Here is a 230,686-nt window from a genome sequence, read left to right as displayed (position 1 = left end):
ACTTGCCAGGATTTTTCCTTGGCATTGTCATAGCTGGAGTTGTAGCTGTCGTTCGCCAGGGTGCCGCCGCTGGTGCCGTTGACGCGCATCCAGGCATCATCGCCGCCGACTTTCTGCAGGCCGACATAGAAGGTGTTGCCACCGTATTTGGCCGAGAGCATGGCGAACGCGGTTTTGTTGTCCAGGTCGCCGGCCAGCGCACTGCCGTCTTCCTTGCCCGTGAAGTAGCCGAGGTTGGCGCCCAAGGTCCAGTCGCCGATGGGCTGGCTGTGGGTCAGGTTGAAATACTGCTGCTGGTAGATGTCGGACAGTTCCGCGTACCAGACACCGACCTGAGTGCGTTTTTCGTTGAAGGCGTATTCACCGCCACCGAAGTTGAAGCGGTCGGAGGTGAACGCGCCGCGGCCGTTCATGGACATGTCTTCCATGCTCGCGTCATTGCGCGGGCTGTTGGCGCGGAATTGGCCGCCGTACAACGTCAGGCCGTTGATCTCGGTGGAGGTCACCTGGCCGCCGCGGAAGGTCTGCGGCAGGGAGCGACCATCGTCGGAGCGCAGGATCGGCAGCACCGGCATCCATTCGCCGACCTTCAGCTCGGTCTTCGAGACCTTGGCCTTGAGGGCGACCCCCAGGCGACCGAAGTCGTCGGCCGGGCGACCGTCATCATGCACCGGCAACAATTGCGTACCTGCGGTGCCACGGCCGCCGTCGAGCTTGACCGAGTACATCCCCAACACGTCCACACCGAAACCGACCACGCCCTGGGTGAAACCGGACTTGGCGTCGAGGATGAAACTCTGGGTCCACTCTTCGGCTTTGCCTTGGGCTGCGTTGTCGTTGACGAAGTTGCGGTTGAAATAGGCGTTGCGCAAGTTCAGCGTAACCTTGGCGTCATCGACGAAGCCTTCGGCGCTGGCGGCCGTTGGCAGAAACGCGGCAAGGCTGCTGCAACCGAGCAGGACCAGCGCAGGGCTGGCATTGAGAAGGGTACGGCGATTTGGACGGTGGTTGGGCGAAAAACGGACACGTGTACTCACTATGGCGCTCCCTACTTTTTTGTTGTTTTTATTTGTCATACGTCGTCGTACAACATGAGGGGATTATTTGGGGGACGCCGCGCGTTGTCAACTGGCCATGATTGGATTTATCCAATTGGGGCGAGCCTCACAATTGGCTGGATCAAGGGTTGTAGTGGCGTGAAGTGCAGGTGCGGGCCTTGGCTTTGGCTCAATCCGTCGTTCTAAAAGTAGTCGGGTTGCCAAAGGGTTGTGCGATGACCGGTCTAAGACATTAGTCGAATAAACACGTCCGAAGGTCCACAGCAGCCCTCTGTGGCGAGGGGATTTATCCCCGTTGGGCTGCGCAGCAGCCCTGAGTCCTGATATCTCGGTGTATCAGACAGACTGTGCTGACAGTCTGGGGGCTGCTGCGCAGCCCAGCGGGGATAAATCCCCTCGCCACAAAGGGCTGTGTGCTGGTTTCTTGCTTAACAACTGGGGCTTTGTTTATTCCGATGTAGGAGTGGTCTGGAACGGGCTACGTTGTCTTGCGCCGTTGCCTACAACTGCGCCAGAATCCGCTGGCTTGTGCGCTTGGGAGGCAGGTTCTATCGTTTCCGGGTCGTTGAGGAATCAGCGATCGGGTTTGGTAGCCCGGTTTTCTGGCGCAGGTGCAGCCTGGTACAGGGGCTTTACGTCCTCTGTTCTATGGTGGCCATGCGCAGGGCGTCCTTGGACGCGCCGGGTTGCCAGATACCGGTCTACCAACCTTCGTATGGCCACCTCCCTTCGTTTGGTAGCGAGAGAGATGGCTCCAATTTTCTAATCTGGAGTTTCATCTATGTTCAAAGTAACCCCCAACCCACCGAACACCGATCCAGCCTCGCCGCGCAAAAAAACCAAGCCCCAAAAACACGACGAAGTCACCGACCGCGTCCTTGACCATTACCTGAACCCCAAGCCGGACAAACCCGAAACGGATCCTGCCCCCGGCCAACTCTTCACCGTCAACAAAGACATCGACACCGAAAGCCTGCTCGCCAACCTGAGCGAAACCCTGGCCTCGGCCAACGCCATGGTTGAAGACCTGGCCTTCGACCTGAACGGTTCACGCCGGCATTTGCTCTTGGGCATCCAACAACTGATCGAACTGGGCAGCCTGCTGGCCAACCGCGCACTGGATAACGTCGAACAGCGCCAGCCGACCTAGCGCATACCCTGTGGCGAGGGAGCTTGCTCCCGATGGGCGGCGCAGCCGCCCCAACATGAGTTGACGCGGTGTACCTGAAACGCCGCGCCAGCCCGTTCTACGACTGCTGCGCAGTCGAGCGGGAGCAAGCGCCCTCGCCACAAAGAACCTCTGCGTCCGCTATACCACTCACTGTAGGGCTGTCTTGAACTCAATTCCGAGTGCTTTTAGAGAAACGTGCTGGTTTGGTTAGAACTATCATGTTCACTGAATACGAATTTTCCTATTTGTCCTGTTGGCCCGCTCGATCTTTCTAAGCAGTTCTTGTTTGGCTGTTCGAAAAGCGTCGCTCTTAACTGCAAGTTTAGCTTTTGCAACTGCTGATGTGAGGTTTGAGTCCGTCAGTGCTTGGCCTTTTGAACCTATTACAATTCCACCTTTTCGGAAAACATCCAGATTTTTTTTAGTGGATTCAAGTCGTCTTAGATATTTGGGTTTAGCGTCTATGATTGTGTCTGGGTTGTTTCTTACAAATTGGTCCCACATCCGCGCACCTTGCACGCGTCTATCGTAAAAATTCTGTTGACGTCGCTGAGCTGGAGTTGGATTTTGATTTCGGTGAAGAGGTTGTCTACCCAACTGCTCGGGCTCTAGACTTGCCGCCACACTACGTACCCTTGGGGCGACCGAAGGATTGACGGTATTAGTCGAGGCGGATAAGGGCGCGGTGTTATATCGAGGAACAGTTAAATCAAGAGGTCTGGATAGTGCCGCACGAGGGATAGATAGATCCAAAGGGGTTTGTTGTGGTGGTGGAAGCGCGGATCTAAGTCGTTGTATTACATGAAACGAAATGTTTCCACTCGGGTCATACCGATTAACCGGATCCCCACCACAATAAGCATACGCATTGATCCCGCCCTCCCCAAACGGACTCAACTCATCCGGACTATTGAACCGCATCAACACCGGATTAAAAGCCCGATGACCCTGTCCCAATAAATAGTGTCCAGTGACCGGATCACGTCGCTCACCATTAAAACCCAGCAGGCGACTCAATCCACTTTGCCCCGAACGATGTCCATAGGCGGTATAAGCCATCCACTGCAAGTCCGCGTCCGTCAAAGCCGTCAACGGCGAACGTTGTTGGTCCGTCGCCAATAGCGTCGTCTCGGTAACACCGATGACACTCAGCCGCTGCGCCAGTGGCTGTTCCCCGCTGCGAACAATCGTCAGCTGTGCCTCGCTGTCGATCTCATTGACCAGTTCGTTGTTCTGGTAGAAGCGTTGCATGCCTGGGCTTTCCAGCGGTTTCAGGCCGGTGAGGCGGTCCAGGGGATCATAGTGGTAGCGGCACAGGACCTTCATCGATGACGGTGGCATGGGTGGGTTCTTCCTGGGGAAGGCGACGCTGGCAGGTTCGGGGATTTCTTGAATGACGTCTACTAGCAGAAGTGCTAGTCCGGGTCTGAGGTTCTGCGGCGAGGCTGGCGGCGCTATACAGTACATCCACAGGCGCCAGGTCGGCTGCCAGGCCGCCTTCGCGAGCAGGCTCGCTCCCACAGGGAAGGGCGGTGTTTTCGAGGGCGGGTGAATGCTAGTCTTGATCAACGCTGTTGCCAGGGAGCCCTCATGGGCAATCACAAGATCGAGATTCGTCGCAGTAACGTCGAGAAAATCCTGTTGGCCGCCGAGAAGGTCTTTGCCGAGAAAGGCTTCGGCAGCACCGCCATGGCCGACATCGCCGCCGAAGTGCAATTGCCCCGTTCGAACCTGCACTACTACTTCAGCACCAAGAGCGAGCTGTACAGCGCCGTGTTGTTCGACCTGCTGGAGGTCTGGAAGCAGGACGCCTTGTGCTTCGAAATGTTCGACGACCCACGGGTGGTGCTCAGCAGCTACATCCGCGCCAAGATGAACCACTCCCGCAGCCGGCCCTATGGTTCCAAGGTCTGGGCCAACGAAATCATCCATGGCGCCCCGACGCTGGGCCACGCGCTGGACGCCAGCCTCTACGACTGGGCCAAGATGAAGGAAGCGAAGATCCGCCAATGGGTGGAGGACAAACGCATCCTGCCGGTGGAGCCTTCAAGCCTGCTCTACATGATCTGGGCCTCGACCCAGCACTACGCGGACTTCGATCACCAGATCAACATTCTCAACGACCACCAGCCATTGTCGGACATGCAGTTCGAGCGGGCGGTGCAGACCGTGACCAGTGTGATTTTGCGGGGGATCGGGTTGGAGCCTTGAGGTTTTTTTGTGTGGCTGATGGCCTCATCGCGAGCAAGCTCGCTCCCACAAGGGATCTCTGGTGAACACAACATCTGTGAACAACACGATCCACTGTGGGAGCGAGCTTGCTCGCGATGGCGCCAGTCCAGGCACCTCAACCCTCAGGCAGTCACATGATAGGGATTACGCGGGTCATGGTTCCAATCCAGGAACGGTTTGCCCGTGTCCACCGTCACCATCTCGATACAATCCTGCACCGGGCAGGTGATCTGGCACAGGTTGCAGCCCACGCATTCCTCATCGATCACCTCATACACGTGGGTGCCGTCCGCCTGCTTGAGGCTGGCGATGGCCTGGTGCGAGGTGTCTTCGCAGGCGATGTGGCAGCGACCGCAACCGATGCAGGCCTCTTGGTCGATCTTGGCGATGACCTGATAGTTGATGTCCAGGTACTTCCAGTCGGTGGTGTTGCCCACCGCACGACCGGAGAATGCTTGCAGGTTGGCGTGGCCCTGGCTGTCCATCCAACGTGACAAGCCGTCCTTCATCTCTTCGACGATGCGAAACCCATGCAGCATTGCCGCTGTGCAGACCTGCACCGCGCCACTGCCCAGGGCGATGAATTCCGCAGCGTCGCGCCAGCTGCCGATGCCACCGATGCCGCAGATCGGCAGGCCCTGGGTCTGTGGGTCGCGGGCGATTTCGGCGACCATGTTCAGGGCGATGGGCTTGACCGCCGAGCCACAGTAACCGCCGTGGGTGCTCTGGCTGCCGACGCTGGGCAGGGCGACCATGCGGTCCAGGTCGACGCTGGTGATGGAGTTGATGGTGTTGATCAAGGACACCGCATCCGCGCCGCCGCGATGGGCCGCCCGGGCGGCGACGCGGATGTCGGTGATGTTCGGCGTGAGCTTGACGATCACCGGCAGCGAGCAATAGGTCTTGCACCAGCGGGTCACTTGCTCGACGTACTCCGGCACCTGGCCGACCGCCGCGCCCATGCCCCGTTCCGGCATGCCATGGGGGCAGCCGAAGTTCAGCTCGATGCCGTCGGCGCCGGTGGCTTCCACCAATGGCAGGATGCGCTTCCATGACTCCTCGACGCAGGGCACCATCAGCGACACGATCAGCGCCCGGTCCGGCCAGTCCTTTTTCACCTGGGTGATTTCCCGCAGGTTGATCTCCAGCGAACGGTCGGTGATCAGCTCGATGTTATTGATGCCCAGCACCTCGCGATTGGCGCCGTAGTGGGCCGAATAGCGCGAGGACACGTTCACCGCCGCGGGGTCCTCACCGAGGGTTTTCCAGACCACGCCACCCCAGCCGGCTTCGAAGGCGCGGACGACATTGTAGGCCTTGTCGGTGGGCGGCGCGGAGGCCAGCCAGAACGGGTTGGGGGCTTTGATGCCGGCGAAGACAATCGACAGATCGGCCATTTACGCAGCCTCCACGTTGAGCATGAGTTGGGCGTTGATCGCCTCGGCGGCGAGCTTGCCGTGCTGCACGGCCTGCACGGTGAGGTCCTGGTCCAGGCTGGTGCAATCGCCGCCGGCGTAGACACCGGGAATGCTGGTGCACAGGTGTTCATCCACCAGGATCCGCCCGTCCTGGCGCTTGAGCTCCCGGGCCAGTGGATCCATCAGTGCGTTGTCATCGAAGGCTTGGCCGATGGCTTTGAAAATGGCGTCGGCGGGGAGGTCGAAGGTGTCGGTGCCGATGACCAGCCGGCCGTTTTCCAGATGCGTGCGAGAGAAGCGCATGCCGCACACATGCCCGGCGTCATCGAGCAATACCTGTTGCGGTTGGGCCCAGGTCAGTAGGCGTACCTGATTGGCCTTGGCGATGTCTTGCTCGTGCAAGGTGGCGCCCATGTCTTCAAGGCCACGACGGTAGACCAGGTTGACGTCCCGGGCGCCGAGGCGGGCCATTTGCACGGCCATGTCGATGGCAGTGTTGCCGGCGCCGAGGACGATGCAACGGTCGGCCAGGGGCAACTGGCTGAGATCGTCGGCCTGGCGCAGTTCGCGGATGTACTCGGTGGCGGCCAGCAGCCCCGGTGCCTGTTCGTCGCTCAGGCCCAATTGCTTGCTGGCGGCCAGGCCGAGGCCGAGGAATACCGCGTCGAACTGTTGGTGCAGGTCGTTCAGGCTCAGGTTTTCCCCGAGCTTCTGTCCGTGGCGGATCTCGATGCCACCGATCTCCAGCAGAAAGTCCAGTTCGCGCTGGGCGTAATCGTCCACCAGTTTGTATTTGGCGATGCCGTATTCGTTGAGGCCACCGGCCTTCTCACGGGCCTCGAAAACCACCATGTCATGACCGTGCATCGCGCTGCGATGGGCGCAGGACAACCCGGCCGGGCCGGCCCCGACCACTGCGATACGCTTGCCAGTGGTGGCGGCACGCTTGAACGGATGTTCGCTGAAGTGCGCGTTATCCACGGCATAGCGTTGCAGTTGGCCGATCAATACCGGTGCGCACTCGTGGACGTTGTTGCGCACGCAAGCTTGCTGGCACAGGACCTCCGTCGGGCAGACCCGGGCACAACTGCCGCCGAGGATGTTGGCCGAGAGGATCTTCTGCGCCGCGCCTTGGACGTTGTCCTGGTGGATGTTGCGGATGAACGAGGGAATATCGATCTCGCTCGGACAGGCGTTCACGCACGGCGCGTCGTAGCAATAGAGGCAACGGGACGCTTCCAGGTGAGCCTGGCGCACGTTGAGCGGCGGTGCCAGGTCGCTGAAGCGGGCGGCGAGGGTGGTCGGGTCTTCCTGGGAATGGGGGAGATGACTCAAGGGCTGGATCATGGAGTGGGCCTCACGGTGTTTGAGGTGCTGCCTCTGGTGGGCAGTGGTTTTTTCGTTGCCTGGTCTGGCCTCTTCGCGAGCAAGCTCGCTCCCACAGGGGATCTGCTGCGTACACAGATTTTGTATCCACCCAAGATCCAATGTGGGAGCGAGCTTGCTCGCGATAGGCCGAAGGCCTCGATTTCAGCGTTTAACTGCAGTCGGCCTGTGCAGCTCAGCCCGCTTGCTCAGCAAGTCGAACACCGCCGGATACGCCGGCCGTTCGATGTAGCGTCCGGCGCCGCGCTCGGCCCGCAGGTCGCCGTCGGCCCAGACCAGTCGACCCTGGCTGATGGTATGGCTGGGTACGCCGCGCACGGTCTTGCCTTCGAAAATGTTGAAGTCCACCTGCTGATGGTGGGTCTTGGCCGAGATCGTGCGGCTGCCCTGCGGGTCCCAGAGCACCAGGTCTGCATCGGCGCCGACGCGGATCGCTCCCTTGCGTGGGTAGAGGTTGAAGATTTTCGCGGTGTTGGTGGACGTGAGGGCGACGAACTCCTGCATCGACAGTTTGCCGCTGTTGACCCCTTCTTCCCAAAGCACCGCCATGCGGTCTTCGATCCCGGCGGTGCCGTTGGGGATCTTGCTGAAGTCGTCACGGCCGGCGGCTTTCTGCTCCGCGCAGAAACAGCAGTGGTCGGTGGCGGTGGTGTGCAGGTTGCCCGACTGCAAGCCGTGCCATAGCGCATCCTGATGGCCGCGTGGGCGGAACGGCGGGCTCATCACGTAGCCGGCGGCGGTCTGCCAATCCGGGTCGCGATAGACGCTGTCGTCCAGCAACAGGTGCCCGGCCAGTACTTCACCGTAGACCGGTTGGCCCTTGCTGCGGGCGTAGGTGATTTCGTCCAGGGCTTCCTGGGTGGACACGTGCACCAGGTACAACGGTGTACCCAAGGTTTCGGCGATGCGGATGGCGCGGCTCGCGGCTTCGCCTTCCACTTGCGAGGGGCGCGACAACGGATGGGCTTCGGGCCCGGTGATGCCTTGGGCCAGCAGCTTGCGCTGCAGGTGGTAGACCAGTTCGCCGTTCTCGGCGTGCACGGTGGGCACCGCGCCCAGTTCCAGGCAGCGCTCGAAGCTCGCGACCAAGGTATCGTCGGCGGCCATGATTGCGTTCTTGTAGGCCATGAAATGCTTGAAGCTGTTCACGCCGTGGTGGCTGACCAACTCGGCCATTTCTTCACGGACCTGCTCGCTCCACCAAGTGATCGCCACGTGGAAACCGTAGTCGCTGGCGCTTTTCTCGGCCCAGCCCCGCCATTGATGAAAGGCTTCCATCAGCGACTGCTGGGGGTTGGGAATCACGAAATCGATGATCGACGTGGTACCCCCGGCGAGGCCTGCCGCCGTGCCGCTGAAGAAGTCTTCACTGGCGACCGTGCCCATGAACGGCAACTGCATATGGGTATGGGGATCGATGCCGCCAGGCATCAGGTATTGACCGCTGCCATCGAGTACCTCGACCGCAGCCGGGACCTCCAGGTTGTCACCAATGGCCTTGATCACGCCGTCGGCGCAAAACACATCGGCGCGATAACTTTCATCATGGGTAATAACGGTGGCGCCACGGATCAACAGAGACATTCCGAGTTCCTCGCAGGCATGACCGACTGTTGCCGGTTCTTTATGTTTTATCCATCACGGTAGTCGTGCAGATTACATTCTTGTCACGACTGTCAGGATTAGACGCTAGCTGGAGTTATAGAAATGATCAAGATTATTTTTTATAAGCTTAGTAGTTTGTTAACTGATTGAAATTAAAGGATTAAATTTAAGAATCACCAAATTGGTGAGCCTGCTCACCATTTTGACGCACTTGACAGGATCGTTATTTGAGCGAGATTTGTCATGGTAAATCAGCGGCTTGAAAGTGCTTGAAGTACGGTCCAGACACCTCGCGTTGATCCGGCGTGCACCACTTTGAATCTCCCGCTCGACAGGGCGTGAAGGTCATCTAGCCTCAATGTCGTTAAGCTTGAAGTGAAACAAGGTAATAACTTGGCTTTAAAACGTTAACTATCAAAAGGTTGAAAGGGTTATATCGATCATTCGGTCAGCTTGGCACGTCATCCGGCACGGTTATTGAGTGTCGTCGTGGTCTGGCGGGGTGGTGGGTAGCACGCGTGCAAGTACTCCAGCCATCGCCCGTCGATGAGCAAAAATAATGAAAACAGTGGAGCGGACATGACCAGATCAACAGTGACCGAGCGCGACGGATTGTTCGAGCTTGAAGCCGGCAGCGACGTCCTCGACAGCCCCCGTTATAACCACGACATCGCGCCGACCAAGGTGCACGAGCGAACCTGGAACAAATGGCACATCACCGCATTGTGGGTGGGCATGGCGATCTGCGTGCCGACCTACACCCTCGGTGGCGTGCTCACCGCCTATTTCGGCTTGACGGTGGGCGAGGCGCTGCTGGCGATCCTGTTCGCCAACATCATCGTACTGATCCCCTTGACCCTGAACGCCTTCGCCGGGACCAAGTACGGCATTCCGTTTCCGGTGCTGTTGCGTTCGTCCTTCGGTGTCATCGGCTCCAACGTGCCGTGCCTGATCCGCGCCCTGGTGGCGTGCGGCTGGTTCGGCATCCAGACCCTGTTCGGCGGGCTGGCGATCCACCTGTTTCTCGGCTCGGTGTTCGACGGCTGGAAGAGCCTGGGGGGCACTGGCGAAGTGATCGGCTTCATGGTGTTCTGGGTCATCAACCTGTGGGTGGTGCTGCGTGGTGCCGAGTCGATCAAGTGGCTGGAAACCTTGTCCGCACCGCTGCTGGTACTGGTGGGGGCCGGGCTGTTGGTGTGGGCGCTGCCCAACGTCTCGTTGACTGAACTGATGGCGGTCCCGGCCAAGCGTCCCGAAGGCGTCGGCGTGACCAGCTACTTCCTTGCCGGTCTGACGGCCATGGTCGGTTTCTGGGCCACGCTGTCGTTGAACATTCCTGACTTCAGCCGTTACGCCAAGAGTCAGAAAGACCAGATCGTGGGGCAGATCATCGGCCTGCCATTGACCATGTTCCTGTTCGCCTCCCTCGGCGTGGTCATGACCGCCGCCTCGGAAAAACTGGTGGGGGTCACCGTCTCCGACCCGGTGACCCTGATCGGGCACATCCAGAGCCCGGTGTGGGTGGCGTTGGCCATGGTGCTGATCATCGTCGCTACGCTCTCGACCAACACCGCCGCCAACATCGTTTCACCCACCAATGACTTCCAGAACCTGGCGCCGAAACTGATCGGCCGCACCAAGGCGGTAATACTCACCGGGCTGGTGGGGCTGGCGCTGATGGCTCACGAGCTGCTGAAGAAACTCGGCCTGATCGCCTCCGAGGTCAGCCTCGAGTCGGTCTATTCCAACTGGCTGCTGGGTTATTCGAGCCTGCTGGGGCCGATTGCCGGGATCATGGTGGTGGATTATTTCCTGATCAGGAAACAGCAACTTGACCTGGCCGGGTTGTACCGCGACGACGTTTACCCGGCGTGGAACTGGAACGGCTTCATCGCCTTTGGCGTGCCGGTGGTGCTGACGTTGTTGTCCCTGGGCAGCGATGCGTTCAGCTGGTTCTACAGCTACGGCTGGTTCACCGGCTCGGCGCTGGGCGGGGTGATTTATTACGGGTTGTGCAGTATGCGAGCAAGCCCGTCCGTTGCCAAAACAGCGGTGTGAAGGAGGGCCTCATCGCGAGCGAGCTCGCTCCCACACTGGATTTGGGTGAATGCAAAATCTGTGTGTACAGCAGATCCCCTGTGGGAGCGAGCTTGCTCGCGATGGCGGCCTCTAGTACACCAAAAACATGCCTGGAAAAATGGAGATCCCCATGAACGCAGCCATCGACGTCCTGCAATCGACCCATCAGCACATCAACCGCGACCGCCTGTGGCAATCGCTCATGGACCTGGCCCAGCTCGGTGCCACCGTCAAGGGCGGTGTGTGCCGGCTGGCCCTGACCGACCTCGACCGCCAGGCCCGCGACCTGTTCGTGCAATGGACCGAGGCGGCGGGCTGTACCGTCAGCATTGATGCGGTGGGCAATATCTTCGCCCGGCGGCCAGGGCGCAATCCGAACCTGCCACCGGTGATGACCGGCAGCCACATCGACACCCAGCCCACCGGTGGCAAGTTCGACGGCTGCTTTGGCGTGCTCTCCGGGCTGGAGGTGCTGCGCACTCTCAATGACCTGAACATCGAAACCGAAGCACCGCTGGAAGTGGTGGTGTGGACCAACGAAGAAGGCTCGCGTTTCGCTCCGTGCATGATGGGCTCCGGCGTGTTCGCCGAGAAGTTCACCCTCGAAGAAACCCTCGCCAAGACCGACGCCGAAGGCATCAGCGTGGGCCAGGCGCTCACCGCCATCGGCTATGCCGGCCCGCGCCCGGTCAGTGGGCATCCGGTGGGGGCGTATTTCGAGGCGCATATCGAACAGGGGCCGATCCTCGAAGACGAGGGCAAGACCATCGGCGTGGTGATGGGCGCCCTGGGGCAGAAGTGGTTCGACCTGACCTTGCGCGGTGTCGAAGCCCACGCCGGCCCGACCCCGATGCACCTGCGCAAGGATGCCCTGGTGGGGGCCTCGATCATTGTCGGCGCCGTCAATCGCGCCGCCCTCGGTCATCAGCCCCATGCCTGTGGCACGGTCGGTTGCCTGCAAGCTTATCCAGGGTCGCGCAACGTCATCCCCGGCGAGGTGCGCATGACCCTGGATTTCCGTCACCTGGAACCGGCGCGCCTGGATTCGATGATCGCCGAGGTCAAGCAAGTGATCGAAGACACCTGCCGGCAACACGGCCTGACCTTCGAGTTGAAACCCACCGCCGACTTCCCGCCGCTGTACTTCGACAAGGGCTGCGTCGACGCTGTACGTGGCGCCGCCCAAGGGTTGGGCCTGTCCCACCTGGACATCGTCAGCGGTGCCGGCCATGACGCGATCTTCCTCGCCGAACTGGGCCCGGCCGGGATGATCTTCGTCCCCTGCGAAGGCGGCATCAGCCACAACGAAATCGAAAACGCCGCCCCGGACGACCTCGCGGCCGGTTGCGCGGTGCTGCTGCGGGCGATGCTGGCCGCCTCACAAGCGATTGCCGAGGGGCGCATGGCGGCTTGAACGGCCGATGCACTATTGCAAGCCCATGTGGTCGTAACTTTCAACGCATCCATGCTTGAAACCTACTGACCACATGGAGACCCAATGAATCAGCAAGTCCCGACCACCGATACCAACCGTCGCCAATTGCTGCAGATCATTGCCGGGTTGTCCGACGGGGTGATGTTGATCGAGGTCGACCAGACCATTGCCTGGGCGAACGCGGCGGCCTTGACCATGCACGGGGTCAAGGACCTCAATGAATTGGGCACCACGGCCCGGCAATACGCCCGGCGTTTCAATTTGCGTTACCGCAACAATCATCCGCTGTCCGAGGACAATTACCCGATCGCCCGGGTTGCCCGTGGCGATGAGTTCAGCGATGTGCTGGTGGAAGTCACGCCCCAGGCCGACCCGGATCGCACCTGGGTGCATCGGATCCGCAGCATGGTCCTGGCCGACCGCAACGGCGAGCCGGAATTGCTCGTGCTGATCCTCAGCGACGCCACCGAATGGGCCAGCGCCGAGCAGCGTTTCGAAAAAACCTTCGGGGCCAACCCGGCACCGGCGGTGATCTGTCGCCTCAGCGACCTGCGCTACATCAAGGTCAACGCGGGGTTCCTGGAGATGACTGGCTATAGCCGCGAACAAGTGATCGGGCGTTCGGTGTATGAACTGGATGTGCTCGAAGCCGCCGAGAAACGCGACCTGGCCATCGAGCGCCTGGGGCAGGGCGCGACCATTCCGCAAATGCAGGCAGAGCTGAAATTGCCCGATGGCACCAGCAAGCAGGTGATTGTCGCTGGCCAGCCGCTGGACCTGCATGACGAAGACTGCATGCTGTTTTCCTTCATGGACATGGAGCCGCGCCGCAAGGCTGAAACGGCGCTGCGCCAGAGCGAGGAGCGCTTTGCCAAGTCGTTCCGCTTGTCCCCCGTGCCCACCCTGGTGTGCAGCGCCGAACAACAGTTGCTGGAAATCAACGAAGCGTTTCTCCAGACCACCGGCTACGCCAGCGAAGAGCTGCTGGGACGGACCGTGGAGGAAATCGGCTTTCTCGACAAGGACGCCAGCGTCGCGCTGTTTGCCCGGTTGGAAAAGGCCGCCGCTGTTTCAAGTATCGACGTCAAGGTGCACAAGAAGGGCGGCGAACTCATCGACTGTGAGGTCGCCGCCGACACGGTGCTCATCCAGGACAAGGCCTGCTATCTGCTGGTGCTGATGAACATCACCGAACGCAAGCGCTCGGAGCTGGAGCTGGTGGCGGCGATCGAGGAGGTGATGAAAGACGCCTCCTGGTTCAGCCGCACCCTGATCGAAAAACTGGCTAACGTGAAGAGCATCAATGCCCAGGTGCCCAGCGCATCCTTCACTGAGCTGACGGCCCGGGAGCGCGATGTGCTGGGGTTGATCTGCGAGGGCCTGGCAGACAAGGAAATCGCCGCGCGGCTCAAGCTTGCCCCCAACACCGTGCGCAATCACGTGGCGACGCTGTATTCCAAGCTGGATGTCCACAGCCGCAGCGAGGCGATTGTCTGGGCCCGGGAGCGGGGTTTGTTCGCCAGCGAATGGCGGATGAAGGCACCATGATAGCCAGTGCAAATGCACCGGGTTTGCTGGTGCAAATTCGGGTTTTGCCGGGGTGCACGGTTCCTTAGGCTGTGAGGGTGCGGCATCCTTCGTGTTGTCGCGTCCCCTACGAAACACTCAAGGAATACGCCACGATGTGCAGCGAACTGACTCAGTACGAGAGCGACAGGATGTCTATGCGGACCGGGAGGCCGGAGCTGTCCGCCGTTCATATGTGTTCCGTGGACTGAGGTGCATCGTATGACCCATTTGGCCCCCTTGCGTGCCCGCCTCGAAGAAAGCTTTACCCCGCTCGCCTGTGAATGCAGCCTCAATGGCGACGGCACCCTCACCGTGCGCCTGTATCACCGTGAAAGCGGGGAGGTGGACCTCGTGGTCAGCGGCATGAGCCTGGACAGTGTGCGTTCGGAAGAGCGCCTGGCGAAGCTGATCGACGAGCTGCGCTATGAGCTGCAGAACACGCCATTGCATCGAGACGATTCCGCTTGAATACCGGTAACGCCCCTCGCCACACACGCCATCTGTCTTGGGTCGGTCATCCGGCTTCAGAAGGTCCGGCTACAGCTACAGCAGCGTCGCCCGACAATCGAGCACCAACCGCGCCCCGCCATGTTCGCTCCTGCCCACGTCCAGCGTGAATCCGTGCAGGTTGACGATCGCCGCGACAATCGACAGGCCCAGGCCAAAACCACCGTGCTGGCTGCTGCCTTCGGCCCGGTAGAACCGGCGGAACACGGCCTTGCGCTCTGCCTCGGGAATGCCTGGGCCGGAGTCGAGCACTTCGATGCGCGTGCTGTCGCCTTGATCGACCCCGCGCAGGATCACGGTGCCTCCCGGCGGGGTGAACTTGATGGAGTTGCTCAACAGGTTCGACACGGCCTCGAACAGCAATGCCCGATCGCCGTTGAGCAGGGGCAGGGCGTCGGGCACTTCCAGGATGAAGGTCAGTTCGCCTTCCTCGGCCAGGGGCAGGTAAAAATCATGCAGCTCCTGCAATAACTGCAACGGATCGAGGCGCACGAAGCCCGAGCGCCGTTGCTGGTCTTCCAGTTCGGAAATCCGCAACAAACCGCGGAACCGCGCCATCAAGGTGTCGGTCTCGGCGAGCACCTGATCCATCTGCAAGGCTTCGGCGGAGCCGTCCGGCGCTTGCTGCTGGATGCGATAAAGTTGGGCACGCAGGCGTGTCAGCGGGGTGCGCAGGTCATGGGCGATGTTGTCGCACACGCCCTTGACCTCATTCATCAAGCGTTCGATGCGTTCGAGCATGGCGTTGACGATCGCCGCCAGCATGTCCAGTTCATCGCGCCGGCTCGACAGTGGCAGGCGATGGGTCAGGTCTCCGGCGACGATGGCTTCGGCACTGGCCTGCAACTGGCGAATCCGCCGCAGCGGTCGGCGGCGCAGCAGATGCCAGCCCGCGATGCCCGGCAGGATGGTCAGCGACACCCCCCAGAACAGCGCGTGCAAGATGATCCGCGTCACGGCGAACAGCGAGCCGTTGTCCCGGGCCAGGACCAGCCAGCGACCGTCCTGGGTCCGGGTCGCCACCGCGTCGCAGCTGTCGGAAGGTACACCCGGCTCATCGGATTCGACGCAGCCGCCGAGCATGTGGATCTTGCCGTCCAGCGGCAGGTCGGCGGGCACTCGCTGGATCGGCCCGCTCAAATGGCGCAGTTGCGGATCGAACAGCCCGTAGGCGTCGACCCCGCGCTCGTCCAGCGTCAGGCTGGCCATGAGCGCATCTTCCAGTTGGTCGCCGTGGATCCGGGCGAACAGGTGCTGGCGCTGCATCAGGGAGTGTTTGGCCAGGGTGTCGAGGTAGCCAAACACTTCGTAATACATCACCCCCATGAGGATTGCGCTCCAGATCACGAACAGCGAACTGTACAGCGCCAGCAGGCGACTGCTGGAGGAGCGCCAGCCCTTAGCAGGGTTCAGCAATGACATAGCCGGAACCCCGTACCGTGCGAATCAGCGGGTCCAGGCCAGGCGGGTCGATCTTTTTGCGCAGGCGACCGATGTGGACGTCGATCAGGTTGGTGCCGGGGTCGAAGTGATAGCCCCAGACTTCCTCGAAGATCATCATGCGCGAGAGGATCTGCCCGCTGTTGCGCATCAGGAATTCCAGCAACTTGTATTCGGTGGGCAGCAGGCTGAGCAACTGCCCGTTGCGGCTGGCTTCGCGGCTGATCAGGTTCAGCTCCAGGTCGGCCACCCGCAGCACGGTTTCCGGCTCGCGGGTGCCATTGTTGCGCCGTAGCAGCACTTCGACCCGGGCGGCCATTTCGTCGGTGGCGAACGGCTTGGTCAGGTAATCGTCGCCGCCGGCCCGCAGGCCACGCACCCGTTCATCCACGTCGGAGAGGGCGCTGATCATCAGGATCGGCGTGGCCACGCCCATGGTGCGCAAGGTGGTGACGATCACCAGGCCGTCGAGCTCAGGCAGCATGCGGTCGAGGGTGATCAGGTCATAGTCGCCGCTGACCGCCCGTTCCAGGCCTTCGCGGCCATTGTCGACCCAATCGACGTTCAGGCCGTTGCGGGTCAGTTCGGCGACGATTTCACGGGCGGTCACGGCGTCGTCTTCGATGGTCAGGATGCGGTTCATGGGCGGTACCGTGTGGGGAAAATCGCGCTATTGCGCACCATTGTGCCAAAGAAAACCTGTCGGCTTTCTGAAAAAAAGTTCATGAGCCTGGCAAACGAATTCCCTGGCCTGGATCAACACTTGGTCACGAATAATCCCTAACATAAATTTTGTACACCTTATCTTGTTGGGGCTGTTGCCCCGCTTTGGCCCATCGCCGTGAGCGGGTGCCGACGGGAACCGGTGGAGGGTGTGCCGCAAGGAGCCAGGTCCTCACTGAACTTTCAAGGAAGAGCTGCATGATGCAATCTCAAGACGTATTACGCCGAAAATTTGATATCCAGCCATTGGCCCAGGCTGACATGACCGTGCGCCTGGACGGTCGGGCCGTCAACGCTGCCGAGGGCGAAACCGTCCTCACCGTCATCCAGTCCCTGGGACAACGCCAGGTGGCGCGCAACGACCACGACCAGGTCAGCGGCGCCTACTGCGGCATGGGCGTGTGCCAGTGTTGCCTGGTCAAGATCGACGGACGCCACAAGCGCCGCGCCTGCCAGACCCTGGTTCGCCCCGGCATGCAGATCGAAACCCGGGCCAACCGCCTGACCGAAACGGAGGCGCCATGAGCCTCGATCCGGTGATTGTCGGCGGTGGGCCGGCGGGCATGGCCGCAGCCATCGAACTGGCCGCCCACGGCGTGCGTTGCACCTTGCTCGAAGAGGCCCCGCGCCTCGGTGGGGTCGTGTACCGCGGGCCGCTGCGCGATGGCGTCAGCCTGGACTACCTGGGGCCGCGCTACAGCGAAGCCCTGGAAAAACTCCACGGGGAATACCAGCGCCACGCCGGGTTGATCGATGTGCGGTTGGGCAGCCGTGTCATCGGTGCCGAAGGCTTCCGGGCGCTGATGCTGCTGGATGCCGACGAGCGCCTGGGCGAGGTGGCTTATTCCCATCTGGTCCTGGCGGCCGGATGTCACGAACGCAGCGTGCCGTTTCCGGGCTGGACGCTGCCGGGGGTGATGATGCTCGGCGGCCTGCAATTGCAGATCAAGAGCGGCGTGGTCAGGCCGCCGAGCCCGGTGGTGATCGCCGGCACGGGGCCGTTGTTGCCGCTGGTGGCCTGCCAACTGCATGCGTCGGGCGTGGCGGTGGCGGGGGTCTTCGAAGCCTGTGGGTTCGGCCGGATCGCCAAGGAGAGCCTGGCGTTGCTGAACAAGCCGCAGCTGTTCCTCGACGGCCTGAGCATGCTGGCCTACCTCAAGCTCAATCGTATTCCCGTGCGCTATGGCTGGGGGGTGGTGCAGGCTGACGGCGAGGGTGAATTGAGCCACGTCACCGTCGCGCCTTACTCCACGACCTGGGAGCCCGACCTCAAGCGCGCCGAACACCTGCCGGCCCAGACCCTGGCGGTCGGCTACGGGTTTATCCCGCGGACTCAACTAAGCCAGCAGATGGGCCTGGAACACGGTTTCAGCGAGGACGGCTATTTGCGGGCCGTGTCCGATGCCTGGCAACAAAGCAGCGAATCGCACATTCACCTGGCGGGCGACATGGGTGGGATTCGCGGCGGTGAAGCCGCCATGCTCAGCGGGCGCATCGCAGCGCTGTCGATCCTGATGCAACGCAACGCGCTGGATCCGGCCACGGCCCTGGCCCACCGCGAAGGCTACCAGGCGCAACTGGAACGGATCATTCGCTTTCGTGCCGCGGTGGATCGCTACACCCAGCGTGGCGCCGGGCAAACCGCGCTGCCGGCCGCCGACACGGTGATCTGCCGCTGCGAGCACGCCACCCGCGCCGACATCGACCGGGCACTGGAGCAAGGCGTGCAGGACATGGCCAGCCTGAAGATGCGCACCCGCGTGAGCATGGGCGATTGCCAGGGGCGGATGTGTGTCGGCTATTGCAGCGACCGCTTGCGCGAAGCCACCGGGCGCGCCGACGTGGGCTGGTTGCGGCCGCGTTTTCCCATCGATCCGATTCCCTTTTCAGCGTTCCAGAACGTGGGTATGGAGGCTGTTTCCCATGATTAAGGACTACGACGTGGTCATCGCCGGTGGCGGAGTGATCGGGGCCTCGTGCGCCTATCAACTGTCCAAGCGCAAACACCTGAAGATCGCCCTGATCGACGCCAAGCGCCCCGGCAACGCGACCCGTGCCTCGGCGGGTGGCCTGTGGGCCATCGGTGAGTCGGTGGGGCTGGGGTGCGGGGTGATTTTCTTTCGCATGATGTCGGCCAACCGCAAGCGCCAGACCCAGGGGGCCGCCGTGGCGGTGGACGCCAGCACGCCGCACATCCTGCCCCAGTCGTTCTTCGATTTCGCCTTGCAGTCCAATGCGATGTATCCGCAGTTGCACCGCGAACTGATGGAGCAACACGGCATGGACTTCAAGTTCGAGGAGACCGGGCTCAAGTTCGTGATCTACGACGACGAAGACCGGTTGTACGCCGAGCACATCGTTGCCTGCATTCCTCACTTGGCAGACCAGGTGCGCTGGCTCGACCAGGCTGCCTTGCGCGAGACGGAGCCGAACGTCAGCCATGAAGCCCTGGGCGCGCTGGAGTTCCTCTGCGATCACCAGGTCAGCCCGTTCCGCCTGGCCGACGCCTACACCGAAGGTGCCCGGCAGAACGGTGTCGATATGTTCTTCAACACCCGCGTGACCGAGGTGCTGCGCAGCGATACGCGGGTGACAGGGGTGACAACCGCCGAGGCGGGGACTTTCCATTGCCGGACCCTGATCAACGCGGCCGGTGCCTGGGCGGCCGACCTGAGCGAGCAGGCCACTGGCGTGCGGATTCCGGTCAAGCCGGTCAAGGGCCAGATCCTGCTGACCGAGCGCATGCCGAAAATCCTCAACGGCTGCCTGACCACCAGCGATTGTTACGTGGCGCAGAAGGACAATGGTGAAATCCTGATTGGCAGCACCACCGAAGACAAAGGCTTCGACGTCACCACGACTTATCCGGAGATCGAAGGGCTGGTGCAGGGCGCGGTGCGCTGTATCCCGCAACTGGTCGACATCAACCTGAAACGAACCTGGGCCGGCCTGCGCCCGGGGTCACCTGATGAGCTGCCGATCCTGGGGCCGATGCGCGGGGTGGAGGGTTATCTCAATGCCTGCGGGCATTTCCGCACCGGCATCCTGACCTCGGCCATCACCGGGGTGCTGCTGGACAAGCTGGTGAACAACGAGCCATTGCCGCTGGACATCACCCCGTTCCTGGAAGATCGCTTCAAGGTGGCGCCGACAGTAAAGCCCCAGGAAATGGAACTGGCCTGAGCAAATCCTGTGTGGGGTCTATGATCAATACATATCCCGCAGTCACCCGAAGACAAACTGTGGAGTTGTGGTGAGTGCATATCCCGCAGACATCCGGGAACAAACTGTGGGAGCGAGCTTGCTCGCGATGGCGTCAGGTCAGGCAGTATCCATGTTGACTGGTACACCGCTATCGCGAGCAAGCTCGCTCCCACAGGGATCCAGGGTGAATCGCAATCCTGCGCTTATTCCATCGGCGTACTGACAAACGCCTCCAACCCTTCGGCATAGGCGGTGAACGCGCTGATCAACGGGAAAGCCTTGCCTTGCACCTGGTCCGGCACCACCAGGTTGGTGAAGCTCCAGGCCACTGCCACGGTGATGCCGGCCTGATCGAGTTTGCCATCAGTGCTCAACGGCTGTTTTTCCAGTTCCTGCTCCAGCATTCCATAAGCTGCCGCCAGTTGGCCTTCTACGCGTTCGACCCAGGGCGCGTGCTGGATCTCCGTTGGCCGCAGGTTGCGTTCGTAGTAGATCTGCACCGATTTCTCGCATGCCGCCAGGGCCAGGCCAATCAAGCGCAGTGCGCGCAGGCGCTGCCCACTGTCGGCCGGCATCAGGCTTTTGCCCGGCGCGGCCAAGGCTTCGAGGTAGTCGATGATCAACGTGGAGTCCATCAGCACGTTGCCATCGTCCAGCACCAGGGTCGGGGCCTTGACCACCGGGTTGATGCGTTGGAACTGGTCGAAATGCCTGAACACCGAAACGGACTCGTGCTCCAGGGCAATGCCCAGGCATTTGGCGGAGATGGCGGTGCGGCGTACGTAGGGCGAGTCCAGCATGCCGATCAGTTTCATGATGTCTCCTGCAGAAAGTCTTGCGGGCGTCAGTCTTCGAACCCGACCTGTTCATGGATTTCATCGACCTTGAGTTCCAGCCGGTACGCCACGGCGATGAACAATGCCTGGCACAGGCACAACGTGGCACTCAACGAACGGAAGGCGAACGAACTGCCTTCGTTGACCAGCAACACCGCATTGGCCCGCTTGGCCAGGGGCGACAGGTTGCTGTCGGTGATGATCAGGGTCTTGGCCTGGTGATGCTGGGCAATGCGCAGGCAGTGCTGGGTTTCCTTGCCGTAGGGCGTAAAGCTGATGGCAATGACCAGGTCGTTGGCCCGCACGCTGCGCATCTGCTCGCGGTAACTGCCCCCCAGGCCGGAGACCAGGTGTATGCGTTTGTTGGTGTGTTGCAGGTTGTAGACCAGGTAATCGGCGACCGCGAACGAGCGGCGTACGCCCACCACATAGATGTTGTCGGCGTTGACCACCAGGTCCACGGCCTTTTCGAACGCCTGGTCGTCCAGTTCCAACCCCAGGCGCTCGATGCCCGACAAGGTCGCGTTGACACACTCCCGGGCCAGGTCGCCGCCGCTGGCTTTCTGCGACTTGTTGGCGATCATGCTGCGGATGCGCTGCTGGTAGTTCTGCACCGGGGTGGTCTTGTGGGTGTAGGCCTCGCGGAACAACGCCTGCATTTCACTGAACCCGCTGAAGCCGAAGCGCTGGGAAAACCTGACGATGGCCGAGGGGTGCACCTCGCATTCCCGGGCGATGTCGCTGATGCGGTCGACCATGATCCGGTCGCTCTGCTGGCTCATGTAGCTGGCGATGCGTTTGAGCTGGCGCGGCAGGCTTTCGTATTCATCGGTGATCAGTTGCAGCAGGCGCTCGGCATTGATCGGTGGGCTCGGGAGGGCGGGTTCGGACGCGCTCTCGGACGGCGCCGGCAGATCATCGGGGCGGGTCATAGAAAATCCTTCTGGCTTGTTCTTTTAAGGCGGCCCGAAAAAGGCCGGCCTTCGACAATAGGTTGGCTGGTCGCAGTCTACAGCGTAGGCGCAGGGAAAATCATGGGCGGACAAATGTTGCAGCACGTGCTGAAACGATGCACTGCGTCTGGTCCGCTTTGGCTATAGCGTATTGGAAAAAATATTCCACGTAAAAAATTTATAGAATAATTATTGATTATTGCGTGCTGCTCGTTTTAGTCTGCATTCACCAACAGCGTTGGCGCCGGTGTCGGCGACAAGCGCAGGCTGATAAAAATAACAGGAGCCAGCATGGGCCAGACTCGTTTTGCCAGTGGGCGTCAATTGGATGTGATCTGCCTGGGACGCCTGGGCGTCGATCTCTATGCGCAGCAAATCGGCGCGCGCCTGGAAGATGTCTCGAGCTTCGCCAAGTACCTGGGGGGGTCCTCTGCCAACATCGCGTTCGGCACGGCACGCCTGGGGCTCCGCTCGGCGATGCTGAGCCGGGTCGGGGACGATCACATGGGCCGCTTCCTGGTGGAGTCCCTGGCCCGCGAAGGCTGTGATGTCAGTGGCATCAAGGTCGATCCCGAGCGCCTGACGGCCATGGTCCTGCTGGGTATCAAGGACCGGGAAACCTTTCCCCTGGTGTTCTACCGGGAAAACTGCGCCGACATGGCACTGCGGGCCGAAGACATTGACGAAACCTTCATTGCCTCCAGCAAGGCCTTGCTGATCACCGGCACGCATTTCTCCACCGAGGGCGTCTACCAGGCCAGTCTCCAGGCGCTGGACTATGCGCAAAAGCATCAGGTCAAGCGCGTCCTCGACATCGACTATCGACCCGTGCTCTGGGGCCTGGCGGCCAAGGCTGATGGAGAAACCCGGTTCGTGGCCGACCAGAAGGTCAGCCAGCATGTGCAAGGCATCCTGCCGCGTTTCGACCTGATCGTCGGCACCGAAGAAGAATTTCTCATTGCTGGTGGCAGCGAAGACCTGCTGACCGCGCTGCGCACCGTGCGCTCGCTGACGGCGGCGACCCTGGTGGTCAAGCTCGGTCCTCAAGGCTGTACGGTGATCCATGGCGCCACTCCGGCCCGGCTCGAAGACGGTGCGATCTACCCAGGCGTACGGGTCGAAGTCTTGAATGTATTGGGCGCCGGTGATGCGTTCATGTCCGGATTTCTCGCCGGCTGGCTGGAGGACGCCAGTGATGAGCGCTGCTGCCAGTTGGCCAATGCCTGCGGCGGCCTGGTGGTGTCGCGCCATGCTTGCGCCCCGGCGATGCCGACCCGGGCGGAACTCGATTATTTATTCCAAAGCCCGGTGCCGATCACCCGGCCGGACCAGGATGCCGTGTTGCAACGGCTGCACCAGGTCAGCGTGCCCCGCAAGACCTGGAAACAGCTGTTCATCTTCGCCTTCGACCATCGCGGACAACTGGTGGAACTGGCCCAGAAGGGCGGCCGCGCGCTGAGCAGCATCGGTGAACTCAAGCAGCTGTTCGTCCAGGCGGTGGCGCGGGTCGAAGCCGACCTGCGGCGCCAGGGCATCGAGGCTGACGTCGGCCTGCTGGCCGACCAGCGCTTCGGCCAGGACTCGTTGAACGCCGCCACCGGGCGTGGCTGGTGGGTGGCGCGTCCGGTGGAAGTGCAGGGTTCGCGACCACTGGCCTTCGAACACGGGCGCTCCATTGGCAGCAACCTGATCGCCTGGCCACAGGAGCAGATCATCAAGTGCCTGGTGCAATTTCACCCTGACGACGAACCGCTGCTGCGCCTGGAACAAGAGGCGCAGCTGATGGGCCTGTACAAGGCCTCCCAGGCCAGCGGCCATGAATTGCTGCTGGAAGTCATCCCGCCCAAGGATCACCCATCACCGCACCCGGACGTGCTCTATCGTGCCCTCAAGCGCCTCTACAACCTGGGTATCTTCCCGGCGTGGTGGAAGATCGAAGCCCAGGACGCGGAGCAATGGCAGCAGCTCGACGAGTTGATCCAACAGCGCGATCCGTATTGCCGCGGCGTGGTGCTGCTGGGCCTCAACGCCCCGGCCGCGGCGTTGGCCGAAGGGTTTCGCCAGGCCGGAAAGAGCACCACCTGCCGTGGTTTCGCCGTGGGCCGCACGATCTTCCAGGAACCGAGCAGGGCTTGGCTGGCAGGGGAGATCGATGATGAAACGCTGATCCGGGATGTGCAGGGCAGGTTTGTGGAATTGATCGAGGCGTGGCGCAGTGCCCGAGCTTGATGGATGTTGCGCCGGTTTTTTGTGGCGAGGGGATTTATCCCCGCGGGGCTGCGAAGCAGCCCCAAACCCAGCAGCTCGGTGTGTCAGGCAAATTGAATTAAACCTTTAGAGGGCCGCTTCGCAGCCCTGCGGGGATAAATCCCCTCGCCACAATAAGTATTCCAAACGGTTTTCGATATTCAGTTTGAAAACAATAAAAGGTGCAGCCATGCCCGCTATTCGAATTGGCATCAACCCGATTTCCTGGAGCAACGATGACTTGCCGTCGCTGGGCGGCGAGACGCCGTTGAGCACGGCGCTGAGTGAAGGCAAGGCCATCGGCTACGAAGGTTTTGAACTCAACGGCAAGTTCCCCAAGGACGCCAAGGGCGTCGGCGATGTGCTGCGGCCTTATGACCTGGCGCTGGTCTCCGGCTGGTATTCCAGCCGCCTGGCCCGGCGTTCAGCGGCCGAGGAGATCGATGCTATCGCCAGCCACGTTGAGTTGCTGGCGCAGAACGGCGCGACGGTGCTGGTCTACGGGGAAGTTGCCGACTCCATCCAGGGTCAGCGGATTCCCTTGGTCGAGCGGCCGCGTTTCCATACGGATGACGCCTGGCAAGCCTACGCCGACAAACTCACCGAACTGGCGCGCTTCACCTTGTCCCACGGCGTACGCCTGGCCTATCACCATCACATGGGCGCCTATGTCGAGTCGCCCACCGACATCGACAAGTTGATGGCCCTGACCGGCAGCGAAGTGGGCCTGCTGTTCGACTCGGGCCATTGCTACATGGGCGGTGGCGAGCCGTTGCAGGTGCTGCGCAAACACATCGAGCGGGTCTGCCATGTGCACTTCAAGGACGTGCGCAAACCGGTGGTGCAACTGGCGCGCAACAACCTGTGGAGCTTCCCCGACTGCATCATCAACGGCACCTTCACCGTGCCGGGGGACGGCGATATCGACTTCGCCGCCTTGCTCGATGTGTTGCTGGCCGCCGACTACCAAGGTTGGTTGGTGGTGGAAGCCGAGCAGGACCCCGCCGTAGCGCCGAGTTATGCCTACGCCAAGAAGGGCTACGACACCCTGCGCGCCTTGCTGCAAGAAAGGAGTCTGTCATGAGCCTGTTGATCAAGAGCCATTCCAGTGGTCGAACCATGGTCCAGTTGCCGGCAGGTGAGCTGGAATACGTCGGGTTCGCCGCCTACCGCCTGAGCCTGGGTGAAACCCTGCCGGTGGCCGCCGGTGACAAGGAATTGTGCCTGGTGCTGCTCAGTGGTCGCATCAACCTCAAGGGTGAAGCACCGGGGCAGGGGGCCTTCGATTGGGACAACCTCGGTGATCGCCAGTCGGTGTTCGAGGACACGTCGCCTTATGCCGCTTACCTGCCGCCCGGCAGTCAGGCCCAGGTCACCGCGCTGAGCGATGTACAGATTGCCGTGTGCGCCGCGCCGGGGTCTGCGCAGAACAGTTATGGCCCACGGTTGATCCGTCCGGACAGCATGAAGCGCAGTGTGCGCGGCAAGGGCGCCAACACCCGCTATGTCTGCGACATCCTGCCGGACAGCGAACCGGCTCATTCGCTGTTGGTGGTGGAAGTGCGCACGCCGTCGGGGCACTCCTCCAGTTACCCGCCGCACAAGCACGACACCGACGACCTGCCGCACCAGAGCTTTCTCGAAGAGACCTATTACCACCAGGTCAATCCGTCCCAGGGTTTCGTGTTCCAGCGGGTCTACACCGACGACCGCAGCATCGACCAGGCCATGGCCGTGGAGAACAGCGATCTGGTGGTCGTACCCAAGGGCTATCACCCGGTCAGCGTGCCCTACGGGTACGAGTCGTATTACCTGAACGTCATGGCCGGACCGAAGCGGGTCTGGCAATTCCATAACGATCCGCAGCATAGCTGGCTGCTGGATCTCTGACTCCACACATACGCAGGGAGAACAAGCACCATGAGCGACGCCCCGGTAGTAGGCCATTACATCAACGGTCGGGTGCAGGACAGCGACAACCCGCGGTCCAGCAATGTCTTCAACCCGGCCACCGGTGCGGTGCAGGCCCGGGTGGCCCTGGCCGAGCCGAGTACCGTCGACGCGGCAGTGGCCTCGGCGCTGGCGGCGTTTCCGGCCTGGTCCGAGCAGTCGTCGTTGCGCCGTTCGCGGGTGATGTTCAAGTTCAAGGAGCTGCTGGACCAGCACCACGACGAGCTGGCGCAGATCATCAGCCGTGAACACGGCAAGGTGCTGTCCGACGCCCACGGCGAAGTCACCCGCGGCATCGAGATCGTCGAGTACGCCTGCGGTGCGCCAAACCTGCTCAAGACCGATTTCAGCGACAACATCGGCGGCGGCATCGACAACTGGAACCTGCGTCAGCCCCTGGGCGTTTGCGCCGGGGTCACGCCGTTCAACTTCCCGGTGATGGTGCCGTTGTGGATGATTCCCCTGGCGCTGGTCGCCGGCAACTGCTTCATCCTCAAGCCTTCGGAGCGCGATCCGTCCGCCAGCCTGCTGATGGCCCGGTTGCTGACGCAAGCCGGTCTGCCGGACGGTGTGTTCAACGTGGTCCAGGGCGACAAGGTGGCGGTGGATGCGCTGTTGCAGCACCCGGACATCGAGGCGATTTCCTTTGTCGGCTCCACGCCGATTGCCGAGTACATCCATCAGCAGGGCACGGCGCACGGCAAACGTGTGCAGGCCCTGGGCGGGGCCAAGAACCACATGATCGTCATGCCCGACGCCGACCTCGACCAGGCGGCGGATGCGTTGATCGGTGCCGCCTACGGCTCGGCCGGGGAGCGCTGCATGGCGATTTCCATTGCCGTGGCAGTGGGGGACGTGGGCGATGAATTGATTGCCAAGCTGTTGCCCCGCATCGACCAACTGAAGATCGGTAACGGTCAGCAGCCTGGCACCGACATGGGGCCGCTGGTCACCGCCGAGCACAAGGCCAAGGTCGAAGGCTTCATCGACGCCGGAGTGGCCGAGGGCGCTCGGCTGATCGTCGATGGCCGTGGTTTCAAGGTGCCCGGGGCCGAGCAGGGATTCTTTGTCGGCGCGACGCTGTTCGACCAGGTCACCGCCGAGATGAGCATCTACCAGCAGGAGATTTTCGGCCCGGTGCTGGGGATCGTTCGCGTACCGGATTTCGCCACGGCGGTGGCGCTGATCAACGCCCATGAATTCGGCAACGGCGTGTCGTGCTTCACCCGTGACGGCGGCATCGCCCGGGCGTTCGCCCGCAGCATCAAGGTCGGCATGGTGGGCATCAACGTGCCGATTCCGGTGCCCATGGCCTGGCATTCCTTTGGCGGCTGGAAGCGTTCGCTGTTCGGCGATCACCATGCCTACGGCGAGGAAGGCCTGCGCTTCTACAGCCGCTACAAAAGCGTGATGCAGCGCTGGCCCGACAGCATCGCCAAGGGCCCTGAATTCAGCATGCCGACGGCCCAATAACGCAATGTTCGAATGACTGCCGGAGGGAGAACAATAATGAACAAGCCCCTGCGTTTTGCCTTGAACCGAATGGTTGCCCCACGCCTGTCCCTGCCCGCGTTCATCGACCTGGCCCTGGCGTTGAAAACCGATGCCATCGAGATCCGCAACGACCTGGAGGGCGTCGAGATCGAAGACGGCATGCCGCCGGTCCGCGTCCGCGAGTTGTGCGAGGCGCGCGGTATCAAGGTGCTGTCGATCAACGCGCTGTACCCCTTTGACGTGTGGAACGAAGAGCGTCGTGCCCAGGCCGTGCGACTGGTCGATTACGCCCGTGAATGCGGCGCCGAGGGCCTGGTGATGTGCCCGCTCAACGACCGCGCCGACCCGCGCAGCGAAGCTGAACGCGCGGCTGGGCTGCGTACGGCCCTCAGCGAACTGGCGCCGATTCTGCGCGCCTTTGGCATCTACGGGTTCATCGAGCCCCTGGGTTTCGAAGAGTGCGCGCTGCGCCGCAAGCGCACGGCGGTGGAAGCGATCAAGAGCATTGGCGGGCTGGATGTGTTCCGTCTGGTGCACGATACCTTTCACCATCATCTGGCGGGTGAACAGGAGTTCTTCCCCGAACTGACCGGGTTGGTGCACATCTCCGGCGTCGAGGAGGCCGAGGCCCCCTTGGCGACGATCCGTGACGGTCACCGGGTGCTGGTGGGCGAGGCCGACATCCTCGGCAATGCCGCGCAGATCGAGGCGCTGCGGGCCGGCGGCTACGAGGGCTACCTGTCCTTCGAACCGTTCGCCGAGAGCGTCCATGAGCTGGCCGACATCCGCCAGGCGCTGGGGGCGAGCATGAATCACCTACAGAGCTGCCAGGGCTGATCCGATTCCCTGAACGATGGAACCCCTGTGGGAGCGAGCTTGCTCGCGATGACGGCGGCACACTCAACATCTGAGCTGCCTGTCACACCGCTATCGCGAGCAAGCTCGCTCCCACCCTTGACCCGAGTTGCGTTTCAGAAGGTGCAAGCATGACCACAACACGACTGACCATGGCCCAGGCCCTGGTGAAATTCCTCGATAACCAGTACGTCGAGGTCGATGGCGTCCAGAGCAAGTTCGTCGCCGGGGTCTTTACCATTTTCGGCCACGGCAACGTGCTGGGCCTGGGCCAGGCGCTGGAGCAGGACAGCGGCGACCTGGTGGTCCACCAGGGTCGCAACGAGCAGGGCATGGCCCATGCCGCCATCGGGTTCGCCAAGCAGCACCTGCGCCGCAAGATCTACGCCTGCAGCTCGTCGGTGGGCCCCGGCGCGGCGAACATGCTGACCGCTGCGGCCACGGCGACGGCCAATCGCATTCCCTTGCTGCTGTTGCCCGGCGATGTCTACGCCAGTCGCCAGCCGGACCCGGTGCTGCAACAGATCGAGCAGTTCCACGACTTGAGCATCAGCACCAACGATGCCTTCAAGGCCGTGAGCAAATACTGGGATCGCATCAACCGCCCCGAGCAACTGATGAGCGCCGCGATCCATGCCATGCGCGTGCTGACCGACCCGGCCGAAACCGGCGCGGTGACCCTGGCCTTGCCCCAGGACGTACAGGCCGAAGCCTACGATTACCCGGATTACTTCCTGCAAAAACGTGTCCATCGCATTGACCGTCGCCCGGCCACTGAATCGATGCTCGGCGATGCCCTGGCGCTGCTCAAGGGCAAGCGCCAACCGTTGATCATTTGTGGCGGCGGCGTGCGCTACGCCGGTGCCAACGCTGCGCTGCAGGCCTTTGCCGAGCGCTTCGACATTCCGTTCGCCGAGACCCAGGCGGGCAAGAGCGCGGTGGTGTCCAGTCATCCGCTGAACGTTGGCGGTGTCGGTGAAACCGGTTGCCTGGCGGCAAACCTGCTGGCCAAGAAAGCCGACCTGATCATCGGTATCGGCACCCGCTACAGCGATTTCACCACGGCCTCGAAATGGCTGTTCCAGCACCCGGATGTGCAGTTCCTCAATCTCAACATCAGCCCGTGCGATGCCTTGAAGCTCGACGGCGTGCAACTGTTGGCCGATGCCTGCTCAGGCCTGGAGGCCTTGTCGGCTGCGATGGGCGACTATCGCGCCGAATGGGGCGGGCAGATCGCCGACGCCAAGGGGCAACTGGACGCTGAGGTAGACCGGGTCTACCAGGCTGATTATCGGGGCGAGGGCTTCGTCCCGGAAATCAACGACGGCATGGATCCAGCGGTGTTTCGCGAATTCATCGAACTCACCGGCTCCTGCCTGACCCAGAGCCGCGTACTGGGCACCCTCAACGAAACCCTCGCCGATGACGCCATCATCGTCGCCGCCGCCGGCAGTCTGCCTGGCGACTTGCAGCGCAGTTGGCGCAGCAAGGGCGTGAACACCTATCACGTCGAGTACGGTTATTCGTGCATGGGCTACGAGGTCAACGCGGCCCTGGGCGTGAAGCTCGCCGAACCCGACAAAGAGGTGTACGCCCTGGTGGGGGACGGCTCCTACATGATGCTGCACTCGGAGCTGGCGACCTCGATCCAGGAACGCCGCAAGATCAATGTGGTGCTGCTGGATAACATGACCTTCGGCTGCATCAATAACTTGCAGATGGGGAACGGGATGGACAGCTTCGGCACCGAGTTCCGTTTCCGCAACCCGGACACCGGCAAGCTCGACGGTGGCTTCGTGCCGGTGGATTTCGCCATGAGTGCGGCGGCCTACGGCTGCAAGACCTACAAGGTGAAGACCCTTGACGAACTGTACGCGGCCCTGGCCGACGCACGGCTGCAAACGGTCTCGACCCTGATCGACATCAAGGTGCTGCCCAAGACCATGATCCACGGCTATCTGTCATGGTGGCGGGTCGGTGTGGCGCAAGTCTCCACCAGTGCTCGGACCAACGCGGTCGCCAAGGCCCTCAATGAACAACTGGCCCAAGCCCGTCAGTACTAATTGCCCAACCCAACATAAGGAGTTCCAAATGTCTTTGAAACTGGGCGTCATCGGCACCGGGGCCATCGGCCAGGATCATATCCGTCGATGCAGCCAGACCTTGCTCAACAGCCAGGTGGTGGCGGTGACCGATATCAACCTTGCCCAGGCGGCGAAGGTGGTGGCGGACCTGAACTTGACCGCCGAGGTGTACCCGGACGGGCATGCCCTGATCAATGCGCCGGATGTCGAGGCGATCCTGGTCACCTCCTGGGGCCCGAGCCATGAAGCGTACGTACTGGCGGCGATTGCGGCCGGTAAGCCGGTGTTCTGCGAAAAGCCCTTGGCGGTCACCGCCGAAGGGTGCCGCCGGATCGTCGACGCGGAAGTGGCCCATGGCACGCGCCTGGTGCAGGTCGGCTTCATGCGCCCCTACGACGAAGGGTATCGAGCCCTGAAGGCGGTGATCGACAACGGCCAGATCGGCGAACCGCTGATGCTGCACTGCGCCCACCGCAACCCCCGGGTCGGCGAGAACTACAAGACCGACATGGCGATCACCGACACGCTGATCCACGAACTGGATGTGCTGCGTTGGCTGTTGGCCGATGACTACGTCTCGGTGCAGGTGGTGTTTCCGCGCAAGACCAGCAAGGCCCTGGCCCACCTGCGGGACCCGCAGATCGTCCTGCTGGAAACCGCCCGGGGCACGCGCATCGACGTCGAAGTGTTCGTCAACTGCCAGTACGGCTACGACATCCAATGTGAAGTGGTGGGGGAGACCGGTATCGCCAAGCTGCCGGAACCGTCCCAGGTGCAACTGCGCAGCGAGGCCAAGCTGTCCAATGCGATCCTGATGGACTGGAAGGACCGCTTCATCGCGGCCTACGACGTCGAATTGCAGGCCTTCATCGACGGCGTGCGCGCCGGGCAGGTGGGCGGGCCATCGGCCTGGGACGGGTTTGCGGCGGCGGTGGCGGCCGATGCCTGCATCCAGGCGCAGCAGAGCGGGCAGATTGTCCCGATCGAATTGCCTGAACGGCCGCGCTTCTACGGCTAACCCCAATCCCCTTTGGGTATGCAGTCAAATTGTGGGAGCGAGCTTGCTCGCGATGGCGGTGGGTCAGTCAACGTGATGGAGGCTGATCCGCCGCCATCGCGAGCAAGCTCGCTCCCACAGGGGTTGGTGCTCATCCAATGACTTTCAAGGAGTTTTCATGCGAATCGGACTAGTGGGCTACGGCAAGGGCGGGCGGTTTTTTCATGCGCCGCTGATCAGCAGTCTGCCGGGGGCTACGTTCGTCGGCGTGGTGACCCGGTCTGCCGAGCGGCGCCAGCAACTGGCGAGTGATTATCCGCACGTCCAAGCCTTTGACTCCCTCGAACAATTGGTGGCAGCGGGCGTTGATGCGGTGGTGGTGTCCACACCGCTGGACGGTCGCCCGGAGGTGGTGATGCAAGCCATCGGCCTCGGTGTGGCGGTGGTCAGCGACAAGCCTTTTGCCTGGGATGCCGCACAGGCCGAGGCGCTGGTGATGGCCGCCGAACAACACAACGTGCCGTTGAGCGTGTACCAGAACCGTCGCTGGGATTCGGATTTCCTGACCTTGCGCAAACTGCTGGCGTCCGGCGCCCTGGGGCAGGTCATTCGCTTTGAATCCAGCGTCGAGCGCTATTCGCCGACCTCGGTTGGCAAAGGCAGCGGTGGCGGGTTCCTGCGCGATTTGGGCAGCCACCTGGTGGACCAGGCGCTGCAACTGTTCGGGCCGGTGGAGCGAGTCTACGCCGAGCTGGACTACCGCCAGCCCGACCAGGTGTTCGACAACGGCTTCTTCATGTCCTTGACCCACGCCAGCGGTGTGATTTCTCACTTGAGCGGCAATTGTGTGCAAAACGCACCGCGCCCGCGCTTTCGGGTCAACGGCACCCAGGGTTGCTACACCGTCGACGGCCTGGACGGGCAAGAGGCCCAGGCCTTGGCCGGCTTGAGCCCGGCGACCGAGGGCGAACGCTGGGGGGCGGAAGAACATCGGCGCTGGGGCTGGTTCGAACACGGCACCGAGCGCGAGCGGGTGACCTCCGAGCGTGGCTGCTGGCTGGCGTTCTATCAACACTTGCAAACCGCGTTGCAGAGCGCTGGCCCGCTGCCGGTGGAGGCCCGTGATGCACTGGCAACCACGCGCATCCTTGACGCGGCCAGGCAGAGTGCCGAGCAGGGCGAAGTGGTGCGTTTGGCCACGCCTGTCGGCCATGGAATAAAAAACGAATAAAATTCTAAAATGAGTTGATATGGAAAATATTTTCCAATAAAGTCGTTTCCAGGTTACCGACACCCCTGTCTGCCTTCCGCCAAGCCAGCCTTGAACGGACGACAGACGTAACAAAAACAAGAAACACAGCTAGGTACCGTCGATGAAAACCTTCAGCCGTTCTGCGTTTCACCTGCCACGTCTGCTGCACCTGTCCGCAGTCCTTCCCCTGTTCGAATCCCTGTGCATCCAGCGCAAGGGCGCCGTGGTCTGTTGCATGCCCGGCGCGCCCATCGTGCGCTTGCCCCGTTCCTGATCCGTCACGCCTTATCCATAAGACCAACAAAAAAGTGGAGAAAGACCGTTCATGAAGACCAAGACCCGTATCGCCTCGCTGGCCCTGTCGTTGATGCTCACCAGCGGCGCTGCCCTGGCGGACCTGAAGATCGACGTCAGCATGTCCCAGTTCGATGACACCTGGCTGACTTACCTGCGCGAATCCATGGACAAGAAAGCCAAGTCCCTGCCGGATGGCGTCACCCTGCAGTTCGAAGACGCGCGCAGTGACGTGGTCAAGCAATTGAGCCAGGTGGAAAGCTTCATCAGCCAGAAGGTCGATGCGCTCATCGTCAACCCGGTGGACACGGCCGCGACCCAGAGAATAACCAAAGCCGCGGTGGCGGCGGGCATCCCGCTGGTGTACGTCAACCGTCGCCCGGACGACCCGACCTTGCCGGAAGGGGTGGTCACCGTGGCCTCCGATGACCTCGAAGCCGGGCGCATGCAGATGCAATACCTGGCCGACAAGATGGGCGGCAAGGGCGACATCGTGATCCTGTTGGGCGACCTCGCCAACAACTCCACCACCAACCGCACCAAGGGCGTCAAGGAAGTGCTGGCCAAGTACCCCGGCATCAAGATCGAGCAGGAGCAGACGGGCACCTGGCTGCGGGACAAGGGCATGACCCTGGTCAATGACTGGCTGACCCAAGGCCGCGAATTCCAGGCCGTGGTCGCCAACAATGACGAGATGGCCATTGGCGCCGCCATGGCCCTCAAGCAAGCGGGCACCCAGAAGGGCAGCGTATTGATTGCCGGGGTCGATGGCACGCCGGACGGTTTGAACGCCATCAAGAAAGGCGACATGACGGTCTCGGTGTTCCAGGACGCCAAGGGCCAGGCCGATGGTTCGATCGACACAGCGGTGAAAATGGTCAAGAAGCAGCCGGTCGAGAAGGCCGTCTGGGTGCCGTACCGCCTGATCACGCCGGAAAACGTCGCTCAGTTCAAGTGACATTCAACCCGGTCCCACCACAACAATAAGCAGGCAAGGTTGCAACGCCGACCTTGCCGAGGGAGTACCTGATCATGTTCGCTTCAGCGACTGCTTCGAGCGCCCCGGCCATGACTTTCCAGCCGGACGTATTACTTGATGAGCCGTACCTGCTGGAAGTCGTCAACGTCAGCAAGGGCTTTCCCGGTGTGGTGGCCCTGTCCGATGTTCAACTGCGGGTGCGTCCCGGCTCGGTGCTGGCCCTGATGGGTGAAAACGGCGCGGGCAAATCCACCTTGATGAAAATCATCGCGGGCATCTACCAACCGGACGCCGGCGAACTGCGCTTGCGTGGCAAGCCGGTGACGTTCGACACGCCGCTGGCGGCGTTGCAGTCCGGCATCGCGATGATCCATCAGGAACTGAACCTGATGCCCCACATGAGCATCGCCGAAAATATCTGGATCGGCCGCGAGCAACTCAACGGCCTGCACATGGTCGACCATGGCGAGATGCACCGCTGCACCGCCCGGCTGCTTGAACGCTTGCGCATCAAGCTCGATCCCGAAGAGCAGGTGGGTAACCTGAGCATTGCCGAGCGGCAGATGGTGGAGATCGCCAAGGCCGTGTCCTACGACTCCGACATCCTGATCATGGACGAGCCAACCTCGGCCATCACCGAGACCGAAGTCGCCCATCTGTTCTCGATCATTGCCGACCTCAAGTCCCAGGGTAAGGGCATCATCTACATCACCCATAAGATGAACGAGGTGTTCGCCATCGCCGATGAAGTGGCGGTGTTTCGCGACGGCGCCTACATCGGCCTGCAACGGGCCGACAGCATGGACGGCGACAGCCTGATTTCAATGATGGTCGGGCGCGAACTGAGCCAGTTGTTCCCGGTGCGGGAGCAACCCATCGGCGAATTGGTGCTGTCGGTGCGCGACCTGAGCCTGGACGGCATTTTCAAAGGCGTGTCCTTCGACCTGCATGCCGGGGAGATCCTGGGCATCGCCGGGTTGATGGGCTCGGGCCGGACCAACGTGGCCGAGGCGATCTTCGGCGTGACCCCAAGCACCGGCGGCGAAATCCTGCTGGACGGTCAACCGGTTCGCATCACCGATCCGCACATGGCCATCGAGAAGGGCTTCGCGTTGTTGACCGAGGACCGCAAGCTCAGTGGCCTGTTCCCGTGCCTGTCGGTGCTGGAAAACATGGAGATGGCCGTGCTGCCCCATTACGTCGGCAACGGCTTCATCCAGCAGAAAGCCTTGCGCGCCTTGTGTGAGGACATGTGCAAGAAGCTGCGGGTCAAGACCCCGTCGCTGGAGCAGTGCATCGACACGTTGTCTGGCGGCAATCAGCAAAAAGCGCTGCTGGCGCGCTGGCTGATGACCAACCCGCGCATCCTGATCCTCGACGAGCCGACCCGTGGCATCGATGTGGGCGCCAAGGCCGAGATCTATCGGCTGATTTCCTACCTCGCCAGCGAAGGCATGGCAGTGATCATGATTTCCTCGGAACTGCCGGAAGTATTGGGCATGAGCGACCGGGTCATGGTGATGCACGAAGGTGACCTGATGGGCACTCTCGACCGCAGCGAAGCGACCCAGGAACGAGTGATGCAACTGGCTTCGGGCCTGTCCTGATGCTCGTCAGTCCAGATAAAAAAGGTAAGTGGCTATGAACGCAATACTGGAAAACAAACCCGCGACAGCACCGAACAGGACCCGCCGACGCCTGCCGACGGAACTGAGCATCTTCCTGGTGCTGATCGGCATCGGCCTGGTGTTCGAGCTGTTCGGCTGGATCATGCGCGACCAGAGTTTCCTGATGAACTCCCAGCGCCTAGTGCTGATGATCCTGCAAGTGTCGATCATCGGCCTGTTGGCTATCGGCGTGACCCAGGTGATCATCACCACCGGTATCGACCTGTCGTCCGGCTCGGTGCTGGCGCTGTCGGCGATGATTGCCGCCAGCCTGGCCCAGACTTCTGACTTCGCCCGGGCGGTGTTTCCCTCCTTGACCGACTTGCCGGTGTGGATACCGGTGGTGGCGGGGCTCGGCGTAGGGCTGTTGGCCGGGGCGATCAACGGCAGCATCATTGCCATTACCGGTATCCCGCCGTTCATTGCCACACTCGGCATGATGGTCTCGGCCCGTGGCCTGGCACGTTTCTACACCGAAGGCCAGCCGGTGAGCATGTTGTCCGACTCCTACACCGCCATCGGTCATGGCGCGATGCCGGTGATCATCTTCCTGGTGGTGGCGGTGATCTTCCATATTGCCCTGCGCTACACCAAGTACGGCAAGTACACCTACGCCATTGGCGGCAACATGCAGGCAGCGCGGACCTCGGGCATCAATGTCAAGCGTCACTTGGTGATCGTCTACAGCATTGCCGGGTTGCTGGCGGGGTTGGCCGGCGTGGTGGCCTCGGCGCGGGCGGCGACCGGACAGGCGGGCATGGGCATGTCCTATGAGCTGGATGCGATTGCGGCGGCGGTGATCGGCGGCACCAGCCTGGCGGGCGGGGTGGGGCGCATTACGGGCACCGTGATCGGCGCGTTGATCCTCGGGGTGATGGCCAGCGGTTTCACCTTCGTCGGGGTCGATGCCTACATCCAGGACATCATCAAGGGCTTGATCATCGTGGTGGCGGTGGTCATCGACCAGTACCGCAACAAGCGCAAACTCAAGCGCTGATTCCCCGCAGGTTGCGACAAAGCGCCACGCCTGACCCGCGTGGCGTTGCCATTTGTCTTCTTAATACAGCTATTGCAGCGAATTTCTTGTTATAAACGCACTCCGATGACGGCCAAAAGCCTGTCAGAGAACATTTGAAGGGGTTGTCGGACATTTTCCCTATGTTTTCAGTTGCTGAGGCCTCGCCTCGGCCTTAGACTGCCGCCCCTCGTAAATTGAGTGCCGGGTGGCGCTTGGAATAGACGGCGCCTTTCCCGATGAGCGTGGCAGCTGCGCTGCGGGACGCTCCATAATTCGCCTTAATGCACGTTTTTTTATAGAGAAATCAATGACAAAGGAAAAGTTGCTGGCCATGCCGGCGGATGACTACATGAATGCCGAGCAGCTGGCCTTCTTCACCAAGCTGTTGCAGAACATGAAAGTCGAAACCCACGAGCGCATCGAACAGAACCGAATCGCCATTGAGAGCCTGGACACCCCGGCCGACCCGGCGGACGCTGCTTCCGTAGAAGAAGAGCGTACCTGGCTGGTCAACGCCATCGATCGCGACCAGCGTATGCTGCCCCAACTGGAGCAGGCCCTGGACCGCATCAACGACGACAGCTTCGGCTGGTGCGACGACAGCGGCGAGCCGATCGGCCTCAAGCGCCTGCTGATCAGCCCGACCACCAAGTACTGCATCGAAGCCCAGGAACGTCACGAACAGATCGACAAGCACCAGCGTCAGGCCTGATTCGCGTTTTCCGAAAAAAGATCGCGACCTTTTGACGAAAGCCGCGATCTTTTGCTTTCGCCTGTGCTCGTTCGTCTACTCCCGTTGATTTGCTGCAAGAACGCGACTAATGGACCATGGATAATGGCTCGGTAGTGGCGTTTAATGTGCTCATAACAATGAGAGTGTGGGTGACGAACATGGCGACAGACGGAACGCTGGCGGGTGCGGTGCCGGCCTCGGTACCCGAAGCAAAAGGCGCGGCACGTTGGCTGACGCCGACTCTGCAGAGTCTCGCCCTGGCCTTGCTGCTGTGTGGCATGGCCCTGGGCGGTTGGTCGCTGTACCTGGGCCTGCCGCTGGTCATGCTCATCGTCTGGTTGCCGCGCCTGCGTTCACGCGTGGCCGCTTCCCCCGCATCCACGCCCGACACCTTGGCCGAGCTGACCCGCGACCTGTCCTACACCACCAGTCATAACGCGCTGTCGGCGGCCGGTGTCGCTTATTCGGTCAAGCAACTGGCCGGCAAGGTCCAGTCCCAGCTCGATGCGGCGGCGCAGATTGTCAGCAATGCCGAATCGATGATCGCCACCGAACAGGCCACTTCGCAACTCAGCCAGCAGGCCCTGGGTGCCGCCAGCGAGGCCCATCGCAGCAGCGTGGCCGGGCGCAGTGAACTGGTGGAGTCCATCAGCCGCATGCACCAGCTCAGCCAGCGCGCCAATGACAGCCGTGAGTTGATCGAAGCCCTGAGCGTACGCAGCGATGAAATCCAGCGGGTCAGCCTGGTGATCCAGTCGATCGCCAGCCAGACCAACCTGCTGGCGCTGAACGCGGCCATCGAGGCGGCCCGGGCCGGTGAGCATGGCCGGGGTTTCGCGGTAGTGGCCGATGAGGTCCGCGGCCTGGCCGGGCGCACCGCCGCGGCGACCGGCGAGGTCGGGGTAATGGTGGCCGACATCCAGCAGCGCACCGCCCAGGTGGTCGAGCAGATCCGTCAACTGGCCGCTGACCTGGACAGCGGTGTGCAGCAGGTCGAGCACACCGGCCAGCACCTGGAAAACATCGCCCGGCTCGCCGCCGGCGTCGAAACCCAGGTCAGCGCCATCGCCGAAGGCACCGACACCAATCGCGAACAACTCGACAGCCTGTTCCACGCCATCGAGCAGATGCGCAGCGACCTGTCCATCAGCGACCAGCAGACCCAGCGCCTGGCCGAGGCGGCGGTGCAGATGGAGGGCCAGGCCGAAACCATCAGCGAACGTCTGGCCGAGGTAGGGCTCGACGATTATCACCAACGGGTCTATGACCTGGCGCGGGAAGGGGCGAGCCAGATCGCCGCGCAGTTCGAGGCCGACATCGACCAGGGCCGCGTCAGCCTGGAGGACCTGTTCGACCGTAACTACCAGCCGATTCCCGATACCCAGCCGGCCAAGTACCAGACCCGCTTCGACCGCTACACCGACCAGGTCCTGCCGGCCATCCAGGAACCGTTGCTGGCCCGGCACGAAGGCCTGGTATTTGCGATTGCCTGCACCCAGCAGGGCTATGTGCCGACCCACAACAAGGTCTTCAGCCAGCCGCTGACCGGCGACCCTCAAGTGGACACGCTGAATAACCGCACCAAGCGCAAATTCTCCGACCGCACCGGGATCCGCTGCGGCAGCCACCAGCAACCGGTGCTGCTCCAGACCTACACCCGGGACACGGGAGAACTGATGCATGATCTCTCGGTTCCGATCATGCTCAAGGGACGTCACTGGGGTGGCTTGCGCTTGGGCTACAAGCCCGAGAAGCCGCGCTAGGCAGCAACGCAACCGATGTGGCAGCGTACCTTTGTGGCGAGGGGATTTATCCCCGCTGGGTTGCGCAGCAACCCCAAGCTGCAACTCCATTCATACTGACACCCCGCACCCTCAGGCTTCAGGGCTGCTGCGCAGCCCAGCGGGGATAAATCCCCTCGCCACAGGGTTCAATGCAGCTTGGTTGATTATTTGCCGTCGTGCAGCCGCACATTCAGTTGATCCACCAGCACCGCCTCTTCGCCGTCGGCCAGCAGCCATTCGCGCAGCAGGTCTTTTTGCTGGTCCGACCAGAAGTCGGCCTCCACCAGCTTGACCTCCGGAGCCAATGGGTGCGCCACGATGAAGTCATCGATGGCCTTGCCGTCGGAGGGCAGGCCCAGTTGGTCGAACAGGGTCTTGAGTTCGTGGGAAGGTTGTTCCATGGAAGTCTCCTTTGGGTGGGGCGCCGTCAGGGCGCCTCGGTGCTTACCTTTATCTGAGGCGAGCGGTCATCAGGAGTTCGATTGGGATCAGGCGTTCAAGGCCCCTTCATCCACGGCCGCCTTCAACGCCCTGGCCGCTTCCCTGGCGGCCTCTGCGGCGATCTGCGAGGTCTTGAACCACCGGTCCTTTTCCACCTGATGGCAACTGACAGTGGTCAACGGGGGCTTGGCACGCATCACGATAACGGCCTGGAACTCGCCTTCGACTTCTCTGGCTTCGCCCCGGATAAAAAATTCGCCAATATCAAATTCCGTCACGTCGCGCCTGCTCCTCGAACTCATTAGGGGTGCGCGATCCGCCCATGAGCGACGGTCTTCGCGGTGCAGGCAGTATGGCAGCAGTTGCCCGTCGGCGGCTGAGTTAAGTCATGGACGGATACATAGGCGTTGAGGCGCTGCGTTCGAGACGTCTGGCCAGGTAGCAAGCTTCGTTATGATCGGTGCGGAATCCTCTTACACGACCAGTCGATGTTTCTTCAATGTGGAAAAAACACTTGCCGGCCAGGACGACCCGATATCGGGGTTGAATCAACGAAATTGGCAGGCAATCGACGCCATCAAGGCTGTTGGCTGTTTTAACGATGCAAGGGGCGACGGGGTGGGGCAGGTGGGTAAAAGTGGTCATTATGAATTCCTTTTCATGGTTTACCGACGAATTGCCGGTGACTTCGAGTAGTCTCCACACCTTCGGCTGCTCTAGAATCGGCAGTGCCGTGTGGACGGTTGCGCCTATCTAAAGCAATTTTTTTTGGGCTCGATGTCAGAAAAATGCTTTTCTAAGTGAGAAATTTCCCTAAAGTTAGTAGTCCCATCTTTTCCGATGCTCAGAGTGGTGTTTTCCTTCAGCCTCTGGCGACCCGCCGGGAAAGACGGCGAGAGCGGCAACCTTTAGTCTGCTCTCGGCCCGGGACAGGGCGCGCCGTTCATTTCGAATTTCAGTGACAGGTCCATTACGACACTACAGTCGGCACGGGTTCTCGTGGTCCGTCCTTTGCGCAGGGCGGGTCTTTTTCAAAAATGGGGATGTTTCCTTGGCAGTAAGTAATCTCGACATGCATGCGTTATTCGTACTGGGTGACCTGCGGGCCAAACTGGTCAAACTGTTTCACTCACGTTTCGTCTACATCACCGAGCAGACCGCCGAAGGTATATATGTCGCCGAAATCGACACCGAGTCGGCCTTGGTGGTCGACGACAAGCCCAGGCTCGAGCTCAAGGTCGGTGATCATTTTCGCGCGGCGGTATTGCCCAGCCGCGAAGGTGGCAAGTTTGAAATCCGTTTTCGCGAGATCAAGCTGACGGTCTATGGCCTTGGCGACTACGCTTTCGTCACGACGCCTGGCGGCGAGGCAATCCTGTTCAAGGAAGGCCATAGCGTGGTGACCGTGTTCGCGGCCAACGAACAGTTGCAGGAAGGCTTGACCAAGACCTTGAAGGCGGTCACCGCCAAGGCCGCCAAGTGGCGCAAGGGTGAACTGGTGACGTTCAAGGCCAGTGAGTGACTGTTCCAGCGTCAGCGCGTCCAAGCCGCTGACCGTTTCGCAGGATCTCGGTGGAACCTCGGCTACAGTCAATTGACTGAATGATTCAGGGGCTTGCGTTCGGTTACGCAGGGCCGTTCAGCGATTGCTTTATCTGGCACGAGGTGCAAAGCATGAAACGAGTTCGACAGTGGCTGGCTGCCTGGGCCACCTTCGCGGTGTTGGCGTCACCCTTTCCGGCGTCGGCCGCCACAGCGCCGATCCACTTTGCCGACTTGAACTGGGAAAGCGGCAGCCTGATCACCGATATCCTGCGAGTCATCGTCGAAAAGGGCTATGGGCTGCAGACCGATACCTTGCCCGGCACTACCATTACCCTGGAAACCGCCCTGGCCAATAACGATATCCAGGTGATTGGCGAAGAATGGGCCGGCCGCAGTCCGGTGTGGGTCAAGGCCGAAGCCGAAGGCAAGGTGGTCGCCTTGGGCGACACGGTCAAAGGCGCGACCGAAGGCTGGTGGGTGCCCGAGTACGTCATCAAGGGCGACCCGGCCAAGGGCATCAAGCCCCTGGCGCCGGACTTGCGCAGCGTCGAGGACCTGGCCCGCTACAAGCACGTGTTCAAGGACCCGGAGAGCCCCGACAAGGGCCGTTTCCTCAACAGCCCCATCGGCTGGACGTCCGAGGTGGTCAATAAACAGAAACTCAAGGCCTATGGGCTGGCCGACAGTTTTGTGAACTTCCGCAGCGGCTCCGGTGCGGCACTGGATGCGGAAATCACCTCCTCGATTCGCCGAGGCAAGCCGATCCTGTTTTATTACTGGTCACCCACTCCCTTGCTCGGAAAGTTCAAGCTGGTGCAGTTGGAGGAACCCCCGTTCGATGCCGAGGCCTGGAAAACCCTGACCGATGCCGATAACCCCAACCCGAAGCCGACCCGTTCCTTGGCCTCGAAACTGTCGATCGGGGTCTCCGCGCCGTTCCAGAAGCAGTACCCGGACATCGCCGAGTTCTTCAGCAAAGTCGATTTGCCCATCGACCCGTTGAACAAGGCCTTGGCCGACATGAGCGAGAAGCGCACGCCGCCGCGTGAAGCCGCCGAGGCATTCCTCAAGGCTCATCCGCAGGTCTGGCAGGCGTGGCTGCCCAAGGCGGTGGCGGAAAAAGTCGCGGCCAGTCTCTAGTGGTCTGCCAGCCGCTCGAACTCTTGATCCTGGGCAATGCGTCTTTCGCCGCAAACGGGCAATCTGCGCCCGTCCGGCGAATTGCCAAATTCGAGCTAGGATGATTGTTCAACCTTTTTCAGGAGGCTGGCGAATGACGCTTTTATTGGCTCGGTCGCTGGTCGCAGTGTTTGCGACCATCAGCTTGATTCATATGTATTGGGCCCTGGGTGGGCGGTGGGCGGCCAAGGCAGTGGTGCCTCAGGTGCCGGTGAAGCAGGGGGAGGCGCTGCGACCGGCGTTCGACCCCTCGGGCTGGCTGACCTTGTTGGTGGCTCTGGCGCTGCTGATGATTGCGCTGCTGGTGTGCCTACGAGTCGGCCTGCTGGCGCAGCCGGTCACCCATCGGGCATTGCAATGGCTGATCAGCGCGATCGCCTTGCTGATGTTCGCCCGGGCCATTGGCGAGTCGGAGCTGGTGGGCTTCTTCAAGGAGTTCAAGGAATCCACTTTCGCCAGGCTCGACACCTGGGTCTATTCGCCATTGTGCGTGGTGCTCGGGGCGGGGTTGCTGGCGGTGGCCTGGGCCTGAGGGGAGCGCGGTGCCCTTGTGCTCCAGTTAACACGTTGCCCCAGGTGAGCACTGTACTGTGGCGAGGGGATTTATCCCCGCTGGGGCGCGAAGCGGCCCTTATAACGGCCGAACGCGGTCAATCGGATGTACACGGGTGGCAGGCGTTGGGGTTGCCTGGCGACCCAGCGGGGATAAATCCCCTCGCCACAATGGCGTTGGGTCCAATATCCGTCAGTCTTCACGGCGACTGCTGACTTCCGCCGGCACATCGTCCCCCGCCATGCGCTTGCGGAACAACGCCGCCCGGGCCAGCAGCAGGGTGGTTACCGGTACGGTGATCGACAGCAGGATCGGGATAAGCCAGGCATGCAACACTGGCCCGGACTTGAGCGCCGAGAAATAAATGATCGAGGCCAGCGCCACGCACCAGGCGCCCAATGTGGAGGCCAGGGCCGGAGGGTGCATGCGCTGGAAATAATCCTTCAAGCGCACCAGGCCGATCGCCCCGGCCAGGGTGAAGAAGCTGCTGAGCACCAGCAGGATCGCCACCGGGATCTCGACCCACATCGACCATTGACCGCTCATTCGATCACCTCGCCACGCAACAGGAACTTGGCCAGGGCAAACGAGCCGACAAAGCCGAACAGGGCGATCAGCAGCGCCGCCTCGAAATAGGTGTCACTGGCATAACGGATGCCCAGCACCAGCATCATGAGCATCGCCACGATGTACAGGTAGTCCAGCGCCAATACCCGATCCTGTGCCGACGGGCCCTTGAACAGCCGCCACAGGGTCAACGCCATCGCCAGGGAAAACAGGAACAGGCTCAACAGAATCGCATTGGACAGCAGCGGGCTCATTCGAAAATCTCCATCAAGGGGCGCTCGTAGGTGGCCTTGAAGTGCGCGATGAATGACGCCTCGTCCGCCAGGTCGAACACGTGCAGCAACAGGATGCTGCGATCCAGGGCCAGTTCCGACCAGACGGTCCCGGGAATCACCGTGGTGATCATCGACAGCGCGGCCAGGCCGTTGGCATCGCGCAAGTCCAGCGGCACCTTGATGAACCGCGAACGAGGCGGGCGGCGCCCAGCGCTCAGCACACCCCAGGCCACCGCCAGGTTGGACACCAGCACATCACGGCCCACCCGCAGGAACAGCCGCAACACCACCCACGGTCGGCGGATACGGATGGGCCGCGGTCGCAACGGGCGCATCATCAGCGGGGCCAGGAACCCCAGCGCAGCGCCCAGCAGCAGGTGGCCGGCGCTGACGGACACGTTCAACACCAGCCACAGCACGCACAGCGCCAGGGACAGCCATGGGGCGGGAAGCAGGCGCTTCATGGCTGTACCTCCCGTATCGCGGCGCGGGCTTCGGGGTTGGGCACGGCGCGGGTGGCGAGGACCGACATCACGTAATGTTCCGGGGTGTTCAGCGCATCGGCGGCGGATTGGGTATAGCGCAGCAATGGCTCGGCCTTGAAGGTCAGGGCGATGCCCAGGCCCAGCAGCACGATGATTGGCAGGCATTCGAACGGTCGCAGCAAGGGTGATGGGCGCTCCTGGGGCGTCCAGAAGCGTTGGATGCCCAGGCGTGAGAAGGCAATCAGCGAGGCCAGCCCCGACAGGATCAGCAGCGCGAGCAAGCCCCACGCCTGACTCGACACCGGCGCCCCGGCACTGGCGCCGAACCCTTGGGGGTTGAGCAGGGCGCTCAGCAGGCTCAGCTTGCCGATGAACCCCGAGAGCGGCGGCATGCCGATGATCAACAGTGCACAGAAGATAAAGCTCAAGCCGAGGAAGGCCATGGTCCAGGGAATCACTTGCCCGACCACGGCTTTCTGCTCGTCATCGAGGTTGATGCCCTTGGGCGGCTGCAAGGACTCCAGCGGTCGCGGCAACGTGTCGAGGTCGTCGTCCAGGGACAGTTCATTGGCCGAGCGCGAGCGTTCGATCAGCTCGGCCAGCAAGAACAGCGCGCAGAGTGCCAGGGTCGAACTCACCAGGTAAAACAGCGCTGCGCCCACCAGGTTCGGTTGGGCGAAGCCGATGGCCGACAACAGGATCCCGGCCGAGACCAGGATGCTCAGGCTCGCCATGCGCTCCAGGCGCTGGGCCGCCAGAATGGCGATGGCGGCGCAGACGATGGTCGCCATGCCGCCGTAGACCAGCCAGTCGGCACCGAAATACGCCGAGGCGCCCGCCTGGCCGGAGAACAGCAACGTCCACAGGCGCAGGAGCGTGTAGACGCCGACCTTGGTCATGATCGCAAACAGCGCCGCCACCGGTGCGCTGGCGGCGCTATAGGCCGGCACCAGCCAGAAGTTCAGCGGCCACATGCCGGCCTTGGCCAGGAACGCCACCGCGAGAATGCCTGCCCCGGCGTGCAACAAGCCACGGTCGGCCTCTGGCACCAGCGGGATTTTCAAGGCCAGGTCGGCCATGTTCAACGTGCCGGTGACGCCATAGATCAACGCTGCGCCAATCAGGAACAGCGACGAGGCCAGCAGATTGATGGAAATGTAATGCAGGCCCGACGACACCCGCGCCCGGCCCGAACCGTGCAGCATCAAACCGTAGGATGCGGCCAGCAGCACTTCGAAGAACACGAACAGGTTGAACAGGTCCGCGGTCAGGAAGGCCCCGTAGAGGCCCATCAACTGGATCTGGAACAATGCATGGAAGCTGGCACCGGCGCGGTCCCAGCGGGCCGTGGCGAAGAGCAGGGCGCTGACGCCGATGATGCCGGTCAGTACCAGCATCAGCGCGGACAGGCGATCGACCACCAGGACGATACCGAACGGCGCTTGCCAGTTGCCAGGCAGGTACACGCCAATGGAGGCGGGCAAGGCCTGCTCCTGGGTCCAGGACAGCAACAGCACGGCGATGCCCAGGCCCAGCAGGCTCGAGAACAGGTTGATCCGTGCCTTGAGCGGGCGGTGTTTCTCGCCCAACATCAGCATCAACGCGGCTGTCAGCAGCGGCAGCAGGATGGGGGCGGCGATCAGATGAGGCGTCAACATCATTCCTTGGGCTCCCGGCCGTCCACGTGGTCGGTCCCGGTCAGGCCCCGGGAGGCCAGCAGCACCACCAGGAACAGCGCGGTCATGGCGAAGCTGATCACGATGGCGGTCAGTACCAATGCCTGGGGCAGCGGGTCGGTGTAGTGCAGCAGGTCCTGGGGCACGCCGTCCTTGATGATCGGTTCCTTGCCGATGAACAAACTGCCCATGCTGAAGATGAACAGGTTGACGCCATAGGACAGCAGGCACAGGCCCATGACCACCTGGAAGGTCCGTGGCCGCAGCACCAGCCAGACACCGGAGGCGGCCAGTACGCCGATTGCGATTGCGATGACTTCTTCCATCAGGCGGTGGCTCCTTTGATGGGGGCGACGGGCTTGGCTTGCAGGCCCGGCTTATGGGCCCGCACCGACTGGTGAGCCAGGGCGGTGAGGATCAGCAGGGTAGAGCCGACCACCACGGCGTACACGCCGATGTCGAAGAACAGCGCGCTGGCCACGTGGATATCCCCCAGCAGCGGCCATTCGAAGTGCCAGGTGTGGGTGGTCAGGAACGGATAACCCACGGCCATCGCCCCCAGGCCGGTGGCGGTGGCGCATAACAGCCCGGTGCCCATCCAGCGTAGCGGTCGCAGGCTCATCTGCGCCTCGACCCACTGGGTGCCGGCGACCATGTATTGCAGGATGAACGCCACGGACATCACCAGCCCGGCCACGAAACCGCCACCGGGTTGATTGTGGCCGCGCATGAACAGGTAGAACGACACCACCAGGGCGATCGGCAGCAGCAGGCGCACCAGCACCGACGGCACCATCATGAAGCCCAACGCGGTGTCGCTGGCATGGCGCGGGTTGACCAGGTCGGTGACCACGTCCGGCGCCAGCAGGCGCTGTTGCGCCGGTAGCTGCATGCTTTCCTTCGGTGGGCGGAAACGTCGCAACAGGGCGAACACCGCCAGGGCCACCGCCACCAGCACGGTGATTTCCCCGAGGGTGTCGAAGCCGCGGAAGTCCACCAGCATCACGTTCACCACATTGCTGCCGCCACCTTCAGGCAGGGCACGGCTCAAGTAGAACGAAGAAATGTCGTTGGGCGTCTGCCGCGTGAGCATCGCATAGGACAACAGCGCCATGCCGCCGCCGACGGCGATGGACAGCAGCAAGTCCCGCAGGCGCCGGATGCGGGCGCGGCGTTCGCTGTTGGGCCGCGGCGAGACATCTTCGATCCTCCGTGGCAGCCAGCGCAGGCCCAGCAGGATCAGCACTGTGGTGACCACTTCCACCACCAGTTGCGTCAAGGCCAGGTCGGGGGCGGAGAACCAGACGAAGGTCACGCAGGTCATCAGGCCGCAGACGCTGACCATGGTCAGGGCCGCGAGCCGGTGATACTTGGCCTGCCAGGCGGCGCCCAGGGCACAGACGATCGCCAGCAACCACAAGGTGACGAAGACGATGGAGCCGGGGATCTTCGGGCGGTCGCCCCAGACCAGCGTGCTGTGCAGCATCGGGATCAGCCCGGCGAGTACCGCAGCGAGGACCAGCCAGAACAATTGGGCCTGCAGACGGCGGGTGCTGATGCGCCGCTCCAGGCGCCGGCCCTGGCGCATCATCAGCACCAGGCACCGTTCGAACAGACGCTTGCCGCTGAGCCGGCCAATGAACGGCGGGTGCGTGATGTGGCCCTGCCGGAGCTGCTGGCGCAGCAACAGGTACAGAACGATGCCGCCGGACATGGCCACCAGGCTCATGATCATCGGCGCGTTCAGGCCGTGCCAGATCGCCAGGCTGTACTCTGGCAGCGCACCGCCCACCACCGGCAACGCGGCGGCCGCGAGCAACGAGCCGACCACCTGGGCCGGAAAGATCCCCACCAGCAGGCAGGTGAACACCAGCAGTTCCACCGGCGCACGCATCCAGCGCGGTGGTTCGTGGGGGGTATGGGGCAGGTCGGTGGCGGTGGGGCCGAAGAACACATCCACGGTGAAGCGCAGGGAGTAGGCGACGCTGAACGTCCCGGCGATGGTGGCGATGATCGGCAGCGCCAGTTCGACCCAGGCGGTGGCGGAAATGAACACCGTCTCGGCGAAGAACATTTCCTTGGACAGGAAACCATTGAGCAACGGCACGCCGGCCATGGCCGCGCTGGCCACCATGGCCAGGGTCGCGGTGAACGGAATCAGCCGTACCAGGCCACTGAGCTTGCGAATGTCCCGGGTGCCGCTTTCGTGGTCGATGATCCCGGCGGCCATGAACAGCGAGGCCTTGAACGTGGCGTGGTTGAGGATATGGAACACCGCTGCCACGGCTGCCAGCGGACTGTTCAGGCCCAGCAGCAGGGTGATCAGCCCGAGGTGGCTGATGGTGGAGTAGGCGAGCAGGCCCTTGAGGTCGTTCTGGAACATTGCGCAGTAGGCGCCCAGCAGCAACGTACAGGCCCCGGCGCCGCTGACGATGTAGAACCATTCTTCGCTGCCCGACAGCGACGGCCATAGCCGCGCCAGCAGGAATACCCCGGCCTTGACCATGGTCGCCGAGTGCAGGTACGCCGACACAGGCGTGGGGGCGGCCATGGCGTGGGGCAGCCAGAAGTGGAACGGAAACTGGGCGCTTTTGCTCAGGGCGCCGATCAGGATCAGCGGTAACAGGATGGGGTAGAGGGCATGGGCACGGATCAGGTCGCCGGCGGCCAGGACCTTGTCCAGCTCATAGCTGCCCACCACATGGCCGAGCAGCATCACCCCCGCCAACAGGCAAAGTCCGCCGGCACCGGTCACCATCAAGGCCATGTAGGCACCGCGCCGAGCGTCGGCGCGATGGTGCCAGTAACCGATCAGCAGGAACGAGAACAGGCTGGTCAGCTCCCAGAAAAACACCATCTGCACCAGGTTGCCGGAAATCACCAGCCCGAGCATGGCGCCCATGAACGCCAGGAAAAACGCGAAGAAGCGCGGCACCGGATCGTCCGGCGACATGTAATAGCGGGCGTACAGCGACACCAGCGTGCCGATGCCCAGCACCAGCAACGAAAACAGCCAGGCGAAACCGTCCATGCGCAGGACGAAGTCCAGGCCCAGGCTGGGAAGCCAGGAATAGGTTTCGCGGATCACGCCGCCGTCGGCGATCTGCGGGTACAGCAACGCCACCTGAACCGTGCCGGCCAGGGCGACGAGGCCGGCCAGCAGTGATTCGGCGTTACGGGCGTTATGCGGCAGCAGCGCCGCGACACAGCTGCCGATGAAGGACAAAAGCAATAGAACTATCAGTGACATAGGCTTCTATTCGGCGGGAGGTTGTGAGGGATCATACGTGGCGTATTCCCGATCACCAACCGTGAGGGTGTCGCAGAATCCTACAAGGTAGGCAGTGTTTTCCGACTTTGCGTGGTCTCAGATGACTTGGAGCCGCAGCGTTAATGTCGGGATGGCCACTGTCGAAGGCGGTGATCTGTTCGGCAGGCAATGGATGGTTGGCCGGCCTCAACCTTCCTGCTCAAGCCCTTCACCTGCGGCGATGGCGCCTTTGTTGCGGGGCTTGAGCTCACTGACAATCACCGCCGCCACGATCAGCGCCGCGCCGAACAAGGCGATCGCCGGCAACCGCTCGCCCGCCAGGCGCCCGGCGATGCCGGCCCACACGGGCTCACCGGCATAGATGAGCGTGGCGCGGGTCGGCGAGACGCTTTTCTGTGCCCAGTTCATCGCCACCTGGATCGCGGCGCTGGCGGCGCCCAGGCCCACGGCGCTGACCAGCAGCAACATGGAAAAATCCGGAATCGCTTCCTGGGTCGGCACCACCATCAGGAAGGCCAGCACCGCCGTGCTTGCCAGTTGCACCACGGTCACCCGGCGCACATCGACCTGGCCGGCGTAGGCGCTGATGAGGATGATTTCGGCGGCAATCGCGATGGCGCTGATCAACGTGGCGATTTCACCGGCGCTGAAATTCAACGAGGCACCAGCCGGGCCCGATACCAGCATCAACCCGGTGAACGCCAGCATGATCCCTATGCTCGGCATCAGGCCAGGGCGACGGCCCAGCACCAGCCATTGCAGCAAGGGCACGAACGGCACGTAAAGCGCGGTAATGAACGCCGACTGGCTGCTGGGAATGGTTTGCAGGCCGACGGTCTGCAAACCATAGCCGAGCATGATCGCCACGCCGATGAAGGCGCCGGCCTTGAGTTCGAACAGGGTCAGGTCCCGCAGGTGGCGCCAGGAGAACAGCGCGACGAACACGGCGGCGGCTGCGAAGCGCAAGCCGACGAAAAACATCGGTCCGCTGACGGTCATGGCGTGCTGGACCAGGAGGAAGGTGCCACCCCAGATCATGGTAATCAGCACCAGCACGCATTCGGCCTTGCTGAACCTTGAGAAACGGGAGGAAGCTTGAGGGGAGTTCACCGATGCCATGACCTTGCGCGCCACACTGAGGCAGACGCACAATGCGTCCGAAGTTGGGCAGTATAATGCGCAGCCCCAGCATGTGAGCAATATAGTGCACAAAGAATCCGGCCAGCGGGCATCCGTCCTGCAACACGTCAGCCAGAACGTCCGCCGTCTGCGGCATGCCGCGCAGCTCAGCCAGACGGCGCTGGCTGAGTTGTCGGGGGTTAGCCGGCGGATGCTGGTGGCCATCGAAGCCGGCGAGAAGAATGTCAGCCTGACCACCCTGGACCGGGTTGCCGAAGCCCTCGACGTGGCCTTCAGCGATTTGATCCAGGCCCCCGATGCCCGCGACCCCAGCCGCATCAACGAACTGGCCTGGGCCGGGACCATTGCCGGCAGCAAGGCGGTGTTGCTCGCCAAGGCCACCGCCAGCCGTGAAGTCGAACTCTGGGAGTGGCGCCTGGAGCCCGGCGAGCATTACCCTTCAGAGCCCGATGCCGACGGCTGGAGCGAGCAACTCTACGTATTCGAGGGCTGCCTGACCCTGTTGTTGGGCAGCGAGGAACGTCGGATTGGCGCCGGTGAGTTTTTCATGTTCGCCAGTAACCAGCCCCATGCCTATCGCAACGATGGCCCGGTGGCGGCGAGATTCGTACGCAACGTGGTGATTTGATGCCTGGGGAGAGTGGTATGGACACAGCGCTGGAGCGACAGGGCCGCGGCCTCATCCGCGAAGCCGATATCCTGATCATCGGCGGCGGGCTGAGCGGTGCCATGCTGGCCGCGCAGTTGCTGCGCCTGCCGGGTCGGCGCGAGGTGCTGATCGTCGAGCCGCGCAGTGAATTGGGCCGGGGCGAGGCCTACAGTGCCGTGGAGCTGGGGCACACCTTGAACGGCAACGCGGCGCGCATGAGCGTCGACCCTGACAACGCCGATGACCTGACCCAATGGCTCACCGCGTTCATCGAGGCCGGCGGCTGGCCCGAGTCGGATCAGCAGCATGTGCCGATCAGCGAGTTGTTCCCGCCCCGGGGGATGTTTGGCCTCTATGTGCAGCAACGCCTGGACGAAGCTCGCGAGTTGGGGGCGCGAAACGGTTCGACTGCCGAGCATGTGCGCGGGGAGGCCGTGGACCTGCGGCGTGTCGACGATACCGTGGTGCTGACCCTGGGTGACGGCCAGGTCTTGCATGGCCGTTTCGCGGTACTGGCGACTGGCATGTTCCCGGCGGCGCGCACCCCGCAGACCGAATCCAGCGGCTTGAATGCCGCTGCCCTGGACCCGTGGGATGTGGCTGCGATGCGCCAGCTCGACCCGCAGTCCACGGTGTTGATCATCGGCTCGGGGCTGACCATGGTCGATGCCGTCGTGTCGCTGGAGCAGGCGGGGCATCGCGGGCCGATCGAAGTGTTTTCCCGCCACGGTCTGCTGCCCCATGTGCGCCGTCAACCGCCCGCCTGGGTGGATTTCCTCGCCGACGATCACAGCCTGCGTTCGCCACGCCAACTGATGCGCGCCCTGCGCGAGCAATGTCGCCAGGCCCAGGCCCAAGGCATCGATTGGCAGGCGCCGCTGGACACGGTGCGTGCGCACATCGGGCGTTTGTGGAACCAGGCCAGCGACGTGCAGCGCCGACAATTCGTGCGGCATGTGCGGCCATGGTGGGAGAGTCATCATCATCGCTCGCCACCGTTGAGCGCCGAACTGTTGGCGCGCCTGCACGGGGAAGGGCGGTTGCGGATTCACGCGGCGTCCTTCAAGGGGCTGGCCTCGTCCGACAACGGCCTGCTGCGTATCAGCATCCGCCGACGGGGCGAGAGCGGGCTGACGGTGGTGCAGGGCGCCGCGCTGATCAACTCCAGCGGTATTGAATATGACTGGCGTCGCGTGGCACGGCCGTTGCCGCAACAGTTGCTGGCCCGGGGGCTGATCCGGCCGGGGCCGTTGGCCTTGGGCATCGCCGCCCGTGCCGATGGTGCGGTGCTGGATGCCCAAGGCAACCCCGCCGACCGCCTGTTCGCCATGGGCCCGCCACTGCGGGGGATGTGGTGGGAAAGTACTGCGGTGACCGACGTGGCGAGCCAGGCCAAGGCGTTGGCGGGGCGGTTGGTTGAGCTGGATACCCAGGCTTCAGACTGAATGCGGTCCCTTGTGGTGAGGGGATTTATCCCCGCTGGGCCGCGCAGCGGCCCCCAAATTTAGCCTGACACACTGAGGAGGCAGTTTTAGGGGCGCTTCGCACCCCAACGGGGCGGTGCGACGTTTCGCTAAATCCCCTCGCCACAGGGGGAGCTTTAAAGTGAGGGGTTATAGCTCATTGAGCTTAACCCAGCGCTGTTCCCGCGCCGCCACACGTATCGCCGCCGCCAGCCGCTCCACTTCCCAAGCCTCGTCGAAGTCCGTGCCGCTGCCGCCTTCGCCAGCGAGGGCCATGACCAGTTCCTGCACCTCCAGCGTCTTCAATTCGTTGTAACCCAACTGGTGCCCGGCCGCTGGGCTGAAGGCGGCATAGCCGGGCAATTCCGGGCCGGCCAGCAGGCGTTGGAAACCTGGCTGGCCGGCGCGGCACAGGCGTAGCTCATTGAGCCGTTCCTGATCGAATGCCAGGGTGCCGAGGGTGCCGCTGATCTCGAAACTCAGGTGGTTCTTGTAGCCGTGCTTGAGCCAACTGCTGCTCACCGTGCCCCGGGCGCCATTGGCGAAACGCAGCAGGGCGTGGACCTGGTCGTCCACGGCGATAACTCGCTGCTCGGCATTGCCGACGCTGGCAGGGCGTTGGGTGTGCACGGTCTGGCTGTCGGCGCATACGGCTTGGACATCGCCCAACAGGTGTCGGGCCATGGCCAGCAAGTGGCTGCCCAGGTCCGCCAGCGCACCACCGGCGTGGGCCGCTTCGCAGCGCCATGACCATGGCGAGGCGGGATTGGCCATGAAGTCTTCGCTGAACTCGCCCTGGAAACTGATGATCTGCCCCAGTTCGCCGCGTTGGATCATGTCCCGGGCCTGTTGGATGGTCGGGTTGTGCTGGTAGTTGTAGCCGACGCGCGTCACCACCCCGGCGGCCTTGGCCGCCTGGCGCATCTGCTCGGCCTGCTTCAGCGACACCGCCAGGGGCTTTTCACAATAGACCGGCTTGCCCGCCGCCAACGCCGCCATGGCCATGGGGAAGTGCAAGTGGTTCGGTGTGGTGATGGCGACCAGGTGAACCTTCGGGTCATCGATCAGCTGTTGCCAGTCACTGTGGGCCGTCTGGAATCCCCAGCTGTGGGCGCATTGCCGGGCACGCTGGGGATCGGCGTCGGCCAGGGCCGCCAGTGTCAGGTTCAGGGGGAGGTCGAACACCGCCTTGGCATTGTGGAACGCCAAGGCATGGGCACGGCCCATGAAGCCGGTGCCAATCAGACCGATGCCGAGTTCGCGCATGAGAAAGAGCCCTTTGAATTGTTATTTTCAGAAGGCTCTTTATGGAATAAATATTCTCAAATTGCAAATATTGGAATAAATATTCATTTCATCGAGTGCAGAGGATCCCTTGTGGGAGCGAGCTTGCTCGCGATGGCGGAGTGTCAGCCAAGATCTTGTTCACTGACACACCGCCATCGTGAGCAAGCTCCCACAGGGTTCTCACAGGTCTTCCATGGCGTTCCCTATCAGGACAGGAACCCACCATCCACATTCAACGCCACGCCCGTGGTGTAGCTCGACGCGTCGCTGGCCAGGTACAGCACCGCGCCGGCCATTTCGCTCGGGTCGGCCACGCGCTTGAGAGGGATCTGCGCCAGGGCGGTTTTCAGGATGGCGTCGTTCTTGACCAGCGCCGAGGCGAACTTGGTGTCGGTCAGGCCCGGTAGCAGAGCGTTGCAGCGGATGCCGAACTGCGCGCATTCCTTGGCGAAGACCTTGGTCATGTTGATCACCGCGGCCTTGGTCACCGAGTAGATACCCTGGAAGATCCCCGGCGAGATGCCGTTGATCGACGCCACGTTGATGATGCTGCCGCCGCCGTTTTCCCGCATCAGCTTGCCGGCTTCCACCGACATGAAGAAGTAGCCGCGGATGTTCACGTCCACGGTTTTCTGGAAGGCGCCCAGGTCGGTGTCCAGGACGTTGCAGAATTGCGGGTTGGTGGCGGCGTTGTTCACCAGGATGTCCAGGCGCCCGAACTGTTCGCGGATACTGGCGAACACCTGGCTGATCTGCTCCATTTCACCGATGTGGCAGGCGATGGCGGTGGCCTTGCCGCCGGCGGCGATGATGGCGTCGGCCACGTGCTGGCAACCGTCGAGCTTGCGGCTGGACACGATCACATGGGCGCCTTGCTGGGCCAGCAGTTTGGCAATGGCCTCGCCGATGCCGCGGCTGGCGCCGGAAACGAAGGCGATCTTACCGTCGAGGTCGAACAACTGGGTCTTGGACATGCTGTTTCCTTGTGATAGGCGCTCAGAGCGTGGATTTACCGATGACCTGCAGGCTCATCTGCTCCAGCAGTTTGTTCATTTGAACGAACTGCGCGAAGCGTTTGTCCTGGGTCTGGCCGTGGAAGAAGCGGTAGTAGATCTGCTGGACGATCCCGGCCAGGCGGAACAGGCCGTAGGTGTAGTAGAAGTCGAAGTTGTCGATGCGGATCCCGGCGCGCTCGGCGTAGTAATCGACGAATTCGCGGCGGGTCAGCATGCCGGGGGCGTGACTGGGCTGGCGGCGCATCAGTTGCACCGGCGCCGGGTCGTCGGCCTCGATCCAGTAGGCGAGGCTGTTGCCCAGATCCATCAACGGGTCGCCGAGGGTGGTCAGTTCCCAGTCCAGCACACCGATGATCTGCATCGGGTTCTCGGGGTCGAGGATCACGTTGTCGAAGCGGTAGTCGTTATGGACGATGCTCGAGGTCGGGTGGTCGGCGGGCATCTTGTCGTTGAGCCAGGCCTTGACTGTCTCCCATTTCGGCGCATCGGGGGTCAGGGCTTTTTCGTAGCGGTCGCTCCAGCCGCGGATCTGCCGGGCCACGTAGCCTTCGGGCTTGCCCAGGTCGGCCAGGCCACAGGCGTTGTAGTCGACGCGATGCAGTTCGACGAGCCGGTCTATGAAGCTCTTGCACAGCGCTTCGGTGCGGGCGGTGTCGAAACCCAGCTCCGGTGGCAGGTCGGAGCGCAGGATGATGCCTTTGACGCGTTCCATTACATAGAACTCGGCCCCCATCACCGACTCGTCGGTGCAGTGCACATAGGCTTTGGGGCAGTACGGGAACGCATCGCGCAATTGGTTGAGGATGCGGAATTCACGGCCCATGTCATGGGCGGACTTGGCCTTGTGGCCGAATGGCGGCCGACGCAGGACGAACTCCTGTTCGGGGTATTCCAGCAGGTAGGTCAGGTTCGACGCGCCACCGGGAAACTGGCTGATCCGCGGCAGGCCGGTCAGCCCGGGAATGTGGGCCTTGAGGTACGGGTCGATCAGGTTGGCATCGAGTTCTTCACCGTCGCGCACGCGGGTGGACTGATCAGTAAACGCCATGCTTATCCCTTCTGCTTATTTTGGAGGCCATCGATCATTGGCTAATCTAATGGCGCGTGAGAGGCGTCACAAGCACGCCAGGGTCTTATAGGTTAGCGTGTTGCTGGATAATCAGCGGGCTTGATGCATGGCGGCGTGCGTGTCGGATGCGGGCGAGCTATGGTCTTTGGGGTTAATCGCTTTCAAAGGAGTCACCGCGATGGGATGCCCGCAAGTCTGTGGCACGGCGACCCTGCAATGCAGTTTCGGCGCCGCCCCGGCGGTGCTCAATGTGCTGCCGGTCAATCGCCTGCTGACCGGCGGGATGCCGGCGGCGAATATCATGGATCACATCCCGCTGGTGAACATCACCACCTTCGGCATGTGCATGAGCCTGGCGAACCCCACCGTGGCCGCCGCCACCGCGGCAGCCCTGGGCGTGCTGACCCCCATGCCCTGCATCCCGGCCACCGCGGCCCCGTGGATCCCCGGCGGCGCCCCGACCCTGCTGCTGGGTAACATGCCGGCCATCGACGCCAACAGTACCTTGATGTGCACCTGGGCCGGGGTGATCAAGATCGTCGTGCCGGGGCAGGTGCAGATGTTGATTCCCTGACGAGCGCTATCGCCGGGGCGACTCGGCTTCAAGCATTGGCGTGGGTCAGCCCGGTCAAGGTGTCCGCGATGGCCTTCGTGCGTTGTGCCGTGCCTTCGGTGGTACGGCTCGAGTCTTCCAGGGCATCGAGCATCTCGCGCAGGGCGCTCACGGCGACGGACTGGTCTTCGATCTGTTGGGCGACCCCTTGGATCTCCGTCGAGAGCAGGTCGATGTCCACGCCGATTTCCGCGGCATTCTTGCGGGTGATTTCCGCAAGCTTGCGGACCTCATCGGCCACCACCGCGAAGCCTCTGCCCATCTCACCGGCCCGTGCTGCTTCGATGGCGGCGTTGAGGGCCAACAGGTTGGTCTGGCCGGCGATTTGCTGGATGACCTGTACGATCGACTGAATACGCAAGCTCGAACTGGCGAGCGCCCGGGCGCCGACCACCGCTTCCCCCGCTTGCGTGGCAAGCTGCTCGACGGTGGTGCCGGCCTGCTCGGCGACGTTGTTTTGCCGGTCAATCGTGCCCGTCAGGTCATCCATCGACAGGTGCAGCTCGCCGGAGTAGTGCTTGATTTGCGTCGCCATCTGCGCTTGCTGCTGGCTGGCCTGGGCCAATACCTGGCCCAGGTCCGTCAGGCCGTCGAACACCGGCAGGATCGTCTGGTCCAGGCCACGAGTGTCCAGGGCGCTGCTGAAATCATTCATCTTGAACGCCATGATCTGCTTGACCACCACATGGTTCAGACCCGCCAGCTTCTTGATCTGGCGGCGCAGGAAAAAGGCCTTGAACTCGCCATAGTGGGCGATGAAGTGATCGACATACTCATCGACAAAACGCGCGCCCTTGGGGAGTCGAAAGAAGAAAATCGCCGTGAGCGTCTGGTTCAGGTTCAAACCAAGGATTTCACCAAAGGTCGAGAAACCGGCCAAAGGCACATCCCCGAAAATACCGGCCATGCTGCCCAGGTCGCTGCCGTTGTTGAGCCGGCGCAGGATGCAATCGTTGAGAATGGCGGCCACCGGCTGGCCACCTTTACCCTTGAGGAATTTCTCATAGTCGAGCCGGGTCGCCTCGCGAAGGGGCGTGCGCTTGACCATCACCAGTTCTTCGCCGGGCGCCACGTCGCAGAACAGCTGGATGATCTGCTGCTGATAGTCGATACGGGCGATGGAGCGTACGAACAGCTCATCGCCCACACGGATGGCGAATGAATAATCGGCCAGCTTCTTCTCCAACGCCTGGGCGTTGCACTCGAACGCCTCGCACAGGGCCTGGACCATGCTCTTGATGTTCCCCCGGCTGTCGATGACCTGGTCGATGGTGCGGTCTTCGACCGACGCGGTCAGCACGCTGAACGTCAGCCCGGCCGGTTGGAAGTTCTGGCTCTTGAACACCCCGAAGCGCACATCCGCCGCGGTCTTCAGAAAGACAATCTGCGCATGGTTCTGGTAACTGCGCTGCCCGTCGCTGATCAGGGTCTTTTTGAAATCCGTCTTGCCACCGGCCGAGCCGCCGACGAACAGGCAAGGGAAACGCCCCGACTCATAGAGCGCCTCCATAAAGAACGACTCGGACGCTGAAAGACCATCGAACACCACGTAGGCCAGCGTATCGCGATGGTCAATGGGCGTGCTCATTTGCGCCTGCTTGATGTTATTCACCAATCGGGTGATTCGCTCACGCATGGCCAAGCGCTTGCCGCCACCGCGAATGTCCTCGCACTCCAGCGGCACCATCACTACCTCGGCCGACACGATCACACTGGCGTCAAACAGCTGCAGCACCACCCGATCCCAGCTCTCGCCGGTCTGGCAGTACAGCGTGTTCGCACCGTTGCACAGCTCGCCCGACGTCGTGCACAGGCTGATGGTGCTTTGGGGAAAACGCTGCTTGACCTGGGTGGCGACCCGGTCGATGTCCAGGTGAGGGGAGACAAACCCGGTGACCCACACTGGGGCGATACGCACGTTGGCCAGCACCTGGTCCAGTTCACCCAACGTGCAGACCACGCTGACCGCCCCTTGTGTGCGGGCTCGGGCTTTGTTGAAGAGATTCGATAGATTCATGGCGGGACTCGGTTGAGCGCGACGTGACGCGTACGAGGTATGCGTGCGGAGTCCTTTCTCTGTAGCGGTCACGGCTGGGGGCTGTATGGGCGTGAGCTTGTGCTATTTGCGGGGGAGGGCCATAGGGGCTTTTGGTTGGGGTTTGCTCCGCCTGTTGGGCAGCGACTTTCGTATTGGTCCCGGGAAACGTAAGGAAAGTTGGCGCTTGCCCGCCGGAATACAAAGCCCCACCCGCTATGCTTCGACGAAGGCCTCTTGCCATTCACCAGGCTCACCATCGCGAGCAAGCTCGCTCCCACAGGGGGGCCTGTGCCAGTCGAGAAAGCGAGATTCACCGCCGGTCCAATGTGGGAGCGAGCTTGCTCGCGAAGACGTCGGCACATCCAGCATCGAGGCCAGCTGATCCACCGCTATCGCGAGCAAGCTCGCTCCCACAGGGGGGCTTGTCAGTTGAGGAACCAGGTTTATCACCGATCCGGCGCGCGACCTGGCCTCAGCCCAAATCCCCGGCCTCATGCCGCTCCGCCACCTGGCTCGCCTCATCCCCCCACGTGCGGTTGACCCGCTGCCCGCGCTGGACGGCGGGGCGCTTGGCAATGTCTTCCGCCCAACGCTGCACGTGGGTGTATTCGTGAGCACTCAGGAATTCGGCGGCGCCGTACACGTTGTTGCGCACCAGTTGGCCGTACCAGGGCCAGACCGCGATGTCGGCGATGGTGTACTGCTCGCCCGCCAGGTATTGGCTTTCGCCGAGGCGGCGGTCCAGGACGTCGAGTTGGCGCTTGGCTTCCATGGTGAAGCGATTGATCGGGTATTCGAATTTCTCCGGCGCATACGCGTAGAAATGCCCGAAGCCACCGCCCAGGTACGGGGCGGAGCCCATTTGCCAGAACAGCCAGTTCAGCGTTTCGGTGCGACCCGCCGGGTCGGTGGGCAGCAGGGCGCCGAATTTTTCCGCCAGGTAAAGCAGGATCGAGCCGGATTCGAAGACCCGGACAGCGGGTTCCACGCTGCGGTCCAGCAGGGCCGGGATCTTGGAGTTGGGGTTGATCTCGACAAAGCCGCTGGAGAACTGGTCGCCCTCGCTGATGCGGATCAGCCAGGCGTCGTACTCCGCGCCCACATGACCCAGCGCCAGCAGTTCCTCCAGCAGGATGGTCACCTTCACGCCGTTGGGCGTGGCCAGGGAGTAGAGCTGCAGCGGGTGCTTGCCAACCGGCAAGGTTTTCTCGTGGGTCGGCCCGGCGACAGGGCGGTTGATGCTGGCGAAATGGCCGCCAGACGGGGCGTCATGCTTCCAGACCTTGGGCGGAACGTAGGACGCTTTACTCATCGGGACATACCTCATCGTTGCTTGCGGTGTGATCTCCCAGAGTCTACCGCTGTTCGTTCATGATCCGTGCAACTTCACCGGAAGCCTTGAGCTGTTCGAAGGCGTTCTGGGCCTTGGTGACGATTTCATCCGGTGTGCTCAGGCTGAAAGCCAGGTGGACCCTGTGGGGTTGTTCGTCAAGGGTATAGACCTCTTCCAGCGAAGTGAAATCCACTTGGGCATCCTGGCTCATCAGGCGCGCGGTGTTCTCCGGCATCGGCAGCAACTGGATCTGGCGATTCAGCAGTTTCTGAAAGTTGTCGTGGTTGTTGGCCGAGATGACCAGTCGGGTAAACCCGCGCTGTTGCAGGTAGATCTGCTTGGCGTCGTTTCGCACCACGCCGATGCTGTACTGCTTGGCCTCCTCGAGGCTGTTGACGACGATGTTGCCGTTATCACGCATTTTATAGAGCCGGCTCGCCACTCGATGTATTTCACCCACCCATTTGAACAATGTCTCCCGGGCCGGGGTGCGGTCCAGCGGGAAGATCAGCACGTTGGGTTCGTGCAACGCCTTTTCGTAGGCTCGGGCCCAGGGGTATAGCGACAGGCTGTAGTCGGTGAGCTGCGCCCGTTGCAACGTCTCCTCGGCAATGCGAATGCCCGGTCCGACGACCTTGTTGTCACGCTGGTAGGCATAGAGGGAGTCTTCGGTGACGACTTCGATTGTGTTGGCGTGGCTTTGCAGGCTGATCGAGGCGAGTAGCAAGCATGAGCAGAATGTCAGGCGAACGTGCATATGCAAACCTCATGGCGCAATGGTTGTTACAGGGCGACGCAGTCGCGTCCCTGGTGTTTGGCCCGGTACAGCGCCTGGTCGGCGCGTTGCAGCAGTTGATCGAAGTGGTCCATGGTTAGCGGGTCCAGCTCGGCGACGCCAATGCTCACGGTGACAAAAGGTGAGACCTTGGAACCGCTGTGGGGCAGCTCACGTTGCGCCAGGCTTGTACGCAAGCGTTGGGCGGCTTCGCAGGCCTGGGTGGCATCGATGTTGGGCAGGACCACGACGAACTCTTCGCCGCCGACGCGGGCGGTCAGTTCGCCAGAGCGGCCGAATACACTACGCAGGGTCTCGGCGATCTCTTTCAGGCACAGGTCGCCTTGCATGTGGCCGTAGGTGTCGTTGTAGCTCTTGAAGAAGTCGACATCGCACATGAGCACGGCCAGCGGGGTGTTGTGGCGGATCGCCCGGCGAAACTCGATTTCCTTCAATTCGTCGAAGTAGCGACGGTTGGCCAGGCCCGTCAAGGCGTCGTGACGCGACAGTGTTTCGAGCGACTGGTTGGCCGCTTTCAGTTCTGCGGTGCGTGCTTCGACCAGTTCGGCCATTTGATCGCGGCTCGCGGCCAGGGCCAGTTCATCCGAGTGCTGGCGTTCGAGGTGGGCGCGCAGATTGTCCTGGAGTTCATTGACCTGGAATTCGAGCAGGCTCAGTTCGTCCTGGCGATTCACCGCCCGTTGCAGCTTGAGGTGATGCTTGAGGGTTTGCGGCGCGAGTTCGCCCAGGTGGCGGGCGATATGCACCACATGCACGGTCACCAGGCGGTTGAACATGGTCATGACCAACCCGGCCAGCAACAAGGACTGGATGAGCTGGCTGATAACGATGCTGCGTGCTTCGTCCCAGAGACGCTCCCACAGCAAATTGTTGTCGCCTTCGATGGTCAGCTCGCCGACCTTTTCATGGGCCCCGGCGTAGGGCTGGGCGATGAGCTGGCGATGCAGCACCGGCACCACGCCCGATTGCTTGACGGCGTATCGATTGAGTTCGATGACTTCCGGCGCTTGCCCCGGGCGCAGGATGTTCAGCGTCACCCGACCTACCGGGGCTGCCGTGGCGACGCTGGTGATTTGCTGGTCGAGGGATTCACGGTCCAGCTCCCAGATGGCATGGGCCAGGGTGTTCTGGAACACCTGATCGATCAGGGCCAGTTCCGAATTCATTTCCGCCAGGTTGTTTTCCCAGGCCAGCCAGGTGCGCCAGGTGACCATCGCCAGGGTAAAGAACAGGCAGAACAACAGCGTTGCCAGGACCAGGCGCCGCCCCAGGGAGCTGAGCGCCTTGGTCGGGGGTGGCCGGGAGGTCGTCGTGCGGAAAGGGGCACCCATGTCATAACCATTTGCGCAGGATGGCGTCGTAGACACCGTTGCGGCGGATGGTTTCCAGGCCGGCGCGGAACTTCTCCACCGTATCGGCCGGGGTCTTGCGGCTGAACGCCATGTTCAGGCCATCAGAGCTGCTCAGCTCGGGAAGCGCCAGCGAGCGGATCAGCACCTTGTCCGGGTCTTCGCCATTCTGGCGAGTCAGGTACAGCGCGTTGAGTTCATTGGAAATCCACAGCGCTACGTGATCGACCTTGAGCTTGCGGTAGTTGTGTTCGTACTTGGTGCTTGATTGCAATTCTTCGCCGATGCGGAATCCCTTCGAGACCAGGTATTGCTCCCCCACGTCCTGATTGACCGTGGCGATCTGGTGACCATGGGCGTCGGCCAGGGAGTCGAGCTTTACCGGCCGGTCCGCCAGTGAGTAGATGTACCACTGCGTCGGGCCAATGGTGCCCACCCACTGGAAAAGCGATTCGCGTGCAGGCGTGCGGACGATCGAATAAATCAAGACATTGCTTTCATTGAGCGCCAGTTCGTAGGCCCGGGCCCAGGGCATGGGCTGGATAGGCGCGTCCATGCCGACCTCCTTGAGCACGGCCTGGACCACTTCGGTGCTCATGCCGGTCACGCGCCCGTTCTGCGTCATGTTGTAGGGCGGCAGTTCCTCCGTCACGATGCGCAGCGGCGTCTCCGCCGCGCAAGCGCTTGCAGCGAGGAACATCAGGACGCCCCACATCAGCAGGCGATTCAGCGGCAAACCCATTGATCATTACCCTATGCACTGGCAGAGCCCCGGCGAGGCCTGGGAGCTATCATGATAGGGTTATCGGCTGGGCTGACGCCTGCTTGAATACGGCCTGTCGCAATCGCAGGACCGTCAAGCCCCGGGCCGCGGGGTCTTGGGTGGCGTGCGTCACCAGACCGTTGGCTCAGCCGTTGAGCAATGTCATCGTCTGCACCGGGTATCGCTCGCCCGCCACCACGCCATCGCCGACGAAGATTTCATCCAGTTGGGCCCGTTCATCCGTGCTCAACACCACTGAAGCGGCCGCCACATTGTTCTCCAGGTACTTGCGTTGCTTGGTGCCGGGGATCGCGATGACCGCATCACCCTGGGCCAGAACCCAAGCCAGGGCCAATTGCGCTGCACTGATGGCCTTGTCCGAGGCCAAGGCCTTGACCCGCTCGACCAGCGCCAGGTTGCGATTGAAGTTATCGGCCTGGAAGCGCGGGTTGAAACGGCGATAGTCATCGGCGGCAAAATCCTCGGGTGACTTCAGTTCGCCGGTCAGAAAGCCCCGGCCCAGGGGGCTGTAGGCGACGAATGCAATGCCCAGGCGCCGGCAGGTATCGAGCACGCCATTGTGCTCGGGTTCGCGGGACCACAACGAGTATTCGCTTTGCACCGCTGCCAATGGATGTACGGCGTGGGCCCGTTGGAGGGTCTCGGCGCTGGCCTCCGAAAGGCCGATATGGCGAACCTTGCCGGCCTTGACCAGCTCGGCCATGGCGCCGATGGTTTCTTCGACAGGCACTTGGGGATCGACGCGGTGCTGGTAGTAGAGGTCGAGGTAGTCGGTGTTAAGCCGTTTGAGGCTGCCGTCGATCGACTGTCTGACATAGTCGGGGCGGCCATTGACGCCACGGGCATGGGGGTCGCTGCTGCGCACCAGGCCGAACTTACTCGCCAGGTACAGGCTTTCACGCTTGCCTCGCAGGGCCCGTCCGAGCAGCTCTTCGTTGGTGTGCGGGCCGTACATGTCGGCGGTATCGAACAGCGTCACGCCCAATTCCACGGCACGGTGGAGCGTGGCAATCGCTTCGCGCTCGTCCACGCCCGTGGTGTAGAAATCCGACATGCCCATGCAGCCCAGGCCGATGGCGGAAACGAGAGGGCCACGATGGCCAAGTTGGCGGGTTTTCATGCTGAGAGCTCCTGGAAATGAAACGACCCGTGCAGTCTCCAGTAAGGCGATTCCTGGATAAATCCCTGGTTATTGGTTTAACTGTTCGGAATATCTAAATAATGGGGGCGAGACAGTGGACCGACTACAAGCCATGCAGGTGTTCCGGCGTATCGTCGAACTGGGCGGTTTCGGCAAGGCCGCCGATGACCTTGGCTTGCCCCGGGCCACGGTCAGCCTGTTGATCCAGCAGTTGGAAGCCCATCTGGGCGTGCAACTGTTGCAGCGCACCACCCGGCAGGTACGCGCAACCCTCGACGGCCAAGCGTATTACCAGCGCAGCGGCCAGTTGCTGGACGACCTCGATGACCTGGAAAGTTCGTTGTCGGTGCAACGGAGCCAGCCGCGCGGCACCTTGAAAGTGGACATGCCCATCGCCTTTGGGTGCACCTGGATCCTGCCGCGCCTGCCGGACTTCTATCGCCGCTACCCGGCATTGCAACTGGACATCGGCTTTCATGATCACCAAGTCCATCTGCAGCGCGAAGGTGTGGATTGTGCAATCCGCGCCGGCAATATCGTTGATCAGGGGTTGGTCGCGCGGCCCATCGTGCGTCTGCATCAACTGACCTGTGCCAGCCCCGGCTACCTCGCTCGCGCCGGCACGCCTCGGCGGCTGGAGGATCTGCCGGCACATCGGGCCATCGGCTTTACATCGGGCAATGGACGGTTCTTCCCGTTCGAATTCGAGGGGGCGGGACGGGTGCGCGAAATGCACTTGCCCAGCGAACTGAACGTCAACAATGCCGACGCTTACGTGACCGCCTGTGAAGCGGGATTCGGCTTGATCCAGGCGCCGCGCTACCACGTGCAACGGCAGTTGGCCGAGGGCAGGCTGGTGGAAGTGTTGGGCGAATACGGCGTGCCAGCCTGGCCGATCTCAGCGGTGTATTCGCCCCATCGACAGTTGTCGCCCAGGGTGCGGGTCTTTATCGACTGGGTGATTGAATTGCTGCAGGGCGAGGCGGATGCGCAGGGGGCGCTGATGGAGAGGGCGTAGAGCCATGGGAACACCGTGTATGCGGGCTTGTTTCAATGAACTCCGGCGGGGCCAAGACCTCAAGCCTTGACCCAGCGCTGGCGACTCCAACTGCTCAACGTATCGACCGCGAAAACCAGCAACAGCATCGCCAGGATCACCGTGCTGCCTTGAGCTTCCTGGAACAAGCTGAGGCTGACGTAGAGCATTTGCCCCAAGCCCCCGGCACCGACGAAGCCGAGCACGCTGGCCATGCGGATATTGTTTTCCCAGCGGTACAGGACATAGGCCAGCAACTGGGGCAGGAGGTTGGGCAGCGTACCGTAGCAGAACGCCAATACCGCGTTGCCACCTTGCAGGCGGATGGCATCGGCCGGTTCGGAGGGGGTATTTTCCAGGGCTTCGGCGAACAGCCGGCCGAGCACCCCCGTGGTGTGCAAGGCCAAGGCCAGGGTGCCGGCATTGGGGCCGAGCCCGGCGGCCAGGACCATCAGGGCGGCCCACACCAGTTCTGGAACGGCGCGCAGGGCGTTGAGCACCAGGCGCGACGCACTCTGTAACGGCCAGCCGAAGCGCCCGGCCGCCGGCAAGGCCAACAGCAGGCCGAGCACCGCCGCGAGCAGCGTACCGAGGGCCGACATGGCGAGGGTTTCCAGGGCGCCATGACCGATCGCCTTCAAATGGCCCGGGCTCAGGTCCGGGCTGAGAAAGCGCTGCGCATAAGTCCCCATCCGCTGCAGATTACCGCTGTCGCCGAGCTCGCCCAGGCCGACGCCCAGGTAGAGGAACGAGGCGACGATCGCCGCGCCGATGCACAGGACAATGATCGCGTTGATCAGGCGATTCATGCCAGCCTCCAGCGCAGCAGGCGGCTGAGTTGATCGGCGAGCAGCACCAGTACAAGGAACGTCAACAGCAGGCTGGCCACTTCACCGCCGGCGAACATCCGCAGCGACAGGTCCATCTGTTGACCCAGGCCTCCGGCACCGACGAACCCCATCACCACCGAGGCGCGGATCGCGCATTCCCAGCGGTACACCGTGTACGACAACAGCTCAGCCGCGACATTGGGCAGGATCCCGTAGCAGAAGGCCGCGAGCCGGCTGCTGCCGGACTGCAAGAGTGCGTGGGCCGGACGCTGGTCGACGGACTCGTAGATTTCCGCGTAGACCTTGCCCAGCATGCCGCTGTAGGTAATGGCGATCGCCAGTACGCCAGCCGTTGGGCCTAGGCCGACGGCGCGCACGAAGAGCAAGGCCCAGACGATCTCCGGCACGCTGCGCAAAAAGATCAACAGACCGCGCACCGGCCAGCGCAGCAGTGGACCCCAATAGCCCGGATGGCCGGCACGGGAAGCCGCCGACAGTGAGAGGGCACGGCTGGCCAGCAGGCTCGCGGGCACCGCCAGCAGTAACGCCAGGGCCATGCCCGCCGTGGCGATGGCCAGCGTCTGCAAGGTGGCCTGCCACAGCAGTTCAATGAATTCGTCGCCATGGGCGGGTGGCCAGAACGCCGCTACGAACCGGCCCATTTCGCTCTGGCTGTCGCTCGCCAGCAGTACGCCCAGGTCCAGTTCGCTGAACTGGATGCCCGGCCACAGCAGGACGAGGGCCAGCAGGCTGAGCAGCAGGCGAGGGCGGGCGGCGGGGTCTCGGGTATCGCGTGTCAGCATCGGGGAATCTGCACGCTCAAGGGGGCGTAGGGCGTTGGCGAAGCCTGTAGCTGTTCGTTGGCGTAGAGCGTGTCGAGCAACGGACGGCCCACCGCCTCGCTGGGCAGGTCGAACAGGATCCGCCCATCACGCAGGCCGATAACCCGGGAAAAGTGTGCCAAGGCCAACTCCACCGCGTGCAGGCTGGCGACCAGGGTGACGTGGTGTTCCCGGGCATGGCGGCAAAGCACCGAAAGGGTGTGCTGGGCCAATACCGGGTCCATGGCCGAAACCGGTTCATCGGCCAGCAACACCTCCGGCGCCTGGTACAACACCCGGGCAATGCCCACGCGTTGCAGTTGTCCGCCGGACAGTTGCTGGCATTGCGCGAACAGTTTGTCGCCCAGGTCCAGGCGGGCCAGCGCCGCCCTGGCGCCTGGAATATCCAGCGGGTGCAGCAGGTTCAACAAGCTTTTACCGATGCCCCACTGACCGAGTTTTCCGGCCAGGACCGCCGTGACCACGCGCTGGCGCGGCGGCAGGGGCGGCGATTGGTGGATCAGGCCGATGCGTGCGCGCAGGCGCTGGCGCTGACGGGCAGACAGCTGCCAGGCGCGTTCGCCGAGCAATTGCAGCTCGCCGTTACCCGGGCGCAGGGCGGTGGCCAGCAGGTTGAGCAGGCTCGACTTGCCGGCGCCGGACGGGCCGATGACCGCGACCTGTTCGCCGGCGCCGATGTGCAGGTCGATGCCCCGCAGCGCCTGGACGCCGTTGGCATGGGTCACGCTGACCTGGGTCAGTTGCAGGGTCATTTGAGCAGTTCGGCGGCGCGTGCGGCTTCCTCGATGCCCTTGTAGTTCTCAGGCTTGGTTTCGATGAAGCGACTGGCGGCTTGCAGGTCGAGGATTTCCTTGTCCTTCGGGTTGGCCGGATCGAGTGCCAGGAAGGCCGCCTTGATCTTGGCCGCCAATGCCGGGTCGAGGGTTCCGCGCACCGTCCAGTTGTAGTCGAAGTAGGCAGGGGTGGTGGCGAAGACCTTGACCTTGGCCGTGTCGACCTTGCCGGCAGCCACCAGTTTTTCCCAGACGCTGGCGTTCAGCACCCCGGCGTCCACCTTACCGGCCTGAACCCAGGCGACGGTGGCGTCGTGGGCGCCGGAATAACCCACGCGGCTGAAGTAGCTTTCCGGCTTGATGCCGTCCTTGAGCATGAAATAGCGCGGCATGAGGCTGCCGGACGTCGATGACACCGAGCCGAAGGCGAAGGTCTTGCCCTTGAGGTCGGCGAGGGATTTGACGGCGGGGTCGGCGGTGATGAATTTGCTGGTGAACTGGGCATCCTGTTCGCGCTGCACCAGCGGGATGGCGTTGCCGGTCTTCAGGCGTGCCTGCACGAAGGTGAAACCACCCAGCCAGGCCATGTCGATCCGGTCGGTGGCCAGCGCCTCGACCACGGCCGGGTAGTCGCTCACGGGGACGAACTCGACCTTCATGCCGGTTTGCTGTTCCAGATAAGCACCCAGCGGCTTGAACTTGCGCAGCAGCTCGGTCGGGGCCTCATCGGGAATCGCGCTGACTTTCAGGGTGTCGGCGGCCTGCGCGAGCAAGCTGCAAAACGACAGGGCAACACCAGCGGCCAACGCCAGGGACGGCTTGAGCATGGAAAATCTCCGGTACAGGAAGGCAAGGAATGTTGAAGCATCACGCCACATGGGTGGCGGTACGCCGTTCTGTGAGGGTAGACGAAGGAGAGCGATATTAACCGTTTCTGGCCATGAACTCACCCAAACCCCTTGTGGGAGCAGGCTCCACTCACTGGCAAACGGTGGGCAGGCGATCACCAGGTCAGGACCGTCGGGCAAACAATTCGGGGCCAGGCGCCACTGCCTGGCGGGTTCGTTGGCTAAAACAGGGCGTGTCATCCAGGTGTCATCGGACCCATGGCAAGCTCCTCGCAAATGATCGTGGGATGCACGGCGGCGCTTGTCGAGTCGCCGTCTTGCAGTTTGAAGACATGGCGGCGCGTTACCGCGCGCAGGGCTGGCAGCAGGGGATCGGTTCTTCCGGTACGGCTCAAGGTCGAGCGTCAGCGCTCTTCGGTTACTCCTCCTCCTTTGGCAGATCCAGGATTTCTTCGCCTGGGCGGTCGGTATGTCCGGTGATCGCAAAGCGTCGGCCTGGATAAGGATGATTGCGCGAACGGGGCTTTTCGCTCTTTCGATATGCAGTCAGTGAAGGCACAATGCGCATCCTTTTTTGGCTCGCCTTGCCCGGAGGCCTCGAAAATGATCAAAACGCCGTACTACCTCATCGATAAACAAAAGCTGCTGGCGAACATGCAGAAGATCGCCTATGTGCGTGAGCAGTCCGGGGCCAAGGCCTTGCTGGCGCTCAAATGCTTCGCCACCTGGTCGGTGTTCGACCTGATGCAGCAGTACATGGACGGCACCACGTCGTCGTCGCTCTACGAACTCAAGCTCGGCCGGCAGAAGTTCGCGGGCGAGACCCACGCCTACAGCGTGGCCTGGGCCGACGATGAGATCGAGGAGATGCTCGCCAACTGCGACAAGATCATCTTCAACTCCATCGGTCAGTTGCAGCGCTACACCGAGGCTTCGGCCGGCAAGGTCCGTGGCCTGCGGGTCAATCCGCAAGTGAGCAGCTCCGATTACCTGCTGGCCGACCCGGCGCGCCCCTTCAGCCGTTTGGGCGAATGGGATCCGGTGAAAATCGAGCAAGTCATCGAGCATATCTCCGGCTTCATGTTCCACAACAACTGCGAGAACGGCGATTTCGGTTTGTTCGACCAGATGCTGGGCACTATCGAAGAGCGCTTTGGTCACTTGCTGCATAAGGTCGAGTGGGTCAGCCTCGGTGGCGGCATCCATTTCACCGGTGAAGGCTACGCCCTGGACGCCTTTTGCGCACGACTCAAGGCCTTCTCGCAAAAGTATGGCGTGCAGGTCTACCTGGAGCCGGGCGAGGCCGCGATCACCCAGAGTGCTTCGCTGGAAGTCACCGTGCTCGACACGCTCTACAACGGCAAGCACCTGGCCGTGGTGGACAGCTCCATCGAGGCGCACATGCTCGATCTGCTGATCTATCGCCTGGACGCCAAGCTGGCGCCGAGCGAGGGCGAACACACCTACATGGTGTGCGGCAAGTCCTGCCTGGCCGGAGACATTTTCGGCGAGTACCAATTCGATCGTCCGCTGTCCATCGGCGATCGGCTGTCGTTCATCGACGCAGCGGGCTACACCATGGTCAAGAAAAACTGGTTCAACGGCTTGAAAATGCCGTCCATCGTCGTGAAACAGCTCGACGGCAGCGTCGAGGTGGTTCGCGAGTTTGTTTACGACGACTACTTGTCCAGCCTCTCTTGAGCTGGCGGAAGGAGAAATAAAGAAATTGAAGAAGAACGTACTTATCATTGGTGCAGGAGGTGTCGCCAAGGTGGTGGCCCACAAGTGCGCGCAGCACAACGACGAACTCGGTCGTATTGCTATCGCGTCGCGCAACATCTCCAAATGCCAGGCCATCATCGACAGCGTCAAGGCCAAGGGTAGCCTCAAGCAACCCGCCGACATCAAGGCCTTTGCACTGAACGCCCTGGATGTCGAAGCGACCAAGGCACTGATTCGCGAAACCGAGTCGCAGATCGTCATCAACGTCGGCTCTGCCTTTCTCAACATGTCGGTGCTGCGTGCGTGCATCGATACCGGCGTGGCCTATCTGGACACCGCCATCCACGAAGAACCGGGCAAGGTCTGCGAGACGCCGCCCTGGTACGGCAACTACGAGTGGAACCATCTCCAGGAATGCCAGGAGAAGAACATCACCGCCATTCTCGGCGTGGGCTTCGACCCGGGTGTGGTCAATGCCTATGCGGCACTGGCGCAACAACAGCATTTCGACCGCATTGATTCGATCGACATTCTCGACGTCAATGCCGGCTCCCATGGCAAATATTTCGCCACCAATTTCGACCCGGAAATCAATTTCCGCGAGTTCACCGGACAGGTGTGGAGCTGGCAGGACAGCCAGTGGACCAGCAACACCATGTTCGAGGTCAAGCGCACCGATGACCTGCCGGTCGTCGGCTCGCAGAACCTGTACCTGACCGGTCACGACGAAGTGCACTCGCTGTCGAAGAACCTCGACGTGCCCAACGTACGTTTCTGGATGAGTTTCGGCGAGCACTACATCAATGTGTTCACCGTCCTCAAGAACCTGGGCCTGCTGTCCGAGCAGCCGGTCAAGACCGCTGAAGGCCTGGAAGTCGTGCCGCTGAAAGTGGTCAAGGCCGTGCTGCCTGACCCTAGCTCGCTGGCGCCGGGCTACACCGGCAAGACCTGCATCGGTGACCTGGTCAAGGGCGTCAAGGATGGCCAGCCGCGCGAGATGTTCATCTATAACGTGGCCGACCACGAGGACGCCTACGCCGAAACCGACAGCCAGGGCATTTCCTATACCGCTGGCGTGCCGCCCGTGGCGGCCGCGTTGCTGGTCGCCCGTGGCCAGTGGGACGTGCAGCGCATGGTCAACGTCGAGGAACTGCCCGCCGAGGCGTTCCTTGAAGCGTTGGATGTGATGGGCCTGCCGACGCGTATCAAGGACGAGCGGGGAGACCGTCCCTGGAACCAGAATGCCTGAGGGATTCCAGGCAGGTTCCGCCCCGGCTACCCGATAGAAACTGCAGAACTGCGCTGGACTCTGCAGGCGATTGAACCAGGAGAATCACCGTCGCGTGAAGCCCTGGCAATCCGCGGGAAGCGCTGAAGAAATGCTCCGTATCGAAAGGTACGGAGCATTTTTCGTTTATGACATCTTCCAATGAATAACCTTGTGACGAGGGGATTTATCCCGCTGGGCTGCGCAGTAACCCCCTGACACAAGACTGTTCGCGCAGAAAACCTCGCCATGAGTCGTCACTCGACCTTACGATTGCGCTTCAGCCCCAGGAGAAGCAATCAGTGACACCATTCAGGATTCGCGAGCTGGAGAATACCGACGTCGAAGCGCTGCTGGCCTTCGAGATCCACAACCGTGAATGGTTCGAGTCGCATATCGACGCACGCGACCCAGCCTTTTATTCATGGGCGGGCGTCACCGAACACATTGAAAGCTATTTGGCCGATTGTGCTGCCGGCGCCTGGCACCCGTTCGTGATCGAAGACTCCAGCGGGAGAATAGTGGGGCGGGCGAATTTGAAAGGCATCCATTCACCACGCGGTAGCGCCGAGGTGGGCTATCGCATTGATCAACGCGTTTGTGGGCAAGGGTTGGCAACGCAGGCCCTGAAGCATCTGATCGAGGCGGCGCGGATGCGTTGGGGGCTTACGCAATTGGTGGCTTATGTCTATGACAACAATGTCGGCTCAAGGAAGGTCCTTGAGCGGTGCGGGTTTGTGCCTGAAGCGCTTTCGGGTAGCGAGGAGATCGAGGGCGGAGGCCGTTTTGTGCTGTCGATCTAGAACGTTAATCCGAGCAGGGCAGCCATTGGGCCATGTGTACTGCCAGCCTCCATGTTTCGTGTTCAGACATTCCTGCTCTCCTGCTCCTTAAGCAATTCCAGTGTCCTTGCGTCGACCCTCAGCCCACCTTCCAACGCCTGGGCATACACGGATCGCCCGCCCGCAGCCGCTGCAAAAAGCGTCATGCAGGACGCGAACTTCATGGCATCGATGGTCCCGAGGAGTTTCTCCAAAGCGGCTTCCGAGTCCAGTACGGCACGAGTCGCGCGTTCGAGTCGCGGTCCCAGAAGCGGGTGCTGCAAATAGTCACGCGCCTCGTCAATGCCGCGCAGACCATAGTAGGTGGCGTTCTCGCTGACACCCAGGCCGCGTAATTGCGGAAAGATGAACCACATCCAGTGGCCTTCCTTGCGACCACGCTGCAGTTCCAGCAAAGCGTGGTCATAGGTAGACGCTTGCGCCTGGATAAAACGCTCCAGTGATTCGGTCATGCGAGCCTCCGATAGGGTTTCAAGGCTGAAGAATGAACCAGACAAGAGCAAAGCCTATAGCACACTTGCGCTATAGCGCCGGTCGGCACTCGACCCTAACCTGTGAGGCTGTCGTGTTCCAGATTGGTCGTAATGAGTACATTTGAACAAGGATCTGTTTTTTGAAAAGTACACCCACCACTAAACCCAGCATCTGCCCGGCGTATCGCAGGCGCCTCGCAACGGCATTTGCCGCCTCGGCCCTTGCCGCCAGTGGCTGGGGGGCTTTTATCGCCGGCGCGTCGGCCTCCACCGCCAGCGAGACATCCTCTGCGGCTTGCACCAACGAAGCGGACTTTCAGGCCGGAACAGTGGTGGAGTACGAAAGCCGCGACAACCTGTCGCCCGCCACCAGTCGCGGCAAAACCGAAACCCTGGGGCGCGAGGCATTCGCCGGCGTCAATCCGGTGGCTTCGGTGCACACCTCGTTCATGAATGAGGTGCCGTTCTTCCTGACGACGACCTTCGCCGAGATCAAGGACGGTCGACTGGTTCGTTACGGCGATCGCCATGGCGCCGGGGCATCGTTGGTGACCACCACCTACGAGCCTCCCGCTTCCACACCGATTGATCTGCAACCTGGGCAGACCGTCACCGTCAGCTACAAGAACAAAGCCGTGAGCGCCGGGGCAACGGTCGAGTTCGATATCGTTGAGAAGCTGACTTATAACGGTCGTGAAACGATCAAGACCGCCTTGGGTACGTTCGATACCTGCAAGTTCACCAATGAAATCTCCACGGGCCCCGTTTCGGCCGAGCAGCCGAAACAGGTCGTCGTTGTCCAGAACTGGTTCCCTGCGGACGGGCCTTATCGTGGTCAGTCGATCCGATCCGTCACGCCTCCTTCCAATGGCGTCGCGCAGAGAGTCAGTGAAGTCATCAAGATGCAGTATGAGACGCGATGAGCGACGCGTTTCAGGCCTGAAGATTTGCCGGATCATCGTGGCAGACGAACACCCGCTGTTTCGAGAGGGGATGACGCTGTTACTGGAACGCCTGATACCTGAGGCAATGATCGATCAAGCAGGGAGCCTGGAAGAAGTACGGACGCTCGCAGCGAATGGACACGCACTCGATACGTTGATTCTTGACATACGTCTTCCCGGACTGGGTTCCGTCAGCGAGCTTGCGCAGTTGCGCCAGGCACTCCAGCACACCGTGATGATTGTGGTTTCGACCCTGAACGACGGCGATATCATCGGGCGTATCATGGAGACCGGTGTCGACGGCTTTGTCGGCAAGAGTCTTTCTCCCGACCAGGTCGGCAAGGCCATCGGCGCTATTCGTCGTGGAGAAGTATTGGTCAAGTACGAGCCTTCGGACCCGCTGCCGCTGGGTTCCAACGATGACATGAGCAAGCTCACGTCCCGGCAGCGAGAGGTCTGGCAATTGATTGCCGAAGGCAAGACCAACAAGGAAATCGCCTCGGCGCTTGAGATCTCTCCTTTCACCGTGCGCATTCATGTTTCTTCGTTGATCCGTGCGCTGAACGTTCCCAACAGGGCGGTGGCCGCTGCACGTTTTGCCGGGCGCGAGGCGCTTCATACCTTGCGCTGAGCGCCTCAGGCCGTCGCTCCGGTATCCGGGATTTCGGTTAGCGAGGCGTCATGGAATTGCGCTTGGGACTTGCCCGCACGCTTGGCCCGGTAGAGTGCTTCGTCGGCCTGGGCCAGCGCGTCGGCAAACTCGCCGCCGGTCCACAGCGTTGCGCCGATGCTACAGCCGATTGTGATCGACTCCCCGGCCAGCACGACCGGTTCGGCCAGTCTTGCGATGATGCGCTGGGCGGCACCCTGCAGGCTGGACAAGGCTTCTCCCGTGCGCAGGCGCAGCAGCAATACGAACTCATCCCCGCCGTGGCGCACGGCGATGTCGCCATCGCGCACAGCGGCCAGGAGCCGGAAACCGACTTCCTGCAGTAATGCATCGCCCACGGCATGGCCGAAGCGATCGTTGACGGGCTTGAACCCGTCGAGATCCAGGCACAGCACGCCAAAGCCAGGCTGCACGTCCACCTCGTTGCGTACCGCCTCGATGTATTTTTCCAGGGCTGCCCGATTCGGCAGACCGGTGACGACATCGCGGTAGGCGATCCCCTCGACCACGGCCAACTGGCCCCTTTTGCGGGTGAGGCTGTCAACAAGGTGCCGGATCGCAACACTCAGCGTTTCGACTTCGCGCGTACCCTTGAGTAATGGAATCCCTACATCGGCGCCTTCGGAAAGGCGCGCGGCGGCCTCGGCGATGACGTTCACCGGACCGGTGAGAATACCGGCCACGATCCATCCGATGACCGCGAACAGGACGGATAGCAAGCCACCCCAGAGGAGTATTTCATTGCGCATCTCACGTGATGCCGCAAAGGCGACCTCGGCGGGCTGGCGTGTCACCACGGTCCACCCCAGGCCGGGATAATCGTCGACGCCGACACTTTGCGCCGCACCTGCCAGATAGAGGTTACCGTCCGGCCAGCGCTCGACCGACCAGCTTTGTCCGCGCCCATCGAGCGTGACGCCGGCGGGCTTGCCAATCATGTCCTTGGGGCCCAGCAGGATGGTGCCGTCCTTGCTGATGACCAGGAACTCCAGGCCAGGCAGGCGCTTTTGCAGGGGCTCGAACAGCGATCGGCCAACTTCCGCCGCCCATTCCCAGGAAAGATGCGTCGCGAGCACGCCCGTGAGGTTTCCGGCGGCGTCCTTGATGGGCATGCTGATATCGACGAATTTCATCGCTTCCCCGGAGGGATTCGGCAGCAGCTTGGCCAGCAGGACGGCTTCGTGGACATCGCCGATAAATGTCTTCTCCCGCGCATTGGCGAAGACTGGCCGTTGCGAGATATCGGCGCCAGCGAGCACTCCGTTGGTGGATGCGACCACTTTGCCGTGGGCGTCGGTGAGGCCGATCCAGGAGTAGTTCGGGAATTGCTGGCTAAGGTGGTCGAGCAGGGCGCGTGCTTCGCCGGGGTTCGCCGTGTTGCGCAGGGTTTCCAGCTTGCTCAGGACCGTCAGCGCTCTTGAACGGCTACCCATGTCGCGATCGAGGCGGTCGATCATCGAGTAGGCATATTCGCTCAGTTGCAGGCCGGTTTGCTCCTTGAGCCGCGAAATGGAGGACTCGCCGATGACGGTGCCGAAGACGCAACTGAGGAGCAGCACCACCAGCGCCACCACGATGGCGAAGCGTGCCCGCAAGCTTTGGAAGAGAAGGGTGTACATGTCGGGCCGCCACTGGAATGGGAAGGCCTTCATTCCATGGCGTTCTTGACGCGCATCCTCTCAGAATTTTCCGGTTTGGGGTACTGGTCCAATCAACACTGACGCGACGACAGGAGCAACGTCACTACCGAAGTCGTGGCAGTTTGCGGCATGCGCGAGAGTCATTGGCCTTGGGCCTGGACCATTTCGACGCCTGCATCTTGCGGGCGATTTCATGGGGCTATTCGGCTATTGCTCACCAAGGGTTTCACGTCGGCCTGGGGCACATGGCACTGGTAGCAGAAGTACCGACGTGGTGCTACCGCTGCCAGCGCCTGTCCGTCTTGCGTTTACAACCAGTACCGCAAGCCAAGCATCAAGGATTGGGCGTTGTATTGCGTTTGCACGTCGCCCTCGGGCAGGCCCTGGATATTGCCGAAGTGCGCTTCGCCGGTCTTGAAGTAGCGATAGTCCAGGGACATGGACCAGTGCTCGCTGAGCTCGTAGCCGACCCCGGCGCCGAGTTGCCAGGCCGAGACGGTGTCGCGATGGGTGTCGCCGAACTCGACGCCGCCGGCTTCCAGGCCGGTGATGGTCAGCACGGCGTAGCCCAGGCCACCGCCCACATACGGGGTGAACCGGCTCAAGGGGGCCGGCAGGTTCGAGATGTCATACCAGAGGTTGGCCATGAGGCTGGTGGCTTCTTCTTCGCCTTTGCCGTCGATGCTGCCGCCACCCTCGTAGACCCGGCGGTTGAACTGGGTCAAGGTGTTGCGACGGTAGCTCAGTTCCACTTCAGGCCTCAGCCCGACCGGGAATCGCCAGCCCACTGCCAGGCCGGTGGCGAAGCCGGAGTGCAACGGTTGGTTGTATTCCATCTCGACGAAGTCGAGGTCGTTCTGGTTAAGGTCCTGCTCAGCGACCCAGTTCACACCGCCCATGGCACTGACATAGGGGCCGAGTGTGTCGGCGAAACTCGATGCTGGGGCGGTAACACCCAGGCCAATGATGCCCATGACGAGATGGCGGCTGTTTTTCTGTAGGTTCATGCTAGATCCGAATGTTGCTGTTATCGATAAGTAGGCCAAGCGTGTTCGCAGGTGTTCACACGAGGTGCAGCGGCGTCGCGGTTTTCCCCCGCGCTGTGGCGCCGACGGCCCGTTGTTCAGCCAGCTTGCAGAGGTTGTCCAGGGCGGTGGTCATCGCGCTGGCCAGCGCTTTGCGCAGCAGCCCCCGGTACAGGAAACTCAGCGGCCCCGAGATTCTTGCGCTATGGATGACATGGGTTTCATCGGCAGAGAGCCTGCGCATCCGATGATCGAATTCGAGGTCTATCCAGAGCAGCCGTGCGCTGTTGCGATAGCTTTCGTGCAGGCTCACGGCTTCGAGTTTCAGGGCCATGTTCAAGCCATTCTTGAGGACACACGTGCCGCGCGTTCCTGCCTGGAACGGGCCGTCGAGTTGACACTGGCGAACGTCGGTATCCCACAGCGGCGCTTCGGGGAAATTGCTCCAGAGCTTCCAGATTTCAGAAGGGGGCGATTTGACTATGACTTGCACGTTGACATCGTTCACGGTGACACCTTGGTTGTGGGGCGCGGGCATGCTGGGTGGGCAGAACCATTCAGGCTGCCGGTGCGGATTGACTCAGCACCTGGGCGGTAATGCTGGCTTGACCGATTTTTTCGCCCCGGTTGAACAGGTCGATATAGATGCGGTTGGTCTTGAAGGCCTGGAGCGCAGTATCGAAGCCGGCTTGCGGCGCCAATGACAGCGGGCTGTTCCTGGGGATGGGCCGCTCCAGGCTGAAACTCAAGGCCAGCAGGTTCATCGGGGTATTGAGTGGGATCCGCAGGTGGCTGTGGGCGATCTGCATGTAGCACTGGCGAGCCACTTCGAGGAAATACACCATCGAATAGTGCTGGGGATCGCCTGCCTGGAAGAAGTGTTCCGGCGGCAGTTTCACGGTGTCCACGCTCAAGCCCTGGGCGACGCCGCTCATGTCACTGACAATGACGTTTTCCGCCCTGGCCTTGTGCAACAGGGCCTTGTCGCGGCAGGGCGTGGCGGTGAATTCGCTGGCCGGCGATGTCTCGAACGCCGAGCTGTAGGCCATTGCGAGGACGCAGGTGCACATCACTTTGCCGTCCTGCATGACCTTCGCGTGGAACACCTGGGAATCTTCGCCGTGCTCCACATGCAGATCGACCACGTCCTGTTTTTGTACGTACTGTTGGAACTTGATCGTCAGGGTCTTGATGTAGGCGACCCGTCCGCTCAGAGGTGGCATGGCGAGCTCGATCAATTGCAGCACGCCCTCCAGCAACAAGATGCCCGGAATGTGATCCAGGGGATGGTCGAAGAAATACGGGTGCGCTTCATTCACCACGAGTTGGGCGTGCAGCGATTGAGGGGCGCGCCGGGTGTTGGCAATCACGCTATGTTCCGCGCTGCGCTGCCAGTGCGCCGCACGCAGGGAGGTATCGCCACGGTGCAGGGCGAACAGGCTTTCCATGGCGCGCACCCGTACCCGCAGCCCGGAGAGCAGGGTGCTGGTGAGCATGTCGCTGAGCTGTTGCACATCGACGCCATCGTTCTGTGGCTCGCGGACCAGGTTGACAGGTGTGATGACCTGCTGCAGTTCCTGGGATGAGGAATGGGCGAAGCGCAACATGAAAGGATGCTTGATGGGCGAGCTGACCTCGGCCGTGGTCGGGTTCCACTGGCGCAGTTGCTCGGTAAACAGCCACATCACCGGCTTGCCGGCATCGCGCACTTCGATCACGGTATGGGTCGCGCCCCGCAACATCACTGCCAGCAGGGTTTCGACGCCACTGGCTTCGGCCAGGAAACCGGTGATCTCCTGCAGCGACCCGCTGGCAGGCATCCCGACAGGCTGCAACTCACACACTTCGACGTTCGAATAATGGCTGGGCGCCTTGCCCAGTAATCGGCAGGCCTCTTCCAACGAGCCGGCCGCGTGGGCGAGGACTGCGGCGCGGATCACCAGCACGGGTGTGTCAGTCGCCTCCGGTTGATAGCGACGCAGCGCCAGCAGCCCCAGTCCTTCACCCTGCGGCGTGGCGCTGTGCCGGGCGCGCTCGACCTCGATTTCACCGCTGACAAAACGTCCCGCGCCGAGCAGGAGCGTGGTGATGCCGTTGTCGAACCATTGCGGCGAGGCCAGCAAGGTTTGCCAGAACAGGCCCGCAGTGCCGACCAGGGTCTGATGGAAACCCTTGAAATCAAAAATCTGCGCCGGGTAGCCGGACAGCATGTTCGGCAGCATGGTCGCCACGTCAGTCACCTCCACGCCTGGCGCCGCGCCTTGTGCCCGGGAGTAGAAGTTGTGGGCGCTGCTGTAGGCGTTGCTGAAGCGCTCGCCCCCCATGTTGCAGCACATCACCATCGCGGTGCCGGACGAACCGGCCACCCCTGGCAAGCGTCGCAGCAAGTGATTGACGCGATCGGTGATCAACAGCTTGAACGGATCGACATGGGCCAGCGGCTTGGGGCCCATGCCGAAGCCATCGATATCGATGACATGGTCTTGCGCGAGGAATTTGCCCAGCAATGGCTGGCCGGGAACCGGGGTGTAATCAACGAAGCGCCCATAAGGGAACACGACCGAAGGTGCCGCCGGCTGGTCGAGTTGCTGTTGGAATGACTGCAACGAACGGTGGCTGCCCAGCGCCGCTTCAGCCTCGACAATGGCAAGGTCCAGCGTCACCACGCCGCAGGTGCGCAGGGCTGCGGCCGGTTGGTCGCCGGGCAGGTATTCGTCCACCACCAGGTGCGCGTTGGCGCCGCCAAAGCCAAAGCTGGAAATGCCAATCCGGACAGCCGACTGACGTGCCTCCAGAGGGTGTACCTGCTGGGTGGCGAGTCGCAGGCAGGTGTCGTCGACCTTGGTGCTGGGGCGGTAGCCGGGCTGCGGGGGAATGCCTTTGTGGCGCAGTATCATCAAGGCTTTGGCGAGCGAAGCGCCGCCAGCAGCGGCCAAAGGATGGCCGATGACCGACTTGATCGAACCGATGGTGATTTTCTGGTCGTCCAGACGATGGGGGGCGAAGAAGCTGTTCAGCGAGGCCAACTCCGTCGCATCCCCCAGCGGTGTACCGGTGCCGTGGGTCTCGATGTAGTCCACGTCCCTTGGATCAAGGCCGCGATAGGCGCGTTGGTAGGCCGAGTACTGGGCCTGTTTGCCGGGGGCGAACACCGAGCCCTCGGCGCCGTCGGCGGACATGCCCAAGGCGCGCAGGACGCCCAAGGGACGGCGTTGCGCCGCCAGGGCCTGGGCGACCGGTTCGACCAGGAAGGCCACCGCACATTCGCCCGGCACGATGCCGTCGGCGTCTTGGCCGAAGGCTTCCATCCGTGCCCGCGCGGAAAACGCCGTCAACTGGGAGAAACCGAGGAACAGCGCCGGTGGCAGCACCGTGTTGAGGGCCATGACAATTGCGTTGTCCGCCTGACCGCTGTTGACCAGCGCCTGGGCCATGTCCAAGGCATAGGGGAACGAACTGCACGCCGTGTCCACCGACAGCGCCGGCCCACCCAAGGTAAAGGCCGCGGCCAGCGCCGACACTTGTTCACCCGGTGTAAAGCCCGGTGGTGCATCGCTTTTTCCGGACAGGCCGGTGGCGAAATAACTCTCGTCGCTCCAGGAGGTCGCGACCACCAGCGCGGTGCGTTCGCCGTTCAGTGGCGAGCCTTGTGCGGCCAGTTGGGTGAGCAGCGTCTGGAGCACTTTCTTGCCGATGGCGACCTGCCGTCCTTCGTGCCGTGACGGGATCGAGGCGTCATCAGTCAGGCAGAAAGCGCTGTCCAGGTACGTGCGATCCTTCTCGCCAGCCTTGCTTGAATAGATCGACGCCTTGTCCACTTCCCAACGTGTCGGCATCGATTCGATCGGTGCGATTTGCCCTTGGGCGAGCAACTGCCAGAGCGCCTCCGTTGACGGAGCCCCTGGAAACTCGCCCGCCATCGCGCTGAAGCAAAAATCGCCCGTTGTTGTGACTGCGCCACTCATACCCTGTCTCCTGATCGCAAAATGCTGGGCGACCTGTTCGGTCGCCCGGATTCCTTTCCTGTTGCCGCTGGGGTCAGCTCAGCCTGGCCAGCAGCGACAAGGCGTCCTGGGGCGTGCGGCGGGACATCAGCGCTTCACCGGCAAACTCGCTGGCCGAACACTGCTGCGCCATGGATTGGCAGAGCGCCTCCCGGGCAAAGCCGTTGAGACCCAGTTGGGCGAAGGGTGTCTGGAGATCGAGCGATTGGGCTGCGTCAGGGAGCAACGGCGACAGCGCGCTGAGCAGCAGGTCGACTTCCTGCTCTTGAGTGTCCGTCGGGGCAGGGGACGGCTCTTGGCAAGGTGCCGCTTGTGGCGGGGGAGCGGCCAGGGCGGTTTGAATCAGGGCGATGGTCGCCTGTGGGAACTTGGCGTTGGCCAGCTCGGAACTGTGGGCCTTGAGCTGTGGCCACATGGCGACGACCGACTCAAGGAAATCCAACTGCACCAGCGAATCCAGGCCCAGGCTTTCATAGCTGTGTGTCGGGTCGATCTGCTCGACCGTAAAACCGGTGATCGCCGCGAGTTGCTCCAGTACCCACCCCTGGACGTCCACCGCCGGGGCCTGCGGATCGGCTTCAAGCCGTGCCAGCAAGGCGGTCGGGGTCGGGGCATCGAAGAGCTGCGCGGTGAGGGCTTTCTTTTCCGGGAAGTGCTGGGCCAGTGACTCGAAAATATCCACCAGCCCCAGCGAGTCGATCCCCAGGCTCTCGAACGTCTGATCGAAGTCGATCTGCTGTGCCTGGAAGCCGGTGACCGTGCTGATTTCGGCGCGCAACCATTGCCCGTAGTCGAGTGCCGATGTCTCTACGGCGGCTTCGGCGGCGGGCACCGGAGCCAGTATGTTCGAGTGAGCGGGAACAGGCTCCAGCACCGCAACATTCTGGCTGGCGGACGTTTCGATCCCATGGGCATAAACGCCCTCGAGAACTTGTTGATGTGCATTGAAGTAGTGTGCAGTGACGGATTCGGCCTGTTCCAACACGCGCAGCAATATCGCTTCCTTGGCGATATTGGATTCGCACAATGACTCAATGATCTTTTCGGACAGAGAGAAATAGCTATGGGCTATTCTTCCATTGGACACGATGAATTCCTGCACCACGTCGTTAAGTTGCAAGCGCATAAGGTTCTCCTAACCAAGTCGGTCGATATTTCCATGCAGAAGAAATATCAAAAATCATCGCCCAGGACTGGGCTTTGTTTATATCAATGAAGCAAACCGGCAGTAGCCATAGGGCGACTTAAAGTTGGAGTTCCACTGCGTCGATCTCGCAAGATATTGTTTTGCTGGCCCCCTTGAGTAACCCGGACCGCAGGTTCAGATAAGTCGCCAGTGTTATTGCATCAGCGCCTTGGAAAGCGATGTAGCCGTCAGGGCGAATCAGCATCAACGTGCCTTCCTTGGCGTGGTAGCGCTTGTGCAGTCGCCAATCGGGGTCCAGCAGTGTCGAGTGCCAGGCCGGCAGCCCGGCGCTGCTCAGGGCGTCGATCACGCAATAGGCCTTGATGCCGGGGTAGTCCTTTTCCACCGATTCGGCCAATGCGTAATAGCCCGGCAATAACGGCGAATACTGATCGGCCGCGGTGAAGATCAACAGCGTGAACGTCCCATGGAACAGGTCGATCAAGCGTTTCGTGGGCATCCCTTGCAGTTGCCACAACTCGACATCCGGCGCCAGTTGCCCGGCGCGAGGCGCTGCAGTCTGGAACTCGGGCTTTTTCCCTTTCCTGTTCCAGTTGTCGCGCTGCTTCTTCGTCAGCGATTCCTGGATGTAGTCGCTCTTGCCATAGTGATACTGATGGCCGGAAATCATCGACGGCAACTTGCGCTGGACCTTCTTCCGGTTGCTCAGCAGCGGCAGGACGTGGTCGCGCAGCCAGACCAGGGCGCGCCGTCGGACGGTAATCAGTCCTGTCAGTCGGTGTGCGGTATTTTCGACTTCCAAGGCAACCGGATAACGCTCTTCGTTGTAGCTGTCGAGCAGGGACGGATCCGCCAGGCCTTGATCGACATAAGCGATTTTCCAGGCCAGGTTATAGGCTTCCGAAACCCCCAGGTTCATCCATTGGCCACCGATGGGGCTGCCGATGTGCGCCGAGTCCCCGAGCAGGAACACGGAGCCTTGTTGCATCGATTGCACGCGGCGATGCTGGAAAGAAGCGATGGTGGTCGATGAGATGTTGGACAACGTCATCTTCTGCCCACGTCCTTCGCACAGGCGCTGGAAATTCTCCAGGCTCAAGGACGGTCGCTCGCCTTCGGGTGGCAGGTTGTAGGGCATTTCGATGAACAGCCGGTAGCGGGACTGGGCGCTGATCGGTGCCACGGCCACGTAACCGTCTTGTGCCCCCAGGAAAAACGCGCCCTCGTCCTTGCTGCCGGACCATTGGATATCGGCATCGGCGAGCATGAAGAAGCGGTCGTAGGACGAACCTTCGAAGGTCATGTCCAGGCGTTTTCGGATGTTGCTGCGAGCACCGTCACACGCGGCCACCCAGCGACTGGAGCAGGTTTGCTCGGTGCCGTCGGCACGCTTGAGTGTCATGCGCACCGACCCCGGGAGGTTTTCGATGTCCACCAGTTCGGTGTTCCACTCCACCTCTGCTCCCAGTTCCTTGAGCCGCTCCAGGAGAATCCTTTCGGTTTGCGGCTGTGGCAGGCTCAAGAGCAGGGGATAGGTCGCGTCCAGGTAGGAGAAGTTGTAGTTCAGCACCCGCTTGGCATTCGATTGCACGGAAAACTGGTTGATCGTGAAACCATCGCTGATGGCTTGCTCGGCAACGCCCAGGTCGCGAAAGATTTCCAGGGTCCGGGAATGGATCGCCATTGCCTTGGTCGCGGTCGACGGACCGGCGTTCCTTTCAATGATGCGAAACGCCACGCCCCATTTTTTCAGCATGATTGCCAGGGACAGGCCAATGGGGCCGGCGCCGACGATCATGACGGTCGGGGTGTTGCCAGGGCGCTTGAAATGCTGGGGGGCCAACGTGCTCAGAGTGTTCATCGATCAGTACCAGTTTCTGTAGAAGGGAGAGTTGGCAATGCCGAGCAGGGCATCGTCCCCTGATGAGTCGCCGTAGGCATAAATGTAAAAGTCATCGAGGTTGTCCAGGCAGCCTTTGAGCCGCGTGACTTTCTCTCGCTCCACACAGTTGGTACCGGCTATCGCGCCTGTCAGTTTGTTCTTTGCCGTGGCCAGGCGAGTGCCGCACACATAGTCAAAACCCGCGACCCGGCCCCAGGGGATCAGGTAGTTTTCCGGCGAGTTGCTGACCAGGGCGGTGACGTGCCCCATGGACTGATGCCATTGCAGCCGCCGCAGAGCCTCGGGCCTGAGCCAGCGCGGCAGCTGTTCGCTGATGAAGTACTTGGCATGCTCGCGTTCTTGCTCCACCGACAACCCGCCCAGGTAACAGGCAATGAAGGCCAGGCGTGCTTGCATCAGCGGGGTGATGCCCAGGATCACGCTGAGCATCTTGGGCAGCAGGGGAATGATCCTGAGCCAGAACGAACGGGTGCCTACGATAAAGCGCATGTAGCGCCAGAACGTGTGCCGGTCGGTCAACGTGCCGTCGAAGTCGAAAACGGCCAGTACCGGTTGGGTGCTGTTAGCGTGCATGTGCCTCTTCCTTGAGCGAAATGATCTCGATGGTCTTGGGCAGCTTGAAGCCCGACAGGTAGCGCGAAAGCAGGGTGCCAAGCGCGTTCTGGGTCAGCCCGCCGCGCCCTTCGACGCACAAGTGCAGCACGTTGACTTCCTTGTGGTCCGGGACGATGTAGGCCCTGGCCCGCACCACGTCGGGGTGCTTGAGGGCGATGGATTCGATCTCCACCAGATCGACCATCTGCGCCTTGATCTTCGAGATTCGCAGGCGTTGGCAAAAGAAAAACACGTGCCCATCGTCGTCGCGCCAGACCAGGTCGCCGCTGTGGAACCAGCCGTCGCGAAAGAATCGGGCATTGGCGTCCTCGGTATCGTTGTAGCCGTCGATCACCATCGAGCCGCGGATCAGCAATTCGCCGATGCGCCCGGGTGCCACGTCCTGGCCCTCGGCATCGACGACACGCAGTTCCACGCCGCTGATTGGCTGGCCCATGGCGCCACGGTGAACCGTGCCGGTCGAACTCTGGACAATCACGGGCATGCTCTCGGTCAAGCCATAGCCTTGCAGCACTGGATTGCACCCCAGCAGCGTGCCCAGTTTCTCGGCTTCATCGGCCGGCAGGTGGCTGCCGCCCGAGTAGATCATCAGGTGTGGGTGCAACGGCAATCGTGCGCCCCTGCGTTTGGCCAGCCGCGTATTGAAGTAGCGGATGACGTCCGGCACCAGGCAGGCAAAGGTCACCTGATGCTCGGACAGGACTTCTGCCAGGTCCCGGTTGAGCAGGGTGTTGGTCATCAGCAGGGTCGCGCCCACGCTCAGGGGAAACACCATCATCACGGACAGGCCGAAGATGGCATACAGCGGCAGCGTCACCAGGTGCACGGAGCCGACGCCTTGCCGGTGAAAGTGTTCGTGCAGCCCATCGCTCGATTGCGTCAGGTCGAGGTAGCGGTGAGAAACAGTCAGGGGCCTGCCGATGCCTCGATAGGTGAACTGTATCGAGACGATCGGATTGCCTTCGGGCAACAACAGGGGTTCCAGTTGCCGAGGAAGTCCAGAGGCGGCCGTTGCATTGGCGGGCAGGGGCGATGACGGTTCGCTCCCGCCGTCCAGCACCAGGGAATGCCTGACGCCGTTGTCGGGCTGGAATACCTCGTTGTGTTGCACCCAAAGCGTTTCGGTCGTGACCACCAGGGTCGGCCTGGCGAGGCTGACCACGCTGTTCAGTTCGAAAGAGGTCAACTTGTAGTTGAGGATAACCGGAATGGCACCCCGCCCGATGATTGCCAGGTAGTAAGCGATGAACGCCACCCCGTTGGGCAGCACCAGCGCTACTTTATCGCCTGGCAATACACCAAGTGCCGTCAGGGCGCCGTTGCAGGCTTCGGCTTTGCTTCGCAGCTCGCGGTAACTGACGGTATCTTCTTCGGTGTCCAAGTGCCGGATAGCAACTTGCTCGGGGAACGATTCCGAAAAACCGACAAAACGATGCAGAAAACCTTCTTTATATGAAAGGCTTTTCATTTACCAACCTCTTTCAATCCTTGGATATGGGGTGCGTCAAAAAAAGTACTACAGAGGCAGGCTTTATGTGAAAGGCCTCAATTAAGCGTCTGTGTAGTTGTTGTTCCGATACCAGTCCAAGGTATCGGTCAGGGTTTCAGCCACGGGGCGGAACTGGCATTCCAACTCCCTTGAACTTTTGTGGTGGCTGAAATGAGTGCGGTCTTGTTCTTGCGCCATGAGCTTGACCGTGGAAGTACTGATGAGTACCGGTTTCTTGGTAATCCGGTAATAGCCTTCATAGATAAGCGCGATGAGCCGCAGCATGAACAACGGCACTTTTCGTTCCGGGGCTTTTACACCACTGACACTGGACAGCGCCTGGAAAATGCTCTTCATGTCCATATGATTGCCGGCGGCGAGGTAACGCTCTCCGGACCTGCCGCGGGTGATGGCCGCGATTTGATGTTCGGCGACATCCCGGGCATCGACGACGGAAAAGCTTCCGGGGAGTACGCCGGGCAGTTTTTGTCCGACAAAATCCAACAGGAACTGTCCTGACGAGGTCGGACCGATATCCCCCGGGCCGAACATCCACCCTGGCAATACCATGGCAATGAACATGTCCGGGTGCTGTGCAAGGAATTGCTGCACCTTCTGTTCGGACAATATTTTGCTCAAGTAATAATCGTCCGCCTCCCGTTCACTGCGAGACATGGTCTCATCGATCACTTGATCTTTATTGCCCTTTAACACGGCAATGGAAGAGGTGTGGACGGCGCGACGGATTCCGGCGTCATAGGCGGCTTGCAACAAACGCTCGGTGCCGGTCACATTCGTGTCATAGAGTTTTTGCCAGTGCTTCCCGCCTTTGTAGCTGTCGCGGAAATAGGCGGCCGTATGAAACAAGGCATCGCACCCCTGCAGGGCATGGCTGAAGGCATCGACATTGAGCATGTCGCCTTCGACCCATTCCACGGGCAGGCCGCCGAACTGTTTCTTGGCTTTTTCGGCGGAACGAACCAGTGCTTTTACTTTGATGTTTCGTTTTAACAGCGCACGAACGACATTATTCCCGAGCAGGCCAGTAGCGCCTGTAACGAAGGCATATTCCATTAAAATACCGCTCCTGTGAGGTGACCTGCCATTGCATCGAAACCGGTGTCACTGACTCGATGCCCTGATCAGGCGTTGGGCTCCACCAACGGCGCAATTAAAAACCATTCGGTATCTGAAAATCAAGTGGTATTTCGCAATGAGCGCGAATCGATGGCTCTGCACCGGCCCTCGCGCGGATTTTTCCACGCTGCGGTGTGGCAGGGAGTACCGGGAAGTCAGGAGGCGGGGGCGATCCAGCGGTTCTGGGAGCGAACCTCGACGGTATGTATTCAGCTGTTCCGAGTGAAAAAAAGGTGACTGCATAGTCTATCTAGCATCTTGTCAGGCTGTCCCGGTTACATGGCACATACATCGCGCTGGATGAAAGTTAAAATGTAAATGATTGAACGGGCCGCGTATAAGATATGATGACGAGAAATGGGTTCACTACTGTGAGTAATCGCTTCGTCGCATTCAGTTACAGGTGCATATTTTGACTGGCCAAAGGAGCCGAGGGCGTGATTAAAAAGAGACTAGGTCGAGAAGAGAGCCAGCAAGTAACAAGAGACAAATTATTTGACACTGCCACTGAGCTGATGATCAGCAAAGGCTTTCATGCCGCGAGCGTCAACGTTATAGCCGAGGAGGCCGGCTTCTCCAAAGGCGCCTTCTTTTCCAATTTCTCCAGTAAATCGGACTTGCTTCTGCAACTGACTCAACGCTTCAAGCGCGTTGAAATCGATCGATTGAGTACGACCCTGACGTCGGGGTATTCGTCGGAGCAATTGAGCCACGGTTTGAATGCCTATATCGATACCCTGAAGAACAATACCCGCTGCGCGATCCTCGATGCCGAGTTGCAACTGATTGCCCTGCGCGATGAAGAGTTCTCACAGCATTACTACGACTTGCATGAGGAAAACAGCGAGGCCTTGGGCAAGTTGATCACCATCATATTCAACCATGCCGGCAAGAAACCACCCCTTGACTATGCCGCGCTGGCGAAGACCTTCACAGCCTTGGCCGAAGGCTTGATATTGCAAGGCCATAAAGATCCGGCGATTGAAATAAAGCTGGTGCTCAATTCACTCATTCAGACCGCAGAACCTCTGTAGTCTCCGTCATTATTCCTGACTGGCCAGCCACTGGCGTCCGGCATTGGGTTCGCTTAATACCGCTGCCCGGATCAACGGCTCCATGAATCGATGTTGGCGGTGCAGCCGTCACCGTCATCGCGAGCCAACGCCCTCGCCACCGTTTTTTCGACTGCCCTGAGTGAGCAGCGTTGCCCAATGACGGGTACTTGTCGGGCATCGGCGAAGCATGGCCGCTAAAGCCCCCTTTCTGGCCTCGCATAACCTCAACGACGCAGTAGCGCTGCCGTAACGTGCACCTGACTGCGCACGCGGAGGGGCGTCCTGATGAACCGTAGAACCTTTATGCTCGGCATCGCCGGAGTGGGGGCGTTGATGGCTGGGGCGGGGGCGCTATTGCGTCCGAGCGACCGGGGCAGTCCCTACAATGAGTACTTCCGCGCGCTGAACCAGGAGCTGAAGGCCCGAGGGCCGATGCGGCCCGTGATGTTGATCGACCTGGGCCTGCTCGATCACAACATCAATGTGGTCATGCAATCGATCAAGCGGGGCGGTAAGCACCTGCGTCTGGTGGAGAAATCCCTGCCCTCGCCAGGGTTGTTGGCGTACATCGCCAAGCGCACCGATACCCGGCGACTGATGTCGTTTCACCAGCCGTTCCTCAACCACGATGCGGTGACTTTCCCCGAGTCTGACATCTTGCTCGGCAAGCCATTGCCGGTACGCTCCGCCGAGTTGTTCTACCAGACCCACAAGGGCACCTTCGACCCGTCCAGGCAACTGCAATGGCTGCTCGACACCCCGCAACGGCTGATGGAGTACCGTGCATTGGCGCAGGGGCTGGGCATCCGGATGCGGGTCAATATCGAGTTGGATGTCGGCCTGCATCGCGGCGGCGTCGCTGACCTCGGGGGGCTCGCCGAGATGCTGAAGCTGATCAGCGCCCACCCGCAACATCTCGAATTTTCCGGCTTCATGGGGTACGACCCGTTTGTCGGCATGGGCGTGCCTCGGGTCCTCGGTTCGTCCCAGGCACTGTTCGACCAGGTGATGCTCATTTACAACGGCCACGTGAACTACGTACGTGAGCATTTCCCGGCGCTTTGGCACGACGGGCTCACACTCAATACCGCTGGCAGCCCCAGTTACGGCATGCATGAGCAGGAACGTTTGAGCAGCGAAGTCTCGGTGGGAACGGCGTTTCTCAAGCCCACCCATTACGACCTGCCATCCCTGGCCGAGCATGTGCCGGCCGCCTTTATCGCAACGCCCGTGTTGAAGAGCACCGGCGCCGTCAATTTTCCCGCCCTGGATGGCAAGTCCCGATTGTTCTCCTGGTGGAACCCGAACCAGCGCGGGACGTTTTTCATCTACGGCGGCAACTGGATGGCCGAGTTCGAGTCCCCCACGGGGCTGCAAAGTAACGAACTCTATGGGCGCAGTTCCAACCAGGAAATGGTCAATGGTTCACCCGCCGTAGGGCTGAACGTGGGGGACCAAGTGTTTCTACGGCCGACCCAGACTGAGTCCGTGCTGCTGCAATTTGGCGATTTGCTGGCCGTGCGCGGAGGGAAGATCGTCGAAACCTGGCCGGTGTATTGACTGGTCGCTGGCCTAGACCCGCCATGGTGCTTGGCCGGCAAAGCGGTTGCTCAAAGCCGACCCCGCAACACAAACAGCACCAGCGCGACCAGGCAGGCCGTCGCCTGGATCCCACCCAGGGTCGTGATCGGCGCGAAGCTCAAGACCGAGGCCAACCAGGTAGTCAGCGCAGCCGCGCCCATGGAGATAAAACCCAGCAACGCCGACGCCATCCCGGCTTCCTTGCCGAAAGGGCCCATGGTGATTGCCGTGCCCAGCGGATTGGCCAGGCCCATGCCCCAAAGGAACGTGACCATCGAGAGGGCATACCACCACAGGCCAGGCACGGCCGGGCCAACCAGAAGCAGGCCGCCGCCGGTCATGGCGCAGGCAATGCCCAGGAGCGTGACGATTCGGGCGCCATGACGATGGGCCAGGCGCGGAGCCGCCATGCCGGCTGCAAACACGACGAACACCGTGGAGGCGAAATACAGGCCGGTCTGCACCGACGTCAGGCCGAAGCCCTGCATCAGGATGGCAGGTGCCGCCCCGAACGAAGCGAACAGGCCGCTCAGCAGCAGGCCCATGGACAGGGCGGGGAGAATGAAGCGCCTATCCAGTAGCAATTGGCGATAGGCGAGCACCACGCTCTTGGCCGAGTGCGGGGCCCGGCGATCGGCGGGATGGGTTTCTCCGAGGTCGCGTACGTAGAAAAACGCCAATACAACGGCGGCCAGCCCCACCAGGATGAAAATGGCGCGCCAGCCGAGCGTGACGGCCAGTACGCTACCGGCCAACGGCGAAAAACCCGGTGCCGCGGCGGTGGCGATCATTGTCAGCGACAGGGCGCGGGCGAGCGTCTCGCCTTCGAACAGGTCCCGGGCGATGGCACGCGACAGCACCGAGGCCGCGCACACGCCAAGCGCTTGCACGACGCGCCCGGCGATGAGGATATCGAGCGTGCTGGCAAAGCCGGCGATGACGGTGCCGACCACGAACACCGAGAGGCCGCCCAACACCAGTTTCTGGCGCCCGTAGCGGTCGGCCAGTGGCCCGACCACCAGTTGGCCCAAGGCGAACGTGATGAAGAAGCTGGAGAGCGTCAGGCCGAGCTCGCGGGCGGTCACACCCAGGTCTTCACCAATCGCCGCAAACGCCGGGAGGATGATATTGGTGGACAGCATGCTGATCGCCGCCAGGCCTGCGAGCAGTGCCACGATTTTGCCGGTCAACGGTTGGGGGCGGGTGTGGGGTTGCGCGCTGGCAATCGCCACCGAAGTTCGGGCTTCCATACATCCTCTCCTGCGCTGGGTTGACGGCAAAGACGTTGATACCCAATACCGCGACGGTGGCTGTGGCCTTGTCGCGGCGGCATTGGCGTTCACATGATGATCGTAATATTTTGCCAAATATGATGATCGTCATCTCTGACGTCAAGCTAAATATCAGGAGGGGCAGGTCAGATTCGAGGTTGGGTGATAAGGGGGTACTGGACCCCCTCGCCAGCTTCAATGGCGGCGTGTCGACTACTTGTAATGTTGCTCGAATACCGCCAACTGCTCTGGCTTGATCAGCTGAAAAGGCACCCAGACGTCCGTTTCCACCGGCTCTCCCTTGATCATCTTGAGTGCTGCCTGTACCGCGCTGGTCGCCTGAGCCTTGGGGTCCTGGAATACCGAGGCGACCAGCATTCCGCGTTTGATCGCCGCCAAGCCGTCAGGCAAGCCGTCGATGCCGACAATCGCAATCTCGCCCTTGGCTTTGCCGGCTTGCTGCAAGGCCATGGCCGCACCGATGGCCATCTCGTCGTTGTTGGCGACGATGGCGTCGAAACGGCTGCCTGCCAGCAACCAGTTACTGGTCAGGTCCATCCCTTTGTTGCGTTGCCACTCGGCGCTTTGCTGCTCGACGATCTTGATTCCGGGATAGTCCTTGAGCACCTGTTTGACGCCTTCGGTGCGGTCGTGGGTGGCATTTTGCGCCAGGTCACCCATGATGATCGCCAGGTTGCCCTTGCCTCCGAGCTTTTCGGCCAGGTAACGCATTTGCAGCTGTCCGGCCTCAATGTCATTGGACGCCACGGTGACGACGCCTTTGGGCAAGGTGCGTTCGTCCGGGTGACGGTTGACGTAGACCAGCGGGGTCTTGGCGTCGACCGCGGCGCGGGTGATGTTGGCCGTGGCGGAGGTGTCCACCGGCAGGACGATGACCGCATCCACTTGCTGGTTGATAAAGCCCTGGACCTGGTTGAGTTGGCGCACGACATCACCTTGGGCGTCCTCGAACTGGATCTGCACGTTTTCCTTTTTCGCGGCCTCGTCCAGGCCGTTACGCACGTAGGTCATGAAGTTGTCGTCGACCCTGGCGATGCTGACGCCGATGCGATAGTCGGCAGTGGCCCATTGGCTGAACAGCAACAGCAGGGTGGCGAAAAGCAGTGTGCAACGACGCATGAGGGTTTTCCTTTTGTTGTTATGAGTTGAAACGTCACCAAGAGATGAAATCTTCCGCGCAGGTTGAGTTCATCGCGGCCTTATCCATCCAGCGTGAAGGCCTGCCGGAAACGCTCAAGCGCGACTTCGCTGTCACCGCTGGCCCAGCCTTCGAGACCGACGACACCGCTGTATCCCATGGCGAACAAGGCCCTGGCAATGGCGGGGTAATGAATTTCACCGGTACCCGGCTCCCTGCGCCCCGGGACGTCGGCGACCTGGATTTCGCCGATGGCGCTGCCGGCGCGCTGGATCAATTCGATCAGGTTTCCTTCGCCGATCTGGGCGTGATAGAGGTCCAGGTTCATCTTCAGGTGCGGGCTGCCTACGGCCTCGATCAGTGCCAAGGTATCGTCAGCGCGAGCGAAAGGCGTGCCCGGGTGGTCGACGTCGGTGTTGAGGTTTTCCAGCAGGAACACCCGACCCGCGTCCTCCCCCAGACGGGCGATTTTTTCCAGCGTCTTGCAGGCGCTCAACCACATGCGGCCGGTGGCCTGGGCCACGGGTTTGAGCGGCAGCCCCTGATCCCCCAGGCCGGTGCCGTGCAGGTTCAGGCTTGGGCAGCCCAGTTGAGCGGCGACGGCCAAGGATTCCTGGGCGCTGTCGAGCAGCTGTCGGATGTCGTCGGGGTCGGTCAGGTTGCCCGACAGGTAGCCGGTCATGGAGGTGAAGTCCGCGCCGGTCGCCACGAGGGCCTGGATATCCTTGGTCGCCCAGTTCCATATCTCGACGCTGAAGCCCAGCCCATGGATGCGTTTGACCCGTTCGGTAAAGGGCAGGTCGAGGAAGACCATCTCGGCGCTGATCGCCAGTTTGAACGGTATGAAGCTCATGAAAGCGCTCCTTGCACACGCACCGTCTTGCCTTGCTGGAAGGACTCGATGCACGCACGGGCGATGGCCAGGGCTGCCCGGGCGTCTTCACCGCTGGCCAGCGGTTTTTCACCGCTGCGCACGCAATTGACGAAGTGGTTGAGCTCGGCCACATAGGCATCGCGCAACAAATCGGTGTCCATGCGCTGGGTGTCGGCCTGGACTCCATTGGCCAGGTACCGCAGCAAGTCGCAGTCGTTGACATTGCCCATGGTCAGCATGCCAGCGCTGCCGAACACTTCGCCGCGGACATCGTAGCCATAGACGGCCTGGAAATTGGCCTCGGCCGTGGCGATGGCGCCATTGTCGAAACGGATCGTGACCACTGCCGTGTCGAGAAAGCCCTTGTTCTTGTAGGTCGGTGCGATCAGGGCATCGGCCATCACAAAGACTTCAATCGCCTCGGCACCCGGGTTCAGGTAGCGCAGGGTGTCGAAGTCATGGATCAGGGTTTCCAGGAAGATCACCCATTGCGGTGACGCGGCCGGGTTGTTGAGCGCCGGGTCGCGGGTCAGCGAGCGCAGCAATTGTGGCGTGCCGATCCGACCGGCAATCACATCCAGATGAGCGGTGCGAAAGCTTTTGGCGAAGCGTCGGTTGAAGCCGACTTGTAGCGTCACCCGTGCATCGGCAGCGGCGGCGATGGCACGGTCGGCTTCGTCCAGGGTGATGGCCATGGGTTTTTCACAGAACACCCCTTTGCCGGCGCGGGCCGCACTGATCACCAGTTCGGCATGGCTGCGTGCCGGGGCGGCAATCAGCACGGCGTCGATGTCCGGGTCATCCAGCAGTTGTTGTGGATCGGTATAGACCTTCTGCACCCCCAGCTCTGCCGCCAGGCGTGCGGCTTGGCCCGGGGTGGGATCGGCGATGGCTGCGAGGCACGCGCCAGGGATGTGTCGGGCGGCGGTCAGGCCGTGAAAGCTGCCCATGCGGCCGGCGCCGATGAGGCCCAGGTGGAGGGTCTTGGATGTGCTCATGCATTGACTCCCGTTATTGTTTTAAATGACGCGGCGATAGGAATGTCCTCGTCTGTTCAAGCAGGGAGCAAGCGCTGTGCCAATCTATAAGATATTGATATTTAAAGGTTTTATTTTATTTATGTTCGAAAGAGTGTTCATTTTAATGACATGTCTACACTGACATGTTTAATACATGAACATAGGGTCGGATAATGAACCCGCAACCTGTAGCGTTGAGCGCCGAAGACCGTGATTACCTCACCACCCTGGGCCCTGCATCGTTGAACGGAGGGCCAAGCTCTACGCTGGATGAGGCTTGGCGAGCGTGTTTGCAGGGGACGATCGATCGCCCCAGCGGAATCAGGCAGGTGATCTGGGAATCCTGGTTGCGCAGCGTCAATGCCAGCCTCGATCCGGCAGACGGCGAGTACCGTTTTGTCGCGCCTGCCGATCTGACCGCGACGCTGGCGGCCAATCGGTTGCTGATCGCCGCAGCGGCGCAAGTCATGCACGGTTTGCTTGCCTACAATCCCAGGGGGCATATCAATCTGACGGATGCCGAAGGCACGACGTTGTACTTCTGTGGCCTGGACCTCACCCCTATAGGCAGTCGGCTGTTGGAGTCGGTGCAGGGCACCAATTGCACCGGCCTGGCGATCGTCGAAGACCGTTTGGTGTATGTACTGGCCGAGGAAAACTTCGGGCTTGGCCTGCGCCAGCGCCGCATGCATTGCGCCGCCGCGCCAATCCGCGACGCCCAGGGCCGGACGCTGGGCATGTTGACCTTGACGGCAGAGCCGGGCTGGTTTCATTTCCATACGCTGGGCACCGTCCAGGCCGCGGCCGAGGCCGTCTCCAGGCAGATGACGCTGCAAGCCTTGCTGGAGGAGCAACAGACCGTCCTCGAAGTGCTCAACGAGGGCTTGGTGGTATTGGATGAGCGGGGCTGCATCAAGGCGCTCAACCAGTACGCCCGCCAGTTGTTCCGCGTGGGCCATGACCTGCTCGGCAGTCCCTTCAAGAGCCTTGGACAGAGCGAGTTGGGCGACGCGGTGCTGCTCGGGGGCGGGGATGGGGTGCGGGACCTGGACTGCACCTTTGAACTGTACGACCGCAGCCATCTGGCCTGCCTGGTGTCCGTCTGCCCGTTGGCGCAGGGCGGGCGGATCGTGTCGTTGCGCGAGAACCGACGCATCCGCGAGATCACCCGGCGGATCATCGGCACCCAGGCCAGCTACACCTTCGAGACCATCCTGGGCCGCTCACGGGCCATTCAGGATGCGCTGCACCTGGCGCGGATTGCCAGTCGCAGTGATTCGACCACGCTGATCCTCGGTGAGAGCGGCACGGGCAAGGAACTGTTCGCCCAGGCCATCCATAACGCCAGCGACCGTTGTGGCGGGCCTTTCGTGGCGGTCAATTGCGGAGCCATTCCCCGTGACCTGGTGCAGAGCGAGTTGTTCGGCCATGTCGAAGGCGCTTTCACCGGGTCGGCTCGCGGCGGGTCGGCAGGCAAGTTCGAATTGGCCGATGGCGGCACGATCTTCCTCGACGAGATCGGCGACATGTCCTTCGATGCCCAAGTCAGCTTGCTGCGCGTCCTGCAGGAAGGCGAGGTAACGCGGGTAGGGGCGAAAAAATCGTTGCGGGTCAATGTGCGTATCATCGCCGCGACCCACCGTAACCTGAGCCAGGCGGTAGCCGAAGGCGCCTTTCGCGAAGACCTTTACTACCGGCTCAACGTGCTGAACCTGACAGTGCCACCCCTGCGGATGCGCCGCGAAGACGTGTCGTTGCTGGCGCGGCATTTTCTCGCGCGTTGTGCCCGGTCGCTGCGCAAGACGATGCAGGACCTGTCGCCAGGGGCGCTGGACATGCTGGGTGCCTATCACTGGCCGGGCAATGTCCGCGAGCTGGAAAACGTCATCGAGCGGGCAACCAACCTGGCGATGACCGAACTGATCCAACCGAGCGACCTTGCGCTGGAAATCAGGCAGCGAGGGCGGGCCGCGACGTGGGCCAGTGTGCCCGGGGCGGGGACGGCTCCAGACCTGGGCACCCATGAAATGAATGCGATCATCGCCGCCCTCAAGGATACGCGCGGAAACATCCGCCTGGCTGCGCAGCGGTTGAACGTGTCGCGCGGTGGGTTGTACAACAAAATGAATCGATTCGGGCTCAAGATCGAGGCGTTCCGTTCGGGGTTGGATTGACCCGGCTGTCGCCAATGTCTAGTTTGCCCAGCCCTTGCTCGCTTCAATGGCGCAGCGTTTGAGCCTCGTTCCAGGAGTGATCGGGAAGGGGGCGCCGCGCCCCAGGTGTAGGCGCTGTGGCGTTGGGTCGCGGTCAGCCTGCTAGGCGCTTCGATCAGCCTCGCCGCGCTGGTGCTGTGGAGGCGCTCGTCTCATTGCGGCCACTGTTCCAGCAGGATCGAGACAAACTTCTCCGCGGCCGGGGAGAGTGATGCGCCCCGGCGGTAGACCAGGCCCAGCGAGCGATTGACCACCGGCTCGATCAGCGGCACGCTGACCAGGGTTGGATGATCCCCGGCCGGCATTGCCAGGCTGGGCATCGCCGACACGCCCAGGCCCGCTTCGACCAGTCCCAGCGACGTAGACAGGTGCTGCACTTCGTAGAACCACTGTGGGCGCCAACTCAGGCCCGACAGTGCGTGGTCCAGCAACATGCGGTTGCCGCTCAGGCGACCGACCCCGATCAGTCGATAATCGCTGAGTTCCGACCAGGTGACCGCACTGCGCTCAGCCAACTCATGGTCGCGTCGGCAGGCCAGCACAAAAGGCTCGTTGACCAGGGGCACGAACTCGATGTCCGGGTGCTGGCCGCTCATCATGTTGATGCCGAAGTCGGCTTCGCCACGCAATACCGCTTCGAGCCCTTCGTTGGCGCTGAGGTCGAGCAGGCGGATGCGGATTTTCGGGTAGCGTTCATTGTAGAGGCGGATCACCGAAGGCAGGAAATAGAACGCCGCCGTGGGAATACACGCCAGGGTCACCCGACCGATCTGTCGCTCCGCCAGCTCGCGGATGTTGAGAATCGAGTCGTCGAAATCATCCAGCAGGCGCCGCGCCTTGGGCAGGAAATCACGGCCGACACTCGTCAGGCTGACCTTGCGAGTCGTGCGATCGAGCAACGCGGTGCCCAGGCCTTCCTCGAGTTTTTTCATCCTTCGGCTCAGGGCCGGTTGCGACAGATGCAGTGCATCGGCGGCCTCGTGGAAACTGCCGAGTTCGGCGATTTTCACGAAAGATCGTATGTCCTGGAGTTCATATTCCATGTGTTACCTCACCGGGGAAGGGGCCGTGCGCGATGACAATTAGCGTAAAGTAATTCATTTGTGAAACGCAATAATCGCTCTGATCTTTGCATTGGAAACACTTTTCAATCCCTGCCACTCTTGTTTCCAGAGCATCAATTATTCAGATTGATCAACAAGAGTTAGTGAACATGCAGCGAATTCCTTGTGTGCTAATGCGCGGCGGTACGTCCAAAGGCCCGGTATTTCTCGCCTGGGATTTGCCGGTCGCCATCGCTGAACGTGATGAGCTGCTGCTCAACCTGATGGGCTCCGGCCATGAGTTGGAAATCGACGGCATCGGTGGCGGCAGTCCACAAACCAGCAAAGTGGCGATCGTCAGCCCATCGCTGCACCCTGACGCGGATGTCGATTATTTGTTTGTTCAGGTGATGGTTTCCCAGCGTCGGGTCGACACCGCCCCCAATTGCGGCAACATGCTCTGCGCCGTCGGCCCGTTCGCTATCGAGCAGGGACTGGTCAAGTCTTCCGGCGACCTGACCCGGGTGCGTATTCGCAACCTCAATACCGGGACCTTCGTGAATTCCGAAGTGCAGACCCCGGAAGGCAAAGTCAGCTATGAAGGTGACACCGCCATCGATGGCGTGCCCGGTACAGCGGCTCCGGTGCAACTGACCTTTCTCGATGCGGCGGGCAGCAAGACAGGGAAACTCTTTCCCACCGGACAACCCCAGGACCTGATCGACGGCATCCCGGTGACCTGCATCGACATGGCGATGCCTATGGTGATCGTTCAAGCCAGTCTGCTTGGCAAGCGCGGCGATGAAAGCCCCGCCGAGCTGGACGCCGATAAAGCCTTCCTGCAGCGCCTGGAATCCCTGCGCCTGAAAGCCGGCCTGGCCATGGGCTTGGGTGATGTCAGTGACAAAGTCATTCCCAAACCGGTGCTGGTGTCTCCGGCCAAGTCTGGCGGGACGGTCCAGGTGCGTTATTTCATGCCGCACAACTGTCACCGCGCCCTGGCAATCACCGGCTCCATAGGCTTGGCCACCGCGTGTGTGACCGAAGGCAGCGTCGTTGCACAGTTGCTTCGCACCGTCAGCGAGCCGCGCTTGCAACAGGTTCGGATTGAGCACCCAAGTGGCGGTATCGATGTCGTACTGTCCTACAGCGGTGAAAAGGGTGAGACCATCCGGGCCTCGGTGGTGCGTACCGCGCGCCGGCTTTTCTCAGGTTACGTCTACGCCACGGCGTCCCAACGGTTGGCCGGATAGCCTAGGCAGCCAGGGTCTTTTGCATCAGAACAATTCTAAAAATGGGTGATGCCATGAAAGTTGTTAAATCGCTCTACTTCCAGATCATCTGCGCTGTGCTGCTGGGCGTGGTCGTCGGGCATTTCTGGTCGCAACAGGCGATTGCCTTGAAGCCGCTGGGTGATGCCTTCATCAAGCTGATCAAGATGATGATCGCGCCGGTGGTGTTCTGCACCATTGTCACCGGCATCGCCGGCATGAACGACAAGCGCTCGCTGGGGCGTTTGTTGAGCAAGACCATGCTGTTGTTCCTGGCGCTGACGGTGATCAGCCTGATCATCGGCCTGGTGTCGGTCTACCTGTTCAAGCCCGGCGCGGGCATGAACATCGACCCGACCCAGTTGAGCACCCAAGGACTGTCGCAGTACACCGAATCCGCCGCGAAACTGAGTGTGGTGGACTTCTTCATGCACATCATTCCCGACACCTTCATCGGCGCTTTCAATAAAGGCGAGGTGCTGCCGGTGCTGTTTATCGCCGTGCTCTGCGGTTTCGCCCTGTCGTCCTTGGGCGAGCGCGGCAAGCCTGTGCTGGAGGTACTGGAGTCAGCTTCGCACATGGTGTTCAAGATTTTTTCCTACCTGATGCGTTTCGCTCCGATTGGTGCTTTCGGGGCCTTGGCCTTCACGGTGGGGCAGTACGGCATCACGTCGCTGGGCTCGCTGGCCAAGCTGATCATGACCTTGTATATCGCCTGCGCGTTCTTCGTCTTCGTGGTGCTGGGCAGCATTTGCCGAGCACACGGCTTCAGCCTCTGGAAGCTGCTGCGTTATCTGCGTGAAGAATTCCTGGTGGTGCTGGGGACGTCCTCGACCGAACCGGTGATGCCGCGGATGTTGGAAAAGCTCCAGGCCCTGGGGTGCAAGAAAGGGGTAGTGGGGCTGGTGCTGCCAACCGGTTACTCGTTCAACCTCGACGGCACGGCGATCTACCTGTCCCTGGCGGCGATCTTCATTGCCCAGGCCTGCAACATCGACCTGACGCTGACCCAGGTCATCACCATGCTGGCGATCATGTTGCTGTCGTCAAAGGGGGCCGCGGGTGTGACCGGCAGTGGGTTTGTCGCCCTGGCCTCGACCTTGACGGTTATCCACGACATTCCCCTGGCGGGCCTGGCCCTGTTGATCGGGATCGACCGGTTCATGTCCGAAGCGCGGGCGTTGACCAGCCTGGCGAGCAACGCCGTTGCGACCGTGGTGATCTCTCTTTCGGAGAATGCCTGCGACCGAGAAGTCCTGTTGCGGACCCTGGATGGCAAAACCGCCCTGACGCAGACCCCGGCAACGGACTCAGCCTGGGACGACACGAAGGTCGCCAAACACATCTAGCCGCTCGCGGCTGACTCGACGGCACCGCATCCGCTCATTCACTACCTGCGCCAGGCACTTTTGCGTGTTGCCTGGCGGGTTGGGGGGCGTGCGCCTGAATGTCAGCCAAGCTACTCATAACAACAAGAGAACTGACATATGCTCGCTTTACTTGGCTTGGCCATGGTGGTGGTCTTCACCTTCCTGATAATGACCAAACGGCTGTCACCGATCGTCGCCCTGACGGTGGTGCCGATCGTCTTTGCCGTGCTCGGCGGCTTTGGCGGAACCACTGGCAAGATGATGCTGGACGGCCTGAAAATGGTCGCGCCGTCGGCGGCACTGCTGTTGTTCGCGATCCTGTTTTTCGGCCTGATGATCGACGCCGGTCTGTTCGACCCGTTGATCCGCAAGATCCTCAAGCGGGTCAATGGAGACCCGATGAAGATCGCCGTGGGCACTGCGCTGCTGTCGCTGTTGGTGGCGCTGGACGGTGACGGCACGACGACGTACATGATCACCTGCGCCGCGATGCTGCCGCTGTATAAACGCATCGGCATGAATCCGATGATCCTGGCGACTGTTTCCATGCTCTCCCTGAGCATCATGAGCGGCATGACCCCTTGGGGCGGCCCGGCGACCCGTGCGATCGCGGCGCTGGGCCTGGATGCCGGCGAATACTTCGTGCCGTTGCTGCCGACCATGATCGGGGGGGCCGCATGGGTGGTGTTCACGGCGTTCCTGTTGGGCCGTGCCGAGCGCAAGCGCATCGGCAACGTCCAACTGCAGAGCGGTGGCGGTGACTGCTACATCAACGCGATCATGGAGGACACGCCGCACAAGCGTCCGAAACTGGCCTATGTCAACTTGCTGCTGGTGGTCGCGGTGATGGTTGCGCTGGTGATGGGGCTCATGCACTCGGCGATCCTGTTCCTGATCGGTTTCGTCCTGGCGCTGATGATCAACTATCCCCAACTGGATATTCAGAAGGAACGCATTCTCGCCCACTCGGGCAACGCCATGACCGTGGTCCTGCTGGTATTTGCCGCGGGCATCTTCGCCGGGATTTTCTCCGGGACCAAAATGGTCGATGCGTTGGCACAAACGCTGGTCGACTGGATTCCACCGTCCTGGGGCCATCTGTTCCCGCTGGTGGTGGCGATTACCAGCATGCCGTTGACCTTCGTATTGTCCAACGATGCCTATTACTTCGGTGTCGTGCCGATCCTGGCCAACGCCGCTGCCGCCTACGGGATTGATCCGGTCGAAATTGCCCGGGCCTCCATTCTCGGCCAGCCGGTGCACTTGATGAGCCCACTGGTGGCCTCGACCCTGTTGCTGGTGGGCATGGTCGACCGCGACCTGGGCGACTTCCAGAAAGCCACCGTCAAATGGGCGGTGCTCACATCCCTGGTGATCACCGCACTGGCCCTGCTGACCGGGGCGCTGACGCTGTTTTCCTGATTCACCCGACACGCCTTAGCTTCCTGCCCGACACGCCTGCGCAAGCGAGTGTGCGCTGGCTTGCACGCCAAATAACAACAACGAGTAGCTCGACATGACCACTTTGCTTACCCGCGGGGCTTTGTTTCCAATCCTTGGGCTGTTGCCCCTGGCCTCGGCCAGCGCCGAAGGTTTCATCGACGACAGCAAGCTGAAGTTGCAACTGCGCAACGTCTACTTCAACGAAAATTTTCGCGACGAGCACGGTATGAGCGCCCGGGCGGCGAGGACTGCCAAAAGCGAGCGCACCGAATGGGCCCAGGGTTTCCTGCTGGACTACCAGTCAGGTTTTACGCCGGGCACCCTTGGCTTCGGGGTCGATGCCCTGGGCCTGCTCGGGGTCAAGCTCGACTCCGGGCGCGGCCGCAGCGGCACCGGCCTGCTGCCGATGCATGACGACGGTCGCGCTGCCGACGAATTCGCCAGCGCGGGCATGACTGCCAAGGCCAGGCTGGCCAAGACCACGCTCAAGTACGGCACCTTGCTGCCCAAGACGCCGGTGCTGGTCTACAACGATGCGCGGCTGTTGCCCCAGACCTACCAAGGCACCCAGATCAGCAGCAATGACATCGATAACCTCACCGTCAGCGGCGGGCACCTGGAGCGTTTCAAGTTGCGGGATTCGAGCGACAGCATGCCCATCGTGCCTGACGGTTACAGCGGCGATAAGTCCGGTGACTTCAACTATGCCGGCGCCGACTACAAGCTGGGCAAGCATGTTCGCCTGAGCTACTTCTATGGCGAACTGGAGAATTTCTATCGACAGAACTTTGTCGGCATCCAGCATGATCTGACCTTGGGCGCCGGGGTGCTGACCAGCGACCTGCGTTACTTCAACAGCGTCGATTCGGGGTCGGCCTACGGCGGCAAGATCGACAACGACATGCTCAGCGGGTCGCTGTCCTACGCCGTCGTCGGCCACACCCTGAGCGCCGGTTACCAGACCCTCGGCGGTGAGGCGGGCCTGCCTTACGTCAGCGGTGCCACGGTGTACTCCTTCAGCAACGCCGGGATCGGCAAGTTCATCGAGGAAGACGAGAAGACCTGGATGCTCGGTTACGGCTACGACTTCGCTCGTCTCGGGGTGCCCGGCCTGACGTTCTCCACCCGCTACCTGAGCGGTAACGACGGCAAGTCCGGCACCACGGTCAAAGAGTGGGAACGTGACGCAGAGATCGCCTATGTGGTGCAACAGGGTACGTTCAAGGGGCTGGGGGTGAAGCTGCGAAACTACGTCTATCGCTCGGACTTTTCCCGTGGTCGTGACAGCAACCGGATCTACGTCACCTACGACATCGCCCTTTGGTAGGGCACTTCTCGCCACCGCTGATGCCTGATCACCACGGTGCAGGCGCCTTGGCGTCGCGCAGCCGGGTGGCCCGGATCGGTTCTTTGCGAGATCATGGCGCGCGCCGTCACACCGTGTGGGTGGTGGATGGCGCAGACCGTCGTCTTGTGTGGCCGCACACCTTGGCGCCTATCACCTTTGGGCAAAGCCCCCGTCGAGGCCGCTGTGGATCTAAACCGAGACCGACGCAACAATCTTTCCCTGGATGGCCTGAATTTTTTCCTCGCCGATGTACGCGATGGGTTGGGGCCTTACCTGGCGATCTACCTGCTGGCGGTGCATCGCTGGGACCCGGCCAGCATTGGCGTGGTGATGACGGTGGCGGCCATGGCCGGGCTCGTCGCCCAGGCGCCCGCCGGCGCGTTGATCGACCGGGTACGCAGCAAGCGCGCCGTGGTGGCCGTCGCGGCCTTGGTGGTGACGCTGGGTTGCCTGGTGCTGCCGTTCACGTCGTCGTTCGGTCTGGTGGCGCTGACCCAGGCCATCGGCGCGGTGGCAGCGTCAGTCTTTGCGCCGGCTATCGCGGCGATATCCCTGGGCATTACCGGCGCCAAGGCCTTTACACGGCGCACGGGGCGCAACGAAACATTCAATCACGCGGGCAATGCCTGCGCCGCGCTGCTGGCGGGCGGGTTCGCCTGGTTGTTCGGTCCCATCGCGGTGTTCTACCTGATGGCCGCCATGGCATTGGCCAGCATCGTGGCGGTCGGTTGTGTGTCCGCCGAGGCCATCGACCATGACGTGGCACGGGGCCTGGAGGCGGGGCAACGGGTTCACGGCCCTGTACCCTCGACGCTGCGGGTCCTGCTGGACAACCGTACGCTGCTGTTGTTCGCCATTTGCTGCGGGCTGTTCCACCTGGCAAACGCGGCGATGCTCCCGCTGGTCAGCCAGAAGCTCGCCCAGGCCAATGTGCACCTGGCCACGCCGCTGACATCGGCTTGTATCGTTGCGGCGCAACTGGTCATGGTGCCGATGGCGTGGCTGGTGGGCATCAAGGCCGATGCCTGGGGCCGCAAGCCGTTGCTGCTGGCCGGCTTTCTGATCTTGCCCATCCGCGGTGTGTTGTACGTGCTCTCGGACGACCCCTACTGGTTGGTGGCCGTGCAACTGCTGGACGGTATCGGTGCCGGGCTGTTTGGCGCGCTGTTTCCCCTGGTGGTCAAGGACCTGACCCAGGGCACGGGGCGGTTCAACGTCAGCCTCGGGGTGTTGTCGACGGTGTTCGGGCTCGGCGCTGCGCTGAGCAACGGCCTGGCCGGCTTCGTGGTGCAAGGGGCGGGCTACAGCGCGGCGTTCCTGACCCTGGCGGCGATTGCCGCGCTGGCGTTCGGCCTGTTGCTGGCGATGCCCGAGACCTTCCGGCCAAGCCGCGTGTCCCAGGCCGACAGTCTTGCGGTGCCCGGCGGTGGGGTCGCCTGAGGCGCGTACCCCGTTCGACCCTGCGCTGTTCAAGCCCGGGCGGGGTCGCTGGCGTGTGCCCGTCGAGACAACTGAAGCAGCAGTCCTGGTTCCGCTCTTGTGGCTGAAAGCGTCCAGCCATGGGCCTGGGTTCAGACAAGCCTTAAGCGAACAGCATTATTGGCCTTTGGCAGGCAGCCCCATCTTCGCCAGCGTCAGCGTCTCATCGGCACGTCCCCAGCCCCCGTCTGCCACCTCTTCGACCAGGACCATGGTGAAGGGACGGACCCCTTCGCCGAAGTATTCGACGAACATTTCCGTGGTGCGATGGATGATCTCTTCCTTGCGGGCGTGGTCCAGGATTCCTTCGGGAAATTTGTAGTTGGCAAATGGCATGGATCGACTCCGTGGGTGTGAGAAAGATTCGACAGGGCCCGTGGCCCCTGGCGCGCATCTTTCTCCTTTCGGCCCGTGGAATAAATCCTTGCGGGTTGGCATCTGCATTCAACATACGTGAACAATCGGCCCCCCGGACTCAGTGCGAATGACGTGGCTCGCCACTGCGGGCGATCACGCGCAAGTGCAACGTGGCCGGCTCCAGGCAGCCTCCGGTGGACAATTGCCCCACCAGTTGCCGGTACAGTTCCTGCCAGGGTGTTTGCGACGGAGGGATGTTCGGTGTCCATTCGAGTCGGCGTCGGGTCATTTCTTCGTCGTCGATCAGCAGGTTCACGGTGCGTGTGTTCAGGTCCACTTTCAGCCGGTCGTTGGTTTGCAGCAACGCCAGGCCGCCACCCACGGCCGCTTCAGGGGACATGTTGAGGATCGATGGGCTCGCCGAGGTGCCGCTCTGACGACCGTCGCCCAGGCAGGGCAGGGAGTCGATGCCTTGTTTGATCAGCGCGGCCGGTGGGGCCATGTTCACCACCTCGGCGCTCCCGGGGTAGCCCACCGTGCCGACACCGCGAATGACCAGGATGCAGCGCTCGTCGATGTCCAACGCCGGATCGTCGATGCGGGCGTGATAATCCTCCGGTCCTTCGAACACGATGGCCCGGGCTTCGAAACTGTTCTCGGCGCCGGGCTCGGAGAGGTAGGTCTTGCGAAACGCTTCGCCCACCACCGACATCTTCATGATCGCGCTGTCGAAAAAATTGCCACTGAGCACGATGAAACCGGCACGGTGCTTGAGCGGGGTGTCGAAGGGATGGATCACATCGGCATTGCTGGTCAGGCGGCTGCCGACGATTTCACCGATGGTCATGCCGCTGACCGTGGCGCAGTCTTCGTGCAGGCGTCCGGCTTTTTGCAGCTCATGCATGACCGAGGGCACGCCGCCGGCCCGATGAAACCCTTCACCCAGGTACTTGCCCGCCGGCATGCAATTGACCAGCAGCGGTACGTCCTCGCCGATCCGTTGCCAGTCATCCAGGCTCAGTTCGACGCCCATGTGTCGGGCGATGGCAATCAGGTGCGGCGGGCAATTGCTCGAAGCGCCCAGGGCGGAGGCGACGGCGATGGCGTTCTCGAAGGCCTGGCGGGTCATGATCTGTGAAGGGCGAATGTCTTGCAGCACCAGTTCGCAGATGCGCTTGCCAGTGGCATAGGCCATTTGTCCGCGCTCGCGATAGGGCGCCGGAATGCTCGCGCAACCGGGCAGCGACATGCCCAGGGCTTCGGCCAGGGCGTTCATCGACAAGGCGGTGCCCATGGTGTTGCAGTGACCCACCGATGGCGATGCCGCAGTGGTCATCTCCATGAAGCCTTCGTAGTCGATCTCGCCTGCGGCCATCAGGTTGCGCGCATGCCAGAGCACGGTGCCGGAGCCGATCAGCTCGCCCTTGTGGTGGCCGTCGAGCATCGGGCCGCCGGACAGGACAATGGCGGGCAGGTCGGTGGTCGCGGCCGCCATGAGGCAGGCGGGCGTGGTCTTGTCGCAACCGGTGGTGAGCACCACGCCGTCCAACGGGTAGCCGTGGAGGATTTCCACCAGCCCCAGGTAGGCCAGGTTGCGATCCAGCGCCGCAGTGGGGCGTCGCGATTGCTCGGCGATCGGGTGCACCGGGAACTCCATGGGAATGCCCCCGGCATCGCGGATACCGGCCTTGACCCGTTGGGCCAGTTCCAGATGATGACGGTTGCAGGGGGTCAGGTCGCTGCCGGTCTGGGCGATACCGATGATCGGGCGTCCCGATTGCAACTCTTCGCGGGTCATGCCGTAGTTCATGTAGCGTTCGACATACAGGGCGGTCATGTCCGCGTGAGCCGGGTCATTGAACCATTGCTCGCTGCGCAGGCGGCGTTTTGGCGTGTCACTCATGATTCATGTCTCTCTTGTAATTGGATGAATCGGTCACGGTCGTGGCGTTCTAGCGGTCCAGCAGTCCTCGGGCGGCAAGGTTGCGCAGCAAGGCGCTGACACCAAAGGTCCAGGGGGCGGCATCGCAGCTGTGGGTCACCGGGTTATGCAGGCTTCCGAGCAACGGGCTGCTGATGCTGACCACGTCCCCGAGCTTGTGGGTGAAACCGCTGCCGGGATGGTCACGGTCTTCGGTGGGGGCGAACAGGGTACCGAGAAACAACACAAACCCGTCCGGATATTGGTGGTTGGCGTTGAGCGTCTGGCGTGTCAGGTCCTGCGGGTCACGGCTGATCTGGCTCATGGAGCTCGAACCGTGGAGGCGGTAGCCATCTTCGCCTTGTACCTGGAGATCGACCACGCAGGCGCGTACGTCATCCAGGCTGAAGTGCTCGTCGAACAGGCGAATGAACGGCCCGATGGCACAGGATGCGTTGTTGTCCTTGGCCTTGCTCAGCAACAGCGCACTGCGGCCTTCGATGTCCCGCAGGTTGACGTCGTTGCCCAGGGTGGCGCCGTGGATCTGGCCACGGCTGTTCACCGCCAGCACCACTTCCGGTTCCGGGTTGTTCCAGTGTGATACCGGATGAACGCCAATTTGGCTGCCGCTGCCCACGGCGGCCAGCACCGGTGCCTTGGTGAAGATCTCCGCATCCGGGCCGATGCCGACCTCCAGGTACTGCGACCACATGCCCTGTTCGATGAGCAAGGCTTTGAGGCGCATGGCTTGCTCGGACCCCGGCACGATGGCGCGCAGGTTGTCGCCGATCACGCTGTGGACGGTGGCGCGTACGGCTTCGGCCTTCGCTGCATCACCGCCGGCCTGTTCCTCGATCACACGCTCGATCATGCTGGCGGCGAAGGTCACGCCGGCGGCCTTGATCACTTGCAAGTCCAGTGGCGGTAACAGCGACGGTTTGCTCGGGTCGGCATCAGGGCCGGTGTTGGCCAGCAGGGCTTCGACACTGGCGATGAAGGTGCCGGGCGTCTGTCGCACGGCGGCCAGCGGCGATTCTGTTTCCAGCAGATCACTCAATGTCGCAAAACGATCCGAGAGATCGAATACACCGTCGCTGCGCAACGCAATGGGCGAAGGCCCGGCGATTCGGCCTGGCACCCAGGCACGACCAATCAGGGTTCCGGCCACGCCATCGACGGGCAGGGTATTCTCGGGAGTAAGCAGTAGCGACATGGCAAGTCTTCCTGTTCGTAAAGCCTTCACGCTAGGGTGGCCGCTCGATAAACTCCAATGAGATATATTCAGTATTTGATAACGTCGGGTTATCGCCGGCCTGAGGAATAGCCATGTCAGATCTGTCCTTCTCCAGCTTCTGTGGCTGGCTCAAATTCCGCCACTTGCTGCTGATCGACACCTTGGGGCGCACCCGCAACATGCACCTGGCGGCGCAGCAGATGAACCTCAGCCAGCCGGCCATCAGCAAGATGCTCAAGGAAATCGAAAGCCTGCTCGGCTTTGCCCTATTCGAACGGCTGCCACGGAGCATGCCGCCTACGGCTTTGGGCGAACACGTACTGCGGTATGCGCAGATTGCCTTGAATGATGCGCGCTCGTTCGTCGAGCAAATCAGCAGCTTGCGCGAGGGTGGCCACGGCTTTCTCAAGGTCGGCGGGATCTTTGCCGCCACTGCGGTGGCTTTGCCCGAGGCGATTCTGCAGATCAAGCAGCGCTGGCCGTTGCTGTCGATTGAAGTGGTGGAGCAGACCAGTAACCACCTGATGGAGATGCTTGAAGAGAAGACGCTCGACCTGGCGGTGGCCCGTTTTACCGATCAAAGCCAGCAGCAGCGCTATGACTTCCAGCCGTTGGCCCCGGAGCCGTTCTGTATCGTGGTCAACTATCGCCATCCGTTGGCCGGCGCGGGCCCGGTCTCCTTGCAGCAGTTGGTGGACTTGCCGTGGATTCTCTACCCGGTCGGCACGCCGATCCGCGCTCGCATGGAGCTGGCTTTCGCCGAAGCCGGAGTTGGGATGCCGCGCAACACCATCGACACCATTTCCATGCAGACCTTCCTCCAGGTGCTGCAACGCGGGCCCATGATCGGCATGCTGCCCAATGCGATGGTCGATCCGCTGCTCGAAAGCGGCCAGCTCAAGACCCTCGATACCCCGTTGCACTTGGTGCCGCAGGACTACGGCATTCTCACGCGCAAGGATGAGCCGCTGGTGGGCGCGGCGCTGGAGTTCGCCGAGATCCTCAAGGACAACGCCCGCCAGATGACTTGAAGACGCAACCCAAACCTGTGGCGAGGGGATTTATCCCCGCTGGGCTGCGCAGCAGCCCCAAGAAGTTCAACGCAATCAACCTGCCAGGATACGAGGGCCAGTTTAGGTCTGCTTCGCAGCCCAGCGGGGATAAATCCCCTCGCCACAGGTTCCTGGTCCGAATCCCAAGCCTCGATAACAATACGTTATCGACTAATCCAAAAATGCCATTGGGAAAGAATCGATTCCCGACAGTAGAGTCCTCGTTCAATCGCCGGATGACTCGCTCATTCGACGTGACCCAATAAAAACAATCAGGGGTTACCTCATGCAAACCATCTCCGAGCCGTTGCCCGCCCAGGCTCCCGCCTGCGAACTGGATTTCGAAGACCGGACCTACCGCAAGGTGATCTGGCGGATCCTGCCCGTGTTGCTGTTGTGCTACATGGCGGCGTACCTCGATCGGGTGAACATCGGGTTCGCCAAGCTCGACATGCTCAACGAGCTGCAATTCAGCAACACCGTGTATGCCTTGGGCGCCAGTATGTTTTTCTGGGGCTACTTTCTCTTCGAAGTCCCCAGCAACCTGTTGCTGCATCGCTTTGGCGCGCGATTCTGGATCGCCCGGATCATGCTGACCTGGGCGGTGGTGTCCATGGCCGTGGCCTACACCGTGCCGCTGGCGGCGTTCTTTCATATCGAATCGAGCACCATGTTCTACGTGCTGCGTTTCCTGTTGGGCATCTGCGAAGCGGGCTTTTTCCCCGGCGTGATCCTCTACCTCAACTACTGGTTCCCGACCCACCGGCAGAGCCGGGTGATGTCCGGGTTCCTGCTGGCGCTTCCCGTCAGCCTGACCCTGGGCGGGATACTTTCCGGTTGGCTGATGAACAGCATGCAAGGGGTGCATGGCCTGTCTGGCTGGCAATGGATGTTACTGATCGAAGGCATTCCGTCGATCATCATGGCGTTCGTGGTGATCGTCTGCCTGGCCGACAACATCGACAAAGCCAAATGGCTGTCTGTCGCGGAAAAAGCCCTGCTCAAGGCCAACCTGCAAACCGACAATCAGGGCAAGGCCACGCGCTTGAGTGAAGTGTTCTTCAATCCTCGGGTGTGGCTGCTGGTGTTGATCCTGCTGACCTTCAACACCGGCTTCTATGGCCTGGCGTTCTGGATGCCTTCGATCATCAAGAGCACCGGGATCACCAACAGCCTGCACATCGGCTTGCTCACCGCCATTCCTTACTCGGTGGCAGTGGTGGCGATGCTGCTCAATGCCCGGCATTCCAACCGCACCGGCGAACGGCGCCTGCATGCGGCGATTCCGGCGTTCATCGGTGGCGTTGGATTGATCCTCAGCGCGTTCTTCGCCGATAACCTGGTGTTGTCGGTCCTGTTCCTCAGTGTCTCCGCCTCGGGGATCCTCAGCCTGATGCCGATCTTCTGGACTTTGCCGGGCACCGTGCTGTCGGGCGTCGCCGCCGCAGCCGGCATTGGCATGATCAACGCCATCGGCAACCTGTCGGGCTTCACCGGTTCGATGATCACCGCCGTGGCGGAAACCCTGACGGGCAATATCAACAACGGCACCTATGTCCTCGCCTTGTGCCTGTTGGTCAGCGGCGGGCTGATCCTGGCCATTCCCGCCTCGATGCTTGGCAGGACACCCAAGACCGCGCCACCGGCCGCGCAACTGGAGACGGCATGAGCCTGCAGAACAAGCGAGTCCTGGTCACGGCGGCGGGGCAGGGCATCGGCCTGGCCAGTGCCGTGGCTTTCGCCCGGGCCGGCGCCGAGGTGTTTGCCAGTGACATCGACATTCGCGCACTGACGGGCATCGATGGGGTCATGCCGATCATCCTGGATGTCACCTCGGCGGGTGCCATCGACGCCGTCTGCGAGCGCATCGGCGGGCTCGACGTGCTGTTCAACTGCGCCGGCTTCGTGCACAGCGGCAACATCCTCGACTGCGACGAAGCAGCCTGGGCGCGTTCGATGGACCTCAATGTCACGGCCATGTACCGCATGATCCGCGCGTTCCTTCCCGGGATGCTATCGCGTGGCGGCGGCTCGATCATCAACATGGCGTCGGTGGCGTCCAGCGTCAAGGGCGTGCCCAATCGCTTTGCCTATGCGACCAGCAAGGCGGCGGTGGTGGGCCTGACCAAGGCTGTTGCCATCGACTTCGTCAGCCAGGGCATCCGCTGCAACGCGATCTGCCCGGGCACTGTGGATTCGCCTTCGCTGCGCCAGCGCATCGCCGACCAGGCCGTGCAACAGGGTGTCGATGAGGCGCAGGTCTACCGGCAATTCCTCGACCGCCAGCCCATGGGGCGCATCGGCAGCACTGAAGAGATCGCACAGTTGGCGGTGTACCTGGGCAGCGATGCGTCCGCCTACACCACGGGGGCCATTCACCTCATCGACGGTGGCATGAGCCTCTGAACCCCGGTCTTCACTTGAGCAGGAGCACGTTATGAAACTATTGCGCTACGGCGAAAAAGGTTCGGAAAGACCCGGGCTGTTGGATGCCGACAATCAACTCCGCGACCTCTCGGGCCACGTGCCGGACATCGCCGGGCAGGTCCTGGGCGCGGACAGCCTGGCAATGCTCGCCGCCCTCGACCCGCGCAGCCTGCCGATCGTGACCGGCCAGCCGCGCATCGGTGCCTGTGTCGGCCAGGTTGGCAAATTCATCTGCATCGGCTTGAACTACGCCGACCATGCGGCCGAGTCGAATATGGAGGTGCCGAAAGAGCCGATCATCTTCAACAAATGGACCAGTGCCATCTGCGGGCCGAACGATGACATCCAGATCCCCCGTGGCTCGCTCAAGACCGATTGGGAAGTCGAGCTGGGCGTGGTCATCGGTAAGGGCGGGCGTTACATCGACGAGGCCAATGCGATGGAGCATGTCGCTGGCTACTGCGTCATCAACGATGTGTCCGAGCGCGAGTGGCAACTGGAGCGCGGCGGCACCTGGGACAAGGGCAAGGGCTTCGACACGTTCGGCCCCCTTGGTCCCTGGCTGGTGACCCGGGATGAAATCGCCGACCCGCATACGCTGGACCTGTGGCTGGAAGTCGACGGACACCGCTATCAGAACGGCAATACCCGGACGCTGATCTTCAGCGTGCCGCAACTGATCGCTTACCTGAGCCGCTGCATGAGCCTGCAACCGGGGGATGTGATCTCCACCGGCACGCCGCCCGGCGTCGGCTTGGGCATCAAGCCCAACCCGGTGTTCCTGCGCCCGGGCCAGACCATTCGCCTGGGGATCGAGGGCTTGGGCGAACAGCGTCAGGTCACGGTGCAGGCGGATTGATCACTGGGTTCGCCTGCCGCCTTCGCGAGCAAGCTCGCTCCCACAGAAGGATTCCGGATGCACGCGGATAGGGTGTCCGCTGAAGACCCAATGTGGGAGCGAGCTTGCTCGCGATAGCGGTGCTCCGGCCTGGCCTCACTTGGGATCAACACGCCTGACTCGCTTCATCACCACCACGAAAAACACCGGCACGAACACCACCGCCAGTGTGGCGGTGATCATGCCGCCGATCACCCCGGTGCCGATGGCCTGCTGGCTCGCCGAACTGGCGCCCGTGGCAATCGCCAGCGGTACCACCCCAAGGATGAACGCCAGCGAGGTCATGATGATCGGTCGCAGGCGCAGGCGTGCAGCCTGTAGCGTGGCGTCGATCAGGTCGTGGCCTTCGTCGTACAGGCTCTTGGCGAATTCGATGATCAGGATCGCGTTTTTCGCCGACAGGCCGATGATGGTGATCAGCCCGATCTTGAAGAACACATCGTTGGGCATGCCGCGCAACGACACGGCCACTACCGCACCGAGCACGCCCAGCGGCACCACCAGCAGCACCGAGGTCGGGATCGACCAGCTCTCGTACAGCGCCGCCAGGCACAGGAACACCACCAGCAACGACAGGCCCAACAAGATCGGCGCCTGGCTGCCGGACAAGCGCTCCTGCAACGACAGCCCAGTCCATTCCTGGCCCAGGCCCGTCGGCCCTTGGGCCACCAACCGTTCGATTTCGGCCATGGCTTGCCCGGTGCTGTAGCCCGGTGCCGGTTCGCCGGAGATGCTCACCGCCGGATACCCGTTATAGCGGGTCAATTGCGCCGGCCCCTGAGTCCAGCGGGCCTGGACGAAGGCTGACAACGGGACCATTTTTCCATTGGTGTTGCGCACGTGAATCTTCAACAGGTCCTCGACCTGGCTACGCTGGTCGCCCTCGGCCTGGACCACTACCCGCTGCATCCGCCCCTGGTTGGGGAAGTCGTTTATGTAGGCCGAACCTACCGCCGTGGACAACACGCTGCCGACATCGGCAAAGGAAATACCCAGGGCATTGGCCTGTTTGCGGTCAACCTCCAGTTGTACCTGCGGCGCCTCCGCCAGGGCGCTTTCGCGCACATTCATCAGCATCGGGCTTTTTTCGGCGGCGGCGAGCAATTCGCTGCGGGCCTGCATCAAGGTGGCATGGCCGAGGCCACCACGGTCCTGCAAACGGAACTCGAAACCGCTGGAAGTGCCCAGGCCGTCCACCGGCGGCGGTAGCACCGAGAACGCCATGGCGTCCTTGATCTGGCTTAGCGCCAGGTTGGCGCGGTCGGCGATGGACGCCGCGGAATCATTGGCGCCGCGTTGCGACCAATCCTTGAGGGTGGTGAAGGCCAGTGCCGCGTTCTGCCCGCTGCCGGAGAAGCTGAAACCGAGAATGACTGTGCTGTCGCCAACCCCCGGCTCGCCGGCATTGTGGGCTTCGATCTGCTCCACCACCTGCACCGTACGATTCTTGCTGGCACCCGGTGGCAGCTGGATGTCGGTGATGGTGTAGCCCTGGTCTTCCACCGGCAGGAACGAAGAGGGCAGGCGACTGAACAGCAGGCCCATGCCCACCAGCAGCACGCCGTAGATCAGCAGATAACGACCACTGCGTTTCACCGCATAGGCCACCCACCCTTGATAGCGCTCGCCGAACCGGTCGAAGCCACGGTTGAACCCGCCGAAGAAACCGCTTTTGGCGTGGTGGTCACCTTGAGCGACCGGTTTGAGCAAGGTCGCGCAAAGCGCTGGGGTCAGGGTCAGGGCGAGAAAGGCCGAGAACAGGATCGACGTCGCCATCGACAGCGAGAACTGCTGGTAGATCACCCCCACCGAGCCCTGCATGAACGCCATCGGAATGAACACCGCCACCAGCACCAGGGTAATCCCGATGATCGCCCCGGTGATCTGCCCCATGGCCTTGCGCGTGGCCTCCTTGGGCGACAAGCCTTCCTGGGCCATGATCCGCTCGACGTTCTCCACCACCACGATGGCATCGTCCACCAGGATGCCGATGGCCAGGACCATGCCGAACATGGTCAGCACGTTGATCGAGAACCCCAGGGCGAGCATCGTCGCGAAGGTGCCCATCAGCGCCACCGGCACCACCAATGTCGGGATCAGGGTGTAGCGGATGTTCTGCAGGAACAGGAACATCACCGCGAACACCAGCAACATCGCCTCGCCGAGGGTGTAGATCACCTTGGTGATCGAGACTTTGACGAACGGCGAGGTGTCGTAGGGAATCTTGTATTCCACGCCGGCCGGGAAGTAGCGCGACAGCTCGTCCATCTTGTTCCGCACCAGGGTCGCGGTGTTCAAGGCGTTGGCGCCCGGAGACAGTTGCACGGCCACGGCAGTGGACGGCTTGCCGTTCAGGCGCGTGGAAAACTGGTATTCCTGGCTGCCGATTTCCACCCGTGCCACGTCGGCGATGCGCACCGTCGAGCCATCGGGGTTGGCCTTGAGCACAATGTCGGCGAACTCCTGCGGCGTGTTGAGCTGGCCTTTGACGACGATGGTCGCGGTGATTTCCTGGGTGCTGCGGCTCGGCAAATCCCCCAGGCTGCCGGCCGACACCTGGGCGTTCTGCGCCACGATGGCGGCATTGACGTCGGCCGGGGTCAGGTTGAAGCCAACGAGTTTCTGCGGGTCGATCCAGATCCGCATCGCCCGCTCGGCGCCGTACAACTGGGCCTTGCCGACACCGTCCAGGCGCTTGATCTCGTTCATCACGTTGCGCGCCAGGTAGTCACTGAGGGCCACGTCGTCGAGCTTGCCGTCGCTGGAGGTGAGGGTGATCAGCAGCAGGAAGCCCGCGGAGACTTTGTCCACTTGCAAGCCTTGCTGGGTCACCGCTTGCGGCAGGCGCGACTCCACAGCCTTGAGGCGGTTCTGCACATCGACCTGGGCCAGCTCCGGGTTGGTGCCGGGTTGGAAGGTCGCGGTGATGGTGGCGCTACCCAGGCTGCTCTGGGACTCGAAATACAGCAGGTTGTCGGCGCCGTTGAGTTCTTCCTCGATCAGGCTGACCACGCTTTCGTCCACGGTTTGCGCCGAAGCACCCGGGTAGACGGTGTAGATCTCGATCTGGGGCGGGGCCACGACCGGGTATTGCGCCACCGGCAGTTGCGGGATGGCCAGGATACCGGCCAACAGGATAAACAGCGCGACGACCCAGGCGAACACCGGACGGTCGATGAAGAACTGCGGCATGGCTTAGTGTCCTGCCTGTGGCCCGGGAACCTGGGCGAGGGGAAGTGGGGTGTCATCGACCTGGACCTGCTCACCGGGATGGGCGTGTTGCAGGCCTTCGATGACGATGCGGTCGCCGGGTTTCAAACCTTGCGTGACGACCCAGCGATCGTTTTGCGCGGCGCCCAGTTGCACCGGTTGCTGGCTGATTTTCTGCTCGGCGTCCAGCCGCAAGACGTGGGCGACCCCGGCGCTGTCCCGCAGGATCGCCCGTTGTGGCACGGTGATGCCCTGGTTGTTGACCGCTTGTTCGAGGCGCACGCGGATGAAGCTGCCCGGCAGCAGGTCCAGGTCGGGGTTGGGGAACTCGCTGCGCAGGGTGATCTGGCCGGTGCTCGGGTCGACGCTGAGGTCGGTGAACAGCAACTTGCCGGGCAGCGGATAAGGGCTGCCGTCGTCCTGAATCAACGTGGCCTTGGCCTGGCCCTGGCCGACCGCTTGCAAAAGCCCTGCGCGAAAGGCGCGGCGCAGGTCGTTGAGTTCGCGGGTCGATTGCGTGAGGTCGGCGTGGATCGGGTCCAGTTGCTGGATCAACGCCAACGGCGTGCTTTCGTTCTGCCCCACCAGGGCGCCTTCCGTCACCAGGGCGCGACCGATGCGCCCGGCGATCGGCGCGGTCACCGTGGCATACCCGAGGTTCAGTTTCGCCCGTTCCACGGCAGCCTTGTTGGCGGCGACGTCGGCGGCGGTCTGGCGCACGTTGGCCCGGGCGTTGTCGTAGTCCTGGCCACTGACTGCCTGGTCATCGATCAACTGGGCGTAACGTTGTGCCTGCAAGCGGGCCTGGAACGCATTGGCCTCGGCCTTGCGCAATGCCGCTTCGGCGCTGTCCAGGTCGGCCTTGAACGGCGCCGGATCGATACGGAACAGCACCTCGCCCTGCTTGACGTCGCGGCCTTCGCGAAACACCTGCTGCAAGACCACGCCGGTCACCCGTGCACGGACCTCGGCGACCCGTGGTGCGACGATCCGGCCGCTCAGCTCGTTGCTGATCGACAGTGGTCGGGCCTGGACGGTTTCGACCCGTACGCTTGCCAGCGGGGAGGGTGCTTCTGGGGTCGAGGCGCTATCACAGCCATTGAGCAGCAGCGCCCCAACCAACAGGCCCAGTGTGACGAAAGGAATCTTGGACATGGTGCTTCCCCACTATTGAGCCGTCCATGGTAGGGAGCGAGGCCAATGGCAGGGGTGAAGCTTTGTAGGCGCTCTGTGAAATTGTGTAATCACCCTTAAACCCGGAAGTGGCCCACCAACTGCTGTTGATGGTTGGCCATGGCATGCAACGAGTGGCTCGCCTGGGACGCGTCTTCCATCCGGCCGGTCAAGGTCTCGCTGATCCCGCGAATGTCGCTGACGCGATGGCTGATGTCTTCCACGACAGCGCTTTGCTCCAGGGCGGCGCTGGCGATCTGCTGGTTCATGTGCTCGATCACTTCCACGGCGTCGGTGATATGTTGCAGCGCCGCATGGGTCTTTTCGACTTGGGCGACGCTGTCCCTGGCCTGTTCGCGACTCAGTTGGGTGCTGTGCACGACCTCCTGGCTCAACTGTTGTAGCGCTTCGATCACGGTGCGTATCTGCTCGACCGAGTTCTGGGTGTTACTGGCCAAATGGCGAACTTCGTCGGCCACCACGGCGAAGCCGCGTCCCTGTTCACCCGCCCTGGCCGCTTCGATGGCGGCGTTCAACGCCAGCAGGTTGGTCTGCTGGGCAATGGCACAAATCACGTCCAGCACCTGGCCGATGTGTTGGCTGTTGCCGGCCAACGCCTGCACCTGCTCGAGGGTGGTTTCCAGGCGTCGGTCCAGGCTGTCGATGCTGGTGACCGCATTGGCGAACAATTCACGCCCCGATCGGCTTGCGCTTTCGGCGACGGTGGCGGCATCGGCCGCCTGGTGGGAGTGACGGGCCACTTCCTGGGCGCTGGTGCTCATTTCATGCAAGGCGGTCGCTGCCAGCTCGACTTCCCGGTATTGCGTGTGCATGCCCGCGCTGACTTCCCGGGCCACCTGCGCCGATGTATCGGCGGTGTCGCGGGTGGCCAGGGACGCTTGCTGGATATCGCGGATAATGGGCTGCAATTTGTCGAGAAAGCGGTTGAAGCCCTTCGCCAGGTGGCCCAATTCATCGTGGCGGTCGTTGGGCAGGCGTTGGGTGAGATCGCCGTCGCCCTCGACAATGGCGTCGAGCATGTGCACCACCCTGAACAAGGGGCGGGTGACGCCGTAGGCCGCCAGCCAGATAAGCAATAGGCCCAGGCAACTGGCGAGCAAGCCCAGGCTGAGGTTGAACCAATCGGACTGGCGACGCTTGTCGTCCAACTGGGCCTGCATTTGCAGGGCCGGCGCTTGCACAAGCGACTCAGGCACGCGTATCTGCAATTGCCAGGGCGTATTGGCGGGAACGGTTTGCACGGCTTGCTGAACATCGATGGAGAGGCCGTCAACCGTGCCGCTATGGCCGGCAACTTGCCCTGACGGGGAAAGAATGTTGATCTCGCTGTGGCCGGGGTACAGGTCGTTTGCAAGGCTGGCGGCGAGTTGCTGGAGGGTATCGAGGCTGATGTCCATGCCCACCACGCCGATGACTTTGCCCTGGTCCAGCAACGGTATGGAGAGGCTGCTCATCAAGGTCTTCTGGCCTTCGACCTCGATCGCGTAGGGCTCTGTCACGCAGGTGCGCCCCAGGGTCTGCGGGCAGACGTACCAGGCATTGGCCGGCTCGCTGCCCGGTGGTGCCGTGTTGGCGCTGATCTGGGCTTCGCTGAGCACTTCCTGCACCAGATGGCCGGGTTGGCTTTGCGACCAGTACAGGGCAAAGCGACCTTTTTCATTGCCGGCCAGATCCCGTTGACCGGTGAAACCGGCATCTTCACCGACCAGCGCGTCGGGCAGCAGCACCACATAAAACCCGAGGACTTTTTCGCGGTTCTGAAGGGCTTGGCGGGTCGCGGCGATCAGGTCCCGGCGCAGTTGCCCTGGCGTCAGTCGCCCGTTCCACGCCTGGGCGCGCAGTTGCAGGACCTGTTGGGCAAAACCTTCCCCATAGATCGCGGTTTCGCTGAAAAAGCGCTCCACCCGCTGACCGTGGGCCAGGGCTTGTGCTTGCAGGCCTTCCAGGGCCGAGCGCCCCAACAGTTGGCTGCTTTGCTGCTTGAGCAGCGTGGCGCCTTGTTGGTTCTGATACAGGGAGGCGCCGGTCAATGCCCCGACGACCGCCAGCAGGCACAGGCCACTCAAGAGTGTGATCCGCCATTGGATAGAGAGACGAGCGAAGAACATGCTGAAGTTTTCCTGCGCATGGGGATTTTTATTGTTCTGAGCCCTGCGTCGTTCGAACGGTGGGCGAGGTTATCTTGCGGCAGGAAGCGCCCGCCGGTTATCCCGAATCGGCAGCCTCTGTGCGCCGACAGTGGGCCAATGCGAGGCACTTGGGACGACGACGTCCCTGTGGCGAGGGGATTTATCCCCGTTGGGCTGCGCAGCAGACCTAAAACAGTGAACTCAATCTTGCTGGCACACCGAGCTGCGTGATTCGGGGGGCCGCTTCGCAGCCCAGCGGGGATAAATCCCCTCGCCACAGGGCTGACCTGTTTTGGGGCGCGGCTTCGGATGCTGCCGTTTTGGGATAGCGAAGGGTTTTGGCCAGGGCCTAGCATCGAATCCAGCGTGCAAGCAGAACAACAAGCCTTTGGAAGTCGGCGAAGCGGGCCGTCTCCGATCCAGCAGCAACTGCCTCATACAATAAGGTCAAGAACCATGAGCGTATCTTTCCCGATCAGCAGCTCGACGGAGTTGAAGCGCGGCGCCTTGGGTGTCGGTTTCATCATCTTCTTTGTGATTTCGGCGGCGAGTCCCTTGAGCGTCATCGCCGGCGGTTTCCCCATTGGCATCATGCTGGGCAACGGCGCTGGCACACCGGCATTGCTGATCCTGGCCTTGTTGGTGTTACTGGCCTTCTCGGCGGGCTACACCGCCATGTCCCGCCACATGACCAACGCCGGTGGTTTCTATGCCTTCACCTCCCGCGGCTTGGGTGGCCTGGCCGGTGGGGCGGCGGGGGTGCTGGCGATGTTCGCCTACAACATTCTCCAGGTCGGCCTCTACGGCATGTTCGGCGGCGTGGTCAGTGGCACGATGGCCAGCGTCTTTGGCCTGGACTTGCCGTGGTGGACCTATTCGCTCCTGGCGATGGCGAGCATCGCGATTCTTGGCTATCGCAAGATCGACCTGTCGGCCCGGGTGCTGTCGGTGGTGGTCATTGCCGAGTACCTGGCGATCCTGACGCTGGATTTCGCCATTCTCAAGACCGGTGGCGACAGCGGCATCAATCTCGATTCGTTCGAGCGCAGCCATGTGTTCAGCGGCACGCCGTCCATCGGCCTGCTGTTCTGCTTTGCGGCGTTCATTGGCTTTGAAGCCACCACCATCTATGGCGAGGAGGCCAGGAACCCGCACCGTACGATTCCCATCGCCACCTACAGCTCGGTGCTGTTGATCGGTGGTTTCTATGCCCTGTCGGTCTGGGCGATGGTGATTGGCGTCGGTGCGGACAAGATCGTGCCGACCCTGCAGGCGCTCCAGGATCCGACGACGTTCATCTACGGCATGTCCGATCACTTTGTCGGCCCGCACCTGACCCAGATCATCCGCGTGCTGTTCATGGTCAGCATCTACGCCGGGTTGCTGGCGTTCCACAATGCCGCGGCGCGTTACTTCTATGCCATCGGCCGTGACGGTTTGCTGCACAGCCGGCTGGGGACCACCCATCGCGTGCACCAGAGTCCGCACATGGGCTCGGTCCTGCAAAGCCTGATCGCGGCGGTGGTGGTGCTGATCTTCGCCGCACTGGACGCCGATCCGATCCTGCAATTGTTCGCCTGGTTCTCCAACCTGGCCACGCTGTGCGTGATCCTGCTCATGGCGCTGACTTCGGCGGCGGTATTCGTCTATTTCCGAGCGCACCCGGAGTTGAAGCTGGGGCTCTGGCGCGGTCGGATTCTGCCGGGCTTTTCGTGCCTGGCATTGTTGGTGGTCCTGGCTCTTGCGGTGATTCATTTCGACGTACTGACCGGTGCCAGCCAACTCTTGTCCTACGGCCTTTGCGCAGTGATTCCCGTCGCACTGATCGTCGGCGTGTTCCTCGCCGTTCGATTGCGCAAGGCCTCGCCCGAGCGGTTCATGGCGTTGGGCAGCCACAAGCTCTAGGGCACCGCGCAACCACGTCAATCTACCCAGAAAAAATCCGCTGTCGTTCGCGACGGTCCGGCAGCGCTTGAAAGGAAGGTGTCATGCACGATTATCAAATGCTCATCAATGGGGCCCGGGTCGACGGAGAAAACGGGTGCTTCGATGTGCTCAATCCGGCGACCGGTACGGTGTTCGCCCGCTGTGCGGCCGGTTCCCTGGCTCAACTGGACCTTGCCGTCGAAGCGGCGCAATCGGCCTTTGTCGAGTGGCGTCACAGCACCCATGAAGATCGCCGCCAGCGCCTGCTGAGCATCGCTGCCGATATCGAGCAGGAAGCCGAGGCATTGGCCCGGCTCATTGTCCTGGAACAGGGCAAGCCGTTGGAATTGGCGTTCTCCGAAGTGATGGGCGCGGTGGCCTGGACGCGCTATGCCGCCGAGCAGCAGATCCCCGTGGAGTTGGTGGAAGAAACCCCAACCCAGCGCATTGAACTGCACCGCAAGCCGTTGGGCGTCGTTGCGTCGATCACGCCCTGGAACTGGCCGTTCATGATTGCCGTCTGGCACATCATGCCGGCGTTGCGCGCCGGCAACTGCGTCATCAGCAAACCCTCCAGCCTGACCCCCTTGAGCACCCTGAGCCTGGTGGAGATCATCGCGCGCCATGTGCCTCGGGGGGTGATCAATAGCGTGACCGGCGAACAAGGGTTCGGCAGTGCGATCACTGCCCATGCCGGCATCCAGAAGATCGTCTTCACTGGCTCGACCGCCACTGGGCAAAGCGTGATGCGCGGCGCCGCCGGCAACCTCAAGCGCCTGACCCTGGAGCTGGGCGGCAACGATGCCGCCATCGTGCTGCCCGGCACGCCGGTCGAGGCGGTTGCCGAAGACATTTTCCAGGCGGCCTTCCTGAACATGGGGCAGACCTGCGCCGCCCTCAAGCGTTTGTATATCCACCAATCCCAGTACGAGGCCTTCGCCCAGGCCCTGGCCCGGATCGCCGGGCGCCAAGTGGTGGGTGACGGCCTGGCGCCGGGGGTCACGTTTGGCCCAGTGCAGAACCTCGAACAGCTGACGCTGGTGGAGGCGCTGGTGGCGGATGCCCGTGCCCAGGGGGCGCGTGTGTTGTGCGGTGGTGCTCGTTTGGACCGCCCGGGCTTTTTCTATCCGCCGACGCTCGTCGCCGATGTGACCGACGGGCAGCGCCTGGTGGACGAGGAACAGTTCGGTCCGGTGTTGCCGCTGATTGCCTACCAGGAGGTCGAGGATGTCCTGCGTCGCGCCAATGCCGGTGACATGGGCCTGGGTGGATCGGTCTGGGGCAGCGACAGCGAGCAGGCACAGGCATTGGCCAGTCGTCTGGAGTGTGGCATGGCCTGGGTCAACTGCCATGCGCAGATCCAGCCGAATACGCCGTTTGGCGGCAGCAAGATGTCCGGGTTCGGCGTCGAGTTCGGCCTTGAAGGGTTGCTGGAATTTACCGGCCAGCAACTGCTGTACGTACGCAAGCGTGAAACTGAGTGAGGACTGCAACCATGTACGAGCACTACAAGACAGCACAGAAGAAGTTCTGGCACCCGATGAGTTCTGCGGCGCCAGCCAACCGCTCAAAGACGTTGATCATCGCCCGTGGCGATGGCAACTACATCACCGATATCGAAGGCCATCGCATGCTCGATGGTGTGGGCGGCCTCTGGAACGTGAATGTGGGCCACAACCGGCCTTCGGTGAAAGCGGCCATCGCCGCGCAGCTGGACGAACTGGCCTATTACCAGACCTTCGACGGCATCGCTCATCCGCGGGTGTTCGACCTGGCTGAGCGGCTGACGTCGATGTTCGCCCAGGAAAACATGGCGCGGGTCCTGTTCAGTTCCGGCGGCTCCGATGCGGTCGAGACGGCCCTGAAAATGGCCCGTCAATACTGGATCGCCAGCGGCGAGCCAGGGCGCACGCGCTTTCTGTCGTTGCGCAATGGCTACCATGGCGTGCACGTGGGCGGCACCTCCGTGGGCGGCAACGGCGTGTATCACTACAACCACGGGCCGCTGCTGGCTGGCTGTCATCTGCTCGATACGCCGTGGCTGTATCGCAACCCCTGGGACTGCCGCGATCCGGAAGAACTGACCGCTCACTGCATTCGCCAGTTGGAAGATCAGATCGCGCTGCTCGGCCCGCAGACCATTGCCGCGTTGATCGCCGAGCCGGTGCAGGGCGCTGGTGGCGTGATCGTGCCGCCTGCGTATTACTGGAAGCGGCTGCGTGAAGTCTGTGACCGCCACGGCATCTTGTTGATTGCCGACGAAGTGGTCACCGGGTTCGGTCGTACCGGCTGCATGCTCGGCAGTCGGGGCTGGGGCGTCGCGCCCGACGTACTGTGCCTGGCCAAGGGCATCACCGCCGGCTACATCCCCATGGGCGCCACGGTCTTCAACCAGCGCATCGCCGATGCCATCGAGAACGCCCCGGGTTTCAGCAGCGTGATCATGCACGGCTACACCTACAGCGGTCACCCGACTGCCTGTGCGGCGGCCCTGGCGGTGCTGGACATCGTCGAGGCCGAGGATTTGCCGGGCAACGCCGGGAAGGTCGGTGCCCAGTTGCTGGAGCAACTGCAACCGTTGACCGAACGTTATGCGGTGGTGGGCGAAGTGCGCGGCAAGGGCTTGATGATCGCCGTGGATCTGGTGGCGAACAAGGTCACGCGCGAGCCGCTTGACCCCGCCAACGGCCTGGCCTCGCGCATTGCCGAGCAAGCGCGCCGCGCCGGCGTACTGGTGCGCCCGATCGGCAACAAAATCGTGATGTCGCCACCGCTGACACTCACTTCTGACGAGGCCGTCATGATGGTCGGTGCGCTGGACAGCGCGCTTGCCGACTGCCGTTAACCCGGCCAGCCGGTGCCGCTTGCGGTGCCGGCTCTTGCATATAAAAACAGCCTATAAGGGCGCACCACAAGGAGCTCCAGCCATGCGAAATCTATCGCGTATGGGATTTTTCGGCAGTGGCCTTGCCTGTACGTTGGCGCTCTGCGCGGCGAGTCAGGTCCAGGCCCATGAGTTGTATGCCGATGACGACACTCACCTCAACGCCGACATGCTGGCCGTGTTCGGCCATTTCAACAGTCGCAAGAACTACGACGGCAGGCCAGGCGGTTCAACCTGGCGCGAAGGCTTCATCAAGTATGGCGTCAGCGGTGACCAGGGCCTGGCCGGCCATGGTACTGCCTACGGCGCCTTCAGCCTGGTCAGTTCCGCCACCTGGGGCGATGGCGACGCGGCCGGCAATACGCTGGGCAGCGAGCGCACGACGAAGATCGAAGACGCCTACCTGGGCTGGCGCTCCGCCGATCTGTTCCCACTGCTTGGGCAGGACGGTGTCGATATCTCCGGCGGCCGCCAGGTGGTCAAGTTGGGCAGGGGGTTCCTGATCAACGATGACGGGCCGAACCTGGGCAAAGGGCCTGCCGAGGGTCGCTTGAATCGTGGTGGCGCTTATTACCTGGCAGCCCGGCACGCGTTCGATCAGACCGCCGTGCTGCGTCTGGGCGGGCAGGAAGGGCTGCATGGCAGTGTGGTCTGGCTCAAGTCCGACAACCGTGCCCAGGCCGAAACCGAACTGGCCGCCGGTACGTTGGACTACACCACCAAGGCAGGCACGTTGGGGCTGACCTGGATACATGGCCTCGACGTGAACGAGCAGTGGGCCAGCGATTTCCAGAAGCAACGCAAGGGCATGGATGTCTACAGCATCCGTGGTGAAGGCGACGCGGGCATCGAGAACGCCAGCCTGGCGTTCGAATACGCCTGGCAGGACAAGGACGCCGGCCCGCAGAACGCCTGGTACGCCGAGGCCGGCTACACCTTTGCCGAGCTCCCCTGGGCCCCGAAGCTGACGTACCGCTACACCCGTTATTCGCAGAAGTGGGATTCACTGTTCACCGGGCAGAGCACGGGCTATGGCACCTGGTTCCAGGGTGAAGTCGCGGGTAACTATGCAGGGCCCTTCAACAGCAATACGGCTATCCACCATGTCGGCCTGAAGGCCACGCCACTGGAAAACCTGACCCTTGGCGTGCTGTATTTTGATTTCAACACGGTACGCAAAGACAACGCCCTGAACCTGGATGCCCGTGAGCTGGATCTGTATGCCGAGTGGGCAGTGAACGAGCATTTGATCGTTACCCCTCTGATCGGCCTCTACAAGCCGGATCGGGACGCGACAACCGGCGGCAATCAAGTGAGCGGCAATGGCACCAACGTCTACAGCCAGGTGTCGGTGGCCGTGCCGTTCTGACGCGGGGGTTGTTCGATAAACCCTGTGGCGAGGGGATTTATCCCCGTTGGGCCGTGCAGCAGCCCCCCCCTACAAGCCAATTCAATCTATCTGACACACCGAGTTGTTTGGCTTTTAGGGCTGCTGCGCAGCCCAGCGGGGATAAATCCCCTCGCCACAGGGGAGTGAGCAGTGTCCCTGTCAGCTGACAGCAGGCGGATGTTGCATCCGCCCGGCAATCCGCCGGGTGGTGTCCATCACCATTTCAATCACGGTTTCCTGGCGCAGCAGCTTGAAGCTATCGGTGCTGCCGACGGCCGAAAGGCTGCCCACCACTTCGTCGAGCTCCGGGTTGACGATCGGCGCCGCGATACCTGTGAGCCCCAGGTTGAGTTCATCGTGGGTCATGCAATAGCCGTCCTTGCGGATCTTTTTCGCAGCCTTGGAAAAGCTTGCCCAGTCATAGCCGCTGTCGGGGACATTGGCCAGGTGTTCGTCGAACAGGCGTTGCAGACGCCGACCCTTCTGGAAGGCGATCAACACCTTGGATTGTGCACCGCGAAAAAACGGCAGCGGCTGGCCGCGACCGAATGCGAACTGGTAGGTGTCACTGGGTTCGGCGATGTAGGTGTTGATGATGCGGCCGTCGTAGAAAACGCTGGCGAACACCGCCAGGCCAGTGGCTTCGGACAGCTGGTGCATCAGCTCGCGGCCTGCCACGAGGATCGGGTCGTACTGGCGCATCATCCAGTCCAGCTCAATGATGCGTGGCCCCAGGCCGTAGCTGCCGGCATCCACCCGGACCAGCAGGCCGGCATCGCACAAGTCCTTGACGTAGCGGTACACGGTCGCCCGTGACAGGCCCATGCGCTCGGCGATGGTATCGGGTTCGATCTTCAGCGTGGCCGGGCCGAAAAGGTCCAGCACACTCAGCATCTTGCTCAGACTGCTCATTTCGCTCCTAAAGGGGGGGGGCGCGTAGGGGGGCGTTGGGTGAGCACTATAGGTAGCCGCGGGGGTGATGAAAAGCCCGCTTGCTCGCCCAGAAGCGCATTGCCACGGTAACCCAATGCTTGAGAAATACAAGTGTCTGCAAAGGCATTTTCTGTTTTAAAATTCGCATTAATCTCAAAATATGATTTTAATGTATAAAAATAGCTTGTTTTGTCGATTCTGCTGTGTGATAAATCTCAGCCACTGCAAACGCTCGACGAAGAGGGCTGGAAATGAATGGTGCGCAACTGATAGTGAAGGCGGCGGTGGCAAGTGGTATCGAATACTGCTTCGCCAATCCCGGAACGACCGAAATCCCCCTGGTGGCAGCCATGGCCAGCGCACCAGCCCTCAAGCCGGTGTTGTCCTTGTTCGAAGGCGTGTGCACCGGTGCTGCGGACGGCTACGGCCGGATCGCCGGCAAGCCGGCGATGACCCTGACTCACCTGGGCCCCGGCTTTGCCAATGGCATTGCCAACCTGCACAACGCACGCCGTGCCAACACCCCCATCGTCAACGTCATCGGCGATCACGCGTCCTGGCACGTCAATTACGATCCGCCGCTGGCCAGCGATATCCAGGCGTTGGCCGGCAGCGTTTCCAAGTGGGTAAGGACCTCGCGCACGGCCTCTGGCGTCGGTGAAGATTTCCAGGAGGCGGTGCGTGCCGCCTGGCAAGCCAACGGCCAGATCGCCAGCCTGATCCTGCCGATGGACCTGCAAGCCCACACCGTGCCGCACGAGAAAGCCTTCACGGCATTGCAGGCTCCGGTCCGGCGCTTTGCCGGTGACCGGGTCGAGGCGGTCGCCCAGGCATTGCGCGAGGGGCGGCGCCTGGTGTTTATCGTCGGCGACCAAGGCTTGTCCGTCGCGGGCCTGGAAGCGGCAGGGCGCCTGGCGCAACTGCCGGGCGTGCGCCTGTTCGCCGAAACCTTTCCGCGCATGAGTTATCGCGGTGGTGGCCTGCCAGACCTGGATCGCCTGCCTTACTTCCCCGAGGTGGCCATCGAGATCCTTGACCAATACGACGCGGTGGTCTGTGCCGGCGTGCCCGAGCCCATCAGCTACTTCGGCTACGAAGGCATTGCCTCCCGGCTGGCAGAGCGCGAACGCCTGCTGTGTCTGGCTGAGGTGGGGGACGACGTTGCCGGGGCGCTCACTGCGTTGGCCGATGCGCTTGAGGCGCCGGCCTATGTGCCAACGTCGACCGGTATCGAGCTGCCACCCGGCGACGCCACGTTGACGCCGCAATCGGTGGGCCAGGTGCTGGCCGCGTCGCTGCCCGACGATTGCATTGTCTCGGTAGAAGGTGGGACGTGTGGCTATCCGTTCTTCACTGCCTCGGCCCATGCCGCACGGCATCGGGTCTTGACCAACACCGGTGGGGCCATCGGCCAGGGCATTCCGGTGGGGTTTGGCGCCGCCATGGCCGAGCGCGGCAACACCGTGTTCTGCCTGCAATCGGACGGCAGTGCCCAGTACACGATCCAGACCTTGTGGAGCATCGCCCGCGAGCAACTGCCGGTGGTGGTCCTGATCGCGGCCAACCACCGCTACGCGATCCTGCAAAACGAACTGCGCCGCTTTGGCATGACCGAGCTGGGTCCCCAGGCCCTGAGCCTGACGGTACTGGACCGTCCACGCATCGATTGGAAGGCCTTGGCCAAGGGCTACGGCTTGCCGGCCAGTACCGTTCACACCAATGGCGAATTGCAGCGTGCCCTGGCCAACGCCAAGGCCGATGGCGGTCCTTGCCTGATTGAAATGGCGCTGTGAAGGAGCGGATATGAACCCGATTCAATTGTTACCTGCCGTTGAGCAGTTCCTGTCGCAACCGGGGCGCCTGTTTATCGGCGGCACCTGGCAGGACGCCGCCGACAGCCGTCGGTTTGCCGTGGAAAACCCGGCCACTGAACAGACCCTGGCTGAAGTCGCTGAAGGCGGCGAACGTGACGTGGATGCCGCCGTCGCTGCCGCCCGTACGGCCTTCACGGGGGCTTGGGCGCAGCAGTCGCCGGCCCAGCGCGGGTTGTTGCTGTTTCGCCTGGCGGAACTGCTCGACCAGCATCGCGAAGAGCTGGCGCAACTGATCACCCTGGAGAACGGCAAGCCGATCGGCGCGGCCCGGGGCGAAGCGGCCAGCGCGGCGAACATCATTCGTTATTTCGCCGGCTGGCCGACCAAGATCGAAGGCAGCACCCTGCCGGTGTCGCCCGCCAGCGGCGCGCCGATGCTCAATTACACCCTGCGCGAACCGGTGGGCGTCTGCGCCTTGATCGTGCCGTGGAATTTCCCGCTGACCATGTGCGTGTGGAAGCTCGGCCCCGTGCTGGCGACCGGTTGTGCCGCGGTGCTCAAGCCTGCCGAGCAGACGCCCCTGGTTGCCATTCGCCTGGTTCAATTGATCGAGGCCGCCGGTTTCCCGGCCGGGGTGGTCAACCTGCTCACCGGTCTTGGTGCGCAGACCGGTGCACCGCTGGCCCAGCACCCGGACGTGGACAAGATCGCCTTCACTGGCTCGACCCAGGTGGGCCGGCTGATTGCCCAGGCGGCCACTGGCAACATGAAGAAGGTCTCCCTGGAACTGGGTGGCAAGTCCCCCAACATCATCCTGCCAGACGCCGATATCGTCCGTGCCGCCAAAGGCGCCGCCGATGGCATTTTCTACAACCAGGGCCAGGTCTGCACCGCCGGATCGCGTCTGTACGTGCACGCCAGCGTCCTCGACCAGGTGCTTGAAGAACTCCAGCGCCACGCGGCCGCCCATGTGTTGGGGCCGGGCCTGGATCCGGCCAGCAGCATGGGCCCGCTGGTCTCGGCCCGGCAATTGGGCACGGTACGTGGCTACCTGCAACGGGGCCAGGAAGAGGGCGCCGAACTGATCTGCGGCGGTGACCGGCCGGCCCACCTGGAGCGCGGCCACTTCATCCGGCCCAGTGTATTTCTCGACCGCGCCGAGCGCGCCTGTGTCGCCCGGGAAGAAATCTTCGGTCCGGTGCTGACCGTCATGAGCTGGACCGAGATCGATGAACTGGTGCTGCGCGCCAACGACTCGCCTTACGGCCTGGCGGCCGGTCTCTGGACCCGTGACTTGCGTTCCGCCCACCGCGTGGCGGCGCAGTTGAAGGCCGGCTCGGTGTGGATCAACTGCTGGAACGTCGTCGACCCGGCCTCGCCATTTGGCGGTTACAAGCAATCGGGCTGGGGTCGGGAAATGAGCAAGAACGTGATCGATGCCTACACCGAAACCAAAAGTGTCTTCGTCGATCTGGCCTGAGCCGAATAATCACAAGAGGAACTGCTATGGATCTGGAATTGCAAGGCCGCGTGGCGATCGTCACCGGCGGCGGTATGGGCATCGGCAAGGAGGTCGCACGCTTTTTGTCCCAGGAAGGTTGCAAGGTGGTGATCTGCGCGCGGCGCATGGAGTTTCTCCAGCAAGCCGCCGAGGAAATCACCGCGCAGACCGGCAACGAAGTGCTGCCGTTGTTCTGTGACACCAATCAGATGTCGGCGGTGTCCGACATGGTCGAGGCGGCCCACAAGCACTTTGGCCGTATCGACATCCTGGTCAACGGCGCCGCGGCACCGTCCGGTGTGGTGCGCAACGACATCGAACATGCTGGCGACGACGAATTGCTCTCGGACCTCAACACCAAGGTGATCGGCTATTTCCGTTGCGCCAAGGCGGTGACCCCGCACATGAAGGCCGGTGGTTTCGGGCGCATCATCAACATCGGTGGCCTGACCGGGCGTGGCAGCAAGGTGCTTTCGGGCATGCGCAACCTGGCCATCGCCCACATGACCAAGACCCTCTCCGACCAACTCGGCCCCGCCGGCATCACGGTCAATCTGATCCACCCCGGCGTGGTCGACACCCCGCATATCCAAGAGCTGTACGAGCGCGAAGGGGTCAAGCAGGGCAAGACCCCCGAGCAGGTGGAGCAAGGCTACATCGACGCGACGCCGATCCGACGCACCCTGGCGCCCATCGAAATGGGCTGGCTGATCGGTTTCCTCGCTTCCCCCAAGGCCGGTGCCGTGACCGGGGAATCCATTGGCATCGACGGCGGCTTGACCCGTGGCATCTTCATTTGAGGAGCAGCAGTGATGAGTAACGGAACCCTTTTGGTCGCCACCGTCGGGCAAGCGGTGATCCGCAGTGCCGACGATGGCCGTACCTGGCATCGCCTGGGCCTGGGCCAGGACCTGGAGTTCGACGCGATCACCCGATCCCTGAGTTTCCATCCGGGGACCCCGGACGTGATCTACGCCGGCACCGATGTCGGCCTGTGCATCAGCCGCGATACCGGCGGCCATTGGCAGCGGGTGGACTCGCCGTTCAATGGGCAGACCGTCTGGAAAGTGGCCGTGGACCCACAGGATGCACAGCGCATTTTCGTCGGCACCGGTGCGCCGTCGCGCGCCGTGCTGTGGCGCACCCTCGACGGTGGCCAGCACTGGGATCGTGCCCCGGTGGAGATCCCTGAGTTCTGCGACGGCGTGAGTCGTCCACGCTTGCTGGCCTTCGCCTACGATCCGACGGACCGCAACCAGCTCTGGTTCGGCCTGGAGGAGGGCGGGTTGTTCCACAGCCGTGACGGTGGCGATAGCTGGACCCGTGTCGATGACCGCCTGCTGTGGGACTACAACTCGGACGTGCACAACATCGTGGTCCTGCCCAACCATGGGCAAAAGGTCATCGTCGTGGTGTGCGTCAACGCCGTTTACCGCAGCTTCGACGAGGGGCAGACCTGGACCGGCATCGTCGCCCGGGAAGCCTTCGGCCTGTACTACGTGCGTGCCATGAATGCACCGTTGGGCAGCGAGGACACGCTCTACCTGAGCATCTCCGACGGCACGCCAGGCACGACCAGCAAGGTGCTGGTGTCCCGGGATGCCGCCCTCAGTTGGGAAGTGCTGCCGCTGTCACAACAGCCCAACTCCTGTGTCTGGGCGATTGCCTTGAACCCTGCCAACCCTCGCCAGATCGTCGCCGGTACCAAGTACGGGCATCTGTTCACTTCCGAGAATGGCGGTGACGGCTGGCAGAAGCAGTGGCGTGAGTTCAGTGAAATCGCTGATGTGCTCTGGACGCCCGCCGTGGCGCAAATCAAGTCCGGGCATCAATCCATCATCAAGAAGAACTGAGGGATCGCGCGATGAAAGTCGAAGTCGTTCGTACTCACCTGTCATTGTCCGTGAGTGATCCGGAAGTGTCGGCCCGTTGGTACGCCGACGTGCTGGGCATGCATGAAAGCGCCCGGGGTGAAAGCTGGATCATGATGGCCTTCGGTGCCAAGCACCACGACATCGCGTTGCTCCGCGCAGAGCCCGGCGCCCACCAGGGCGGTCTGGGGTTGCAGCACTACGGGCTGGAGATCGCGGGCGACATGACCACCCTGCGCAAGCTCTACGGCATGTTGCTGAACAAGGGCGTCGAGGTGGTGAAGATCACCGACCACGAGATCGGCAACGGCGTGTACTTCAACGACCCCGATGGCAATCGCCTGGAATTCTTCCTCGAGTCCGAACACGACGACGCGCGCGGCAAGGCCCGCTTCAAGGCCGCCGGGGCGCCTAGCCGGCATTTCGATCTCGACCCACTTTGAAAGAGACTGCTCTTATGAAAACCGCAAATTTCGCCAGTTACCACATCCGCAAATGGTACAGCTTCGTCGAGGAAACCCTGGCCAACGAAACCGGCCAGTTGGCCGATGGCGAGCCGCTGTTCAAGTACGCCATTGGCGCGGTGATCGCCAACCCTTATGCCGGCCGTTTCAGTGAAAGCCTGGCCGAGTTGATCGAGCCGTCACCCTTGCTGGGCCAGGAGTTTGGTCGGCGCATCCAGGCCCTGGCCGGCGAGCGTGAAATTGTCAGCTACGGCAAGGCGTGCCTGGTGGGCAGCCAGGGCGAGTATGAGCACGGCAATGCATTGCTGACCAATCCGGCGGCGGATCCGATCCGTGTCGCGTTGGGCGGCGGCAAATCCTGGGTGCCTTCCACCGGCAAGCGCGGCGGGCCTGGCGTGACCATCGACGTGCCGCTGGCCCACAAGGACGCGCTGTATGTGCGTTCGCACTACGACAGCATCTCCCTGTCGTTCGGCGATGGTCCCTCGGCCGACGAGTTGGTCATCATCTGGGCCTTCGCCACGCGCGGGCGTTTGCATGCGCGCCTGGGTGGCCTCCAGGCCGCTGACGTCAAGGGCAATGACGGCCTGTATTGAGGTGCGCTGAGGTGGGAAGCCAACGAATGTCTGCAAACAACCAGTTTTTTACCAATCGTTCGGGGATGCGTCTGAACTACGTGTCCTGGGGCCAGGCAACAGGCATTCCCGTGCTGCTGCTCCATGGGCTGCGGGCCTATGCCCAGACCTGGGCGTCACTGGCCAATGCCTTGGGCGAGCAATTCCATTGCCATGCCCTGGACCAGCGCGGCCGTGGCGACAGCGACTGGGCAGAGGCTTCCAGCTACCGGACCGAGGTCTATGTCAACGATCTGGAGGATTGGGTCGCACACCTGGGACTGGAGCGTTTCGTCCTGGTGGGGCATTCTCTCGGCGGCACCAATGCGCTGGAATATGCCCGGCTCCATCCAGGACGACTGCAAGCCCTGGTGATCGAAGACATTGGCCCCGGTTCGTCGATCAGCGGCGAGGGTGCCGAGCGCATCCGTCGTGAGATGAGCCAGACACCCCTATCGTTTCCCGACTGGGAAAGTGCCGGGCAATTCTGGCGCCGCTCACGACCCGGTCTGTCCGCCCAGGGTCTGGCGTCCAGGTTGACCCATTCGATGAAGGAAACACCGGCAGGCATCGGCTGGCGCCATGATCAGGCCGGGATTGCCCAGGCGCGCCTGAGCATCGCTCCAACCGATCTGTGGCCAGCGGTCCGGGCGCTGGATTGCCCGACGCTGTTCATCCGGGGGGCGCGTTCCGATTTTCTGCCCCAGGCGACCCTGGAGGCGATGAAACAAGCCAATCCACGGGTGCGTACAGCGCAAATCGCCGACGCCAGCCATTATGTCCATGACGATCAGGAGGACGCGTTCAACGGCGTCGTCAGGGACTACTTGCACGACCAATGCCTAAAACCACAACAACAAAGCGGTGAATAGCGATGAAGCAGGAGAAAACCCAGGTTGTCATCGTGGGCGGCGGCCCGAACGGGGTCACGGCCGCTCATTACATGGGGCTGTACGGCATCGACTGCATCGTCCTTGAGTTGGCTGACGGCGTCCTGCCGTATCCTCGCGCGGTGGGCATGGACGACGAGGCGCTGCGAGTGCTGCAGGGCATCGGCATCGCTGAACTGGCCGTGCGCGACATGATCTGCAACGTGCCCTTGCGTTACTACAATGCGCGGGGCGTCTGTTTTGCCGAGGTCAAGCCGAGCACGGCGAACTATGGCTGGCCGATGCGCAACATCTTCATGCAACAGTTGCTCGAAACCACATTGCGCGAGCAGTTGGGCAAACACGCCAGTGTCGAGTTGCGCCAGGGCCATGAAATGCTCGATCTGGAGCAGGATGCCGAGGGCGTGACCTTGCAGGTGCGCGATGCCCGGGGCGAGCTGTATCAATTGCAGGCGCAGTACCTGATCGGCGCCGATGGCGGACGTTCCAGCGTGCGCAAGAAACTCGGTATCGAACTGCTGGGCCTGACCCATCCGCGCAAATGGGTGGTGATCGACACGGCCAACGACACCCTCGATGCACCCTATACGGCTCTGCACGCCGACCCTCAGCGACCTTTCGTCTGCATCTACCTGCCGTATCAGCAACGGCGCTGGGAGTTCATGCTGCTGGAGGGCGAAGACGAGGCCAGGATGTGCGATGAGGCGACGATCCGGGATTTGATCCGTGGGCATATCGGCGATGCGGTCGATCAACTGGATATCATCCGGATCCGCGCTTATACCCATAACTCACGGGTCGCGGCGCGCTTTGTCCAGGGCCGGGTGGCATTGGTGGGGGATGCGGCGCATATTTCCCCGCCCTGGGCCGGGCAGGGGCTCAATTCGGGCCTGCGTGATGTCGCCAACGTCACCTGGAAGCTTGCTGCGATCCTCAAGGGGCGGGCGTCGCCGGCGATTCTTGCCAGTTACGACCAGGAGCGCCGTGGGCATGCCACGGATCTGATCGCGCTGGCCGATAACATGGGCGCCGTCCTGGGTCTGACCAACCCGCTGATGGCCGGGGTGCGGGACTGGTTGTTCCAGGCCGTCAACAGTGTCGACAACCTGCGTTCGCACTTGCTGGAATTCAAGTTCAAACCCAAGGCGACCATCACCAAAGGCCTGGTGTATCACGAGCGCGCCGAGCTGCATGAGGACGATCTGGTCGGGCAGCTGTTCATCCAGCCGTCCATCGAAGATGCCCAGGGTCAGCGTCGACGCCTGGACGAGGTGCTGGGGCATTCCTATGCGGTGCTGGGGTATCGGGTCAACCCGAGCGAACAGCTCAGCGAAGAAACCGCCGCTTGGTGGGCACGCTGGGAGACGCGCTTCATCCAGATCAATCGCTCGCGCAGTGGCACAGGGCGCAACCAACCCTTGTCTGCCAGCGGTGCCATTTGCATCGAAGACGTCGATAACCGCCTCGGCGAGTGGTTTACCAAGGTACGTGACTGCGTGGTGGTGGTGCGGCCGGATCGGTTCGTGGCCGCGATCACCACCCCCGAGCGACTCGAAGGCGTCTTGCGCAAATTGGCGGAGCAACTCTCATGAGGCGTGAAGATGATTTCCTGGTCCGGCTTCACGGTGCCGCGCAGGCCGTGCATGCCTTGCCTTCGTTGGAACCGGAGGCCGTCGACCTGCCGACGGGCTACACCTTGCAGCGCGAAGCATTGCGCCGGCGCCAGGCCGGTGGTGAGCGATTGACCGGATGGAAGGTGGCCTTCGCCGGCCGCGTCGCCCAGGACCGTTTCGGTATCGATGAACCGGTGTTGGGTGCGCTGACCGATGCCATGGCCGTGGCACCCGGAAGTACGGTGCCCCTTGCACGACTGATCCAGCCGAAGTTGGAAATCGAGCTGGCGTTTGTCCTGGGGCGTACGCTCGTGCCCGGTTTCTACAGCGACGAGGACATCCTCGCTGCCATCTCCGAGGTCGCGCCAGCCTTCGAAATTGCCGATAGTCGCTGGCAGGGCTGGCGCTTCGGCGTCGGCGCGTTTCTTGCCGACAATGCCGCCGCGGCGCTGTATTGCCTGGGGCCGCGGGTCAAGTTCCATCCTGAGCAATTGGCCCAGGTGAACTATCGCTTGGCGTGCGATGGGGTGCCTTGTGGCGAGGGCAATGCCCAGGCGCGCGAGGACACGCCCCAGGCCAACCTGTGCTGGTTGGTCCGGCGCTTGCTGGCCGACGGGCAGTGCGTAGAAGCGGGCCAAGTGGTGCTGTCCGGATCTTTATTGGCCCCTCTGGACATCAAGGCGGGCGAGTACCGGTTGCACATGCTTGGCATGGAACTGGCTTTGGTTTTCCGGCAATAAACCCAGCGCCACCGAGGAACAATGATCATGTTCGCCGAAGTCCGTACCTTCAATGATCCTCAGCAACACGCCGGCTCGATCCTCGGCTGGCAACAGGTCTATGACCAACTCGGGCGCGGCTGCCTTTCCAGCGAACTGCGGCAGGTGTGCGCCGAGCGGTTCCAGATTTTCCAGGAGGTGCTGGATAAACGGGTGGTGCAGCGTGGTTGCGCGCCCAAAGGGCGCTTGTGCATTGCCATGTCCCTGGGTGGTGCGCCAGTGGTCCAGGGGCATCAAGTGGGCGCCCACAGCGTGGTGCTGTTGCGCGATGGCGAGGACTTCGTCTTGCACGCTCCGGAAGGCATGCACTTCTTCGCGGCCAATGTCGACACGGTGCGGTTCGCCAAGCTGGCGGCCTACGAACTGTCGGGCGAACAGCTCAAGCGCTTGAAAAGCATGTCCCAGGTCAGTGTGGATGAGGGGGTACTGCACCGGGTGCAACAACGGATCCAGCCACTGTTTCGTCACCTTCTGGAACAGGCGGACGCCGTCAGTCCTGCCTCGGAAAAAATCCTCGAAGACGTTCTGCTCGACGCCTTTCTCGATCTGTTCAGCCATGCCTCGGACGAGGTGCGTGGCCGGCGTGGCAACTTCTCCGTCAGTGCCTACCTGGTCAAGCGTTGCCAGGAGCTGGTCGTGGCCAGCGCGGATGTGCCCTTGAGCATTCTCGACTTGTGCGAGCAATTGCGGGTCAGTCGCAGGACGCTGCAGAACAGCTTCCAGGCGGTGACCGGGATGCGTCCGGTGGAGTACCTGCGTAACCTGCGGCTCAATGCCGTGCGCCGCCGACTGATCACGACCCGTGCGGCGGCACTGAACGTCAGTGAGATCGCCGTGGCCATGGGGTTTTTCCACCTGAGTCATTTTGCGGTCCATTACCGGACGCTGTTTGGCGAGTCACCCTCAGATACGCCCAGGGCACCTGCCTGAGGAGCTCCAAATGCGCAGTGAAGTCTGTGGCGAGGGGATTTATCCCCGCTGGGCTGCGCAGCAGCCTCAAAAAGGTTGAATGCAGCCAACCTGGCACATTGCGGTGGCTGGGTTCAGGGCCGCTTCGCAACCCAGCGGGGATAAATCCCCTCGCCACCATTAATCTTACAAATCCTTGGTGACTGGCATTGCGGTGTTACCGAAGCGCCCTCGTGCACCCATAACAGGCAGTCGCTGAGCTGTTTGGTAGCACACGTGTGCGATCCAAGGCTTCAGGCAGGCAGTCGTTTTCCTCTGGAAATTCCTTCAAATCAAACGCTTGCACGATCATGGGTGAGCTTGGCACGCATTCTGCTTTTTTGAATCCATGGATAATTGGATACAAAAATGCAGAAGGTGCTGCCATGCAATTTGCTCCGACGTACGCTGAACGTCCGCCCATGACGGCCGAGGAGGAGGCCTACAACTTCCTGCTCGATGCCATTTGTGGCGGGCGGTTACGCAAGGGCGACCGGCTGATTGCCGAGGACATCGCCAACGAGATCGGCATGAGCCGGATGCCCGTGCGCGAGGCCTTCCGCCGCCTGGATGCCCAGGGCCTGGTCACCCTGCGGCCCAATCGCGGGGCGGTTGTCAGCGGCCTGGACATCGATGAGTTGCACGAAGTCTTCGAGATGCGCAGCGCCCTGGAAGGCCTGGCGGTCCGTGTCGCGACAGCAAGAATTGGCGATCGCCAGTTGGCCGCCCTGGAGCGCTTGCTGGACGAAATGGACGATTACCGTGAGGAAAGCACCGAGTGGGTCAGTCGCCATCGCGCTTTCCATGAATACCTGTGCAGCCTCAGCGGTCGCCCGCGATTGCTGAAGCAGATCAGTGCGCTGTATTCCCTGATCGAAGCCCCCATGCGCCTCTGGCTGCAGCACGTGGAAAAGCCCCTGAGCGCGCGCCAGGAACACATGCTGATCCTCGATGCCCTGCGTGCGGGTGATGCCGAGAAGGCCGAGGCGGTGGTGCGTGCGCACATCGAAGGCACCGTCCCTGAATTGATCGAGTTCCTGCAATCGAAAAAATAACGAGAGCAGGAGACTGGAGCCTGCCCGTGTTCTGACTTTGAGTACTGCCCGTTACCTACTGAACTGGAGTGTCTGGTCATGCATAAGCCTCGCCTGTTGGTTGCCGCTTTATCCTTGGGTTTCTGTGCGCAATGGGCGGTTGCCGCGCCCGTTGTCCCGGACCGCTTGCTCAAGGTCGACAAACTCGTCTACTGCTCGGGCATGGATTCGCCGCCGCTGGTGTCCTTCGATGAGGCGCAGAAACCCAAGGGACTGACCGTGGACCTGGGACTGGAAATCGCCAAGCGCCTGGGCGACAAAAAGGTGGAATGGCGGGTCATTCCCTTCTCCGGGCTGCTCCCCGCGTTGCTGGCCCGACAGTGCGACATGATCGTCGACCAGCTGTTTGACAAGCCCGAGCGCCGCGAGGTGATCGACATCGTCAACTACATGTATTCCAGCCAGGCGGTGGTGGTGCCCAAGGGCAATCCAAAGGGCCTCAAGACGCTGCCGGATCTCTCCGGGCACAAAGTTGCGGTGCTCAACGGCTCCACGATCAAGACCCTGCTCGACACTGAGAACGAAAACCTCGCCAAGGCCGGCAAGCCGGCGATGAAGCTGGTGGTCTACAACACCGACACCGATGCCTTCCAGGCCCTGCGCATCAGCCAGGTCGACGCCTACGGCACCACCGTGGAAACCGCCGGTTACTACGCCGCCATGGCGCCCGATCTGTTCGAAGAAGGGGTGCCGGCCTTCAGCCGGATTCTCACCGGCCTGGGGATTCGCAAGGACGATCCGCAACTGACCGCCGCCGTGCAGCAGGTGATCGGCGATATGCGCAGTGATGGCAGCTACAGCCAACTGCTCGGCAAATGGCATGTCTCCAGTGACACGCTTGATTGAGGTGAACCGTCGATGAATTTCAATTGGGATGTGTTCTGGCAGTACCTGTTGCAGCCCAGTGGGGTGTACCTCACCGGGCTCTGGCTGACCTGCCTGATCAGTGTGCTGGCGATGCTGCTGGGCTGTGCCTTGGGGCTGGCCGCCGCGTTGCTGCGGTTGTCGAGCAACCCGTTGCTGCATTTGCCGGTGCGCTTCTACGTGTGGTTGATGCGCGGTACGCCGTTGCTGGTGCAGATCGTCTTTCTCTACACCGCGCTGGCCGCCGGCGGGATTTTCCGCTTCGAAGACATTGAACTGTTCGGCCTGGTGATCCCCGGCAATATCCAGGCGGCGATCATTGCCTTGGGTCTCAACGAGGGGGCCTACATGGCTGAGATTATCCGCGCCGGCATCGGGGCGGTGGACAAGGGCCAGTACGAGGCCGGACGTTCGCTGGGCATGACCTTCGCCAAGCTGATGCGCCGCATTGTCCTGCCCCAGGCGTTCCGGGTGATCGTTCCGCCGCTGGGCAACGAGTTCAACGTGATGCTCAAGAACACCACGCTGGTCAGCGTGATCGGCGTCCAGGAACTGTTGCTCAGTACCCAGATGGTCACGTCGGCGACGTTCCGGGTGTTCGAGCTGTACCTGGTGGTGGCGATCTACTTCCTGTTGCTGACCACGCTGTGGGGCTTTTTCCAGCGTTGGCTGGAAGCCCGTTTCGGCCAGTCGGACCGGCCCTCGTCACCGCCGCCGGCGTCGACGCGGATGTTCGGTCGCAGCACCCTGAACCTGCTGAGGGCACGCTAACCATGGCGCATAAAAGCGAAGAGCTGATTATCGAGGCGCTGGACGTTCACAAGTCCTTCGGCGAGCTGCAGATTCTCAAGGGCATCTCCCTGCAAGTGCGGCGTGGCGAGGTGGTGGTGCTGATCGGCGCGTCGGGCTCCGGCAAGACCACGTTCATCCGTTGCATCAACCTGTTGGAGGACATCCAGGGCGGACGCATCCGCGTCAATGGCCGGGCCATGGGTTATCGCGAGCGCGCCGACGGCAGCCTGGTGCGTGAGTCGGAGCGCAACATCGCCCGGCAGCGGCGGGACATCGGCATGGTGTTCCAGCGCTTCAACCTGTTCCCCCACATGACGGCCCTGGAGAACATCATCGAGGCACCGATCCAGGTGCTCGGCCTGCCTCGCGCCGCCGCATTGGAGCAGGCCCGCGGCCTGCTGGAGCGGGTCGGCCTGGCGGACAAGGCCGATCACTACCCGTCGATGCTTTCCGGCGGCCAGCAACAGCGAGTGGCCATTGCCCGGGCCCTGGCGATGAAACCCCAGGCCATGCTGTTCGACGAGCCCACCAGCGCCCTCGACCCGGAGACCGTCGGCGAAGTGTTGCACGTGATGAAGGAGTTGGCCGAGGAGGGCATGACCATGGTCGTGGTGACCCACGAGATGGGCTTTGCCCGGGAAGTGGCCGACCGGGTGGTGGTCCTCGACCAGGGCGAGCTCATCGAGCAGGGGCCGCCGGAGCAAATCTTCTGTCACCCCATTCACCCGCGGACCCGGGCTTTCCTCAGCCGGGTGCTATGACCGCTGCAAGGTTGTCTACCCCTGAGTCCGGTCAATCGATTCCTGCATTGAAGAGCCTTCGCCATGCTGACATTTTCTGCCCACGAGTACCCTTATCCGTCGCAACGCCAGAGCGTTTTCGCCCGTCGGGGCATGGTCGCCGCGTCCCAGCCCCTGGCGGCCCAGGCGGGCATCGAGATCATGCAAAAGGGCGGCAATGCCATCGACGCCGCCATCGCCACGGCAGCCGCACTGACGGTGGTGGAACCCACGGGTTGTGGCATTGGCGGTGACGCCTTCGCGCTGGTCTGGTGCAAGGGCCAACTACACGGCCTCAACGGCAACGGCCATGCGCCGGCCGCCTTGAGCATCGAGGCGGTCAAGGCCGCCGGCCATGGGCAAATGCCGCTCTATGGCTGGACACCGGTGACCGTCCCGGGTTGCCCGTCGGCCTGGGCCGAGTTGTCCCGACGCTTTGGCAAGCTGCCCTTCGCCGAGCTGCTGCAACCGGCGATCAGCCTGGCGCGGGACGGTTTTGCGCTGTCGCCGGTGGTTGCCCATCAATGGCAGGTCGCGGTGAACGAGTTCACGCCCCATCGCGATGCCGTCCTGGAGGCCTGGTTCGAGACTTTCCTGATCGAAGGCCGAGCGCCACGGGCCGGGGAGGTTTTTCGCAACCCGGCCCAGGCGCGTACGCTCCAGGAGCTGGCCGACACCGGTTGCGAAAGCCTCTATCGCGGTGCATTGGCCGAGCGCCTGGACGCCCATTCCCGGGCCAGCGGCGGCTACCTGCGCGCCTGCGACCTCAGGGATTATCGCGCCCAGTGGGTCGACCCCATCCACGTCAATTACCGAGGCGTGGATGTCTGGGAAATCCCGCCGAGCGGGCAGGGCCTGGTGGCCTTGATGGCGTTGAAGATACTGGAAGGCTTCGACTTCGATCACCGTGACAGCCAACAGACCTGGCATCGCCAACTGGAGGCGATGAAGTTGGCCTACAGCGATGGCCTGCACTACATCACCGACCCCCTGCACATGCGCGTGGCGGTGGCCGATTTGCTCAGCGATGAATACAGCGCCCGCCGGCGCGGGCAGATCGGCGAACAGGCCCAGCCACCGAAGCCCGGTGACCCCCACGCCAGCGGCACCGTGTACCTGGCGACCGCGGACGGCGAGGGCAACATGGTCTCGTTCATCCAGAGCAACTACCACGGGTTTGGCTCCGGCGTGGTGCTGCCCGACAGCGGTATTGCCCTGCAGAACCGTGGGCAGGAATTCAGCCTCGATTCGAGCCACGCCAACTGCCTGGCCCCGGGCAAGAAGACCTTCCATACCATCATTCCCGGGTTCCTTACCCGCGATGGCGAGGCCCTCGGTCCGTTCGGCGTGATGGGCGGCTACATGCAGCCCCAGGGGCATGTGCAGATGGTCATGAACCTGGTGGATTTCGGCCTGAACCCGCAAGCGGCCCTGGATGCACCGCGCTGGCAATGGCTGGGGGACATGAAGGTCGGCATCGAACACGGGGCTTCACGGGACCTGGCCAATGCCCTGGCGCGACGGGGGCATGAGGTCCGTATCGCCAGTGACCTGACCGACTATGGCCGCGGCCAGATCATCCTGCGTGACCCGGTCAGCGGCGTGCTGTGCGGCGGTACCGAGCCCCGGGCGGATTCGCACATTGCCGTTTGGTAAGGGCCGCTACTGACGATCAATCGGCACGGGCGTCTGCCAGTGCCTGCCTGATCGCCTGCGCCAGTTCCAGCAGCACTGCCGCATAACGTGCTTCCACTTGCTGCGCTGTTTCAACGGTTGCCAGGCTGATGTTCAGTGCATGGGTTCGATAGGCCGGATGGTCCAGCGGGGTGGCGATCGCCATGACCTCCGGCTGCCAGGAGGCCACGCAGTACCCGTTCGCCCATACATGCTCAACCGCCTCGTCGATGTCCTGGATCAGTTGGCTGGCGCGCGATTCGCAGCGGCGTGACCTGAACAGCTCCAGCAATGCCCTGCGTTGCCCTTCTTCAAGCCCCGACAGATAAGCCCGGCCCAGGGACGTCACGTCCATGGGCAAGCGCTGCCCGGCGAGCACATTGCGCGGCGACTTGCGCTTGCCCAAGCGAATCGACTCCAGATAGATCATCTCGTCGCCATCGGCGGCGGCGAGGCTGACGTTGACCTGATGCTCGCGAGCCACCTGCAACATCAATGGCGTGGCGACCTGCAACAGCGTGCTGGCGTGGTACATCGAGTGCGCCAGACCGAGCAGGGAAGGCGCCAGTCGGTAGGTGCCCGTGGTCGGGTCGTAATCCAGGAAGCCGGCGTGAACGAGGGTTTGCGTCAACCGGCTCACGGTGGATTTCGACAAGCCCGTGATCTCGCTCAGGTCACCATTGGTCAGGGATTCAGTGCCTGGCCGGAAGGCCCTGAGCAAATCGAGGCCGCGTTCGAGGGATCGGTTGAGCGGCGCCTTGCCTTGCCCGGGAACGTTTGCCGAAGCATGGCCGGTATCACCCTGTTCCAACAGGTGGAACGGTCGCGTTGTCATCAGGTTCGCTCTCCCGCAGATTGAATCCAAGCTTGGCTCAGCGCCGGGCAGTCAATCAACCGAATAATAAAAGAGGCACTGTATGACCCATCCTGAGCAATTGTCTTGCCCGGTCGAACTGTCTGTTGTCGAAGGCATCGCCACCCTGACCCTCAATCGTCCTCAAGCGCGCAACGCAATCAGCGACGACATGCGCTCATTGTTGATCGAGCATCTGGAGCACATTGCGTCCGACAATTCGATCAAGGCGTTGATCGTGACCGGCACCGGCAAGGGCTTCTGCGCCGGTGGCGACATCAAGGGCATGCAGGCACGCATGAGCGCTCCCGCCGGCTCCGTGGCGTTCAATGGCTGGAAGCGCCAGCAACGGGTTCATCATGCGGTATCGCTGCTGCACAACCTGCCCAAGCCGACCATCGCCGCGGTGAATGGCGCCGCGACGGGCCTGGGCTGCGACATGGCGTTGAGCTGCGACTTCATTATCGCCTCCGAGCACGCCAGCTTTGCGATGAGCTATATCGCACGTGGCCTGATCCCCGATGGCGGCGGCCTGTATTTCCTGCCCCGTCGTGTCGGATTGCCCAAGGCCAAGGAGCTGATCTTCAGCGGACGCACGGTGGCGCCGGTGGAAGCCCAGCAGATTGGCATGGTCGATCGCGTTGTCGAGCACGATCATCTTCTGCCGTCGGCCCACGATTGGGCGTTGCAGCTCGCGGGTGGATCCGCCACGGCCCTGGCGTTGAGCAAGTCGATCCTGAACAACACCTTCGAGCTCACCCAGAGCCAGATCTTCGCCATGGGCAGCCAGGCCCAGGGCATCTGCTACACCTCCAGCGAGCATCAGGCATCGGTTGCCGCCTTCCTTGCCCGCAAGGCCGAGCGGAGCTGAACCATGAACAAGATTGCACGCCTTCTCAGTCCCGCCAGCGTCGCCGTCATCGGCGCCTCGGGCGACGCCCGCAAAACCTCGGGCCGCCCCATCGCGTTCTTGCGCAAGCACGGTTTCCAGGGACGCTTGTATCCGGTCAATCCACGTTATGACGACATCGACGGGCTGCGCTGCTATCCCAGCATCGCCGAGCTGCCGGAAGTGCCGGACGTGGCGATCATTCTGCTGGGGGCGGCGCGGGCCAACCAGGCCGTCGCGCAATTGGCGGCCCTCGGTTGCCCTGCCGCGATCGTATTGGCCGGAGGCTACGGTGAAACCGGTTCTGAAGGGGCCGAGCGCCAGGAGGAACTGAAAACGGTTCGTGGATCAATGCGGATCCTGGGGCCCAACACCATCGGTCTGGTCAACCTGACCGAGCGGATCACGCTGTCGGCCAGTGGTGCGCTGGACATGGACGAGCTGCTGGCCGGCCGGGTTGCCGTGGTGTCGCAAAGCGGCGGCATCCTGGGGGCGCTGCTGTCCCGTGGTGTCGCTGCCGGTATCGGTTTTTCCAAGCTGATCTCCACCAGCAACGAGGTCGACCTGGACGTCGCCGACTTCGTCGATTACCTGGCCGACGACCCCGCGACCTCGGTCATTGCCCTCTACCTGGAAGGCTTGCGCGACAGTGAGAAATTTTCCCGTGCGGTCCGCAAGGCAAGGGATGCCGGCAAGCCTGTGGTGGTCTACAAAGTCGGGCGCTCACAGGCCGGCGCCCATGCGGCAGCCTCCCACACGGGGGCCCTGGCCGGCTCCGATGCGCTTTACTCTGCCTACTTTCGCCAGCTCGGAGTGATTCGCGCCGAGACATTCGCCGACCTGTTGGATATCCCCTTTGCCTTGGCCAGCGGCCGGGTCATGCGGGGCCAACGGGTCGCGATTCTGACCTCCACCGGCGGAGCGGGCACCTTGATCGCCGACAGCCTCGGTGTCAGCGGTTTCGAAACCCCCACGCCGGGCGCGCAGACCGCGGCGAAACTGCGTGACCTGGATGTGGGCGACCAGGCGGTCCTGGACCGTAACCCGATCGACTTGACCTTGGCGGGGCTGCAGCCGGAGCTGATGCGCGCGGCCATTGGCATCCTGCTCGACAGTCCGGACTTCGATGCGGTGATCAGCGTCGTGGGCTCCTCCGGCGTCGCCCAGCCACACCTGATGGCCGATGCCATTGGCGACAGCCTGGCCAGTTCCGATAAACCGGTGCTGGCGTACATCAGCCCCCATGCTCCAGCGGCGGCGCGCCGTATCAATGGCTCGGGTGGCGTGGCATTCAGCGCGCCGGAAAGTTGCGCCAGCGCACTGAAGGCGTTGGTGGCGCAGGCCACATGGAGCGAGCCATCCGATGAGCCAGCCATTGCGCAAGCCCGGCCCGGAGTTGTCCAGGACCTGCCAAGTGGCCCGCTCGATGAAGAACGCAGCAAGCGCCTGTACGCCAGCTTCGGCATCCCGGTGACGCGGGAGCAGGTGGTTCGTGATGGGGATCAAGCCGCTCAGGCCGCACAAGCGCTGGGCGGTCACGTCGCCCTCAAGGTCCTTTCCGAGCAGATCCCCCACAAGAGCGAAGTGGGTGGCGTGGCCCTGCATCTGGACGCCGGCAATATTGGCGCGCGGCTGGATCGCATGCGTGCCGAGGTCAGCCGTCATGTGGGCTTCGAGCCGCCCACCTTTCTGGTCCAGGAAATGATCACGGGTGGGCAGGAACTCATTCTGGGTTTCCATCGCGACCCGCAACTGGGCCCGGCGCTCCTGCTTGGAATGGGCGGGGTGACGGCGGAGTTGTTCCAGGACACCACCTTGCACTTGCTCCCGGTAAACCTCGAACAAGCCAGGCAGATGCTGCGCGAGTTGCGCACCTACCCGTTGCTGGACGGCTATCGCGGGATGCCCAAGGCCGATCTCGAAGCCGCCGCGCATTGCATCGTCGCGTTCTCGGACATGGCCATGCAATTGGGCGAGCGCCTGGTTGAAGCCGAGATCAATCCGTTGCTGGTGCGTCCTGCCGGAAGCGGGGTAGTGGCCCTGGACGGCTTGACGATCATGGCGTAAGTCAGGCCGTTCCACTCTGTGGAACAGCTGTCTTTACCCTGGAAATCACGCTCGCATAATCAAAAAACGCTCATTTAAGACTCATAAAAACAAGCAGGTCTCTATGAACAGTCCCCATATTGCCATCCAGTCGCGCAGTTCCCCGATCAGCGCCACGGTGACCGCTCCGACGGTGGTTTCCTTCCGTGACGTGTCCAAGTCCTTCACGGTGAAAGGCATCGCCAAGCAAGCGTCCCACAGCATCAACGTCGACATCCAGCAAGGCCAGTTGGTGACCATCATAGGCCCCTCCGGCTGCGGCAAGTCGACCTTGCTCAACATGGTCGCCGGGCTGTTTTGCCCCACCACCGGCGAGGTGCTGTACCGCGGCGAGGCCGTGCAAGGCATCAACGGCCGCACCGGCTACATGACCCAGAGCGATCATCTGCTGCCGTGGCGGGATGTGGCCGGCAACATCGCCGTTCCCTTGGAAATCCAAGGTGTGCCCAAGGCCAAGCGTGAGGCGCGCATCCGCGAGTTGCTGACCCTCGTCGGCCTCGATGGGCATGAAAAGGCCTACCCGAGCCAGCTCTCGGGTGGCATGCGCAAGCGCGCCGCCCTGGCTCGGCTGCTGGCCTATGACCCGGAGACGCTGCTGATGGACGAGCCGTTTGCCGCATTGGATGCGCAACTGCGGATTCGCATGCAGACCGAGCTGTTCAAGCTCAGTCGCCAGCTCAAGAAAACCGTGTTGTTCGTCACCCACGACCTGGACGAAGCCGTGGCCCTGGGCGACCGCTGCCTGGTCTTCTCCGGCCGGCCGGGCACGATTGTCCGCGATGTGCCGATTCCCTTGGGTGACGACCGCAACATCATCCAACTGCGCAAGAACCCGCGTTACCACCAACTGTGTGGCGACCTTTGGGAAATCATCACGCCCGATCACGACGCCTGAAGGCCCAGCCTTGGAGAACCCGTCACATGAATATCTTTCTCGGTCGTCTCGCCATCTTCGCTGGGATTTTTTTGTCCTGGCAGTTCGCTTCCGGTCCGTTGGTGGACCCGTTTTTCGTCAGCTCGCCATTGGAAATCGGCCGGCGCTTCATTGAGCTGGTCGCCAGTGGCCGACTGTTCGCCCATGGCTGGATCACCGTCGTGGAAACCCTGGTGGGCTTTTTCTTCGGTGCCCTGGCAGGCATCACGGTGGGCTTGATCCTGGGACGTAACGCGCTGCTCGCCAAGCTGCTGGACCCCATCCTCACCTCCATCTACAGCCTGCCGAAGGTCGCCCTCGCGCCGCTGTTCATCATGTGGTTCGGCATCGGCATCGAGATGAAGATCATCCTCACCGCCACCATCGTGTTCTTCCTGGTGTTCCTCAACACCTACAGCGGCGTCCGTGCCGTGGAGCGCGAGCAATTGGAGATCCTGCGCCTGATGGGCGCCAAGGAGCATCACCTGATCACCAAGGTCGTACTGCCGTCGGCCATCCAGTGGGTGTTCACCGGCCTCAAGCTGTCGGTGCCCTATGCCCTGATCGGCGCCATTGTCGGCGAGATCATGGCCGCCAACCGCGGTCTCGGCTACCTGCTGCAGGACGCGGCGGGGCAGTTGGACACAGCCGGTGTGTTCGCCGCGCTGATCGCCATCATCGCCCTGGCGCTGCTGCTCCAGGCGGCGGTTCGTGCGTTGGAGACGTACTTGATGCCGTGGAAGAAAGAACAGGACGAGCGAGAAATGTCGGTCTGAGCAACACCACCACAACAACAAAAACAGAGGGTCGCATCATGTCTATCAAAGGTTGGATATCTGTTTTGGGACTCAGCGTTGTACTCAGCGCTGCCTCGGTCCAGGCGCAAGCTGCCGAGCCCGTAAAAGTCGCTTTGGGAACGGAAGGTTTCGTGCACATGCCGCTGTTCGTCGCGCTCGACGGCGGCCTGTTTGAAAAACATGGCCTGGATGTCGAACTGGTGAAATTCAAGGGCGGCGGCGCGGCGGCCTCGGGGCTTGCCAGCCGTTCGGTCGAGTTCTGTTCGTGCGCCATCCAGAATGCGATCAACGCCAAGATCAAGGGCGCCGACATCACGCTCCTGGGGCGCATGGTCGGCCAGTACGCCAGCAACGTGGTGATCCGCCAGGACGTGGCCGATCGGCTCGGCCTGGATGCCAACTCCACCGTCGAGCAGCGCCTGGCCGCTTTCAAGGGGCTGCGCCTGGCGGTCAGCGGCGCTGGCGGCAGCGCCGATTTCCTGGTGCGCTTTCTGGGCCAGCAGGCCCATCTGCAATCGGAAAAAGACTTCACGCTGCTTTACCTCAACAACGGTGCGGCCATGCTGGCGGCGTTCGCCCAAGGCAAGATCGATGGTTTCGCCCTGTCATCGCCGGCGTCGGACAGTGCGGTCATCGAGCAGAAAGGCTTCACTTTGCTGGACATGTCCGAAGGCATGGTCGCCGAGCTGGATGGGTATCCTTCGATCGCCCTCAGTGCCCGTCGACAATGGGCCGAGGACAATCCGGCCATCGTGAAGGCTTTCCTCGCCGCCCTGGGCGATGCCACCCGGCTCATCAACGAACAGCCCCAGCAAGCCATGAATGCTGTGCGCAGCCGTTTCGACGGGGTGAATGACAAGGTCTATGCCGCCGCCTGGCAAAGCAATCGCAAGTCATTCCCGCAGACTCCGTACCTGACGGACACCGATGTCGAGCGTGCAATCAAGTTCCTGGGCGCCGTCCAGAACGAAAAGATCCCGGGCAAGGCCCAGGACTACCTGACCCAGGTGCGCTGAAGCGCGTTTGAATTCCAACCGACCGGCGCGTCAAGCAGCACATTGGCAGCGCTCGGCTCCTCTCGGTAAGCCGTCATGAAATCGATAAAAGCAATGCCGCTCTGCGCGGCAGGGGTGGGTTTTGCCGTGTATCTGCCGATGGCAGGTGCCGAAGGGTTCTTTGAAGACAGCAAGGCTTCAGTGGAAATGCGCAATTTCTATATGAGCCGGGATTTTCGCGAGGGCGCGGGCCAGTCAAAACGCCAGGAGTGGGCCCAGGGTTTTATCCTGCGCTATGAGTCCGGCTTCACCCCTGGTGTCGTCGGGTTCGGTGTCGATGCGATCGGCATGCTGGGCATCAAGCTCGATTCCGGGCCAGGGCGTTCCGGCACCGGCCTGCTGCCGGTCCAGGACGATGGGGATGTCCCCGATAATTATTCCAAGGCCGGCGGGACCCTCAAGGTCAAGGTCTCGGACAGCCAGTTGCGGGTCGGGACCTTGCTGCCGAAATGGCCGACCTTGGCCGCCAACAACGGTCGTTTGCTGCCGCAGACCTTTGAAGGTGCCCAGGTACAGGTCAATGAGTGGAAGCCTCTTGAACTCACCGCGGCACGTATCCAGGGCACGGTGTACAGGGACCAGTCGGGCTCCACCGGTCTTGAGCTGAACAACAAGAACCGTCGTTTCGGTGGCCCTCTCGATGGCGGCGATTTCAACCTTCTCGGCGGGACCTTTCACGCCAGTGAGACGACCGACCTGATTGCCCAGTACGCCGTCCTCGAAGACGTCTACAAACAGCGCTTCCTGGGCCTGACCGACCGCAGGAAAGGCGACTGGGGCGCCTTTACCAGCGATGTGCGCTTTTTCGACAGTGACAGCGACGGCCAGGCGCGCGGCGGTCGTATCGACAACCGCGCATTCAGCGCCTTGGGCACTTACAAGCTGAAAGGTCATTCGCTTGGGCTGGGCTACCAGAAAATGTCCGGGGACTCGGCGTTTCCCTACGTGGCCGGCACCGATCCTTACCTCGTGAACTTCGTCCAGGTGGGCGACTTTGCCGAGAAGGACGAGCGCTCCTGGCAAGCACGCTATGACTTCGACCTCACCAGCGTCGGTGTGCCGGGCCTGAGTTTCATGACCCGCTATGTGCGGGGCAGTCGGGCCGACGTCGCGGGCGCGGATGCCGACGGTGAACGCGAGCTCGACGTCGAACTGCAATACGTGGTGCAGAACGGTTCGATGAAAGGCATGAGCATGCGGGTGCGCAGTGCCACCTATCGAGCGGACTTCGCCCGGGACGCTGACGATGTGCGCGTGATTGTCAGCTACCCACTGTCGCTTCTGTAATCCAAGCCATTCAACGGGAGGTAACCGATGCACGCCACTGTAGTGCTCCAACGTGAAGGTGATGTCGGCCAGGTCATCATCGACAATCCACCGGTCAATGCCTTGTCGCTGGCGGTTCGGGAGCAGTTGCTCCAACGGCTGCAAGAAGCGTTGGCGGACAGCGCCATCCAAGCGATTGTCATCGCTTGCCAGGGCCGGACGTTTGTCGCCGGTGCCGATCTCAAGGCGTTTGACCTGCCTCTGCAGGCCCCTCATCTCCCTGATGTGTTGGCCGCGATTGAACAGGCATCGAAACCCGTGGTTGCGGCGCTGCATGGCTCGGCGTTCGGTGGTGGGCTCGAGCTGGCCCTGGCCTGCCATTACCGCGTGGCCGCACCCGATGCGCAGTTCGCCTTGCCGGAAGTCAGCCTGGGCCTGATACCCGGGGCGGGGGGCACGCAACGTTTACCCCGCTTGTGCGGTGCGCAGGTGGCTCTGGCGATGGTTTTGGGGGGTGAACGTATCGGTGCGGCACAGGCATTGTCGATCGGTTTGTTGGATCGGTTGAGCGATGCCTCGGTGCTGGCGTGTGCCACCCATTTCGCCAGGGAGGTCATGGACAAGCCCATCCCTCGGGCCTGCGACCGCTCGGTGCCTGAGTTCGATCCGCAGGTTTTTCACGAACGTGCCCAGGCACTCCTTCGCAAGACGCCGGGCCAGGAAGCCCCCGCCATTGCCCTGCAAGCACTGCAAGACGCCTGGCAGTTGCCCTTCGCCGAAGGGATAGCCCGCGAGCGAGAACGCTTTATCGCACGCCGCCATAGCGAGCAGGCCAGGGCATTGCGGCACGTGTTCTTCGCCGAACGGGACCTGGCCTCCCGATGTCGCGCATTGGCCAGGCAAGCGCCCACTCGCCCCATCGACCTCGTTGCGGTGGTCGGTGCAGGCACCATGGGCAGCGGCATCGCGCTGTGTCTGGCCAATGCCGGATTCGCCACACGCCTGATCGACACGCAACCCGAGGCTTTGGCGCGTGGCCGCGCGACCATCGACCGTTATTTCAGCAGCGTCGTGGAAAAAGGTCGGCTAGATACCGACGAAGCCGCCCGACGTGCCACCCTGATCGAGTTCGACTCAAGCATCGAAGGCGTTGCCAGAGCCGATCTAGTTATCGAGGCTGTGTTCGAGGACCTCGCGGTCAAGCAAGCCGTATTCAGGCAACTGGACCGCTTCGCCAAGCCAGGAGCGATCCTTGCGACGAACACCTCATACCTGGATATCGACGCCATCGCCGCCGTGACCACTCGCTCGGGTGATGTCATCGGCATGCATTTCTTCAGTCCGGCACATGTCATGAAGCTGCTTGAGGTGGTCAGGACGTCCCAGGTCCAAGCGGATGTCCTGGCGACCGTGCTGCAATTGGGTGAGCGGTTGGGCAAGACCGCTGTCGCGGTGGGCAATTGCTATGGTTTTGTCGGGAACCGTTTACTGGCCGTTCGCGAGCGCGAAGCGAGTTTCCTGCTGGAGGAGGGGGCGACGCCGGAGGACGTGGACCGGGTCATCCGGCAGTTCGGCTTCCCGATGGGGCCCTTCGAACTGCGTGACCTCGCCGGCGTGGACATCGCTTGGCGAAACCGGCAAGGCAGGGCCGAGCAACTGAGCGCTGCGGAACGTTCTTGCAACTGGATCGAGCAATTGCATGAGGCGGGGCGCCTCGGGCAGAAAACGGCGGCAGGTTTCTATCGATACGAGGACGGCCAGCGCCGGGGCCTGCCGGACCCGTATGTGGCCCGGATGCTCGTGGCTCATCGACAAAGCCGTGGCCTCGAGCCGCGTGTGATCGACGACGAGGAAATCCTCGATAGGTGCCTGTTCGCCATGATCCATGAGGCCGCGAATCTGCTGGAGCAAGGCATCGTCGACAGTCCCAACGACATCGACCTTGTCTGGATTCATGGCTATGGCTTTCCTCGTTACCGGGGTGGGCTTCTTTACCATGCCGATCGGGTTGGCTTGTCCAGGATTGTCGAGGGGCTTTCCCGCTGGACGGCTTTACGGCCTGAGCGAGGCCTGCGGGTGTCTGCATTGCTTCAGTCAATGGCAGCGCAGGGATGCTCGTTCATTCGGCCATTCCTGAGTGGATCGTGATGACGACCTTACCCTTGGACCGTCCCTGTTCCACATAACCCAGGGCATCGGCCGTCGCGTCGAAGGGGAAGGATCGGTCAAGCACCGGCTTGAGGCTGCCGGACTCGACGAGCGTGGTGATCTCACGCAGTTGAGGACCATTGGCACGCATGAACACGAAGGCGTAGCGCACACCTTTTCGGCGGGCCTTGCGGCGTATACCGTTGCTCAACAGGCCCATGATCAGTCTCAGCGGCCAGGACAAACCCTGGGCCTGGGCGAACTGTGGGGTGGGTGGTCCGGAGATGGAAATGAGTTGGCCGCCAGGTTTGAGGATCTTCAGCGATTTCTCCAGCTCATCGGCGCCCAGGCTGTTCAACACGACGTCATAGTCCTGCAGGACGCTTGAGAAATCCTGTTGTTTGTAATCGATGACAACGTCCGCCCCCAGCGCTTTGACCCAAGGCACATTGCGGGTGCTGGTGCTGGTCGCCACGAAAGCGCCGAGGTGCTTGGCAAGCTGGATGGCGAGGGTGCCGACGCCACCCGAGCCGGCCTGGATGAAGACCTTTTGCCCTTTCTTCAACTGGGCTGTTTCGACCAGTACCTGCCAGGCCGTCAGGGTGACCAGGGGCAGGGCGGCGGCTTCCTCCATGCTGAGGTTCGTGGGTTTCAGGGCCAGGGCATTTTCGTTCACGGCGATCTGCTCGGCGAAGGTGCCGATGTGCCCATCCGGGGCGCGGGCATAGACTTCATCACCCGGCTTGAATTGCTCGACACGGGATCCCACGCGGACCACGACCCCGGCCAAGTCATGACCCAATACCAAGGGAAAGGAGTAGGGCAGGATCAGCTTGAATTCGCCTTTGCTGATCTTTGAATCCAGCAGATTGACGCTGGCGGCCTGCACGCGGACCAGCACGTCGTGGTCACCCACGTCAGGGGCCGGTAGCTCGCCGATACGACCACTGTGCTTGCCGTAGCGGTCGATTAAAAATGCCTTCATGGTGCTTTGCTCTCATAAGGGATGCAGCGGACTGATCACCCGGCCAGGCATCAGGAAAGACCGGCGCTTGCTCGCGCCGGCGTCCGCTGAACGATGATCAGGCCGGGTCTTGGTAGCGTTCGGCAACCTGGGACTGTTTGATTTGTCCGAGCAAACCTTGGCGCGCTGCCTGCAGGGCGTCCCAGCGTGCCGCTTCCTGCAAGGGCGGGATGGTCACCGGCTCGCGACGGTCAAAACCGACCAGCGCGGCATCGACCAGGTCACCGACTTCCATGATTTCATTCAGGGTGTTGATATCGATGCCCGCGCGCTCCCAGATCTCGGTACGGGTGGCGGCCGGCAGGACGGCTTGTACGTAGACGCCTTTCGGAGAGAGTTCCAGGCTGAGTCCCTGGGAGAGGAACAACACGAACGCCTTGGTCGCCCCATAGACCGACATACCGAACTCCGGTGCCAGGCCAACGACGGAGCCGATGTTGATGATCGCACCGTCACCCGCCTTGACCAGGCGTGGGGCGATGGCGCTGGCCAGCCGAACCAGTGCGGTGGTGTTGAGCGACACGAGGTGCGCGACGCCGTCGGTCGATTGCTCGATGAAGCTGCCGGACTGGGCGGCACCGGCGTTATTGACCAGGATGCCGATGCGGGCGTCGTCGCGCAGCCGGGCTTCGACGGTTGTCAGATCGCCGATCTGGGTCAGGTCGGCCTGGAGAATATCGACGACAACGTTGTGTTCGCTGCGCAGCTTGGCGGCCAGCGTTTCCAGGCGCGCGCTGTCGCGGGCCACCAGGACGAGATCGTGTCCGCGTTGCGCAAAGCGTTGGGCATAGACAGCGCCAATACCGGTGGAGGCGCCAGTGATGAGAACAGTAGTGCGAGTGTCCATGGAGATTCTCTTCTTCAAGGTATTGATGAGCGAGTCGCGCGCTGTTGTTCAGGCGCGCAGTCGGGTCTGGCCAGTGTTACTGCGCGCTGGATTCAGCGAGCGTTGGGTAGTCGATGTAGCCCGTCGCACCACCACCGTAGAGGGTAGCGGGATTGAATGCCGACAAAGGCGAACCGGTTTTGAGCCGCTCCACCAGGTCCGGATTGCCGATGAACGGCCGGCCGAAGGCGATCAGGTCAGCCTTTTCTTCGACGAGGCGTGAGGTAGCCAGGTCCAGGTCGTAGCCGTTGTTGGCGATGTAAGTGTTTTTGAAGCGCTGGCGCAAGGCACCAAAGTCGAAGGGCGCAACGTCGCGCGGCCCACCGGTCGCGCCTTCGACCACATGCAGGTAAACGATGTCGAGGGCGTTGAGCTGGTCGACCAGGTAGTCGAACTGGGCCTGCGGAGCGCTGCTGGACACGCCATTGGCCGGTGACACCGGCGAGATGCGCAGGCCGGTGCGTTCGGCGCCGATTTCTTCCACCACTGCCGCGGTCACTTCCAGCAGCAGGCGAGCGCGATGTTCAATCGAGCCGCCGTAGGCATCGGTGCGAACGTTGGCGCCGTCCTTGAGGAACTGGTCGAGTAGATAGCCGTTCGCACCATGGATCTCTACGCCGTCAAATCCCGCGGCGATGGCGTTCGCTGCCGCCTGGCGAAAATCGTTGACGATCCCGGGCAACTCGCTGATGTCCAGCGCTCGCGGTTCGGAAACGTCCTCGAAGCTATTGTTGACGAATACCTTGGTCGCCGGACGCAGAGCGGAAGGGGCCACTGGCGCCGCACCATTGGCTTGGAGGTCGACGTGGGAAACGCGGCCGACATGCCACAGTTGCAGGAAAATCCGCCCGCCTTTGGCATGCACGGCATCGGTGACCGTGCGCCAGCCGTCGATCTGCGCCGATGTGTAGATCCCGGGGGTGTCCTGATAACCCTGGCCTTGCTGGGAAATCTGTGACGCCTCGGAGATCAGCAGGCCGGCTGACGCTCGCTGGCTGTAATAAGTGGCCGCGAACTCGCTCGGTACAAAACCTTGCCCCGCGCGGTTACGTGTCAGCGGTGCGAGGACCACTCGATTGGAAAGCGTGAGGTTGCCCAGCGTGTAGGGCGTGAACAGATTCTGGTCGGTCATGGCGTCTTGTTCCGTATGTTTGGATAAGCGTTGCGTGCAGCCTGCCGAGGCGAGTGCGGCGTTTCATTAGGATGATGATCGAAATCTAAACTGTCAACGAATTTGATTATGCTCGACATCTATGTATGATGTGAGCATGATTTTCGAGCAGCACGAGGGAGTGAAAAATGCGGGTGACCAAGGCCCAGGCCCAGGCAAATCGGGAGCACATCGTCGAGACCGCCTCGGTCTTGTTTCGCGAGCGAGGCTTTGACGGCGTGGGTGTGGCGGACTTGATGGCAGCCGCCGGATTCACCCATGGCGGTTTCTACAAGCATTTCGGCTCCAAGGCTGACCTGATGGCCGAAGCGGCCGCGAGCAGCCTTGCGCAATCGCTGACCAACAGTGCAGGTGTCGGTGTGCCTGAGTTCGTCAATCTTTACGTGTCCAGGGATCACCGTGACGGCCCGGGCGGCGGTTGTACCCTGGCGGCATTGTGCGGGGACGCTGCCCGTCAATCGCCTGGGTTGAAGGCGACGTTTGCCAACGGCATCGAAAGCACGCTGGCGGCGCTCGAAAGCCAATACGAGAACGGGCAAGACACGCCGCAGGAAGAGATCAGGACGAAAATGCTCGACATGTTGGCCCATGCCGTCGGCGCGATCATGTTGTCGCGGTCCTGCCCGGACGATTCGGCGCTGGCCGATGAAATCCTCGAGGTCTGTCGCGCTCGCATCATCGCCTCACTGCCGCCATTGCCCGCGCCGCAGTCTTGACGGATACCGCTTGGTCCTATAGCGACGCCCTGACCACCAGCGGGCAATCCACGGGCTGGGTGCCCGTGAGTTCGAGCGTCTCGATCAGGTGCAGTGCGGCTTGGCGGCCAATCTCGTAGTATGGCAACTGCACGGTGGTCAGGGGCGGCATGAACAGTTCGGCGATGCCGATCATGTTGTCGTAGCCGAGTACCGCGACATCGCCGGGGATTTTCAGGCCGCGGCCCAACAGCAGTTGATAGGCACAAAAGGCAATGCGGTCGTTACCGCAGACCAGGATGTCGAATTGCGGGCGGCCGCCAACGATATGCCGGTCGAGAATCGCGGCGGTTTCACCGTAGGCATCGTGATCGGAAAGGTCGTATTGCAGAAGTGCTTCCGGCCCCAGGCCGAATGCCTGGCAGGCGCGGTGCAGGCCTTGTTGGCGCAGGCGCCAGGCAACACTCTTCCTCGGTAGATTGATACACAGCGGGCGCCGATAGCCTTGGCTCAAGGCATGGTGCATGGCGCGGTGCTGCCCGGCTTCATCATCCGGCACATAACTGACCAGTTGGCGGTCATCGGCCAGGCAATTGGCGAGCACCAGCGGTTTGCTCTTGAGTCGCTCGGGAATGCTCACCTGGCGCAACCCCATGGCACTGAAGATCAACCCGTCGGGGCGGTGCGACAGCATCAGGTCGATGTTCTGGTCGGTGGGCGGGTTGCTCAGCAGGTTAAGGATGAAGACGTTCCAGCCAGCCTGCTGCGCGGTCTGTTCGATGGACAGCAACAACTCGACGGCAAACGGCGTGGTCGCGGTGTCCAGTGCGAACACACCGATGGTGCGCGCCTGCAGGTTGTCGCCGCGCATCCTGCGCGCCGACAGGCTCGGTACGAATTGCAGTTCCTCAATGGCGCGACGTACCCGCTGAAGGGTTTCGGGGCTCAGTTTTTCCGGCGTGTTGAGCGCGCGCGAAACCGTCATCAGGGATACGCCGGCCAGCTGTGCAACGTCTTTCACGGAAGTCATGCGAAGTGCGGCCAGTCAGGTTGACGCAGAATCATGACACAGGCCCTGGGCTTCTCGCGACTCGAATGACGGTACTCACAGCCAACCCGAGTCCAGCGGCCACGCCTTGGGAATAGCGACGCGCCCGCCAGTCCCGTTCGCCAACAGTTTCACCCCGAGGCTGTCGGGCCGGGGATAGAGGCGACTGCTGAGGCTGAAGCGGCCGCTTTCCTCGAACACCTCGATGGACGAGCGATCGAGAAACACCCGCAGGTGCAGTTGTGTTTGCGTCGGCTCAATCGACACGCTGCGCTGACCGCTCACTTGCGCACCCGAGCGGCTGCGATCGAGCACCAGGCGTTGCAGTGACGCATCGTAGTACAGCAGGGTTTGTTCCTGCTCATCGGCACTGCAGCGCAAGGCGATGCCCAGGTGGCCTTCGGTGCAGTCGAGCAGATCCAGATGCACATGGATTTCGAGCCTGTCGCCCTTCACTTGCGGCACCCAGCAACTGCCCGACTCGCCCCACGGTGCGACGCTCGGCAGCGGCGCCTGGCGCAGCGCGGTCAGTTCCCGTGCCGGAAACACGCCCAGGCGGTCGCCCTGCAGTTCGAGCTCGCGGGGCAAGCCGAGCATGCCGCACCAGTGATGGGCCTGGCTCGGCATCGGGCTTTCCCACATGTCCAGCCAGGCCCACACCAGGCGCCGACCATCGGCGGCCACCAAGGTTTGGGCGGCATAGAAATCGTGGCCGTTGTCCAGCTCGATGAACGGCCCGCCGGTGAAGTGCCATTCGCTGTCGAGCTGGCCAATGCGATAACCGGTCTGGTACTTGTTGAGCCGTTCGTAACCCTCTGGTTGCATGCCCTGGGGGGAATACAGCAGTACGTCGCGCCCGTTGAGGCGAAACAGGTCCGGGCATTCCCACATGTAGCCATCGCCCTCATTGCCACTGGACACGTAGTCGAGGAACTCCCAGGTGTGCAGGTCGGTGGAGCGGTACAGCGGCAGCAGCGGCGTGTCGCCCAGTCGCGCCCCGGCAATCAGGTACCAATGGTCATCCTCCCGCCAGACCTTGGGGTCGCGAAAGTGCATGATCGCCGCTTGGGGCGCGTGCTCGATGATGGCGCCATGCTTGACGAATCGGACGCCGTCGACACTGGTGGCCAGGCACTGGACTTGGCGGATCAGGCGTTCGTCGCCCACCTCTCCCAACCAGGTGTGCCCGGTGTAGATCAGTGCCAGGGTGTCGCCACAGACCACCGCGCTACCGGAAAAACAACCGTCGCGGTCGAAGTCATCGCCCGGCGCCAGGGCAATGGGCAGGTGCTGCCAATGAACCAGGTCGGCGCTCTTGGCGTGGCCCCAGTACATCGGGCCCCATTTGGCGTCGAAGGGGTGGTGTTGGTAGAACACGTGGTACTCGCCACGAAAAAACACCACCCCGTTAGGGTCGTTCATCCAACCCACTGGCGGAGCCAGATGATAGGCGGGTCGATAGTCGTGGATCAGGCGAGACAGGCCATCACTCAGGGCCTGTTGCGCATGTTCGAGAGAGACGGGCATGGGCTTGCTCAGGTTATTCAAGGACACAGTCATAGGGCGCCCGCATGTGCCGGGCGCAGGGCGACGTCACCGGACGGGCTGTCGATGGCACAGCGTTTCAACGCCGTGCCGTGGTCGTCGAACACGTGCAGATGGTCGATGGCCAGTTGCAGCTCGACCCGATCGCCGACCCGCCATCCGGCGTTGACCTCGCAACGACAGACCATGGGTTCGTCCTGGCCGGTGTCGAGGTGCACATAGGTTTCACTCCCCAGGTATTCGACCCCGCTCACCACGAGGCCGGCCGTTCCCTGTGCCGCCTTGAGGGCGATATGTTCGGGACGAATCCCCAGGCTCAGCTGCGTATTGGCCGCCAGGCCCGAGCTGTCGACGGGCAGCGAAGTGATACCCAACACCAGGCTTTCAACCTGGCTGGTTTCGCCTGGCGCATGCAGGAACGCCGCGATGAAGTTCATTCTGGGCGACCCCAGGAAGCCGGCGACAAAACGGCTGGCCGGACGCTCATAGAGTTCCCGCGGTGAGCCGACTTGCTCGATGCGGCCGCCATTGAGCACGACAATCTTGTCGGCCAGGGTCATTGCCTCGACCTGGTCATGGGTCACGTAGATCATGGTCGAGCCCAGTCGCCCATGCAGCCGGGCGATTTCGTTGCGCATCTGCACGCGCAGGGAGGCGTCCAGGTTGGAAAGCGGCTCGTCGAACAACAGGATATCCGGCTCCCGTGCCATGGCCCGGCCCATGGCCACCCGCTGGCGCTGGCCCCCCGACAGCTCCCTTGGCTTGCGTTGCAGCAGTTTGTCCAATTGCAGGATCTGTGCGGTTTTCAGCACCCGCTCGCGCAGGCTGGTCTTTTCGGTCTTGGCCAGCTTGAGGCCGAAGCTGATGTTGTCGTAGACGCTCATGTGCGGGTACAGCGCATAGGACTGGAACACCATGCCGACGCCACGTTCGCGCGGTTCCAGGTCATTGACCCGGCGTCCGTCGATCAGCATGTCGCCGTCACAGATCGAATCCAGTCCGGCGATCAGCCGCAGCAAGGTCGACTTTCCGCAGCCCGAAGGGCCGACGAAAACCACGAATTCACCCGCCGAGATTTCCAGGCTGACGTCGCGAAGAATGCGTGCGCCGCCCAATTGTTTGTTCACGTTGTCCAGCTTCAACTTGATCACGATGCTGTTCCTTTCTTGTCTGTGTTGGGCCTCAACCCTTTAACGCGCCGGCAGTGAGGCCGGAAACGATGCGGCGCTGGAAGATCAGCACCAGAATCACCAAGGGCACCGTGACCAGCACCGACGCCGCCATCAACAAGCCCCAAGGCAACTCATGGGGGCTGCCGCCGGAAATCAGCGCGATGGCGACCGGGACCGTGCGTTGCGAGTCGGTCAGGGTGAAGGTCAGGGCAAACAGGAACTCGTTCCAGGCGGCGATGAAGGCCAGAAGCCCCGTGGTGACCAGTGCCGGCCAGAGCAGCGGCAACAGCACGCGGGTCAGCGTGACCCAGGGTGACGCACCGTCCATGATGGCGGCCTCTTCCAACTCATGGGGCAGTTGCCCCATGAAGGTGGTCAGCACCCAGACGGTGAAGGGCAGGGTGAAAATCGTGTAGCTCAGGATCAACGCCCAAGAGGTGTTGTACAGGCCCAGGGCACGGATCACTTCGAACAACCCCGACAGCACCGCGACTTGGGGAAACATCGAGACGCCCAGGACCATCATCAGCACCGGGCCGCGCCCGCGAAACTTCACCCGGCCCAGGGCATAGGCGGCGGTCAGGCTGAGGAACAGCGCCAGCGTGACCACACAGAGCGCCACCACCAGCGAGTTGCCGATGGCCCGCAGGAACGAAGCCTGGTTCAACACGGCGGCATAGTTGGAGAAGTCGGGGTTATCGATCCAGTAGCTCACCTGGAACAAGGCGCTGGACGGCTTCAGCGACGTCACGATGGCGTAGTAGAACGGGAAGACTGCGTACAGCAGCAAGATCCCGATCAGGCACCAGAACCCGGCGCGCAGCAGGGCTTTTTTCAGCAGGCGCGAGCTCATGAACGAACCTCCAACTGACGGCGTCCGAGGTACAGGTACGCCATGGCGATTACCGCCACGACCAGAAACAGCAAGGTCGAAGCGGCGCTGCCGTAACCGACGTCCTGGAATTCCACCAGGTGCTGGCGGGCGTAGACCGACATGCTCATGGTGCTCGATGAGTTCGAGGTCAGCACATAGATGACGTCGAACACCCGCAAGGAATCGAGGATGCGAAAGATCGCCGCCACCAGCAAGGCCGGCATCAGCAGCGGCAGGGTGACCCGCCAGAACACGTTCACTGGATGAATGCCATCGACCCTGGCGGCTTCGTAGCAGTCGCTGGGCAACATCTGCAAGGCCGCCAGCATCAGCAGCGTGACGAAAGGCACGGTCTTCCAGACGTCGACGATGATCACTGCCCACATCGACAGGTCCGCGTCGGCTGTCCAGGCCAGGGGCGCATCGATCAGGCCGAGGCCGAGCATCAGGTGATTGATGATGCCGAACTGGTCGTTGAGCATCCATGACCAGATTTTCGCCGAGACGATGGTCGGGATCGCCCAGGGGATCAGGATCAACGCCCGCACCAGCGCGCGTCCGGTGAACTTGACGTTCAGCAGCAACGCCACCATCAGCCCCAGTACGATTTCCAATCCCACCGACACCACGGTGAAATGCAAGGTGTTGCGCACCGCGTTCCACCACTGTGGATCGACCAGGATGCCCGACCAGCCCGCGCTGCTGTGAAACAGATAATTGCTCAAGCCGACAAAGGTTGCATCGCCCGTGTCGGCCAGGCTGGCGTCGGTCAGGCTGAACCAGAATGTGCGCAGCAGCGGCCAGGCCGCCACCAGGGCCAGGCACAACAACATCGGGCTCAGGAACAGCCAGGCGGCGCGAACGCGGCGGCGTTGTACCGGCGTTTCCCGAGTGAGCAGGTACTCGTCGTCGCCGGGGGCGAGTGTAGTGGAGACAGACATGGTGATTTCCTTCCTTGTGGCTTACCAGTTCCGGCGTTTGATGCGCGTGAGTTCGCTTTCCAGTTCGGCCAGCGCCTGATCGACCGGCCGTTCGTCCGCCAGCACGCCGTGCACTTGGTCGAAGAAAGCATTGGAGACCCGTGGATAGCGGTCGGCGGTGATTGAAGCAGGGCGCATGACCCCATCATTGAGGATGCTGCGCAGTTGGCTGTAGTACGGCATGGCCGCGAGCAACTCGGGATCCTGGTACAGCGACTCGATCACCGGGTTGTAGGCACCCACCAGGGCGCGGTGTTTCTGTTGTTGGGCGCTGCTCAGGTAACTCACCAGTTCTGCGGCGAGCTTGGGGTTGGCGCTGTAGCGCGACACCGCCAGGCCCCAGCCGCCGAGGGTGGACGCATGGGTGCCCTCGGCGCCGCCGCGGGGCAGGGGGGCGACGCCGACCTTGTCCTTCACGGCGCTGTCCTGGCTTTGCACCAGGGCCCAGACATAAGGCCAGTTACGCATGAACACCGCATTGCCGGACTGGAAGACGCCGCGTCCTTCTTCCTCGGTGTAATTGAGCACGCCACGGGGGGCGATGTCGCCGACCCAGCTCTTGGCCAGGGTCAACGCTGCCCTCGAGGCCTGGCTGTTGACCACGATGTCGCCTTGGGCGTTGACCAGCCCGCCTTGCGGATGGCTGCTGATCCACTCCAGGGCATTACACGTCAGGCCTTCGTAGGCGCGTCCCTGGAACACATAACCCCAGGCATTGGCGTTCCCGGCATCGCGTTCGGCCTGCTGGACAGCCCTGGCAGTGGTGGTCATTTCTTCCCAGGTCTGGGGCACGGGCTTGTTGTACTTATCGAGCAGGTCCTTGCGGTAATACAGCAGCCCCGAGTCTGTGAACCACGGCATGGTCACCAGGCGCCCGTTCACCGTGGCGTTGTCCACCTGGGCCTGGAAGTAACCCTGGGTCGCGTTGGCAGGAAGCACCTCGCGCAGGTCCATCAAGTGCTTGGACAACATTCCCGGCCACACCATGTCGATCTGGATGATGTCGATGTCGCTGGATTGCGCACTGAGGATCTGTTGGTAGAACGACAACCGTTCGGTCGCCGAGTTAGGCGTGGAAACCACTTCGACGCTGTTGCCGGTCTGCTTCGACCATTGCTCGACAGCCTCCTTGCACAGTTGTAATTCCGCACCCACGGCGCCGCAGGAAATCGTCAGGCTGGCGGCGGTGCAGAGGGATGGAAACCCGACGCACAGGCCGAGCAGTGCCGCTGGAAGGAGCGATTTGAGCTGTTTCATAAAGCCCTCTTTATTTTTGTTTTTAGAAAAGTTAACGTTAACATCGCCAAATGTAACAGTGTATTTGCGATGAGGCATCCTTTTTTTCCTTCGGTTTGACAATTCAGAACCTGGGCGGAAAAGGCCGGTCGCGGCAACCGAACAATAAAAACAAAACAGGGAAAATCCACATGCAGAAAGCATCAAGCTGGCTACTCGCAGGCGTGCTCGGCGCCTCGGCGACCACTTCTCAGGCCGCGACGCTGGAGGAACGCATGGCCGCGTTCGAGGCCCGTGCCAGCGCAGCGGAAAAACGCGCCGCCGCCGCCGAACAACAAACCCAGGCACTCGCCAGGGAGTTGCAGCAACTCAAACTCGCCACGCCCGCCATGCAACCGGTGGTGTCCGCCGCTACGGTCCCCACGCTCGATGCTCGCCTGGCAAAACTCGAAGCCAGCCAGCAAAGCACGGAGAAGCAGGGCAGTGGCGCACACCTTACCGACGGCTTCAGCTTCAAGGGCTACGCACGCTCCGGGTTGCTGATCAATGATGGGTTGGGCGGTGGTCGTGGCGGTCCGTACACCACCCCGGCAGGTTCTGTCGGGGGCGCCGTCGGGCGACTCGGCAACGAGGACGACACCTACATGCGCATCGACCTGTTGAAAGAGCAGTACGCGCAGAACGGCACCCACTCCAAGTTCACGGTGTCCATCGCCGATGGCGTGGAAAGTTCCAATGACTGGACCGCCGAGGAAAGCAACCTGAACGTGCGCCAGGTGTTCACCGAACTCGATCACCTCGCGGCATTCAAGGGCAACTCGATGTTCGAAAACGCCACCCTGTGGGCCGGCAAGCGCTTCGACAGGGACAATTTCGACATCCACTGGCTGGACTCCGACGTGGTCTATCTGGCCGGCACCGGCGGTGGCATCTACGACGTGCAGATGACCAAGGACTGGCGTTCGAATTACTCATTGATGGGGCGCAACTACGGGGATTTCAGCGAGGGCGGCGTCAATGCCGATGTGGAAAGCTACATCCTGACGTCCAACCAGTTTTTCGACGGTGGGCAGTGGCAATGGATGTTCAACGCCATCGGCTCGAAGAAAAACGACTTTGCTACCCGCACCAACGAAGCGGGGCTGACGCCGGCCGATTCCGGCTTGCACAGCATGATCGCCAATCACCAGAAGACCTTTTTCGGCCGCGAAGGCTTCTTCAAGACGGCACTGCTTTATGGCCAGGGTCTGGGGGCAGAGGTCAAGAACGTCGGCGCCGATGGCGAACTGATCGACGACGCCCGTGCGCTGCGTGTGGCGCTGTATGGCGAGACGCCCTTGGCATCCGACTGGCGCATCGGCCCGAGCCTGCTGGCCGAGCAAAGCAAGGATCGCTACGTCAAGGGCGACGACTACCGCTGGATGACCCTGAACGTGCGGTTGGCCAACGAAATCAACAGCAATTTCGAGATGGCCTACGAGATGAGTTGGCAAACCATGCAGCTCGACCCCAAGGGCTACCTGCAACGCAATGCGGTCGACGGCAACTTCTGGAAGTTCACGGTCGCCCCGACCTTCAAGCCTGATTTGGGCGATCTGCTTACACGCCCCGAGCTGCGCCTGTTCGCCAGCGTCATGAATTGGTCATCGGACCTGGACAGGTACAGCACCACGGATTCCTTCGGCAAGACGGACTTCAACGCCGGCGGTGTCTGGCAGTACGGCATACAGATGGAAACCTGGTTCTGATGCCCGTCAGTTGAAACCTGTGGGAGCGAGTCGTTTTCCAGACCTCGCAGTCACCACAATCCTCTGTGGGAGCGAGCTTGCTCGCGAAGCGGTATTCCAGGCAGTTCGGGCAGCGGGGCGTGGGTGTCGATCAGCAGGACATGGTCCCCTGTGGCGAGGGGATTTATCCCCGCTCGGCTGCGCAGCCGTCGTAAACCGGCCAACGCGGTTCACCGGTTGCAGCGCGGTGCCTGGTTTTGGGGCTGCTTCGCAGCCCAGCGGGGATAAATCCCCCTCGCCACATGGGGGCACAGGGTGCCCTCTAGCGACAGCCCCGTGGTGGCATGGGCAGTTCCCTGGGGAACAGCGCGACCCCAACCGCAGGCTTCCTCCCAGTTCATCAAGCCGGAGGGCGATGACTACCGCCTGCCAGCAAATGATGAGACCCCTCAACGTCGCCCAACCCGCGTACTGACGTCCACCCACACCGCCAGTACCAAAATGCTGCCTTTGACGATCATCTGCCAGTAGCTATCCACGTCGAGCATGGACATGCCATTGTCCAGGCTGGTGATCACCAGCGCGCCGAGGAGGGCGCCGTAGACCGTACCGGAGCCGCCGCGCATGGAGGTGCCGCCGATGAAGCAGGCGGCGATGGCGTCGAGTTCGCCCATGCTGCCGGCCGAGGGTGAACCGGCGGCCAGGCGTGCGGTGTTGACCACGCCGGCGAGGGCGCACATCACGCCCATGATGCCGAAGATCCACAGCTTCACCGCTTGCACGTTGATGCCGGACAGGCGCGTGGCTTCCATGTTGCTGCCCACCGAATAGACACGTCGGCCGAACACGGTCTGGCTGGTGACGTAGCTGAATACCCCCAGCAGGATCAGCAGGAGCAGCACCGGCACCGGGATGCCGTCGTAGCTGTTGAGGGTGTAGACGAACCCCGCCAGCACCGCGCCGATCACCACCACGCGCACCACGTCACGGACCAGTGAGTGAGCCGCCAGGCCATGCAGGGCACGGTTGCGCCGCTGTTTCCAGGTCAGGAACAGCGTCAGGGCGAACAGCAGGATACCGAGCCCGGTCCCGACGGTGTGCGGCAAGTAACCCTGGCCTACGTAGACCAGTTCCGGTGACACCGGGGCAATGGTGGTGCCGCCGGTCACCCCCAGCAGGACGCCGCGAAACGCGAGCATGCCACCCAGCCCCACAATGAATGACGGAATGCGCAGGTAGGCGGTCATGTAGCCGTTGCCCAAGCCAATCACCAGCCCGCACAGGGCCACCAGGCTCAGGTTCGCCAGCAGCGGAATGTGATAGACCACGTCGAGAATCGCCGCCAGGCCACCGAGCAGCCCAAGCAACGAACCCACCGACAAATCGATCTCGCCGCTGATGATCACCAGCACCATGCCGCAGGCGAGGATCCCGGTGATGGACATCTGCCGCAGCAGGTTGGAAAGGTTGCGCGGGGTCACGAACCCACCGTCGGTCTGCCAACTGAAGAACAGCCAGATCACCGCCACGGCGATCATCAGGGCGAGCATTTTGTAGCGGGAAAAAAGTTGTTTGAACTGATTCATCTACGCGGACTTCCGATCATTAGGGTGATGGCCATCGGGATGGCTGAGCGCGGCGGCGAGCACCTGTTCCTGGGTGAGTTCGTGGTTGATGAAGTCACCGCGCAATTGGCCTTCGCCGATCACCAGAACGCGGTCGGAAACCCCCAATACTTCGGCCAGCTCCGAGGACACCATGATGATCGACACGCCTTCGGCCGCTAGCGCGCCCATCAGTTTGTAGATCTCGTACTTGGCGCCGACATCCACGCCGCGGGTCGGCTCGTCGAGGATCAGCACCCGGGGTTTGGTCAGGAGCATCTTGGCCAGCACGGCTTTTTGCTGATTGCCACCTGAAAGACTGGTGATCGGCAGGAACGGACTCGCGGTCTTGAGGTGCATGCGCGCGATTTCCTGGTCGATGCTGCCCAGTTCGGCTTCGGCGTCGATGCGGGTCAATTTCGCGTAGTTGTCCAGTACCGCCAGGGTGATGTTCTGGCCCACCCCCAAGTCTGGGATGATGCCTTGGCGCTTGCGATCTTCGGGAACCATGCACAGGCCGGCGCGAATCGACTTGAGCGGCGTGCGCGTGTCGATTCGTTGGCCGCCCAGCCAGACTTCGCCTTCGTAGCGACCTGGGTAGGCGCCGAACAGTGCCGACACCAGTTCCGTGCGGCCGGCGCCGACCAACCCGGCGATGCCGAGGATTTCTCCACGCTTGAGAACGAACGAAATGTCGTCGACCCGTTTGCGCCGGGGGTTGTCGACGTCGTAGCAGGTGACGTGGCGTGCCTCGAAAATCACCTCGCCGACATCGTGGGGTTCGGTGGGGTAGAGGTTGCTCATTTCCCGCCCGACCATCTGGGTGATGATCCTGGGAATGTCCATGTCCGCCATGGCGGTGGTGGCGATGTGTTTGCCATCGCGGATCACCGAGATGGTGTCGCACACGGCGGCCACTTCATCGAGCTTGTGGGAGATGTACACGCAGGCAACGCCCTTGGCCTTGAGGTCGCGGATGATGTCCAGCAGCACCTCGATTTCCGAGCGGGTCAGGGCCGAGGAGGGTTCGTCGAGAATCAGCAGCCGCGCCTGCTTGTTCAGGGCCTTGGCGATTTCCACCAATTGCTGGTGGCCACCGCCGTACTGCGAAACCGGTAGCGAGACGTTCATGTCCGGCACTTTGAGTTCACGCATCAGGGCCTCGGCGCGGTGGATCATCGCCGGGTAGTTCATGCGTCCGCCGGGCAGTGTCAGCTCGTGGCCCATGAAGATGTTCTCGGCCACCGACAGGTCGGGGACCAGGGTCAGTTCCTGGTGAATGATGACGATCCCGGCGGCTTCGGTTTCGCTGATGGACTGCGCCTTGAGGGGCTGGCCGTCCCAAAGAATTTCACCGTCCCAGGTGCCGTAGGGATAGACCGCAGACAGCACCTTCATCAGCGTGGATTTGCCCGCGCCGTTTTCACCGCACAGGCCGACGCACTCCCCGGGCCTGACCTTGATATCGATGCCGTTCAGGGCGTTGACACCGCCAAAGGTTTTGACGATGCCGGTCATTTGCAGCAGGTAGTCGGACATGGCAAAGGCTCGTGGAAAAGGGCTCACACATCAGCAGGGGCAGGCGGTCAAGCCATGTGACCTGTGGGAGCGAGCTTGCTCGCGATAGCGGTGGTTCAGCTTGCATCAATGTTGGATGTGCTGCCGTCATCGCGAGCAAGCTCGCTCCCACAGGGGGCTTGATTGACTGGTCAGGTCACTGCCCGGCGATCTGCGCCTTGGTATAGAAACCGTCCTTTTCCAGCAGGTCGATGTTGTCCTTGGTCAGCGGCGTGGGGGTGAGCAGGATGGTGTCGACTTTCTTGCTGCCATTGTCGTATTGCGAGCTGAAGGTCGGTTTCTCGTTGCGTGCCAGTTGCACCGAGAGCTTGGCGGCTTCGGAGGCGATCAGTTTCAGTGGCTTGTAGACGGTCATGGTCTGGGTGCCATCGATCACGCGCTTGACCGCCGCGAGGTCGGCGTCCTGGCCCGAGATCGGCACCTTGCCGGCCATTTTCTGTGCCGCCAGGGCCTGGATGGCGCCGCCGGCGGTGGCGTCGTTGGAGGCGACGATGCCATCGATCTTGTTGTCGTTCCGGGTCAGGGCGTTTTCCACGATGCTCAAGGCTTCAGTGGGGTTCCATTCCTTCACCCACTGTTGGCCGACAATCTTGATGTCGCCCTTGTCGATGGCCGGTTGCAGCACTTTCATCTGGCCTTCACGCAGGACCTTGGCGTTGTTGTCCGTGGGCGCGCCACCGAGCAGGAAGTAATTGCCCTTGGGCGCGGCTTTCAGCACGCCGCTGGCCTGCATCTCGCCGACCTTTTCGTTATCGAAGGAAATGTAGGCGTCGATATCGGCATTGAGGATCAGGCGGTCGTAGGACACGACCTTGATCCCGGCCTTCTTGGCTTCGGCGACGGCGTTGGTCAGCACGGTGGCGTTGAACGGCACGATGACAATGACATCGACGCCACGGGAAATCAGGTTTTCGATCTGTGAGATCTGCTTCTGCTCGTTGGCATCGGCGGACTGGACGAAGACCTTGGCGTCGAGTTTTTCCGCCGCCGCGACGAAGTAGTCACGGTCCCGCGACCAGCGTTCCAGGCGCAGGTCATCGATGGAAAAACCGATTTTCGGATGGGTCGCATCGGCCATGACGGGAAGCGAGAGCAGGGCGAGGGCGCCGGCGAGCAGGGTACGTTTGAATGTATTCATGTGGTGCGTCCTTTTATTGTTGTTTGAAAGACACTGCCTGACGATGAGCGTGATACCGGGTAGAACTGTAGAACGTCGCAGGGCGCCGTGGGCACAGATTTGTCGCGAGAATGTAACGGCCTCTCTGGTGGGGCAGACAAATCAGTTTGTTCTTCCGGGGGGCTGCTTCGCAGCCCAGCGGGGATAAATCCCTCGCCACATTTGTCAGGGGTAGATGAACCGATTGACCACGTTCTCGAGCATCTCCTGGCGACCGCTGACGGCCTGGGGATTCAGCTCGTTGGTAAAGGCGTGCTCGGCCAGCGATTCAAGGCTGAAGTCGCCGGCCAGTACCGCCTTGCCAAACGGTTGCTGCCAGCCGGCATAGCGCTGGTCCTTGAACTGTTGCAACTGATCGTTCTGCACCATGGCCGCCGCGCGCTCCAGGGCGAGGGCGAGGACGTCCATGGCGGCGACGTGGCCGTGGAACAGGTCGATATCGTCCAGGCTCTGGCGCCGGACCTTGGAATCGAAGTTGAACCCGCCGTTGCCGAAGCCCCCGGCCTTGAGGATTTCATAGGTAGCCAGGGTCATTTCCTCGACGCTGTTGGGGAACTGGTCGGTGTCCCAGCCGTTCTGCGGATCGCCACGGTTGGCGTCGATGCTGCCGAAGATGCCCAGGGAGACGGCCGTGGCGATCTCGTGATGGAAGCTGTGTCCGGCCAGGGTCGCGTGGTTGGCTTCGATGTTGACCTTGATCTCGTTTTCCAGGCCGAACTGCTGCAGGAAGCCGAACACCGTGGCGCTGTCGTAATCGTACTGGTGCTTGGTCGGTTCCTGGGGCTTGGGTTCGATCAGCAGGTCGCCCTTGAAGCCGATCTTGTGCTTGTGCTCGACCACCATGCGCATGAAACGACCCAGTTGCTCGCGCTCGCGTTTCAAGTCGGTATTGAGCAGGGTTTCATAACCTTCCCGACCGCCCCACAGCACGTAGTTGGAGCCTTTGAGACGCTGGGTGGCGTTCATGGCGCTGAACACTTGGGCGGCGGCGCAGGCGAACACATCCGGGTTCGGGTTGCTGGCGGCGCCGGCGGCAAAACGCGGGTTGCTGAAGCAGTTGGCGGTGCCCCACAACAGTTTGATCCCGGTCTCTTCCTGATGGCGCTCCAGGTGGTCGACCATCTGGGCGAAGTGTTCGCGGTACTCTTTGAGCGAACTGCCTTCCGGGGCGACATCGGTGTCGTGGAAGCAGTAGTAGTCGATGCCCAGCTTGGAGAAGAACTCGAAGGCCGCTTCGGCCTTGCCGATGGCCACTTCCATCGGATCCCCGGCGTGTTGCCATGGGCGCTTGAACGTGCCGGCACCGAACACATCCGACCCCGGCCAGACGAAGGTATGCCAGTAGCAGACCGCCATGCGCAGGTGCTCGCGCATGGGCTTGCCGAGCACCAGTTTGTTGGCGTCGTAGTGACGGAAGGCAAGCGGCGAGTCGCTGGCGGGGCCCTCGTAGCGAATCTTGTCGACAGCGGGGAAGTACGACATGGGCGAGTTCCTTTTTATTCTTGGCGATGTCTCGATACTAACGCCGGCCCCGAGGCTGCTGATTATGAAAATCACCAACAGGGCGTTCGATTTTGAGTATTGAGGTTCATCGCTGGCGCGCCTAGTCTGTGTGCATCGGCCCAGGGTTAAACCAATGAAAACCGTCCCGCCCGTTCACCGCATTGCCCTGTTGTTCAACGGCAGCAAGATCTACGACCGCGGCATCATCAGCGGCATCGGCAACTACCTGAGCAGCACGCGCGCGTCCTGGGACTTGTTCCTCGAGGAGGATTTTCTCTGCCGCTTGAAAGGCATCGAACGCTGGCAGGGTGACGGGATCATCGCCGACTTCGACGACCCGCTGATTGGCGAGGCGCTGGCCGGAATCAAGCTGCCGGTGGTGGCGGTGGGCGGCTCCTATCAGGATGAACGCGCCTACCCCAAGGGCATTCCCTATGTCGCCACCGACAATGACGCGTTGATGAGGTTGGCCTATGAGCACCTGATCGAGGCCGGGCTGACCCGTTTCGCCTGTTTCAGCCTGCCTGAAGCCCAAGCCAATCGCTGGGCCCAGGAACGGGAAAAAGCCTTTCGCCGACTGGTGCAGCGCGATGGCCTGCACGCCGAGGTCTATCGCGGCATGGGCACCAGCGCGCCGCTGTGGGACAGCGCCGTCGAGCAGCAGATCGCCTGGCTGCAAAGCCTGCCCAAACCCATCGGCATCATCGCCGTCAGCGACGCCCGCGCCCGGCAGTTGTTGCAGGCCTGTCTGACCGCCGGAATCGCCGTGCCGGAGGAAGTGGCGTTGATTGGCATCGACAACGACCCCCTGACCCGCAGCCTGACGCGGGTGCCGCTGAGCTCGGTGATCCAGGGTACCGAGACCATGGGCCGCACCGCCGCACGCCTGCTCCACCAAATGCTGCACGGCATGCCGTCCACGGGCACCCAGATCCTGGTTCCGCCGGATGCGATCAATGTACAGGTCTCGAGCCTGCATCAACCGTTGGGCAACCCTTATGTCATGCAGGCACTGCTCTTCATCCGCCAATACGCCTGCCAGGGCATCAAGACGGCCCAGGTGGCGGCCTATGTGGGAGTATCGCGCTCATCGCTGGAAGCGCACTTTCGCAAGGCGCGGGGTTGCAGTGTCCACGACGAAATCCTGCGCTTCAAACTGGCCGCCGCCGCCAACGGACTGGAAAACACCGACGCGCCGATTGCCGACATCGCCCAGGATTGCGGCTTCAAATCGGCGCAATACCTGCACACGGTGTTTCGCCGAGAATTCGGCTGCACGCCTCGGGAATATCAGCAGGGGGCCAATGGGGCCGCTCACTGACCCACTGCCGAACCGCTTCAGTTCCGGCTCACTGTTCGCCCTGAAGCCACGTGTTCACCACCCGCCGATCCAGCTCCTCCCAATCCGCCATGCCCAAAACCCGCGTGGTATTCAGCCCCCGCAGATAACCGCGTAGCTGATTGGCGATGGCTCGCCGCAGTTCCGGATCGGGGGGGGCCTCGCGCAGGAGGACGCTTTCGTACTGGACCAGGTACTCGGCCACGCGCTCGCGGAAATCGGGCAATACCGCGTCGCGGATCAGGTCAAACGTTCGCATGGGAGCCCCTCATTGATCTGTGATTATCGTGTGTCCGGTCGACCGTACGGCCCACAACTATCGCTATGAGTAATAGTGACCATTACGAAACGCAAGTTCTGCTTTGGCCGTAATCATCGGAAAATCAGCGCCATCGAACATGCGGCGCCCTCTGCGCTGCTTGAAGAACCAGGATTTTTGTTTTCAGGACCCGATCGATGCGCTCTTTATTTTTGCTTCCCCTGGCGTTTTCCCCTTTGTTGCTGGTCGGTTGTGCCTCGGCGCCGAACGACCCGACCCTGACCTTGCAGACCAGCAAGACGCCGGCCCAATACGCCGAATGCGTCGTACCGAAATTGCAGGGCAACGCCTTGAACCCGATGGTCTCGCAGACCCAGCGCAGCTACCGCATCGTGGTGCCGAGCAAAGTCTCGGCGGACAACGTGCTGGAAGCCTACAAGGCCGGCAGCGGCGGCAAGGTATTCATCTACGAGCGACATTTGCTGGCCTCCAACCTCCTGCCTTCGAGTTTTGAACGCGCCGCACAGGAATGCATCTGACCGGCCCGTAAACGCTTTTCACCGTGCTCCTTTGGTTGGCCGCAACCAACCAATTCCCTTGCCCCGCACCGTCCTCGGTCGCGGGGCTTTTTTTGCCTGCCGGTTTCAGGTTGGCCCATCATCCGCCCGGATGAACTGGATGAACGCTTTCAGGGCCGGTGGCACATGGCGTCGGCTGGGGTAGTAGAGAAAAAACCGGCTTGGCGGTGCTCTCCATTGCGCAAGCAGTTCCATGAGATGTCCGTTGCGGATGTCATCGCGCACCAGTTCCTCGTAGACGTAGGCAATCCCGGCGCCATCTTTTGCTGCCTGGATCATCAGCGCATCGTCTTCAAGAATGAGTGGGCCGGTGACGGACAAGCGCATCGGTTGCCCTTCTGCCTGATACTCCCAGTTATAGAGTTTGCCGCTGGGAAAACGTCGTGCGATACAGGCATGGTCGAGCAGGTCGCGTGGAGCCTGGACGATCCCCTTAGCGGCCAGATATGCCTGTGAGGCGACGGTCACGTATGATTGAGGGGGGCCGACAGGGACGGCGATCATGTCGCCAGCCAGGCTTTCGCCAAAACGCACGCCGGCGTCAAACCCACCGTTCACGATGTCGGTCAAGCCATCATCGGTGACCAGGTCCAGGTGAATACGTGGATACCTGGCCACGAATGGCGCGAGCACTTTCGCAAATACCGCACGCGCGGCCGGACGCGCCACGTTGAGGCGAAGCTTGCCGGCGGGCACTTCCTGCATTGATGTCAGTTGCGCCAGTGCATCGGCAACCTGTTGCAGGGTCGGGGCTAGCGTTGCCAGTAGCTGGTGGCCGGCCTCGGTCGGGGTCACGCTGCGCGTGGTTCGATTGAGCAGCCTGACCCCCAGGCGTGCTTCCAGTGCACGCATCGCGTGACTCAAGGCAGAAGCCGAAACGCCACGCTCGTCGGCGGCCTTGCGAAAGCTGCGGTGGCGAGCGATGGCCGCGAAGGCATCCAGTTCGGAAAGATCGGGGTGCTGACTCATGAATGCTGTTCAGTAGTTTAAATACGATTACCCATCTTATCGTCATGAGATCGCTCGCGGATACTGGCTCACATCATCTGTGGAGAACTCGCTATGCAAAAGAATCGTCTTGGATCATCGGACTTGCTGATTTCACCCATTGGCCTGGGAACCTGGGCCATTGCCGGCACCGGCTGGGAATACAGTTGGGGCGCGCAGGACGACGAGGACAGCCTGGGTGCTCTTGAATATGCCGTCGAACGCGGTGTGAACTGGATCGATACCGCGGCGGTTTATGGTTTGGGCCATGCCGAGCAACTGGTTGGGCAATTGTTGCGTCGGGTGCCAGCTTCACGACGTCCGTTGGTGTTCACCAAGGGCAGCCTGGTCTGGGACCCGGTCACCAAAGCGATCTCGCATTCGCTGGCGCCTCAATCGCTGCTGGCCGAGGTCGAGGCAAGCTTGCGCCGGCTGCAAGTCGAAACCATCGACCTTTATCAGATCCACTGGCCGGCCTTTCCTGCCGATGGCAGTAGCGAAGGAATCGAGAGTGCGCTTTCGGCGTTGGCCACCGCCCGCGAACAGGGAAAAATTCGCGCTATCGGCGTGTCCAATTTCGATGTCGCGCAACTCCAGCGGGCCCAGGCGGTGACAGAGATCGTCTCTCTCCAACCGCCTTATTCAGCCCTGATGCGAGACATCGAGGAGAACGTCCTGCCATTTTGCGAGGAGGCCGGAATGGGTGTCCTGGCCTATTCCACCCTTCAATCGGGGCTGCTTTCCGGGAGCATGACGCGCGAGCGCATCGCCCAATTGCCCGATGACGATTGGCGCAAGGCCCGAAGCGCGGACTTTCAGGAGCCTCGCTTGAGTGCGAACCTGGCGCTGGTCGAAGTTTTGGCTGGTATTGGCGAAAGACACGGGGTGAGCGCGGCGACAGTTGCCATCGCTTGGGTGCTGCGCAAGCCGGTGGTGACTGGGGCCATCGTCGGTGCTCGCCGTGCCACGCAGGTCGATGGACTGATTGCCGGTTCACAGCTGCGTCTCAGTGCCGAGGAAATCGACGAGATTCAACCTTTCCTGCCATTGGGTATGGGCACGAATGTCCCTGGGGCCGCTTGATCTTTATCGTTTGGCAGCCCGCTTGAACGAGCGGGTTTGACGCCTCGCTGCATAAGCGGCACTATTTGCTCGTTTGTGATCATTAGTGCTCGTTTATGCAGGTTTCAGCATCATGACTTCTCCTCACGAAGCGTTCCCCGGTGAACGCCAGCAATTGATCAGCGAGCGTCTCGCCCGGTATGGCCGGGTGATCGCGGCAGATCTGGCCAACGAATTCAATGTGTCCGAACACTCGATCCGGCGTGACCTGGGGGCATTGGCAGCGGCGGGGGTGTGCAAGCGTGTTTATGGCGGCGCGATACTTGTGCCGGCTGCCGAAGGGTCGCTGGATGTACGGGTGCGTAAAGACCCGGCACGCAAGGGCAGCCTCGGCCAAGCGGCCGCTGCATTGCTGCGCGCCGGCCAGCACGTGTTCATCGATGCCGGGTCGACCAACCTGGCGATTGCTGGTGCCATCGATCCGCGCCTTCAGTTGACCCTCTCCACCAACTCGCCGTTGATTGCGGTGCAGTTGATGAAACTACCCCGTGCCGAAGTCATCCTCCTGGGGGGGCGTCTGAATCCAATCGCGGGTGGTGTGATCGGGCTGACGGCAGTGGAGCAATTGCGCCAGTTCAGTTTTGACGTGTGTTTTCTCGGTGCCTGCGCCATCGATCCGGACAATGGGGTCACGGCATTCGGTCTGGAGGACGCGGAGTTCAAGCGCGCAGTGGTGGCGGCGAGTGGGCAAGTGATTACCGCGGTGACCAACGAAAAGCTGTCCAGCGTTGCTCATTATCAGGTGGTTTCTTGTGAGGAAGTCGCCGCCCTGGTGGTGGAGCACGATGCGCCACGTGAGCGGCTGGAGCCCTTCTACGACCGGGTGACCAACGTTGTGACGGGCGTCCGTTAGCCGCGGCGTAGCTGATGCCTTTGCGGCGCAGGGCAGGGCAATCGGGTAGATACTGCGCGCCCCCCCCATTGTCCGCCAAGCGATTTGCGTCTAGTTTGCTGCCCGATCACAAGTACAAAAATCAGGAGTCATCGATGCAACCGATTCGTCTCGGGCTGGTGGGCTACGGCAAGATTGCCCAGGATCAACACGTTCCAGCCATCCACGCCAACCCCGCGTTCCAACTGGTGGCGGTCGCCACGCAAGGGCAGCCTTGCGCCGGGGTGGAGAACTTCCGCTCCCTGGGCGAACTGCTCGAAAACGGTCCGCAGGTCGATGCCATTGCGTTTTGCACACCGCCACAAGGTCGATTCGCCCTGGTGCAGCAGGCGCTGGCGGCTGGCAAACACGTGCTGGTGGAAAAACCGCCGTGCGCCACGCTGGGTGAAGCCATGGCATTGGTGGAGCAGGTCCGCGAGCAAGGCGTCAGCGGCCTGTTCGCCTGGCATTCGCGTTACGCGCCGGGCATCGAAGCCGCCCGTGACTGGCTGGCGAGTCGCACCTTGCAGAGCGTGCAGATCGATTGGAAAGAAGACGTGCGCAAGTGGCACCCCGGCCAGGCATGGATCTGGCAACCCGGCGGCCTGGGCGTCTTCGATCCGGGTATCAATGCCTTGTCGATTGTGACCCATCTGCTGGCGTTGCCGCTGTTCGTGGCGTCCGCCGAGTTGCGCGTACCGGAGAACTGCCAGTCGCCGATTGCCGCCAGCATCAAGATGGCCGACGCGCGCCACCTCGATATTCGTGCGGAATTCGATTTCGACCATGGTCATGACGAGCTCTGGAGCATCGAGATTCGCTGCGCCGAAGGCGTCCTGCGCCTGGACAACGGCGGTGCACTGTTGAGCATCGACGGCGTGCGTCAGGCCGTATCCGAGGAGGGCGAATACGCGGCGGTGTATCGACATTTCCAGCAACTGATCAACGACAAAACCAGCGACATGGACCTGCAGCCACTGCGGTTGGTGGCGGACAGCTTCTTTGTCGGCAGTCGGACGGCAGTCGAGCCGTTCTACGATTAACCCAGGGAATTGCCGTTGAACGAACAGACCTTGTCCATGCGCCTGGAGCGTGTGGCGGCGCATATGCCGACGGGCGCGCGCCTGGCCGATATCGGCTCGGATCACGCCTACTTGCCGGTGGCCTTGCTGCGCCGTGGCGTCATTGCGACGGCGGTGGCGGGCGAGGTGGCGCTGACGCCGTTGCGCGCCGCCGAACGCACCGTGGGCGAGAATGGCCTGGAACAGTGGATCAGCGTGCGCCAGGCCAATGGCCTGGCGGCAATCGAGCCGGAAGACGGGATCACGGCGATCAGCCTCTGCGGCATGGGCGGCGAGACGATCCGCGATATTCTGGACAGCGGCAAAGCACGGCTGAGCGGGCACGAGCGGTTGATACTGCAACCCAATGGCGGCGAACAACCGCTGCGCCAATGGCTGATGGAAAACGACTACCGCATCCTTTGCGAGGAAGTGCTGCGGGAAAACCGCTTCTACTACGAGATCATCGTCGCCGAGCGCGCCGGGCCAGTGACGTACACCGCCGAGGAGCTGTACTTCGGCCCGCTGCAACTGCAAGCACGAACCCCGACCTTCCTGGCCAAGTGGCAACGCCTGCTGCGCCAGAAGCAAAAGACCCTGGCCAGCTTCGCCAAGGCGCGGCAGGCCGTGCCGGAAGAGAAGCGACAAGACATTGCCCGGCAGGTCCGCTGGATCAGCGCGCTGTTGGCTTGAGTTGCATTGAGGTTGGATGTGCAAACGTCATCGCGAGCAAGCTCGCTCCCGCAGGGAATTGCACAAGTCCTTTTTGTGGGCGTGAGCTTGCTCGCGATGAGGCCATCGGTGACTTCACTGTTTGAGCGCCTTCTCCCTGCCCGACTATCGACCCACCATGGGGTAGTGCTTGATACGACACGGATGCGAGTTACCGTCGCCTTTACAGACACCATCCAGGTAGCGGTAGTCCACCCGTACCGACTGCCCTTTGCCGGGCCATTGCCGGCGGGGGAGCGTGGCTTGGTAGTCTGGGGTTTCCGGGGTGAAGGTCAACAGTGAGCCTTGTGCGGGACATTCCACCGAGGCGGATTTCGGCCTGACTTTCACGATCTGCGCCTGGAGTTGCGGGTAGGGTTGCTTCAGGACCTCGACGATACGCAGCTCCATCTGGCAGATCTGCCACGTCGAGGCCTGGGCGGGCTCGCACAGAAAGGGGAGCGCCAAGGCAAGCAGTCCGAGGCATGCGGTGTGAGTGTTCATTGCTGACCTTGTTTGGGGGGCTGACGTTTGCCAATCATAGCTTGGCATTGAAGCCGTCAGCAGGGTAGTGGCACTATGCCTACAGTCTTTAGGCCAATACAAGGAAGTCACCCATGCCCGGCATCCCAAACGTCGCGTCAGCATTCTGCGCATTCATGCAATCGTGGGAAGAGGACCGCAAATACCTGCCGTCATCCATCAGTGCCCTGGCCAATGGTTTCGAGGGCTGGTTGAAGTTCGAGTTTTATTTCTGGCTGATCCAGTCCCGTGGACTTCGGGGCCCCGACCGCGAACTGGCGGATGTGGGCGTCGAGTACAAAGTGGCGCTCGATCAGCGTTGGTCGCTGATGGATATTGCCGCCAAGCAATGCGACCTGTGGATCCGCGATCAGGATGAAAAGCGCTTTCACTTCATTGAGCTCAAGGCACCTTTCGCCAATGCCAACCAGGGCAAGATGTTTGAAAGCGCGGCCAAGGACTATTGGTACATGACCCGCTTGAAAGCCCAGGCGGAAAAGGTGGCAACGGGCAGTGTCATCATCTTTGGCGTGAACTTTGATCAGGCGCGCTGGGAAAAACATCTCCAGTACGTCGAGGAATATGCCGGCTACGTCGAGCATTCGTCCAAGGCATCCGGCACCGTGCCAGGCGTGGAGGGGCTGAGGTGGGCGGTCCTGACCATGCATTACTCGCCGCTGGGCGAGATCCCTCTGCCGCAAGTCGAGGTTCTGGCGCCGTGAAGCCATGGAGCGCCGCAGGCCTGGCAATGCTGGTCTCGTGGGACGATGTCTGACACAGCACCCCTGTCGGAGCGAGCCTGCTCGCGATGACGGCAGTTCGTTCAATATCCATGTGACTGAACGACCGCCTTCGCGAGCAAGCCCGCTCCCACAAGAGAAGCGCGGTCATCAAAAACAGGTCGGCCGCCAGGCCGACTCGCGCTGGACATCAACATGCTGCCCGCTCAGTCCTGCTTCGACCCTCCGCCAATCTGCCAGACATACGGCGGTTCCTTACCGTTGATTTCCCAATCACCAATGATGCGCTCCTTGTAGATCAAGGGATTGTGCGAAGCGGCGGTGCGGGCGTTGCGCCAGTGGCGGTCGAGGGCCTTGCTGGTGCTGGTGGCCGAGGCACCAAGGGCATTGAACAGGTCGCTGGTAGCGCGTAGCACCAGGTCGGAGATGACCACTTGGGCCTGGGCCGATTCCAGTTCGGCGGCGATGTTGGCGGTGCGTTCGGTCTCGGTGTTCTGACTGAAGCGGCTTTCGTAGGCGCGTTGGGAGGCGCTCGCGGCGCGCAGGGCGGTGGCTTCGGCGGCATAGACCTGGGCCGAGGCCCTACCGACCACTTGCTGCACCTGCACGTCCTGGCTCACTTCGCTGGCATTGCCGGTGCTGAAGACCCGCGTGCGTTTGCGCACTTGCTCGGTAATGTCATGAACCGCAGCGCGGCCGGCGCCGGTCAGCACGGCCAACAACACCAGTTGATAAAACGCGGTCTGGTATTTGAAGCGGGTAGAGAAGTCGATGAGATTCTCCGCCTCGACCAGCGCATTCTCGAACAGCGACGTGCCGCTGCCGGTGGTGCGCTGGCCAAAACCGTCCCAGTCATCGCTTTGCTTGACGCCCGGCTGGTGCACGCGAACGGCGGCAATCACGTCGGCGCCGTTGTCGTCGCGTTGGGCATACACGTCGATCCAGTCGGCGAAGATACTGCCGGTGCTGTAGTACTTGGTGCCATTGACGACCCACTGATCACCCTGGCGAGAAACCCGGGTACCGACGTCGCCGATTTTCACGGCGCCGACTTCCGTCCAGGCATTGCCCACCAGTTCACCCTCGACGAAACGCTTGAACCAGATGTCTTGTGGGCTGCTGGCGTGGGCGTTGAGACGGTCCTCGACAAATGCAAAGTGCCCGCGCAAGGCCTGGGGCAGATTGGAATCGGCTTCGGCCAGTTCGATCAGCAGTTGCAACAGCTGCGGCAACGAAGCCCCGGCACCGCCATATTCGACCGGTACGCGGATGGCGCCAAAGCCTGCTTCCTTTAGCCATTTCACCGGTTCAAAGGGCAGGCTGCGTGTCTGTTCACGCGCCAACGCGCCGGCCTGGATGCGCGAAAAAATCGGCCGGAAGCGTTCGGCCAAAGGCTCATAGTCGGTACCCGTGGAAAGGATCGGCGGCAGGTGTCGTTGCTGTGCGGTCATGGTGATCTTCCTTCTTGATGGCGAGTAGGCGAGCAGGAAAAACCTGCCGTGCCATTGTCTATTGCACAGTCCATGCCCGGGCCTCAACACCTGTAAATTCGGGGCCTATACGGCGCTCATCGGCGAACAGCTGTCCCGGCTGCGGGCAATCTGTTGCGCCGCTGTGTGCCGGGCAACAGTGGCGGGGACGGGCATCGACAGGCCAGTGTTCGCCAGGCAACAGCGGACCAGCAGCTTGTCCTTCGGGCGACAGTGCAGTGATCCGGTAGTTCACGTAGTTCGTTGATTATTAAAGGGATATTCAACTGGCACGGTTGCTGCTCTCTCCAGCGCATGGGGGCTGTAGCGAATCGAGCGCACCGTCGAGTCGGCGTTGCTGAGGCTTGTCCCGGGCGCCCGGCGCGATGCCAGCTCCATTTTTCCGTTCAAAACGAGCCGTGGAGTACATGCAATGAGCCAGGACACGATCAAGTTTGCCTACTGGGTGCCGAACGTCAGCGGTGGGCTGGTGGTCAGCAAACTCGAACAACGCACCGACTGGGGCATCGACTACAACCGCAAGCTGGCCCAGATCGCTGAAGCGGCCGGCTTCGACTATGCCTTGTCGCAGGTACGCTTTACCGCCGGCTACGGTGCCGAATATCAGCATGAGTCCGTGGCGTTCAGTCATGCCTTGCTGGCCGCCACCACGCGGCTGAAAGTCATCGCCGCCGTGTTGCCGGGGCCGTGGACGCCATCGGTGCTGGCCAAGCAGATCGCAACCATCGATCAACTGACCGGCGGCCGGGTGGCAGTCAACATCGTGTCGGGCTGGTTCAAGGGCGAGTTCACCGCCATTGGCGAGCCATGGTTGGAACACGATGAGCGCTATCGCCGTTCCGAAGAATTCATCACTGCCCTCAAGGGTATCTGGACCACCGACAACTTCACCTTGCGCGGTGACTTCTACCGCTTCCACGACTACACCCTCAAGCCAAAACCCCTGCAGCAGCACCCGGAGATCTTCCAGGGCGGCAGCTCGCGGGCAGCGCGAGACATGGCGGCCCGGGTATCGGACTGGTACTTCACCAACGGCAATACCGTGGAAGGCGTCAAGGCACAGATCGATGACCTCCAGGCAAAAGCCGAGGCCAACAATCACAAGGTCAAGGTCGGTGTAAACGCCTTCGTCATCGCTCGCGACACGGAAGAAGAGGCGCGGGCGGTCCTTGCCCAGATCATCGACCAGGCCGACCCCGAGGCCGTCAATGCCTTCGGCGATGCGGCGAAGCAGGCCGGCAAGGCCAGCCCGGAAGGCGAGGGCAACTGGGCCAAGTCCAGCTTCGAGGACCTGGTGCAGTACAACGACGGCTTCAAGACCAACCTGATCGGCACACCGCAGCAGATCGCCGAACGCATCGTCGCGCTCAAGGCCGTGGGTGTGGATCTGGTGCTCGCCGGTTTCCTGCACTTCCAGGAAGAGGTCGAGTATTTCGGCCGTAAGGTCTTGCCGCTGGTGCGTGAGTTGGAGCAACGTAACGTGGCGGCCGAAACGGCGGCGGTTGCTTAGGCGCGGGAGGTCAGCGAAGGCGGCGCCGAACACCTGGTGGTCTACAGGATTTCTGCTTGGTGCCCACGCGGGGCGAGCAAGGTGCCAGGATTGAAACGCAGCGCTTTCCCTGGATGAGCCCTCGCCACGGGGGCTCAAGTCGACAGGTTGATCACCCGACCGTCTCGCGTGTCCAGTGGCGGACGGCGTCGATTGACCACCAGCTCGCCAATCCTGATCAGCAACGTGCGAGTGACGTTGCGGCTCAGGCCCAGCAGGCTGGCGGTATGGACCTGATTGCAATGGGCGTATCGATAGGCGGTGCGTAGCAACTCGGCCTCGACCTTTTCATACACATCGCCAGGTGCCTGTTCGAGCAGTTTTTCAAAGGCTTTCTGCAAGAGCGCCTCTGCACTTTGGGGCACTGGTTCCGGCGGGTTGTCATGGCGTTCGATACGGAAGTTCGACAGGTGCAGGTCCTGCACGCCGATCACATTGTTACGGCAAATCAATAGGGTGTGGTGGATGACATTTTCCAGCTCGCGGATATTCCCCGGCCAGGAATAGTCGAGCAATTTGCGCTGTGCCTGGGCATCCAGCGTTACCTCGCCGTGACCGAGCCTGCGGCTGTACTCGGCAATGAAGTGGTGGATCAGCGGCAGGATGTCACCGGGGCGTTCGCGCAGCGGCTTGAGCACCAGGCTGACCACGTTCAGACGGTAATAGAGGTCTTCACGAAAGTGCCCGGCATTGATGGCTTTTTCCAACTGTACGTTGGTGGCCGCCAACACGCGCACATTGATCTTGATGCTCTTGCGCGAACCCAGGCGGACCACCTCGCGCTCCTGTAGTACCCGGAGCAACTTGACCTGGATCGGCAACGGCAAATCACCGATTTCATCCAGGAACAGCGTCCCGCCGTCAGCCTCCTCGAACCAACCGGCCTTGGCCGTCAGTGCGCCGGTGAACGCGCCTTTTTCATGGCCGAACAGCTCGGCCTCCACCAGGGTTTCGGAGAACGCCCCGCAGTTGACCGCAACAAACGGCTTGTGGCGACGGGCGCTGAGGTTGTGTACGTGGCGCGCCACCAGTTCCTTGCCGGTCCCGGTCTGGCCGATGATCAGCACGCTGGCGTCACTGGGCGCGACTTGCTGCAGGTGTGCCAGCAAGGCGCGGGAGGTGGGGTCTTCGAAGACCTGGGCCGTGGCACGAATCGAGGTGGCCAGGCCGGGAGAGGCGGGAAGTGTTAGAAGCTGCATGACGGTGGCCCGTTAATGAGATTGCCGTGACTGAGGATGGGTAAATGCCAACGTTCTTGAGGCAGTACCGCGAAGCCATTGGGCTTAAGGCTTAATCTAGTTGATCTAAAAAACAGACAATAAATAACCTTTAGTTATTTACTTAAGGCTTTCGTCCCAGGGTTCAGTACCGATCTATTGGTCATGTCGCCGTTAATGAGATAATTTGAAGTGACAATAAAAAGTTTTATTGACTAAAAAATTACACCGGGTAATTATTTCCCTGCATCTGCTTTCACGCAGAGTCATTTTGCAGGGGCAACCCGATGAATCAGAACACCGTGCCTTCACTGGCCAGTCTTTACGTCGAGACTCACGAATCGCCATTTGACGCACGCCCGGCGCCTTCACTCATGCAAGGCTTTCCCGCCGAACCCCACCGCCGCGTCACCTGGCACAACTGGATGAGCCCACCGTTCAACCAATGGGGGTTCCGCAACCTGGCGCGCTTGCGTCCTTCCATCGACGTGCAGGCCGGCAGCGGGCCGGTCAGCGCGTTCAAGCAGGCGCTCCAGCCGCTGGATGAGCTGCATTTCGACAGCGAGTGTGGCTTGAGCATCAGCGTGATCGATCACCTGGTCGCCAGCCAGACCGATGCTTTCCTGGTCTTGCAGGGCGACACCGTACTGTTTGAGCGCTACTTCAACGGCCAGCGTCCCCAGGACCGACACATCATGTTTTCGGTGACCAAGTCGCTGATCGGTGCCTTGGGCGAGCAACTGGTCTGTGAAGGTTTGCTGGACCCTACGTTGACGGCCACGCATTACGTACCGGAACTGGCGGGCAGCGCGTTCGCCGACGCGACCGTGCGCCAGTTGTTCGACATGGCCGTGGCCGTCGATTACAGCGAGGTCTATGAGGACCCGGATTCAGAGAGTTCCCAATACGGTTACGCCTGCGGTTTCCAGCCGGCGCCAGCGCAGTACGCGACGTTCGAATCCCTGTATCAGTACTTGCCCTCACTGAGGAAACGCGGCAGTCACGGCGGCTTTTTCCATTATGTGACGGCCACCACCGAGGCATTGGCCTGGGTCATGGAGCGGGCATCAGGCAAGGCCTGCCATCAGTTGCTCCAAGAGATCTGGAGCCAGTTGGGCTGTGAACGTGACGGCTACTTCCTGGCGGATCCCTGGGGCCGCAGCGTGGCCGGCGCCGGGTTCAGTGCGACCTTGCGTGACATGGCGCGTTTCGGCCGGCTGCTGGCCAACGATGGCCGCCAGGGTGGGACACAACTGCTCTCGGCCGAGGCGCTGGCCGGTATCGCCGCTGGAGCCGACCCCGCGATCTACGCGGTATCCCCTGACTTTTCGAGCTGGACCCCTGGCGCGTCCTACCGCAGCCAGTGGTATGTCTTCAACGATCACAGCCAGGCGCTCATGGCCGGTGGCATCCACGGCCAATACCTGTTCATCGACAAGCCGTCCGGCGTGGTGATCGTCAAGCAATCGTCCCTGGCCGAAGCCGTCAGTCCCTTCGACGGCGACAGCGTGCGCATGCTGCGGGCCATCGCGGCGCAGCTGAGGCCCTGACGTCATCCGATAAACACAAGAAAGTTCGTTCCGCTCACCTGGCCAGCCAGGTGTTGGCGCGGGTTTGCGCCGCCATTCACTGCCCTGTAACAACAATAATCAACAGGAGCTCCATATGGTTTCCATGATGCGTTTGTCCCGAACGTTCCTTGTGCTCGGGTTACCCTTGACCGCCCAGGTTGCCTGGGCGGGCTACACCTTCGAGGAGGGCAACCTCAAGGGCGAAGTCAACCTGACGGCCGGTGGCGCCGTCTTGTCCACCCGCAACGTCAACTTTGGTGGCGGCGTGGTGGACATGCGCAGCGGCCAGAATGGCGGCACCAAAGTCGACTGGCAGGAGTTCTACGTCAAGCCGGGCGTCAAGTTGGAGTACGCCGTGCAGCCGGATTTCAGCCTGTTGGCTGGCGGCTCCCTGGTGGGCGCGACCACCTTCGGTGATGGCGATGCCGGTGGCTTCACCCGCCGCTCCGATGGCAAGGTGTCGACCGAAGAGTTCTATGGTGGTTTCCGGGCCGGGGAGTGGACGGTCACGGGCGGTCGCCAGAACTACATGATCGGCAACGGTTTCATCGTGATGGATGGCAACCTCGACCAGTTGAACGACGGCGCCTACTGGCTCGCCCCGCGCAGCGCCTTCAAGGATTCGGCGGTGGTCGCCTGGGACCATGGCGCGTTGAAGGTCCAGGGCTTCAGCCTGGGAACCGACAGCGACCTGGGTGATTTTCGCATGAGCGGCGCGAACCTGGACTACAACCTCGACGACCAGGTGACGCTGGGTGCCACCGCGTTGAAGGTCAAGGCCATGGGGCCCAAGGGCAGCACGTTGCCGCGCCGCCGCGATGGCATGCTGGTGTACAACGTGCGGGCGTTGAACGCCAGGCTCCCGGGCCTCCCGGACCTGACCCTGAATGCCGAATATGCCTTGGAGCGAGGCAGCGGCGAGGGCGTGGACTACGACGCCAAGGCCTGGTACGGCCAGGCGGATTACACCTTCAGCACGCTGCCGTTGACCCCGGTGATCGGCTACCGCTACGCCAGTTTTTCCGGCGACGACGACCTCACCGATAATCGACAGAAAGCCTGGGACCCGTTGAGCAAGGGCTTCGTCGACTGGAGCACCTGGCTGATCGGCGATGTCGTCGGCAACTACCTGATGTTCAACAGCAACGAAAACGTCCAGCAGTTCTCACTCAAGACCCACCTCAACGAAACCCTCACCCTCGGTGCGATCCACTACCAGTTCTGGCTGGACGAAAAAAACTACATGGGCACCGCCGTCAGCGACAAACGGTTTGCCGACGAGAGTGTAGTCTTCCTGGATTGGGCACCTTCGAAGTCGCTGTCCACCTCGCTCTCCTATAACTGGGTCAAGCCCATGGCAGCGGCCAAACAAGTCTTCGGTGACGACCGGAAATTCAGCGCGCTGGAACTCTACTTCACCTACCGCTATTAAGTGCCGCGAGCCTTCGCGGCCGCGCTGGAGTGTTTGATCATGAACCTGTTTTTGCGCAACACCTTGCTGGGCGCTGTCGTTTCGATGCTGGTCAGTGGCGCGAGCCTGGCCGAAGAACGGACAGTGCGAATCTACAACTGGATCGAGTACCTGCCGCCTGAAATCCTCAAGAGTTTCGAGGAGGAAACCGGCATCCGTCCCATCTACGACGTCTTTGACAGTGTCGAGACATTGGAGTCCAAGCTGCTGACCGGCAACTCCGGGTATGACGTGGTCTACCCGAGCAGTTCCAGCGTCAGTCACCTGATCGCCGCGGGCGCCGTCGAGCCCCTGGACCGCAGCCAGTTGCCGAACTGGCAGCATCTGGACCCTGAGTTCATGAAGTCCCTGGAGGACGTGGGCGATCCGGGCAACCGCTATGCAGCCCCGTACCTGTGGGGCACGACCCTGATCGGCTACAACGTCGACAAGGTGCGCGAGGTGCTGGGTGCCGATGTGCCAATGAACACCTGGGACATCCTTTTCAAGGAAGAGAACATGGCCAAGCTGGCCAGTTGTGGCGTGGGTCTGCTGGACGCCGCCAACGAGATCGTGCCCATTGCCTTGCACTACGAAGGGCTGGACCCCAACAGCCAGAAGCGTGAGGACTACGCAAAGGCGCAAGCGGCAATGCTCAAGGTTCGTCCCTATATCACCTACTTCAACTCGTCGCGCTATGGCATGGACCTGGCCAATGGCGAGATCTGCGTAGGAGTGGGTTGGTCCGGCGGTGTGGCCCTGGCCAAACGACTGGCCGAAGACGCCGGGAAGGGAGTCAAGGTGGAGATGGCGCTGCCCAAGGAAGGGGCGCCGATGTGGTCGGACGTCATGATGGTGCCCACCAACGCCCCTCATGTCAAAGAGGCGTATGCCTTCATCAACTACATCTTGCGTCCGGATGTCATCGCGCGGATCAGCAACAAGATCGGTTACCCAAACCCGAACAAGGACGCCAAGGCGTTGGTCAATGCTGAAATTCGTAACAACCCCGCCATGTATGTGTCGGACGAGGTGCGCAAGACCCTGTTCGCATTGGAGCCCGTTCCCGCCGCCGTGGAGCGGATTCGCACCCGCACCTGGATCGGAATCAAGACCCATCACTGATCAGCGTGGCCCGGTGCCGTTGCGCCGGGCCTGTATCGGTGGGTGATTGGCTCAGGCGCGCATGCCCTGGAAGAGCAATTGGGTGATCCGCCGGACCTGAGTGGAGTGTGCCTCGATATCCGGTTGTTCCTGGTTGACCAACCTGAACAGCTGCAAGTGCGAATAGTCGTTCAACAGGAACGCGGCGAGCTCCACGTCCAGGTCGGTGCGTAATTTGCCGGCCTGTTGCAATTCCCTGATCAGCCCACTGATTTCGGCCCTGAGCGCATCGTTCATGGCGCGATACCCCTCGGGCAGACCATTGTCGCCACCGAACAGGATCAGCGGCAGCAATTCGCGCCACAGGCTCGGGTGCATGACTTCCAGCGCATAACCGGTCAACAGCCGCTCCAGATAGCACAGCGCTTCGACCGGGTCTTCGATGTCAGGCATTTGGCTACGGGTGTCGGTGAGCGCGCGCTGGTCAGCGTCGTGCAGGATTTCCAGGATGATTTCCTGCTTGTTGCCAAAGTACTTGAACACCGTGGGCGCCGATACGCCGGCCTGGCTGGCGATCTGTTCGATGGTGGTGTTCTGGAAACCCTGGCGTTCGAACAGCTCGACCGCTGCCTTGCTGATGGCTTGGCGGCGTTCGGCTTTTTGACGTTCACGCAGTCCGCTCACGGGGAGGTCCTTGTCGTTGAATAATAAAGGGCGAACGGCGTAATAGTGCCCAGTGCACCACGCAAAATACTTAACCCAGTAAAGTTTTTAAAGGGTTTATTTGATGGCTCCCCTTCAAGGGCGAGGCTGGATGCCGCGATCCAGATGCCTGGCATGAGGCAAAGCGCCATGCTTCACTTGGCGAAATCAGGCACGGGGCTTCAAGCCTTGTCACAAATGGTCTACTCAAGATTGAATCCGACCGACGGAATAAAAAACTTTGGCCTTATCAGGTGTAAAATATTTTTTACTGTGCTTGGCATCAGCAACTTTTTACTAAGCCTTGAAAGTGCTGGTTTTTTTTAAAAGTTATGCTCCAGGTTTCGGAGATTTAAAAAACTGTGAGAATAATATTGAACATCCGTTTGTGTTTTTTCACGTTGACAGCGACATTTTTGCGACTATAAGATTGGATCCAGGAAAAGTTATTCAAGGAATGAATTAAATGCACTTCTGTTCCTCTCCGCACGTCTCGATCTTTCCTGTTGTTCTTAACTATCTGCGCGGCTCCCTGCTGCTTTCGACTTTGTACTCCCGTACCTCGTTTTCTCGTCAGGCAGCAGGCTCTTGCTGTTTTACGCCCTCATTTTTATCGAGGCTTGGTTCCTGACCCGATAAAAATATTTCACCCAAATGAAATAAAACGGTCAACCCCATAAATCCTTGTGCCAGCACTCTTGGTGCAGGGGTAATAACACCTGAGAGAAAGGGATTCTATGAAATATTTGGATGGCTCCATTTACCTTGAGTACCAGCTTCCCAATGGACAGTCGGTCAAACTTGACCTGGCCACGGAAGAGTTGCTGGGTGTTCGCATGAATAAAAATGTGAAGCGTCTGATTGGTTGCTATGAACAAGACATGCTCTTTCTGAATAAAGAAATTGAGGGTGATATTCAGCAGCATCTTGATGAGCGATACGGTCGGGACAAGAGTAAGAGAGCGCTGGATGAATTGCGAACCCTTGAAGCTGTTGTGTTTGCCCCGGTCAGTGCACAGTTGGATAAAGTTGATTTCTCCGTCTCGGCCGAACAGTTGAGGACTTTTTTTGGCATTCACTTGGATGAAGAGTTTGCTCGCCTGAAGAATGGCGACTTCGATCCGACGCTCTCCTATATTCTCAACAACCCCAATGCCCAAGGGCTGATGAGGAGCTTGCTGACACAGTTCTCAATTGAGTTTCTTATTGAAGGGGCTCCGATGGGCCTGTACGCAACTGGCGCGTTTGGCACCCTGCAGTCACATCTGCTGCGGGTGTATCAAGATGAAATGGGAAATGGCGTGCCGGAAGACAAGCACAGCCACTTGTACGAAAAAACCATGCTTGACCTGGGGCTGAGCGATACGCCGGATGCGTATCAGGATCATTTCCTCACCAGCAACATGTTGGTTTCGGCCTACACGTACCAAATCTGTCACGACAAGAGTAAGTTCTTGCGTTACCTCGGCGCTTTTTTCCGTAACGAAGCCTGTTTTATCGTGTGGCAAAAACAATTGGGAGAGTCGGTTCGCGAGATATACCGAGGGAAGGTGGATTGCCATTATTTCGATGTTCATACTTCGGTCGACCAAGCCCATGGTCGCTGGGTACTTGATAATCTGATTGGCCACGCGCTGGATCGTTTCGGTGATGACGCCGCGCCTCATATTTTGCGCGGTTTTGTGGAGTTGATGATCTATCAAGATATCTTCGGCCTTGAACTTGATCATCAAATACTCAATGGTACCGTTGCGGAGCCTGCCGCCGCAGCGAATTCAAGCTTGTCCCTTTCCAATCGAGTAGCTCCTGGCGCGACGGAGCATCTTTTTTCTGCCCGGGAAATCATTGTCGACCTTCAAGGTGACAGTAAGATTTTTCTCACCGATCCTCTGGCTGCGAGCCCTTCAGCCGAGTCCGGGCTCATCCGTCTTCCACCGTTTACCGCTGCCCATTTGAAAGCCGGGAGCGACGGCGCGCGCTATAACTAATATTAATAATGCGACTGGTCGCGGATCAGTCGCTTACTCGCCGATGCCAGATGATTAGAGCGCTTGTTTTCAGAAGCGTAAGGACCTTGCATGTTTAAAGAAAAAGTGTCATCCGATAATAATACGTGGCTTCATTTTTTTCCCTCCGACCAGATTGGTAAAACCGATGCGTTTCCTTCATCCATAATCGAAGCGCAGGGGATCTATGTAACAGACTCGGAAGGCCGTCGGTATATGGACGCCATCAGCGGTGCTTACTGCGTGAACGTGGGTTATGGTCGTGATTCGATTATTGATGCGGCCAGCGAAGCAGCCAGAAAGCTGGCGTTCTGCTCCCCGTTCAGTTTTTCAAACCCTTATTCTTCCCAATTGGCCCAGACGCTCGCAGGCCTGGCATCACCTGTTGTCGGCGCCAATGCTCGGGTGTTCTTTACCAATAGCGGTTCGGAGGCGGTAGAGACTGCATTGAAAATCGCTCGGGCATTCGCTGTCAGGAATGGCGAACCCCAGCGTAAATGGCTGGTGTCTCGCGATCATGCTTACCACGGTGTCACGCTGGGCGCTCTGTCCATGTGTGGATTCGCGGCGCTTAAGGAAGAGTTTGGTCCGCTTTTGCCCATGACCGCCACCATCGCTTCGATGCGGGACAGTACAGACCCTCTCAGCGACGTGCTCCATGCGACGCCGGGCCGGGGTAAGGATGTTGCTGGCGTGTTGATTGAAACGGTTGAAACCAGCAATGGCATGGTAACCCCCACAGCTGAGTATCTGGATGGCTTGAAGCGCTTGCGCGAGGAAACCGGCGCGTTGTTGATCGTCGATGAAGTCATCACCGGGTTCGGACGCCTGGGCAGTTGGTTCAGCGCAGGGCAGTATGGACTTGAGGCCGATATCGTTATTTGCGCGAAAGGGCTTACAAGCGGATACGACTCGCTCGGCGCGACGATTGTCAGCGAGCGGGTCGCGTCAGTCTTTGCCCAGGGCGAAGACAGCATGTTCGCCCACGGCGCTACGTTTGGCGGTCGTCCGGCGGCCGCCGCCGCCGCCCTTGAAAATATCGGGATTCTCGAGCGCGAGCGGTTGCTTGAAAACGCCTCGTCCATGGGCAGTTACTTGGAAGGTGTGCTCCAAGACTTGTTTGGTAACCACCCGAAAGTCTCCGGGCTCACCGGTACTGGCTTGCTTCAGGCGATCCACTTGCGGTCAAGCGACTCTTCGGCGCCTGCCACGGCCGAGGAAGTGAAAGTGATTCGAGAGCGATTGTTGAACAACGGGATCATTACTTCTTTGTATTACACCCGAAACGATCCCACGATAGAAATTGCCCCGCCGCTCTGTATCAATCGCGAGCAGATCGACCATCTCTGCCGAGTGATCGTCGCCGCATTAGGCTGATTGTCGTTGCGACTCACCTATAAAGGATTATTAGAGATGACCTTCGATGACATCGAACACACAGGTCCGGCGCGGAGTCCACAAACCCATGCCGAGGAATACGGCGTGACCGAGGCGGCGATCAAGCTTGAACGGACTACTCCGGACTCTGATCTGGAGGTCCGGCTACTTGCGGCCTGGCTCATAACGGCTAGCTGGTACGCCAATTGGGTCGAAAACTTGAACTGCACTGTCGTATCGCGCCGAGGGCACGTTGACTGCCCGAACATCGATGTTCAGGCGCCGGCTGGCAAACTTCTCGATTTCTGCAAGGCTGCGCTGGGTGCGCAGAGTGTTTCATGGCAGGTCTGCGCCTGGTCCGACACTGAACAGTGCCCAGGCGTATTTGGCGCCGCTCGGCTGCAGATGTGCGTCAGCGCAACCAACGTCGAATTGGTCTTTGATGGGCAGCTTCTCGAGCGAAGCCTGGCCCATGAGATTTTCGACACATTGCATGGCATCGCTTGCGCATTGCAGCACGAAAATAATGTCGTTGTAACGGACCTCGTGGAACGTGCCCGCCCAGAACATTCGAATTCCGAGCTGCTGGGGAAATTGCATGGGGTCGATGAGCAGGATGTACTGGAGGCTTTCGAGGGGCACGTCTGCCGCGACCCGGAAAAAGTGGCGATTTACGACGCTGGCCGGGTGATCAGTTATGGACAATTGTCGGCTGACATTCGCAAGCTGGCCGCCCAACTGGCAGGCCAAGGCGTGAGGCCCGGCAGTCGAGTCGCGTTGCGAATGTCCCGGTCCGGCGACTTCGTCGTTGCAGCCTTGGCGGTTCTCTCGCTGGACGCTATCTACATTCCAATAGACCCGCAGCTTCCTCCCGAGCGAAGCAAGCTGATGCTTGAAGATGCACGGGTAGGCTGGGTTGTAGAAGGCGATGCTGTCGTGGCGGTGGGACTGTCCCTGAGCGCAGCTCAACCCGACAATGAGCCACGGTGCGGATATGTACTGTTTACCTCCGGGACCACGGGGCGGCCAAAGGGGGTCTTGATCTCTCGCGCATCGCTCTCGTATTACGCCAGCGTGGCCAGGCACTCGTTTGGCCTTACGAGCCAGGACAAGGTCCTGCAGTTTGCGACTGTCTCGTTCGACGCCTCTGTCGAAGAAATCTATTGCTGCCTGATGGCCGGCGCAACATTGGTCATCCGTGATTCATCCGTCGATTTGCAGCCTGCCAGCTTTCTGCAGTTCCTCGACGAGCAGCAGATTACTTTTCTTGACTTGCCGACCGGGTACTGGCGAGAACTCAGCCTCGCTTGTACTTCCCAACAGCTGCATTTTCCTTCTTGTGTCAATCTGGTCGTGATTGGCGGAGAAGCCCTGTACAAATCAGACATACACAACTGGTACCGTCTCCCCGCGCCGCGCCCGACGTTGATCAATTCCTATGGCCCAACCGAGACGACCGTCGTGACCGCTCTCCAGCGAGTACGACGTCCTGACACGGATGACGACTCAAGGAACGACATCTCTATTGGCCGGCCCATCGCCGGTAGCCGAATTGTCTTGCTGGACCGTTTCGATAAACCTGCACCGCTCGGCGCAATGGGGCAGATATGCATATCCAGCCCAGGCGTGGCCGAGGGGTATTTACACAATCCGGACATGACGGCGGAAAAATTCTTCGTGCGGGTGGAAAATGATCGGAGCCTGCGCCGCTACTACAAAAGCGGAGACCTGGGACGCATTGGCCGCGATGGCGCGCTGGAATATCACGGACGCATGGATAACGTGGTGAAGCGGCAAGGCTTCAGGATCAGCCTGGGTGAAATCGAGTCTATTGTTCGAACATTGCCGGAAGTGTCTGACTGCTGCGTTTTCATGACGGACGCCGGCAGTGACAGCAAGCTTCTTTGTGTCGTTCAACTGATGCCCGGCATGAAGGTGTCGCAGCTGGCGTTACGTCAACAATTGATGTTGGACCTGCCGTCCTACATGGTCCCGAACAGCTTCATTCTGCTCGATGAAATACCGCGTAACCTGGCTGGAAAGATCGATTACAGCACAGTAAGAAGGCTCGCAATGGCGGTTGTAGAGGCAACGAGCAAAGACCTGTCGAGCCCTTTTGCGGGAAGCGAAATTGCCCGTGAAATACAGTCGACGTTGGGCGGTCGCGAACTGGATTGGGATGCCAGTCTTGTTGAGAATGGGGCAGACTCGTTGGAAATCGTACGCTTGGCCATGCTGTTACACAAACACAGCGGGCACGAGTGGCCGCTTTCCACACTCTATGAATACCCCAGCTTGGGAGCCATTTTGAACGATGTTGGCGCCCCTGGAATCGCAAAAAAACGCCCACGAGATTTCAAGGACTGGCGCTACGCTGAGTTTGAACGACTCAGGGGCATGATTCGCCGCGGTGCGCCAGGAGTCAGTCGCGCCAAGGACGGTATATTGGTAACGGGGGCTACGGGACTGCTTGGGCGCCATGTGGTCCGCGCATTGCTCAAGAGCACACAGCGTCCCATTTATTGCCTGGTGCGCGCTCCCATGGGCAGCACCGAATCCCCGCATAAAAAGCTCACACAATTGCTCAACGTGAGAAATGAAGCGCTGCAGAGACTGCACATTGTCGTGGGCGATCTGGATCACGATGACATCGGCCTCGACGAGAAAGGTTTATATGCCTTGCAACGCAGCGTCAGCGATATTGTCCATTGCGCCGCCGATACCAACATGTTGTCGCCCTATTCGAAGTTGGTGACGACCAACGTCCAAGGGAGCCTGAATCTCATAAATTTGGCGATTGAGAGTCAGGCCAGCTTTCATTTCATTTCTTCCCTGGCCTTGTTCGATACAAAACCATCTCCCCTGGCTACGCCGGAAACCAAAATCATGGAAGTCGATAACGTGGCGTCCGGCTATCTGCAAAGTAAGTGGATGACTGAGATGTTATTGGAACACTGCGCTGCCTCCGGACTGAGGACGACGATCTATCGATGTGGGCGACTTTGGGGAAGCAGCATGAACCTTGAAGAAGTTCGGAACGACTATGTCTACCAGTTCCTGAGCGTTTGCCAGCGGATAGGCCAGTTCCCGATCATGCCGATGCAGTTGGAAATTTGTCCGGTGGACCATATCGCTGAGCAAATCGCTTCGTCTGTCGTGAGCGCGTTACGCCAATCCGCATCGGGTGCAAGGATTTATCACTTGTGTTCCAACAAAAGCTACACGATGGAAGAAATCTACGCTGCCATGCGTCACCCGTTCAAAGATCTCTCGCTGGTTAACTCCTCGACGTGGCTTGCTGCGTTGAATGCTCGCATTGTCAGGGCGCCGGAGGATGCTGAAGCCTTGAGGATATTCGCGGTAGTGAAATCGTTATCGTTGTCCGAGTGTATCGATGACCTGGCAATCACCGAGACGATCGCTTCACGTGAATGCTGGGAACATGGTCAACCTTTGGGCCTTACCCCTGAGCAAATGATCGAGGCCGTGTTGGCCGGAACTGCCCGGGTATCTTCCCATGCTCAAGCTGTCGCGCATTGATACCGTAGAGCTGGAAGCGTCTAGACAAGGAGTTAACGCATGACCCGTTACATCAACTTTCTTTTACTCGCACTGATGGGAAGTACCTGGGGGCTGCATTTCGTGCTGGTAAAGAAAATTACCAGTACAGGGGTTCAAGCCGATCTTATTCTGTTTCCGACGCTGTTCGGCGTCGCCATTGCATTCATGGCGCTCATGGCGGTCAGTCGCAGTTCGTGGCGCATCAATGCGTCCTGGTGGGTGTTTCTCATCATTTGCAGCGTGTTGGGTTATGCCTTTCCAATATGGCTTGAGCTGATCGTGGCGCCGTACATCGATTCGACGCTGCTCACGCTGATCGTCACCAGTACGCCGGTTTTTTGCATCTTGCTGGGGTTTATCCTGCGCTTGGCAACGGTAACTGTCTGGCATTTGTCATGTGCTGCCTTGGGAATCAGCGCTGCCATGATGTTACTGCTGCCCAGCGCGGCGCTTCCCGAGGGCTCGTCAAGGCTTTGGCTGGCCGCAGCCATTGGCGTTCCAGTGAGCTACGCGCTGTACAACCTGTACGTCGCCGCAGCCTGGCCCAAGGGGTTAGGCGTGTTCACCATGGCGGCTTATGAGTCGGTGATTGCGGCTTTGTTGGCATTGCCGTTGTTCATGACGTCGACATCGAAGGTGGGGTATCAAGGGTTGGTCCAACATGGGCCGGAGGTGACGCTGCTGGTTCTGGTCACGGCGGTGGAGGTCTGGTCCTTTTTCGAACTGGTACGCCGGGCCGGTGGGATTTATGTTTCATTCGCCAGTTTCGCAGCGCTGGTAGCAGGCATCGCATGGTCGGCGTTACTACTCAATGAAGAAATTACGCCGTGGATGAATGTCAGCATCGGTGCGATCGTCTTGTCGCTGTTGCTGTGCCTGGTTGGAGATAGAAGCCAGGCTCGCGAGGCGCCGCTGGGCAAGGCGGCCTGAGGCGCGATGTATCGGGTCGTTCGGATCCCGAAATCAAACGTACGCCCCGACCGGTCCTGTCGGGGCGTATTGGCTCCCATAAACAGAAATGTCCATTCCCAGTGCCCGTCCAAGACTGAAAAACTTCAGTTTTGACGTGTGGTATTTCCGTCTGTCACCCACCTCAATGCCCAGCGCGTCGAACCGGCACTAACCGGTGGATGCGTTGTCAGTAGTTGGCGTCCGTAGCGACGACGATCGGCTCAGATAGCTGCACGTCAGCAACATGACGCACTTTTTTTGACGCCTTCGGGCAAGTAACTCGCGATGGATTGCGCCAGGACCGACTATTCCTATTGCGGGTTGACTTTCTATGCGCTTTCTACTCGATCCGCGTCATGACATCGATGCTGCCTTATTGAGCTACCGCCGGGTGTTCTGGGCCCTGGCGCTGTTCAGTGGCGTGATCAACCTGCTGGTGCTGGTACCGTCGCTGTACATGATGCAGGTCTACGACCGGGTCCTGACCAGCCGCAACGAAACCACCTTGTTCATGCTCACCTTGATGGCCCTGGGACTGTTCATGTTCAGTGCCCTGATCGAGTGGGTGCGCGGCGAGGTGATGATTCGCATGAGCGCGGGGCTGGACGATGCCTTGGGCGAGCGGGTCTTCGACGCGGCTTTCGCCCGCAGCCTGCGCGAACACAACGCCAACCCGGCGCAGGTGCTCACCGACCTGGCGACGTTGCGCCAGTTGATCACCGGGCAGGGCTTGATCGCGTTGCTCGACGCACCCTGGCTGCCGATCTTCCTGCTGGTGGCGTTTATCTTTCATCCCTGGTTCGGCGTGCTGACGCTGGTGCTCGCCTTGGTGCTGATCGGCTTGGCGCTGTGGGGCGAACTGGCGACTCGCACGCGCCTGGGTGAGGCCAATCGCCTGGGCGTGCAGTCTTCAATCTACGTCAACAGCACACTGCACAATGCCGAAGTCATCCAGGCCCTGGGCATGCTCGGGCCGTTGCGCCAGCGCTGGAGCCTGTTGCAGCAACGCATCATTGCCGCCCAGGCCCATGCCAGCGACCGCGGCGCGCGCATCACTTCGGCGACGCGCTTCGTGCGGATCTCCGGGCAATCGCTGGCCTTGGGACTGGGCGCCTTGCTGGTGCTCGAAGGCCAACTGTCAGCGGGCATGATGATTGCGATGTCGCTGTTGCTGGGGCGGGCCCTGGCACCCGTGGAAATCGCCATCGGCTCGTGGAAGCAATTCAATGCCGGGCGCCAGAGCTACCAGCGCCTGAGCCAATTGCTGGCCCAGCATCCGCGTGAGCGCCTGCGCATGCCGTTGCCACCACCCACCGGCGCGGTGCGCCTGGAACAGTTGTATGTCGGCCCGCCGGGTGCTTCGCAGCCGATCCTGCGGGGGATCAATGTCAGCCTCGCCAAAGGCGACGTGCTGGCCGTGGTCGGTCCCAGTGCCAGTGGCAAATCGACGCTGGCCCGGGCCCTGGTCGGGGTCTGGCCGGCCATGGGCGGGTCGGTGCGCCTGGACGATGCCGAGATCAGCCAGTGGTCCCACGACGCCCTGGGCCCGCACCTCGGCTACCTGCCGCAGGACATCGAGTTGTTCGACGGCACGGTCGCCGACAACATCGCCCGTTTCGGGGAGCAGGACGCCGACAAGATCATCGCCGCCGGACGGCAAGCCGGCATCCACGAAATGATCCTGAGGTTCCCAAAGGGCTACGACACGCCGCTGGGCCCCGGCGGGCTTGGTTTGTCCGGTGGGCAAAAACAACGCCTGGGCCTGGCTCGCGCGCTCTACGGACGGCCTTCTCTGATCGTGCTCGATGAGCCCAACTCCAATCTCGATGACGCCGGGGAGCTGGCGCTGGTGCAGGCCATCGGTGCGCTCAAGGCGGCCGGCAGCACCGTGGTGTTGATCACGCACCGGCCCAGTGTGCTGGCGGTGGTCGATCACATCCTGGTGCTCAAGGACGGTACTCAACAGGCGTTCGGCCCTCGGGACCGGGTGCTCAAGGCATTGATGCCGGGGCCCAGACCGGCCACGGTCAGGGAGGCTGGCGATGCGTGATCTGATCCCAGAGGCACAGGCTTACAGCGAGCAGGGGCTGAGCGTGCGCAGCAGCCCCACGACGTTGCCCGGCGCCAGGACCGACGCCGGCAGTGCGGCGCGTTATGGCGTGGGATTCCTGGTCCTGGCACTGGGTGGTTTCCTGCTTTGGGCCTGCCTGGCGCCACTCGACCAGGGCGTGGTGGGCAGCGGCACCGTGGTGGTGGCGGGGGAGCGCAAGGCGGTGCAGTCGCTGGTCGGTGGGGTGGTGGAAAAGCTGCTGGTCAGCGATGGCGACCGCGTCACGCAGGGGCAGTTGCTGGTGCAACTCAACACGGTGCAGGCGCAGTCGCAACTGGACGTGACCCTGGGCAAGCTGCTCAACGATCGCAGCATCGAGGCACGCTTGATTGCCGAGCGCCTGGGCAGCGCCGAAATCCAATGGCCTGCGGAACTGCTGGCGCACGCCGACGAGCCACGGGTCAAGGCGGCCATGGCGTTGCAGAGCCAGTTGTTCATCACTCGCCGTGCGGAGTTGAGTAGTCGCTTACAGATCATCGAGCATGAAGCCGCGGCGCTGCAGCAACAACTGCTTGGCTACGAAGGCGTAAAGCGCAACTACGACGCGCAGATGCGTTTTCAGCAGCAGGAGCTTGAAGGCCTGCGAGATCTGGCCCGGGAGGGCTATGTTCCGCGCAACAAACTGTTCGAGGCCGAGCGCAACGCCGCCCAGTTGGCGGGGCAGATCGCCTCTGGGGTAGGCGATGTCGGCCGGACTCGCCAGGCGATCAACGAAAGCCGGCTCAAGGCCTTGCAGGCGCAGCAGGAATTCCGTCGCGACGCCGAGACCCAGCTCAGCGAAGTCTCGGCCGAGGCGGCCGGTTATGCCGATCAGATCCGGGCCTTGCAGTTTGAAGTCGACAACGGTGCGATCCGCGCGCCGGTGGCCGGACAGGTCATGGACGTGAGCATTCATACGGTCGGCGGCGTTGCCCAGGCCGGCCAGACCTTGATGCAGGTGGTGCCGCTGGATGCACCGATGGCGATCACCGCCCGTTTCGAGCCGCTGATGGCGAACAAACTGCGCCCGGGCCTGCCGGTGCATGTGCATTTCACTGCGCTGCAACGGGTGGATACGCCGACGGTCACCGGCACCGTGACGACGGTGTCGGCGGATCAGTTGATCGATGAGCAGACGCACCAACCGTACTTCTCCGCCAAGGTCGAGATTCCCGCCGACACCGTGGTTGAGTTGCAGAGCGCCGGCCTGCTGGTTCGCCCGGGCATGCTCGCCGACGTCACGGTGGTGACGGGTGAACGCACCTTGATGAATTACCTGATGAAACCTTTGCGTGAACGCTTGCTGGCAGCCTTCAAGGAGGAATGAGCATGGTCGACCGTTGCCGCTACCGTTGGCGAATGTGGCTGGGCCTGTGGACCGGTTGGGCGCTGATCGATCCGCTGTGGGCTGCCGAGGGAGGCCTGAGCCTCACCGCCGCCTACGACGCCTCGCGCCTCAACGACCCGACCGTGCAGTCGGCGGCCCACGCGTTCGAAGCGTCGCGGCATGAAGAGGACATCGGTCGTGGCGGCCTCTACCCGCAGGTGTCGTTGACCTCGCGCTATGGCTACGGCGGGCGTACCGACGGCGGTGACGACAGCACTTACGTCAACAGCAACGATTACCAGGCGAACAACGTCACCCTGGCGGCGCAACAGCCGCTCTACGACAAGGCCCGCTGGGCGGCGTACCAGGAAGGCAAGGCGCGAGGGCAACTGGGCAGCCAGGTGTTCGATGTGGCCGGCCAGACCCTGTATGACCGGGTGGCGAAGGGGTATTTCGACGTTGCCCGGGCCGAGAACGAGATCAAGTTGATCGTCCAGCAGAAGAGCGCCATCCAAGGTTTGGTCGTTCAAAGTAAGAAGCTTTATGAAGGCGGCCAAGGCGCGATCACCGACATCGACGAAGCCCAGGCGCGGCTCGACCTGGTGCAAGCCCAAGAGGCTGAAGCCCAGGCGCGTCGCGTGGCGGCGTTGCGAGCCTTGTCCGGGCGTGCCAGCGTGCCCATCGATGACATCCTGCCGATGCGCGAGGAACTGGCCGCCGGTAGTCCGATCCCGCCTGAGCAGGACTTGCCGTACTGGACGGCGATTGCCCGTGAAGCCAGCCCCGAGCTGGCCGCTCGGCTGGCGGCGGTGAAGGTGGCCGAGGCCCAGGCCGACAGCCAGCGTGCCGGGCATTATCCAACCTTGTCGTTGACCACTCAGTTGACCCGGCGGGAAACCCGTCAATACCAGGAACTCGACCCACGCCAGGACACCTACTACGTGGGCGTGCAGTTGGACATTCCGTTGTATCGCGGCGGAGCGGTACGGGCCTCGGTGGCCAAGGCCGAAGCGCAACTGGCCGGCGCCCAGTCCGACTACGACGTGCAACGCCAGCAACTGGCCGAGGACATCGAAGCCGATTACCTGGGCGTCGTCGTCGGGTTCGCCAAGAGCAAGGCCATGCAGCGGGCGGTGGAGTCCAATCAGCGAGCACTGACCTCGACGGAAAAAGGCTTCCAGGGCGGTGTGCGCTCCACGGTGGATATTCTTGATGCCCAGCAGCGGCTGTTCCAGGCCCGTCGAGACCTGCTCAATACCAAGCTCGACATGCTGCAAAGCTATGTGAGCCTGCACACCCACACCGGCCAGATGAACCGCGCGGTGCTGGAGCAGGTGCAGAGCTTGTTCTAGACAATCCAGGGTTCAAGCTCGCCAAAAAAGCTGTCCAGGCGCTGTGCTTGCCTTCAATCTTTCAGGCACAGCACGCCCCCCTGTGGGAGCGAGCTTGCTCGCGATAGCGGTGGATCAGTCATCATCCATGCTGGATGTGCTGCCGTCATCGCGAGCAAGCTCGCTTGTATGGTAGGACTTGAAGGGAGGAGGAGGGACAAGGCTCGATTCTGACTGTTAGCCGCAGTACAGACCGTGGGAGATTTCGCCCCTCCTCCTTTCACCCAAGCGCCGATAAAGAATGCATCTGGCCTAAACCGACGATAGGAACAAGCCTGCGCCTCTGGGTGAACCCTTCAAGTGTTCAAACCTTAGCCCGGAGAATTTTCAATGGCAATGCCGGTTTCTGTCACAAAGCCGATTGTGGGCGTGGATGTCGCCAAGAACGAACTGGTGATCTATCACGCCGAACTTGACGTACTGGAGGCGACTCCCAACAACAAAGCGGCCATCAAAAAGTGGTTGAAAGCATTGCCGGGCCCCGTCGCTGTAGCCATTGAGTCGACCAATATCTATCACCTGGAATTCGCTGATCTGGCCTATGAGGCCGGCTGCGAGATCTACATGGTGGGCGGTTATGAACTGCATCACTACCGCGAAGGCGTAAAAATCCGCGCCAAAACTGACGCGCTGGATGCCAAGCTGCTGGCCCGTTACCTGAAAAACGAAGGGCATGAGCTTAACCCCTGGACCCCGCCATCTCCGCTGTATCGCCAGCTCCTGAGCCTTTTCCGCCGTCGCGCAGCCCTGGTTCAGGCTCGAGTGGCCCTGGTACAAAGCTGGGCTAACGAGCCGCTGCTGAAGACCGCTTTCGCCGAACAAATTGCAGCCATGCAGAGGCTTGAGACATTGATCGAGAAGACGATCAAGGATCATCTGAGGGATGCCGGTTTGCAGGGTCAGTTGAACCGTTGCTTGAAGGTTGAGGGCATTGGATTTCTGACCGGAGCCCGCTTGCTTACGGCATTTCAACGAGGGGATTTCAGAAACTCAGACGCCTTCATTGCCTTTTTGGGAATGGACTTGCGAGTGTCGAAATCAGGACAAAAAGATGGGCGCCGTAGCTTGAGTAAACGAGGCGACCCGGAAGTCCGTCGGCTGTTACACAATGCCGCCATGTCGGCTAGCCGCACGTCCGCCTGGAGAGGCTTCTATGAAAAGCAAAGAGCTCGCGGTTTCACTACCACTCAGGCGTTGGTAATGCTGGCTCGCAAGCTTGCTCGGATCGTATTCGCTCTGCTGAAAGGGCAAAGCGAATACCAACCTAACGCGGCTTGAGGGCTTTCCCTCAACCATAGAATCTCCCACAGTTTGCTCCGGGGGCTTGATTCAGGCGGTGAAGTCGCTGGCGTGCAGCTCCTTGACGCCGACCAGCTCGAATTCGAACTCGGGTGTGGCGTCGGCGTTGGTGCTGCCGGAGAGGATGCCATCGACGAAGCGCAGTTGGCCGGTGGCGTTGGTGGGATCGAAGGCGTTGCTGCCGATGAAGGTGAAGGCATCGACTGTGGCGGTCAGCGGGTTGGCGTCCAGGGCGGTGAGGTCCAATTTGTCGAACTCAGCGCTCTTGAAACCGCTGATCACATCGCGCAAGGCCCCGACGCCCATGTCCGACAGCGCACCGAACACGTAGGTGTCCGCGCCAGTGCCACCGGTGAGGTTGTCGGTGCCTGCGCCGCCGATCAACCGGTCATCGCCCGAACCACCCACCAGCGTATCGTTGCCGGCCCCTCCGTCCAGGGTATTCGCCGCGCTGTTCCCCGACAGCGTGTCGGCGTAGGCACTGCCTTTCAGGTTCTCGATGAACTTCAAGGTGTCGAGTCCGGACCCCACGGTGTTCTGTTGCGCCGACGTCGAGAGGTTGACGGTGACGCCGGACAGGGCGCGCTCGAAGCTGGCCGTGTCAATGCCATCGCGGCCATCCAGGACATTGTTGCCGGCGCCGGCAAACAGCGTATTGTCCAGCGCGTTGCCGGTGCCATTGGCGGCGCCAGAGCTATCGACATACAGGTTCTCGACGTTGTTGCCCAAGGTATAGGACGTGAGGCTGCTGTGCACGTTGTCGATCCCGCCGGTTACGGTATTGCTGTTGGTCTCGATCACGCTGTCGTCGGCATTGTCGACAAAGTAGCTGTCGTTGCCGTCGCCACCGCTCATGCTGTCGGCCCCCGCGGCACCGTCGATCACGTTATTGGCGGCATTGCCGGTGATGAAGTTGCGCCGCTCATTGCCGGTGCCGTCGATGTCCGACACGCCGGTGAGCACCAGGTTTTCGAGATTGGCCCCCAGCGTCCAGCTGACCGAGGCCTGCACCGTGTCGATCTGCGCGGTCGAGGTGTTGGTTTCCACCACGCTGTCGAAGGCATTGTCGACCACGTAGATGTCGTTGCCATCACCCCCGGTCAGGGTGTCGGCGCCCAGGTCGCCATCCAGGGTGTCGTTGCCCGAACTGCCCACCAGGGTGTCGTCCTGGTCGGTGCCGACGATCATCCCGCCTTCGTTCTGCGCGTCGTCGAAGATGTCCTGCACGCTGTTGTTGTCGTTGGGATTGCCCTGGAAGCCCAGGTCATCGGCAATGTAGTCCGCCAGGCGTTGGCCGACGATTTCCGCCGACTCCTCGTGCAGGTGCCAGACGTCATCGGGATACACCAGTGGATCGACTTCGTAGCGCAAGGGCAGGTCGGTGTAGTCCACCGCCAACTTGACGTCGGCGCGCTCGGCGGCGATGGCTTCCTGGGTGGCGCGCACATAACCGACGCCCTCGACGATGGACGCGATTTTCTCTTCCGAATAACCCCGGGCCCGGGCCGCATCCTCTTCGTAGTGACCGGTTTCCATCAGGTACACGCTGAAGTTGCCAAATTGGGCATGCAAATAGTCGAACACCTTCAGGGTCGCGGCCTTATAGGCCGCTGCTGCCGCTGCCTTGTCGGTGGCGCGGGCGATTTCCTGGGCGGCTTCCTCGCCCTGGCCCCAGATGATGCCCATGGTGACGTTATCGATCGCTTGCAGCTCGGTGCGCTGGTCGCGCAGCAACGTCACTGCCCGCAACAGTGCCGGCCCGGGTTGGTTGGTGTCGGTCAGCCACCAGCACAACTGGAGCTCCTCGGCGCTGAGTGTGGAGAGGCCGTTGACCGTGCTGCCGCCGACCGCGATGTCGATACCGTTGCCATCGGCATCGGTGAACTGGCTGCGCACGTCGTAGGTGGTGTAGCGGCTCAAGTCATTGACCAGCATCGAGGTGCCGGATTGGTCATCGTCCTCGGTCATGCGCAGCAGGCGCGCATTGGATTGACCGAGGGTCGGCAGGTAGAGAATGTCCTGCTGGGCACGCTCGCCGAAGACGAAGTCGTTGGCGGTGAGGGTGTTGAGGTAGTTGCCGTTGAGGGCGATCTCGAAGCGATTGCCATCGGCGTCGGCTTCGGCGGACTTGATATAGGTCTTGTCGCCCGCCGTGTTCAGAGTCATGTACAGCGTGCCGTTGCTGCCATCGCCCAGGCCAAGAAAGCCCAGTGCCGAGACGTCGATTTTGTCGACGCCGACGGTGAAGTCATAAACCGTGTCGGTGGCCGTGACGCCCCCGGTGTCGTAGTCGCGGTAGCTGTCGGACAGGTTGCTGTAGCGGAACGTGTCGGCACCGTCACCGCCGTACAGGGAGTCGCGTCCGGCACCGCCGTCGACGATGTCCGCGCCGGTGCCGGCCTTGATCGTGTCGTTGCCGCCGAGGCCGAGGATCAGGTCCGCACCCGTCGTGCCGTTGAGGGTTTCGGCGTTGTTGGTGCCGGTAATGGTGTTGGCGGGCGCATCGGCCACCACCAGGCTGAAGTTGTCGCTGACTGAGGCGCCCGAGGGGTCGGTGGCCTTGACCAGTACGTCGTAATTGCCCGCCGCGGTGCTGGTTGGCGTGCCGCTGAAGGTCAGGCTGGTGGCATTGAAACTCAGCCAGGCGGGCAGTGCGTTGCCGTTGGCGAGGGTCGCGGTGTAGGTCAGTGCATCCTGGTTGGCGTCGGTGAAGCTGTTGCTGGCCACGGTGTAGCTGAACGGTGTGCTTTCACTGGCGTTCTGGTCCAGGAGAGGGATGGCCACGACCGGCGCCACGTTGGTGGGATTGGTCTGGTCGGCGAAGACGAAGTGACTGGCCGTCAGGCTGCTCTGCAGGTTGCCTGCCAGTGACACTTCGAAGCGATTGCCGTTGGCATCGACCGTAAGGTCCTTGAGGTAGGTGCGGTTGGTCGACGAACTGTAAGTGACCTGCAAGGTGCCGTTGAGCCCATTGCCCAGGCCGGTATAGCCAAGGGCCGACACATCGATCTTGTCGGCGCTCACGTCGAAGTCGAGGATCTGGTCACTGGCACTGGTGGAACTGGTGCGGTAGCTGTCGAGCTTGGAGGTGTAACGGAAGACATCGGCCCCGGTGCCTCCGGTAAGTTTGTCGACCCCGGTGCCGCCCACCAGGATGTCGTTGCCGGCGCCGCCATTGAGGGTGTCGTTGCCTGCGCCACCGAACAGTTGCTCATTGGCCGCGGTGCCGGTCAGCGTGTCGTTGTTGGGCGTGCCATTGATCACTATGGCGGTGGGGGCGTCCTGCACGGCGAGGGTAAAGCTGTCGCTGACGGTGGCGTTGCTGCCGTCGGTCGCCGTGACTTGGATCGAGTAGGTCCCCGATGCCGTATCGGGAGGCGTGCCGTTGAAGGTGCGAGTGGCGGCATTGAAGGTCAGCCAGGCGGGCAGGGCGCTGCCATCGGCGAGCCTGGCGGTGTAGCTGAGGCTGTCGTTGTCCGGATCGGTGAAGCTGGTGGCCGGCACCACGTAGCTGAACGGGGTGTTTTCGCTGGCGTTCTGGTCCAGCAACGGCGTGGCCAGCACGGGTGCCTGGTTGGTCGGCGAGGTGGTGGCGAAGACGAAGTTGGCGCTGGTCAAGGTGTTGAGGTAATTGCCATCCAGCGCCACTTCGAAGCGGTTGCCATTGGCGTCGGCCTCCAGGGACTTGACGTAGGTCTTGGTGCCGGCACTGTTGAGCACCAGGTACACGGTGTTGTTCTTGCCGTCCCCCAGGCCAGTGAAGCCCATGGCCGAGAGGTCGATCTTGTCGGCGCTGACGTTGAAGTCGGTGATCAGGTCGCCCAGGTTGGCGCCGCCGGTGTTGTAGTTGCGGTAGCTGTCCAGGCGGTTGGAGAACACGAAGGTGTCCGCCCCGGCGCCACCGGTGAGGGTGTCCATGCCAGCACCGCCGTCGAGCTTGTCGTCGCCGGCGCCACCACTGAGGCTGTCATTACCTGCCAGGCCGAGCAGGGTGTCGGCCGCATCGCTGCCCAGCAGCGAATCGCTGCCACTGGTGCCGGTGATCACGCGATTGAAAATGAAGTTGGCGGCGGTCAGGGTGCTGGCCAGGTTCCCCGAGAGAATCACCTCGAAGCGATTGCCGCTGGCATCCGCGTCGAAGTCCTTGATGTAGGTACGGTCGCTGCTGGCGTTATAACTGATTTGCAAGGTGCCGCCCCGGCCGTTGCCCAGGCCGGTGAAACCGAGGCCGGCGAGGTCGATCTTGTCCTGGGTGACGTCGAAGTCGGTGATGGTGTCATCGAAGCTGGTGGTCGCGTTGCGGTAACTGTCCGACTGGGCGACGAACCGGAACGTATCGGCGCCGGTGCCACCGGTGAGTTTGTCGATGCCGGCGCCACCGACGAGGATGTCGCTACCGGCCGCGCCATTGATCGTATCGTTGCCTGCGCCGCCGTAGAAAATCTCGTTGGCGGCGCTGCCGAGCAGTGTGTCGTTGCCGGCCGTACCTTGCACGGTGGTCATCGGCACCGTGGCGCTGACGTAGCTGCCGTCACCATAGACCAGCGTGGCGCCCTTGCTGGTGTGGCTGATGGTGTTGGCGATGATCGCGTTGCGGTCGGTACCGTCTTCGTTGCGCTCCGCCACGCCATAGGTCGACAGGTCGCTGCCGCTGATGATGTTGCCCTGGATGGTGTTATCGCTGCCGTTGAAGTACTTGCCGGACACGCCCAGGGTGTCGTCATAGGACTGGATGATGATTTCCGGTACGGCACCGCCCAGGGAATTGTTGTTGAGGGTGTTGTCGATGATTTCGACGTGGTTGCTGCCGTAGATGCGGATCCCGGCGCTGCTGTTGTCGTGGATGTCGATGCCGGTGACGGTCACTTCGCTGGAGAGCTTGATCAGCACCCCTTCGGCGCCGTTGCCATACACCTCGCCGCCGGTGATGGTGATGTTGTTGGGCGAGGGGATGTCCTCGCTGCCGCGCTGGACCACGATGCCATTGCCGCCGTTGTCGTAGGCGACGTTATTGGTCATGGTGAAATCGTGGGTGCTGGTGACGACGTTGAAGCCGTGGCGGTCGTTGTCGTAGGCGACGTTGTTTTCGAAGGTGCTGTCGCTGAGGAAGTCAGCGACGAAGCCGTCCAGGCCGTTGCCGTGGGACACGCTGTTCTTGATGACCATGTTGACGGTTTGCTCGTGGGGGTCGAAACCGTACCCGGAGCAATCCTTGATCTCGACGCTGTCGAGGGTGACGTTGGAGTCGTAGCCTTCTTCGCCCGGAATATAGCCGTTGAACCAGCCGTCGACCTTGCCGGTGGTGCTGTCGCGGTTGCCATCGATGGTGAGGTTGCTGACGCCGAAATCGTGGGTTTCCTCGCCGTAGGCCGAGCGGATGATGCCGGTGATCTTGGTATCGGAGCCGTCGACCAGCTTGACCGTGGTCTCGCCCATGCCGTCGCCGTACAGGTAGACGTTGCTCTTGAGCATCAGGCAGCCATCGGAAGGTTCCTCTCCTCCCGAAACAATGTAGGTACCGGTCGGCATGTACACCTGCCCGCCGCCGGCCGCGGCCGCCGCATCAATCGCACTTTGGATGGCTGCCGTGTCGTCGGTGATGCCATCTCCTTTGGCGCCAAAATTTTGTACGTTGAAAATCATGAGCTTATCTCCGTATCAGGCTTTAACCTCGGTAGACGTCAACATTCCATCGACGACCTTCGTGTTATGACCCAGCGGAGCGCAAAAGTTGTGACCGCATATCGGGGAAAGTGTCAAAAAGCCGGACTAACTGATCAGCGGTTGTATGAAATGTGCCCAAGGACAACGTTCTGTTGACGCTTTCTCCGCGCCGCCGATGCCCTCCTGTGGGAGCGAGCTTGCTCGCGATAGCGGTGGGTCAGCTTGCATCAATATTGAATGTACCGACGTCATCGCGAGCAAGCTCGCTCCCACAGGGCTTGGTGGTGTGGCAGGCAGTGCGGTTTCCTTGATTGGCATCAACCCCACTTTCGGGATGGCGCGATAACCTCGAATAAACCATCGCCCCGCCGAAGAGGGCGACCGAGGAACCCCATGATTTATCCGCTGTTTCTGACCTTGCACCTGTTTGCCGCGCTGGTGTTCATCGGCACGGTTTTCTTCGAAGTCCTGTTCCTGGAGAGCATCCGCAAACAATTGCCCACCAAGGTCATGGTGCTGCTGGAGCAAGGCATCAGCCAACGCGCCCGGCAGTTGATGCCTTGGGTGCTGCTGGTGCTGTTCGGCGCGGGCATTGGCATGGTCTGGCTGCGCTATTGGCCGGTGCTCTCGTCGCCGTTGCAGTCATCCTTCGGTTTGCTGCTGGGGCTCAAGATCCTGTTGGCGGGCAGTGTGCTGGGCCATTTTCTCTGGGCCATGTGGCTGTTCGGGAGCGGGCGCATGAACGCCCGCTACGTGCACATCATCCATACCAGCGTGTTCCTGCATATGGTCGCGATCGTGCTGCTGGCCAAGGCCATGTTCTACGTCGCCTGGTAAGCGCTGGCGCGTGGTCCAAAGGCGCTTGATACAGGTCAAGGTGCCCTGGCGGGTTACCCCGCAAACTGCTCCCGCACTGCCACTCGGAGATTGTCATGTTCGACCCGTTCCATACCCTCGGTGAGCGACCTTCGGGCCGCGCGCCAGTGGTGGCTGATTTCGATTGTCCGGTCGGTACACGTAGATTCCACACAGGCATCGGTTCGCTCGACCTGCTTCGAGGGTTGCGCAGCAGCCGTCAGAAACGACGGCCGTTGTCCCTGGCGGTGCACCTGCCTTCGCGCTTGCGGCTGGCGTCGTGTTCGCCCCTGGCCAGTGACTGCCGGTGCAGCGAGATCGAGGGGTATCTGCAACGTCTGACGTATGAGATGGGGTTGGTCGGTTGTCACTTGGGCGCAGGGCGGCGCGTCGAGCAGTTTTGCCTCACCGGTGGTACACCAGTGATCGCTCATCTGCAGAAGTTGATGAATGACCTGCGCAAGCGCTTCGACTTCAACGAGTACGACGGCGCCGATCACAGCATCGAGGTGGACCTGCATCACACCGACTGGTCGACCATGGGGCTGATCCGTGACCAGGGTTTCACTCATGTCAGCATCGGCGTCCCCGACATTGGCGTCGACAGCGACCTGTCGGTCGATTGCTACCAGAATCCGGCTCCGATCCATTCGTTGATCGATGCGGCGCGCACGTTTGGTTTTCGCTCCATCAACATTGACTTGGGCTACGGTCACGCTTGGCAGACGCCCAGCAGTTTCGCCGTGAAACTGGCGACGCTGATCGAACTGGAACCGGACCGGTTGCACGTTTTCGACTATGCCCGCGCGCCTTATCGTTACAGCTCGAAGAACGCCGGAGTGGCCGGTGCCTTTTGCAGCCCGGCCGACAAGGATGCCATGCGGCGGATCTGCTGCGAGCAACTGATTGGCGCCGGTTATCACTACATCGGCCTGGGCCAGTTCGTCAGGGCCGACGATGACCTGGCGGTGGCCCAGGAGCACGGACGCCTGCATCGCAATTGCCAAGGTTTTACCCGCCACGGTTGCTGTGATCATGTGGGCTTCGGTCTGTCGGCCATTACTCAGATCGAGCACCTGTACGTACAGAATACCGACGACCTGCATCAATATTGCCAACAACTGGATGCCGGGCAGTTGCCGGTGTGTCGCGGTTGGCGCTGTGAAGCGCAGGATCAGGTCAAGGCGAGCGTGACCGAGCATCTGTCCTGTGACCTGGAGCTGGATATCCTGGCCATCGAGGCACGCTTCGGCCTGGTGTTTCGCGAGCATTTTGCGTCTGTCTGGCCGTCGCTGGAAGTGTTGCATGACCAGGGATTGATCGAACTGTCGAGCCGGTTTATCGGCATCCTGCCCGCCGGGCGCTTGAACGTCGATGCGATCTGCAATCTGTTCGACTCAGGACTGGATGACGCAGGCCCACACCCTTTTGAAAAGTTGAACCCATCATGAATGCTGCATCCGGTTTCAATCGTGCCCTGGTGGAAAAATACGACCGCCCGGGCCCGCGCTACACCTCCTATCCGACGGCGCCGCAGTTCCACCAGGCCTTTGCCATGGACGAATACCAGCAGGCTGCCCAGCGCAGTAACCAGGCGCCGCTGCCCAAGTCGTTATCGGTGTACATCCATATCCCGTTTTGCCAGAGCCTCTGCTATTACTGCGCGTGCAACAAGATCATCACGCGCAAAAGCCATCGTGCCGTCGAATACCTGACCTACCTCAAGCGTGAAATTGCCCTGCAGGCGGCCTTGTTCGACCGCTCGCGCAAACTGACCCAACTGCATCTGGGCGGGGGCACGCCGACTTACCTGACCCATGAACAACTGGCCGACCTGATGAACTGCCTGCACCAGTCGTTCGACATGGACGACAGCGACGCCCATGAGTTTTCCATCGAGGTCGATCCGCGGACCATCGATGCGCAACAGATCCGAGGCCTGCGCCAGCTGGGGTTCAATCGCCTGAGCTTTGGCGTCCAGGATTTCGATGCCCACGTGCAGATTGCCGTCAATCGAGTGCAAAGCGAAGCCCAGGTGGCCGAGCTGGTGGAGGCCGCGCGCCTGGCGCGGTTCAAGTCGGTCAGCGTCGATCTGATCTATGGCCTGCCTTTGCAGACCATCGCCAGTTTCGATGTCACCTTGAGCAAGATCATCGCCCTGCGTCCGGACCGGATCGCGGCCTACAGCTACGCCCACCTGCCGCAACGGGTGCGAGCGCAACGGATGATCCGGCCCGAAGACATGCCGCCGCCAGAGCGCAAGCTGGAGCTGCTGGAACTGACCATCAATCGCCTGACCGACGCAGGCTACGTCTACATTGGCATGGACCACTTTGCCTTGCCGGATGACGAACTGGTGCGCGCCCGCGCCCAGGGCACCTTGCAGCGCAATTTCCAGGGATATTCCACCCACGCCGACTGCGACCTGATTGGCCTGGGGGTGTCCTCGATCGGCAAAGTGGGTGATAGCTACAACCAGAACGTCAAGGAGCTTTCCCAGTATTACGCTTGGTTGGATCAAGGCCTGCTGCCTGTGCAGCGGGGATATCGGATGAGCGATGATGACCGACTGCGGCGCGAGGTCATCAGCGAACTGATGTGCCATGGGCGCATCGACTTCGGCCGGATCGACAGCACCCACGGCATTCGATTTACCGAGTACTTCGCCGATGCCCTGGACCGACTCCAGGAGCTGGTGCGCGACGGGTTGCTGGACCTTCGCGACGACGAGTTGGTGTTGTTGCCCCAGGGGCAATTGATGATGCGCAACGTGGCCATGGCGTTCGACGCATACCTGGGGGCTGACCAGACAGTTCAGTATTCGCGTACGGTCTGATGACGCCCCATCCTGTGGCGAGGGGATTTATCCCCGCTGGGCTGCGCAGCAGCCCAAAAAAGCTGAACGCAATCAAGCTGACGCACCTCAGCGGCAGATCTCAGGGCTGCTGCGCAGCCCAACGGGGATAAATCCCCTCGCCACAAGGGCCGGCTGATCGGTGTCGCTATGACCTTTCAGTGTCCGGGTTCCCGGAGGCCGGGATCAGGTCGCGTGTCGCATAGAAACCCTGCACCAGGCGATTCTTGGCCCGGTACTCGCACAGGAGCAGCAAGGTATCCGGCATCTGGGAGATGGACGAGGCATGTTTGACCACCATCGTCTTGCCTCCCGACCGTAAGCGCACCAGTGTCCCGGGTTCGAATGTGCCCATTTGCAGTCACCTCACAGTCACGTTGCTTGTGCGTTCCACCCAACCCCCACCCAGGGCTTTGTACAGGTTGACTTCGGCCAGCAGTTGCGACAGACGGTCGACAATCAGGGTTTGCCGGGCGCTGAACAGCGAGCGTTGGGCATCGAGGAACGTCAGGCTGCTATCCACGCCGATGCGATAGCGCCGTTCCGCCAGGCGGTAGTAGTCCTGGTTGGCTTGCACCAGGTCGCGCTGGGCGATCAATTGGTCTTTATAGGTCTTGCGTGCCGCCAGTCCATCGGACACTTCCTGGAAGGCGGTCTGGATGGCTTTCTCGTATTGCGACACGCGGATGTCTTTCTGGATTTTCGAGTAGTTCAGGCTCGCCCGAAGGCTGCCGGCGTTGAAAATCGGCAGGTTGATCTGCGGTTGAAACGTCCAGCTGCCCGACCCGCCCTTGAACAGTCCGGACAGCTCGTTGCTGGAGCTGCCCGCGTTGGCGGTCAGGCTGATGCTCGGAAAAAACGCGGCACGGGCCGCGCCGATGTTGGCATTGGCCGATTGCAGCAGGTACTCGGCCTCCAGGATGTCCGGCCGCCGCTGCAGCAGGTCCGAAGGCAGGCCCGCCGGTACTTCGCTGAGCAGCTCCGACGCCAGTGGGCGGCCAGGCAGGTCATCGGCGACCGACGTGCCCACCAGCAACGTGAGGTTGTTGAGGTCCTGGGCGACCTGGCGCTGGAACTTGGCCAGGCTGGCCCTGGCGCTTTCCACCGAGGTTCGCGATTGGCTCAGGTTCAAGGCCGAGGCGGTGCCGACCTGGTTACTGCGCTCGGTCAGGCGCAGGCTCTGTTCATAGGATTGCAGCGTGTCCCGGGTCAGCGCCAGCAGCTCCTGATCGGCACGCCAGGTCAGGTAGGCGCTGGCGACGCTGGCCACCAGGCTCAATTGGCTGCTGCGCCGAGCTTCTTCACTGGACAGATAGATCAGCGATGCCTGGTCACTCAGGCTGCGTATGCGCCCGAACAGGTCCAGCTCGTAGGCGCTGATCCCCAGGGTTGCCGAATACGAACGGCTGATGGCCGCGTTACCGGTGCCGGTGAGGCTGGCCGGCAAGCGCTGGCTCGAACCGGTGCCATTGGCACTGATCGCCGGAAAAAGGTCCGCCCGCTGGATCCGATACTGCGCCTGATAAGCCTCGACGTTCAGGGCCGCTACCCGCAAGTCTCGGTTGTTGGCCAGCGCGCTTTCGATCAATTGCGCAAGCACCGGGTCCTGGAACTGGTCACGCCAACCCTGTTCGGCCGCCAGGGGGCCCGACAAGGCCGGGGCATAGGCCGAGGTGTGCGGATACGTCCCGGCGACCGGTGCGTCGGGACGTTGGTAGTCCGGGATAAGCGAACAACCGCCCAGCATGAATGCCGCGGCCGCCAGGGGGCTCAAGAGTTTATACATCGACCTGTCGTCTCATTGGGTGGTGCCTGGCCGGGCCACCCAGGGCGCAGGCAGGCGGGTTCTGGCGGGCCGTGGGCGGCGAGCCGTCATGATCCGATCATCCATTTCGCCAGCCCATGCCGCCCGCTTACGCCCAGCTTGGCAGCGGCACGCTTGAGGTAGGTTTCGATGGAGCTGTTCTTGACCTGTAGCTTTTCCGCAATCTCCGGCACGGTGCCCCCGGCCAGCAGGCCCAGGCAAACCTCTTTTTCCCGCACGGAAAGGGTGACGTCGCAGGGGCTCAATCGATCATTGAAATCTCGCTGCAGCTGGCTCTGTTCCGCGGCATCGAGCGGATGACCGATAGCGCTGCCGGACGCTTTGAAACATTGGCGATTGAGGTGCGCATGACGCTCGGCCAGGGGCAACAGCGTTTCGGAAAGGTATTTCAGAAAGGACAGTTCCTGAAGGGAAAAGTCGCGCTGTACCTGGGGGCGTTGCAACGAGATTACACAGCGGCGATTGCCCTTGCGTGAAATCAGAATGCACTGGTGTGAGGTCCCGAGGCAGTCGTTGCCTCTTTCGTCCTTCATCCGTGCGTTCAGATGGATCAGCAGGGCGTCATCCACCTCCAGGACTCTTTTCACCAAGGGGTGATCGTTGCGCTGTATGGCCGTGGTCGGGCAGGGCGATTGCAGATACACGTTCTTTTCCGCACCCACATACCCCAACAGCTGCACATCAAGGACGTTCGACTGGGTGTCGTCGGCTGTCCATTCACTCAATTCGAGTCGACTGACAGGCACCGTCGTTTCGATCATCTGGTGCATGTTGGTCAAGAAACTCTCGTGTCCGACACTTGAAATCAGCTTTCCTAGCTCTACGTAGAGGTGCGATTTTTCCGCACCCTCAATACACGCATGTCGATTCATAGTCCTTATTCCTGCCTACTCGAAAAAACTCCGCATCGCTGATCGTTGGCGGAAGAAAATCCGACCGCTTCCAAAATGCTTGAGCCTCTTCTGGAGTTGATACTTGGAGTCAATATCGGTCTTGTGAACCTATTGACTTAAACGGTTTAGCCGGTAGGGCTATTAGGCGTTTCCATGTAGGAAAAGTCTGTAAGGGAAAACAGGGACATTCCGGGTCAGTCAATGGGTGATGGTTTTTTGATACCTCCGGGCAAAAAACACGTTGGGCCAAAGGACTTTTCCCTGACAGGATCGCTGTGGGGGACAGCTTTTCAGCGCGATGTCAGAAAAATACTCAGCTAAATTAAAGGGTTGCGTTCTCTGTTCGGTGTTTGAACGCCCGTTTTTTCTTGATTGTCAGTGAGGGAATCGCCTGACAGTAGTGTCCAGATTCCGGATTCCCAGTATGGTGAAGACTTCTCATTTATCGATTTTTATTCCGGTGCGTGTCGTTTTTTGTCTATGTAGGAGTCGCTTTCTGTCATTGACGCTTTAGGGCGATTCTTAATTGGGCGGGGCTTCACGCCGTTCCGCCCAAGTCGTTCAGTGACTGTTTGCAAGGTTATGCGCAGGGTTTGAACGAGAGGAGGTCGATGTTCTTCTTGCGCAGGCTGCTTTGTGGCGTCAGGCGCAAATACCATTCTCGGAGCCAGCAGGCCAGGGTTGACTCGGCTTGCTCGACGCCGCTCATGAAGCGCGCGGCATTGACGATTCCATTGGCCCGGGGGTGTCGATGGGCCTGGTAATGCAGCAGCGCGGTGCGCAGGTCCGGCGTTCGCGTCAGTCGATCGGCCAGTACCACGGCATCCTCGATCGCCTGCGCCGCACCTTGGCCCAGGCTGGGCAGCATGGGGTGAGCCGCATCGCCCAAGAGCACCACGTGCCCATCGCAGAATTGTTCGACGGGATGGCGATCCCGGGCATGCATTTTCAACAGGGCGCTCTCGGGGGTGGCCTCGATGGCGGCCAGGACCTCCGGTGCCCAGCCGGCGTACGCCTCGAGCACTTCCTGCTTGCTGATGTTCAAGGCGGCATCCGCCGCGTTTTCGTGATTGCAGGTGCCCCACCAATAGGCCTGGCCATTTCCGACATCGCAGAGCCCGAAACGCTTGCCGCGGCCCCAGTAATGCGCCACGTAGCCTTCAGTCATGACCGAATGGCTGAAGGGTGCCACCGCCAGCCAGGCAACATAACCCGAAGGGCGTGTTGGCGTGTCGCCGAGCATCTGCTGGCGAATCACCGAGTTCAGGCCATCGGCGCCAATCAACAGATCCGCCTCCTGGAGGCTGCCGTCTTCGAATCGCACCACGACGCCATCGGGACGATGCTCATACCCCGTACAACGCAACCCGGTCGTCAGGGTGTCGGGGGCGAGCTGCTGCGCCAAGGCACGTAGCAACAGTGGGCGCTGGATATTCACGCTGGGATGACCCAGTTGTTCGCCGATCTCGTGGATCGGCATGCGGGTGATGGCATCGCCCTGGTGTTTCTTGAAGAAGAAGTCACGGATCACCTGGCCCGCCTGTTCCACCGGCACATGGGCGTCGATCGAGTGCAATGCCGCCATGGCATTGGCCATCACCGACAAACCGGTGCCTCCGGTGCGCAGGGTCTGGGCCGCTTCGAAGACCTTGACCTGCCAGCCCGCGCGCTGCAGGGCGATGGCGGCGGTCAGCCCACCGATCCCGGCGCCGGCGACGATGGCTTTTCTGGTTGCTGTCATGCTGTTTCACCTGTATCGAGCCCGGAACGACCGGGCGATGGCATCAAGCGGGCCGTCAATCCGGTCCCGTGATCGTCGGTCATGGTCAAGCCAGTGCGCTCATGGATTCGGCGTACCGGGTCCGGGACAGGTCCATCCGCGAACGGATGCATTGGCCCACGTGCTCGATGTGCGGTTCGCGCATCATGGTCAGGTGGTCACCCTCCACGGCGATTCGCTGTACCTGGGGCGCAATCGAGCGCCAGCCGCGGTACGGGTCGCGAAAGGCGGTGCCTACCAGTTCATGGGGAGCTTGCAGCACATCGGGCAGTTCGACATCCGCCGCGAACAACGTGATGGGCAGGTCCAGGGGCGGGAAGCGATAGTCCAGCAGCCCTTGCCAGTTGGCATGGAATACACGGAACAGCTGATCGAGTGTCGCCAGGGTGATGGTCTCGTCGAAAATCCCCTGGTCGATGCCGTGCTGCCGGATCGCTGCGAAGGCCTGTGGGTCGTCCTGGGAGGAGAAGTCCAGGGCGTGGTAGGCGTACTCCTTCTGGCCGTCGCCGCTGAGCAGTTCCCACATGAACCAGTTCATGAATTCACTGCGTTCTATCTGCACCTCGCCCTGCCTGACGCGCACGATGGTGTCCAGCAGGAACACGTTATGCAAGCGCCGTCCGCGCCGCTGCAACTCGCTCGCCAGCTCATACGCCACCACGCCGCCATAGGACCAGCCGCCTATATTCAGGGGGCCTTCAGGGGCGACCTGTTCAATGGCGTCCGCGTAGTGCACCGCCTGGGCCTGCACCGATTGCAACGGCGCACGGGCATCCCAGGTGCCCGGTGCTTGCAGGGCATACAGGTGGACCTGGTCCTTGAGCACCCGCGCCAATGCCGCGTAGCACAGCACATGTCCGCCAATGGGGTGGACCAGGAACAACGTCGGCTTGCGCGCGGCATTCTTGAAATCCACCAACGCACCGGTGTCGAGGTGTCCGGTTTGGGTCTGTTGCAGCACCAGGGCGAACTCGGCGATGGTCGGCGCCTGGATGAAGTCGGACAGCGACGGTTCCAGGCCTTGATGTTTGGCGAGCATGGCCACCAGTTGTACTGCCTTGAGCGAATTGCCCCCCCGCTCGAAGAAGTTGTCGTGGATGCTGATGCTGTCCAGGTCCAACGTTTCCTGCCAATAGGCTTGCAGCAGGTCTTCCATGGCATTGCGCGGGCCGATGAAGGGGCGCTGCAAGGTGGTCTGAACGTCAATCTTCTGCAAGCGCTGCCGGTCGATCTTGCCCGTGGGCCCGAGCGGTAGCTTCGCGATCCTGACCAGGGTGTTCGGCACCATATAGTCGGGCAGCGCCAGGCGCATTTGCGCCTTGAACTGGTCCAGGTCCGGCTCGCGCCCCGGTAGGGCCTGGACGAACCCCACCAGATAACGGCTGCCATCGGTTGCCGTCTTGTCGATGACCGCCACCTGCTCGATGTCGGCCCTGAACCGGGCAGAGCCGAGCATGGCCACTTCGATCTCGCCGAGCTCGACGCGGTAACCGCGAATCTTGACTTGAGCGTCGCTGCGGCCCTGGTACACCAGATCGCCGTCGGGCAGGTAGAAACCGACGTCCCCGGTCTCATACAAGCGTCGGGTCTGGCCGTCGAGCTGGCGATAGATGAAGCGTTCGTCGGTCAGGTCGGGGCGATTCCAGTAACCGTTGGCAAGGCAGGCCCCTTCGATGAACAGGTCGCCGGTCACGCCGACCGGGCAGGGGTTGCCGGCGGGGTCCAGGACATGCAGGCGTACCCCGTCGATGGGAGTGCCGATCGGCGGCATGCTCGGCCAGGTGGCCGTCGCGCCGTCCAGTCGCAGGCTCGTCACCACATGGGCCTCGGTCGGACCATAGTGGTTCTCGACCCGGCAATCGCCGAGGTGGTCGATCAGGTCGCGGATTTCGGCGGTGATTTTCAATTGCTCGCCGGCGACGTTGATCTGGCGCAGCGAGGTGGGGTGGATACCGAGCTGTGTGGCGACTTCGGCCAGGCCCTGGAAGGCGACGTAGGGCAGGAACAGACGATTCACCTGTTGCTCGCCGATAAACTGCAGCAAGCGGATGAAGTCGTAGCGCAGCCCTTCGTCAATCATCACCAGTTCATGTCCGCTGGACAGGGTCGAGAAAATTTCCTGGAACGAAACATCGAACGAAATGGGTGCGTATTGCAGCGTCTTCAGCGGTTGTGTCGCATCGGCGTCCTGGGCCTGCTGGCGGATCTGCCAAAGGATCATATTGGTCAAGGCCTGGTGCGGCATGGCCACGCCTTTGGGGCGGCCGGTCGAGCCCGAGGTATAGAGCACGTAGGCGTTGTCTTCAGCCTTGACGCCTGCGGCAATGGCGGCCAGCCGTTGGCGGCCGCCGGCCAGGTTGCCGTCGAAGCCGGCGACCACACTGTTCCAGTGGCACGTATCGGCCTGTCCCGCCAGGGCCATCGCCAGCTCCGCAGACGCATCGGCGAATAGCACCAGGCGTGGTTGCGAGTCTTCGAGAATCAGTTGGATACGCTCGTTCGGATAGCTCAGGTCGATCGGAACGTACGCGGCACCGGCCTGTACGACACCGAGCAAGGCGACGATCAGGTCAGGTGAGCGGGGCATCATGATCGCGACCCGATCACCCTGGCCGATACCGTGCCGGTGCAGCCAGCTCACCAGTTGTGCGCAAGCATCGTGCAGTTGACGGTAGGAAAGACGGGCTTGGCCGAAGCTCACGGCGGTCTGCTCGCCATGGCGCGCGAAACTGTCCAGCAACATGCTCGACAGGTTGTCGTGGGGCAGCGCCGTGGCGGCCCTTGGGGTGGTTCGTTCAACGGGGGGCAGCCAGGCAGGAATGGTCGGTCTGGCTTCAGGCGCGGCCATCATCAGCTCCAGCGTGCGCAGCAGGTAATCGGCATAGGCTTGGACCTGGCTCGTGGCGACACGGGCGGTGCGGTAGTCCATCTTCACCATCAACGTGCCGTTGGCGGGGTGGCGGCCAAGGGTGGTCAGCAAGTCATAGTTACTCGCTTCCGTCGTTTCCCAATCGGTGAGGATCTCTTCACCTTGGGCCAACAGGTCCTTGAGCACGTAAAAGTCGACGTAGTTGAACACCACGTTCAAGGCGACATCGGTCTCGCGATGAATCAATGCGAACGGATAGCGCCGATGGGTGAATACCTGCTGTTCCTGGGCAATCGTTGCCCGGATCATCTCCAGCCAGCTCTGGCCCTGGCTGCTGAAACGTACCGGCAGGGTATTGAGAAACAGCCCCAGGACCGAGGCGGCGTCTTCGAACTCCGGCCGGCCGTGGCTGATCACGCCACACAGCACGTCCTTTTGATTGGACATGATCGCCTGGGCGAAACCGTGCGCCGTCAACAGGACCGAGCGCAGGGGCAGGTCCCGGGCCTGGCAGAACGCTTCGAGCCGGGCCAGCTCCGCGGCGGGCAGTTCCCGGTAGGCCGAGCGGTGCGGCGTCGGGTCCGGTGCCACCCCATGGATCCAGCTGGTCATGGCGGCGGCGGGAGCTTCCTGCAAGTACTCGCGCCAGAACCGACGGTGGGTATCCGTCGCTGTGGCCTCCTGCTCCAGGACCACGAAGTCGGCCGGCGTGGTGGTCAGGGCAGGCAGCGCGTCGACGCCAGGCGCCGAGGTGTAGAGCGTGATCAGGTCACGCATCAAGGTGGCGACGCTCCAGCCGTCGAGGATCGCGTGGTGGAAGCTGAAGACCAGGTCGAACTCGCTCTGCGCGACGAACACGCAGAACTGATACAGCGGCGCCCGTTGCCAGTCTTCGCGGTAACGCTTGCGTTCCTCCACGTAGGCGGCAATGGCCTGGCCCCGGGCATCGGGGCTCAGCGAGCAGACATCGATGATGTGCACGGGAGGCTCGACCGTCGTATGTACCCGGGCCATGGGCACCTCGGCGTGACCGATATCGAACGACATGCGCAAGGCCGGGTGGCGCCGGATCAATGCGTCACAGGCCCGCTCCCAGGCCGGCGCATCCCAACGCAGGCGCAAGCGGTAGCGGAAGATGTCGTGATATATCGCCGAGTCCGGGTGCATCATCGAGTGATAGATCATCCCGACCTGCAGCTGCGAAGCGGCAAACACGTCATCGAACACGCCTTCGCTGGCCGCCCGGATCGCGGGTGCAACCTGGGCGAAAGGCTTGACGTGGGCCAAGGGTTCGAGCCCGGTGGCCGGTGTCTGCCCGGACTCCAGGGCTTCGGCCAATTGAGCGATGGTCGGGCACTGGTAAACCTGCGCCAGGGTCAGTGCAATACCGTGTTCACGGGCGTTGATCTGTAAGTGGATGACCTTCAGGGAGTCGCCACCCAGCATGAAGTAGTTGTCATGGATGCCCAGCGTCGGGCGCTTGAGGTTGTCCCGCCAAAGCTCGGCGAGCGCCTGTTCCAAGGCCGTGCGTGGCGCTGTCGTATCGGTGCCCTGGGTGGCGGTTGGCTCGGGCAGGGCCTTGCGGTCCAGCTTGCCGTTGACACTCAGGGGGAACTGTTCAAGCTCGACCAAGTGCCTGGGCACCATGTAGTCGGGCACCTGCTGGCGCAAGGTTGCCTGCAGCGCTTGCGGGGATGGCGAGCACCCGGGCTTGCTCACCCAATAGGCGTCGAGGTACGCATCACCGGCTTCCTGGCGGGCGATCACGACCACGTCCTTGACGCCTTCACACGCAAGCAGGTGGGCTTCGATCTCGCCCAACTCGATGCGCAGGCCGCGGATCTTCACTTGGAAATCGTTGCGCCCCAGGTATTCGAGACTGCCATCGGGCAGCCAGCGCCCGAGGTCGCCGGTCTTGTACAGGCGAGCCTGGGGTTCGGTGCGGAAGGGGTCGCGGATAAACCGTTCGGCCGTCAGTTCGGGACGGTTCAGGTAGCCCCGCGCAACCCCGATGCCACCGATGTGCAGCTCGCCAGCCACACCCGGCGGCAGCGGTTGCAGATTCCCATCGAGGACATGCATCTGGATATTCGCGATTGGCCGGCCGATCGGCACGATGCCGTCGTGGGCATCGGGTCGACAATGCCATGCGGTCACGTCGATGGCCGCTTCGGTGGGGCCGTAGAGGTTGTGCAGTTGCACCGTCGGCAAGCGTTCGAAAAAGCGCTTCTGCAAGGCATGGGGCAAGGCTTCGCCGCTGCACAGGACCTGACGGAGCGAGGGCAGGCGCTGGGGCTCCACCTGGTCGAGAAAGACCTGCAGCATCGACGGGACGAAATGCAACAGCGTGATGTCGGCGCTCGCCATGATGTCCATCAAGTAGCGCGGGTCCTTATGCCCGTCGGGGGCGGCGACGATCAGTTGCGCGCCGCTGAGCAGCGGCAGGAAAAACTCCCAGACCGACACGTCGAAGCTGAATGGTGTCTTTTGCAGGATCCGGCTGTGTTCATCGACCCCATAGGCATCCCGTGCCCAGAGCAAGCGATTCACGACCCCGTCATGCTGGTTCATCACGCCTTTGGGCAAGCCGGTGGAGCCCGAGGTGTAGATCACGTAGGCCAGGTGGCGAGGCGTCAGCCCGAGCGCTGCGGCGTCCGGGTTGTGCGTCGGTTGTCGGGACAGTGCTTCAGGCTCGGCATCCAGGCACAGCACAGGCATCGTTACGGCGGGCAGGCTTGCCAATAATCCTCGGGTGGTGATCAGGGCGCAGGGCGCGCTGTCGCTGAGCATATGGCTCAAACGGTCGGCCGGATAACCTGGGTCCAGCGGCACGTAGGCGGCACCTGCTTTGAGAATGCCCAACAGACCGACCACCATCTCCAGGCTGCGGTCCATGCAGATGGCAACACGATCGTCCCGGCCAAGCCCGGTTTCCAGCAGGGCGTGGGCCAGGCGGTTGGCCTGGCGGTTCAACTGGTCATAGGTCAGCGCCTGGTCCGCGAAGCGTACCGCGATCGCGTCGGGGCGAGCGGCGACCTGGGCTTCGATCAATTGATGCAGCAGCACATCCCGGGGGTAGTCGACGTCGGTGCGGTTCCATTCCTGCAACAGTCGACGCTCAGCGGGCGGTAGTGGGTCGAGGGCCGCGACCGACACATCGAAATCAGCGGCGACGCACGCCAGGATATTCATGAAGCGCTGTTGCAAGGCCTCGATCTGCGGCGCGTCGAAATAGGCCTCGTTATAGATGAAGTGCATCCACACATCATCTTCCGGCGCGGACTCACGAACGTGCATCGCCAGAGGCATTTGTTCATAGCCATTGCTGAGCTTGACCGGCTGTGCCGGCGCAGGCCCGTACCAGGTGTCCTGGTCCTGTTCGAAGGACACCACCACGTCGAACAACTGTCGCCGCCCCAGGTTCTGCAAGCCGAGTTCGCGGTTCAGTTCACTCAGAGGAAAGCGCTGGTAGCGATAATCCTGCTTGAGCGTCAGGGCGATCTTGCCGACCAGCTCGCTGAAACTCAGGTCGGTGCCCAGGCTCAGGCGGACCGGGCTCATGCCGACGAACAAGCCCATCGTGGCTTTGTGTGCGGCATTGGCGCGGTTGAGGATGGGCAGGCCGATCACGATTTCATCCCGCTGCTCGGTGCGCGCAAAGTAGCTGTACAGCACCCCTAGCATGACGTGGAAGACCGTTGCCTGGCCTGTGGCCTTCGCATTTTCGCCAAGACGGTTGTAGAGCGCCCGGGGCAAGCGCCAGGCATGGTTCTGGCTGGGCACCGGGCGCTGGTCGAATCGAGCCGGGTGACGGGGCGCGAGCAGGGGTTCGGGCAGCGTGCGGTATTTCTCCAGCCAATATTGGCGTTGGCGCTGGAACGAAACCGAGTCCCTGCTGGCGACTTGCTGCTCGACATAGGCTTGATAGGTCGGTGCCGTTGCCGTGTTTTGCGCCTGCTCATGCAGGGCGGTGTAGGCCTGGCTGAGTGTTCGGCCGATCATGGCGAAGGACCAGCCATCGATGATCAAATGATGGCAATTGACGAAGCAATAGTGGAGGTCCTCCCGGACCTTGACCAGGTCCGCGCGCACCAGCAGTCCATCGTCAAAGGAAAACGGTGTCTGAAGCTTGGCCTGTAGCAAGGCCAACGCGCTGGCCTCTGGATCGGCATGGCCCGACACGTCGTGCACCGCCAGCGGGGCATCGACCGGACCCAGGAAGCGTTGGCGCGGCAGAGGGTGCTCGCTGGAGCCGGGCACCAGTTGGATGCGCAAGGCGTCGTGGCCGTTGACGACCTGGTTGAAGGCCGCCCGCAGTAGCGTGGCGTCGACCGCGCCGTTGATGCGGGCATAGCCGCCGATGTTGTACAACGGGCTGCCGGCATGCAGCACCTGGTCCAGCCAGATGTCCAGTTGCGGGGTGGTGAGCGGGTAAAGCGCGCAAGCTGCGCTCGAGGCGGGCAGGGGCTGGGTCATGATGTTCTCCGTGGGCCGATCCGCTGGCCCGATGAAACCAATGAAAAGAGTGATGCCTTCTGGCCGGCCAATGGCGGCGCCGCGTCAATCGCCTATCAATCGGTGATTACGCGACGCGATACGTGGCGGTGCGGGCGACGGCCTCGATTTGCAGCGCTGCCGCTTCGCGGGCGCTGTCACCACTGGCCATCAGCTTGCTGTAGCGGTCACAACAGGTGCGCACGTCATGACTGTCCAGCACCGTGTCCAGGGCCGTGGCCAGTGACTCGGCCGAGGCCGGCGTGGAAACCTGCACGCCGCACCCCAGGCGTTGCATTCGCGCTGCGTTGTCGAAATGGTCGTGCGCAAAAGGCGTGGTGATCTGTGGCACCCCGGCAGCGATGGCCAGGGCCGTGGTCCCGACGCCCCCGTGATGCACCAGGGCCGAGGTGTGGGGCAGGATGCGGCTCATGGGGACGTAGGGTCTTACCAGGATCCTGCCGTCGCTGGACAACGACGGGTCGACCGGCTGCCGGGTCAGGAACACGCCGCGGCGGTCGATCAACTTCAGCGCTTGAGCGGCAGCGGCGAAATACTGTTGGGCATTGACCGTCGTCGAACCCGGGGTAAATACCACCGGTGGGGCCACGCTCAAAAAGTCCTCCAGTTCGGCGTCTGGCGCCTCGAAGCCGGACTCATCGAACAACGGGAACCCGGTTAGTACGGTCTGGGCGGGCCAGTCCGGTTGGATCGGGGCGAACCAGTCAGGAAACAACCCCAATACCCGGTCGGGCGAGGAGATCCACTGACTGATGATGCGCTTGACCGGGGGCAAGCCCAGTTCGCGGCGAAAACCGTTGAGCTCGGGCTTCATGAGCCGATCGAGGACGGCGTGCTCGATGACCCCCAGCAACAGGCGTCTCAAGGGGTACGGCACGAAGGCCGGCAGGTTCGCTCCAGGTGGATGGACGGGGCGCGCGAGGGGCGACCAGATGGCGAACGGTGTGACCTGGCCGGTGACCAGGGGGATGCCGTGTCTTTCCTGTAGCAGACGGGCGGAAAACGCCCATAACGAACCCAGCAGGACGGTGTCGTCGTCACACGCTTGCTCCAGCAGCCGATACTGGTCGCGCAGGGTGCCGCCGACGGTTTTCCATAAAGTGGGCAGTGCCGTGCGCGGATGCCACAACGCCGGGTCGGCCATGACCGCTTGATATTCCTCGCGGGTACCCAAGGGCAGGAATCTGAAACCACAGCGCTCGATCACCGGCGCGAACACCGCACTGGCGCAGAACGTTATCCGATGTCCGCGTGCGGCGAGGGTGCGGCCGATCCCGACAAATGGGTGAACGTCACCGGCTGAGCCGATGGCCGTAATGATCACATGCATAAGGCTCCCTTTTAGAGTGATCGTGCGGTGGGTGACAGTCCTGACCGGCGGGCGATCAGGCATCGCCTGTGGAATCCATCCACAGAAACGATTCAGCTCGAGGGGGTATTTAAGCGGTTGCAGGTAGCGAACGTCTGTAGCGGAAAACGGGGACATTGCCCTCAGGCACGCGGCTTTGCGTCCACCTCTTGGGCTGCCCCGCGGATTGCTCCCAGGACAGCCCAAGGCGGTCTATGCCATCGCGACGATTTTCAAGGCCTGGGAAATCGCCTCGCCCAGCCGGGCCACATGAGGCGCCTTGACCAGTGTGTTGTGGGTGCCGGGCAGGGCCGTCACGCTCACCTGATCGGCCAGCAACCCACGCCAGCCCAGGGTCGGATCGCTGCGTTCCTGTTCGCTCGCGGTGAACAGCGACACCTTGAGCGGGCTGGGTGGGCTGATATAGGCGCCGATGGCCAGGCGCATCCGATAAGCGACTTCCAGATGCGTACGCAGCAGGGCGGCGTCGATGTCGTGGGGCAGTTCCTCCGGTAGCAGGCGGTGGTTGGTGCACAGCGTCAGCATGGCGTCGATGTCCGAGTGTTCCGCCAGCAGGTTCAGTTGCCGCAACAGCCCGGGGTCGATCTGCTCGGGCAGCCAGGCCATCAGGAACTGCGCTTCGCTGATCGAGGGCTCGGGCACCGGATCCGGACGGGCCGATGCGTCGATGATGCCGAGAAACTCCACGGCTTCACCCCCAGCCTGCAGTTGACGCGCCATTTCATAGGCGATCAGGCCACCGGCTGACCAACCGGCGATCCGGTACGGACCTTGCGGCTGCACCTGGCGGATGGCCGTCAGGTAACGCGTTGCAATGGCCGGCACGTCGGACAGCGGTGCCTCGCCCGCCACCAACCCACTGGCTGCCAAGCCATAGACCGGTACCTGGGGGTCGAGCACCGGCGCCAGGTCCCGCGCATATTGCACTTCACCGCCCAAGGGATGGACCAGATACAGCGGCCGCTGGGAACCGGTGCGGCGGATCGGCACCAGATTGCGCTGGGCCCCGGGCCGGGACTGGCCGTCGAGGGTCCTGGCGAAACCGGCGAGGGTCGGCTCGACGAACAGATCCCGCACGGCGATCGGTTTACCGAGGACTTTGCGCAGCCGAGAGGCCATTTGCACCGCCATCAGCGAAATGCCGCCGAGGCTGAAGAAGTCGTCGTGGCGGCTGATCCGCTCCTGTTTGAACAGGTCCTGCCAGAGGGCCGCGATGGCGAGCTCGGTGTGCCCTTCCGGCGCTTCGTAAGGCCGCGGCGCGGGGCCGTCTCCGGCGATGGCAGGCTGGACGACGGCATTGGCCGAGCGCACCAGCGGCGGTGTGCTCTGCAACAACTGGCCGATGGATTGCCGTGGGTCGGTCACCAGGTTCTCCAAGACCTTGGCAAAAAGGCTGGCGATGTTCTGCACGGTGGCGATGTCGAACAGGTCGTTGGCGTATTGCAGGCTGCCACCGATGCGTTCGCGATTGTCGATCAGCGACAACGATAGGTCGAACTGCGTGGTGTTGTGGGGGCTTGCCAGGGTCTGCACCTCAAGCCCAGGCAGTTGCAGCGGTGCCGGCGGCGTGTTGTCCAGGCTCAACATCACCTGGAACAACGGGCTGTGGCTCATGCTGCGAGTGGGTTGCAAGGCGCTCACCACCTGTTCGAAAGGCAGGTCCTGGTGATTGTAGGCGGCCAGGGTCAGGTCCTTGATTCGCCCCAGCAATTCGTCGACGCGGGTATCGCGCTCGGTGGTGACCCTCAGCGCCAGGGTGTTGGCGAAGAAGCCGATCAACGCCTCCAGCTCCGGACGCTGACGGTTGGCCACTGGCGTGCCGACGACCACATCGTGTTGGCCACTCAGATGGCTCATCAACACCGACCATCCCGCCAGCAACACCATGAACAACGTGGTGCCCCGGGCCTGGCTGAACGCACGCAGGTCGGCGCTGAGGGCAGGTGAAAAGCTGCACTCGATGATGCCGCCGGTATACCGCTGTATCGCCGGACGCGGACGATCCAGTGGCAGGTTCAGCAGCACGGGCGCACCTTCCAGGTGTTGTCGCCAGAAGTCGATCTGCGCTTGCAGTGCCGGGCCTTCAAGGGATTGTCGTTGCCAGGCGGCATAGTCCACGTACTGCAGCGCCAGGGGCGGCAACGGATCTTTCTGGCCTTGGATGAAGGCGCTGTAGAGCGCGCTGACCTCGCGGGCCAGCACGCTGTTGGACCAGCCATCGGAAACGATGTGATGCAAGGTGATGAACAGCACATGGTCATCATCGGCCACTTGCACCAGGTGGCCGCGCATCAGTGGCCCGCTGTGCAAGTCGAACAGTTGCGTGGCGTTGGTCCGACCGAGGTGTTCGAGCATGGCCTGGCGTTCATCCGGGGCGATGGCGCGCAGGTCCTGTTGCTCAAGTCGGAAGCCGTAGTCGGCCGGGGCGATTTTTTGCAATGGCTCGTCGTCCACCAGCTCGAACCGCGTGCGCAAGGTTTCGTGACGTGCCACCAGGCGGTCGAGGGTGGCTTGCAGCGCCGCTTTGTCCAGCGCGCCCTTCAGGCTCAAGGCCAGCGGCAGGTGATAGGCCGCGCCGGCCGCGTGGTCCAGATGATCGAGGAACCACAACCGCTGTTGCGAGAAGGACAACGGCAGGCGCCCCGCGCGATTGGCCAAGGGAATCGACACCGCTTCGGTGGGCGAGGCGGCCTGCACCAGGGCAGCGAGACCCCGTACCGTCGGCGCGTCGAACAGTTCGCGCAGGGTCAGTCGTGCGCCCAACTTGCGTCGCAGCCGCGACAGCAACTGCACGGCGAGCAGCGAATGCCCGCCCAGTTCGAGGAAACCGTCATGGCGGCCGACCTGGTCCAGGTGCAGTAAACCTTTCCAGATCTCGGCAATGGCGATTTCGGTATCGCCCTGGGGGGCCTCGTAGGTTTTGCTGGCCAGGGATTCCAAGCCGGGCTCGGGCAGGGCACGGCGGTCGAGCTTGCCGTTGGCGGTCAAGGGCAGGGCATCCAGATGCACGAAGGCGCTGGGCACCATGTACTCCGGCAGACCGCTCAACAAGGCACTGCGCAGTTGCTCGGCCGGGACCGGTTCGCCGCAGACATAGGCGACCAGCCGCTTGCTGTCCGTATCGCCTTGGCTGTCCTCCCGGGCGATTACCACGGCCTCGCGGATACCCGGGCAGGCCACCAAGGCGTTCTCGATCTCACCCAACTCGATGCGGAAACCGCGGATTTTCACCTGGAAGTCATTGCGCCCCAGGTATTCGAGCGTGCCATCGGCCAGCCAGCGACCGAGGTCGCCGGTCTTGTACAGGCGGGCGTTCGGCTCACCGCTGAACGGATCGGCGATGAAACGCTCGGCGCTCAATTCCGGCCGGTTCAGGTAACCCCGGGCCACGCCGGCACCGCCGATATGGATTTCCCCGGCCACCCCCAACGGTGCCGGTTCGCCTCGCGCATCCAGCACGTGGACCTGGACGTTGGCAATCGGCCGGCCGATGCTCGGGCGTTCGCCGAGGTCGCGGATCAGGTCGATAGTGGCGTCCACCGTGCATTCGGTAGGGCCGTACATGTTGTAGAAACGGATGCTCGGGCAGTTGCGCAACTTCGTCCAGGTCGCGGCATTGATCGCCTCGCCACCGAGCAGCACGCTCACTGGCTGATAGCTGCTGCGCTCCAGCAGGCCGGCGGCGAGCAGGGTGTCGAGCTGCGACGGGGTGGAGTCGAAGGCGTGCACCTGGTGCTGTTCGAGGAAGTCCAGCAACTCGTGGCCGCTGGCGCGGATCAGTTGCGGGATGATCACCAGGCGATGGCCGGAGAACAGCTGGGCGATGCCCTTGATCGACATGTCGAAGAAGAACCCGGCGTTCAGGGCCACGGTGGCCGGGGCCGGGCAGTGTTGGTGGGTGGTGCGGGTCAGCACGTGCCAGAAGTTGAACACCGAACGGTGCTCGACCATCACGCCCTTGGACTGGCCGGTGGAACCGGAGGTGTAGATCACGTAGGCCAGGTGTTCCGCGCTCAGGCCCGGTACTTGGGGATTGGCATCGAACGCCGAATCGTCCACCGCTTGCAACGATTCCACGGTGTCCAGCAGCAACACCGGCAGTTCCCCGGAGGGCAGGGACAGCGCCGATTGGGTCAACAGTGCCTGGGGTTGGCTGTCCTGCAGCATGAACGTCATGCGCTCGGCCGGGTGGGCCGGGTCGATGGGCACGTAGGCCGCGCCGGCCTTGAGCACGCCCAGCAGGCCGACGATCATGTCCAGGCTGCGCTCGGCGCAGATGGCCACGCGCTGATCGGGCTGCACGCCCAGGGCGAGCAACTGCCGGGCCAGGTGGTTGGCGCGGCGATTGAGCTGGCGGTAGGTCAATTGCTGTTGTTCGCAAACCAGGGCCACGGCGTCGGGGTTGGCGTGCACCTGGGCTTCGAACAGCTGGTGGATCGGTTGCGCCGGGCCGAAATCGCTGATGGTGCGGTTGAAGTCTTCGAGCAGCAACTGACGTTCGCTGGCGGGCACGACGTCCAATTGACTGGCGAGGCGTTCCGGGGCCTGTTCAAGGGCCTCGACCAGCGCGGCGACGGCTTGGGCCAGGTAGGCGGCGATGCGTTGCGGATCGATGCCGGTGACGGATTGGGCGGTCAGGGAGAACCCGCTGCCCACATTCGCCACGGCAATCTCGATGGGGTAGTTGGTACGGGTTTCGGAGGCGATGAAGTGCATGCCTTCGTGGTCGCCCATGTCTTCGACGTTTTCCCCGGAGGCGTTCACCAGGTCGCCATGACGGCAGTTGAGGATCACGGTGAACAATGGCAGTGAGGCATCCACCGCACTGCAACGCTGGGCCAGGGCCAGGGAGGCCTGTTCGTGGGTCAGCAGTTCACTGAGTTGCTGGTAGGCGTCGCGGACAATGTCGCTGACGGTGTTGTGTTGCAGGCGAATGCGCATCGGCAAGGTGTTGATGAACATCCCCAAGGCGTGGTCGGCGCCAGCGGTGCCTTGGGAGCGACCCGACAGCACCGTCCCGAAAATCCCGTCGTCGCGGCCGCTGGTCGCCGCCACCACCAAACCCCAGGCGGCATGGAACAGCACGGAAGTGGGCACACCTTGCTGGCGTGCCATGTGATGCACCTGGGCGCTGAGTTCGTCGCCCAGGTGTTTCACGGCGCGTTTGATCCCGGCGCCGTTGCCCCGGACATCCAGCACGCCGTAAGGCGCCGTGGTGGCATCGACGTCGGCCAGCAAGCGGCGGAAATAGGCTTCGTGATCGGCCTGGGAAACACTGGCGGCCTGGGCGATGAAGTTACGGTAAGGCTGGGAGGGCGGCAGGCTGTCGGCCTGGCCGGCCAGGATCGCCTGAATTTCCAGCATGATCAGGCGCAAGGTGACGTTATCGCTGACCAGGTGATGGTCGAGCAACGCCAGCAGCCATTGGTCCTGGGGCTCGTCGTAAATGATGTACGCCGCGATCAGCGGAGCCCGCTGCAGGTCGAGTCGCAAGTGATGAGTGTCGGTGTGCTCGCGCAGGACCTGCATGGCGTCTTCGCCTGGGAAACCGTCCAGGGTTACCACCGGCAGTCGTGCCTGGCGATGGACCACCTGCACCGGCTGCGGCAGGCCGTGCCAGCGCAGGGCGGTACGCAGGATGTCATGACGGTCGATGACCACTTGCACGGCGGCGAGGAAGTCGTCGAGCACCTGGCGGCGGCTGAACGTCACCACGGTGCGCATCAGGTAGGCGTCGCCTTCGGACTGCAGCAAGTGGTGGAACAGGATGCCTTCCTGCAGCGACGACAACGGGTAGATGTCCTGCACGTTGGCGGCCCCGCCAGGCACGTCGGCGACGATCTGCTCGATTTCCGCCTGGCTGAGGGTCACCAGCGGCAACATCTGCGGTTCGATGATCGTGCAGTCGGCGGGGATCAGGTTGGCCGGGACGACCCGCTGGGCGTTGTTGCCACCGGCGAGGACCGCCGCCATGGCCTTGAGGGTCGGCGCGGCAAACACCGTGCGCACATCCAATTGCAGGTCGGCCTGGCGCAGGCGTTCGATCAGGCTGATGACCAGGAAGGAATGGCCGCCGAGTTCGAAGAAGTGATCCTGGCGACCCACCCGTTCTACCCCGAGCAACTCCTGCCAGGCATTGGCCAGGGTGATTTCGATGGCGCCCAGCGGTGCCTCATACCGCTGGCTCGCGGCGGCGGAGGCGTCCGGTACCGGCAAGGCGTTGCGGTCCAGCTTGCCGTTGGTGGTCAGCGGCCAGGTCGCCAGGGTCACGAAGGCGCTTGGCACCATGTGCTCGGCCAGCACGCTCGCCAGTTGGCTGCGCAAGGCCGACGACTCCACGACGACCCCATCATGGGCGATCAGGTACGCCACCAGGCGTTTGTCACCGGGCTGGTCCTCGCGCACGACCACCAGGGCTTCACGGACTTCGGCGCAGGCCAGCAGTTGGGCTTCGATTTCCCCCAGTTCGATGCGGAAACCGCGGATCTTGATCTGCGAGTCGTTGCGGCCCACATAGACCACTGCACCGTCGGCGCGGTAGCGGGCGATATCGCCGGTGCGGTACAGCCGGGCATCGGCTTGTGTCGCGAACGGGTCGGGAATGAAGCGCTCGGCATTCAGTTCGTCGCGATTGAGGTAATGCCGGGCCACACCGGCGCCGCCGATGTAGATCTCGCCATTGACCCCCACCGGCACGGGTTGTCTGTAGTCGTCGAGGATGCGCAGGCACAGGTCGGGCAATGGAGGGCCGATCAGGCTGGGCGCGCCCGCGTCGATTTCATCCTGGCTGACAGGGTAGTAGGTGGCGTGCACGGTGATTTCGGTGATGCCGTACATGTTCACCAGGCGCGTGCGGGACACTGCCGTGCGCGCGGTCCACGGCCGCAGGCTGCGGAAGTCCAGGGCCTCGCCGCCGAAAATCACTTCCCGCAGGGCGTGTTCCAGGTCGCTGCGCTCACGGGCCTCGATGAACTGGCGGAAGGCGCTCGGCGTCTGGTTCAGCACGCTCACCCGTTGCTGGCAGACCAGTGCATAGAAATCGTCGGGTGAACGGGCCACTTCGCTCGGGACCACCACCAGCTTGCCACCGTAGCTCAGCGCGCCCCAGATTTCCCAGACCGAGAAGTCGAACGCAAAGGAGTGGAACAGCGTCCAGACGTCGTTGCGACCGAAGTCGAACAGTCCGGCGGTGGCGTCGAACAGGCGCGCCACGTTGCCGTGCTCCACCAAGACCCCTTTGGGCAACCCGGTGGAACCCGAGGTATAGATGACATAGGCCAGGTGCCGCGACGTCAGGCCGAGCGCGTGGGCGTCCG

The 230,686-nt window shown here is 61.9% G+C and carries 177 protein-coding genes and 7 pseudogenes (2 of these 184 running past the window's edge); 98 read left to right on the top strand and 86 right to left on the bottom strand.

Features of this window, described 5'->3' with window-relative positions; genetic code table 11:
• Window positions 1–1,037, bottom strand: partial view of an OprD family porin gene (locus tag ACMTA2_RS21005; RefSeq protein ID WP_413791598.1) — the 5' portion only. It extends 265 nt beyond the left edge of the window; the window shows 1,037 of its 1,302 coding nt (coding positions 1–1,037); it begins with the start codon at window positions 1,035–1,037; the stop codon falls past the left edge of the window.
• Between the two features lie 802 nt (window positions 1,038–1,839).
• On the opposite strand from ACMTA2_RS21005, the gene ACMTA2_RS21000 reads away from it, so the two are divergent.
• Window positions 1,840–2,208, top strand: coding sequence for a DUF6124 family protein (locus ACMTA2_RS21000; RefSeq protein WP_413791597.1), 369 nt, complete (start codon window positions 1,840–1,842; stop codon window positions 2,206–2,208).
• Between the two features lie 243 nt (window positions 2,209–2,451).
• On the opposite strand, the gene ACMTA2_RS20995 is transcribed toward ACMTA2_RS21000, so the two are convergent.
• On the bottom strand, window positions 2,452–3,570 hold the full coding sequence (locus ACMTA2_RS20995; protein WP_413791596.1) for an RHS repeat-associated core domain-containing protein: 1,119 nt from the start codon (window positions 3,568–3,570) through the stop codon (window positions 2,452–2,454).
• Between the two features lie 249 nt (window positions 3,571–3,819).
• Between ACMTA2_RS20995 and ACMTA2_RS20990 the strand changes: the two genes are divergently transcribed.
• Window positions 3,820–4,440, top strand: coding sequence for a TetR/AcrR family transcriptional regulator (locus tag ACMTA2_RS20990; RefSeq protein ID WP_413791595.1), 621 nt, complete (start codon window positions 3,820–3,822; stop codon window positions 4,438–4,440).
• Between the two features lie 143 nt (window positions 4,441–4,583).
• On the opposite strand, the gene preA is transcribed toward ACMTA2_RS20990, so the two are convergent.
• From preA to hydA, 3 genes are all read right to left on the bottom strand, one after another.
• Entirely contained in the window at window positions 4,584–5,858 is a 1,275-nt protein-coding gene (preA, locus tag ACMTA2_RS20985) for an NAD-dependent dihydropyrimidine dehydrogenase subunit PreA (RefSeq protein ID WP_305490710.1), read from the bottom strand.
• The gene (locus ACMTA2_RS20980; RefSeq protein WP_413791594.1) at window positions 5,859–7,226 is read right to left on the bottom strand and encodes an NAD(P)-dependent oxidoreductase; all 1,368 of its coding nucleotides are present in this window, start codon (window positions 7,224–7,226) and stop codon (window positions 5,859–5,861) included.
• Between the two features lie 183 nt (window positions 7,227–7,409).
• Window positions 7,410–8,849, bottom strand: coding sequence for a dihydropyrimidinase (gene hydA, locus ACMTA2_RS20975; RefSeq protein ID WP_413791593.1), 1,440 nt, complete (start codon window positions 8,847–8,849; stop codon window positions 7,410–7,412).
• A 600-nt stretch (window positions 8,850–9,449) separates the two neighbouring features.
• Between hydA and ACMTA2_RS20970 the strand changes: the two genes are divergently transcribed.
• From ACMTA2_RS20970 to ACMTA2_RS20955, 4 genes are all read left to right on the top strand, one after another.
• Entirely contained in the window at window positions 9,450–10,928 is a 1,479-nt protein-coding gene (locus ACMTA2_RS20970) for an NCS1 family nucleobase:cation symporter-1 (RefSeq protein WP_413791592.1), read from the top strand.
• Between the two features lie 151 nt (window positions 10,929–11,079).
• A complete protein-coding gene (locus tag ACMTA2_RS20965) occupies window positions 11,080–12,363 on the top strand; it encodes a Zn-dependent hydrolase (protein ID WP_413791591.1) in 1,284 nt (427 codons plus the stop codon).
• 84 nt (window positions 12,364–12,447) lie between these two features.
• Entirely contained in the window at window positions 12,448–13,932 is a 1,485-nt protein-coding gene (locus ACMTA2_RS20960; protein ID WP_413791590.1) for a PAS domain S-box protein, read from the top strand.
• 240 nt (window positions 13,933–14,172) lie between these two features.
• Window positions 14,173–14,421, top strand: coding sequence for a DUF1652 domain-containing protein (locus ACMTA2_RS20955; protein WP_413791589.1), 249 nt, complete (start codon window positions 14,173–14,175; stop codon window positions 14,419–14,421).
• Window positions 14,422–14,496: 75 nt separating this feature from the next.
• Here the strand turns inward: ACMTA2_RS20955 and ACMTA2_RS20950 are convergent, their stop codons facing one another.
• Both ACMTA2_RS20950 and ACMTA2_RS20945 read right to left on the bottom strand, forming a co-directional pair.
• Entirely contained in the window at window positions 14,497–15,882 is a 1,386-nt protein-coding gene (locus ACMTA2_RS20950) for a sensor histidine kinase (RefSeq protein WP_413791588.1), read from the bottom strand.
• Complete coding sequence (locus tag ACMTA2_RS20945; protein WP_413791587.1) at window positions 15,860–16,543, bottom strand: response regulator transcription factor; 684 nt, start codon at window positions 16,541–16,543, stop codon at window positions 15,860–15,862. Before ACMTA2_RS20945 ends, ACMTA2_RS20950 begins: the two co-directional genes overlap by 23 nt.
• 281 nt (window positions 16,544–16,824) lie before the next feature.
• Between ACMTA2_RS20945 and hcnA the strand changes: the two genes are divergently transcribed.
• Genes hcnA through hcnC form a run of 3 tightly spaced genes read left to right on the top strand, consistent with a single transcriptional unit; the run spans window position 16,825 to window position 19,806 of the window.
• Window positions 16,825–17,148 (top strand): cyanide-forming glycine dehydrogenase subunit HcnA, encoded by a 324-nt coding sequence (gene hcnA / locus ACMTA2_RS20940; protein WP_413795697.1) that lies wholly within the window; start codon window positions 16,825–16,827, stop codon window positions 17,146–17,148.
• Window positions 17,145–18,554 (top strand): cyanide-forming glycine dehydrogenase subunit HcnB, encoded by a 1,410-nt coding sequence (gene hcnB, locus ACMTA2_RS20935; protein WP_413791586.1) that lies wholly within the window; start codon window positions 17,145–17,147, stop codon window positions 18,552–18,554. Before hcnA ends, hcnB begins: the two co-directional genes overlap by 4 nt.
• Window positions 18,547–19,806 carry a cyanide-forming glycine dehydrogenase subunit HcnC gene (gene hcnC / locus ACMTA2_RS20930; RefSeq protein WP_413791585.1) on the top strand — a complete coding sequence of 420 codons (1,260 nt, stop codon included), beginning with the start codon at window positions 18,547–18,549 and terminating at the stop codon, window positions 19,804–19,806. Before hcnB ends, hcnC begins: the two co-directional genes overlap by 8 nt.
• Before the next feature lie 224 nt (window positions 19,807–20,030).
• On the opposite strand, the gene ACMTA2_RS20925 is transcribed toward hcnC, so the two are convergent.
• Window positions 20,031–20,642 (bottom strand): glutathione S-transferase, encoded by a 612-nt coding sequence (locus ACMTA2_RS20925; protein ID WP_413791584.1) that lies wholly within the window; start codon window positions 20,640–20,642, stop codon window positions 20,031–20,033.
• Between the two features lie 29 nt (window positions 20,643–20,671).
• A complete protein-coding gene (locus ACMTA2_RS20920) occupies window positions 20,672–21,595 on the bottom strand; it encodes a MurR/RpiR family transcriptional regulator (protein ID WP_003202885.1) in 924 nt (307 codons plus the stop codon).
• Window positions 21,596–21,907: 312 nt separating this feature from the next.
• Between ACMTA2_RS20920 and ACMTA2_RS20915 the strand changes: the two genes are divergently transcribed.
• From ACMTA2_RS20915 to ACMTA2_RS20850, 14 genes are all read left to right on the top strand, one after another.
• Window positions 21,908–23,845 carry a bifunctional 5-dehydro-2-deoxygluconokinase/5-dehydro-2-deoxyphosphogluconate aldolase gene (locus tag ACMTA2_RS20915; RefSeq protein WP_413791583.1) on the top strand — a complete coding sequence of 646 codons (1,938 nt, stop codon included), beginning with the start codon at window positions 21,908–21,910 and terminating at the stop codon, window positions 23,843–23,845.
• A 208-nt stretch (window positions 23,846–24,053) separates the two neighbouring features.
• Window positions 24,054–24,947, top strand: a complete 894-nt coding sequence (gene iolE / locus ACMTA2_RS20910) for a myo-inosose-2 dehydratase (RefSeq protein WP_413791582.1) — start codon at window positions 24,054–24,056, stop codon at window positions 24,945–24,947.
• Window positions 24,944–25,753 (top strand): 5-deoxy-glucuronate isomerase, encoded by an 810-nt coding sequence (gene iolB, locus ACMTA2_RS20905; protein ID WP_413791581.1) that lies wholly within the window; start codon window positions 24,944–24,946, stop codon window positions 25,751–25,753. The genes iolE and iolB overlap by 4 nt, the downstream gene beginning before the upstream one ends.
• A gap of 30 nt (window positions 25,754–25,783) precedes the next feature.
• Window positions 25,784–27,286, top strand: a complete 1,503-nt coding sequence (locus tag ACMTA2_RS20900) for a CoA-acylating methylmalonate-semialdehyde dehydrogenase (RefSeq protein WP_413791580.1) — start codon at window positions 25,784–25,786, stop codon at window positions 27,284–27,286.
• A gap of 36 nt (window positions 27,287–27,322) precedes the next feature.
• On the top strand, window positions 27,323–28,144 hold the full coding sequence (locus ACMTA2_RS20895) for a TIM barrel protein (RefSeq protein ID WP_413791579.1): 822 nt from the start codon (window positions 27,323–27,325) through the stop codon (window positions 28,142–28,144).
• Between the two features lie 149 nt (window positions 28,145–28,293).
• On the top strand, window positions 28,294–30,225 hold the full coding sequence (gene iolD, locus ACMTA2_RS20890; protein ID WP_413791578.1) for a 3D-(3,5/4)-trihydroxycyclohexane-1,2-dione acylhydrolase (decyclizing): 1,932 nt from the start codon (window positions 28,294–28,296) through the stop codon (window positions 30,223–30,225).
• Between the two features lie 28 nt (window positions 30,226–30,253).
• The gene (gene iolG, locus ACMTA2_RS20885; protein WP_413791577.1) at window positions 30,254–31,264 is read left to right on the top strand and encodes a bifunctional inositol 2-dehydrogenase/D-chiro-inositol 1-dehydrogenase; all 1,011 of its coding nucleotides are present in this window, start codon (window positions 30,254–30,256) and stop codon (window positions 31,262–31,264) included.
• A 157-nt stretch (window positions 31,265–31,421) separates the two neighbouring features.
• The gene (locus ACMTA2_RS20880; RefSeq protein WP_413791576.1) at window positions 31,422–32,474 is read left to right on the top strand and encodes a Gfo/Idh/MocA family protein; all 1,053 of its coding nucleotides are present in this window, start codon (window positions 31,422–31,424) and stop codon (window positions 32,472–32,474) included.
• A gap of 142 nt (window positions 32,475–32,616) precedes the next feature.
• The gene (locus ACMTA2_RS20875) at window positions 32,617–32,769 is read left to right on the top strand and encodes a hypothetical protein (RefSeq protein ID WP_413791575.1); all 153 of its coding nucleotides are present in this window, start codon (window positions 32,617–32,619) and stop codon (window positions 32,767–32,769) included.
• A 51-nt stretch (window positions 32,770–32,820) separates the two neighbouring features.
• Complete coding sequence (locus tag ACMTA2_RS20870) at window positions 32,821–33,747, top strand: sugar ABC transporter substrate-binding protein (protein WP_413791574.1); 927 nt, start codon at window positions 32,821–32,823, stop codon at window positions 33,745–33,747.
• A gap of 74 nt (window positions 33,748–33,821) precedes the next feature.
• Entirely contained in the window at window positions 33,822–35,375 is a 1,554-nt protein-coding gene (locus tag ACMTA2_RS20865) for a sugar ABC transporter ATP-binding protein (protein WP_413791573.1), read from the top strand.
• Window positions 35,376–35,409: 34 nt separating this feature from the next.
• Entirely contained in the window at window positions 35,410–36,432 is a 1,023-nt protein-coding gene (locus tag ACMTA2_RS20860; RefSeq protein WP_413791572.1) for an ABC transporter permease, read from the top strand.
• Between the two features lie 328 nt (window positions 36,433–36,760).
• Window positions 36,761–37,165 (top strand): TraR/DksA family transcriptional regulator, encoded by a 405-nt coding sequence (locus tag ACMTA2_RS20855; protein ID WP_003202859.1) that lies wholly within the window; start codon window positions 36,761–36,763, stop codon window positions 37,163–37,165.
• Between the two features lie 116 nt (window positions 37,166–37,281).
• Complete coding sequence (locus tag ACMTA2_RS20850) at window positions 37,282–38,949, top strand: methyl-accepting chemotaxis protein (protein ID WP_413791571.1); 1,668 nt, start codon at window positions 37,282–37,284, stop codon at window positions 38,947–38,949.
• Window positions 38,950–39,134: 185 nt separating this feature from the next.
• Here the strand turns inward: ACMTA2_RS20850 and ACMTA2_RS20845 are convergent, their stop codons facing one another.
• The 3 genes from ACMTA2_RS20845 to ACMTA2_RS20835 form a co-directional block, all read right to left on the bottom strand.
• Complete coding sequence (locus ACMTA2_RS20845) at window positions 39,135–39,371, bottom strand: DUF2789 family protein (RefSeq protein WP_413791570.1); 237 nt, start codon at window positions 39,369–39,371, stop codon at window positions 39,135–39,137.
• An 87-nt stretch (window positions 39,372–39,458) separates the two neighbouring features.
• Window positions 39,459–39,689 (bottom strand): hypothetical protein, encoded by a 231-nt coding sequence (locus tag ACMTA2_RS20840; protein WP_413791569.1) that lies wholly within the window; start codon window positions 39,687–39,689, stop codon window positions 39,459–39,461.
• Window positions 39,690–39,792: 103 nt separating this feature from the next.
• Window positions 39,793–40,056, bottom strand: coding sequence for a hypothetical protein (locus tag ACMTA2_RS20835; protein WP_413791568.1), 264 nt, complete (start codon window positions 40,054–40,056; stop codon window positions 39,793–39,795).
• Window positions 40,057–40,483: 427 nt separating this feature from the next.
• Between ACMTA2_RS20835 and ACMTA2_RS20830 the strand changes: the two genes are divergently transcribed.
• The 3 genes from ACMTA2_RS20830 to ACMTA2_RS20820 all read left to right on the top strand — a co-directional run bounded on the left by ACMTA2_RS20830 (window position 40,484) and on the right by ACMTA2_RS20820 (window position 42,667).
• Complete coding sequence (locus ACMTA2_RS20830; protein ID WP_413791567.1) at window positions 40,484–40,933, top strand: hypothetical protein; 450 nt, start codon at window positions 40,484–40,486, stop codon at window positions 40,931–40,933.
• A 152-nt stretch (window positions 40,934–41,085) separates the two neighbouring features.
• The gene (locus tag ACMTA2_RS20825; RefSeq protein WP_413791566.1) at window positions 41,086–42,096 is read left to right on the top strand and encodes an ABC transporter substrate-binding protein; all 1,011 of its coding nucleotides are present in this window, start codon (window positions 41,086–41,088) and stop codon (window positions 42,094–42,096) included.
• A 133-nt stretch (window positions 42,097–42,229) separates the two neighbouring features.
• Entirely contained in the window at window positions 42,230–42,667 is a 438-nt protein-coding gene (locus tag ACMTA2_RS20820; protein ID WP_413791565.1) for a DUF3995 domain-containing protein, read from the top strand.
• A 213-nt stretch (window positions 42,668–42,880) separates the two neighbouring features.
• Here ACMTA2_RS20820 and ACMTA2_RS20815 read toward each other — a convergent pair whose 3' ends face one another.
• From ACMTA2_RS20815 to ACMTA2_RS20785, 7 genes and pseudogenes are all read right to left on the bottom strand, one after another.
• Window positions 42,881–43,234, bottom strand: coding sequence for a Na+/H+ antiporter subunit G (locus tag ACMTA2_RS20815; RefSeq protein WP_413791564.1), 354 nt, complete (start codon window positions 43,232–43,234; stop codon window positions 42,881–42,883).
• Window positions 43,231–43,509 (bottom strand): K+/H+ antiporter subunit F, encoded by a 279-nt coding sequence (locus ACMTA2_RS20810; protein ID WP_413791563.1) that lies wholly within the window; start codon window positions 43,507–43,509, stop codon window positions 43,231–43,233. Before ACMTA2_RS20810 ends, ACMTA2_RS20815 begins: the two co-directional genes overlap by 4 nt.
• Window positions 43,506–43,994: a Na+/H+ antiporter subunit E gene (locus ACMTA2_RS20805; RefSeq protein ID WP_413791562.1), complete on the bottom strand. Its 489-nt coding sequence runs from the start codon at window positions 43,992–43,994 to the stop codon at window positions 43,506–43,508. Before ACMTA2_RS20805 ends, ACMTA2_RS20810 begins: the two co-directional genes overlap by 4 nt.
• A complete protein-coding gene (locus ACMTA2_RS20800; RefSeq protein WP_413791561.1) occupies window positions 43,991–45,676 on the bottom strand; it encodes a monovalent cation/H+ antiporter subunit D in 1,686 nt (561 codons plus the stop codon). Before ACMTA2_RS20800 ends, ACMTA2_RS20805 begins: the two co-directional genes overlap by 4 nt.
• The gene (locus ACMTA2_RS20795) at window positions 45,673–46,017 is read right to left on the bottom strand and encodes a Na+/H+ antiporter subunit C (protein WP_003202835.1); all 345 of its coding nucleotides are present in this window, start codon (window positions 46,015–46,017) and stop codon (window positions 45,673–45,675) included. Before ACMTA2_RS20795 ends, ACMTA2_RS20800 begins: the two co-directional genes overlap by 4 nt.
• A complete protein-coding gene (locus tag ACMTA2_RS20790; protein WP_413791560.1) occupies window positions 46,017–48,941 on the bottom strand; it encodes a monovalent cation/H+ antiporter subunit A in 2,925 nt (974 codons plus the stop codon). Before ACMTA2_RS20790 ends, ACMTA2_RS20795 begins: the two co-directional genes overlap by 1 nt.
• 207 nt (window positions 48,942–49,148) lie before the next feature.
• Window positions 49,149–50,154 (bottom strand): annotated as a pseudogene (locus tag ACMTA2_RS20785) (DMT family transporter).
• 12 nt (window positions 50,155–50,166) lie between these two features.
• Between ACMTA2_RS20785 and ACMTA2_RS20780 the strand changes: the two are divergent.
• Together ACMTA2_RS20780 and ACMTA2_RS20775 are read left to right on the top strand one after the other, a co-directional pair.
• Entirely contained in the window at window positions 50,167–50,730 is a 564-nt protein-coding gene (locus ACMTA2_RS20780) for a helix-turn-helix domain-containing protein (RefSeq protein WP_413791559.1), read from the top strand.
• A gap of 17 nt (window positions 50,731–50,747) precedes the next feature.
• Window positions 50,748–52,196 (top strand): FAD/NAD(P)-binding protein, encoded by a 1,449-nt coding sequence (locus ACMTA2_RS20775; RefSeq protein ID WP_413791558.1) that lies wholly within the window; start codon window positions 50,748–50,750, stop codon window positions 52,194–52,196.
• A gap of 168 nt (window positions 52,197–52,364) precedes the next feature.
• Here ACMTA2_RS20775 and ACMTA2_RS20770 read toward each other — a convergent pair whose 3' ends face one another.
• From ACMTA2_RS20770 to ACMTA2_RS20760, 3 genes are all read right to left on the bottom strand, one after another.
• A complete protein-coding gene (locus ACMTA2_RS20770; RefSeq protein WP_413791557.1) occupies window positions 52,365–53,480 on the bottom strand; it encodes a Gfo/Idh/MocA family protein in 1,116 nt (371 codons plus the stop codon).
• Window positions 53,481–53,707: 227 nt separating this feature from the next.
• A complete protein-coding gene (locus ACMTA2_RS20765; RefSeq protein WP_092145993.1) occupies window positions 53,708–54,475 on the bottom strand; it encodes an SDR family oxidoreductase in 768 nt (255 codons plus the stop codon).
• A 22-nt stretch (window positions 54,476–54,497) separates the two neighbouring features.
• Window positions 54,498–55,565 carry a phosphotransferase family protein gene (locus tag ACMTA2_RS20760; RefSeq protein WP_413791556.1) on the bottom strand — a complete coding sequence of 356 codons (1,068 nt, stop codon included), beginning with the start codon at window positions 55,563–55,565 and terminating at the stop codon, window positions 54,498–54,500.
• 199 nt (window positions 55,566–55,764) lie between these two features.
• Between ACMTA2_RS20760 and ACMTA2_RS20755 the strand changes: the two genes are divergently transcribed.
• A complete protein-coding gene (locus tag ACMTA2_RS20755; RefSeq protein WP_003202818.1) occupies window positions 55,765–56,160 on the top strand; it encodes a DUF4280 domain-containing protein in 396 nt (131 codons plus the stop codon).
• A 28-nt stretch (window positions 56,161–56,188) separates the two neighbouring features.
• Here ACMTA2_RS20755 and ACMTA2_RS20750 read toward each other — a convergent pair whose 3' ends face one another.
• The 7 genes and pseudogenes from ACMTA2_RS20750 to ACMTA2_RS20720 form a co-directional block, all read right to left on the bottom strand.
• Window positions 56,189–56,689 (bottom strand): methyl-accepting chemotaxis protein, encoded by a 501-nt coding sequence (locus ACMTA2_RS20750; RefSeq protein ID WP_413795696.1) that lies wholly within the window; start codon window positions 56,687–56,689, stop codon window positions 56,189–56,191.
• Window positions 56,690–57,061: 372 nt separating this feature from the next.
• Window positions 57,062–58,216 (bottom strand): annotated as a pseudogene (locus tag ACMTA2_RS20745) (FIST signal transduction protein); the annotation flags it as partial.
• Window positions 58,217–58,709: 493 nt separating this feature from the next.
• A complete protein-coding gene (gene yghU, locus ACMTA2_RS20740; protein ID WP_413791555.1) occupies window positions 58,710–59,549 on the bottom strand; it encodes a glutathione-dependent disulfide-bond oxidoreductase in 840 nt (279 codons plus the stop codon).
• Window positions 59,550–59,592: 43 nt separating this feature from the next.
• A complete protein-coding gene (locus tag ACMTA2_RS20735) occupies window positions 59,593–60,327 on the bottom strand; it encodes a substrate-binding periplasmic protein (RefSeq protein WP_413791554.1) in 735 nt (244 codons plus the stop codon).
• Between the two features lie 26 nt (window positions 60,328–60,353).
• Window positions 60,354–61,697: a GGDEF domain-containing protein gene (locus ACMTA2_RS20730; RefSeq protein WP_413791553.1), complete on the bottom strand. Its 1,344-nt coding sequence runs from the start codon at window positions 61,695–61,697 to the stop codon at window positions 60,354–60,356.
• 1 nt (window position 61,698) lies between these two features.
• A complete protein-coding gene (locus ACMTA2_RS20725) occupies window positions 61,699–62,457 on the bottom strand; it encodes a substrate-binding periplasmic protein (protein ID WP_413791552.1) in 759 nt (252 codons plus the stop codon).
• Between the two features lie 166 nt (window positions 62,458–62,623).
• Window positions 62,624–63,619: an aldo/keto reductase gene (locus ACMTA2_RS20720; protein ID WP_413791551.1), complete on the bottom strand. Its 996-nt coding sequence runs from the start codon at window positions 63,617–63,619 to the stop codon at window positions 62,624–62,626.
• Between the two features lie 115 nt (window positions 63,620–63,734).
• Here ACMTA2_RS20720 and ACMTA2_RS20715 point away from each other — a divergent pair, with 115 nt between their 5' ends.
• A complete protein-coding gene (locus ACMTA2_RS20715) occupies window positions 63,735–64,658 on the top strand; it encodes a LysR family transcriptional regulator (protein WP_413791550.1) in 924 nt (307 codons plus the stop codon).
• A 59-nt stretch (window positions 64,659–64,717) separates the two neighbouring features.
• Here ACMTA2_RS20715 and phnE (ACMTA2_RS20710) read toward each other — a convergent pair whose 3' ends face one another.
• Genes phnE (ACMTA2_RS20710) through ACMTA2_RS20695 form a run of 4 tightly spaced genes read right to left on the bottom strand, consistent with a single transcriptional unit; the run spans window position 64,718 to window position 67,948 of the window.
• The gene (gene phnE / locus ACMTA2_RS20710) at window positions 64,718–65,485 is read right to left on the bottom strand and encodes a phosphonate ABC transporter, permease protein PhnE (protein ID WP_413791549.1); all 768 of its coding nucleotides are present in this window, start codon (window positions 65,483–65,485) and stop codon (window positions 64,718–64,720) included.
• Complete coding sequence (gene phnE, locus ACMTA2_RS20705; RefSeq protein WP_413791548.1) at window positions 65,482–66,309, bottom strand: phosphonate ABC transporter, permease protein PhnE; 828 nt, start codon at window positions 66,307–66,309, stop codon at window positions 65,482–65,484. The genes phnE (ACMTA2_RS20710) and phnE (ACMTA2_RS20705) overlap by 4 nt, the downstream gene beginning before the upstream one ends.
• Complete coding sequence (locus ACMTA2_RS20700) at window positions 66,303–67,100, bottom strand: phosphonate ABC transporter ATP-binding protein (RefSeq protein ID WP_413791547.1); 798 nt, start codon at window positions 67,098–67,100, stop codon at window positions 66,303–66,305. The genes phnE (ACMTA2_RS20705) and ACMTA2_RS20700 overlap by 7 nt, the downstream gene beginning before the upstream one ends.
• Entirely contained in the window at window positions 67,097–67,948 is an 852-nt protein-coding gene (locus tag ACMTA2_RS20695; RefSeq protein WP_413791546.1) for a putative selenate ABC transporter substrate-binding protein, read from the bottom strand. Before ACMTA2_RS20695 ends, ACMTA2_RS20700 begins: the two co-directional genes overlap by 4 nt.
• A 326-nt stretch (window positions 67,949–68,274) precedes the next feature.
• On the opposite strand from ACMTA2_RS20695, the pseudogene ACMTA2_RS20690 reads away from it, so the two are divergent.
• The 4 genes and pseudogenes from ACMTA2_RS20690 to ACMTA2_RS20675 form a co-directional block, all read left to right on the top strand.
• Window positions 68,275–68,382 (top strand): annotated as a pseudogene (locus tag ACMTA2_RS20690) (Ppx/GppA family phosphatase); the annotation flags it as partial.
• A 190-nt stretch (window positions 68,383–68,572) separates the two neighbouring features.
• The gene (locus ACMTA2_RS20685) at window positions 68,573–69,670 is read left to right on the top strand and encodes a carboxynorspermidine decarboxylase (RefSeq protein ID WP_058545429.1); all 1,098 of its coding nucleotides are present in this window, start codon (window positions 68,573–68,575) and stop codon (window positions 69,668–69,670) included.
• A gap of 25 nt (window positions 69,671–69,695) precedes the next feature.
• Window positions 69,696–70,940 (top strand): saccharopine dehydrogenase family protein, encoded by a 1,245-nt coding sequence (locus ACMTA2_RS20680; RefSeq protein WP_413791545.1) that lies wholly within the window; start codon window positions 69,696–69,698, stop codon window positions 70,938–70,940.
• 320 nt (window positions 70,941–71,260) lie between these two features.
• Complete coding sequence (locus ACMTA2_RS20675; RefSeq protein ID WP_413791544.1) at window positions 71,261–71,761, top strand: GNAT family N-acetyltransferase; 501 nt, start codon at window positions 71,261–71,263, stop codon at window positions 71,759–71,761.
• A 62-nt stretch (window positions 71,762–71,823) separates the two neighbouring features.
• Here ACMTA2_RS20675 and ACMTA2_RS20670 read toward each other — a convergent pair whose 3' ends face one another.
• Window positions 71,824–72,252 carry a DUF1810 domain-containing protein gene (locus ACMTA2_RS20670; protein ID WP_413791543.1) on the bottom strand — a complete coding sequence of 143 codons (429 nt, stop codon included), beginning with the start codon at window positions 72,250–72,252 and terminating at the stop codon, window positions 71,824–71,826.
• Window positions 72,253–72,413: 161 nt separating this feature from the next.
• On the opposite strand from ACMTA2_RS20670, the gene ACMTA2_RS20665 reads away from it, so the two are divergent.
• Together ACMTA2_RS20665 and ACMTA2_RS20660 are read left to right on the top strand one after the other, a co-directional pair.
• Window positions 72,414–73,196 (top strand): hypothetical protein, encoded by a 783-nt coding sequence (locus tag ACMTA2_RS20665; RefSeq protein WP_413791542.1) that lies wholly within the window; start codon window positions 72,414–72,416, stop codon window positions 73,194–73,196.
• Window positions 73,183–73,848: a LuxR C-terminal-related transcriptional regulator gene (locus ACMTA2_RS20660; protein WP_413791541.1), complete on the top strand. Its 666-nt coding sequence runs from the start codon at window positions 73,183–73,185 to the stop codon at window positions 73,846–73,848. Before ACMTA2_RS20665 ends, ACMTA2_RS20660 begins: the two co-directional genes overlap by 14 nt.
• Before the next feature lie 5 nt (window positions 73,849–73,853).
• Here ACMTA2_RS20660 and ACMTA2_RS20655 read toward each other — a convergent pair whose 3' ends face one another.
• The 11 genes and pseudogenes from ACMTA2_RS20655 to ACMTA2_RS20605 all read right to left on the bottom strand — a co-directional run bounded on the left by ACMTA2_RS20655 (window position 73,854) and on the right by ACMTA2_RS20605 (window position 86,784).
• Window positions 73,854–75,506, bottom strand: coding sequence for a diguanylate cyclase domain-containing protein (locus tag ACMTA2_RS20655; protein WP_413791540.1), 1,653 nt, complete (start codon window positions 75,504–75,506; stop codon window positions 73,854–73,856).
• A gap of 129 nt (window positions 75,507–75,635) precedes the next feature.
• Window positions 75,636–75,720: pseudogene (locus ACMTA2_RS20650) on the bottom strand (cytochrome C); the annotation flags it as partial.
• A pseudogene (locus ACMTA2_RS20645) lies at window positions 75,719–75,832 on the bottom strand (nitrate reductase cytochrome c-type subunit); the annotation flags it as partial. The pseudogenes ACMTA2_RS20650 and ACMTA2_RS20645, both read right to left, overlap by 2 nt.
• Before the next feature lie 3 nt (window positions 75,833–75,835).
• Entirely contained in the window at window positions 75,836–76,534 is a 699-nt protein-coding gene (locus ACMTA2_RS20640) for an outer membrane protein (RefSeq protein ID WP_413791539.1), read from the bottom strand.
• A gap of 55 nt (window positions 76,535–76,589) precedes the next feature.
• Window positions 76,590–77,060 carry an SRPBCC family protein gene (locus ACMTA2_RS20635; protein ID WP_413791538.1) on the bottom strand — a complete coding sequence of 157 codons (471 nt, stop codon included), beginning with the start codon at window positions 77,058–77,060 and terminating at the stop codon, window positions 76,590–76,592.
• A gap of 49 nt (window positions 77,061–77,109) precedes the next feature.
• Entirely contained in the window at window positions 77,110–80,517 is a 3,408-nt protein-coding gene (locus ACMTA2_RS20630) for a beta-ketoacyl synthase N-terminal-like domain-containing protein (protein ID WP_413791537.1), read from the bottom strand.
• A gap of 73 nt (window positions 80,518–80,590) precedes the next feature.
• On the bottom strand, window positions 80,591–81,682 hold the full coding sequence (locus ACMTA2_RS20625) for an acyl carrier protein (RefSeq protein WP_413791536.1): 1,092 nt from the start codon (window positions 81,680–81,682) through the stop codon (window positions 80,591–80,593).
• Between the two features lie 118 nt (window positions 81,683–81,800).
• The gene (locus ACMTA2_RS20620) at window positions 81,801–83,564 is read right to left on the bottom strand and encodes an FAD-dependent monooxygenase (protein ID WP_413791535.1); all 1,764 of its coding nucleotides are present in this window, start codon (window positions 83,562–83,564) and stop codon (window positions 81,801–81,803) included.
• Window positions 83,565–83,567: 3 nt separating this feature from the next.
• A complete protein-coding gene (locus ACMTA2_RS20615; protein WP_413791534.1) occupies window positions 83,568–84,179 on the bottom strand; it encodes an HAD-IB family hydrolase in 612 nt (203 codons plus the stop codon).
• On the bottom strand, window positions 84,169–85,689 hold the full coding sequence (locus ACMTA2_RS20610; protein WP_413791533.1) for a class I adenylate-forming enzyme family protein: 1,521 nt from the start codon (window positions 85,687–85,689) through the stop codon (window positions 84,169–84,171). Before ACMTA2_RS20610 ends, ACMTA2_RS20615 begins: the two co-directional genes overlap by 11 nt.
• 81 nt (window positions 85,690–85,770) lie before the next feature.
• Complete coding sequence (locus ACMTA2_RS20605; protein WP_413791532.1) at window positions 85,771–86,784, bottom strand: SDR family oxidoreductase; 1,014 nt, start codon at window positions 86,782–86,784, stop codon at window positions 85,771–85,773.
• Between the two features lie 500 nt (window positions 86,785–87,284).
• On the opposite strand from ACMTA2_RS20605, the gene ACMTA2_RS20600 reads away from it, so the two are divergent.
• A complete protein-coding gene (locus tag ACMTA2_RS20600; protein ID WP_413791531.1) occupies window positions 87,285–87,881 on the top strand; it encodes a TetR/AcrR family transcriptional regulator in 597 nt (198 codons plus the stop codon).
• Between the two features lie 375 nt (window positions 87,882–88,256).
• Window positions 88,257–89,462, top strand: coding sequence for a DSD1 family PLP-dependent enzyme (locus ACMTA2_RS20595; protein ID WP_413795695.1), 1,206 nt, complete (start codon window positions 88,257–88,259; stop codon window positions 89,460–89,462).
• 50 nt (window positions 89,463–89,512) lie between these two features.
• Here the strand turns inward: ACMTA2_RS20595 and ACMTA2_RS20590 are convergent, their stop codons facing one another.
• From ACMTA2_RS20590 to ACMTA2_RS20575, 4 genes are all read right to left on the bottom strand, one after another.
• On the bottom strand, window positions 89,513–90,733 hold the full coding sequence (locus ACMTA2_RS20590) for a multidrug effflux MFS transporter (protein ID WP_413791530.1): 1,221 nt from the start codon (window positions 90,731–90,733) through the stop codon (window positions 89,513–89,515).
• 234 nt (window positions 90,734–90,967) lie between these two features.
• The gene (locus ACMTA2_RS20585) at window positions 90,968–91,894 is read right to left on the bottom strand and encodes a sugar ABC transporter substrate-binding protein (protein WP_413791529.1); all 927 of its coding nucleotides are present in this window, start codon (window positions 91,892–91,894) and stop codon (window positions 90,968–90,970) included.
• An 80-nt stretch (window positions 91,895–91,974) separates the two neighbouring features.
• A complete protein-coding gene (locus ACMTA2_RS20580) occupies window positions 91,975–92,766 on the bottom strand; it encodes a TIM barrel protein (protein ID WP_413791528.1) in 792 nt (263 codons plus the stop codon).
• The gene (locus ACMTA2_RS20575) at window positions 92,763–93,785 is read right to left on the bottom strand and encodes a Gfo/Idh/MocA family oxidoreductase (RefSeq protein ID WP_413791527.1); all 1,023 of its coding nucleotides are present in this window, start codon (window positions 93,783–93,785) and stop codon (window positions 92,763–92,765) included. The genes ACMTA2_RS20580 and ACMTA2_RS20575 overlap by 4 nt, the downstream gene beginning before the upstream one ends.
• A 194-nt stretch (window positions 93,786–93,979) precedes the next feature.
• On the opposite strand from ACMTA2_RS20575, the gene ACMTA2_RS20570 reads away from it, so the two are divergent.
• A complete protein-coding gene (locus ACMTA2_RS20570) occupies window positions 93,980–95,980 on the top strand; it encodes a sigma-54-dependent Fis family transcriptional regulator (protein ID WP_413791526.1) in 2,001 nt (666 codons plus the stop codon).
• Between the two features lie 191 nt (window positions 95,981–96,171).
• Here the strand turns inward: ACMTA2_RS20570 and ACMTA2_RS20565 are convergent, their stop codons facing one another.
• A complete protein-coding gene (locus tag ACMTA2_RS20565) occupies window positions 96,172–97,062 on the bottom strand; it encodes a LysR family transcriptional regulator (protein WP_003200706.1) in 891 nt (296 codons plus the stop codon).
• A gap of 170 nt (window positions 97,063–97,232) precedes the next feature.
• On the opposite strand from ACMTA2_RS20565, the gene ACMTA2_RS20560 reads away from it, so the two are divergent.
• From ACMTA2_RS20560 to ACMTA2_RS20540, 5 genes are all read left to right on the top strand, one after another.
• A complete protein-coding gene (locus ACMTA2_RS20560; RefSeq protein WP_413791525.1) occupies window positions 97,233–98,315 on the top strand; it encodes a 4-oxalomesaconate tautomerase in 1,083 nt (360 codons plus the stop codon).
• A 41-nt stretch (window positions 98,316–98,356) separates the two neighbouring features.
• Window positions 98,357–99,682: a dicarboxylate/amino acid:cation symporter gene (locus tag ACMTA2_RS20555; RefSeq protein ID WP_413791524.1), complete on the top strand. Its 1,326-nt coding sequence runs from the start codon at window positions 98,357–98,359 to the stop codon at window positions 99,680–99,682.
• 138 nt (window positions 99,683–99,820) lie between these two features.
• The gene (locus tag ACMTA2_RS20550; RefSeq protein ID WP_320390288.1) at window positions 99,821–101,125 is read left to right on the top strand and encodes a CitMHS family transporter; all 1,305 of its coding nucleotides are present in this window, start codon (window positions 99,821–99,823) and stop codon (window positions 101,123–101,125) included.
• A 94-nt stretch (window positions 101,126–101,219) separates the two neighbouring features.
• Window positions 101,220–102,473, top strand: a complete 1,254-nt coding sequence (locus ACMTA2_RS20545) for an OprD family porin (protein WP_413791523.1) — start codon at window positions 101,220–101,222, stop codon at window positions 102,471–102,473.
• A gap of 204 nt (window positions 102,474–102,677) precedes the next feature.
• Window positions 102,678–103,934, top strand: a complete 1,257-nt coding sequence (locus ACMTA2_RS20540) for an MFS transporter (RefSeq protein ID WP_413791522.1) — start codon at window positions 102,678–102,680, stop codon at window positions 103,932–103,934.
• Window positions 103,935–104,090: 156 nt separating this feature from the next.
• On the opposite strand, the gene ACMTA2_RS20535 is transcribed toward ACMTA2_RS20540, so the two are convergent.
• From ACMTA2_RS20535 to ACMTA2_RS20525, 3 genes are all read right to left on the bottom strand, one after another.
• Window positions 104,091–104,309, bottom strand: coding sequence for a tautomerase family protein (locus tag ACMTA2_RS20535; protein ID WP_003200762.1), 219 nt, complete (start codon window positions 104,307–104,309; stop codon window positions 104,091–104,093).
• A 139-nt stretch (window positions 104,310–104,448) separates the two neighbouring features.
• Entirely contained in the window at window positions 104,449–106,233 is a 1,785-nt protein-coding gene (locus ACMTA2_RS20530; RefSeq protein WP_413791521.1) for an IlvD/Edd family dehydratase, read from the bottom strand.
• Between the two features lie 49 nt (window positions 106,234–106,282).
• On the bottom strand, window positions 106,283–107,464 hold the full coding sequence (locus ACMTA2_RS20525; protein ID WP_413791520.1) for a fumarylacetoacetate hydrolase family protein: 1,182 nt from the start codon (window positions 107,462–107,464) through the stop codon (window positions 106,283–106,285).
• A 113-nt stretch (window positions 107,465–107,577) separates the two neighbouring features.
• Between ACMTA2_RS20525 and ACMTA2_RS20520 the strand changes: the two genes are divergently transcribed.
• The 4 genes from ACMTA2_RS20520 to ACMTA2_RS20505 all read left to right on the top strand — a co-directional run bounded on the left by ACMTA2_RS20520 (window position 107,578) and on the right by ACMTA2_RS20505 (window position 111,823).
• Window positions 107,578–108,516, top strand: a complete 939-nt coding sequence (locus ACMTA2_RS20520) for a LysR family transcriptional regulator (RefSeq protein ID WP_413791519.1) — start codon at window positions 107,578–107,580, stop codon at window positions 108,514–108,516.
• 307 nt (window positions 108,517–108,823) lie between these two features.
• Complete coding sequence (locus ACMTA2_RS20515) at window positions 108,824–110,206, top strand: MFS transporter (RefSeq protein ID WP_413791518.1); 1,383 nt, start codon at window positions 108,824–108,826, stop codon at window positions 110,204–110,206.
• On the top strand, window positions 110,203–110,943 hold the full coding sequence (locus ACMTA2_RS20510) for an SDR family oxidoreductase (RefSeq protein WP_413791517.1): 741 nt from the start codon (window positions 110,203–110,205) through the stop codon (window positions 110,941–110,943). Before ACMTA2_RS20515 ends, ACMTA2_RS20510 begins: the two co-directional genes overlap by 4 nt.
• Before the next feature lie 31 nt (window positions 110,944–110,974).
• Entirely contained in the window at window positions 110,975–111,823 is an 849-nt protein-coding gene (locus ACMTA2_RS20505) for an ureidoglycolate lyase (RefSeq protein WP_413791516.1), read from the top strand.
• Between the two features lie 135 nt (window positions 111,824–111,958).
• Here the strand turns inward: ACMTA2_RS20505 and ACMTA2_RS20500 are convergent, their stop codons facing one another.
• From ACMTA2_RS20500 to ACMTA2_RS20485, 4 genes and pseudogenes are all read right to left on the bottom strand, one after another.
• Window positions 111,959–115,054 carry a multidrug efflux RND transporter permease subunit gene (locus ACMTA2_RS20500; protein ID WP_413791515.1) on the bottom strand — a complete coding sequence of 1,032 codons (3,096 nt, stop codon included), beginning with the start codon at window positions 115,052–115,054 and terminating at the stop codon, window positions 111,959–111,961.
• A 3-nt stretch (window positions 115,055–115,057) separates the two neighbouring features.
• The gene (locus ACMTA2_RS20495) at window positions 115,058–116,227 is read right to left on the bottom strand and encodes an efflux RND transporter periplasmic adaptor subunit (protein ID WP_413791514.1); all 1,170 of its coding nucleotides are present in this window, start codon (window positions 116,225–116,227) and stop codon (window positions 115,058–115,060) included.
• Between the two features lie 95 nt (window positions 116,228–116,322).
• Window positions 116,323–116,916 (bottom strand): annotated as a pseudogene (locus tag ACMTA2_RS20490) (methyl-accepting chemotaxis protein); the annotation flags it as partial.
• Between the two features lie 264 nt (window positions 116,917–117,180).
• Window positions 117,181–118,374 (bottom strand): annotated as a pseudogene (locus tag ACMTA2_RS20485) (PDC sensor domain-containing protein); the annotation flags it as partial.
• 477 nt (window positions 118,375–118,851) lie between these two features.
• Between ACMTA2_RS20485 and ACMTA2_RS20480 the strand changes: the two are divergent.
• The 4 genes from ACMTA2_RS20480 to ACMTA2_RS20465 all read left to right on the top strand — a co-directional run bounded on the left by ACMTA2_RS20480 (window position 118,852) and on the right by ACMTA2_RS20465 (window position 124,574).
• Window positions 118,852–120,300: an APC family permease gene (locus tag ACMTA2_RS20480; protein WP_413791513.1), complete on the top strand. Its 1,449-nt coding sequence runs from the start codon at window positions 118,852–118,854 to the stop codon at window positions 120,298–120,300.
• A gap of 83 nt (window positions 120,301–120,383) precedes the next feature.
• Window positions 120,384–121,805: an aldehyde dehydrogenase family protein gene (locus tag ACMTA2_RS20475; RefSeq protein WP_413791512.1), complete on the top strand. Its 1,422-nt coding sequence runs from the start codon at window positions 120,384–120,386 to the stop codon at window positions 121,803–121,805.
• An 11-nt stretch (window positions 121,806–121,816) separates the two neighbouring features.
• Complete coding sequence (locus ACMTA2_RS20470) at window positions 121,817–123,166, top strand: aminotransferase class III-fold pyridoxal phosphate-dependent enzyme (RefSeq protein ID WP_413791511.1); 1,350 nt, start codon at window positions 121,817–121,819, stop codon at window positions 123,164–123,166.
• Between the two features lie 82 nt (window positions 123,167–123,248).
• On the top strand, window positions 123,249–124,574 hold the full coding sequence (locus ACMTA2_RS20465) for an alginate export family protein (protein WP_413791510.1): 1,326 nt from the start codon (window positions 123,249–123,251) through the stop codon (window positions 124,572–124,574).
• 180 nt (window positions 124,575–124,754) lie between these two features.
• Here the strand turns inward: ACMTA2_RS20465 and ACMTA2_RS20460 are convergent, their stop codons facing one another.
• Window positions 124,755–125,507 carry an IclR family transcriptional regulator gene (locus ACMTA2_RS20460; RefSeq protein WP_413791509.1) on the bottom strand — a complete coding sequence of 251 codons (753 nt, stop codon included), beginning with the start codon at window positions 125,505–125,507 and terminating at the stop codon, window positions 124,755–124,757.
• A gap of 272 nt (window positions 125,508–125,779) precedes the next feature.
• Here ACMTA2_RS20460 and ACMTA2_RS20455 point away from each other — a divergent pair, with 272 nt between their 5' ends.
• The 15 genes from ACMTA2_RS20455 to ACMTA2_RS20385 all read left to right on the top strand — a co-directional run bounded on the left by ACMTA2_RS20455 (window position 125,780) and on the right by ACMTA2_RS20385 (window position 141,207).
• Complete coding sequence (locus tag ACMTA2_RS20455) at window positions 125,780–127,321, top strand: acetolactate synthase large subunit (RefSeq protein ID WP_413791508.1); 1,542 nt, start codon at window positions 125,780–125,782, stop codon at window positions 127,319–127,321.
• A 10-nt stretch (window positions 127,322–127,331) separates the two neighbouring features.
• Window positions 127,332–128,822, top strand: a complete 1,491-nt coding sequence (locus ACMTA2_RS20450) for an aldehyde dehydrogenase family protein (protein ID WP_413791507.1) — start codon at window positions 127,332–127,334, stop codon at window positions 128,820–128,822.
• Window positions 128,823–128,848: 26 nt separating this feature from the next.
• Entirely contained in the window at window positions 128,849–129,643 is a 795-nt protein-coding gene (locus tag ACMTA2_RS20445; RefSeq protein ID WP_413791506.1) for an SDR family NAD(P)-dependent oxidoreductase, read from the top strand.
• A 12-nt stretch (window positions 129,644–129,655) separates the two neighbouring features.
• On the top strand, window positions 129,656–130,696 hold the full coding sequence (locus tag ACMTA2_RS20440; RefSeq protein ID WP_413791505.1) for a VPS10 domain-containing protein: 1,041 nt from the start codon (window positions 129,656–129,658) through the stop codon (window positions 130,694–130,696).
• An 11-nt stretch (window positions 130,697–130,707) separates the two neighbouring features.
• Window positions 130,708–131,157, top strand: a complete 450-nt coding sequence (locus ACMTA2_RS20435; protein WP_413791504.1) for a VOC family protein — start codon at window positions 130,708–130,710, stop codon at window positions 131,155–131,157.
• Window positions 131,158–131,171: 14 nt separating this feature from the next.
• Window positions 131,172–131,774: an amino acid synthesis family protein gene (locus ACMTA2_RS20430; RefSeq protein ID WP_122566341.1), complete on the top strand. Its 603-nt coding sequence runs from the start codon at window positions 131,172–131,174 to the stop codon at window positions 131,772–131,774.
• A gap of 26 nt (window positions 131,775–131,800) precedes the next feature.
• Entirely contained in the window at window positions 131,801–132,664 is an 864-nt protein-coding gene (locus tag ACMTA2_RS20425; RefSeq protein WP_413791503.1) for an alpha/beta fold hydrolase, read from the top strand.
• Between the two features lie 2 nt (window positions 132,665–132,666).
• The gene (locus tag ACMTA2_RS20420; RefSeq protein WP_413791502.1) at window positions 132,667–134,274 is read left to right on the top strand and encodes a bifunctional 3-(3-hydroxy-phenyl)propionate/3-hydroxycinnamic acid hydroxylase; all 1,608 of its coding nucleotides are present in this window, start codon (window positions 132,667–132,669) and stop codon (window positions 134,272–134,274) included.
• On the top strand, window positions 134,271–135,035 hold the full coding sequence (locus tag ACMTA2_RS20415; protein WP_413791501.1) for a 2-keto-4-pentenoate hydratase: 765 nt from the start codon (window positions 134,271–134,273) through the stop codon (window positions 135,033–135,035). Before ACMTA2_RS20420 ends, ACMTA2_RS20415 begins: the two co-directional genes overlap by 4 nt.
• Window positions 135,036–135,062: 27 nt before the next feature.
• Entirely contained in the window at window positions 135,063–136,004 is a 942-nt protein-coding gene (locus tag ACMTA2_RS20410; protein ID WP_413791500.1) for a helix-turn-helix domain-containing protein, read from the top strand.
• Window positions 136,005–136,408: 404 nt separating this feature from the next.
• Window positions 136,409–137,077, top strand: a complete 669-nt coding sequence (locus ACMTA2_RS20405) for a GntR family transcriptional regulator (protein ID WP_413791499.1) — start codon at window positions 136,409–136,411, stop codon at window positions 137,075–137,077.
• A 78-nt stretch (window positions 137,078–137,155) separates the two neighbouring features.
• On the top strand, window positions 137,156–137,962 hold the full coding sequence (locus tag ACMTA2_RS20400; RefSeq protein WP_413791498.1) for an ABC transporter substrate-binding protein: 807 nt from the start codon (window positions 137,156–137,158) through the stop codon (window positions 137,960–137,962).
• Window positions 137,963–137,974: 12 nt separating this feature from the next.
• A complete protein-coding gene (locus tag ACMTA2_RS20395) occupies window positions 137,975–138,751 on the top strand; it encodes an amino acid ABC transporter permease (protein WP_413791497.1) in 777 nt (258 codons plus the stop codon).
• A gap of 2 nt (window positions 138,752–138,753) precedes the next feature.
• Window positions 138,754–139,533, top strand: coding sequence for an amino acid ABC transporter ATP-binding protein (locus ACMTA2_RS20390; protein WP_413791496.1), 780 nt, complete (start codon window positions 138,754–138,756; stop codon window positions 139,531–139,533).
• Window positions 139,534–139,596: 63 nt separating this feature from the next.
• The gene (locus ACMTA2_RS20385) at window positions 139,597–141,207 is read left to right on the top strand and encodes a gamma-glutamyltransferase family protein (protein WP_413791495.1); all 1,611 of its coding nucleotides are present in this window, start codon (window positions 139,597–139,599) and stop codon (window positions 141,205–141,207) included.
• A gap of 16 nt (window positions 141,208–141,223) precedes the next feature.
• Here ACMTA2_RS20385 and ACMTA2_RS20380 read toward each other — a convergent pair whose 3' ends face one another.
• Entirely contained in the window at window positions 141,224–142,060 is an 837-nt protein-coding gene (locus ACMTA2_RS20380) for an IclR family transcriptional regulator (protein ID WP_413791494.1), read from the bottom strand.
• Between the two features lie 82 nt (window positions 142,061–142,142).
• Here ACMTA2_RS20380 and ACMTA2_RS20375 point away from each other — a divergent pair, with 82 nt between their 5' ends.
• From ACMTA2_RS20375 to ACMTA2_RS20345, 7 genes are all read left to right on the top strand, one after another.
• Window positions 142,143–142,949 carry an enoyl-CoA hydratase/isomerase family protein gene (locus tag ACMTA2_RS20375; protein ID WP_413791493.1) on the top strand — a complete coding sequence of 269 codons (807 nt, stop codon included), beginning with the start codon at window positions 142,143–142,145 and terminating at the stop codon, window positions 142,947–142,949.
• Window positions 142,950–142,952: 3 nt separating this feature from the next.
• Complete coding sequence (locus ACMTA2_RS20370) at window positions 142,953–145,034, top strand: acetate--CoA ligase family protein (RefSeq protein ID WP_413791492.1); 2,082 nt, start codon at window positions 142,953–142,955, stop codon at window positions 145,032–145,034.
• Between the two features lie 103 nt (window positions 145,035–145,137).
• Window positions 145,138–145,968, top strand: coding sequence for an ABC transporter ATP-binding protein (locus tag ACMTA2_RS20365; protein WP_413791491.1), 831 nt, complete (start codon window positions 145,138–145,140; stop codon window positions 145,966–145,968).
• A gap of 26 nt (window positions 145,969–145,994) precedes the next feature.
• Window positions 145,995–146,762, top strand: a complete 768-nt coding sequence (locus tag ACMTA2_RS20360) for an ABC transporter permease (RefSeq protein ID WP_413791490.1) — start codon at window positions 145,995–145,997, stop codon at window positions 146,760–146,762.
• 38 nt (window positions 146,763–146,800) lie between these two features.
• Window positions 146,801–147,799, top strand: coding sequence for an ABC transporter substrate-binding protein (locus ACMTA2_RS20355; RefSeq protein WP_413791489.1), 999 nt, complete (start codon window positions 146,801–146,803; stop codon window positions 147,797–147,799).
• Window positions 147,800–147,874: 75 nt separating this feature from the next.
• Window positions 147,875–149,125: an OprD family porin gene (locus tag ACMTA2_RS20350; RefSeq protein ID WP_413791488.1), complete on the top strand. Its 1,251-nt coding sequence runs from the start codon at window positions 147,875–147,877 to the stop codon at window positions 149,123–149,125.
• 27 nt (window positions 149,126–149,152) lie between these two features.
• Window positions 149,153–151,252, top strand: a complete 2,100-nt coding sequence (locus tag ACMTA2_RS20345) for a 3-hydroxyacyl-CoA dehydrogenase NAD-binding domain-containing protein (protein WP_413791487.1) — start codon at window positions 149,153–149,155, stop codon at window positions 151,250–151,252.
• On the opposite strand, the gene ACMTA2_RS20340 is transcribed toward ACMTA2_RS20345, so the two are convergent.
• The 3 genes from ACMTA2_RS20340 to ACMTA2_RS20330 all read right to left on the bottom strand — a co-directional run bounded on the left by ACMTA2_RS20340 (window position 151,224) and on the right by ACMTA2_RS20330 (window position 154,294).
• Window positions 151,224–152,237: an NADP-dependent oxidoreductase gene (locus ACMTA2_RS20340; protein ID WP_413791486.1), complete on the bottom strand. Its 1,014-nt coding sequence runs from the start codon at window positions 152,235–152,237 to the stop codon at window positions 151,224–151,226. The genes ACMTA2_RS20345 and ACMTA2_RS20340 overlap by 29 nt on opposite strands.
• A 97-nt stretch (window positions 152,238–152,334) precedes the next feature.
• Entirely contained in the window at window positions 152,335–153,123 is a 789-nt protein-coding gene (locus ACMTA2_RS20335; RefSeq protein ID WP_413791485.1) for an SDR family NAD(P)-dependent oxidoreductase, read from the bottom strand.
• 76 nt (window positions 153,124–153,199) lie between these two features.
• On the bottom strand, window positions 153,200–154,294 hold the full coding sequence (locus tag ACMTA2_RS20330) for an alkene reductase (protein WP_413791484.1): 1,095 nt from the start codon (window positions 154,292–154,294) through the stop codon (window positions 153,200–153,202).
• Window positions 154,295–154,461: 167 nt separating this feature from the next.
• On the opposite strand from ACMTA2_RS20330, the gene ACMTA2_RS20325 reads away from it, so the two are divergent.
• Window positions 154,462–155,049: a TetR family transcriptional regulator gene (locus ACMTA2_RS20325; protein ID WP_413791483.1), complete on the top strand. Its 588-nt coding sequence runs from the start codon at window positions 154,462–154,464 to the stop codon at window positions 155,047–155,049.
• 16 nt (window positions 155,050–155,065) lie between these two features.
• On the opposite strand, the gene ACMTA2_RS20320 is transcribed toward ACMTA2_RS20325, so the two are convergent.
• From ACMTA2_RS20320 to ACMTA2_RS20295, 6 genes are all read right to left on the bottom strand, one after another.
• Entirely contained in the window at window positions 155,066–156,058 is a 993-nt protein-coding gene (locus tag ACMTA2_RS20320) for a LacI family DNA-binding transcriptional regulator (protein ID WP_413791482.1), read from the bottom strand.
• A 75-nt stretch (window positions 156,059–156,133) separates the two neighbouring features.
• Entirely contained in the window at window positions 156,134–157,603 is a 1,470-nt protein-coding gene (locus tag ACMTA2_RS20315; protein WP_413791481.1) for a glycoside hydrolase family 32 protein, read from the bottom strand.
• Between the two features lie 29 nt (window positions 157,604–157,632).
• Window positions 157,633–158,772, bottom strand: coding sequence for an ABC transporter ATP-binding protein (locus ACMTA2_RS20310; protein WP_413791480.1), 1,140 nt, complete (start codon window positions 158,770–158,772; stop codon window positions 157,633–157,635).
• 31 nt (window positions 158,773–158,803) lie between these two features.
• Window positions 158,804–159,646: a carbohydrate ABC transporter permease gene (locus ACMTA2_RS20305; RefSeq protein ID WP_413791479.1), complete on the bottom strand. Its 843-nt coding sequence runs from the start codon at window positions 159,644–159,646 to the stop codon at window positions 158,804–158,806.
• Window positions 159,643–160,608 carry a carbohydrate ABC transporter permease gene (locus ACMTA2_RS20300; protein ID WP_413791478.1) on the bottom strand — a complete coding sequence of 322 codons (966 nt, stop codon included), beginning with the start codon at window positions 160,606–160,608 and terminating at the stop codon, window positions 159,643–159,645. The genes ACMTA2_RS20305 and ACMTA2_RS20300 overlap by 4 nt, the downstream gene beginning before the upstream one ends.
• A 21-nt stretch (window positions 160,609–160,629) precedes the next feature.
• Window positions 160,630–161,904, bottom strand: coding sequence for an ABC transporter substrate-binding protein (locus tag ACMTA2_RS20295; protein ID WP_413791477.1), 1,275 nt, complete (start codon window positions 161,902–161,904; stop codon window positions 160,630–160,632).
• A 170-nt stretch (window positions 161,905–162,074) separates the two neighbouring features.
• On the opposite strand from ACMTA2_RS20295, the gene ACMTA2_RS20290 reads away from it, so the two are divergent.
• Window positions 162,075–163,631, top strand: a complete 1,557-nt coding sequence (locus ACMTA2_RS20290) for a carbohydrate porin (RefSeq protein WP_413791476.1) — start codon at window positions 162,075–162,077, stop codon at window positions 163,629–163,631.
• 428 nt (window positions 163,632–164,059) lie between these two features.
• Here ACMTA2_RS20290 and ACMTA2_RS20285 read toward each other — a convergent pair whose 3' ends face one another.
• The 4 genes from ACMTA2_RS20285 to xylA all read right to left on the bottom strand — a co-directional run bounded on the left by ACMTA2_RS20285 (window position 164,060) and on the right by xylA (window position 169,451).
• A complete protein-coding gene (locus ACMTA2_RS20285) occupies window positions 164,060–165,196 on the bottom strand; it encodes a sugar ABC transporter permease (protein ID WP_413791475.1) in 1,137 nt (378 codons plus the stop codon).
• On the bottom strand, window positions 165,197–166,753 hold the full coding sequence (xylG, locus tag ACMTA2_RS20280) for a D-xylose ABC transporter ATP-binding protein (RefSeq protein ID WP_413791474.1): 1,557 nt from the start codon (window positions 166,751–166,753) through the stop codon (window positions 165,197–165,199).
• A gap of 175 nt (window positions 166,754–166,928) precedes the next feature.
• Entirely contained in the window at window positions 166,929–167,930 is a 1,002-nt protein-coding gene (gene xylF, locus ACMTA2_RS20275; RefSeq protein ID WP_413791473.1) for a D-xylose ABC transporter substrate-binding protein, read from the bottom strand.
• Window positions 167,931–168,134: 204 nt separating this feature from the next.
• On the bottom strand, window positions 168,135–169,451 hold the full coding sequence (gene xylA / locus ACMTA2_RS20270; RefSeq protein ID WP_413791472.1) for a xylose isomerase: 1,317 nt from the start codon (window positions 169,449–169,451) through the stop codon (window positions 168,135–168,137).
• A 154-nt stretch (window positions 169,452–169,605) separates the two neighbouring features.
• On the opposite strand from xylA, the gene ACMTA2_RS20265 reads away from it, so the two are divergent.
• A complete protein-coding gene (locus ACMTA2_RS20265; protein ID WP_413791471.1) occupies window positions 169,606–170,793 on the top strand; it encodes a XylR family transcriptional regulator in 1,188 nt (395 codons plus the stop codon).
• A 28-nt stretch (window positions 170,794–170,821) separates the two neighbouring features.
• On the opposite strand, the gene ACMTA2_RS20260 is transcribed toward ACMTA2_RS20265, so the two are convergent.
• Entirely contained in the window at window positions 170,822–171,070 is a 249-nt protein-coding gene (locus ACMTA2_RS20260) for a hypothetical protein (protein WP_413791470.1), read from the bottom strand.
• 197 nt (window positions 171,071–171,267) lie between these two features.
• Here ACMTA2_RS20260 and ACMTA2_RS20255 point away from each other — a divergent pair, with 197 nt between their 5' ends.
• Window positions 171,268–171,609, top strand: coding sequence for a hypothetical protein (locus tag ACMTA2_RS20255; RefSeq protein ID WP_413791469.1), 342 nt, complete (start codon window positions 171,268–171,270; stop codon window positions 171,607–171,609).
• 105 nt (window positions 171,610–171,714) lie between these two features.
• On the opposite strand, the gene ACMTA2_RS20250 is transcribed toward ACMTA2_RS20255, so the two are convergent.
• Window positions 171,715–172,617 (bottom strand): LysR family transcriptional regulator, encoded by a 903-nt coding sequence (locus ACMTA2_RS20250; protein ID WP_413791468.1) that lies wholly within the window; start codon window positions 172,615–172,617, stop codon window positions 171,715–171,717.
• Between the two features lie 93 nt (window positions 172,618–172,710).
• Here ACMTA2_RS20250 and ACMTA2_RS20245 point away from each other — a divergent pair, with 93 nt between their 5' ends.
• From ACMTA2_RS20245 to ACMTA2_RS20230, 4 genes are all read left to right on the top strand, one after another.
• Window positions 172,711–173,718 carry an aldo/keto reductase gene (locus tag ACMTA2_RS20245; RefSeq protein WP_413791467.1) on the top strand — a complete coding sequence of 336 codons (1,008 nt, stop codon included), beginning with the start codon at window positions 172,711–172,713 and terminating at the stop codon, window positions 173,716–173,718.
• A 112-nt stretch (window positions 173,719–173,830) separates the two neighbouring features.
• Window positions 173,831–174,610 carry a DeoR/GlpR family DNA-binding transcription regulator gene (locus ACMTA2_RS20240; RefSeq protein WP_413791466.1) on the top strand — a complete coding sequence of 260 codons (780 nt, stop codon included), beginning with the start codon at window positions 173,831–173,833 and terminating at the stop codon, window positions 174,608–174,610.
• A 134-nt stretch (window positions 174,611–174,744) separates the two neighbouring features.
• Window positions 174,745–175,671, top strand: coding sequence for a Gfo/Idh/MocA family protein (locus ACMTA2_RS20235; protein WP_413791465.1), 927 nt, complete (start codon window positions 174,745–174,747; stop codon window positions 175,669–175,671).
• Between the two features lie 15 nt (window positions 175,672–175,686).
• Complete coding sequence (locus ACMTA2_RS20230; protein WP_413791464.1) at window positions 175,687–176,382, top strand: tRNA (adenine(22)-N(1))-methyltransferase; 696 nt, start codon at window positions 175,687–175,689, stop codon at window positions 176,380–176,382.
• A 144-nt stretch (window positions 176,383–176,526) separates the two neighbouring features.
• Here ACMTA2_RS20230 and ACMTA2_RS20225 read toward each other — a convergent pair whose 3' ends face one another.
• Window positions 176,527–176,904 (bottom strand): hypothetical protein, encoded by a 378-nt coding sequence (locus ACMTA2_RS20225; RefSeq protein ID WP_413791463.1) that lies wholly within the window; start codon window positions 176,902–176,904, stop codon window positions 176,527–176,529.
• A gap of 113 nt (window positions 176,905–177,017) precedes the next feature.
• On the opposite strand from ACMTA2_RS20225, the gene ACMTA2_RS20220 reads away from it, so the two are divergent.
• Window positions 177,018–177,644: a hypothetical protein gene (locus tag ACMTA2_RS20220; RefSeq protein WP_413791462.1), complete on the top strand. Its 627-nt coding sequence runs from the start codon at window positions 177,018–177,020 to the stop codon at window positions 177,642–177,644.
• Window positions 177,645–177,868: 224 nt separating this feature from the next.
• Here the strand turns inward: ACMTA2_RS20220 and ACMTA2_RS20215 are convergent, their stop codons facing one another.
• Entirely contained in the window at window positions 177,869–179,113 is a 1,245-nt protein-coding gene (locus tag ACMTA2_RS20215) for an acyl-CoA dehydrogenase family protein (protein WP_413791461.1), read from the bottom strand.
• A gap of 451 nt (window positions 179,114–179,564) precedes the next feature.
• Between ACMTA2_RS20215 and sfnG the strand changes: the two genes are divergently transcribed.
• Entirely contained in the window at window positions 179,565–180,662 is a 1,098-nt protein-coding gene (sfnG, locus tag ACMTA2_RS20210; RefSeq protein ID WP_413791460.1) for a dimethylsulfone monooxygenase SfnG, read from the top strand.
• Between the two features lie 134 nt (window positions 180,663–180,796).
• Here sfnG and ACMTA2_RS20205 read toward each other — a convergent pair whose 3' ends face one another.
• Window positions 180,797–181,900, bottom strand: coding sequence for a sigma-54 interaction domain-containing protein (locus tag ACMTA2_RS20205; RefSeq protein WP_413791459.1), 1,104 nt, complete (start codon window positions 181,898–181,900; stop codon window positions 180,797–180,799).
• 305 nt (window positions 181,901–182,205) lie between these two features.
• On the opposite strand from ACMTA2_RS20205, the gene ACMTA2_RS20200 reads away from it, so the two are divergent.
• The 3 genes from ACMTA2_RS20200 (at window position 182,206) to ACMTA2_RS20190 (ending at window position 186,064) form a co-directional block, all read left to right on the top strand.
• Entirely contained in the window at window positions 182,206–183,468 is a 1,263-nt protein-coding gene (locus ACMTA2_RS20200) for a serine hydrolase domain-containing protein (protein ID WP_413791458.1), read from the top strand.
• A 115-nt stretch (window positions 183,469–183,583) separates the two neighbouring features.
• Complete coding sequence (locus ACMTA2_RS20195; protein WP_413791457.1) at window positions 183,584–184,921, top strand: alginate export family protein; 1,338 nt, start codon at window positions 183,584–183,586, stop codon at window positions 184,919–184,921.
• Window positions 184,922–184,960: 39 nt separating this feature from the next.
• Window positions 184,961–186,064, top strand: a complete 1,104-nt coding sequence (locus tag ACMTA2_RS20190) for a polyamine ABC transporter substrate-binding protein (RefSeq protein ID WP_413791456.1) — start codon at window positions 184,961–184,963, stop codon at window positions 186,062–186,064.
• Window positions 186,065–186,115: 51 nt separating this feature from the next.
• Here the strand turns inward: ACMTA2_RS20190 and ACMTA2_RS20185 are convergent, their stop codons facing one another.
• Window positions 186,116–186,727: a TetR/AcrR family transcriptional regulator gene (locus ACMTA2_RS20185; RefSeq protein ID WP_413791455.1), complete on the bottom strand. Its 612-nt coding sequence runs from the start codon at window positions 186,725–186,727 to the stop codon at window positions 186,116–186,118.
• A 755-nt stretch (window positions 186,728–187,482) separates the two neighbouring features.
• Here ACMTA2_RS20185 and ACMTA2_RS20180 point away from each other — a divergent pair.
• The 8 genes from ACMTA2_RS20180 to ACMTA2_RS20145 all read left to right on the top strand — a co-directional run bounded on the left by ACMTA2_RS20180 (window position 187,483) and on the right by ACMTA2_RS20145 (window position 200,725).
• Window positions 187,483–188,733 (top strand): iron-containing redox enzyme family protein, encoded by a 1,251-nt coding sequence (locus tag ACMTA2_RS20180; protein WP_413791454.1) that lies wholly within the window; start codon window positions 187,483–187,485, stop codon window positions 188,731–188,733.
• A 90-nt stretch (window positions 188,734–188,823) separates the two neighbouring features.
• The gene (locus tag ACMTA2_RS20175; protein WP_413791453.1) at window positions 188,824–190,128 is read left to right on the top strand and encodes an aminotransferase family protein; all 1,305 of its coding nucleotides are present in this window, start codon (window positions 188,824–188,826) and stop codon (window positions 190,126–190,128) included.
• A gap of 36 nt (window positions 190,129–190,164) precedes the next feature.
• The gene (locus ACMTA2_RS20170; RefSeq protein WP_413791452.1) at window positions 190,165–193,668 is read left to right on the top strand and encodes a non-ribosomal peptide synthetase; all 3,504 of its coding nucleotides are present in this window, start codon (window positions 190,165–190,167) and stop codon (window positions 193,666–193,668) included.
• 39 nt (window positions 193,669–193,707) lie between these two features.
• Window positions 193,708–194,619, top strand: a complete 912-nt coding sequence (locus ACMTA2_RS20165) for a DMT family transporter (RefSeq protein WP_413791451.1) — start codon at window positions 193,708–193,710, stop codon at window positions 194,617–194,619.
• Between the two features lie 352 nt (window positions 194,620–194,971).
• Window positions 194,972–196,690 (top strand): type I secretion system permease/ATPase, encoded by a 1,719-nt coding sequence (locus tag ACMTA2_RS20160; protein WP_413791450.1) that lies wholly within the window; start codon window positions 194,972–194,974, stop codon window positions 196,688–196,690.
• Window positions 196,683–198,056 carry an HlyD family type I secretion periplasmic adaptor subunit gene (locus ACMTA2_RS20155; protein ID WP_413791449.1) on the top strand — a complete coding sequence of 458 codons (1,374 nt, stop codon included), beginning with the start codon at window positions 196,683–196,685 and terminating at the stop codon, window positions 198,054–198,056. Before ACMTA2_RS20160 ends, ACMTA2_RS20155 begins: the two co-directional genes overlap by 8 nt.
• 2 nt (window positions 198,057–198,058) lie before the next feature.
• Window positions 198,059–199,408: a TolC family outer membrane protein gene (locus ACMTA2_RS20150; protein ID WP_413791448.1), complete on the top strand. Its 1,350-nt coding sequence runs from the start codon at window positions 198,059–198,061 to the stop codon at window positions 199,406–199,408.
• A 369-nt stretch (window positions 199,409–199,777) separates the two neighbouring features.
• Window positions 199,778–200,725 carry an IS110 family transposase gene (locus ACMTA2_RS20145; protein WP_413791447.1) on the top strand — a complete coding sequence of 316 codons (948 nt, stop codon included), beginning with the start codon at window positions 199,778–199,780 and terminating at the stop codon, window positions 200,723–200,725.
• Between the two features lie 51 nt (window positions 200,726–200,776).
• Here ACMTA2_RS20145 and ACMTA2_RS20140 read toward each other — a convergent pair whose 3' ends face one another.
• Window positions 200,777–206,389 carry a putative Ig domain-containing protein gene (locus ACMTA2_RS20140; protein ID WP_413791446.1) on the bottom strand — a complete coding sequence of 1,871 codons (5,613 nt, stop codon included), beginning with the start codon at window positions 206,387–206,389 and terminating at the stop codon, window positions 200,777–200,779.
• A 414-nt stretch (window positions 206,390–206,803) separates the two neighbouring features.
• Here ACMTA2_RS20140 and ACMTA2_RS20135 point away from each other — a divergent pair, with 414 nt between their 5' ends.
• From ACMTA2_RS20135 to hemN, 3 genes are all read left to right on the top strand, one after another.
• Complete coding sequence (locus tag ACMTA2_RS20135; RefSeq protein WP_413791445.1) at window positions 206,804–207,247, top strand: CopD family copper resistance protein; 444 nt, start codon at window positions 206,804–206,806, stop codon at window positions 207,245–207,247.
• Between the two features lie 95 nt (window positions 207,248–207,342).
• A complete protein-coding gene (locus ACMTA2_RS20130; RefSeq protein WP_413791444.1) occupies window positions 207,343–208,716 on the top strand; it encodes an oxygen-independent coproporphyrinogen III oxidase in 1,374 nt (457 codons plus the stop codon).
• Complete coding sequence (gene hemN / locus ACMTA2_RS20125; RefSeq protein WP_413791443.1) at window positions 208,713–210,101, top strand: oxygen-independent coproporphyrinogen III oxidase; 1,389 nt, start codon at window positions 208,713–208,715, stop codon at window positions 210,099–210,101. Before ACMTA2_RS20130 ends, hemN begins: the two co-directional genes overlap by 4 nt.
• Before the next feature lie 166 nt (window positions 210,102–210,267).
• Here the strand turns inward: hemN and ACMTA2_RS20120 are convergent, their stop codons facing one another.
• From ACMTA2_RS20120 to ACMTA2_RS20090, 7 genes are all read right to left on the bottom strand, one after another.
• The gene (locus tag ACMTA2_RS20120) at window positions 210,268–210,420 is read right to left on the bottom strand and encodes a hypothetical protein (protein WP_413791442.1); all 153 of its coding nucleotides are present in this window, start codon (window positions 210,418–210,420) and stop codon (window positions 210,268–210,270) included.
• A gap of 60 nt (window positions 210,421–210,480) precedes the next feature.
• Window positions 210,481–211,905, bottom strand: a complete 1,425-nt coding sequence (gene adeC, locus ACMTA2_RS20115) for an AdeC/AdeK/OprM family multidrug efflux complex outer membrane factor (protein ID WP_413791441.1) — start codon at window positions 211,903–211,905, stop codon at window positions 210,481–210,483.
• A gap of 86 nt (window positions 211,906–211,991) precedes the next feature.
• On the bottom strand, window positions 211,992–212,816 hold the full coding sequence (locus ACMTA2_RS20110) for a helix-turn-helix transcriptional regulator (protein WP_413791440.1): 825 nt from the start codon (window positions 212,814–212,816) through the stop codon (window positions 211,992–211,994).
• 601 nt (window positions 212,817–213,417) lie between these two features.
• Window positions 213,418–214,578, bottom strand: coding sequence for an FAD-dependent monooxygenase (locus ACMTA2_RS20105; protein WP_413791439.1), 1,161 nt, complete (start codon window positions 214,576–214,578; stop codon window positions 213,418–213,420).
• A gap of 85 nt (window positions 214,579–214,663) precedes the next feature.
• Window positions 214,664–221,962 (bottom strand): amino acid adenylation domain-containing protein, encoded by a 7,299-nt coding sequence (locus ACMTA2_RS20100; protein WP_413791438.1) that lies wholly within the window; start codon window positions 221,960–221,962, stop codon window positions 214,664–214,666.
• A 106-nt stretch (window positions 221,963–222,068) separates the two neighbouring features.
• Window positions 222,069–223,331 (bottom strand): glycosyltransferase, encoded by a 1,263-nt coding sequence (locus ACMTA2_RS20095; protein ID WP_413791437.1) that lies wholly within the window; start codon window positions 223,329–223,331, stop codon window positions 222,069–222,071.
• 231 nt (window positions 223,332–223,562) lie between these two features.
• Window positions 223,563–230,686, bottom strand: partial view of an amino acid adenylation domain-containing protein gene (locus tag ACMTA2_RS20090; protein WP_413791436.1) — the 3' portion only. It continues 6,457 nt past the right edge of the window; only the last 7,124 of its 13,581 coding nucleotides appear in the window; its start codon lies beyond the right edge, outside the window — the gene reads right to left on this strand; its stop codon occupies window positions 223,563–223,565.

This window comes from Pseudomonas medicaginis (assembly GCF_965119365.1).
In the GTDB taxonomy this organism is placed as follows: Bacteria; Pseudomonadota; Gammaproteobacteria; order Pseudomonadales; family Pseudomonadaceae; genus Aquipseudomonas.
Note: the sequence above shows the minus strand (reverse complement) of the source record. Positions and strands in the feature narration are given on the sequence as shown.

Excerpts from the sequence above, each read along its gene's own strand:
- ACMTA2_RS21000 (WP_413791597.1), top strand. The coding sequence starts at position 1,840 with ATGTTCAAAGTAACCCCCAACCCACCGAACACCGATCCAGCCTCGCCG.
- ACMTA2_RS20995 (WP_413791596.1), bottom strand. The coding sequence starts at position 3,570 with ATGCCACCGTCATCGATGAAGGTCCTGTGCCGCTACCACTATGATCCC.
- ACMTA2_RS20990 (WP_413791595.1), top strand. The coding sequence starts at position 3,820 with ATGGGCAATCACAAGATCGAGATTCGTCGCAGTAACGTCGAGAAAATC.
- preA (WP_305490710.1), bottom strand. The coding sequence starts at position 5,858 with ATGGCCGATCTGTCGATTGTCTTCGCCGGCATCAAAGCCCCCAACCCG.
- ACMTA2_RS20980 (WP_413791594.1), bottom strand. The coding sequence starts at position 7,226 with ATGATCCAGCCCTTGAGTCATCTCCCCCATTCCCAGGAAGACCCGACC.
- hydA (WP_413791593.1), bottom strand. The coding sequence starts at position 8,849 with ATGTCTCTGTTGATCCGTGGCGCCACCGTTATTACCCATGATGAAAGT.
- ACMTA2_RS20970 (WP_413791592.1), top strand. The coding sequence starts at position 9,450 with ATGACCAGATCAACAGTGACCGAGCGCGACGGATTGTTCGAGCTTGAA.
- ACMTA2_RS20965 (WP_413791591.1), top strand. The coding sequence starts at position 11,080 with ATGAACGCAGCCATCGACGTCCTGCAATCGACCCATCAGCACATCAAC.
- ACMTA2_RS20960 (WP_413791590.1), top strand. The coding sequence starts at position 12,448 with ATGAATCAGCAAGTCCCGACCACCGATACCAACCGTCGCCAATTGCTG.
- ACMTA2_RS20955 (WP_413791589.1), top strand. The coding sequence starts at position 14,173 with ATGACCCATTTGGCCCCCTTGCGTGCCCGCCTCGAAGAAAGCTTTACC.
- ACMTA2_RS20950 (WP_413791588.1), bottom strand. The coding sequence starts at position 15,882 with ATGTCATTGCTGAACCCTGCTAAGGGCTGGCGCTCCTCCAGCAGTCGC.
- ACMTA2_RS20945 (WP_413791587.1), bottom strand. The coding sequence starts at position 16,543 with ATGAACCGCATCCTGACCATCGAAGACGACGCCGTGACCGCCCGTGAA.
- hcnA (WP_413795697.1), top strand. The coding sequence starts at position 16,825 with ATGCAATCTCAAGACGTATTACGCCGAAAATTTGATATCCAGCCATTG.
- hcnB (WP_413791586.1), top strand. The coding sequence starts at position 17,145 with ATGAGCCTCGATCCGGTGATTGTCGGCGGTGGGCCGGCGGGCATGGCC.
- hcnC (WP_413791585.1), top strand. The coding sequence starts at position 18,547 with ATGATTAAGGACTACGACGTGGTCATCGCCGGTGGCGGAGTGATCGGG.
- ACMTA2_RS20925 (WP_413791584.1), bottom strand. The coding sequence starts at position 20,642 with ATGAAACTGATCGGCATGCTGGACTCGCCCTACGTACGCCGCACCGCC.
- ACMTA2_RS20920 (WP_003202885.1), bottom strand. The coding sequence starts at position 21,595 with ATGACCCGCCCCGATGATCTGCCGGCGCCGTCCGAGAGCGCGTCCGAA.
- ACMTA2_RS20915 (WP_413791583.1), top strand. The coding sequence starts at position 21,908 with ATGGGCCAGACTCGTTTTGCCAGTGGGCGTCAATTGGATGTGATCTGC.
- iolE (WP_413791582.1), top strand. The coding sequence starts at position 24,054 with ATGCCCGCTATTCGAATTGGCATCAACCCGATTTCCTGGAGCAACGAT.
- iolB (WP_413791581.1), top strand. The coding sequence starts at position 24,944 with ATGAGCCTGTTGATCAAGAGCCATTCCAGTGGTCGAACCATGGTCCAG.
- ACMTA2_RS20900 (WP_413791580.1), top strand. The coding sequence starts at position 25,784 with ATGAGCGACGCCCCGGTAGTAGGCCATTACATCAACGGTCGGGTGCAG.
- ACMTA2_RS20895 (WP_413791579.1), top strand. The coding sequence starts at position 27,323 with ATGAACAAGCCCCTGCGTTTTGCCTTGAACCGAATGGTTGCCCCACGC.
- iolD (WP_413791578.1), top strand. The coding sequence starts at position 28,294 with ATGACCACAACACGACTGACCATGGCCCAGGCCCTGGTGAAATTCCTC.
- iolG (WP_413791577.1), top strand. The coding sequence starts at position 30,254 with ATGTCTTTGAAACTGGGCGTCATCGGCACCGGGGCCATCGGCCAGGAT.
- ACMTA2_RS20880 (WP_413791576.1), top strand. The coding sequence starts at position 31,422 with ATGCGAATCGGACTAGTGGGCTACGGCAAGGGCGGGCGGTTTTTTCAT.
- ACMTA2_RS20875 (WP_413791575.1), top strand. The coding sequence starts at position 32,617 with ATGAAAACCTTCAGCCGTTCTGCGTTTCACCTGCCACGTCTGCTGCAC.
- ACMTA2_RS20870 (WP_413791574.1), top strand. The coding sequence starts at position 32,821 with ATGAAGACCAAGACCCGTATCGCCTCGCTGGCCCTGTCGTTGATGCTC.
- ACMTA2_RS20865 (WP_413791573.1), top strand. The coding sequence starts at position 33,822 with ATGTTCGCTTCAGCGACTGCTTCGAGCGCCCCGGCCATGACTTTCCAG.
- ACMTA2_RS20860 (WP_413791572.1), top strand. The coding sequence starts at position 35,410 with ATGAACGCAATACTGGAAAACAAACCCGCGACAGCACCGAACAGGACC.
- ACMTA2_RS20855 (WP_003202859.1), top strand. The coding sequence starts at position 36,761 with ATGACAAAGGAAAAGTTGCTGGCCATGCCGGCGGATGACTACATGAAT.
- ACMTA2_RS20850 (WP_413791571.1), top strand. The coding sequence starts at position 37,282 with ATGGATAATGGCTCGGTAGTGGCGTTTAATGTGCTCATAACAATGAGA.
- ACMTA2_RS20845 (WP_413791570.1), bottom strand. The coding sequence starts at position 39,371 with ATGGAACAACCTTCCCACGAACTCAAGACCCTGTTCGACCAACTGGGC.
- ACMTA2_RS20835 (WP_413791568.1), bottom strand. The coding sequence starts at position 40,056 with ATGACCACTTTTACCCACCTGCCCCACCCCGTCGCCCCTTGCATCGTT.
- ACMTA2_RS20830 (WP_413791567.1), top strand. The coding sequence starts at position 40,484 with ATGCATGCGTTATTCGTACTGGGTGACCTGCGGGCCAAACTGGTCAAA.
- ACMTA2_RS20825 (WP_413791566.1), top strand. The coding sequence starts at position 41,086 with ATGAAACGAGTTCGACAGTGGCTGGCTGCCTGGGCCACCTTCGCGGTG.
- ACMTA2_RS20820 (WP_413791565.1), top strand. The coding sequence starts at position 42,230 with ATGACGCTTTTATTGGCTCGGTCGCTGGTCGCAGTGTTTGCGACCATC.
- ACMTA2_RS20815 (WP_413791564.1), bottom strand. The coding sequence starts at position 43,234 with ATGAGCGGTCAATGGTCGATGTGGGTCGAGATCCCGGTGGCGATCCTG.
- ACMTA2_RS20810 (WP_413791563.1), bottom strand. The coding sequence starts at position 43,509 with ATGAGCCCGCTGCTGTCCAATGCGATTCTGTTGAGCCTGTTCCTGTTT.
- ACMTA2_RS20805 (WP_413791562.1), bottom strand. The coding sequence starts at position 43,994 with ATGAAGCGCCTGCTTCCCGCCCCATGGCTGTCCCTGGCGCTGTGCGTG.
- ACMTA2_RS20800 (WP_413791561.1), bottom strand. The coding sequence starts at position 45,676 with ATGATGTTGACGCCTCATCTGATCGCCGCCCCCATCCTGCTGCCGCTG.
- ACMTA2_RS20795 (WP_003202835.1), bottom strand. The coding sequence starts at position 46,017 with ATGGAAGAAGTCATCGCAATCGCAATCGGCGTACTGGCCGCCTCCGGT.
- ACMTA2_RS20790 (WP_413791560.1), bottom strand. The coding sequence starts at position 48,941 with ATGTCACTGATAGTTCTATTGCTTTTGTCCTTCATCGGCAGCTGTGTC.
- ACMTA2_RS20775 (WP_413791558.1), top strand. The coding sequence starts at position 50,748 with ATGGACACAGCGCTGGAGCGACAGGGCCGCGGCCTCATCCGCGAAGCC.
- ACMTA2_RS20770 (WP_413791557.1), bottom strand. The coding sequence starts at position 53,480 with ATGCGCGAACTCGGCATCGGTCTGATTGGCACCGGCTTCATGGGCCGT.
- ACMTA2_RS20765 (WP_092145993.1), bottom strand. The coding sequence starts at position 54,475 with ATGTCCAAGACCCAGTTGTTCGACCTCGACGGTAAGATCGCCTTCGTT.
- ACMTA2_RS20760 (WP_413791556.1), bottom strand. The coding sequence starts at position 55,565 with ATGGCGTTTACTGATCAGTCCACCCGCGTGCGCGACGGTGAAGAACTC.
- ACMTA2_RS20755 (WP_003202818.1), top strand. The coding sequence starts at position 55,765 with ATGGGATGCCCGCAAGTCTGTGGCACGGCGACCCTGCAATGCAGTTTC.
- ACMTA2_RS20750 (WP_413795696.1), bottom strand. The coding sequence starts at position 56,689 with ATGGATGACCTGACGGGCACGATTGACCGGCAAAACAACGTCGCCGAG.
- yghU (WP_413791555.1), bottom strand. The coding sequence starts at position 59,549 with ATGAGTAAAGCGTCCTACGTTCCGCCCAAGGTCTGGAAGCATGACGCC.
- ACMTA2_RS20735 (WP_413791554.1), bottom strand. The coding sequence starts at position 60,327 with ATGCACGTTCGCCTGACATTCTGCTCATGCTTGCTACTCGCCTCGATC.
- ACMTA2_RS20730 (WP_413791553.1), bottom strand. The coding sequence starts at position 61,697 with ATGGGTGCCCCTTTCCGCACGACGACCTCCCGGCCACCCCCGACCAAG.
- ACMTA2_RS20725 (WP_413791552.1), bottom strand. The coding sequence starts at position 62,457 with ATGGGTTTGCCGCTGAATCGCCTGCTGATGTGGGGCGTCCTGATGTTC.
- ACMTA2_RS20720 (WP_413791551.1), bottom strand. The coding sequence starts at position 63,619 with ATGAAAACCCGCCAACTTGGCCATCGTGGCCCTCTCGTTTCCGCCATC.
- phnE (WP_413791549.1), bottom strand. The coding sequence starts at position 65,485 with ATGAATCGCCTGATCAACGCGATCATTGTCCTGTGCATCGGCGCGGCG.
- phnE (WP_413791548.1), bottom strand. The coding sequence starts at position 66,309 with ATGCTGACACGCGATACCCGAGACCCCGCCGCCCGCCCTCGCCTGCTG.
- ACMTA2_RS20700 (WP_413791547.1), bottom strand. The coding sequence starts at position 67,100 with ATGACCCTGCAACTGACCCAGGTCAGCGTGACCCATGCCAACGGCGTC.
- ACMTA2_RS20695 (WP_413791546.1), bottom strand. The coding sequence starts at position 67,948 with ATGCTCAAGCCGTCCCTGGCGTTGGCCGCTGGTGTTGCCCTGTCGTTT.
- ACMTA2_RS20685 (WP_058545429.1), top strand. The coding sequence starts at position 68,573 with ATGATCAAAACGCCGTACTACCTCATCGATAAACAAAAGCTGCTGGCG.
- ACMTA2_RS20670 (WP_413791543.1), bottom strand. The coding sequence starts at position 72,252 with ATGACCGAATCACTGGAGCGTTTTATCCAGGCGCAAGCGTCTACCTAT.
- ACMTA2_RS20660 (WP_413791541.1), top strand. The coding sequence starts at position 73,183 with ATGAGACGCGATGAGCGACGCGTTTCAGGCCTGAAGATTTGCCGGATC.
- ACMTA2_RS20655 (WP_413791540.1), bottom strand. The coding sequence starts at position 75,506 with ATGTACACCCTTCTCTTCCAAAGCTTGCGGGCACGCTTCGCCATCGTG.
- ACMTA2_RS20640 (WP_413791539.1), bottom strand. The coding sequence starts at position 76,534 with ATGAACCTACAGAAAAACAGCCGCCATCTCGTCATGGGCATCATTGGC.
- ACMTA2_RS20630 (WP_413791537.1), bottom strand. The coding sequence starts at position 80,517 with ATGAGTGGCGCAGTCACAACAACGGGCGATTTTTGCTTCAGCGCGATG.
- ACMTA2_RS20625 (WP_413791536.1), bottom strand. The coding sequence starts at position 81,682 with ATGCGCTTGCAACTTAACGACGTGGTGCAGGAATTCATCGTGTCCAAT.
- ACMTA2_RS20620 (WP_413791535.1), bottom strand. The coding sequence starts at position 83,564 with ATGAACACTCTGAGCACGTTGGCCCCCCAGCATTTCAAGCGCCCTGGC.
- ACMTA2_RS20615 (WP_413791534.1), bottom strand. The coding sequence starts at position 84,179 with ATGCACGCTAACAGCACCCAACCGGTACTGGCCGTTTTCGACTTCGAC.
- ACMTA2_RS20610 (WP_413791533.1), bottom strand. The coding sequence starts at position 85,689 with ATGAAAAGCCTTTCATATAAAGAAGGTTTTCTGCATCGTTTTGTCGGT.
- ACMTA2_RS20605 (WP_413791532.1), bottom strand. The coding sequence starts at position 86,784 with ATGGAATATGCCTTCGTTACAGGCGCTACTGGCCTGCTCGGGAATAAT.
- ACMTA2_RS20590 (WP_413791530.1), bottom strand. The coding sequence starts at position 90,733 with ATGGAAGCCCGAACTTCGGTGGCGATTGCCAGCGCGCAACCCCACACC.
- ACMTA2_RS20585 (WP_413791529.1), bottom strand. The coding sequence starts at position 91,894 with ATGCGTCGTTGCACACTGCTTTTCGCCACCCTGCTGTTGCTGTTCAGC.
- ACMTA2_RS20580 (WP_413791528.1), bottom strand. The coding sequence starts at position 92,766 with ATGAGCTTCATACCGTTCAAACTGGCGATCAGCGCCGAGATGGTCTTC.
- ACMTA2_RS20575 (WP_413791527.1), bottom strand. The coding sequence starts at position 93,785 with ATGAGCACATCCAAGACCCTCCACCTGGGCCTCATCGGCGCCGGCCGC.
- ACMTA2_RS20570 (WP_413791526.1), top strand. The coding sequence starts at position 93,980 with ATGAACCCGCAACCTGTAGCGTTGAGCGCCGAAGACCGTGATTACCTC.
- ACMTA2_RS20565 (WP_003200706.1), bottom strand. The coding sequence starts at position 97,062 with ATGGAATATGAACTCCAGGACATACGATCTTTCGTGAAAATCGCCGAA.
- ACMTA2_RS20560 (WP_413791525.1), top strand. The coding sequence starts at position 97,233 with ATGCAGCGAATTCCTTGTGTGCTAATGCGCGGCGGTACGTCCAAAGGC.
- ACMTA2_RS20555 (WP_413791524.1), top strand. The coding sequence starts at position 98,357 with ATGGGTGATGCCATGAAAGTTGTTAAATCGCTCTACTTCCAGATCATC.
- ACMTA2_RS20550 (WP_320390288.1), top strand. The coding sequence starts at position 99,821 with ATGCTCGCTTTACTTGGCTTGGCCATGGTGGTGGTCTTCACCTTCCTG.
- ACMTA2_RS20545 (WP_413791523.1), top strand. The coding sequence starts at position 101,220 with ATGACCACTTTGCTTACCCGCGGGGCTTTGTTTCCAATCCTTGGGCTG.
- ACMTA2_RS20535 (WP_003200762.1), bottom strand. The coding sequence starts at position 104,309 with ATGCCATTTGCCAACTACAAATTTCCCGAAGGAATCCTGGACCACGCC.
- ACMTA2_RS20530 (WP_413791521.1), bottom strand. The coding sequence starts at position 106,233 with ATGAGTGACACGCCAAAACGCCGCCTGCGCAGCGAGCAATGGTTCAAT.
- ACMTA2_RS20525 (WP_413791520.1), bottom strand. The coding sequence starts at position 107,464 with ATGTCGCTACTGCTTACTCCCGAGAATACCCTGCCCGTCGATGGCGTG.
- ACMTA2_RS20520 (WP_413791519.1), top strand. The coding sequence starts at position 107,578 with ATGTCAGATCTGTCCTTCTCCAGCTTCTGTGGCTGGCTCAAATTCCGC.
- ACMTA2_RS20515 (WP_413791518.1), top strand. The coding sequence starts at position 108,824 with ATGCAAACCATCTCCGAGCCGTTGCCCGCCCAGGCTCCCGCCTGCGAA.
- ACMTA2_RS20510 (WP_413791517.1), top strand. The coding sequence starts at position 110,203 with ATGAGCCTGCAGAACAAGCGAGTCCTGGTCACGGCGGCGGGGCAGGGC.
- ACMTA2_RS20505 (WP_413791516.1), top strand. The coding sequence starts at position 110,975 with ATGAAACTATTGCGCTACGGCGAAAAAGGTTCGGAAAGACCCGGGCTG.
- ACMTA2_RS20500 (WP_413791515.1), bottom strand. The coding sequence starts at position 115,054 with ATGCCGCAGTTCTTCATCGACCGTCCGGTGTTCGCCTGGGTCGTCGCG.
- ACMTA2_RS20495 (WP_413791514.1), bottom strand. The coding sequence starts at position 116,227 with ATGTCCAAGATTCCTTTCGTCACACTGGGCCTGTTGGTTGGGGCGCTG.
- ACMTA2_RS20480 (WP_413791513.1), top strand. The coding sequence starts at position 118,852 with ATGAGCGTATCTTTCCCGATCAGCAGCTCGACGGAGTTGAAGCGCGGC.
- ACMTA2_RS20475 (WP_413791512.1), top strand. The coding sequence starts at position 120,384 with ATGCACGATTATCAAATGCTCATCAATGGGGCCCGGGTCGACGGAGAA.
- ACMTA2_RS20470 (WP_413791511.1), top strand. The coding sequence starts at position 121,817 with ATGTACGAGCACTACAAGACAGCACAGAAGAAGTTCTGGCACCCGATG.
- ACMTA2_RS20465 (WP_413791510.1), top strand. The coding sequence starts at position 123,249 with ATGCGAAATCTATCGCGTATGGGATTTTTCGGCAGTGGCCTTGCCTGT.
- ACMTA2_RS20460 (WP_413791509.1), bottom strand. The coding sequence starts at position 125,507 with ATGAGCAGTCTGAGCAAGATGCTGAGTGTGCTGGACCTTTTCGGCCCG.
- ACMTA2_RS20455 (WP_413791508.1), top strand. The coding sequence starts at position 125,780 with ATGAATGGTGCGCAACTGATAGTGAAGGCGGCGGTGGCAAGTGGTATC.
- ACMTA2_RS20450 (WP_413791507.1), top strand. The coding sequence starts at position 127,332 with ATGAACCCGATTCAATTGTTACCTGCCGTTGAGCAGTTCCTGTCGCAA.
- ACMTA2_RS20445 (WP_413791506.1), top strand. The coding sequence starts at position 128,849 with ATGGATCTGGAATTGCAAGGCCGCGTGGCGATCGTCACCGGCGGCGGT.
- ACMTA2_RS20440 (WP_413791505.1), top strand. The coding sequence starts at position 129,656 with ATGAGTAACGGAACCCTTTTGGTCGCCACCGTCGGGCAAGCGGTGATC.
- ACMTA2_RS20435 (WP_413791504.1), top strand. The coding sequence starts at position 130,708 with ATGAAAGTCGAAGTCGTTCGTACTCACCTGTCATTGTCCGTGAGTGAT.
- ACMTA2_RS20430 (WP_122566341.1), top strand. The coding sequence starts at position 131,172 with ATGAAAACCGCAAATTTCGCCAGTTACCACATCCGCAAATGGTACAGC.
- ACMTA2_RS20425 (WP_413791503.1), top strand. The coding sequence starts at position 131,801 with ATGTCTGCAAACAACCAGTTTTTTACCAATCGTTCGGGGATGCGTCTG.
- ACMTA2_RS20420 (WP_413791502.1), top strand. The coding sequence starts at position 132,667 with ATGAAGCAGGAGAAAACCCAGGTTGTCATCGTGGGCGGCGGCCCGAAC.
- ACMTA2_RS20415 (WP_413791501.1), top strand. The coding sequence starts at position 134,271 with ATGAGGCGTGAAGATGATTTCCTGGTCCGGCTTCACGGTGCCGCGCAG.
- ACMTA2_RS20410 (WP_413791500.1), top strand. The coding sequence starts at position 135,063 with ATGTTCGCCGAAGTCCGTACCTTCAATGATCCTCAGCAACACGCCGGC.
- ACMTA2_RS20405 (WP_413791499.1), top strand. The coding sequence starts at position 136,409 with ATGCAATTTGCTCCGACGTACGCTGAACGTCCGCCCATGACGGCCGAG.
- ACMTA2_RS20400 (WP_413791498.1), top strand. The coding sequence starts at position 137,156 with ATGCATAAGCCTCGCCTGTTGGTTGCCGCTTTATCCTTGGGTTTCTGT.
- ACMTA2_RS20395 (WP_413791497.1), top strand. The coding sequence starts at position 137,975 with ATGAATTTCAATTGGGATGTGTTCTGGCAGTACCTGTTGCAGCCCAGT.
- ACMTA2_RS20390 (WP_413791496.1), top strand. The coding sequence starts at position 138,754 with ATGGCGCATAAAAGCGAAGAGCTGATTATCGAGGCGCTGGACGTTCAC.
- ACMTA2_RS20385 (WP_413791495.1), top strand. The coding sequence starts at position 139,597 with ATGCTGACATTTTCTGCCCACGAGTACCCTTATCCGTCGCAACGCCAG.
- ACMTA2_RS20380 (WP_413791494.1), bottom strand. The coding sequence starts at position 142,060 with ATGACAACGCGACCGTTCCACCTGTTGGAACAGGGTGATACCGGCCAT.
- ACMTA2_RS20375 (WP_413791493.1), top strand. The coding sequence starts at position 142,143 with ATGACCCATCCTGAGCAATTGTCTTGCCCGGTCGAACTGTCTGTTGTC.
- ACMTA2_RS20370 (WP_413791492.1), top strand. The coding sequence starts at position 142,953 with ATGAACAAGATTGCACGCCTTCTCAGTCCCGCCAGCGTCGCCGTCATC.
- ACMTA2_RS20365 (WP_413791491.1), top strand. The coding sequence starts at position 145,138 with ATGAACAGTCCCCATATTGCCATCCAGTCGCGCAGTTCCCCGATCAGC.
- ACMTA2_RS20360 (WP_413791490.1), top strand. The coding sequence starts at position 145,995 with ATGAATATCTTTCTCGGTCGTCTCGCCATCTTCGCTGGGATTTTTTTG.
- ACMTA2_RS20355 (WP_413791489.1), top strand. The coding sequence starts at position 146,801 with ATGTCTATCAAAGGTTGGATATCTGTTTTGGGACTCAGCGTTGTACTC.
- ACMTA2_RS20350 (WP_413791488.1), top strand. The coding sequence starts at position 147,875 with ATGAAATCGATAAAAGCAATGCCGCTCTGCGCGGCAGGGGTGGGTTTT.
- ACMTA2_RS20345 (WP_413791487.1), top strand. The coding sequence starts at position 149,153 with ATGCACGCCACTGTAGTGCTCCAACGTGAAGGTGATGTCGGCCAGGTC.
- ACMTA2_RS20340 (WP_413791486.1), bottom strand. The coding sequence starts at position 152,237 with ATGAAGGCATTTTTAATCGACCGCTACGGCAAGCACAGTGGTCGTATC.
- ACMTA2_RS20335 (WP_413791485.1), bottom strand. The coding sequence starts at position 153,123 with ATGGACACTCGCACTACTGTTCTCATCACTGGCGCCTCCACCGGTATT.
- ACMTA2_RS20330 (WP_413791484.1), bottom strand. The coding sequence starts at position 154,294 with ATGACCGACCAGAATCTGTTCACGCCCTACACGCTGGGCAACCTCACG.
- ACMTA2_RS20325 (WP_413791483.1), top strand. The coding sequence starts at position 154,462 with ATGCGGGTGACCAAGGCCCAGGCCCAGGCAAATCGGGAGCACATCGTC.
- ACMTA2_RS20320 (WP_413791482.1), bottom strand. The coding sequence starts at position 156,058 with ATGACTTCCGTGAAAGACGTTGCACAGCTGGCCGGCGTATCCCTGATG.
- ACMTA2_RS20315 (WP_413791481.1), bottom strand. The coding sequence starts at position 157,603 with ATGCCCGTCTCTCTCGAACATGCGCAACAGGCCCTGAGTGATGGCCTG.
- ACMTA2_RS20305 (WP_413791479.1), bottom strand. The coding sequence starts at position 159,646 with ATGAGCTCGCGCCTGCTGAAAAAAGCCCTGCTGCGCGCCGGGTTCTGG.
- ACMTA2_RS20300 (WP_413791478.1), bottom strand. The coding sequence starts at position 160,608 with ATGTCTGTCTCCACTACACTCGCCCCCGGCGACGACGAGTACCTGCTC.
- ACMTA2_RS20295 (WP_413791477.1), bottom strand. The coding sequence starts at position 161,904 with ATGAAACAGCTCAAATCGCTCCTTCCAGCGGCACTGCTCGGCCTGTGC.
- ACMTA2_RS20290 (WP_413791476.1), top strand. The coding sequence starts at position 162,075 with ATGCAGAAAGCATCAAGCTGGCTACTCGCAGGCGTGCTCGGCGCCTCG.
- ACMTA2_RS20285 (WP_413791475.1), bottom strand. The coding sequence starts at position 165,196 with ATGAATCAGTTCAAACAACTTTTTTCCCGCTACAAAATGCTCGCCCTG.
- xylG (WP_413791474.1), bottom strand. The coding sequence starts at position 166,753 with ATGTCCGACTACCTGCTGCAAATGACCGGCATCGTCAAAACCTTTGGC.
- xylF (WP_413791473.1), bottom strand. The coding sequence starts at position 167,930 with ATGAATACATTCAAACGTACCCTGCTCGCCGGCGCCCTCGCCCTGCTC.
- xylA (WP_413791472.1), bottom strand. The coding sequence starts at position 169,451 with ATGTCGTACTTCCCCGCTGTCGACAAGATTCGCTACGAGGGCCCCGCC.
- ACMTA2_RS20265 (WP_413791471.1), top strand. The coding sequence starts at position 169,606 with ATGAAAACCGTCCCGCCCGTTCACCGCATTGCCCTGTTGTTCAACGGC.
- ACMTA2_RS20260 (WP_413791470.1), bottom strand. The coding sequence starts at position 171,070 with ATGCGAACGTTTGACCTGATCCGCGACGCGGTATTGCCCGATTTCCGC.
- ACMTA2_RS20255 (WP_413791469.1), top strand. The coding sequence starts at position 171,268 with ATGCGCTCTTTATTTTTGCTTCCCCTGGCGTTTTCCCCTTTGTTGCTG.
- ACMTA2_RS20250 (WP_413791468.1), bottom strand. The coding sequence starts at position 172,617 with ATGAGTCAGCACCCCGATCTTTCCGAACTGGATGCCTTCGCGGCCATC.
- ACMTA2_RS20245 (WP_413791467.1), top strand. The coding sequence starts at position 172,711 with ATGCAAAAGAATCGTCTTGGATCATCGGACTTGCTGATTTCACCCATT.
- ACMTA2_RS20240 (WP_413791466.1), top strand. The coding sequence starts at position 173,831 with ATGACTTCTCCTCACGAAGCGTTCCCCGGTGAACGCCAGCAATTGATC.
- ACMTA2_RS20235 (WP_413791465.1), top strand. The coding sequence starts at position 174,745 with ATGCAACCGATTCGTCTCGGGCTGGTGGGCTACGGCAAGATTGCCCAG.
- ACMTA2_RS20225 (WP_413791463.1), bottom strand. The coding sequence starts at position 176,904 with ATGAACACTCACACCGCATGCCTCGGACTGCTTGCCTTGGCGCTCCCC.
- ACMTA2_RS20220 (WP_413791462.1), top strand. The coding sequence starts at position 177,018 with ATGCCCGGCATCCCAAACGTCGCGTCAGCATTCTGCGCATTCATGCAA.
- ACMTA2_RS20215 (WP_413791461.1), bottom strand. The coding sequence starts at position 179,113 with ATGACCGCACAGCAACGACACCTGCCGCCGATCCTTTCCACGGGTACC.
- sfnG (WP_413791460.1), top strand. The coding sequence starts at position 179,565 with ATGAGCCAGGACACGATCAAGTTTGCCTACTGGGTGCCGAACGTCAGC.
- ACMTA2_RS20205 (WP_413791459.1), bottom strand. The coding sequence starts at position 181,900 with ATGCAGCTTCTAACACTTCCCGCCTCTCCCGGCCTGGCCACCTCGATT.
- ACMTA2_RS20200 (WP_413791458.1), top strand. The coding sequence starts at position 182,206 with ATGAATCAGAACACCGTGCCTTCACTGGCCAGTCTTTACGTCGAGACT.
- ACMTA2_RS20195 (WP_413791457.1), top strand. The coding sequence starts at position 183,584 with ATGGTTTCCATGATGCGTTTGTCCCGAACGTTCCTTGTGCTCGGGTTA.
- ACMTA2_RS20190 (WP_413791456.1), top strand. The coding sequence starts at position 184,961 with ATGAACCTGTTTTTGCGCAACACCTTGCTGGGCGCTGTCGTTTCGATG.
- ACMTA2_RS20180 (WP_413791454.1), top strand. The coding sequence starts at position 187,483 with ATGAAATATTTGGATGGCTCCATTTACCTTGAGTACCAGCTTCCCAAT.
- ACMTA2_RS20175 (WP_413791453.1), top strand. The coding sequence starts at position 188,824 with ATGTTTAAAGAAAAAGTGTCATCCGATAATAATACGTGGCTTCATTTT.
- ACMTA2_RS20170 (WP_413791452.1), top strand. The coding sequence starts at position 190,165 with ATGACCTTCGATGACATCGAACACACAGGTCCGGCGCGGAGTCCACAA.
- ACMTA2_RS20165 (WP_413791451.1), top strand. The coding sequence starts at position 193,708 with ATGACCCGTTACATCAACTTTCTTTTACTCGCACTGATGGGAAGTACC.
- ACMTA2_RS20160 (WP_413791450.1), top strand. The coding sequence starts at position 194,972 with ATGCGCTTTCTACTCGATCCGCGTCATGACATCGATGCTGCCTTATTG.
- ACMTA2_RS20155 (WP_413791449.1), top strand. The coding sequence starts at position 196,683 with ATGCGTGATCTGATCCCAGAGGCACAGGCTTACAGCGAGCAGGGGCTG.
- ACMTA2_RS20150 (WP_413791448.1), top strand. The coding sequence starts at position 198,059 with ATGGTCGACCGTTGCCGCTACCGTTGGCGAATGTGGCTGGGCCTGTGG.
- ACMTA2_RS20145 (WP_413791447.1), top strand. The coding sequence starts at position 199,778 with ATGGCAATGCCGGTTTCTGTCACAAAGCCGATTGTGGGCGTGGATGTC.
- ACMTA2_RS20140 (WP_413791446.1), bottom strand. The coding sequence starts at position 206,389 with ATGATTTTCAACGTACAAAATTTTGGCGCCAAAGGAGATGGCATCACC.
- ACMTA2_RS20135 (WP_413791445.1), top strand. The coding sequence starts at position 206,804 with ATGATTTATCCGCTGTTTCTGACCTTGCACCTGTTTGCCGCGCTGGTG.
- ACMTA2_RS20130 (WP_413791444.1), top strand. The coding sequence starts at position 207,343 with ATGTTCGACCCGTTCCATACCCTCGGTGAGCGACCTTCGGGCCGCGCG.
- hemN (WP_413791443.1), top strand. The coding sequence starts at position 208,713 with ATGAATGCTGCATCCGGTTTCAATCGTGCCCTGGTGGAAAAATACGAC.
- ACMTA2_RS20120 (WP_413791442.1), bottom strand. The coding sequence starts at position 210,420 with ATGGTGGTCAAACATGCCTCGTCCATCTCCCAGATGCCGGATACCTTG.
- adeC (WP_413791441.1), bottom strand. The coding sequence starts at position 211,905 with ATGTATAAACTCTTGAGCCCCCTGGCGGCCGCGGCATTCATGCTGGGC.
- ACMTA2_RS20110 (WP_413791440.1), bottom strand. The coding sequence starts at position 212,816 with ATGAATCGACATGCGTGTATTGAGGGTGCGGAAAAATCGCACCTCTAC.
- ACMTA2_RS20105 (WP_413791439.1), bottom strand. The coding sequence starts at position 214,578 with ATGACAGCAACCAGAAAAGCCATCGTCGCCGGCGCCGGGATCGGTGGG.
- ACMTA2_RS20100 (WP_413791438.1), bottom strand. The coding sequence starts at position 221,962 with ATGACCCAGCCCCTGCCCGCCTCGAGCGCAGCTTGCGCGCTTTACCCG.
- ACMTA2_RS20095 (WP_413791437.1), bottom strand. The coding sequence starts at position 223,331 with ATGCATGTGATCATTACGGCCATCGGCTCAGCCGGTGACGTTCACCCA.